Origin of the sequence: Gottschalkia acidurici 9a (assembly GCF_000299355.1) — a bacterium.
GTDB lineage: Bacteria > Bacillota > Clostridia > Tissierellales > Gottschalkiaceae > Gottschalkia > Gottschalkia acidurici.
The window spans coordinates 1,211,101-1,441,786 of sequence record NC_018664.1 but is presented as its reverse complement, the minus strand read 5'-3'; the positions used below and the strand labels follow the sequence as shown (position 1 = coordinate 1,441,786).

General features: G+C 30.0%; 224 protein-coding genes, 3 pseudogenes, 4 riboswitches and 5 other annotated features (2 of these 236 running past the window's edge). Of the genes and pseudogenes, 33 read left to right on the top strand and 194 right to left on the bottom strand.

What is annotated here, in order from left to right:
* From CURI_RS06750 to CURI_RS06690, 14 genes are all read right to left on the bottom strand, one after another.
* On the bottom strand, positions 1 to 237 hold the 5' portion of the coding sequence (locus tag CURI_RS06750; protein ID WP_014967488.1) for a DUF1292 domain-containing protein. Its footprint begins 21 nt before the window's first position; only the first 237 of its 258 coding nucleotides appear in the window; it begins with the start codon at positions 235 to 237; its stop codon lies off the left edge, out of view.
* Positions 238 to 251: 14 nt separating this feature from the next.
* Positions 252 to 665: a Holliday junction resolvase RuvX gene (ruvX, locus tag CURI_RS06745; protein WP_014967487.1), complete on the bottom strand. Its 414-nt coding sequence runs from the start codon at positions 663 to 665 to the stop codon at positions 252 to 254.
* A gap of 14 nt (positions 666 to 679) precedes the next feature.
* Positions 680 to 1,630, bottom strand: coding sequence for an aldo/keto reductase (locus CURI_RS06740; RefSeq protein ID WP_014967486.1), 951 nt, complete (start codon positions 1,628 to 1,630; stop codon positions 680 to 682).
* Positions 1,631 to 1,636: 6 nt separating this feature from the next.
* A complete protein-coding gene (locus CURI_RS06735) occupies positions 1,637 to 3,796 on the bottom strand; it encodes an alkaline phosphatase-like protein (protein ID WP_014967485.1) in 2,160 nt (719 codons plus the stop codon).
* Between the two features lie 18 nt (positions 3,797 to 3,814).
* Positions 3,815 to 4,066, bottom strand: coding sequence for an IreB family regulatory phosphoprotein (locus CURI_RS06730; RefSeq protein WP_014967484.1), 252 nt, complete (start codon positions 4,064 to 4,066; stop codon positions 3,815 to 3,817).
* A gap of 83 nt (positions 4,067 to 4,149) precedes the next feature.
* Positions 4,150 to 6,789, bottom strand: coding sequence for an alanine--tRNA ligase (gene alaS / locus CURI_RS06725; protein WP_014967483.1), 2,640 nt, complete (start codon positions 6,787 to 6,789; stop codon positions 4,150 to 4,152).
* Positions 6,790 to 6,855: 66 nt separating this feature from the next.
* Positions 6,856 to 7,060 (bottom strand) — a binding site (T-box leader).
* Positions 7,061 to 7,133: 73 nt separating this feature from the next.
* A complete protein-coding gene (locus CURI_RS06720) occupies positions 7,134 to 8,312 on the bottom strand; it encodes an AI-2E family transporter (protein WP_014967482.1) in 1,179 nt (392 codons plus the stop codon).
* A 47-nt stretch (positions 8,313 to 8,359) separates the two neighbouring features.
* Positions 8,360 to 8,506: a hypothetical protein gene (locus CURI_RS15785; protein WP_187287423.1), complete on the bottom strand. Its 147-nt coding sequence runs from the start codon at positions 8,504 to 8,506 to the stop codon at positions 8,360 to 8,362.
* A gap of 54 nt (positions 8,507 to 8,560) precedes the next feature.
* On the bottom strand, positions 8,561 to 9,085 hold the full coding sequence (locus CURI_RS06715) for a PRC-barrel domain-containing protein (RefSeq protein WP_014967481.1): 525 nt from the start codon (positions 9,083 to 9,085) through the stop codon (positions 8,561 to 8,563).
* Positions 9,086 to 9,193: 108 nt separating this feature from the next.
* On the bottom strand, positions 9,194 to 10,282 hold the full coding sequence (gene mnmA / locus CURI_RS06710; protein WP_014967480.1) for a tRNA 2-thiouridine(34) synthase MnmA: 1,089 nt from the start codon (positions 10,280 to 10,282) through the stop codon (positions 9,194 to 9,196).
* Between the two features lie 92 nt (positions 10,283 to 10,374).
* Positions 10,375 to 10,818, bottom strand: a complete 444-nt coding sequence (gene nifU, locus CURI_RS06705) for a Fe-S cluster assembly scaffold protein NifU (protein ID WP_014967479.1) — start codon at positions 10,816 to 10,818, stop codon at positions 10,375 to 10,377.
* Between the two features lie 2 nt (positions 10,819 to 10,820).
* Positions 10,821 to 11,996, bottom strand: a complete 1,176-nt coding sequence (gene nifS, locus CURI_RS06700; protein WP_014967478.1) for a cysteine desulfurase NifS — start codon at positions 11,994 to 11,996, stop codon at positions 10,821 to 10,823.
* 30 nt (positions 11,997 to 12,026) lie between these two features.
* Complete coding sequence (locus tag CURI_RS06695; protein ID WP_014967477.1) at positions 12,027 to 12,473, bottom strand: RrF2 family transcriptional regulator; 447 nt, start codon at positions 12,471 to 12,473, stop codon at positions 12,027 to 12,029.
* 135 nt (positions 12,474 to 12,608) lie between these two features.
* Entirely contained in the window at positions 12,609 to 13,250 is a 642-nt protein-coding gene (locus CURI_RS06690; RefSeq protein ID WP_014967476.1) for a hypothetical protein, read from the bottom strand.
* A gap of 320 nt (positions 13,251 to 13,570) precedes the next feature.
* Here CURI_RS06690 and CURI_RS06685 point away from each other — a divergent pair, with 320 nt between their 5' ends.
* Positions 13,571 to 14,818 (top strand): hypothetical protein, encoded by a 1,248-nt coding sequence (locus CURI_RS06685; protein ID WP_014967475.1) that lies wholly within the window; start codon positions 13,571 to 13,573, stop codon positions 14,816 to 14,818.
* On the opposite strand, the gene CURI_RS06680 is transcribed toward CURI_RS06685, so the two are convergent.
* On the bottom strand, positions 14,811 to 15,080 hold the full coding sequence (locus CURI_RS06680) for a putative Se/S carrier protein (protein WP_014967474.1): 270 nt from the start codon (positions 15,078 to 15,080) through the stop codon (positions 14,811 to 14,813). The genes CURI_RS06685 and CURI_RS06680 overlap by 8 nt on opposite strands.
* A gap of 126 nt (positions 15,081 to 15,206) precedes the next feature.
* Here CURI_RS06680 and CURI_RS06675 point away from each other — a divergent pair, with 126 nt between their 5' ends.
* Positions 15,207 to 16,145, top strand: coding sequence for a M14 family metallopeptidase (locus CURI_RS06675; RefSeq protein WP_014967473.1), 939 nt, complete (start codon positions 15,207 to 15,209; stop codon positions 16,143 to 16,145).
* 19 nt (positions 16,146 to 16,164) lie between these two features.
* On the opposite strand, the gene CURI_RS06670 is transcribed toward CURI_RS06675, so the two are convergent.
* From CURI_RS06670 to CURI_RS06480, 41 genes and pseudogenes are all read right to left on the bottom strand, one after another.
* Positions 16,165 to 16,791 (bottom strand): DUF4489 domain-containing protein, encoded by a 627-nt coding sequence (locus CURI_RS06670; protein ID WP_014967472.1) that lies wholly within the window; start codon positions 16,789 to 16,791, stop codon positions 16,165 to 16,167.
* Between the two features lie 138 nt (positions 16,792 to 16,929).
* Positions 16,930 to 17,997 (bottom strand): DUF4489 domain-containing protein, encoded by a 1,068-nt coding sequence (locus CURI_RS06665; RefSeq protein ID WP_014967471.1) that lies wholly within the window; start codon positions 17,995 to 17,997, stop codon positions 16,930 to 16,932.
* A gap of 138 nt (positions 17,998 to 18,135) precedes the next feature.
* Positions 18,136 to 19,767 carry an S-layer homology domain-containing protein gene (locus tag CURI_RS06660; protein ID WP_014967470.1) on the bottom strand — a complete coding sequence of 544 codons (1,632 nt, stop codon included), beginning with the start codon at positions 19,765 to 19,767 and terminating at the stop codon, positions 18,136 to 18,138.
* A gap of 126 nt (positions 19,768 to 19,893) precedes the next feature.
* Positions 19,894 to 20,058 (bottom strand): hypothetical protein, encoded by a 165-nt coding sequence (locus CURI_RS15780; protein ID WP_187287422.1) that lies wholly within the window; start codon positions 20,056 to 20,058, stop codon positions 19,894 to 19,896.
* Between the two features lie 120 nt (positions 20,059 to 20,178).
* A complete protein-coding gene (locus tag CURI_RS06655) occupies positions 20,179 to 20,970 on the bottom strand; it encodes a lipid II flippase Amj family protein (protein ID WP_014967468.1) in 792 nt (263 codons plus the stop codon).
* Positions 20,971 to 21,135: 165 nt separating this feature from the next.
* Positions 21,136 to 21,630, bottom strand: a complete 495-nt coding sequence (locus tag CURI_RS06650; RefSeq protein WP_014967467.1) for an SEC-C metal-binding domain-containing protein — start codon at positions 21,628 to 21,630, stop codon at positions 21,136 to 21,138.
* A gap of 38 nt (positions 21,631 to 21,668) precedes the next feature.
* A complete protein-coding gene (gene asnS, locus CURI_RS06645; protein WP_014967466.1) occupies positions 21,669 to 23,060 on the bottom strand; it encodes an asparagine--tRNA ligase in 1,392 nt (463 codons plus the stop codon).
* 61 nt (positions 23,061 to 23,121) lie between these two features.
* Positions 23,122 to 23,360, bottom strand: a binding site (T-box leader).
* Between the two features lie 66 nt (positions 23,361 to 23,426).
* Complete coding sequence (locus tag CURI_RS06640) at positions 23,427 to 24,743, bottom strand: AAA family ATPase (protein ID WP_014967465.1); 1,317 nt, start codon at positions 24,741 to 24,743, stop codon at positions 23,427 to 23,429.
* Between the two features lie 102 nt (positions 24,744 to 24,845).
* A complete protein-coding gene (locus tag CURI_RS06635) occupies positions 24,846 to 25,169 on the bottom strand; it encodes a DUF4870 domain-containing protein (RefSeq protein ID WP_014967464.1) in 324 nt (107 codons plus the stop codon).
* Between the two features lie 12 nt (positions 25,170 to 25,181).
* Positions 25,182 to 26,603 (bottom strand): two-component system histidine kinase PnpS, encoded by a 1,422-nt coding sequence (gene pnpS / locus CURI_RS06630; RefSeq protein WP_014967463.1) that lies wholly within the window; start codon positions 26,601 to 26,603, stop codon positions 25,182 to 25,184.
* A 10-nt stretch (positions 26,604 to 26,613) separates the two neighbouring features.
* The gene (locus CURI_RS06625; RefSeq protein WP_014967462.1) at positions 26,614 to 27,312 is read right to left on the bottom strand and encodes a response regulator; all 699 of its coding nucleotides are present in this window, start codon (positions 27,310 to 27,312) and stop codon (positions 26,614 to 26,616) included.
* A 17-nt stretch (positions 27,313 to 27,329) separates the two neighbouring features.
* A complete protein-coding gene (gene pgeF, locus CURI_RS06620; protein WP_014967461.1) occupies positions 27,330 to 28,154 on the bottom strand; it encodes a peptidoglycan editing factor PgeF in 825 nt (274 codons plus the stop codon).
* Between the two features lie 73 nt (positions 28,155 to 28,227).
* On the bottom strand, positions 28,228 to 28,683 hold the full coding sequence (gene nrdR, locus CURI_RS06615; RefSeq protein WP_014967460.1) for a transcriptional regulator NrdR: 456 nt from the start codon (positions 28,681 to 28,683) through the stop codon (positions 28,228 to 28,230).
* A 127-nt stretch (positions 28,684 to 28,810) separates the two neighbouring features.
* The gene (locus CURI_RS06610; protein WP_014967459.1) at positions 28,811 to 29,071 is read right to left on the bottom strand and encodes a YlmC/YmxH family sporulation protein; all 261 of its coding nucleotides are present in this window, start codon (positions 29,069 to 29,071) and stop codon (positions 28,811 to 28,813) included.
* Between the two features lie 126 nt (positions 29,072 to 29,197).
* Entirely contained in the window at positions 29,198 to 29,947 is a 750-nt protein-coding gene (sigG, locus tag CURI_RS06605) for an RNA polymerase sporulation sigma factor SigG (protein WP_014967458.1), read from the bottom strand.
* Between the two features lie 112 nt (positions 29,948 to 30,059).
* Positions 30,060 to 30,794 carry an RNA polymerase sporulation sigma factor SigE gene (gene sigE / locus CURI_RS06600; protein ID WP_014967457.1) on the bottom strand — a complete coding sequence of 245 codons (735 nt, stop codon included), beginning with the start codon at positions 30,792 to 30,794 and terminating at the stop codon, positions 30,060 to 30,062.
* A 13-nt stretch (positions 30,795 to 30,807) separates the two neighbouring features.
* Entirely contained in the window at positions 30,808 to 31,698 is an 891-nt protein-coding gene (gene spoIIGA, locus CURI_RS06595) for a sigma-E processing peptidase SpoIIGA (protein ID WP_014967456.1), read from the bottom strand.
* Between the two features lie 145 nt (positions 31,699 to 31,843).
* Positions 31,844 to 32,944: a cell division protein FtsZ gene (gene ftsZ, locus CURI_RS06590; protein ID WP_014967455.1), complete on the bottom strand. Its 1,101-nt coding sequence runs from the start codon at positions 32,942 to 32,944 to the stop codon at positions 31,844 to 31,846.
* Positions 32,945 to 33,110: 166 nt separating this feature from the next.
* Positions 33,111 to 33,464, bottom strand: coding sequence for a small basic family protein (locus tag CURI_RS06585; RefSeq protein ID WP_420805148.1), 354 nt, complete (start codon positions 33,462 to 33,464; stop codon positions 33,111 to 33,113).
* Positions 33,457 to 34,191 (bottom strand): DUF881 domain-containing protein, encoded by a 735-nt coding sequence (locus tag CURI_RS06580; RefSeq protein WP_014967453.1) that lies wholly within the window; start codon positions 34,189 to 34,191, stop codon positions 33,457 to 33,459. Before CURI_RS06580 ends, CURI_RS06585 begins: the two co-directional genes overlap by 8 nt.
* A gap of 12 nt (positions 34,192 to 34,203) precedes the next feature.
* Complete coding sequence (locus CURI_RS06575; protein ID WP_014967452.1) at positions 34,204 to 34,944, bottom strand: DUF881 domain-containing protein; 741 nt, start codon at positions 34,942 to 34,944, stop codon at positions 34,204 to 34,206.
* A gap of 10 nt (positions 34,945 to 34,954) precedes the next feature.
* The gene (locus CURI_RS06570; RefSeq protein WP_014967451.1) at positions 34,955 to 35,710 is read right to left on the bottom strand and encodes a cell division protein FtsQ/DivIB; all 756 of its coding nucleotides are present in this window, start codon (positions 35,708 to 35,710) and stop codon (positions 34,955 to 34,957) included.
* Between the two features lie 50 nt (positions 35,711 to 35,760).
* Positions 35,761 to 37,011, bottom strand: coding sequence for a UDP-N-acetylglucosamine 1-carboxyvinyltransferase (gene murA / locus CURI_RS06565; RefSeq protein ID WP_014967450.1), 1,251 nt, complete (start codon positions 37,009 to 37,011; stop codon positions 35,761 to 35,763).
* A gap of 83 nt (positions 37,012 to 37,094) precedes the next feature.
* Positions 37,095 to 38,204 carry an undecaprenyldiphospho-muramoylpentapeptide beta-N-acetylglucosaminyltransferase gene (gene murG / locus CURI_RS06560; protein ID WP_014967449.1) on the bottom strand — a complete coding sequence of 370 codons (1,110 nt, stop codon included), beginning with the start codon at positions 38,202 to 38,204 and terminating at the stop codon, positions 37,095 to 37,097.
* 5 nt (positions 38,205 to 38,209) lie between these two features.
* The gene (gene ftsW, locus CURI_RS06555; protein WP_014967448.1) at positions 38,210 to 39,334 is read right to left on the bottom strand and encodes a putative lipid II flippase FtsW; all 1,125 of its coding nucleotides are present in this window, start codon (positions 39,332 to 39,334) and stop codon (positions 38,210 to 38,212) included.
* A gap of 2 nt (positions 39,335 to 39,336) precedes the next feature.
* On the bottom strand, positions 39,337 to 40,695 hold the full coding sequence (gene murD, locus CURI_RS06550) for a UDP-N-acetylmuramoyl-L-alanine--D-glutamate ligase (RefSeq protein ID WP_014967447.1): 1,359 nt from the start codon (positions 40,693 to 40,695) through the stop codon (positions 39,337 to 39,339).
* 25 nt (positions 40,696 to 40,720) lie between these two features.
* Complete coding sequence (mraY, locus tag CURI_RS06545; RefSeq protein WP_014967446.1) at positions 40,721 to 41,683, bottom strand: phospho-N-acetylmuramoyl-pentapeptide-transferase; 963 nt, start codon at positions 41,681 to 41,683, stop codon at positions 40,721 to 40,723.
* Between the two features lie 32 nt (positions 41,684 to 41,715).
* A complete protein-coding gene (locus tag CURI_RS06540) occupies positions 41,716 to 43,185 on the bottom strand; it encodes a UDP-N-acetylmuramoyl-L-alanyl-D-glutamate--2,6-diaminopimelate ligase (RefSeq protein ID WP_014967445.1) in 1,470 nt (489 codons plus the stop codon).
* A gap of 121 nt (positions 43,186 to 43,306) precedes the next feature.
* Positions 43,307 to 45,298: a penicillin-binding transpeptidase domain-containing protein gene (locus CURI_RS06535; protein WP_014967444.1), complete on the bottom strand. Its 1,992-nt coding sequence runs from the start codon at positions 45,296 to 45,298 to the stop codon at positions 43,307 to 43,309.
* Positions 45,299 to 45,331: 33 nt separating this feature from the next.
* Positions 45,332 to 45,694: a septum formation initiator family protein gene (locus CURI_RS06530; protein ID WP_014967443.1), complete on the bottom strand. Its 363-nt coding sequence runs from the start codon at positions 45,692 to 45,694 to the stop codon at positions 45,332 to 45,334.
* A 45-nt stretch (positions 45,695 to 45,739) separates the two neighbouring features.
* On the bottom strand, positions 45,740 to 46,672 hold the full coding sequence (rsmH, locus tag CURI_RS06525) for a 16S rRNA (cytosine(1402)-N(4))-methyltransferase RsmH (RefSeq protein WP_014967442.1): 933 nt from the start codon (positions 46,670 to 46,672) through the stop codon (positions 45,740 to 45,742).
* A 158-nt stretch (positions 46,673 to 46,830) separates the two neighbouring features.
* A complete protein-coding gene (locus tag CURI_RS15305; protein WP_014967441.1) occupies positions 46,831 to 46,998 on the bottom strand; it encodes an aspartyl-phosphate phosphatase Spo0E family protein in 168 nt (55 codons plus the stop codon).
* A gap of 144 nt (positions 46,999 to 47,142) precedes the next feature.
* The gene (lgt, locus tag CURI_RS06520) at positions 47,143 to 47,883 is read right to left on the bottom strand and encodes a prolipoprotein diacylglyceryl transferase (RefSeq protein WP_014967440.1); all 741 of its coding nucleotides are present in this window, start codon (positions 47,881 to 47,883) and stop codon (positions 47,143 to 47,145) included.
* Between the two features lie 402 nt (positions 47,884 to 48,285).
* Positions 48,286 to 48,660 (bottom strand): annotated as a pseudogene (locus CURI_RS06515) (CbiX/SirB N-terminal domain-containing protein); the annotation flags it as partial.
* 76 nt (positions 48,661 to 48,736) lie between these two features.
* Complete coding sequence (locus CURI_RS06510; protein WP_144276005.1) at positions 48,737 to 49,045, bottom strand: hypothetical protein; 309 nt, start codon at positions 49,043 to 49,045, stop codon at positions 48,737 to 48,739.
* Between the two features lie 195 nt (positions 49,046 to 49,240).
* Positions 49,241 to 49,747 carry a YhcN/YlaJ family sporulation lipoprotein gene (locus CURI_RS06505; RefSeq protein ID WP_014967437.1) on the bottom strand — a complete coding sequence of 169 codons (507 nt, stop codon included), beginning with the start codon at positions 49,745 to 49,747 and terminating at the stop codon, positions 49,241 to 49,243.
* 107 nt (positions 49,748 to 49,854) lie between these two features.
* Complete coding sequence (phoU, locus tag CURI_RS06500; RefSeq protein WP_014967436.1) at positions 49,855 to 50,505, bottom strand: phosphate signaling complex protein PhoU; 651 nt, start codon at positions 50,503 to 50,505, stop codon at positions 49,855 to 49,857.
* 18 nt (positions 50,506 to 50,523) lie between these two features.
* Positions 50,524 to 51,288 (bottom strand): phosphate ABC transporter ATP-binding protein PstB, encoded by a 765-nt coding sequence (gene pstB / locus CURI_RS06495; protein WP_014967435.1) that lies wholly within the window; start codon positions 51,286 to 51,288, stop codon positions 50,524 to 50,526.
* Between the two features lie 30 nt (positions 51,289 to 51,318).
* Positions 51,319 to 52,140: a phosphate ABC transporter permease PstA gene (pstA, locus tag CURI_RS06490; protein ID WP_014967434.1), complete on the bottom strand. Its 822-nt coding sequence runs from the start codon at positions 52,138 to 52,140 to the stop codon at positions 51,319 to 51,321.
* Positions 52,140 to 53,051 (bottom strand): phosphate ABC transporter permease subunit PstC, encoded by a 912-nt coding sequence (gene pstC, locus CURI_RS06485; protein ID WP_014967433.1) that lies wholly within the window; start codon positions 53,049 to 53,051, stop codon positions 52,140 to 52,142. Before pstC ends, pstA begins: the two co-directional genes overlap by 1 nt.
* 71 nt (positions 53,052 to 53,122) lie before the next feature.
* On the bottom strand, positions 53,123 to 54,031 hold the full coding sequence (locus CURI_RS06480) for a phosphate ABC transporter substrate-binding protein (protein ID WP_014967432.1): 909 nt from the start codon (positions 54,029 to 54,031) through the stop codon (positions 53,123 to 53,125).
* A gap of 242 nt (positions 54,032 to 54,273) precedes the next feature.
* On the opposite strand from CURI_RS06480, the gene ychF reads away from it, so the two are divergent.
* Positions 54,274 to 55,365, top strand: a complete 1,092-nt coding sequence (gene ychF / locus CURI_RS06475) for a redox-regulated ATPase YchF (RefSeq protein WP_014967431.1) — start codon at positions 54,274 to 54,276, stop codon at positions 55,363 to 55,365.
* Positions 55,366 to 55,632: 267 nt separating this feature from the next.
* Here ychF and CURI_RS06470 read toward each other — a convergent pair whose 3' ends face one another.
* The 20 genes from CURI_RS06470 to CURI_RS06380 all read right to left on the bottom strand — a co-directional run bounded on the left by CURI_RS06470 (position 55,633) and on the right by CURI_RS06380 (position 75,251).
* The gene (locus CURI_RS06470; RefSeq protein WP_014967430.1) at positions 55,633 to 56,079 is read right to left on the bottom strand and encodes an NUDIX domain-containing protein; all 447 of its coding nucleotides are present in this window, start codon (positions 56,077 to 56,079) and stop codon (positions 55,633 to 55,635) included.
* Between the two features lie 418 nt (positions 56,080 to 56,497).
* Complete coding sequence (locus CURI_RS06465) at positions 56,498 to 57,244, bottom strand: hypothetical protein (protein WP_014967429.1); 747 nt, start codon at positions 57,242 to 57,244, stop codon at positions 56,498 to 56,500.
* A gap of 373 nt (positions 57,245 to 57,617) precedes the next feature.
* Positions 57,618 to 57,899, bottom strand: coding sequence for a hypothetical protein (locus CURI_RS06460; protein ID WP_014967428.1), 282 nt, complete (start codon positions 57,897 to 57,899; stop codon positions 57,618 to 57,620).
* A 301-nt stretch (positions 57,900 to 58,200) separates the two neighbouring features.
* Positions 58,201 to 58,638, bottom strand: coding sequence for a MarR family winged helix-turn-helix transcriptional regulator (locus CURI_RS06455; protein ID WP_014967427.1), 438 nt, complete (start codon positions 58,636 to 58,638; stop codon positions 58,201 to 58,203).
* Between the two features lie 16 nt (positions 58,639 to 58,654).
* Complete coding sequence (locus CURI_RS06450) at positions 58,655 to 59,797, bottom strand: MFS transporter (protein ID WP_014967426.1); 1,143 nt, start codon at positions 59,795 to 59,797, stop codon at positions 58,655 to 58,657.
* 677 nt (positions 59,798 to 60,474) lie between these two features.
* Positions 60,475 to 61,710: a type II secretion system F family protein gene (locus CURI_RS06445; protein WP_014967425.1), complete on the bottom strand. Its 1,236-nt coding sequence runs from the start codon at positions 61,708 to 61,710 to the stop codon at positions 60,475 to 60,477.
* Positions 61,711 to 61,719: 9 nt separating this feature from the next.
* Entirely contained in the window at positions 61,720 to 63,360 is a 1,641-nt protein-coding gene (locus CURI_RS06440; RefSeq protein ID WP_014967424.1) for a GspE/PulE family protein, read from the bottom strand.
* 14 nt (positions 63,361 to 63,374) lie between these two features.
* Positions 63,375 to 64,454 (bottom strand): type IV pilus twitching motility protein PilT, encoded by a 1,080-nt coding sequence (locus CURI_RS06435; protein WP_014967423.1) that lies wholly within the window; start codon positions 64,452 to 64,454, stop codon positions 63,375 to 63,377.
* A 25-nt stretch (positions 64,455 to 64,479) separates the two neighbouring features.
* Positions 64,480 to 65,088 (bottom strand): hypothetical protein, encoded by a 609-nt coding sequence (locus CURI_RS06430; RefSeq protein ID WP_014967422.1) that lies wholly within the window; start codon positions 65,086 to 65,088, stop codon positions 64,480 to 64,482.
* Positions 65,089 to 65,117: 29 nt separating this feature from the next.
* Positions 65,118 to 66,686, bottom strand: coding sequence for a type IV pilus biogenesis protein PilM (locus tag CURI_RS06425; RefSeq protein ID WP_014967421.1), 1,569 nt, complete (start codon positions 66,684 to 66,686; stop codon positions 65,118 to 65,120).
* Between the two features lie 17 nt (positions 66,687 to 66,703).
* Positions 66,704 to 68,725, bottom strand: a complete 2,022-nt coding sequence (locus CURI_RS06420) for a type II secretion system protein (protein ID WP_014967420.1) — start codon at positions 68,723 to 68,725, stop codon at positions 66,704 to 66,706.
* A gap of 179 nt (positions 68,726 to 68,904) precedes the next feature.
* Entirely contained in the window at positions 68,905 to 69,474 is a 570-nt protein-coding gene (locus tag CURI_RS06415) for a hypothetical protein (RefSeq protein ID WP_014967419.1), read from the bottom strand.
* Between the two features lie 29 nt (positions 69,475 to 69,503).
* A complete protein-coding gene (locus CURI_RS15010; protein ID WP_081580417.1) occupies positions 69,504 to 69,917 on the bottom strand; it encodes a type II secretion system protein in 414 nt (137 codons plus the stop codon).
* 231 nt (positions 69,918 to 70,148) lie between these two features.
* Entirely contained in the window at positions 70,149 to 70,382 is a 234-nt protein-coding gene (locus CURI_RS06405) for a hypothetical protein (protein ID WP_014967417.1), read from the bottom strand.
* A gap of 19 nt (positions 70,383 to 70,401) precedes the next feature.
* On the bottom strand, positions 70,402 to 71,157 hold the full coding sequence (locus CURI_RS06400; RefSeq protein ID WP_014967416.1) for a prepilin peptidase: 756 nt from the start codon (positions 71,155 to 71,157) through the stop codon (positions 70,402 to 70,404).
* A gap of 807 nt (positions 71,158 to 71,964) precedes the next feature.
* Positions 71,965 to 72,675 (bottom strand): copper amine oxidase N-terminal domain-containing protein, encoded by a 711-nt coding sequence (locus CURI_RS06395; RefSeq protein WP_014967415.1) that lies wholly within the window; start codon positions 72,673 to 72,675, stop codon positions 71,965 to 71,967.
* Between the two features lie 60 nt (positions 72,676 to 72,735).
* On the bottom strand, positions 72,736 to 72,975 hold the full coding sequence (locus CURI_RS06390) for a hypothetical protein (protein WP_014967414.1): 240 nt from the start codon (positions 72,973 to 72,975) through the stop codon (positions 72,736 to 72,738).
* A gap of 87 nt (positions 72,976 to 73,062) precedes the next feature.
* Positions 73,063 to 73,197 (bottom strand): hypothetical protein, encoded by a 135-nt coding sequence (locus tag CURI_RS16340; RefSeq protein ID WP_266353938.1) that lies wholly within the window; start codon positions 73,195 to 73,197, stop codon positions 73,063 to 73,065.
* A gap of 219 nt (positions 73,198 to 73,416) precedes the next feature.
* On the bottom strand, positions 73,417 to 74,580 hold the full coding sequence (locus CURI_RS06385; RefSeq protein ID WP_014967413.1) for an RCC1 domain-containing protein: 1,164 nt from the start codon (positions 74,578 to 74,580) through the stop codon (positions 73,417 to 73,419).
* A 296-nt stretch (positions 74,581 to 74,876) separates the two neighbouring features.
* Positions 74,877 to 75,251: a hypothetical protein gene (locus CURI_RS06380; RefSeq protein WP_014967412.1), complete on the bottom strand. Its 375-nt coding sequence runs from the start codon at positions 75,249 to 75,251 to the stop codon at positions 74,877 to 74,879.
* Between the two features lie 560 nt (positions 75,252 to 75,811).
* Here CURI_RS06380 and CURI_RS06375 point away from each other — a divergent pair.
* Both CURI_RS06375 and CURI_RS06370 read left to right on the top strand, forming a co-directional pair.
* Complete coding sequence (locus CURI_RS06375) at positions 75,812 to 76,039, top strand: helix-turn-helix domain-containing protein (RefSeq protein WP_014967411.1); 228 nt, start codon at positions 75,812 to 75,814, stop codon at positions 76,037 to 76,039.
* Positions 76,039 to 76,281 (top strand): helix-turn-helix domain-containing protein, encoded by a 243-nt coding sequence (locus CURI_RS06370; protein WP_014967410.1) that lies wholly within the window; start codon positions 76,039 to 76,041, stop codon positions 76,279 to 76,281. The genes CURI_RS06375 and CURI_RS06370 overlap by 1 nt, the downstream gene beginning before the upstream one ends.
* 149 nt (positions 76,282 to 76,430) lie before the next feature.
* On the opposite strand, the gene CURI_RS06365 is transcribed toward CURI_RS06370, so the two are convergent.
* A complete protein-coding gene (locus CURI_RS06365) occupies positions 76,431 to 76,868 on the bottom strand; it encodes a GNAT family N-acetyltransferase (protein WP_014967409.1) in 438 nt (145 codons plus the stop codon).
* A 164-nt stretch (positions 76,869 to 77,032) separates the two neighbouring features.
* Between CURI_RS06365 and CURI_RS16530 the strand changes: the two genes are divergently transcribed.
* On the top strand, positions 77,033 to 77,518 hold the full coding sequence (locus CURI_RS16530) for a signal peptidase II (RefSeq protein WP_014967408.1): 486 nt from the start codon (positions 77,033 to 77,035) through the stop codon (positions 77,516 to 77,518).
* 38 nt (positions 77,519 to 77,556) lie between these two features.
* Here CURI_RS16530 and CURI_RS06360 read toward each other — a convergent pair whose 3' ends face one another.
* Positions 77,557 to 79,149: an ABC-F family ATP-binding cassette domain-containing protein gene (locus tag CURI_RS06360; protein WP_014967407.1), complete on the bottom strand. Its 1,593-nt coding sequence runs from the start codon at positions 79,147 to 79,149 to the stop codon at positions 77,557 to 77,559.
* 179 nt (positions 79,150 to 79,328) lie between these two features.
* Between CURI_RS06360 and CURI_RS06355 the strand changes: the two genes are divergently transcribed.
* The gene (locus CURI_RS06355) at positions 79,329 to 80,402 is read left to right on the top strand and encodes a diguanylate cyclase (protein WP_014967406.1); all 1,074 of its coding nucleotides are present in this window, start codon (positions 79,329 to 79,331) and stop codon (positions 80,400 to 80,402) included.
* A gap of 15 nt (positions 80,403 to 80,417) precedes the next feature.
* Positions 80,418 to 80,663 (top strand): TIGR03905 family TSCPD domain-containing protein, encoded by a 246-nt coding sequence (locus CURI_RS06350; protein WP_014967405.1) that lies wholly within the window; start codon positions 80,418 to 80,420, stop codon positions 80,661 to 80,663.
* 78 nt (positions 80,664 to 80,741) lie between these two features.
* Here the strand turns inward: CURI_RS06350 and deoC are convergent, their stop codons facing one another.
* The 17 genes from deoC to rnhA form a co-directional block, all read right to left on the bottom strand.
* Positions 80,742 to 81,413 (bottom strand): deoxyribose-phosphate aldolase, encoded by a 672-nt coding sequence (deoC, locus tag CURI_RS06345; RefSeq protein WP_014967404.1) that lies wholly within the window; start codon positions 81,411 to 81,413, stop codon positions 80,742 to 80,744.
* Complete coding sequence (pduL, locus tag CURI_RS06340) at positions 81,413 to 81,985, bottom strand: phosphate propanoyltransferase (protein ID WP_014967403.1); 573 nt, start codon at positions 81,983 to 81,985, stop codon at positions 81,413 to 81,415. The genes deoC and pduL overlap by 1 nt, the downstream gene beginning before the upstream one ends.
* A 93-nt stretch (positions 81,986 to 82,078) precedes the next feature.
* Positions 82,079 to 82,663, bottom strand: coding sequence for a flavodoxin family protein (locus CURI_RS06335; RefSeq protein ID WP_014967402.1), 585 nt, complete (start codon positions 82,661 to 82,663; stop codon positions 82,079 to 82,081).
* 108 nt (positions 82,664 to 82,771) lie between these two features.
* Positions 82,772 to 83,722, bottom strand: coding sequence for a restriction endonuclease (locus CURI_RS06330; protein ID WP_014967401.1), 951 nt, complete (start codon positions 83,720 to 83,722; stop codon positions 82,772 to 82,774).
* A gap of 23 nt (positions 83,723 to 83,745) precedes the next feature.
* The gene (locus CURI_RS06325) at positions 83,746 to 84,429 is read right to left on the bottom strand and encodes a TIGR01906 family membrane protein (protein ID WP_014967400.1); all 684 of its coding nucleotides are present in this window, start codon (positions 84,427 to 84,429) and stop codon (positions 83,746 to 83,748) included.
* A 64-nt stretch (positions 84,430 to 84,493) separates the two neighbouring features.
* The gene (locus CURI_RS15530; protein WP_014967399.1) at positions 84,494 to 84,667 is read right to left on the bottom strand and encodes a hypothetical protein; all 174 of its coding nucleotides are present in this window, start codon (positions 84,665 to 84,667) and stop codon (positions 84,494 to 84,496) included.
* 93 nt (positions 84,668 to 84,760) lie between these two features.
* Positions 84,761 to 85,399, bottom strand: a complete 639-nt coding sequence (locus tag CURI_RS06320; protein ID WP_014967398.1) for a hypothetical protein — start codon at positions 85,397 to 85,399, stop codon at positions 84,761 to 84,763.
* An 83-nt stretch (positions 85,400 to 85,482) separates the two neighbouring features.
* Positions 85,483 to 86,490, bottom strand: a complete 1,008-nt coding sequence (asnA, locus tag CURI_RS06315) for an aspartate--ammonia ligase (protein WP_014967397.1) — start codon at positions 86,488 to 86,490, stop codon at positions 85,483 to 85,485.
* A gap of 39 nt (positions 86,491 to 86,529) precedes the next feature.
* On the bottom strand, positions 86,530 to 87,255 hold the full coding sequence (locus CURI_RS06310; protein WP_014967396.1) for an amino acid ABC transporter ATP-binding protein: 726 nt from the start codon (positions 87,253 to 87,255) through the stop codon (positions 86,530 to 86,532).
* Positions 87,239 to 87,889: an amino acid ABC transporter permease gene (locus CURI_RS06305; RefSeq protein ID WP_014967395.1), complete on the bottom strand. Its 651-nt coding sequence runs from the start codon at positions 87,887 to 87,889 to the stop codon at positions 87,239 to 87,241. Before CURI_RS06305 ends, CURI_RS06310 begins: the two co-directional genes overlap by 17 nt.
* Positions 87,890 to 87,956: 67 nt before the next feature.
* Positions 87,957 to 88,775, bottom strand: a complete 819-nt coding sequence (locus CURI_RS06300; RefSeq protein ID WP_014967394.1) for a transporter substrate-binding domain-containing protein — start codon at positions 88,773 to 88,775, stop codon at positions 87,957 to 87,959.
* A gap of 85 nt (positions 88,776 to 88,860) precedes the next feature.
* On the bottom strand, positions 88,861 to 89,070 hold the full coding sequence (locus CURI_RS06295; protein ID WP_014967393.1) for a DUF3006 domain-containing protein: 210 nt from the start codon (positions 89,068 to 89,070) through the stop codon (positions 88,861 to 88,863).
* A 12-nt stretch (positions 89,071 to 89,082) separates the two neighbouring features.
* Positions 89,083 to 90,162 (bottom strand): MBL fold metallo-hydrolase, encoded by a 1,080-nt coding sequence (locus tag CURI_RS06290; RefSeq protein WP_014967392.1) that lies wholly within the window; start codon positions 90,160 to 90,162, stop codon positions 89,083 to 89,085.
* 20 nt (positions 90,163 to 90,182) lie between these two features.
* A complete protein-coding gene (locus CURI_RS06285; RefSeq protein ID WP_014967391.1) occupies positions 90,183 to 90,698 on the bottom strand; it encodes a hypothetical protein in 516 nt (171 codons plus the stop codon).
* Between the two features lie 19 nt (positions 90,699 to 90,717).
* A complete protein-coding gene (locus CURI_RS06280; RefSeq protein ID WP_014967390.1) occupies positions 90,718 to 91,326 on the bottom strand; it encodes a J domain-containing protein in 609 nt (202 codons plus the stop codon).
* Positions 91,310 to 92,197, bottom strand: coding sequence for a DUF5685 family protein (locus CURI_RS06275; protein WP_014967389.1), 888 nt, complete (start codon positions 92,195 to 92,197; stop codon positions 91,310 to 91,312). The genes CURI_RS06280 and CURI_RS06275 overlap by 17 nt, the downstream gene beginning before the upstream one ends.
* Positions 92,198 to 92,227: 30 nt before the next feature.
* Entirely contained in the window at positions 92,228 to 92,680 is a 453-nt protein-coding gene (gene rnhA, locus CURI_RS06270) for a ribonuclease HI (RefSeq protein WP_014967388.1), read from the bottom strand.
* A 230-nt stretch (positions 92,681 to 92,910) separates the two neighbouring features.
* On the opposite strand from rnhA, the gene CURI_RS06265 reads away from it, so the two are divergent.
* A complete protein-coding gene (locus CURI_RS06265) occupies positions 92,911 to 93,390 on the top strand; it encodes a hypothetical protein (protein WP_014967387.1) in 480 nt (159 codons plus the stop codon).
* 162 nt (positions 93,391 to 93,552) lie between these two features.
* On the opposite strand, the gene CURI_RS06260 is transcribed toward CURI_RS06265, so the two are convergent.
* From CURI_RS06260 to ilvC, 5 genes are all read right to left on the bottom strand, one after another.
* On the bottom strand, positions 93,553 to 94,734 hold the full coding sequence (locus CURI_RS06260; RefSeq protein ID WP_420805147.1) for a class I SAM-dependent methyltransferase: 1,182 nt from the start codon (positions 94,732 to 94,734) through the stop codon (positions 93,553 to 93,555).
* Between the two features lie 21 nt (positions 94,735 to 94,755).
* Positions 94,756 to 95,070: a DUF1294 domain-containing protein gene (locus CURI_RS06255; RefSeq protein ID WP_420805146.1), complete on the bottom strand. Its 315-nt coding sequence runs from the start codon at positions 95,068 to 95,070 to the stop codon at positions 94,756 to 94,758.
* A gap of 189 nt (positions 95,071 to 95,259) precedes the next feature.
* Positions 95,260 to 96,936 (bottom strand): biosynthetic-type acetolactate synthase large subunit, encoded by a 1,677-nt coding sequence (gene ilvB / locus CURI_RS06250; RefSeq protein WP_014967384.1) that lies wholly within the window; start codon positions 96,934 to 96,936, stop codon positions 95,260 to 95,262.
* Between the two features lie 92 nt (positions 96,937 to 97,028).
* Positions 97,029 to 98,684, bottom strand: a complete 1,656-nt coding sequence (gene ilvD, locus CURI_RS06245; RefSeq protein WP_014967383.1) for a dihydroxy-acid dehydratase — start codon at positions 98,682 to 98,684, stop codon at positions 97,029 to 97,031.
* Positions 98,685 to 98,742: 58 nt separating this feature from the next.
* Positions 98,743 to 99,735, bottom strand: a complete 993-nt coding sequence (gene ilvC / locus CURI_RS06240; protein WP_014967382.1) for a ketol-acid reductoisomerase — start codon at positions 99,733 to 99,735, stop codon at positions 98,743 to 98,745.
* A gap of 214 nt (positions 99,736 to 99,949) precedes the next feature.
* Positions 99,950 to 100,191, bottom strand: a binding site (T-box leader).
* Between the two features lie 343 nt (positions 100,192 to 100,534).
* Positions 100,535 to 100,775, top strand: a binding site (T-box leader).
* 41 nt (positions 100,776 to 100,816) lie between these two features.
* On the opposite strand from ilvC, the gene cimA reads away from it, so the two are divergent.
* Positions 100,817 to 102,403 (top strand): citramalate synthase, encoded by a 1,587-nt coding sequence (gene cimA / locus CURI_RS06235; RefSeq protein WP_014967381.1) that lies wholly within the window; start codon positions 100,817 to 100,819, stop codon positions 102,401 to 102,403.
* Positions 102,404 to 102,421: 18 nt separating this feature from the next.
* Positions 102,422 to 102,721, top strand: a pseudogene (locus CURI_RS15295) (isocitrate/isopropylmalate family dehydrogenase).
* An 85-nt stretch (positions 102,722 to 102,806) separates the two neighbouring features.
* Here CURI_RS15295 and CURI_RS06230 read toward each other — a convergent pair.
* Positions 102,807 to 103,715, bottom strand: a complete 909-nt coding sequence (locus CURI_RS06230; RefSeq protein ID WP_014967380.1) for a LysR family transcriptional regulator — start codon at positions 103,713 to 103,715, stop codon at positions 102,807 to 102,809.
* A gap of 229 nt (positions 103,716 to 103,944) precedes the next feature.
* Between CURI_RS06230 and leuB the strand changes: the two genes are divergently transcribed.
* The 3 genes from leuB to CURI_RS06215 are packed head-to-tail and all read left to right on the top strand — an operon-like array spanning position 103,945 to position 106,862.
* A complete protein-coding gene (gene leuB, locus CURI_RS06225) occupies positions 103,945 to 105,015 on the top strand; it encodes a 3-isopropylmalate dehydrogenase (protein WP_014967379.1) in 1,071 nt (356 codons plus the stop codon).
* 19 nt (positions 105,016 to 105,034) lie between these two features.
* Complete coding sequence (locus CURI_RS06220; protein WP_014967378.1) at positions 105,035 to 106,321, top strand: 3-isopropylmalate dehydratase large subunit; 1,287 nt, start codon at positions 105,035 to 105,037, stop codon at positions 106,319 to 106,321.
* A 16-nt stretch (positions 106,322 to 106,337) separates the two neighbouring features.
* Positions 106,338 to 106,862, top strand: coding sequence for a 3-isopropylmalate dehydratase small subunit (locus CURI_RS06215; protein WP_014967377.1), 525 nt, complete (start codon positions 106,338 to 106,340; stop codon positions 106,860 to 106,862).
* Positions 106,863 to 106,959: 97 nt separating this feature from the next.
* Here the strand turns inward: CURI_RS06215 and CURI_RS06210 are convergent, their stop codons facing one another.
* The 13 genes from CURI_RS06210 to ilvB (CURI_RS06150) form a co-directional block, all read right to left on the bottom strand.
* The gene (locus tag CURI_RS06210; RefSeq protein ID WP_014967376.1) at positions 106,960 to 107,712 is read right to left on the bottom strand and encodes a TIGR00266 family protein; all 753 of its coding nucleotides are present in this window, start codon (positions 107,710 to 107,712) and stop codon (positions 106,960 to 106,962) included.
* 152 nt (positions 107,713 to 107,864) lie between these two features.
* Positions 107,865 to 108,479, bottom strand: coding sequence for a DNA-3-methyladenine glycosylase (locus CURI_RS06205; protein ID WP_014967375.1), 615 nt, complete (start codon positions 108,477 to 108,479; stop codon positions 107,865 to 107,867).
* Positions 108,480 to 108,574: 95 nt separating this feature from the next.
* The gene (gene metA, locus CURI_RS06200) at positions 108,575 to 109,486 is read right to left on the bottom strand and encodes a homoserine O-acetyltransferase MetA (RefSeq protein ID WP_041701590.1); all 912 of its coding nucleotides are present in this window, start codon (positions 109,484 to 109,486) and stop codon (positions 108,575 to 108,577) included.
* Positions 109,487 to 109,560: 74 nt separating this feature from the next.
* Positions 109,561 to 109,674: riboswitch (SAM riboswitch) on the bottom strand.
* 63 nt (positions 109,675 to 109,737) lie between these two features.
* Complete coding sequence (gene aroQ / locus CURI_RS06195; protein ID WP_014967373.1) at positions 109,738 to 110,172, bottom strand: type II 3-dehydroquinate dehydratase; 435 nt, start codon at positions 110,170 to 110,172, stop codon at positions 109,738 to 109,740.
* A 58-nt stretch (positions 110,173 to 110,230) separates the two neighbouring features.
* Positions 110,231 to 110,659, bottom strand: a complete 429-nt coding sequence (locus CURI_RS06190) for a shikimate kinase (RefSeq protein WP_014967372.1) — start codon at positions 110,657 to 110,659, stop codon at positions 110,231 to 110,233.
* 3 nt (positions 110,660 to 110,662) lie between these two features.
* The gene (gene pheA, locus CURI_RS06185; RefSeq protein WP_014967371.1) at positions 110,663 to 111,874 is read right to left on the bottom strand and encodes a prephenate dehydratase; all 1,212 of its coding nucleotides are present in this window, start codon (positions 111,872 to 111,874) and stop codon (positions 110,663 to 110,665) included.
* A complete protein-coding gene (aroC, locus tag CURI_RS06180; RefSeq protein WP_014967370.1) occupies positions 111,874 to 112,962 on the bottom strand; it encodes a chorismate synthase in 1,089 nt (362 codons plus the stop codon). Before aroC ends, pheA begins: the two co-directional genes overlap by 1 nt.
* Complete coding sequence (gene aroA / locus CURI_RS06175; protein WP_014967369.1) at positions 112,943 to 114,244, bottom strand: 3-phosphoshikimate 1-carboxyvinyltransferase; 1,302 nt, start codon at positions 114,242 to 114,244, stop codon at positions 112,943 to 112,945. The genes aroC and aroA overlap by 20 nt, the downstream gene beginning before the upstream one ends.
* Before the next feature lie 51 nt (positions 114,245 to 114,295).
* On the bottom strand, positions 114,296 to 115,357 hold the full coding sequence (gene aroB / locus CURI_RS06170) for a 3-dehydroquinate synthase (RefSeq protein WP_014967368.1): 1,062 nt from the start codon (positions 115,355 to 115,357) through the stop codon (positions 114,296 to 114,298).
* The gene (locus CURI_RS06165) at positions 115,350 to 116,204 is read right to left on the bottom strand and encodes a prephenate dehydrogenase (RefSeq protein ID WP_014967367.1); all 855 of its coding nucleotides are present in this window, start codon (positions 116,202 to 116,204) and stop codon (positions 115,350 to 115,352) included. The genes aroB and CURI_RS06165 overlap by 8 nt, the downstream gene beginning before the upstream one ends.
* A 17-nt stretch (positions 116,205 to 116,221) precedes the next feature.
* Positions 116,222 to 117,235 carry a 3-deoxy-7-phosphoheptulonate synthase gene (aroF, locus tag CURI_RS06160; protein WP_014967366.1) on the bottom strand — a complete coding sequence of 338 codons (1,014 nt, stop codon included), beginning with the start codon at positions 117,233 to 117,235 and terminating at the stop codon, positions 116,222 to 116,224.
* A 392-nt stretch (positions 117,236 to 117,627) separates the two neighbouring features.
* The gene (ilvN, locus tag CURI_RS06155) at positions 117,628 to 118,122 is read right to left on the bottom strand and encodes an acetolactate synthase small subunit (protein ID WP_014967365.1); all 495 of its coding nucleotides are present in this window, start codon (positions 118,120 to 118,122) and stop codon (positions 117,628 to 117,630) included.
* A 7-nt stretch (positions 118,123 to 118,129) separates the two neighbouring features.
* A complete protein-coding gene (gene ilvB / locus CURI_RS06150) occupies positions 118,130 to 119,740 on the bottom strand; it encodes a biosynthetic-type acetolactate synthase large subunit (RefSeq protein WP_014967364.1) in 1,611 nt (536 codons plus the stop codon).
* A 206-nt stretch (positions 119,741 to 119,946) separates the two neighbouring features.
* Positions 119,947 to 120,159, top strand: a binding site (T-box leader).
* A 73-nt stretch (positions 120,160 to 120,232) separates the two neighbouring features.
* On the opposite strand from ilvB (CURI_RS06150), the gene CURI_RS06145 reads away from it, so the two are divergent.
* Positions 120,233 to 121,744 (top strand): 2-isopropylmalate synthase, encoded by a 1,512-nt coding sequence (locus CURI_RS06145; RefSeq protein ID WP_014967363.1) that lies wholly within the window; start codon positions 120,233 to 120,235, stop codon positions 121,742 to 121,744.
* Positions 121,745 to 121,810: 66 nt separating this feature from the next.
* Here the strand turns inward: CURI_RS06145 and CURI_RS06140 are convergent, their stop codons facing one another.
* The 19 genes and pseudogenes from CURI_RS06140 to CURI_RS06060 form a co-directional block, all read right to left on the bottom strand.
* Positions 121,811 to 123,166: a DUF4179 domain-containing protein gene (locus CURI_RS06140; RefSeq protein ID WP_014967362.1), complete on the bottom strand. Its 1,356-nt coding sequence runs from the start codon at positions 123,164 to 123,166 to the stop codon at positions 121,811 to 121,813.
* 199 nt (positions 123,167 to 123,365) lie between these two features.
* A pseudogene (locus tag CURI_RS06135) lies at positions 123,366 to 124,346 on the bottom strand (RNA-guided endonuclease InsQ/TnpB family protein); the annotation flags it as partial.
* Between the two features lie 33 nt (positions 124,347 to 124,379).
* On the bottom strand, positions 124,380 to 124,493 hold the full coding sequence (locus CURI_RS16095; protein WP_228370462.1) for a helix-turn-helix domain-containing protein: 114 nt from the start codon (positions 124,491 to 124,493) through the stop codon (positions 124,380 to 124,382).
* A 589-nt stretch (positions 124,494 to 125,082) separates the two neighbouring features.
* Positions 125,083 to 125,649: an RNA polymerase sigma factor gene (locus CURI_RS06130; protein WP_014967361.1), complete on the bottom strand. Its 567-nt coding sequence runs from the start codon at positions 125,647 to 125,649 to the stop codon at positions 125,083 to 125,085.
* 254 nt (positions 125,650 to 125,903) lie between these two features.
* Positions 125,904 to 128,531, bottom strand: coding sequence for an ABC transporter permease (locus tag CURI_RS06125; protein WP_014967360.1), 2,628 nt, complete (start codon positions 128,529 to 128,531; stop codon positions 125,904 to 125,906).
* Positions 128,518 to 129,210: an ABC transporter ATP-binding protein gene (locus tag CURI_RS06120; RefSeq protein WP_014967359.1), complete on the bottom strand. Its 693-nt coding sequence runs from the start codon at positions 129,208 to 129,210 to the stop codon at positions 128,518 to 128,520. Before CURI_RS06120 ends, CURI_RS06125 begins: the two co-directional genes overlap by 14 nt.
* Positions 129,211 to 129,281: 71 nt before the next feature.
* Complete coding sequence (locus CURI_RS06115; protein ID WP_014967358.1) at positions 129,282 to 130,529, bottom strand: HAMP domain-containing sensor histidine kinase; 1,248 nt, start codon at positions 130,527 to 130,529, stop codon at positions 129,282 to 129,284.
* Between the two features lies 1 nt (position 130,530).
* Positions 130,531 to 131,223, bottom strand: a complete 693-nt coding sequence (locus CURI_RS06110) for a response regulator transcription factor (protein ID WP_014967357.1) — start codon at positions 131,221 to 131,223, stop codon at positions 130,531 to 130,533.
* Between the two features lie 186 nt (positions 131,224 to 131,409).
* On the bottom strand, positions 131,410 to 132,567 hold the full coding sequence (locus CURI_RS06105) for a hypothetical protein (protein ID WP_014967356.1): 1,158 nt from the start codon (positions 132,565 to 132,567) through the stop codon (positions 131,410 to 131,412).
* A gap of 662 nt (positions 132,568 to 133,229) precedes the next feature.
* Complete coding sequence (gene thpR, locus CURI_RS06100; protein WP_014967355.1) at positions 133,230 to 133,790, bottom strand: RNA 2',3'-cyclic phosphodiesterase; 561 nt, start codon at positions 133,788 to 133,790, stop codon at positions 133,230 to 133,232.
* 208 nt (positions 133,791 to 133,998) lie between these two features.
* Positions 133,999 to 134,634 (bottom strand): Vat family streptogramin A O-acetyltransferase, encoded by a 636-nt coding sequence (locus tag CURI_RS06095; RefSeq protein ID WP_014967354.1) that lies wholly within the window; start codon positions 134,632 to 134,634, stop codon positions 133,999 to 134,001.
* Positions 134,635 to 134,749: 115 nt separating this feature from the next.
* Entirely contained in the window at positions 134,750 to 135,391 is a 642-nt protein-coding gene (locus CURI_RS06090; protein WP_014967353.1) for a lactate utilization protein, read from the bottom strand.
* 94 nt (positions 135,392 to 135,485) lie between these two features.
* Positions 135,486 to 135,704, bottom strand: a complete 219-nt coding sequence (locus CURI_RS16525) for a GNAT family N-acetyltransferase (protein WP_051003976.1) — start codon at positions 135,702 to 135,704, stop codon at positions 135,486 to 135,488.
* The gene (locus CURI_RS16335; RefSeq protein ID WP_051003975.1) at positions 135,667 to 135,966 is read right to left on the bottom strand and encodes a GNAT family N-acetyltransferase; all 300 of its coding nucleotides are present in this window, start codon (positions 135,964 to 135,966) and stop codon (positions 135,667 to 135,669) included. The genes CURI_RS16525 and CURI_RS16335 overlap by 38 nt, the downstream gene beginning before the upstream one ends.
* 170 nt (positions 135,967 to 136,136) lie before the next feature.
* Positions 136,137 to 136,667 carry a GNAT family N-acetyltransferase gene (locus tag CURI_RS06080; protein ID WP_014967352.1) on the bottom strand — a complete coding sequence of 177 codons (531 nt, stop codon included), beginning with the start codon at positions 136,665 to 136,667 and terminating at the stop codon, positions 136,137 to 136,139.
* A gap of 165 nt (positions 136,668 to 136,832) precedes the next feature.
* Positions 136,833 to 137,384, bottom strand: coding sequence for a hypothetical protein (locus CURI_RS06075; RefSeq protein WP_014967351.1), 552 nt, complete (start codon positions 137,382 to 137,384; stop codon positions 136,833 to 136,835).
* Between the two features lie 74 nt (positions 137,385 to 137,458).
* Complete coding sequence (locus CURI_RS06070; RefSeq protein ID WP_014967350.1) at positions 137,459 to 137,941, bottom strand: GNAT family N-acetyltransferase; 483 nt, start codon at positions 137,939 to 137,941, stop codon at positions 137,459 to 137,461.
* A gap of 240 nt (positions 137,942 to 138,181) precedes the next feature.
* The gene (locus CURI_RS06065) at positions 138,182 to 138,463 is read right to left on the bottom strand and encodes a BMC domain-containing protein (RefSeq protein ID WP_014967349.1); all 282 of its coding nucleotides are present in this window, start codon (positions 138,461 to 138,463) and stop codon (positions 138,182 to 138,184) included.
* A gap of 196 nt (positions 138,464 to 138,659) precedes the next feature.
* Positions 138,660 to 139,568 carry a D-alanyl-D-alanine carboxypeptidase family protein gene (locus CURI_RS06060; protein WP_041701990.1) on the bottom strand — a complete coding sequence of 303 codons (909 nt, stop codon included), beginning with the start codon at positions 139,566 to 139,568 and terminating at the stop codon, positions 138,660 to 138,662.
* Positions 139,569 to 139,933: 365 nt separating this feature from the next.
* On the opposite strand from CURI_RS06060, the gene mnmA (CURI_RS06055) reads away from it, so the two are divergent.
* Positions 139,934 to 140,974, top strand: a complete 1,041-nt coding sequence (gene mnmA / locus CURI_RS06055) for a tRNA 2-thiouridine(34) synthase MnmA (protein ID WP_014967347.1) — start codon at positions 139,934 to 139,936, stop codon at positions 140,972 to 140,974.
* A gap of 64 nt (positions 140,975 to 141,038) precedes the next feature.
* Here mnmA (CURI_RS06055) and CURI_RS06050 read toward each other — a convergent pair whose 3' ends face one another.
* Entirely contained in the window at positions 141,039 to 141,722 is a 684-nt protein-coding gene (locus tag CURI_RS06050) for a hypothetical protein (RefSeq protein ID WP_014967346.1), read from the bottom strand.
* Between the two features lie 270 nt (positions 141,723 to 141,992).
* On the opposite strand from CURI_RS06050, the gene CURI_RS15000 reads away from it, so the two are divergent.
* Positions 141,993 to 144,107: a putative bifunctional diguanylate cyclase/phosphodiesterase gene (locus tag CURI_RS15000; protein ID WP_144276004.1), complete on the top strand. Its 2,115-nt coding sequence runs from the start codon at positions 141,993 to 141,995 to the stop codon at positions 144,105 to 144,107.
* Positions 144,108 to 144,187: 80 nt separating this feature from the next.
* On the opposite strand, the gene CURI_RS06040 is transcribed toward CURI_RS15000, so the two are convergent.
* Entirely contained in the window at positions 144,188 to 145,750 is a 1,563-nt protein-coding gene (locus CURI_RS06040; protein WP_014967344.1) for a PspC-like choline-binding domain-containing protein, read from the bottom strand.
* A 231-nt stretch (positions 145,751 to 145,981) separates the two neighbouring features.
* Between CURI_RS06040 and CURI_RS06035 the strand changes: the two genes are divergently transcribed.
* Positions 145,982 to 146,263 (top strand): hypothetical protein, encoded by a 282-nt coding sequence (locus CURI_RS06035; protein ID WP_014967343.1) that lies wholly within the window; start codon positions 145,982 to 145,984, stop codon positions 146,261 to 146,263.
* Positions 146,264 to 146,402: 139 nt separating this feature from the next.
* Here the strand turns inward: CURI_RS06035 and CURI_RS06030 are convergent, their stop codons facing one another.
* Entirely contained in the window at positions 146,403 to 147,230 is an 828-nt protein-coding gene (locus tag CURI_RS06030; protein WP_014967342.1) for a DegV family protein, read from the bottom strand.
* A 173-nt stretch (positions 147,231 to 147,403) separates the two neighbouring features.
* Between CURI_RS06030 and CURI_RS06025 the strand changes: the two genes are divergently transcribed.
* Complete coding sequence (locus CURI_RS06025) at positions 147,404 to 148,534, top strand: YibE/F family protein (protein ID WP_014967341.1); 1,131 nt, start codon at positions 147,404 to 147,406, stop codon at positions 148,532 to 148,534.
* A gap of 80 nt (positions 148,535 to 148,614) precedes the next feature.
* On the opposite strand, the gene yjbM is transcribed toward CURI_RS06025, so the two are convergent.
* From yjbM to CURI_RS05990, 7 genes are all read right to left on the bottom strand, one after another.
* On the bottom strand, positions 148,615 to 149,394 hold the full coding sequence (yjbM, locus tag CURI_RS06020; protein ID WP_014967340.1) for a GTP diphosphokinase: 780 nt from the start codon (positions 149,392 to 149,394) through the stop codon (positions 148,615 to 148,617).
* 57 nt (positions 149,395 to 149,451) lie between these two features.
* Positions 149,452 to 150,027 (bottom strand): xanthine phosphoribosyltransferase, encoded by a 576-nt coding sequence (locus CURI_RS06015; protein WP_014967339.1) that lies wholly within the window; start codon positions 150,025 to 150,027, stop codon positions 149,452 to 149,454.
* Positions 150,028 to 150,233: 206 nt separating this feature from the next.
* Entirely contained in the window at positions 150,234 to 153,662 is a 3,429-nt protein-coding gene (locus CURI_RS06010) for a pyruvate carboxylase (RefSeq protein WP_014967338.1), read from the bottom strand.
* 29 nt (positions 153,663 to 153,691) lie between these two features.
* Positions 153,692 to 154,939: a glutamate-5-semialdehyde dehydrogenase gene (locus tag CURI_RS06005; protein ID WP_014967337.1), complete on the bottom strand. Its 1,248-nt coding sequence runs from the start codon at positions 154,937 to 154,939 to the stop codon at positions 153,692 to 153,694.
* An 80-nt stretch (positions 154,940 to 155,019) separates the two neighbouring features.
* Positions 155,020 to 155,817, bottom strand: a complete 798-nt coding sequence (gene proB, locus CURI_RS06000) for a glutamate 5-kinase (RefSeq protein WP_014967336.1) — start codon at positions 155,815 to 155,817, stop codon at positions 155,020 to 155,022.
* A gap of 131 nt (positions 155,818 to 155,948) precedes the next feature.
* Positions 155,949 to 157,874, bottom strand: a complete 1,926-nt coding sequence (locus CURI_RS05995) for an aconitate hydratase (protein WP_014967335.1) — start codon at positions 157,872 to 157,874, stop codon at positions 155,949 to 155,951.
* Positions 157,875 to 157,913: 39 nt separating this feature from the next.
* Positions 157,914 to 159,221, bottom strand: coding sequence for a beta/alpha barrel domain-containing protein (locus CURI_RS05990; RefSeq protein ID WP_014967334.1), 1,308 nt, complete (start codon positions 159,219 to 159,221; stop codon positions 157,914 to 157,916).
* An 830-nt stretch (positions 159,222 to 160,051) separates the two neighbouring features.
* Between CURI_RS05990 and CURI_RS16330 the strand changes: the two genes are divergently transcribed.
* Positions 160,052 to 160,177 (top strand): hypothetical protein, encoded by a 126-nt coding sequence (locus CURI_RS16330; RefSeq protein WP_266353931.1) that lies wholly within the window; start codon positions 160,052 to 160,054, stop codon positions 160,175 to 160,177.
* Between the two features lie 415 nt (positions 160,178 to 160,592).
* On the opposite strand, the gene CURI_RS05985 is transcribed toward CURI_RS16330, so the two are convergent.
* Positions 160,593 to 161,837: an NAD(P)-dependent oxidoreductase gene (locus tag CURI_RS05985; RefSeq protein WP_014967333.1), complete on the bottom strand. Its 1,245-nt coding sequence runs from the start codon at positions 161,835 to 161,837 to the stop codon at positions 160,593 to 160,595.
* Between the two features lie 825 nt (positions 161,838 to 162,662).
* Positions 162,663 to 162,820: riboswitch (Lysine riboswitch) on the top strand.
* A 101-nt stretch (positions 162,821 to 162,921) separates the two neighbouring features.
* On the opposite strand from CURI_RS05985, the gene lysA reads away from it, so the two are divergent.
* The 5 genes from lysA to dapB all read left to right on the top strand — a co-directional run bounded on the left by lysA (position 162,922) and on the right by dapB (position 168,259).
* Entirely contained in the window at positions 162,922 to 164,223 is a 1,302-nt protein-coding gene (gene lysA / locus CURI_RS05980) for a diaminopimelate decarboxylase (RefSeq protein ID WP_014967332.1), read from the top strand.
* Positions 164,224 to 164,235: 12 nt separating this feature from the next.
* Entirely contained in the window at positions 164,236 to 165,441 is a 1,206-nt protein-coding gene (locus tag CURI_RS05975; RefSeq protein ID WP_014967331.1) for an aspartate kinase, read from the top strand.
* 101 nt (positions 165,442 to 165,542) lie between these two features.
* The gene (locus tag CURI_RS05970) at positions 165,543 to 166,535 is read left to right on the top strand and encodes an aspartate-semialdehyde dehydrogenase (protein WP_014967330.1); all 993 of its coding nucleotides are present in this window, start codon (positions 165,543 to 165,545) and stop codon (positions 166,533 to 166,535) included.
* A gap of 75 nt (positions 166,536 to 166,610) precedes the next feature.
* The gene (gene dapA / locus CURI_RS05965) at positions 166,611 to 167,492 is read left to right on the top strand and encodes a 4-hydroxy-tetrahydrodipicolinate synthase (protein WP_014967329.1); all 882 of its coding nucleotides are present in this window, start codon (positions 166,611 to 166,613) and stop codon (positions 167,490 to 167,492) included.
* A gap of 11 nt (positions 167,493 to 167,503) precedes the next feature.
* Positions 167,504 to 168,259, top strand: a complete 756-nt coding sequence (gene dapB, locus CURI_RS05960) for a 4-hydroxy-tetrahydrodipicolinate reductase (protein ID WP_014967328.1) — start codon at positions 167,504 to 167,506, stop codon at positions 168,257 to 168,259.
* A 187-nt stretch (positions 168,260 to 168,446) separates the two neighbouring features.
* On the opposite strand, the gene CURI_RS05955 is transcribed toward dapB, so the two are convergent.
* The 9 genes from CURI_RS05955 to CURI_RS05915 form a co-directional block, all read right to left on the bottom strand.
* Positions 168,447 to 169,688 carry a M16 family metallopeptidase gene (locus CURI_RS05955; RefSeq protein ID WP_014967327.1) on the bottom strand — a complete coding sequence of 414 codons (1,242 nt, stop codon included), beginning with the start codon at positions 169,686 to 169,688 and terminating at the stop codon, positions 168,447 to 168,449.
* Between the two features lie 215 nt (positions 169,689 to 169,903).
* Complete coding sequence (locus CURI_RS05950; RefSeq protein ID WP_014967326.1) at positions 169,904 to 170,608, bottom strand: ABC transporter ATP-binding protein; 705 nt, start codon at positions 170,606 to 170,608, stop codon at positions 169,904 to 169,906.
* A 14-nt stretch (positions 170,609 to 170,622) separates the two neighbouring features.
* Positions 170,623 to 171,381: an ABC transporter ATP-binding protein gene (locus CURI_RS05945; protein ID WP_014967325.1), complete on the bottom strand. Its 759-nt coding sequence runs from the start codon at positions 171,379 to 171,381 to the stop codon at positions 170,623 to 170,625.
* Between the two features lie 6 nt (positions 171,382 to 171,387).
* On the bottom strand, positions 171,388 to 172,374 hold the full coding sequence (locus CURI_RS05940; RefSeq protein WP_014967324.1) for a branched-chain amino acid ABC transporter permease: 987 nt from the start codon (positions 172,372 to 172,374) through the stop codon (positions 171,388 to 171,390).
* Between the two features lie 11 nt (positions 172,375 to 172,385).
* On the bottom strand, positions 172,386 to 173,261 hold the full coding sequence (locus CURI_RS05935) for a branched-chain amino acid ABC transporter permease (RefSeq protein ID WP_014967323.1): 876 nt from the start codon (positions 173,259 to 173,261) through the stop codon (positions 172,386 to 172,388).
* Positions 173,262 to 173,371: 110 nt separating this feature from the next.
* Positions 173,372 to 174,532: an ABC transporter substrate-binding protein gene (locus CURI_RS05930; RefSeq protein WP_014967322.1), complete on the bottom strand. Its 1,161-nt coding sequence runs from the start codon at positions 174,530 to 174,532 to the stop codon at positions 173,372 to 173,374.
* A 247-nt stretch (positions 174,533 to 174,779) separates the two neighbouring features.
* Positions 174,780 to 175,532, bottom strand: a complete 753-nt coding sequence (locus CURI_RS05925) for a gamma-glutamyl-gamma-aminobutyrate hydrolase family protein (protein ID WP_014967321.1) — start codon at positions 175,530 to 175,532, stop codon at positions 174,780 to 174,782.
* A 156-nt stretch (positions 175,533 to 175,688) separates the two neighbouring features.
* Positions 175,689 to 176,867, bottom strand: a complete 1,179-nt coding sequence (locus tag CURI_RS05920) for a MalY/PatB family protein (protein WP_014967320.1) — start codon at positions 176,865 to 176,867, stop codon at positions 175,689 to 175,691.
* A gap of 17 nt (positions 176,868 to 176,884) precedes the next feature.
* Entirely contained in the window at positions 176,885 to 178,162 is a 1,278-nt protein-coding gene (locus CURI_RS05915; protein WP_014967319.1) for an O-acetylhomoserine aminocarboxypropyltransferase/cysteine synthase family protein, read from the bottom strand.
* Positions 178,163 to 178,236: 74 nt separating this feature from the next.
* Positions 178,237 to 178,340: riboswitch (SAM riboswitch) on the bottom strand.
* Positions 178,341 to 178,516: 176 nt separating this feature from the next.
* Positions 178,517 to 178,617, top strand: a riboswitch (TPP riboswitch).
* A 123-nt stretch (positions 178,618 to 178,740) separates the two neighbouring features.
* Between CURI_RS05915 and thiS the strand changes: the two genes are divergently transcribed.
* The 5 genes from thiS to thiE are packed head-to-tail and all read left to right on the top strand — an operon-like array spanning position 178,741 to position 182,139.
* Positions 178,741 to 178,941 carry a sulfur carrier protein ThiS gene (thiS, locus tag CURI_RS05910; protein WP_014967318.1) on the top strand — a complete coding sequence of 67 codons (201 nt, stop codon included), beginning with the start codon at positions 178,741 to 178,743 and terminating at the stop codon, positions 178,939 to 178,941.
* A 4-nt stretch (positions 178,942 to 178,945) separates the two neighbouring features.
* Positions 178,946 to 179,716, top strand: a complete 771-nt coding sequence (locus tag CURI_RS05905) for a thiazole synthase (RefSeq protein WP_014967317.1) — start codon at positions 178,946 to 178,948, stop codon at positions 179,714 to 179,716.
* 21 nt (positions 179,717 to 179,737) lie between these two features.
* The gene (thiH, locus tag CURI_RS05900) at positions 179,738 to 180,853 is read left to right on the top strand and encodes a 2-iminoacetate synthase ThiH (protein ID WP_014967316.1); all 1,116 of its coding nucleotides are present in this window, start codon (positions 179,738 to 179,740) and stop codon (positions 180,851 to 180,853) included.
* Positions 180,854 to 180,868: 15 nt separating this feature from the next.
* Positions 180,869 to 181,486: a sulfur carrier protein ThiS adenylyltransferase ThiF gene (thiF, locus tag CURI_RS05895; RefSeq protein ID WP_014967315.1), complete on the top strand. Its 618-nt coding sequence runs from the start codon at positions 180,869 to 180,871 to the stop codon at positions 181,484 to 181,486.
* A 5-nt stretch (positions 181,487 to 181,491) separates the two neighbouring features.
* Positions 181,492 to 182,139, top strand: a complete 648-nt coding sequence (gene thiE, locus CURI_RS05890; RefSeq protein WP_014967314.1) for a thiamine phosphate synthase — start codon at positions 181,492 to 181,494, stop codon at positions 182,137 to 182,139.
* A gap of 114 nt (positions 182,140 to 182,253) precedes the next feature.
* Here the strand turns inward: thiE and CURI_RS05885 are convergent, their stop codons facing one another.
* From CURI_RS05885 to CURI_RS05775, 23 genes are all read right to left on the bottom strand, one after another.
* A complete protein-coding gene (locus CURI_RS05885) occupies positions 182,254 to 183,189 on the bottom strand; it encodes an AEC family transporter (protein ID WP_014967313.1) in 936 nt (311 codons plus the stop codon).
* 150 nt (positions 183,190 to 183,339) lie between these two features.
* The gene (locus CURI_RS05880) at positions 183,340 to 183,783 is read right to left on the bottom strand and encodes a hypothetical protein (protein WP_014967312.1); all 444 of its coding nucleotides are present in this window, start codon (positions 183,781 to 183,783) and stop codon (positions 183,340 to 183,342) included.
* Between the two features lie 176 nt (positions 183,784 to 183,959).
* A complete protein-coding gene (locus CURI_RS05875; protein ID WP_014967311.1) occupies positions 183,960 to 184,898 on the bottom strand; it encodes an AEC family transporter in 939 nt (312 codons plus the stop codon).
* 162 nt (positions 184,899 to 185,060) lie between these two features.
* Positions 185,061 to 185,930, bottom strand: coding sequence for a uroporphyrinogen decarboxylase family protein (locus CURI_RS05870; protein ID WP_014967310.1), 870 nt, complete (start codon positions 185,928 to 185,930; stop codon positions 185,061 to 185,063).
* A gap of 196 nt (positions 185,931 to 186,126) precedes the next feature.
* Complete coding sequence (locus CURI_RS16085) at positions 186,127 to 186,648, bottom strand: RNA-guided endonuclease InsQ/TnpB family protein (protein WP_228370480.1); 522 nt, start codon at positions 186,646 to 186,648, stop codon at positions 186,127 to 186,129.
* 130 nt (positions 186,649 to 186,778) lie between these two features.
* Complete coding sequence (locus CURI_RS16080) at positions 186,779 to 187,255, bottom strand: RNA-guided endonuclease InsQ/TnpB family protein (protein ID WP_041701580.1); 477 nt, start codon at positions 187,253 to 187,255, stop codon at positions 186,779 to 186,781.
* A 588-nt stretch (positions 187,256 to 187,843) separates the two neighbouring features.
* Entirely contained in the window at positions 187,844 to 188,752 is a 909-nt protein-coding gene (locus tag CURI_RS05855; RefSeq protein ID WP_014967309.1) for a CobW family GTP-binding protein, read from the bottom strand.
* Between the two features lie 29 nt (positions 188,753 to 188,781).
* The gene (locus CURI_RS05850) at positions 188,782 to 190,503 is read right to left on the bottom strand and encodes an ASKHA domain-containing protein (protein WP_014967308.1); all 1,722 of its coding nucleotides are present in this window, start codon (positions 190,501 to 190,503) and stop codon (positions 188,782 to 188,784) included.
* Positions 190,503 to 191,504 (bottom strand): uroporphyrinogen decarboxylase family protein, encoded by a 1,002-nt coding sequence (locus CURI_RS05845; RefSeq protein WP_014967307.1) that lies wholly within the window; start codon positions 191,502 to 191,504, stop codon positions 190,503 to 190,505. The genes CURI_RS05850 and CURI_RS05845 overlap by 1 nt, the downstream gene beginning before the upstream one ends.
* A 33-nt stretch (positions 191,505 to 191,537) precedes the next feature.
* Positions 191,538 to 192,188, bottom strand: coding sequence for a corrinoid protein (locus CURI_RS05840; RefSeq protein WP_014967306.1), 651 nt, complete (start codon positions 192,186 to 192,188; stop codon positions 191,538 to 191,540).
* A gap of 123 nt (positions 192,189 to 192,311) precedes the next feature.
* Positions 192,312 to 193,382, bottom strand: coding sequence for a uroporphyrinogen decarboxylase family protein (locus CURI_RS05835; protein ID WP_014967305.1), 1,071 nt, complete (start codon positions 193,380 to 193,382; stop codon positions 192,312 to 192,314).
* A 648-nt stretch (positions 193,383 to 194,030) separates the two neighbouring features.
* Positions 194,031 to 195,068: an ABC transporter substrate-binding protein gene (locus CURI_RS05830; protein WP_014967304.1), complete on the bottom strand. Its 1,038-nt coding sequence runs from the start codon at positions 195,066 to 195,068 to the stop codon at positions 194,031 to 194,033.
* Positions 195,069 to 195,187: 119 nt separating this feature from the next.
* A complete protein-coding gene (locus CURI_RS05825) occupies positions 195,188 to 196,243 on the bottom strand; it encodes a uroporphyrinogen decarboxylase family protein (protein WP_014967303.1) in 1,056 nt (351 codons plus the stop codon).
* 26 nt (positions 196,244 to 196,269) lie between these two features.
* Positions 196,270 to 197,037 (bottom strand): ABC transporter permease, encoded by a 768-nt coding sequence (locus CURI_RS05820; protein ID WP_014967302.1) that lies wholly within the window; start codon positions 197,035 to 197,037, stop codon positions 196,270 to 196,272.
* Positions 197,034 to 197,840, bottom strand: a complete 807-nt coding sequence (locus tag CURI_RS05815; RefSeq protein ID WP_014967301.1) for an ABC transporter ATP-binding protein — start codon at positions 197,838 to 197,840, stop codon at positions 197,034 to 197,036. The genes CURI_RS05820 and CURI_RS05815 overlap by 4 nt, the downstream gene beginning before the upstream one ends.
* Before the next feature lie 397 nt (positions 197,841 to 198,237).
* The gene (locus CURI_RS05810) at positions 198,238 to 199,053 is read right to left on the bottom strand and encodes a MetQ/NlpA family ABC transporter substrate-binding protein (protein WP_014967300.1); all 816 of its coding nucleotides are present in this window, start codon (positions 199,051 to 199,053) and stop codon (positions 198,238 to 198,240) included.
* A gap of 53 nt (positions 199,054 to 199,106) precedes the next feature.
* Complete coding sequence (locus tag CURI_RS05805; RefSeq protein ID WP_014967299.1) at positions 199,107 to 200,177, bottom strand: methylcobamide--CoM methyltransferase; 1,071 nt, start codon at positions 200,175 to 200,177, stop codon at positions 199,107 to 199,109.
* 120 nt (positions 200,178 to 200,297) lie between these two features.
* Positions 200,298 to 201,359 (bottom strand): uroporphyrinogen decarboxylase family protein, encoded by a 1,062-nt coding sequence (locus CURI_RS05800; protein WP_014967298.1) that lies wholly within the window; start codon positions 201,357 to 201,359, stop codon positions 200,298 to 200,300.
* Positions 201,360 to 201,390: 31 nt separating this feature from the next.
* Positions 201,391 to 202,224, bottom strand: coding sequence for a MetQ/NlpA family ABC transporter substrate-binding protein (locus tag CURI_RS05795; protein WP_014967297.1), 834 nt, complete (start codon positions 202,222 to 202,224; stop codon positions 201,391 to 201,393).
* Positions 202,225 to 202,317: 93 nt separating this feature from the next.
* On the bottom strand, positions 202,318 to 202,977 hold the full coding sequence (locus CURI_RS05790) for a methionine ABC transporter permease (protein WP_014967296.1): 660 nt from the start codon (positions 202,975 to 202,977) through the stop codon (positions 202,318 to 202,320).
* Positions 202,970 to 203,941: a methionine ABC transporter ATP-binding protein gene (locus CURI_RS05785; protein ID WP_014967295.1), complete on the bottom strand. Its 972-nt coding sequence runs from the start codon at positions 203,939 to 203,941 to the stop codon at positions 202,970 to 202,972. The genes CURI_RS05790 and CURI_RS05785 overlap by 8 nt, the downstream gene beginning before the upstream one ends.
* Before the next feature lie 373 nt (positions 203,942 to 204,314).
* Positions 204,315 to 205,142, bottom strand: coding sequence for a MetQ/NlpA family ABC transporter substrate-binding protein (locus CURI_RS05780; protein ID WP_014967294.1), 828 nt, complete (start codon positions 205,140 to 205,142; stop codon positions 204,315 to 204,317).
* Between the two features lie 110 nt (positions 205,143 to 205,252).
* A complete protein-coding gene (locus tag CURI_RS05775) occupies positions 205,253 to 206,056 on the bottom strand; it encodes a DUF169 domain-containing protein (RefSeq protein WP_014967293.1) in 804 nt (267 codons plus the stop codon).
* A gap of 449 nt (positions 206,057 to 206,505) precedes the next feature.
* Between CURI_RS05775 and CURI_RS05770 the strand changes: the two genes are divergently transcribed.
* Both CURI_RS05770 and CURI_RS05765 read left to right on the top strand, forming a co-directional pair.
* Entirely contained in the window at positions 206,506 to 207,348 is an 843-nt protein-coding gene (locus CURI_RS05770) for a MetQ/NlpA family ABC transporter substrate-binding protein (RefSeq protein ID WP_014967292.1), read from the top strand.
* 101 nt (positions 207,349 to 207,449) lie between these two features.
* Positions 207,450 to 208,244, top strand: a complete 795-nt coding sequence (locus CURI_RS05765) for a DUF169 domain-containing protein (protein ID WP_014967291.1) — start codon at positions 207,450 to 207,452, stop codon at positions 208,242 to 208,244.
* Positions 208,245 to 208,559: 315 nt separating this feature from the next.
* Here the strand turns inward: CURI_RS05765 and CURI_RS05760 are convergent, their stop codons facing one another.
* The 18 genes from CURI_RS05760 to lepB form a co-directional block, all read right to left on the bottom strand.
* On the bottom strand, positions 208,560 to 209,546 hold the full coding sequence (locus CURI_RS05760) for an ABC transporter ATP-binding protein (RefSeq protein WP_014967290.1): 987 nt from the start codon (positions 209,544 to 209,546) through the stop codon (positions 208,560 to 208,562).
* Positions 209,533 to 210,549, bottom strand: a complete 1,017-nt coding sequence (locus CURI_RS05755; protein ID WP_014967289.1) for an ABC transporter ATP-binding protein — start codon at positions 210,547 to 210,549, stop codon at positions 209,533 to 209,535. The genes CURI_RS05760 and CURI_RS05755 overlap by 14 nt, the downstream gene beginning before the upstream one ends.
* A gap of 2 nt (positions 210,550 to 210,551) precedes the next feature.
* Complete coding sequence (locus tag CURI_RS05750) at positions 210,552 to 211,388, bottom strand: ABC transporter permease (protein ID WP_014967288.1); 837 nt, start codon at positions 211,386 to 211,388, stop codon at positions 210,552 to 210,554.
* 97 nt (positions 211,389 to 211,485) lie between these two features.
* On the bottom strand, positions 211,486 to 212,442 hold the full coding sequence (locus CURI_RS05745) for an ABC transporter permease (protein ID WP_014967287.1): 957 nt from the start codon (positions 212,440 to 212,442) through the stop codon (positions 211,486 to 211,488).
* Positions 212,443 to 212,553: 111 nt separating this feature from the next.
* Positions 212,554 to 214,101: an ABC transporter substrate-binding protein gene (locus CURI_RS05740; RefSeq protein ID WP_014967286.1), complete on the bottom strand. Its 1,548-nt coding sequence runs from the start codon at positions 214,099 to 214,101 to the stop codon at positions 212,554 to 212,556.
* 438 nt (positions 214,102 to 214,539) lie between these two features.
* Positions 214,540 to 215,286, bottom strand: a complete 747-nt coding sequence (locus CURI_RS05735) for an AAA family ATPase (protein ID WP_014967285.1) — start codon at positions 215,284 to 215,286, stop codon at positions 214,540 to 214,542.
* Positions 215,283 to 215,720 carry a YaiI/YqxD family protein gene (locus CURI_RS05730; RefSeq protein WP_014967284.1) on the bottom strand — a complete coding sequence of 146 codons (438 nt, stop codon included), beginning with the start codon at positions 215,718 to 215,720 and terminating at the stop codon, positions 215,283 to 215,285. Before CURI_RS05730 ends, CURI_RS05735 begins: the two co-directional genes overlap by 4 nt.
* A 281-nt stretch (positions 215,721 to 216,001) precedes the next feature.
* Positions 216,002 to 216,253 (bottom strand): hypothetical protein, encoded by a 252-nt coding sequence (locus tag CURI_RS05725; protein WP_051003973.1) that lies wholly within the window; start codon positions 216,251 to 216,253, stop codon positions 216,002 to 216,004.
* Between the two features lie 253 nt (positions 216,254 to 216,506).
* Positions 216,507 to 216,650, bottom strand: a complete 144-nt coding sequence (locus CURI_RS15775; protein WP_187287421.1) for a hypothetical protein — start codon at positions 216,648 to 216,650, stop codon at positions 216,507 to 216,509.
* Between the two features lie 153 nt (positions 216,651 to 216,803).
* Positions 216,804 to 219,131 carry a DNA topoisomerase gene (locus CURI_RS05720; protein WP_014967283.1) on the bottom strand — a complete coding sequence of 776 codons (2,328 nt, stop codon included), beginning with the start codon at positions 219,129 to 219,131 and terminating at the stop codon, positions 216,804 to 216,806.
* 25 nt (positions 219,132 to 219,156) lie between these two features.
* On the bottom strand, positions 219,157 to 221,343 hold the full coding sequence (locus CURI_RS05715) for a DNA topoisomerase III (protein ID WP_014967282.1): 2,187 nt from the start codon (positions 221,341 to 221,343) through the stop codon (positions 219,157 to 219,159).
* A gap of 30 nt (positions 221,344 to 221,373) precedes the next feature.
* Positions 221,374 to 221,685, bottom strand: coding sequence for a Dabb family protein (locus CURI_RS05710; protein WP_420805145.1), 312 nt, complete (start codon positions 221,683 to 221,685; stop codon positions 221,374 to 221,376).
* Between the two features lie 280 nt (positions 221,686 to 221,965).
* Positions 221,966 to 222,886: an N-acetylglucosamine kinase gene (locus tag CURI_RS05705; protein WP_014967280.1), complete on the bottom strand. Its 921-nt coding sequence runs from the start codon at positions 222,884 to 222,886 to the stop codon at positions 221,966 to 221,968.
* An 852-nt stretch (positions 222,887 to 223,738) separates the two neighbouring features.
* Positions 223,739 to 224,620, bottom strand: coding sequence for a 23S ribosomal RNA methyltransferase Erm (gene erm, locus CURI_RS05700; protein WP_014967278.1), 882 nt, complete (start codon positions 224,618 to 224,620; stop codon positions 223,739 to 223,741).
* Between the two features lie 624 nt (positions 224,621 to 225,244).
* Positions 225,245 to 226,387 (bottom strand): nucleoid-associated protein, encoded by a 1,143-nt coding sequence (locus CURI_RS05695; protein WP_014967277.1) that lies wholly within the window; start codon positions 226,385 to 226,387, stop codon positions 225,245 to 225,247.
* Positions 226,388 to 226,463: 76 nt separating this feature from the next.
* Positions 226,464 to 227,333, bottom strand: a complete 870-nt coding sequence (locus CURI_RS05690) for an SDR family oxidoreductase (protein WP_014967276.1) — start codon at positions 227,331 to 227,333, stop codon at positions 226,464 to 226,466.
* A 112-nt stretch (positions 227,334 to 227,445) separates the two neighbouring features.
* Complete coding sequence (uppS, locus tag CURI_RS05685) at positions 227,446 to 228,087, bottom strand: polyprenyl diphosphate synthase (RefSeq protein WP_014967275.1); 642 nt, start codon at positions 228,085 to 228,087, stop codon at positions 227,446 to 227,448.
* Between the two features lie 192 nt (positions 228,088 to 228,279).
* On the bottom strand, positions 228,280 to 228,897 hold the full coding sequence (gene lepB, locus CURI_RS05680; RefSeq protein WP_051003972.1) for a signal peptidase I: 618 nt from the start codon (positions 228,895 to 228,897) through the stop codon (positions 228,280 to 228,282).
* 320 nt (positions 228,898 to 229,217) lie between these two features.
* Between lepB and CURI_RS05675 the strand changes: the two genes are divergently transcribed.
* Positions 229,218 to 230,686 carry the 5' portion of a cation-translocating P-type ATPase gene (locus CURI_RS05675; RefSeq protein ID WP_014967273.1) on the top strand. Its footprint extends 1,144 nt past the window's final position, so 1,469 of the gene's 2,613 nt are visible here — the first part of the coding sequence; its start codon is at positions 229,218 to 229,220; its stop codon lies beyond the right edge, outside the window.

Here is a 230,686-nt window from a genome sequence, read left to right as displayed (position 1 = left end):
AGCCTCATATGCTGCAGCTACATCACTAAATTCTTCTTCATCCTCTATATTTCTTAAAGTTGCGTCTCCATTTTCATCATATTCTATTTTTAATAAATACACTTCTTCCTCTTCTTCACCTAGTGGAAGTAACGCTGCATATTCATCATCTTCAACATCAAACGTTGCTATAACCTCAAAGTCTTGTTCTTTACCATCTTCGTCTATTAACTTAATTATGTTTTCTTCTTCTGACATTTTTTGTCGCTCCTTTATTTAGATCTGTCTAAATAAGATTGCAGTATATAAGTTGCTGCAACTTTATCTATCACATCTTTTCTTTTTTTTCTACTTACATCTGCATCTATAAGCACTCTTTCAGCAGATACAGTTGTTAATCTTTCATCTTGTAATATTATTTCCAATTCAAACTTTTCTTTAAACTTTTCTGAAAACTTTAAAACTTTTTCACCTTGAGGTCCTATAGTATTATTCATATTCTTAGGAAGCCCAATTACTACTTTTTCTATACAGTATTCCTCTACTATACTCTTTAATTCTTCTATATCTGACTTTATACCTTTTCTTCTAATAGTAGTAACTCCCTGAGATGTTATCCCAAGTGGATCTGAAACAGCAACTCCTATAGTTTTATCTCCCACATCTAATCCCATTATCCTCTTCATTATTTCCTCCAAAATTATATTACCTTTATACAAAACTCTGGACATTTAGGTGCACAGTATCCGCAGAATATACATTTTCCTTTTATAGGTTGAGCCTTACCATCAATTATCTCTATTCCATCATTTTTACATGTGCTTACACAAGCTCCACAGCCTATACACCAATCTGCAATTTGAAGTCTTCTTTGCTTTTTATCTATCTTCTTCTTTATTTCATTCGGTATATATCCATTGTTTATAAGGCTTACATTTCCATCTATTTCTTCTAACGACTGCATTCCTATTGCTATTGAATGTATAAAAGGTATATCTCTCACGTAGTTAAATGACGATTCAACATCTTTTATAAGATGACCTCCACCTAAAGGTTTCATAGCATATATTCCTTTGCCTTTATCATAAGCTGCTTTGATAGCTTTTAGCATATCCTCTACTGTACCATCTTGTATTCCTATTCCTATTTTGTTTATTATCGGATGGATTATGTCTAATTCATCATATTTACATATAGCATTAACTCCTGCCACATTATGTGTAGATATTCCTAAGGCTCTTATTATACCTTTTTCTTTGGCCTTTAAAAAGTATTCTATAGCTTCATAGTGACCCTTTATAGTATATTCACTTTCTTGCTCATGAAGGAGAAATATATCTATATAGTCTGTCCCTATTCCATCTAATGCTTTTTTTAAACTTACTTCTGCAGTCTCTTTAGAATATGAATAAGACTTAGTTGAAATTATATATTTATCTCTTTTGATATTTTCAAAAGCTTTTTTTATATATCCATAGTTATCATAAATTTCTGCTGTATCTAAGAAATTAACTCCTTGTTCAAATGCATATTCTATTAAGTTAGCTCCTTCACTAATTGTTAAATTTGCTTGTAAAGGCCCCATAGTAAGAGAGCCAAAACATAGCCTAGATACTAATATTCCTGTATTCCCTAGTTTTACATAATCCATAGTTTATCACTTCCCAGATGAATCTTTCTCTAAAGATATTATCATAGTATATATAATAGTCGATACGATAAACATACTTGATATAGCTGCTAACAATAATCCTGAATCGTTTACTAAAAGTCCAACTATACTTCCTGCTATTAAGCTTATTAATCCAATATCAAGATATTTATTCTCCTTGAATATTCTTCTTACTTTATCTTTAAATAAAGTAAGTGCTATGCTACTAAACATTAAACTTGTAAATAATACTTTCCCCCACATAGATACACCTATTAATTTAATATTCATCTGCATTTTTCTAACAACAATACCTGTTATAAACATTGGACCCTTTTGTAGTATCATTAAAAAAGTTTGACCTAGATGAGTTGGATTTGGACTTATATATATATCTATAACTCCTATAGCAAATATTATTGCCACTACACCAATTCCTATAAGCATCAATCTCCTAAAGTTTATATTTATATTGCTAAGTAAAAATATGAATATAATAACTGCAAAAAGTATACTTATAGTTCCTCCAACATTGGCACCTAAGCTTGGGTGTGCAACTATCACTATGGATATAGGTAACAATACCAAAGATAATTTATTATTAACCTTGTCTAAAAGAAAAGATACAGTAAGTGCCATACTACCTAATAATACACCTACTAACTCATTTCCAATTCCAAAATACCTTGCTCCTATTATAGGATCATATCCCATAATAGATGATCTTGCTAGTGTACTTCCAGTTCCTATATCTAAAGTTATTATTAAAAAATTCAAAAATATTAATGCCCAGATTCTATATTTCTTACTTATAAAATTTAAAATTAGAAGTGTAAAGAGTATCATAGATATACTTACTAGTATATATATATACTGATTTACTATATTAAATAAAGGTAAGATTAACAGTACAATTGGTAGTAATATTATTGTTAAAGTCATGCTTTCTATAGTTCTAACTAATTTCTTATTATCTTTTAAATTTAAAACTAGCACTATTAGTGATAATATAATTGTCACTATGGTAAATGTATTATATACTGTTAAAAATGGTGATCTTAAGTTAGATACTAAATTAGTACTCTTATCTAAATTTTCTATAAACTCTATATTATTATCTACTTTTATTGATTTTATATTATGACCTACAAAATTCTTAGTTGGAGCTTTTAAAATATTAGATATAGTTGGAGCTATGTCAAGATTAGTAACAATACCCTCTCTTCTAGTAGTTCCTGATGTAAGTATGCTACTTTCACTTTTATTTTCCCATATTACAATTGGTGATAATTTACTTGCAGCAATCCTCTCTTGTTCAACATTTGGACTTATTATCATTATAGTTGAATTGTCATCCATTTCAGTAGTTAGTTCTTTTATAAAGTTATCAATATTTTTTATTATATTTTCTCTATGGTAATTAAATGTTTCATCACTTAAGTATTGATTATAAGATGCTAACCTGTCTAAGTCACCTGTGTCTATTACTGTTAAAGACACTTCATCTTTAATCTTTTTGATTTCTTTTAAAATTTTTTCATAGTCTGTTCTTACACCATAAGGATAATTTTCATCTTTAACAAGAATACTATCTACATTTCCAAAGTCCACAAGACCATTACTATCCATAGGTATAATACTTCCCATTCTTGAAGTTATCTCATCAGTATCTGAATTTCCAAAAACTGCGGTCTTTAATCCAGCTGAATGCATATTATCTCCAAGTGCTCCTATTGTAGAATCATATGATTTCTCTAGATTTTCATTTTTTATTCTATTAATCTCTACATTTCCAACCTGATACTGATTATCTTCTATATACCCTACTCTTGTTTTATATAAAGATAATTTTTGATTAGTTAAATTGAACGCTTGAGAATAGTTAGATCTACCATAGGCTCTTGATGATGAGTTAATAGATAGAAATCCTTCCGAAGAGTTAGCATTATTAGATCCCTTAGTATTCATAAGTCCTAAACTTCCAGTACTTGCTAAGTTCTTTAAGTTTTCCATATTATTGATATCTTGTAATGTTAGCTTATTTGCAACAACAACATATACTTTCTTGTCACTTTTGTTAGTATTACTAGCATAAACGCTACTTGATATTAATATTAATATCATCAATAAAGTTAAAACAAATGCTTTTTTATTTCTATATCTCATTTTTTTATCTCCACTTAATTATTTTTCTAAATACTTTTTTATCAGCTCTTCTAGTATTTCATCTCTTTCTAATTCTCTTATTATTGTTCTTGCATTGTTATAACTTGTTATATAAGTAGGGTCACCTGATAAGATATATCCTATCATTTGGTTAATTGGATTATATCCTTTTTCCTCTAATGCTTTGTAAACTGTTAATATTATTTCCTCTGCTTTTTTCTCCTTTTCTTTATCCACGTTAAATCTCATGGTCTGATTTATATCATTCATAAAAACACCTCCAAGATATGTTTTGAACAATTCTATTATAATACTTACCCAGTAAACAAGAAAATATCTACTGGGTAATATAATTATTTTAGTTGTGCTTTTACAATATCACTAACTACGCTAAGTGCCTCATCTATTTTTTCAACGTGTTTACCTCCTGCTTGAGCCATATCAGGACGTCCACCACCGCCACCACCAGCGATCTTAGCTACTTCTCTAATTATGTTACCAGCATGAATTCCTTTGCCTATAAGATCTTTAGTAGCCATAGATATAAAGCTTACTTTATCATCCTTTGATGATCCTAGTACTATTAAAACAGATCCTAATTTATCTTTTATTTTATCTCCTAATTGTCTTAAACTATCCCCATTTAAGTCATCTATCCTTTTACATATAACAGATATTCCCTCTACTTTAATTGCACTATTTATTATATCATCTAATTTAGATAGAGTTAACTCTGACTTCAGCTTTCCTATTTCTTTTTCTAGCGACTTATGTTCTTCAACCATAGTTTGTATTTTATTTATTATATCCTTTTTGTTCCCCTTTAATAACTCAGAAACTTTATATATTTGTTGTTCTAGTTCTTTTACATATTCATAAGCTTTTAAGCCTGTCACTGCCTCTATTCTTCTTACCCCTGATGCAATCCCTGCTTCACTTAATATTTTAAATAATCCTATTTGACTAGAATTTTTAATATGAGTTCCACCACAAAGTTCCTTACTATATTCCCCTATTTTAACTAATCTAACTTTATCTCCATACTTCTCATTAAATAATGCCTGCGCTCCCATATTTCTAGCCTCATCTAATGTTGTTTCTACAATGTCTACAGATAATCCTTCTAATATTTTAGAATTAACTATGTCCTCTATTTTGTCTAGTGATTCTCTACTTACTCCTTCAAAATGAGTAAAATCAAATCTCATTCTATCTGCTAATACTAATGATCCTGCTTGATTTACGTGTTCTCCTATCACATCCTTAAGAGCTTGATGAAGAATATGAGTTACTGAGTGATTTCTCGCAGTATCTACTCTTTTTAGGACATCTACTTCGGCTATAACTTTTTGACCAACTTCTAAAGTTCCTTCTATGACTTTAACGATATGAATGATTTGCCCTTCTTGTCCTTTTTTAGTATCGACTACTTCCGCTTTTACTTTATTTGTAGTTATTGTACCTGTGTCCCCAGCTTGTCCTCCACCTTCAGCATAAAAAGGAGTTCTTTCTAATAACACTATTCCCTGTTCTCCAGCTTTTAATACATTTTCAGATTCTTTATCACTTACTATTACAGATATCTTAGTGTCTAAAGAAAGATTTTCATATCCTTCAAATATAGTCTTTATATCTTTATCTATATTTAGAGTAGTCTCCGTATTCCAAGAATGATTATCGCCTTCTTCTCTAGCTTTTCTTGCTCTTTGTCTTTGCTTTTCCATCTCTATATTAAATTCATTTTCATCTACTGTTAATTTATATTCTTCTAAGATTTCTTTAGTTAAATCTAATGGAAAACCATAAGTATCATAAAGTTTAAATGCATGATGTCCATCTAAAATATCTTTATTATTTGCTTTAACCTCTTTTATATATTCATTTAGTATATTTATACCTTGATCTATTGTTTCTTCAAACTTCTCTTCTTCAACTTTTATTATTTTTCTTATTTGTGCTTCTCTTTCTTTTAAGTCCGGATATGCTTCTCCCCAAGAATTTATAACTTTTATAGCTAATTCATTTAAGAAAAGACCTTTTATTCCTAATAACTTACCATGTCTCGCAGCTCTTCTTATAAGTCTTCTTAGTACATAACCTCTACCTTCATTACTTGGAATTACTCCATCTGATACTAAGAATGTCATCGCTCTTATGTGATCTGTTATTACTCTGAAAGACATACCATCTTTATCTGTAGAAACATATTTTTTACCTGTTATACTTTCTACCTCTTTTATTATATCTTGCATAGTATCTATTTCAAATATGTTATCTGTATCTTGCATTACAGCTGATATTCTCTCCAGCCCCATACCTGTATCTATATTTTTTGACTCTAGTGGATTATAGTTTCCTTTTTCATCTTTGTCATATTGTGAAAATACTAAATTCCATATTTCTAGATATCTATCACAGTCACATCCAGGTTTACAGTCAGGACTTCCACAACCATATTTTTCACCTCTGTCTATATATATCTCTGTACATGGTCCAGATGGTCCCACCTCTAATTCCCAGAAGTTATCTTCTTTTCCTAGTCTAACAATTCTATCTTTGCTTATACCTATTTCTTTATTCCATATGTCATAAGCTTCGTCATCTTCTAAGTAAACAGATACCCATAATTTTTCAGCTGGAAGTTCTAATCTCTCAGTCATAAGTTCCCATGCTAAGTTTATTGCTTCTCTTTTAAAGTAGTCTCCAAACGAAAAGTTTCCTAGCATTTCAAAAAACGTACCATGTCTTGCAGTTTTTCCTACATTATCAATGTCTCCAGTTCTAATACATTTTTGACATGTTGCCATCTTCTTGCTTGGTGGTTGTTCTGTTCCTAAAAAATAAGATTTTAAAGGAGCCATTCCAGCGTTTATTAGTAATAAACTTTTATCATTCTTAGGCACTAATGAAAAACTTTTTTCTACTAAGTGTCCTTTTTCTTTAAAAAAATCTAAAAATATTTTTCTTATTTCATGTGATCCAAGTTTTTTCATGTTTTATCTTCCTCTCTATGTCCTTAATTCATTTCTAATCACAAAAACAAAAAAACGTCCCTAAAACTTAGGGACGAGTTTAATCGCGGTACCACCCTATTTACTAAAATAGTCACTCTAACATATAACGGTCATAACCGAAAGCTTCTACTGTTATTTCGAAGTTTTAACTTAAGGGCTGCTTCAATACGATATTCTAAGTACCTTCCAGCCAAAGGGTACTCTCTCTATAAGACATTTCATATTTACTTCTCCCCATCATAGTCTTTTCTATATTTTTTCCATTAATTTTAATCATTCTATAATTGGATTATAAGTAAAATCTCTTATTTTGTCAATATAGACTATTGTTCAGAAACTTTATCTACTACAAAAGAAAATAGTATCTTAACTATAGCACTTACGGGGACTGCTAATATCATCCCTAGTACTCCAAAATAGCTTCCTCCTAATATTACAACTACCATTACTATTACTGGATGTAGACCTACACTTTCTCCTACTATTTTAGGAGCTATAACACTGTTTTCTAACTGCTGAACTATCATAAGTATTAAGAGTCCCCATATTGCTTTTGAAGGTGAATCTAGCAGTCCAAATATAACAGTCAACACAGCACCCACAACTGGACCAAAGTAAGGTATGATTTCAAACAACGCTACTACTAATCCGATTATTACAGCGTAGTCTATTCGAATAATTAATAACCCTACCATAGTTAAAAAACCTACTATAATCGATGTTATTATTTGTCCTTTTATAAACCTAGTTAAAACTGAATCTATTTCTCTACATAATCTCAAAGTGTCTTTTCTGTGCTTTTTAGGTATTAGCATATATAGTTTCTTTTTAAAATATTCTTTATCTTGTAAAAAGTAAAATGAAATTATAGGAACTATTATCAATTTGAATGATTTTGTAATTATGTTTATCATAGAGTTAGTAGTATTTCTTAAATACTTTAATAATTGTAACTCCAACTTGTTTAAATTCTCGGAAAAAATTTTATTTATTCCATCGAATCCTTTTGGAAGATTTTCCATTCTCTTCGCATATTTTAAGTAATTATTATTAAATATATCATACATTTTATTGCTATAATTCGGTATTAGATCTATTAACTTTTCAAATTCTCTAGATATCTCAGGTATTATAGTCATTATAATCAATATTACAACAACTGCAATAACTAGATATATCAGTAAAATCGAAATACTTCTTTTAATACCTTTTCTCTCTAAATAAGTTACTATAGGATTTAAAATATATGATATTATCGCAGAATATACGATTAATAAAACTACCTCTTTTAAAACACTTTTACCTTTAACAAAATTAAATAGTATTATAACGCCTAAAACTATAAAGCAAAACGTCATTATATGTTTTTTTGTTATAATACATCTTTTATTTATATGAACATATTTGTTTCCTATATTTATTAAATAATATATCAATAGAAGTAGAAGCAAAGCCATGAGTACACTCTGTAAGTTTTTAGATAAAGATACTAAGTAATCCATTCCCCAACCTATGTATGCAATAATAAGGCAGTTAAACTGCCTTATTATTATATCCCTATATTACCTATCATATTACTCATAGCTCTTCTACTAGCTTTCATCATTCTTCTTCTTTGTCTTGGGCTCATACTTGTCATTGCTACCATAGATGCAGTGGCTCCTATTACAATCCCAGATATGAATCTACCTCTCATACTATTCACCTCTTCTTAAGATTTTGGTGTACATTAATATTTTGTCTAATTTCTTTAAAGTAATTCTAGTAATTTTTTGTAATCTTTTTTATGTTTATTAAATCTTTCATTAAGTGAAGTGCTTATTATGATGGTATCTTCTCCAAAAACTATATCTTTATCGTATGGTAGTACCTTTCTCCCAGTGCTTATATCTTCTATAATACCGTCTGTTAGTATAAATCCAACTACGGCTCCTTCATTTTTATCAATCAGTATATCATTGATGAACCCTAAACTTTCTCCTTGATCTGTTATTACTTCTTTCCCTATAGCCTCTTTATAGTTAAAGTGATCCTCTATCTTGGAATGATGTCTTTTTAGTGTTCTTTCATTTTCTATAAATATTGCATCCTTTCCTAGTTCACTTATATCTATAAATTTAACTATTTGAGGACGTTTGAAAAGTCCATTTTCAGATATTAAGAATGCATTTACTTTCTTTCTAGACTTCGAATAAAGTATTTCTTTTATTGATGCAACTTTGTCACCATTTTTATTTATAATTGGAGTTCCAACAATCTCACTTTCTTTAATCAATTAAATCGCCCCTTAGAAAATGAAATTTAAAACATTTAGTATCAATATTCCTTCTTATTTTATGGAGCAAATTTTATATTATTCTTAGTATATTTAAAAATTTTTATTTTATTTTTTTAAAATAGTTCCTCCACCAACTACTACATCTTCTTCATAAAATACTACTGACTGACCAGGTGTTATAGCTCTTACTGGTTCTTCAAACACTACTTTTACTGTTCCATCATTTCCAGGAAATATTGTTGCTTTAGTTTCAATTCCTGTATATCTAGTTTTTGCTTTTATATTCATAGGTTCTGTAAGTTTTTCTATAGATATAAAGTTTAAGTCATGAGCTAGTAATTCTGTTCCAAAAACATCTTCATTATCTCCAATAATTACTATGTTCTTTCTAGGATCTATATCTACTACATACGCAGGTTTTCCAAGTGCTAGTCCAAGTCCTTTTCTTTGTCCTATTGTATAATTTGTTATTCCACTATGTTTTCCTAATATATTACCATTAGTATCAACAAAGTTTCCTGGACATATATTATAGTCCGCATTTTCTTCTATGAACTTCCCATAGTCATTATCTTGAACAAAGCATATCTCCTGACTGTCTGGCTTTTCTGCCACTACTAAATCTAGCTCTCTAGCTATTTTTCTTACTTCTTCTTTATTATTAAACTCACCTAGTGGCATTAAAGTATGTGCCAGTTGATCTTGAGTTAAATTGTAAAGTGCATAAGTTTGATCTTTTTCTTTTGCATCAGATTTTTTTAATAAGTATCTTTTTTTGTCTTCATCATATATTATTTTACAATAATGCCCAGTTGAAACATAATAAGCATCTAGTGCTAATGCTCTTCTCAAAAGTTCCTCAAACTTTACATACCTATTACATGCTATACATGGATTAGGTGTTCTTCCTTTTCCATATTCTTCAACAAAGTAATCTATAACTGTTTTTTTAAAAACATCTTTAAAGTTCATTACATAAAATGGAATATCAAGTTTGTTAGCTACCATTCTTGCATCATCTACAGCTGAAAGAGAACAGCATCCACCTTCTCTTTCTACTGCATCAGGATTCTTATCTTGCCATATTTGCATAGTTACTCCTATAACATTATATCCTTGCTTTTTTAAAAGGTATGCAGCTACAGAACTGTCCACACCTCCACTCATTCCTATAACTACGGTATTCTTATCCATATTTTCACCTCTGTAGAAAATTTTTAAACAAAAAATTAAGAGGTTGTCTATTACAACCCCTTTTTTTATATCTTTCCACTAAATTATAATCCCTATTCCTCATCATGTCCATGTGCATGTAAATCTTCATCATCTATTAATTCAAACTTCTCTAATTCAGGGATATCAATATTATTCTTTTTAGCATAATCTATTAATGCAGACTTAACAGCTTGTTCAGCTAAAACAGAACAGTGAATTTTTGCTGGTGGAAGTCCATCTAGGGCTTCAACAACTGCTTTATTAGTAAATTCTAATGCTTCTTTTATAGTCTTTCCTTTTATCATTTCAGTTGCCATACTTGATGATGCTATAGCTGAACCACATCCAAAAGTTTTAAACTTTACATCAGTAATAACATCATTATCTATTTTTAAATACATTTTCATTATATCTCCACATTTTGCATTTCCAACTTCACCAATTCCATCTGCATCTTGTATCTCTCCAACATTTCTGGGATTACTGAAGTGTTCCATAACTTTTTCTGAGTACATTATTAGTTCCCCCTTACCTTTTCATATAATGGTGACATCTGTCTAAGTCTATCTACTATAGTAACTAAATTTTCAACTACATAATCTATTTCTTCTTCTGTATTGAAGTCTCCTAATGAAAGTCTTAATGATCCATGAGCTATTTCATGAGGAAGTCCTAAAGCCATTAATACGTGTGAAGGATCTAATGATCCTGATGTACATGCTGAACCACTTGATCCAGCTATTCCTACCATATCAAGACTTAATAAAAGGGCCTCACCTTCTATAAATTCAAAAGAGAAGTTAACATTTCCAGCTAATCTTTTCTCTGGATGACCATTTAGCTTTATATAATCTATCTTATCACTTATATCTTTTATTAATTTTTCTCTAAGTTTTAGCAACTTATTTGTATGTTCTTCCAATTTCTCATTAGCAATTTCTATTGCTTTTGCAAGCCCAACTATTGAAGGAATATTTTCAGTACCTGCTCTTCTTCTTCTTTCTTGTGCACCACCATAAATGATTGGATGAATTTTAACTCCTGCTTTTATATAAAGAGCTCCTATACCTTTAGGTCCATATATCTTATGTCCTGATATAGAGAGTAAGTCTATATTCATGTCCTTAACATCTATCGCCACATTTCCAATCGCTTGTACGGCATCTGTATGAAAGTATATATTATTTTCTTTCGCTATTTGTCCTATTTCTTTAATAGGCTGTATAGTACCGATTTCATTATTTGCAAACATGATAGTTATTAATATAGTTTCTTTTCTTATTGCTCTTTTTAATTCATCTAAATCTATAAGCCCGTACTCGTCTACATCTAGATAAGTAACTTCAAAACCATCTTTTTCTAGATATTCACAAGTATGAAGAACAGCATGATGCTCTATTTTAGTAGTTATGATATGATTACCTTTTTCCTTATTTGCATAAGCTACACCTTTTATAGCCCAGTTATCAGCCTCTGAGCCTCCACTAGTAAAGTATATTTCTTTAGACGTTGCTCCTAAAGCACTTGCAACCTTTTCTCTAGATTCTTCTAGAGTTTTTCTAGCTTCTCTTCCTATCCTATATATGCTAGAAGCATTTCCGAACTTCTCTTTGAAATATGGTATCATGGCATCTAAAACCTCTTGTTTCATCGGAGTTGTAGCAGCATTGTCCATATATATTTGTCTAGTCATAATAATTTCCTCCTAACAGTTAGGTATTATCTATATAAAGTACATATATTCACTATCACTATTCATTTCTATATAATCCTCAACCATATCTTGTAATGTTATCGAATCTATAACATCATTTATACTATCTCTTATTCTTATCCATACGCTTTTTGTAACACACTTAGATTCTCTATCACAAACATTGCTATCCTCTATTACACAGTCTGATGGAGCTATGTCTCCTTCCAGTGCTCTGATTATACTTCCTACTGTTATTTTATTAGGTGAATCTACAAGCATATATCCACCCTGAGCACCTCTAACACTATTTACTAGTCCATTTTTCCTTAAAACTGCTATCAATTGTTCTAAATAATGCTCTGATATTCTTTGATTATCTGCTACATTTTTTAAAGGTATTGGTCCTTCTCCATAATGAAGCGCTAACTCAAACATTGCTTTTAATCCATATCTTCCTTTAGTCGATAATCTCATAAAGTCACCTCTTTCAATCCCAACTGTTTAGGTTGGTATTATGTCTCAATTATATTATACCCAACCATTTATGTCAACATTCATTTTTTATATATAAGCAATAAAAAACTCGCTATGCAAAAGCGAGTTTTTTTATTATCTAAGTTCGTCACAAGGAATATCTTCCCACTGTTGCGGGAAAAATTCTGGGAAACAGTCATCCTCAAAATCAATACATATATCTTCCTTAGTAAATTCTTCACACTCAGGTGGTTCTGGACAGAATCCAAATGCTGGAATAAGTAGCTGAACTTTACCCACTACTTTTATTATTGCAAATACACCAGCGGCAAACGTAAGAACACCGTCACAAGAAAGTTCTTGTCTTAGTGTTTTAGTTGATGTTTCTACCACTATTTTAAATTCAAATTCGTCTCTTGATTCTGGCATAAATAGAACTATATCTTTTTTAATATCCGGTAATACTCCTGATACTGTTTCATTGCATTTAGTTATAACTTCATAAGGAATTCTTAGTGTAAACCTTACTCTTTTAAAATGTCTTCTATTAGGCAAATCACTCACACATAAGCTACCTGGTACTATAAATCCTTCTTTGTATCTTATTTTTTCTACCTTTTTATCACCTACGTTCACCCTTACATCAGCAAAGCACTCTCTTATTTGACAATGTGCATATACTTTATCTACTATAATACACTCTGTTTTCATTGGATAGTTTATATTGTCAGTGTTAAACATTTTTCCTTGCGAAGGATCATTTACGAAATTATCCATAATTTCACTCCTTTTATTTTAATAATTCAGTATCTATTCTCATATTATGAAGTAGTAGAAGTTTTGTGATAGTTTTTTATTTTATTTTAAGGAGTTGATTAAAAATTGATGGATTTTCATTTAAAGGAGTGCTTTACAACTAAAAACTCTAAAGGTTACTCCTATAACTTTTTTTTAATGAATTCAACGGTATTGACTATGATCTTTTCGATGAAAATAATAATCTAGTTAATACAAATAAACTAGTAGATAAAAATGTCTTAGAATTTTCAGCTATCATAGATAGAGAAGATGTTATACATTTAGTTCTTTTAAATAGTTTGGGCGAGCTAATCTACTTTAAGAATATTAATAAAAAATGGTCTGAGAATGTAATTAGTAATTTAGATTTACAATCTAACAAATATAAGTATTTAAACCTAATACTATATGATGACAAGATATCGATATTATGTAGTTACTCGAACTTAGTTAATCCTATAGTATGGAATATTCAGTATATTAGTATTAGACCTAGTTTTGAAAAAAGAAATGTAACTAGTATAATTGCTGGTAAAAATTTTAGTCCATTTAACTTTTCAATAGATAAGTTCGGTAGTATACATCTTTTATATAGGAGTCTTAATAACAACTCTAGTGATATTTACTATATGAGTTTTAACCCATTTATTAATGTCTATAGAAAGCCTCCTATGAAGATATCTTCCAGTTCAGAAGACAATCTGCATCCATATATCTTTATAGATAGTAAGGATCAAGTACATACTCTATGGACAAAAGTGACTTCTAATAACTTTAATATAGAGTGTAAAAGTATACTATCTAACAAAAATAAATTTCAAATATTAAATATACCTAATTCAACTAATAATATCGTTTTTCCTGTAATGTTTGAAGAAAACGGTATATTGAAAATAGTTTATAGTTACAGCAATTCTATAGGATTGATTTCGTCAAATGATCATGGCACAAGTTGGTATATAGACAGAGTAATTGAGGATATATCTAGAAGTAATTTATATTTGTCTAAATACTCCTCAAATTATTATAAAGATAATATTAATAACATAAGATACTGCTATGCATATATAGATAATAAGTTTTCTTTAATATTCTCTGATAATTTTGCAGACTTCTTAACTGCCAAAAAGGAAGATACTGAAAATATATCAATCAAACAAGACTTACAGATTATAGAAAATAAGTTTATTGAAAAGCTACTATTTGATTTAAATAGTAGCCTAGAATCAAGTGCCATAAGCTCTAACTATATGAGTGATTTAAAAAATAAAGTTGAAAAAACACTATATAGTAATATAGTTCATTTAGATAAACAGCTATATAGTAGTGATAATCACTATGAAAGTATAAAAAATATAGAATTTAATTTAAATGAACATAAGCAAAAAAATAAAGATCTAGTAGATTTATTATCTTCCTTAAAAACATATTATGAGGAAAATTCTAAAACTATTGAAAAACTGGAGTATGATTTAGCTAATTTAAAAGAATTTATAGAAGATAAAAATAATGGCTTTTTAAAGAAATTTTTTCTTAGATTTAAATAGTTATATTTTCATAATATCTTTTTCCATTTATTCTTTCAACAGAATATACTCCTTGTAAAATACTATTTAAGTCGCCAGCTACAATTCTAAAATATTCAATATCACTTAATCTATTAAACTTTATAGAATATCCACACCCTCCACTTATTTGAGCTGGAGTAGATATAAGGTTAAAAAAGTAATAGCCATGGTTTTCTAAAGTATAAAATATTTGCATAGCATAGTTTTTAGATTTAAAAACTGCAATATAATATTCTTTCATAAATTCCACTCCTATTTTGGGTCTATATTACATTATATGTTTTTTTATATAATTGTGACTTACTATTTTTAGTCATATTTGAACTTATATAAAATAAACTATTATTAGATGAAAGGAGTGGTGTTTTTGATTGTAAATACAAATATAGACTATACATACAGTGTTTTAGAAGAGGATATAAAAAATTTAAAATCAAAATATTCTTTTATAGAAACAGGAATTATGGGCAATAGTGTTTTAGGCAAAAATCTCAGTTATATAAAGTTAGGCAATGGAGATAACGTTGTTTTTTACAATGGTACTCATCATGGATTAGAGTGGATTACTTCTGTATTGCTAATGAAGTTCATAGAAAATTTTTGTGAAGCCTTTGATAAAAATAAATCTATAAGAGGATATAATATCAAAAATATATGGGATAAATCTACCATATATATAGTACCTATGGTTAATCCTGATGGGGTTGATTTAGTTTTAAATGGAATAGAGAACGTTAGGTTTGACTATCAAAGAAGATTATTCAAGTGGAACAAGGGCAAAAAAAATTTCTCTGATGTATGGCAGGCAAATATTAGGGGTGTAGATCTTAATCATAACTATAATGCTTCTTGGAGAGAATCTAAAATGTCTGAAGTCAAAAATAATATACATGGACCTGGTCCTACTAGATATTCAGGTAGATTTCCAGAATCTGAACCTGAAGCAAAAGCAATAGCTGACTTTACAAGGTTTAACAACTTCAATCTAGTTATGGCTTTACATAGTCAAGGAAAAGAAATATTTTGGAACTATAGAGGCATGGAGCCAAAAACCTCAAGAGAAATTGCTGAAAAGTTTTCTAAAGTAAGTGGATACGAAGTTTCCACTCCTGAAGGTATGGCTTCTTTTAGTGGGTATAAAGATTGGTTTATAGAGAAATATAAAAGACCTGGATTTACTATTGAAGTTGGAAAGGGAAAAAATCCACTTCCTATTTCTCAATTTAATGAAATATATAATGATATTGAAGAAATGCTACTCTTGGCATCTATTATAACTTTACAAAATTCAAAAGGGACTTCATAATGAAGTCCCCATATTGAAATTAGCATTGATCTCCTGCTATTAATGAAATTGCTCCTTGCCCTATACTGAAGCTTGCTATTGCTGCTAAACCTCCAACTTCTGCTGTTACTCTATATCTACAGCAATTGTCTGATACACAATCATCGCAATCACAAAGTGTAAGAGTAAATGGTATTGATGTTCCTGGTGTTGCTATTATAGGAATTCCAATTGTGAACATTGCAATTTCTTGCTCATCTTCTCTACCACAACGTTTGAATACTCTAAAAACCATATTTGAAAGAGCTGCTATGGCAAGAGTTACTGTAATTATTCCTGAAACTTCTAGTTTCACACATGGTCTTCTAAAGCAACATAAGTCTGGTGATGATATAGTTGCTATAGTTGTAGCCGGAATACCAAAAAGGTCTCCCACGGCTATTGTAGTAAGATTTGTACTTTGAAGATTTCTACATCTAAATACAACTTTCTCAGGTTCACAATCTATTTTTCTATTACAACGACATTCATCTTTACAATGGTGTTGAGGGCAACACATCTCTTTATGATGATCTCTATGGTGGTTCCAATCATCTCTGCCCCAATTATTGTCATTACAATGGTCTCTTCTGCTTAATGATTTATTAACAGGGTATTGGTTTGACATATTATAAATCTCCTTCCTTCTTTTAAATTTATTTACTACTCACTATCAGTATATTAACTATCTCTAGTTTTGTTACAATATGTTTCTATAGTTTTTTAAAAAATTAAAGAGACTTTTTTAAAAGTCTCTTTAACTGTTTTAGCAATTATCTGATACTGTTAATGAAATTGCTCCTTGACTAACGATAAGAGCTCCTGCACCTATAGCTTCTGCTGTTACTCTATATCTACAACAATCGTCTCTATCACAGATATCTTCACAGTCACAGATTGTGAAAGAAGCTGGAATTGTTGTTCCTATTGCCGCTGCCGTAGGTATTCCTATAGTGAATGTTTCTATCTCTCTATCATCACTATCGCCACAGCTTTTGAACACTCTAAATATTATAGATGTTCCAGCAGCAAGAGCTGCAGTCACTGAAAGTATTGCTGATATGTCTAATTTTATACATGGTCTTTTAAAGCAGCATAATTCTGACACTGCTATTCTTCCTATAGTTATAGGATTTGGAACAGTTCCAGCTGCTGTAGCCGTAACAACCCCTCCTGAAATGTTTGTACATTTAACTATAGTTTTGTCTGGACTACAATTTGGTTTCCTGCTACATTTTTTATCATCTTCACGACAATCTTTCTTATGATCATCATCTTTACGATAATCCTTCTTATGATCATCATCTTTACGGCATTCCTTCTTACGATCATCATCTTTACAGCATTCATAATAGTGGTTATGATAATGTTTTTCGCTCTTATGCTCATCTTCTTTACGGCATTCCTTCTTATGATCATCTTCTTTACGACATTCCTTCTTGTGATCATATTCTTTACGACATTCCTTCTTATGATCATCTTCTTTACAACATTCATAATAGTGGTTATGATAATGTTTTTCGCTCTTATGGTGTTCATCTTTACAACGATCTTTTTTATGACATTCACATTTAAAGTGATCTCTCTTATGGTCTTCGTCTTTACAACGATCTTTTTTACGACATTCACATTTAAATTTAAAGTGATCTTTCTTATAGTAATCATCACTATAATAGTCATCATTATAATAATCATCACTATAATAATCATCACTATAATAATCATCTTCTTTACAATAATCTTTCTTATAATAGTCATCTTTATAATAGTCATCTCTGTAATAATCTTCTTTTCTATCTACATATGATTTTCTAACATAATATTCTCTTGACATTTAATAAATCCCCTTCCATTGTTTGTTATTATTTGTTGCTCATGATTAATATATTAAGGTCGTACAAATTATGTTACTTATTTCTTGAATAAAAAAATTACTGCTAAACATTTTATGTTTAGCAGTAATTTTTATTATCTACAATCCGCTTATAGTATTGTCTAATCTGTTCATTAAGGCTGACATCTCAGCTCTAGTCATTTTATTTGTTGGATTAAACTTATTATCACCAACACCTTTAAGTATTCCTAGGCTAGTCATCTTCATAATATCATCATATGACCATCTATCAGATTTTACATCTTTATAGTCCATATAAGTATTTGTAGTGTCAATATCTATCCTATTACTTTCAATCACTCTACTTATAAGAGTTGCCATTTCTTCTCTAGTTATAGCTTTGTCTGGTGCAAAAGTATTATCTTCAAACCCAGATACAAGCCCTTTATCCTTTGCTATTTGAATTTCTTTATATGCCCAGTGATTAGTATTAACATCTATAAATTCATCTTTAGACTCTATCTCATGATTCTGTAAGTTCATAGCGCGAACTAACACTGTAGCAACTTGAGCTCTTGTTAACTGACCATCAGGTGAAAATTGATTATCTGATATTCCTTTCATCCATCCTTGCTTTATAGAGTATATTATGTCTTCTTCTGCCCAATGATTTTCTATATCTTTAAAATACTTATTATTTAACCATAGACTATAGTAGTTCCATAAATCAGTATTTTCTTGTCCTAACTTCCAGCTTCCTGCGCCTTTGAGATTATACTTATTTACTAATTCTAGTTTAGCTTTTATAGAATCATTGTTCTCGAACCAAACTGTATAATTTCCTGGTGTAAGTTTACTTCCAGCTATAGTAGATTGTGGGCCGTCTTCAGTTATAGTAAACTTAATCATTGGAGATTTTTTTTCCTTATCAAAAATTACTTTAGCATTATATTTATTTGCTAAATTCTCAGCAGCAGTTTGTTGAAGAGCATTCCCTTGTATCTGTGGGTCTGAGTCATTCCAATATCTACCGTAGAAAGGCATTCCTAGAACTATTTTCTTAGGGCTAATTCCTTTATTTAGTAAGTACTTGATTGATTTCTCAACAAAAGAGTAGCTAGCTACCGGACCAGAAGGTGAACCATTATAACTTTCATCATATGCCATAATTATTAAGTAGTCTGAATATTGTGCTAGTTTTTCATAATCATATGAGCCGTGCCATCCTGCCGTATATCCATTTGGGTTAGCTGCTACAGCAACTGATACCTCTTTTCCTTTTGGAAGTTTTTCTTTTAATAGCTTCACTAAATCCGTAAATTCGTCTTTATCTTCTGCTGTTACATTTTCTATATCAACATTTATACCGTCTAAGTTATATTTTTCTATAGCTTGTACTATTTGTTCTGCTAAAACTTGTCTATTTCTTAATGCTGCTCTTCCGACTTCTCTGTCCCAGTGATTACTTAAGAATGGCATTACTTTTATACCTTTTTTATTCAATGTTTTTATAAAATTTGTGTCTACATTCACTAAGTTTAATGTTCCATCTGGGTTTATATCGAAGTAACTTGGAGAAACCATACTTAAAGAGTCATTAGTAGATTCTATGTTTTTTAAGTACGTTTCTGAGTTGTTACCGTATAGATATGTCATGTTGAACTTTCCACTATAGGCCATACTATCATCTTGCTTTACTAATAATATTGTAGATGTAATCAAAGACAATATTAGTGTAAATGTTAATATTTTTTGATATGTTTTTTTCATTTGCTTTCCCCCTTCGTTTTTTATCTTATCATATTTTTGGCTCAATAATTATTATAATCATGTTACATATAACAAGTATATTGGTATTTAATGACGAAAAAGCAGTCTTCAGGAAAGACTGCTTAATCACTTTTCTTCATATGTTATTCTTGCTAAATAAATCTCTCCATGTTGCTCATATTCTACAGCTACCATTTCTAATATTTGTGATTCATTTTCAGACATCCATTCATTTACTTTATCTTTTAGAGTTGAATATCCATGACCTTCTACTATTGTCACGTGTTTCATCATATACACTCCTTTAAAATATATTTATATATCAATATACTTTAAAAGACATAATTTGGTTCTTAATCTTTATGTAACAGTAAAGTTTATATTATAAAATATCTTAGTTTACTTTTATTACTAGCTATATATCCAAGCTAGAAATCTTACACTTGGCAAGAGTAAAAGTTGACCTATAATAGTTCCTAACAGTTTAGATCCCATTAGAAGTATAGTTAATGTCTTCACATCCTGATATCCTCTTTCTCCTTTTATAGATTGTTCTGTTATTATAGCTGCTTTAGGATCTACAAATATAGTTAAAAGTATAGTAGCTACTCCATTTACCATTCCTGATGAAGCTGATACTGCTAGTCTTTTCTCAGGAGAAACGAATAATGCAGCATAAAATGAGGCTAGTATTCCTATTGTATATATTCCTGTTATGAAAGTATTTATCAGTAACAGTCCTTTAGGTATATTTTTTATACTTAATCTCGTAATCATACTTTTTTTAGGTAGTGTAGCCTTTTGAGCTGCTTTTTTTATATTATTTACACTTAAAGATTTTATCATAAGTAAAGGAATAGAGCCTGATACCTCTAACTTTGATACTGCTATACTAAATATCTTCAAAAATGTTGGTATTAACATAGTTCCTATAATTGTTCCTATTGTTGCCGAAAATATTATAAGTCTTATTTCAGTTATAGGATTTATTTTTTCTGCCATAGCTAGACCAACTATAGCACCTATTAGTGGTGATAAAAATGTATTTGCAGTTCTAGAGAATAGTACAAATATATTAAATAGAGATGTAGAAAGTATGTATTGTTTGCTTTTCACAGAATTTAACCTAACAGAGTATGACAATGTGTCTATGATATGTATAATAGCTGTTAATATCATTGTTTGTATAAGAATTTTACTCAAGATTATCAACTCCAAAATTTTTTCAAATGAAATATTTAACCCTAATATTATACTAGATTATATCACTTTTTTATGCAAAATGTTTTCTTCATTATTATAATAGTATAAACCTTGAGCAGATAACTCAAGGTTTATTTTTCATAAATTATTTATATATTTAATTTTTTATTTTCCACAACATTTCTTATATTTTTTTCCGCTTCCACATGAACAAGGGTCGTTTCTTCCTATCTTTTCTACTCTTACAATTTTTGATTGTCTATATTCTTTAGTTAATTCTTTTCTTCTTTCTTCTGTTAATATATCTTCCCATTCTGGCAATCCGTATAACCAATCTGCTTTCGCATCTTGCATATTAAAGTATAATTTTTCGAAGTCTATATCTAACTTTATTTCTGTATCTTCTTCTAAATCTTCAAGATTAACTTCTTGATCTAAGCTAGTATTAATACCATCTAAAAATCCTGAGAATGTAACACTATCCATTCCATACTTATTAGATAAATCACTTACTTTTCCACTTATTACATTTTCTTTTTCACCTAATATTATTTTATATACATCTTTTTCTTTTAAAAAGTAGTTCTCCCAAAACTCATTATATCCTTCTTGACTTCTTTCTTCACTTGCTATTTCTTCCCATTGTTGATAAAGTTTCATTTGTTCTCCTCCTTATAATTATATATTATCTTCTATGATTAAAATTCAGCTGATTTTACTGTTCTTGAAAAAGGAATTACATCTCTTATATTCGTCATACCTGTCATGTACATTATTGCCCTTTCAAATCCTAGCCCAAATCCAGAATGTCTAGTCGTACCAAATTTTCTTAAATCTAAATACCACCAGTATTCCTCTGTTTTCATTCCTTGTTCTTTCATTTTACTTTCTAATTTTTCTAAGCTCTCTTCCCTTTGACTTCCACCTATTATTTCACCTATACCTGGCACTAAAAGATCCATAGCTGCAACTGTTTTGTTATCATCATTCAGCTTCATATAGAATGCTTTTATATCTTTAGGATAATCTGTAACAAATACTGGTTTTTTAAATACCTCTTCTGTTAGATATCTTTCATGCTCCGTTTGTAAGTCTACTCCCCATTCTACATCATATTCAAACTTACCTTTTACTTTTTCAAGTATTTCTACAGCTTTCGTATAAGTTATACGTTCAAAGTCTGAGTTAACTATATTAGTTAATCTCTCTATAAGTCCTTTGTCTATGAAAGAGTTAAAGAATTCCATCTCTTCTGGTGCATTTTCTAGTACGTAGCTAATTATATATTTTAACATATCTTCTGCTAGTTCCATATTATCTTCTAAGTCTGCAAATGCAATCTCTGGTTCTATCATCCAAAATTCAGCTGCATGTCTAGAAGTATTTGAGTTTTCTGATCTAAAAGTTGGTCCAAATGTATATATATTTCTGAACGCTTGAGCATAAGACTCTCCTTCTAGCTGACCACTTACTGTTAAGTGTGTTTCTTTTCCGAAGAAATCTTTTGAGAAGTCTACTTCTCCTTCTTTATTTTTAGGTACGTTAGATAAATCTAAAGTGGAAACTCTAAACATATCTCCAGCACCTTCTGCATCACTACCAGTTATTATTGGAGTGTGTACATACAAGAACCCTCTATCTTGAAAGAACTTATGTATTGCATATGCCGCTAGTGAACGTACTCTAAAAACTGCAGCGAAAGTATTACTTCTTGGTCTCAAGTGTGCTATAGTTCTTAAATATTCTAATGAGTGTCTTTTCTTTTGTAAAGGATAGTCGTGAGTAGATAAACCTTCTATTTCTACCTTAGTTGCTTTTATTTCAAATGGTTGTTTAGCTCCTGGTGTTTCAACTAAATTTCCCTCTACTATTATAGCCGTACTTATTGGTAATTTAGATATTTCATCAAAGTTATCTAAAGTATTGTCATATACTATCTGAATATTTTTAAAGAAACTACCATCATTTAATTCGATAAAACCAAAGTTTTTTGAATCCCTTATAGTTCTTATCCACCCTGATATAGTAACTGTTTGGTTTAAATATTTATCAGTTTCTCTATATATTTGTTTAACTAGAGTTGATTTCATATACTTTTCCTCCTATGTATTTTTTATATTTTCTTTGCAAAAAAATAAAAGCCTTCATCCACAAAGGGACGAAAGGCTATTTTCGCGGTACCACCCAATTTGTCATAAAGACCACTTAAAAAACAGTACTTTTTATACTGCTCACTGATTAACGGTGTGAATCCGTCTAAGTCTACTCTCTTAAAAGATTTCGGTTAGAAACTCTGAGATGTTCTTCAATATAGGTTCCATATCGGACTTACACCATCACCGACTCGCTTTAATTTCCTCTATACCTACTCTTCTCTTCATAGTCTTATTATTTAATATTTTTCATATTAATTAGTAATTATATTATGCATTATCTTTTTTGTCAATGAGTTTAGCTTATTCTCTTATATATTTTAGTCTTTCCATTATAACCTTTTCATATCCATTATTTGTTGGTTCATAATACTTTGCTCCTACCATGTTATCTGGTAAGTATTGTTGTTTTATAAATCCATCTTCATAATTATGAGGATATAAATATCCCTTTCCATTTCCAAAGTTAGATGATCCACTATAGTGAGCATCTCTTAAGTGAGCCGGTACTTTTCCTGTTTGAATATTTTTTATATCATTAAGTGCTTTATCTATTCCTACATAACTTGAGTTGCTTTTAGGTGCACATGCTATATATACTGCTGCTTGAGCTAGTATTATTCTACCCTCTGGCATACCTATAAAGTTTACCGCATCAAATGCAGATGTAGCTATACTAAGTGCTTGTGGATCTGCATTCCCGACGTCCTCTGAAGCACTTATTATTATCCTCCTAGCTATAAACTTAGGATCTTCTCCTGCATATAGCATTTTAGCTAGCCAATAGAGTGTAGCATCTGGATCTGACCCCCTCATACTTTTTATAAATGCTGATACCGTATCATAATGTTCGTCACCATTTTTTTCATACTTTATTGCCCTTTGTTGAACACACTCTTGTATGATATCTAGTGTTATATTTATAATTCCTTTTTCATTTGGATCTGTAGTTAAAACACCAAGTTCTAATCCATTTAAAGCAATTCTTGCATCACCATTAGAGATATCTGTTAAATGTTTCAGTGCATCAGGATCTATATTTATATTGAAGCTCCCAAGCCCTTTATCTTTGTCATCTAAGGCAGTTAATATTACCTTTTTTATATCTTCATTAGATAATGGCTCTAATTTAAATATCATCGATCTTGAAATAAGTGCTTTATTTACCTCAAAATATGGATTTTCAGTAGTAGCACCTATTAAAATTAAAGTACCATTCTCGACATACGGAAGAAGTGCATCCTGTTGACTCTTATTAAATCTATGTATCTCATCTATAAATAGTATAGTCCTTTCGTTATACATACCTAACTTTTCTTTAGATTTTTCGATCACTTCTCTTATGTCTTTTATTCCTGATGTAACTGCATTTAGTTGTTCAAATTTCATTTGAGTTGTATTTGCTATAATCTTAGCTAACGTTGTTTTTCCAGTACCCGGCGGGCCATATAGAATTATCGAACTTATTTTATCAGCTTTTATAGCTCTATATAACAATTTGCCTTTCCCCACTATATGATCTTGGCCAGTATATTCTTCTAGAGTAGTTGGTCTCATTCTATCTGCGAGAGGAGCCATTCTCTCCAAGTTTTTATTAGCCGTATATTCAAAAAGATCCATAAAAGTCATCCTCTCGTTAAGTTATTTTATATCGACTATTTAATAAGTCTCTTTTAAATAATAAAGGCACTATTAATATTAAAATATCAATAGTGCTCACGTTTAGCCCCTTACAAATTTTCCACTTATAGGATAAGAATAATCTATATTATCAGATATTTTTACTACTGCTACTATAGGTAACACTATCCCAGCTATTCCAACAGCTATTAATATAAAAATACCTACTATTAAAAGCGTTAATACACCTCCTACAATACCCATAATTATTAGTCCTATTTGAAAAGCTAATGCTTCTTTTGCTTGTTGTTTCACAAATTGGCTATTAGACACTACTAGTACAATTAGTGGGACTATTACTGGCAAGCTTATAAAGAGACTTAAGTGACATAGTGTACATATCAATTTTTGTTCTGTAGTTAGCATTAAATCACCCCTTTATTTATGTGTCACCTTATTTAAAGGAATTGTTATAGTAAATTTTGTTCCTTTGTTTAATTCACTTTTCACATCTACGTATCCATTAAATGATAACACTATATGCTTAACTATTGCAAGCCCCAAACCTGTTCCTCCAACCTGTCTTGTTCTTGCTTTATCTACTCTATAAAATCTCTCAAATAGTCTTGGAAGATGCTCTTTATCTATTCCTATACCTGTATCTGAAACTTCTATATAGAGATTAACCTTATCATTATATGCATTTATTTTTATAATTCCATTCTCAGGTGTATATTTTATTCCGTTATCCACTAGATTTATAATCATTTGTTTAAACCATCCTATATCACCGTATATATCTGGTAATTTGTCACTTATATTTTTTACTATTTCTATGCCTTTTTTCTTTGCTAATTCTTCAAGCATTTCTAGTACTTGATCTATATTGTCTTGAATATTTATTTTTTCATCTTCTTTAAGTGTATTTTTATTCTCGATTTCAGAAAGTGTGAGTAGGTCTTGTATTAAATAAGTTAATCTATTAGCTTCTATATCTAAAATATCTAAAAATTTATCTCTTATCTTTGGATTCTCTGCTGCTCCAGATTTTAAGGTTTCTACAAATCCTTTTATTGAAGTAAGTGGAGTCTTAAGTTCATGAGATACATTTGCAACAAAGTCTTTTCTCATATTTTCTAATTTTCTTATATCCGTTATATCCTGTAATATTATAACAACACCTATTATTTTATTAGGATCGTTTCCAAGTCTAATTAAGTTAGAATGGAAGCTTAATATTTTGTATTCAGGTGTGTATATCTCTATCTCACTATCTATAGATCTATTATTTGCTATTAGACCTTTTACAAACTCTCCTAATTCTTCATTTCTTATTACTTCGATTATATGCTTCCCTTTAATGATATCTTCTGTAACTCCAAACATTTCTTCCGCTGCTGGATTCATCAGTATAATTCTATTCATATTATCTAAAGCTATTACGCCATTTAACATACTTGTAAGTATAGCTTTCATTTTAGTGTTATTATCTTGAAGTTCTCCTATAGTTTCTTCTAACTTTTCACTCATAATATTAAAGTTTTCTGAAAGTTCATCTAGCTCATCATCTGTCTTAGAATATATTCTTCTTCCATAGTTTCCTGTAGAAATCTTTTTAGTAGTTATAGTAAGCTTTTTTACGGGTTCCATTACCTTTCTAATGAATCTCGTTCCTAAACCTAGTGAAACTAAAATCCCACTAATTATTGATATTAAGTTATATTTTAATAATTCTTTATCTACCTGACTTGTAAAATCAGTAGGTACTGCTATTTTAAATAAACTAAAGGACAATATCCCCGTTATAAGTATTCCTATTGTTGCTAATATAAAAAATGTAATAAGCATTCTTCTTTCCATATATCTCTCCTTATTTCATTTTATATCCTATTCCTCTAATGGTTTCTATATATTCTGGTCTGCTATCATCATTTTCTATCTTTTTTCTTATATGTCTAATATGAACATCCACCGTTCTAGTCTCACCAAAATAGTCGTATCCCCATACCTCATCTAACAAAAAATTCCTTGAAAGAACTTTTCCCTTGTTTTTAGCTAGTATTCTTAATAACTCAAATTCTTTTAATGTTAAGTCTACTTTTTTACCATCTTTAGTTACTTCATGTTTTTCATCATCAATAACTATATCTCCTATTTTTAAAATATTTTCTGTATAATCTCCAGACTTATTGTTTGGATTTCTTCTAAGTACAGCTTTTATTCGTGCTATAAGCTCTCTTACACTAAAAGGCTTAGTTATATAATCATCTGCACCTATTTCAAGTCCTACAATTTTGTCTGCTTCATCACTTTTAGCAGTCAACATTATAATAGCAATATGTGAAGTTTCAGGATCTCCTTTTATTTTTCTACATACCTCTATACCATCTACTTTAGGGAGCATTAAATCTAATATTATGAGATCTGGATTCTCTGTTTTAGACTTAAACACTGCTTCCTGTCCGTCATTAGCTGTTACTACATCATATCCATTGCTTTCTAAATTAAATTTTATAAGTTCTACTATGTGATCTTCATCATCAACTACAAGGATCTTTGCGTAATTCATTTTTTCCCTCCCGTAGATTATTTTAATTGTATAATAGCTGCCATCCTTCCAGTTTTGCCATTCTCTTTTCTATAAGAGTAAAAAATGTCATTATTGCAACTAGTACACAAGTTACTTATAGTTATATTTCTACAAGGTACCCCTTTATCCTCTAATATTAGTCTATTAGCTTCCCATAAATTAAGCTTCCATTTGCCATCGTCCATTGATTTTAGCACGTTTGAAGTGTTTGTAAAATTTCTGTTAAATTCGTCAAATACATCTTTATTAACTTCATAACAACATTCCCCTATAGAAGGTCCTATACCAACTATTATATCTTCTGGTTTAGACTCGTATTTTTCTTTCATTATATCTATCATATTCCCGGCGATTCCTGCTACTGTTCCTCTCCATCCTGCGTGAGCTAATCCCACTACTTTTTTTTCTTTATCTAAATAGAACAGCGGTACGCAATCCGCATAAAATGTGCAGAGTGTAACACCTGATTCATTAGTTACAAGTCCATCTATTTCACTATAATCAATCTCTTTTACTATTCCTTTGCCTAAATCAGCTTTAGTAACTGCTCTTATTTCTGTTTTATGAACTTGGTCAGATAGCACTAAATTATCTATTTTAGACTCTAATGATTCAGATATGATTTTGAAGTTTTCTATAATATCCTTTTTATTATCTCCAGTTTTAAATCCTAAATTCAGGCTATTGAAAGGATCTTTACTAACTCCACCTAATCTAGTCGTAAAGGCATGTGTAACTAGTAACGTATCATCAAATGATGGTACAGTATAATATTTTACTTCACCTTTTTCATTTAATTTAAACTTATTATAATTATTCATACTTAAGTCTCACTCCCTGTTTTAATAAATCTCTATGATACAATAAAAGGACCCTTATATGAGTCCTTTTTATCTACTTTTCTCTTAAAAGCTTCTCCAATTCATCCATAAATGTATTTAGATCTTTAAACTGTCTATATACAGAAGCAAACCTTACATAAGAAACTTCATCTACATTTTTTAATTTGTTCATAATTAATTCCCCAATATAGTTCGTTGTTATTTCCTTTTCCATAGAGTTAAATAATGTCTTTTCTATATCATCCACTATTTCTTCCATTTGTTGTATTGATACAGGTCTTTTTTCACAAGCTCTTATTATTCCGTTTAATATTTTATTCCTATTATACGCTTGCCTATTTCCATCTTTCTTAATTACTATCAGTGGTATTTCTTCTATATTCTCATAAGTAGTAAATCTCTTACCACATTTTGTACATTCTCTTCTTCTTCTAATTGCTTGTCCATCATCTATAGGTCTTGAATCAACAACCTTAGATTCAAAAAAGTCACAATAGGGACATTTCATATGTCTCACCTCATTTTACAATACAATTTTAAAATGCTACTATAAACAGATTATAATATATATTTATATTTATGTCTATTGTTTTACCCTACTCCTATTTATAGTTCCTAAAAGTAGGGTAATATTCTTATATCAGTTCATTTTCTATATCGCTTAGATTTAAATCTACTAATATAACATCACTTCCGATCCTAGTTATATTTCTCCATCCTATTATGTAATCTCTACTTTTACTAAATAAGCTAAATATACTACCAGAACCTGGAACTATTATAGCCTCTATAATTCCTTTTTCTAAGTTAACTTCTACATCTTCTATTAGTCCTAATCTTGTACCATCTCTAATATTTATAACTTCTTTTTCTCGCAAGTCTGATGCCTTTATCACTTTACCACCTTCTCACTTTAAGTTTTATCTTCTATATTATATATATTGTTAACTTGTCTTAATTTATTACTATTATTTAAACTTAAAGTGAAAAGTTTGATTATTATATTAGTTTTTTCATATGCTTTAAAGCTGTTTTTCTAATCTTGATACTTGTGCTTGAGATATACCAATTTCATTTGCTACTTCCATTTGAGTTTTTCCTTTGAAAAATCTTAGATTAAGTATTAACTTTTCTCTATCATTGAGTCTTCTTAAAGCTTCTCTTAAAGCTATTCCCTGTAACCAAACTTCATCCTCATTCTTTTCATCACTTACTTGATCCATAACATAAATAGCATCTCCACTTTCATTATATATAGGTTCAAATAGTGAAATTGGATCTTGTATAGCATCTAACGCTAATACTACATCTTCTTTAGGGAGATCTAATTCTTTTGCTATCTCCGTTATTGTAGGTTCCTTAGAATTCTTGCTTATAAGATGCTCTCTTGCTTGAAGTGCTCTATATGCTATATCTCTCAGTGATCTACTTACTCTTATAGAGTTATTGTCTCTTAAATATCTTCTTATCTCTCCTATTATCATAGGTACAGCATAAGTTGAAAATCTAACATTATGTGATAAGTCAAAGTTATCTATCGCCTTCATAAGCCCTATACACCCAACTTGAAATAAATCGTCTACATTTTCTCCTCTTCTATTAAATCTTTGTATAACACTCAGAACTAATCTTAAATTTCCCTGAATAAACTCTTCTCTAGCACTTAAGTCTCCTTCATGTATTCTATCGAAAAGTTTTCTCATCTCTTTATTTGTTAGAACTGGTAACTCTGAAGTATTTACTCCACATATCTCTACTTTATTTATATGCACTGGGCTTCATTTCCTTTCTCCAAATATTACCCCTTTTGTATATAAAAATTATTGCCTCAATCAACTTAAAATATACATATAAAAAAAGCTAGTTCTTAATTTGAACTAGCTTTTAAAACATTTTACTTATCTCTCTTTCTAATCTTTTTACTATTCTTTTTTCTAGCCTTGAAATGTATGATTGCGATATTCCAAGTATATCAGCTACTTCTTTTTGTGTTCGTTCTTCACCATTATTCAGTCCAAACCTTAACTCCATAATTCGTTTTTCTCTATCATTAAGCTTTCCAACTGCCTCGTTTAATAAGCTTCTGTCTATCTCTTCTTCAAGATATTTGAAAATAATATCTTCATCTGTTCCTAAGATATCAGACAATAACAATTCGTTTCCATCCCAGTCTGTATTTAGTGGTTCATCAAAAGATATTTCTGATTTTATTCTGCTATTTCTTCTTAAATACATTAATATTTCATTCTCTATACACTTAGATGCATAAGTAGCTAACTTTATATTCTTATCTGGATCAAATGTATTAACAGCCTTTATTAAGCCTATTGTACCTATAGAAACTAAGTCCTCAACACCTATACCTGTGTTATCAAATTTTCTTGCTATGTATACAACTAATCTTAGATTTCTTTCGATTAAAATTGTTTTTATACTATCATCTTGTTTAAGCCTAGATAATAAGTAACTCTCCTCATCTTTACTTAATGGAGGAGGCAGTACCTCACTTCCCCCTATATAATATACTTCTTCTTCTTTAAATAAATTAAGTTTTTTTAATGTCTTAATATAAAGAATTCTTAATTTCAACATAATCTTGTTTAAAAATTTGATTTCCACTTCAATTCTCCCCCTAAGTCAATATGTCTGGATGTATTAATGCCTTATATTCATTGTCATTAGATAATCTTCCATTATATATACCTATTACTACGTCTTTAATCTGCCTATCTTCTTTGTCATCAAGGATGACCTTATCTGGTTTAAATCCCAGTAACATTCCATCCTCTTTTCCTAAGGACTTATATGGTATTAATCTAAACTTAATTTTATTTGAAGCATTATATAGAACATTCGTAATTAAGTCTAGATCGTTTTCCGAATATTTACAGAAGATATTCTGAACATATTCAGGAAGTATCTCTTTTATAGCAGAGAACTGTACTACTATTACAGGAGTCTTTGTCATTGGCTCTTTTAAAGAATTTCCCGTATCTAAAAGTCCACGTATATTTACCTCCTTATCTTTAAAATTTACTATTATAGGTATAAAACTTTTAGATTTTATAGACCTACTTTGTAAGTATTCTAATACTAACTGGAATAAAATCCACCCAAAAAGTATTCCTAGTATTAGTGTTTTTATCTTAAAGTTAGATATGTAAAATATACCACCATCAATATATGTATTTACATCCATCATGTAAAATAAAGCTAAACATGCTCCTGCAAATGTGAATGCTACTAAGTGAAATGTAGCAATAAGTTTTATGAAATTCCTCAAATTTTTAGGCTTAAATGCTACTTTTATAATGATTACAGCTACTATTACTTTTGTTGTTATTTTCGCCATAAGTCTTACAGAAGGAAAAAATACAACAAGCGTATATACAGATCCTATTAAAGATGCTAAGAATATTCTTCTCCTACTTGTACATGTCTTGGTAAATATTTTCGTAGAATAGAGAATTATATAGTTTATTATTAAGTTCTCTAGCAAAAGATACTCAGCATAAACATACAATTATCTCATCCCTCCTTCAAGCTAGTCTTATTTTACTTGTATTCAATTTTTCTTTTCATTATGCATATTATATAGTATTTTTGTTCAAAATTATGTCACTTACTGAAGTCGAAAAAAATAAACCTTTCTAGAAATCTAGAAAGGCTTATTTATCTCTTCTTCTTAAAAATGTAGGAATGTCCAGGTCATCTGCTTCAAAACTTTTACTTTCTTTTGGTGTTTCTTCTGCCGATGGCTTTTCCTCATTTTCTTTATCAGTATTTACTTTTTCTTTTGGTACAACTTCTTTCTTTTTAACGTCAAATCCTGTTGCTATAACTGTTATTTTGATTTCATCATTAAGACTCTCATCTACTCCAGCACCAAATATTATATTAGCATCTGGATCTACAGATTGTCTTATAAGATCTGCCGCTTCATTTACTTCAAATATACCTAAGTTCGCTCCTCCAGTTATGTTTAATAGTACGCCTTTAGCACCTTCTATAGATGTTTCTAAAAGAGGACTTTGAATAGCTTGTTTAGCAGCTTCGGTAGCTCTGTTTTCTCCACTTCCTTTTCCAATTCCCATATGCGCTAGTCCTTGATCGTACATTATAGTCTTTACGTCTGCAAAGTCTAAGTTTATAAGAGCAGGTACTGCTATAAGATCCGATATACCTTGGATACCTTGTCTTAATACGTCGTCAGCCATTTTAAAAGCTTCAACTATTGTTGTTTTCTTTTCTGCCACTTGTAGTAGCCTATCATTAGGGATAGTCACTAGTGTGTCCACTCTCTGCTTCAGTTCTTCAATACCTCGTTCTGCGTGTAACATTCTCCTTCTTCCTTCAAACATGAAAGGCTTAGTAACAACTCCTACTGTCAGTATTCCTAGTTCTTTAGCAACCTCTGCAACCACAGGAGCAGCTCCAGTCCCAGTTCCCCCTCCCATACCAGCTGTTATAAATATCATATCCGCACCTTTCAGTACTTCCTCTATTTCATTTCTACTCTCTTCTGCTGCTTTCATTCCTATATCAGGATTAGCTCCTGCACCTAGACCTCTAGTAAGTTTTTCTCCTATTTGTAGCCTTGATTCAGCCTTTGAAGAGTGGAGTGCTTGTCTGTCTGTATTCACTGTCACAAACTCTATTCCTTTTACACCATTTTCTATCATTCTATTTACGGCATTATTTCCTCCGCCACCTACACCTACAACTTTTATATGTGCAAATTGATCCATATTTACGTCAAAATCAAACACTTTAAGACCCCCTCATTCTAAGATTATACATCTATGTGATTTTGTATTATATTCTTAAGTACTGTATTGACTTACACAAAAATATTCATATTATATATAATTCAATATGTACGAGAAATTCCCTCTTTTTTATATCGACTATTTTTATTTATTTTTTACAATAGTTTTAATTTTTATTACTTCTTTTTCTAAATACATATCTTCTTATTATTGCGAAGTTTTGGAACAGTCTTCCACCGAATGCAAATATAGCTGCATAGTATAGTGGAACTCCTAGTCTATCTCCTACATAAGCTAAGAATGCAGCCAAAATAGAGTTTCCAAAAAAGCCTGACACTAATATACTAGTGTTAAATTTATTTTCCATAAGTGCTCTTAATCCACCAAATACTGAGTCCATGCAAGCAAGAATCGCAACTGAAACATAAAGTGAATAACTTGGTGAATATGTTATAGGCAAATATATACCTATTACAACTCCTATAATAATACCTAATATAGCCAAAATCAATTTAATCACCCTCTTTTATAGGTTCTGAATATTTGAAACTAGAATCTTTCCAATTATATTTAGGTATAAATACCTTATCTTTAATTTCTGCTTCTACCTTTTTATTATAAACTTCTTTTAATGTCCAACCAAAGCTTTGAGGAGCATTTATAGCTGCATATAGTGCTTTAGGATCTCCTATTGCTGTAATTACAAAAGGATTAGCTGAACTTTTTCCATTTATTCTTATTATAGGTCCTCCACATTTTACTTCTGACTTAGATACTACTCTTTGCCCATTTATACTAATAGCTTCTGCACCTGCATTTTTCAAGTCATTTAGTATTATCTGAATTTCAGAATCATGAATTATATCATCTTGAATATTTTGACCTATTATTTCTTTTTCTTCATTATCTGCTATAACTATCCTTATACCTGGACCCTCTATATCTTCTAGTCCACCTATTACTTTAAAGTTCTCCATTTCTTCCTTTATATAATCTTCAATGTTTTTATCTTCATCTTCTATTACTTGCTTGAACTTCTCTAATTCTATCTTTTTTTCATCTATTAGTCTATTTAAGTTCTCTATTTCATCTCTAGAATTTTCAATGTCATTTTTCATTATTTCAATAGAATTTAAAGAAAACAAACTATAATTTTCAATTTTTTGTCTCATTTGAAAGGATAATAACACGCCTAATATTACTGATAAAAGAGTTAAGGCTAATAATTCTTTTAGCTTCTTTTTCATTTTAAATCATCCTTAAGGGTTATTTGCATTAACTATAGCAGGTTTAGCATTTTTGAATTCTTTAACTTTTTTATATTTAGGTATAAAAATATCCTTTTCTTGCTTTATATGAATTTGAAGATTATAGCCTTCCTCCATAAGCCATATAATACCACCTTTTATTCTTAATGCATTTTCAATATCCTCTGGATCTCCTATCACTTTTATGACTATTGGAGTTCCAAAAGACATACCATTTATCTCTAAAAGGTTACCTGCAGGAACTATCTCTGTAAATGCTGTATATCTTTGATCATTAATAGATATAGCTTCTGCTTCTACTGCATTTAAAAGACTTATTATTTCTAATAAAGCTCCATAATGCTCTACAATTGTATTTCTTTGATCTCCAACTTGAATTTCTGCTGGAGGCTCGTCTATTTGAAGAGTAACTCCTGGACCACTTACATCTTCATAGCCACTTAGCATTTTATACTTTTCTATATCTTTATAAAGATTCTCAAGAAAGTCATCTTTGCCAGCTTCGCCTTTTTCATATTGAGAAACCTTTTTTTCTAATAATTCCATTTCTTTCAATATTTTTTCTTTTTCATTCTTCAATTTTTTATACTCTACTGCAATTTGTTGAGATCTCTGTGTACTTAAAATATTAGTATTTAACCCGTCAACAGTTTTAAATTGAATGGTCAATATAATTCCAAGTATAATGCATACAGTAGTCATAGCTATTTTGTTTTTTATATTATTATTCACACTATTCCCCCTAACTATTAACTACTTCAACAATTATATCATTGCCTTTATTAAGATATATGTTCTTAGCTTTAATATCTTTTTTTTCTAGATCTTCTAATGTGTTCGATAAGAAGTTCAATTTATATTTTACCTTATTTAAGGTACCAAATGCAACTTCTACACCTGATTTCAATGTTATGGTAATATTTTCACCCTTATCAAATTTTATGAAAGCTATTTGCTGCTTTAGTCCAGAGCTTATACATTCTTCAAAAAAACTTGTGATATTATCGCCTTGTTTACTTGTCTTGTATTCAACTTTATTTCCTATAGATGGATCTTTTATCTCTAGTTCAGTTACTACTGGAGTATTGTTATCTTTTTTTTCTGGAACTATATCTAAAATAAGACCATCATGACTTAAATATGTATAAAAATTCATATGTTTTATTGCAACTATTTCCTCTTTTTCCTTTATATCAATTATTATTTTGTTAGGTAGTTTTCTTTTTATACTTATATCTTTTATGTAAGGGTGCAATAAAAGGTTTTCCTTAGAGTTTTTTAAGTCTATCTTAAATATATTTTCTCCTACGATAATTCCTGATGACATAATTATTTTATCTTTAGTAATTTCTTTATTTCCTTTGACTACGATTGTTTTTAAGTTAAAGATTGAAGTCTTTGTTGCTCCTATAAAAAATATAGCTGTAATGAATATTAATACTATTACTGTTAATTTCTTTTTTTTACGATTAATTTTTTTATCAATATTTTTATTCATCTTTTTGTTCCCCCAAGCTTGTCCTCTTAAAAAAGCAGCACTAAGCTGCTTTATACTTTCTCTATATTTGCACCAATAGCTTTAAGTTTACTTTCTATAGCATCATATCCTCTTTCTACATGATATATGTTATCAACCTCTGTAATTCCTTCTGCTACTAATCCTGCTAATATTAGTGATGCTCCTCCTCTTAAATCTTTAGCTGATACTTTTGCTCCAGTAAGACTTGTTACTCCTTTTACTACTGCTACCTTACCTACAGTTTTTATATTCGCTCCCATCCTAACTAACTCATCAGCATGTTTAAACCTATTTTCAAATATTGTCTCTGTGACTACACTAGTACCGTTTGCCACAGATAGTAGAGACATGATTTGTGCTTGCATATCTGTAGGAAATCCTGGATAAGGCAATGTGTGTACCGATTCTATAGCACTTATTCTTTTAGGTCCTATTACTTTTAGTGTTGTACTATTAGCATAAATTTGACATCCTACTTCTCTAAGCTTAGCTATAATGGATTGCACATGCTCTACTTCTATATTTCTAAGTATTACATCTCCTCCAGTAATAGCTGAGGCCACCATATAGGTTCCTGCTTCTATTCGATCTGGAATTATACTATGTTCTACAGGATTGAACTTCTCTACACCATCTACCCTTATAACACTAGTTCCAGCTCCACATACTCTACCTCCTATAGCATTTAGGAAGTTCTGTAAATCTACTATTTCTGGCTCTCTTGCCGCATTTCTAATAGTAGTAGTACCTTTAGCTTTTACAGCAGCTAACATTATGTTTTCAGTAGCTCCGACACTAGGATAATCTAGTTGTATATCACAGCCTTCAAGACTATCAGCCTTACAGTGTAAGAAACCATGTGACTCTTCTATTTCTACCCCCATTTGTCTTAGTGCTTTTAGATGTAAATCTATAGGTCTAGGACCAAGTTCACAGCCTCCTGGATATCCTATTGTTACCTCTCCCGTTCTACTTAACATAGCACCCATTAGAATTATCGAAGAACGCATTTCCCTCACTAATTCTTCTGGCATATGGATGCCTGTTAAATTCCTAGAGTCTACAGTTATTACATCGTCTACTCTATTTACATTACACCCTATTAGTCTAAGTATTTTTTCCATTATATCTACATCTCTGAGATTGGGAGTATTTAGTATCGTATTATTGTCACCATTTATTACTGTGGCTGCTAATATTGGTAGTACAGAGTTTTTAGCTCCAATTATAGGTATTTCTCCTACCAACCTTTTACCACCTTGTATTACATATTTACTCAATTTGCCACCTCCAAGACATGTCAACTTTTTTAAATTACTATATATTTATCGTATGCATATCTTAATAAGGTGTTACCAAAATATTAATTATCAATTATTTCATTTATTAAATCTAAAATTCTCTTATCTGCATCTAAAATTCCTATCCTCTTACTATTTTGAGCCATTTGACCTAATTTATTTTTATCTGACAATAGTTCTTCTATTTTCATACACAGCACATCATGAGTTAAATCTTTCTCTAATATAACTACACCCGCACCTTCTTTTTCCAATGCTCTTGCATTGTATTCTTGATGGTTTTCAGCAGTATATGCTTTAGGAATTAATATAGAAGGTACTCCTACTGCTGTTAATTCTGCTATAGTTATTGCACCTGCACTAGTTATAGCTATATCCGCTATATTTAAAGCTTTAGGCATATCATAAAAATATGGGACTACTCTTATATTTTCATTTAATTTAGCTACTCCCATATTCTCTAACCCATTTAAAAACTGCTCATAATATCTTTCCCCTGTAACATGTAATATCTGAATATCTTTATTATTAATATTTTTGTGTATAAATCTCAATATAGAGTCATTTAAACTTTCTTGCCCCCCACTTCCACCAAAGCATAGTATAAAAGTTTTTTCCTTATCTATATTTAAGTCACTATATGCGCTTTCTTTATCTATATTCAATATATCTTGTCTTATAGGATTTCCAGTTATTTTTACTTTTTCAGAATTATTAAATCTAGACTTACTCTCTTCAAAACTTCCTGCAACTATATCTACAAATTTAGAAAGTATTTTATTCGTAACTCCTGGAAAAGCATTTTGTTCGTGAATAAGTGTAGGTATCCTTTTTAAAGATGCTAACAAGACTAGTGGACCACATACATATCCTCCTGTGCCTATAACTACATCTGGTGAAAATTCTTTTAATACTTTTCTAGCATCGTTTAGTCCCAATAATAGTTCTTTAATAGATTTTATTGTGTCTTTAGATAGCTTTCTTGAAAAACCTTTTACTCTTATTGATTTAAAATTAAATCCTTCCTTAGGAACTAATTTAGATTCAAGTCCCTTTTCTGTTCCAACATATAGTATATCGGCATCTTTATATGTATCTTTTATTTTTCTAGCAATTGATAAGGCCGGATATATATGTCCTCCTGTTCCTCCTCCAGTTATTACTACTTTCATTTAACTCAACTCCTATCCAATTCTGTATGTCTAGATATATTAAGTAGTATTCCTGCAATAGCCATATAAGTCATTAATGATGTTCCTCCATAACTTATAAACGGTAGGGGAATCCCTGTCGTTGGCATCGAAGACGTAACTACTGCCATGTGTATTAGTGATTGTACTGTAATAAGTGTAGTTATACCTGTGGCTAATATACATCCAAAAAAGTCTTTTGCATTTAGCGCAATCTTTATACCTCTCCAAATTACAAGTGCATACAGTAATATTACTGTGGCACAACCTAGGAAACCTAATTCCTCTCCTATTATAGCGAATATAAAATCATTATATGGCTCTGGTATATAGAAGAATTTTTGTCTACTTTTCCCCAGTCCTAATCCAAAAAGTCCTCCAGAACCTAATGCATATAACGATTGTACGACTTGCCATCCATCCCCTTGAATATCTTTAAATGGATCTAGGAAAGTAGTTACCCTTTTTATTCTATACCTCTCTCCTGCATCTGCAAAAGGTTGAATTATTGCAAGTGCCAATGCTATTGTTCCCGATACTCCTACCATGGAAAGGTGTTGTATTTTTGCACCTGACACAAAAAACATTATTACTAGTGTAAAAGCTAATGTTGCTGTAGTTCCTAAGTCCTTTTGAATTATTATAAGACCACAGACAAACCCTACAATAATCATAGACGGTATGAAACCTTTTTTAAAGTCTTGTATATTTTCTTTTCTTTTAGATAAGAATGCTGCAAAAAATATAATTGATCCTAGCTTTATAACATCCGATGGCATAAAGGTTGTAAACCCTAGGTTAACCCATCTCTTAGCAGTCGTTCCTAATGTTGTTCCTAATGGTGTAATTATAAGTAATCCAGAAACAACCGCTATTGCAAAAATTATTCTTGAAAGTTTATATAGATTTTTATAGTCAAAATTCATAAAGAAAATCATAGCTCCGAAACCTAATATAGCCGCTACAAGCTGCTTTTTAAGATAGAAGTATCCATTTCCCATCTTATCTAATCCATCAGGCCAACTAGAACTAAATACCATTATTACTCCTATAAAGGTTAGCAATAATATGGATATCATTAAAGTAAAATCACAGGCTTTCTTTTTTTTCATCCTTAAGCCTCCCTTAAAGTTAATACTGAATTTTTAAATTCATCTCCTCTTTCCTCATAACTTTTAAACATATCCCAACTAGCACATGCTGGTGATAATAATATATTGTCACCAATATCACTTATTTCAAAAGATTTTTTTACAGCTTCTTTTATATCTTTTACTATATATATATTCTTAAAATCTTTATTAATTGCTGTTTCTTTTATCTTCTCAGCAGTTTCTCCTAAAAGTACTAATACTTTTACTTTTCCATCGAAACTACTTATAAACTCTTCAAATTCTCCACCTTTATCCATTCCTCCAGCAATTAAAATTATTGGAGAATTTATTGCTTCTATAGCCTTTATAGATGCATCTGGATTAGTTCCTTTAGAATCATTATAGAATTTAACTCCATTTATTTCTTTAACAAATTCTAATCTATGCTCAACACCCTCAAAACTTCTTAAAGTATTTCTTATTATTTCTATATCTATTCCCAAAGCCCAACAAATTGCTATAGATGATAGTGCATTTTCTAGATTATGTTTTCCAGGTATTTTTAATTCATCATATTTTATTACTTTTGTTATTTCTTTACCATCATTTATAACTATATAGTCGTCTTTTATATATAAGCCTTTTTTCAGCTTTTCCTTTGAGCTGAAAAATACTAGTTGAGAATTTAGCTCTTTTTCCATATCTCTAAGTACAGGGTCATCATAGTTTAATACTGTAAAGTCACCTTTATCTTGATTCTTAAATATCTTTTTCTTAGATTTTATATAGTTCTCTAATGTTCCATGCCAATTTAAGTGATCCGGAGTAATGTTTGTAACAAGTGATACTTTTGGCTTAAATTTAATAGTACTTTCTAATTGAAAACTACTAGCTTCGATAACAAAATAATCCTCTTCTGAAGAGTTCACCACTTCCCAAAGTATTCCTACCCCAATATTTCCTGTAACATGACATTTTTTATCTGCATTTTTTAATATTTCTCCAGTAAGTGTAGTTGTTGTTGTTTTTCCATTAGTACCAGTGATTGCTATAAATTTATTTTCGCATAATCTATATGCGAGTTCAATGTCTGTTATTACTTCTATACTTTTTTCATTTAATGATTTTATTATAGGAATCTCTAATGGTACACCTGGACTTTTAATTGCTATATCTATATGTTCTAAATCTACATCACTATTTCCTAAGAAATATTTTACATCTATTTGTTCAAGTTCTCTTATATATTCAACTAGTTCATCCTCACACTTAGAGTCTACAATCCATATATTTGCACCTAATTTATTTATTGCTTTTGCAGTTGATACTCCACTTACTCCTAATCCTATTATTAGTATATTTTTATTTTTTATATCCATATTTTATCGCCTACTTTTCAACAATTTAATTTAAACTATATACACCTATTAAACATAGTATAAGCGTAACACCCCAGAATACTAAAACAACCTTGGTCTCTTTCCATCCCTTTTGTTCAAAATGATGGTGAAGAGGACTCATTAAAAATACTCTTTTACCAAAAAATTTAAATGATATAACCTGAATTATAACTGAAAGTGCCTCTGCAAAATATATCCCGCATACTATAGGTATTATAAGTGAAAAGTTTAGCAGTACTGCTATCGCCGACACTGCTCCCCCCAGAGCCATTGAACCTGTATCTCCCATAAATACTTTCGCCGGATGTGAATTGTATCTTAAAAAACCTAAACATGCTCCAGCTAATGCTGCTGAAAACACAGCTACACTTCCCATCCCCATATTTAAAGCTGCTAAGCTAAAGAATGAAAGTATTATAAGCGTAACTCCAGAAGCTAATCCATCTAATCCATCTGTTAGATTGGCACTATTTACAGTAGCTACTGTAACAAATACTATAAACGGGATGTATAGTAATCCTAAGTCTATAGTTGTATTTAAAAATGGAACTATAAGCTTCGTTCCTAGTATTGAATTGTTTGACTGATATACAGCCAGTATTACTGCCAATATTATTTGTCCAATGAGTTTTTGGTATGCTTTTAAGCCTAAAGACCTCTTAAGTACAACCTTTATAAAATCATCAATAAACCCTATAAGTCCAAAACCTAATGTAGATAATATAAGTACTAACATATCTCTATTCATAAGCCCCGAAGTCAGCACAGTAATTAATAGTGCTGCTATCATTAAAATTCCACCCATAGTTGGTGTTCCACTTTTTTTATAGTGTGTTTTAGGTCCTTCTTCCCTTATACTTTGCCCTACTTTTAATCTTTTAAGAAGTGGTATCAGTATAGGTCCTAGTATTAAAGTAATAAGAAATGCTACTACTATAACTCTTATAATGTCCTTATACTCTAACATCATTCTCTCTCCTCTCTAGTGTGTATGCTTTATTATCTTTTTAATTCTGTTTCTGCTAATATCTCTTTTACAATTTCTCTTTCGTCAAAAGGTAAAGTTTTTTCACCTATAATAGTATAAGTTTCGTGTCCTTTTCCTGCAAGTAATATAATATCATTCGTCTTACTGTTTTCTATTGCATATTTTATTGCTTCTTTTCTATCTGTAATAGCGATATAATTTTCTGTTGACTTTTTAGTACCTATCAATATGTCTTCTATAATTTTTGTTGGATCCTCACTTCTTGGGTTATCTGAAGTAACTATTGAAAAGTCAGCATATTTTCCTGCAATTTCTCCCATAGTTGCTCTTTTGGAATTATCTCTATCTCCACCTGCACCAAATAGAACTACTAATCTTCTTTTTGCAAATTCTTTTATAGATTTTAGAGCCTTTTCTAATGCATCTGGAGTATGTGCAAAGTCAATTATTACTACAAAGTCTCTATCAGTATCAACTACCTCAAATCTACCTTTTACGCCTTTTACAGATTCTAATCCTACTTTAATATCTTCTAAACTTAAGTCATAAGCATATCCACAAGACGCAGCCGTAAGTGCATTATATACACTAAATTCTCCTGGTATATTCATTTTTATGTCTATGCTTCCCTTAGGAGTATTAAGCCTAAATTCAACACCATTTAAATGATACACTATATCTGTAGCATATATATCACATTTATTCTCTATTCCATAAGTTAATAGAGGAGTATCTATATTTTTTATTTTCTCTATAATTCTCTTACCATATTCATCATCAGCATTAATAATATTATATTTTTTAGTCATATAAAAAAGTTTTATTTTTGCATCAAGATAGTTTTCTAATGTTTTATGATAATCTAAGTGATCTACACTCAAATTAGTGAATATTCCCGTCTCAAAATCACAGTAAGATACTCTATTTAAATCTAAAGCATGAGACGATACTTCCATTATGCAGTTATCTACTTTAGATTCTACCATGTTAGAGAATGTCTTTTGGAGTTCTAAAGATTCAGGAGTTGTATTATTTGTTTTAAATAGTTTACCATTTATTATATTTCCTATAGTTCCTACTATTCCTGTTTTCTTATCTACATTTTCAAGTATAGATTGTATTAAATAAGTTGTTGTTGTCTTAGCATTAGTTCCTGTCACACCTATTAAACTTAATTTAGATGAAGGGTTTTGATAAAAGTTTGAAGATATCTCTGCTAAAGCTAGTCTTGTACTTTTAACTTTTATCACTGTTATGTTTTCTTCTAAGTCTATATCTCTCTGAACGATTATGGCTCTAGCACCTTTCTTTATTACCTCTTCAGTAAAGTTGTGACCATCTACTTTAAATCCTTCTATAGCTACAAAAACACACCCATCCTTTGCTTTTCTAGAGTCATATACTACATCTGTTATTTCTATGTCTAGAGAACCTTTAACATCCAAAAGATTTTCTATATCGATAAGCTTATTTAATTTCATCTACTACACCTCTTGTATTTAATTTTTTTCACTAATAAATAATATCATAATTTTAAATTTTGTTACAGTCTACTTAAAAGGCAACTTTCAAGTATTATTAACTTGAAGTTGCCTTAAATTTTTAATCTTCTTCTTTTTTACTTTCTCTATTATTTATATATATTTCTACAGTAGATCCTCTATTCACCTTAGTACCTGGACTTGGGAATTGTTCTCTTATCTTATCTTTAGTTTCAACATAATATGCATCCATTTCATAATCAAGTCCTTCTTCTAAAATTATCTTTCCAGCCTCTTCAACAGTCTTATTTCTAACATCTGGAACTATTACTTCTTTAGGTTTTTCTTGTCCAGAAGTCTGCGTAGGTTTTATATTAAGATACTCTAAAGTTTCTTTTATTAGTTCTCCTGCAGGTGGTTTAGCTACAAGATTTCCATAATATCCTCCTTTAGCTGAATCTGGCTCATCTACAACTACTAACACTGCTATCTGAGGATCTTCTATAGGCGCTACTCCAACAAACGATGAAATATATATTGATTGATAGCTTCCATTTACTATTTTTTTTGTTGTACCAGTTTTTCCACCAACTCTATATCCTGGAACCATATCTTCTTCTATTGCATCACCTTTAACAGCACCTTCTAATATTTCAAGCATTTTATCAGATGTTTCTTTAGATATAGGCTTTCTTACAATTTCTGGTTCATATTTGTTCACTACTTTTCCTTTATCATCTACTAACTCTTTAACTATTTGGGGTTTCATAAGATTTCCACCATTTGCTACAGAGGATACAGCAGTTATGAGTTGTATAGGTGTAGTGGCTACACCATATCCAAAAGATAAAGTAGTTAAGGTTTGGTCTGAAATTCCATTTGGATTTTGTGGTATTAGTCCCGAAGTTTCACCTGTTAAAGCTATTCCTGTGCTTTCTCCAAATCCAAATGCTTTTATATATTCATGAAATTTTTGTGCTCCTAAACCAAGACTTATATCAGCCATAGCAACGTTACATGAATTTTTTACTGCCTCTGCTAATGTCTGATTTCCATGAGGTCTAACACATGATCCACCATTTTTAACTCTTGTTATCTTCCCACCACAATAAAATTGACTGTGAGAATTAACTAAGTTTTCCTCTAATGCCGAAGCAGTAGTTATTATTTTGAATGTGGATCCAGGCTCATAGGTGTCGTTTATAGGGAAGTTTCTCCACATATCAAACCACTTTTCTTGTTTCTTTTCTGATGTTAGACTCTCCCATTCCTCAGCTAAATCTTTATCTACAGGCTCTCTTGGATCATTAGGGTCATAATCTGGCTTACTTGCCATGGCAAGAATATCTCCATCTTTTACACCCATAACTATTATAGAAACATTTTTAGCATTATGTTTAGTTTTCGTTTGTAATGCTAGTTTTTCAGCAAAATGCTGTATAGTTTCATCTATAGTTAAAACCACATTAAGTCCATCTTTAGCTTCATATAACTTTTCGTAATTGTATGGAAGCTGACCTCCTTTTGCATCAGTCGTCTTCACTATCTTTCCAGGTGTTCCTGTTAGATACTTGTTAAACATTCTTTCCACGCCATACTGTCCAACTTGATCTATATCTGTATGACCTATAATATGAGCAGCGAAGTTTTTATTTGGATAATATCTTTTATTATCTTGTGCTATTTCTATTCCACTTAGTTTTGCACTCATTATCTTTTCAGTTTCTTCTTTTTCTACCCATTGCTTTATTTTAACTAGATTCTGCTTACTAGTAACTTTTTTATATACTTCTTCCTCATCTAAATCTAGTATCTGAGCTAATTCCTTTGCTACTTTTCTTTCATTACCTTTTTTTACTTCTGCAGGTCTACACCATATGGTTTCTTTACTAACACTTACCGCTAACTTTTTACCATTTCTATCGTATATGATACCCCTTTTGGGTCTAACTGGCACACCTCTAGTCCATTGACCTAAAGCTTTCTTTTTATATTCTTCACCTTTTACTATCTGTATGTACCCTGTTCTGATTATTAGTAAAAAAACAAGTGTTAAGACAAAGAGTAGCGATGCCACTAATCTTTTTTTATTCGAAATAGTGGATCCTTTCACATAAAACCCTCCCAACTATAACTTATATTAGTCCTATTTAACATTTAAGTATACTATTTGATCACTATTAGCTTTTCTCATATTCATTCTTACTTTTGCTTGCTCCTCTATCCATCCTGAATCTTTTATCTCTTCAAGTTTTAACATTAGTACATGGTTTTCTTCTTCTAATTCAGATATTTCTCTATTAATTTTATCTACTTGCATTTGAACTTCAGTTATATGAGCGTATCTTGATAATAGAAATATGCAAGAGCAGGCAAATATTACTGCATATGATAGTATACTAAGTTTTATTTTGACTTTAGCATCTATCTTCTTTTTCTGTTTTTCTTTTTTTTTATTCTTCTTTGTTTTTTTAGGATAAGTTTTCTTTTCTCTTTTAGCTAATACCAAATTTATTCACCTCTCCTTATGTTTAGAACAAATTATCTCCTTTTCCTAGATTTTTTCAATAATCCTTAGCTTTGCGCTCCTAGACCTTGGATTTAGCTCTAATTCTCTTTCAGATGGCAGTATTGGCTTTCGTGTTATTATTTTTACTTCTCTTTTTTTATTACATTGGCAAATTGGAAATTCAGGTGGACATGTACATTCTAGATTCAGTTCTTTAAATGTCTCTTTAACTATTCTATCTTCAAGGGAATGGAAGGTAATTACACACAATCGTCCCCCTCTATTAAGAGAGTTGCATCCATCTATTATAGTTTCTTTCAATATACCTAGCTCATTATTAACTTCTATTCTTATTGCTTGAAATGTCCTTTTAGCAGGATGAGGTCCTTCTCTCCTTGCTCCACTTGGAATTGCTTTCTTTATAACTTCTACTAATTCACATGTTGTATTTATAGCACTTTTATTTCTTTCATCCTCTATAAATTGAGCTATTCTACTGGCCCATCTTTCTTCTCCATATTCTTTGATTATCCTTTCAATTTCCTTTTTAGAGTATTCATTTACTACGTCCCAAGCTTTCAGTTCTTGTTTTACATTCATTCTCATATCTAGATATGCATCTTGATTATATGAGAAACCTCTTTCGCCTTCATCCAATTGATGGGAGGATACTCCTAAGTCTAAAAGAATTCCATCTACACCTTCTATTTCTAAGTCATTAAGTATATTCTTTATATTTTTAAAGTTATCATGAACAATAGTAACCTTATCCATATGAGATTCTAATACATCTTTAGCTTTTTTTATTGCATTAGTATCTTGATCTATTCCTATTAGTCTTCCAGACTTAAGCTTTTTTACTATTTCTTTAGAATGTCCTGCACCACCTAGTGTTCCATCTACGTAAATTCCATTTTCTTTTATATTAAGTCCATCTATACATTCCTCTAAAAGTACCGATATATGATTAAAATTCAATAAATACACCTCTTTGTCTAATTTAATACTAACTTTATTATTTCTATATTAGTCTTCAAAATCCTCTTTATTGCTAAAGTTTTTTAAAACAAAAAAGCCCTTCTATCATCATAAAAGGACTAAATAAAATATGGAGATTTATTTTTTTATGTATAATTTTATGATGCTTTTATTTTCACCTTATAAGAGTGATTTTTACAATAGTACATAGCTATTAATTTATCTAATTCTGTACTTAAATTGTAAATAATATCATAATCGTCATTATTCCCTATTGACTCATGAAGCATATCCCTTAAGCTTATAATTTCGTCATTAAGTGTCATAAATACCCCACCTTTATCTATAAGTATATATATATTAATACATTTTCTAGTTTTATGTCAATGTTGTGTATTTTATGTCTACAACTATATTATACTTCAAACATAATATATCTTTTATTTCCTATACTTTTCTAACTTTTGTTTCTAAATTTTATTTTCGTTTTTACGTCTTCTTAGAACAAATATAATCGATGCTATGATAATTGCTATTAAGCTAATAACCTGAGCTATTCTCAGTATACCAAACATTAAGCTGTCTGTTCTTAAACCCTCTATAAAGAATCTACCTAAAGAATATAGTATTAAGTATAATAGAAAAGTTTCACCTTCTACTTTAGATTTGTTTTTTCTAAACCAGATCAAAAATAAAAAAACAGCTATATTCCATAATGATTCATATAAAAAAGTGGGATGCACTTTTTGACCATCTACAATTATACCCCAAGGTAGGTTTGTTGGCCCTCCATGAGCTTCCTGATTTATAAAATTTCCCCATCTTCCAATTCCTTGTCCCAATATAATGCTCGGTGCTAATATATCCGCTAGAGTCCAAAAGTTTATCTTCTTTACCTTACAAAAGATAATAGCAACTAATATAGCTGATATTAATGCTCCATGTATTGCCATTCCGCCTTCTCTAGTATTTATTATTGATAGTATATCTCCGCTATATTGATCCCATGAAAAAGCAACATAGTACAATCTAGCCCCTATGATAGAGATAGGTATAGCAAATAATAATAAATCTATTATTGTATCTTCACTATATCCTATTCGTTTAGCCTCTTTCATTGCTATTATTGTTCCTAATAAGACACCTAATGAAATTAGTATTCCGTACCATCGTATTGACATTCCAAATATCTCAAAAGCTACTGGATCCAAACTATCACTCCTCTTTGTATAATAAGTTTTTGTATGTATTAACTTTCTATAGTTTCCAATTATAATTCTCTGAACCTTTAAAGTCAATATTTAATACCACTTTTTAAGGTCTAGTAGTTCTATTCTACTTTTTACTTCTTCTACTAGCTCATCATCTGTTATAAATCCATCTATTATTTTTATATCTATTTCCTCTGGAAATTTTACTTTCTTTGTTATTTTTCTTAGTATCTCTGTATTCTCTATATTTGTAACACCAGGCTTAGTATAAATTATTATTATTTTTCCAACACCATATTCTAATACGCTTTTAACCGTGTCTACATAGTTATTAGACGAATTTTTAAACCATGATTTTTAACCTTCTGATCTTCTAGTTCTGAAAACTCTTGCAAAAATATTTTATTTTTTCCTAAACATTAGATCTTCTTCTATCTCTCCTTCTCCTGATCCTATTAATATTACTCCTGTATAAGATGTTTTTTCTTTTACTATATACTTGCTTATTTTATTCATATAAGATTTAACCAGCTTGTCACTATTGCCTAATGCCTCTGTATACTTTATGTTCATATTTAAATTAAATAACTTCATTTTATCTATTCTATTTTCCAATATATTATATGATTCATCTTTACTTGCAAACATAGGAACTACAATGACATTTTTATATCCATCATTCCTTATGTTAACTAAGCTCTCCTCTATATAATTACTACTATTTAAAAACCCTATGTAAACTTTATACTTATCAGAAGACAATCTTTCTTCTAGTTTTTGTTTGAATACTAATGTGTTTTTTTATAACTGCTTTTTCCTATATCTCTATATTGACTCTTATTTTTAGCTAATATTAAAGGGGTTTTATTTTCTCCAACATACTTTTATTTAGCTTTATATTAGCTAGCTCACTCTTCATATTATATTTCTCATTTTCACCTTGGTAAACTAGTAGTACTGCTTTTTCCTCTTTCACTGCTGAGTTATTAGTTGTGTTTAAGTTTATTTTATAGCTCTTAGAAAATAAAAATATTATGGCGATTATATATCCAAATATAAGTACTCCTAATTTTAGTATTAGATGTCTAGTTACCTCTGCTTTTTTTATTTTATACTCTTCTCTATTTACTATCTTGAAAATTGAATAAAAAGAAATTATCAAAAATATACTCTCTTTTGGTTCTTCATATGATAGGTATAAAATACCAAAAAAACAAATAAAAAAATAATATATTAACTCTTTTTTAAAAGAATTTATCCTACCCATAGTTCACCTTCTCTCTTTAAATAATTTTAAGTATTATTATTAATATTATTTAAATTATAAAATATGAACATTTTAGGGTAGGATAATTTTTTATATACTCTCTATTCCTATATTTTTTATCGTATTATCAAAATCTGTTTTTATTGAATCAGGCCTTTCTTCTTTCATCATAGTTTGAGCCATACTATCTACTTTAAAAAACATGTCTTTATCTTGTGTTATAGCTATTTTATTTATGTTTTTATCAGAAGATTTAACTATTTCTTTTATTTTATCTGTAATTTGCTTTGTCATAGTTTCACCTTCTGATAGAATTACTGCTACGAGTGCTTCGTTCTCTAATACTATTACTGAAGCATCCGCTATTCCTTTTTCCATAACTAGTTTGTCAGCTATAGATTCTCCTTTTAGTGCACCTTCATGAATTGTTCTCTTTTTTTCTTGAGTGCTTTCAGTATTCATATTTTTACTATTTTCTTGCTGAGTTTCGTTTTGTGATTTATTATTTTCTTGCTGAACCTTTTTTGGTGATTGATTGCACCCAATTGTTGCTAAACCTATTACCAAAGACATAACCAATATAAGTATTTTTTTCATTTAAAACACCTCCTTTGATTAGTCTTGCCATTTTCTTAAGTTTTATTTGCAAAACTTTAAAAAACTATCTTAAAGTAAAATTAATCTTTTACTTTAAGATAGTTTAATTAAAATTCCATTCTTTCAGAAGTAGTCATATATACTATTCTCTCACATAAATTTGTAGCATGATCTGCCATTCTTTCTAGATGTCTACTTATAAACAATAGATGAACTATTTGCTTTGTATTTTCTTCATCCTTACCTAACATTGATACAAGTTCATCATAAGTTTTATGGTATAGGTCATCTACAATATCATCCATTTCAGCTACTTCTTGAGCTAAGTTAGGATCTTCCTTTACGAAACTATCTAAACTTCTTCTAACCATAGTTTTTGTTATATCCGCCATCTTAGGTATGTCCTCTAGAGGCTTTATAAAACTTTTACTACCCATTCTTTTAGTATCAAAAGCTATGTTAACTCCATAGTCTGCTATACGCTCTAGGTCAGTTATCATCTTTAATATAGTACTAATTTTTCTTAAATCAATGGCAACAGGTGTCTGCAAAGCTAGTAGTTCAAGACACTGCTTTTCTATTTCTAATTCTATTTCGTCTACTTTATCATCTAGTTTTATTGCTTCTTCTGACTTCTCAACATCTTGTTTCTCTAAACCTTCTATAGATAGCTGTATAACCTTTTCAACAAACGATCCCATTTCTAAAAGTGAAACGTGTAATTGATCTAATTTTTGATGAAAGCTTTTTCTTAACATCAATGTTAATCCCCCTTTTTAACCAAATCTCCCTGTTATATAGTCTTCTGTTCTCTTATCTCCTGGATTTGAAAAAATATTCTTAGTCTTATCAAATTCAATTAATTCTCCCATAAGAAAAAATGCCGTATTGTCTGAAATTCTACCTGCTTGTTGCATAGAGTGTGTAACTATAACTATAGTATAATCCTTTTTTAAGTCCTCTATAAGCTCTTCTATTTTAGCTGTAGCTATAGGATCAAGAGCTGATGTTGGCTCATCCATTAAAAGAATTTCAGGCTCTACTGCTAAGGCTCTAGCAATACATAGTCTTTGCTGTTGTCCACCTGATAGTCCTAGTGCATTTTTTTTAAGTCTATCTTTAACTTCATCCCATATAGCTGCATTTCTAAGACTTTTTTCAACTATTTCATCTAAATCTTCCTTTTTCTTATTTCCATGAACTCTAGGTCCATAAGCTATGTTATCATAGATACTCATTGGAAATGGATTTGGACTTTGAAATACCATTCCTACTCTTTTTCTAAGTTTCATTATATCTATATTATTATATATATCATTTTTATCAAGTAGTACATCTCCTGTTATTTTTACACCCTCAACTAAGTCATTCATTCTATTTAATGTTTTTAAGAAAGTAGACTTTCCACATCCTGAGGGACCTATTAAAGCTGTTATTTTATTTTCCTCTATATCAATATTTATATCCTTTAATGCATGAAATTCACCATAAAAAAGATCTAAATTTTTAACTGATATCTTAGACTTTTTATTATTTGACATATCTTCACCCCTATAAAAACTTATATCCAGCTAGTCTTTCTTCAATTTTGATCCAAAGCTATTAGTTATAATATTAATTAATAGTACTAGTAAAATTAGTATTGTAGCAGTAGCAAACGCCTTACTAAAGGATAGTGCTTCTTTAGCTAGGATGTAAAGGTGTACAGCTAAAGTTCTCCCTGAATCCATTACAGAATTTGGTGTTCTTGCTACAGTTCCCGCAGTAAAGAACACAGCTGCTGTCTCTCCCACAATTCTTCCTATGCTTAAAATTACAGATGTCATTATTCCACGAATAGAACTAGGTAATACTACAAGTAGAATAGTTCTAAATTTTGAAGCCCCAAGTGCAAGACTCCCTTGTCTATATGCGTTAGGTACCGACTTCAATGCCTCTTCTGTTGTACGGACTATAGTAGGTAATATCATTAAACTTAACGTAAGAGCTCCTGCTAATATAGACCAACCAAGTTTAAATGTAGTAACAAACATAATAAATCCAAATAATCCAAATATAATAGATGGTATTCCTGCTAAACTTTCTGTTGCAAATCTTATCAGTCTAACAATTTTACCAGGCTTTGCATACTCAACTAAATATATAGCAGCACAAATTCCTATTGGAGTGGCTATTCCTATAGTTAATATAATCATATATAGTGTTATAAATATCATAGGATATATTCCACCTTCAGCTCCTACTGGTGCTGTTGTCAAAAATTCTTTATTTATCTCGCCTATACCATTCATGACAATATATATTACTATCCATAATAATACCCCTACTGTTATTAGGGCAGATGACCATATAATACCTTTAGATATTCCGTCTTTTAGTGCTCTTTTATTCATTATTTTTCACCAGCCTTATGAATAACTGTATTAAGTGCTATATTTAATCCCATAATAAATATAAATAAAACTACTCCTGTAGCAAATAATGCCTCTTGATGTAAGCCTGAAGCATATCCCATTTCTATAGCAATATTAGCAGTCATAGGACGAACTCTATCTAATAGTGAATTAGGGATTGTAGGTGTATTTCCTGCTACAAGTATTACAGCCATAGTTTCACCTATAGCTCTTCCTATCCCTAGTACTACTGATGTCATAATACCAGACTTTGCAGATGGTAAAATCACCTTAAATATAGTTTGAATATGCGACGCACCCATCGCAAGAGATGCTGCCTTATATGTTTTTGGAACTGATCTTATAGATGTTTCAGATATACTTATTATAGTAGGTAGTATCATTATACCTAGAATAATACATGTGGCTAATAAACTGTTTCCTCCACCGCCAAGATACTTATCTATTAGTGGTACTATAACTATTAGTCCAAAAAAACCATATACTACTGATGGAATTCCAGCTAGAAGCTCAACTGCTGGACGAACTATATTTGAAATCCACTTTGGAGCAACTTCAGCAATAAAAACAGCAGTAAATAATCCTATTGGTACACCTATAATAATTGCCCCAATCGTAGAATATAACGTTCCTATTATCATTGGAAAAATTCCATATATATCTCCAGTTGGATTCCACTCTTGTCCAAATATAAATTCTTTTATACCAATTTTAAAAATAGCAGGTCCACCTTTAGCAAATATAAAAATTGTTATTACAACAACACTTATTATAGCTACGCATGCACTGATAAAAAATATACTTTCTATAATTTTTTCTAATGTAGTTTCTAACTTGTTAACTTTCATTTCATCTTCTTGTTTTTTAGATAATCTATTATTTTCTATCATTATATTATCCTTTCTAAACTTATATTAAAGGTTTAAACTCCACAAGCCAATGTGGAGTTTAACTTAATTATTTAACAGGTACAGCTACCTTTTTCTTTCACTATCTTTTGTCCTTCTGGGCTTAGAATGAAGTCAATATAAGCTTTAGCAATATTGTTTTCTTCTCCCTTTGTTAATAGTAGAAAAGATCTAGATATTTTATACTCTTTTGAAAGTACTGTCTCTGTTTTAGGTTCTACACCCTCTATAGTAATTGGCTTTACAGATTTATCTACATATGCTAGTGATAAATATCCTATTGCATTTTCTTTACTAGCTATATTTTGTTTTACAGCTCCGTTTGCATCAGCTATTAATGCTTCTTTTGATAATACACTTACGTTCTTGCCATCAGCATTTTTTTCTTCAAGTCCAACTAGTTCTTCGAAAGCCCCTCTAGTACCTGATCCAGCTTCACGGCTAACTAGTAATATTTCAGCATCTTTTCCGCCAACTTCTTTCCAGTTTTTAATTTCACCTTTAAATATCTTTTTGATTTGATCCATATTTAAATCTTTAACTTGATTACTTGGATGAGTTACAACTGCAATACCTTCATGAGCTATTACGTGTTCAGTTAAACCTAAACCTTTTTCGTCTTCCTTAATCTCTCTTGACGACATACCAATATCTGCTGTTCCATCACTAGCAGCTTTAATACCTGCTGATGATCCTAAACCTTGTATATCTATCTCTACATTTGGATTCTTACTCTTAAAAGCTTCTGCTAATTGCTCCGCATAAGGAGTTACTGAAGTAGAACCCGCTAATGATATAGCTCCCTCTAATTTATCACTTTCTTTATTCTCACCTGTTGACTGCTCTTGTCCTTGATCTTTATTTACATCATTTTCACTCTTAGAACAACCTACAAATACTGAAACTGATAAAGCTAGTACTAATAATAAAGCCTTTAATTTTGAATTTTTTAGTATTGACATATTGTATTCCCCCTCTTTCAAGTTTTATGTATCTTGTCTCGTTTACAATTCAAATTCTACCAAGAATTTTTGTTAGTTTTGTATAGAAACAGTTAAGTAATTGTTAACTTTACGTTAACACATTTATTTTATTTAAATAAACATAGCGTTTTATTGAAGTAATGGTCATATTAATGTATAATTTAATCTGATATTTTAAAAGATTCTACTAATATTATTAATTACTTGAAAGGAAGATATACATGAAATTAGGTATTGTAGGTTTACCAAATGTAGGGAAAAGTACACTTTTTAATGCTATCACTTCAGCAGGTGCTGAGTCAGCTAACTATCCTTTCTGTACTATAGAGCCAAACGTAGGTGTTGTATCTGTTCCGGATGAAAGACTTGAAGGATTAAGATTATTATTTGACTCTGAAAAGTGCGTTCCAACTGCTATAGAGTTCTTTGATATAGCAGGTCTTGTTAAAGGTGCTAGTAAAGGTGAAGGTCTTGGAAATAAATTTCTTTCTCATATAAGAGAAGTTGAAGCAATTGTTCATGTTGTAAGATGTTTCGAAGATGAAAACATAACTCATGTTGAGGGAAGAATAAGCCCTATAGAAGACATCGAGATTATAAACTTAGAGCTTATTTTAGCAGATTTAGAAGTTGTAACAAAACGAATTGAAAGAGCTCAAAAATTACTGAAAAGTGATAAGTCTTTACAAAAAGAAGTTGATTTACTTATAAAAATTAAAGGAACTTTGGAAGATGGAAATTCAGTTAGATCTTTAGAATTCGATGATGATGAAGTTACTATAGTAAAAAGCTTTAATTTACTTTCTAATAAGCCTATACTATATGTAACTAATATTTCAGAAGAGGACGTTATATCTAATCCTGAAAATGAATACGTTAAAGAAGTTCAAGAATATGCTTCTAAAGAACATTCTCAGGCAGTAATTATATCTGCACAAATAGAGGCTGAAGTATCAGAGCTAGACGACGAAGAGAAGAAAGCTTTCTTAAATGACTTAGGTTTAAAAGAGTCAGGTTTAGACAAGCTTATAAAGGCTAGCTACAAACTTCTAGGTCTTATGAGTTACTTAACTGCTGGTCCTAAAGAAGTAAGAGCCTGGACTATTAAAATAGGTACTAAAGCTCCTCAAGCTGCTGGTAAGATACACACTGATATGGAAAGAGGATTTATAAGAGCTGAAGTTATAAACTACGGCGATTTAATAGAATGTGGTGGATATCCAAAAGCCAAAGAAAAAGGTCTTGTAAGACTAGAAGGTAAGGATTATGTTATGCAAGATGGAGATGTAGTTGTATTTAGATTTAATGTGTAGGTTTTCTCTAAATAAGCAATATAGCTGAATCCATCGTAATTACTTATTTAGATTACTTATCATTACTTAAACTTACTTGGAAATGTTAAGGATTTCTTATTCTATTGCAACAAAACAGGGTAGATTATAGAATTAACTATAATCTACCCTGTAAATATTTAAATTAAAATTAAATTATGAAATGGTGGAAGCGGACTGTATCAGGCGAAAGCCATAATAGATATATAAGAATATATACATAATTAAAACAATACTTATTTTTTATAACTACTCCATAACTTCGTTTCCAAGGTAAACATCTGTTTTTTCACTGTTAAAAAAACGAATTATTTGAGAACGAAGTTTTGAAGGGTATAGGGGTTCATTCATCAAGTTTTCAATAGAAATCCATTCAAATCCAACTTGGTTTTTATCCCCAAGTATTTTAGCGTTCTTTATTTCTCCAATATAATCACATAAGAATACTAAATCGACTCTGTGAAAAGGTTCTCCATACATCCCCTCCACTACAAACTCCAATGATTTTGGTTCTACCATTATGCCCATTTCCTCTGCACATTCACGTTTTACCGCATCCGACAGCAGCTCCTCTGAATCCTGACCACCGCCTGGCATTACATAAAAGACTTCACCATTATCATTAATTTTTGATGCTAACATTTTTCCGTCTTTGATAATCAAAGCCTTTGCAGAATTGCGAATTTTTCTTTCCATTCCTTCACTCCTTATACATCTTACAAAACAACAAATCTTAATCCTGTTTAAACTACTAAATTGAACAAATTATGCTTGTATATGAAAGTTTAAAAATAAGATTTCGAAGCTTTGCCCCAAAATTGCCATTGCACTTAATAAAGTATTGCCGACATTTATTTCAGGAACACTACTTTAAATCCATAAATATTTAGCATATTCTAATCAATGTATTATACAACATGATTTCCAATCGTTGGACATAATCTATACAAATATAGCACTTTAAGATTATAAAGTAAATGTTTATATAAAAAATAGGGTAGGCTATAGAGATCATTCTATAATCTACCCTTTATTAATAAAAATTCTATTATAGCTTATTAATTAAAAGTTTTGTACAACATAAAATAATAGTACGAATTAATAGTAGTTCGTATTACGACCAATATCCAAAGTACATCGTATCAAAATCTTCACCTTGATTTACTCTCTCCAATAGTTCGTTTACAGAATCAACATTTTTCTTCTCAATCCAGTTCTTTAATTCATGTCGACTTAACATATAACGAAATCTCCTATCTTCCTTAGTTCCTTTATAGAATTCTTCTGATGTATCCATTTCATCTAATGATATTATATTCGTCCCATTATCCGTTTTTTCTACCCATGTTTCTTCACTGTACTGCTCGCGGTAATCATTTTGTAAAGCTATGCCTTCATCAAACCAAACTGGTACTATTGCAGAATACCATATCTTTCCCTTATATAGCCTTGCATGTGTCTCTGCATGTGTCATTTCATGTGCTAATATATCAACATCAAAATATTCAGACGAAACAGAAATATAACTATACACATTCCCAAAAACTGCTGTCATTATGTCATGGTCTCCATTCAATTTATCTAGCACTTTTTTATCGTCACTAAGAATAATAACAGGACTACTTTGTAACCCACCATAAAAATTTCTTACACGTTTTTTTGCCTCTGAAATCACTTCCAGAATTGTTTTATCGTCTATGCCATAACTATTATAAACATATATATTGTCATCCAATTCTTGAAAATCCCTTAATGATACTGTCATTCTATACCCCAAAGCAGTAAATTGAACAAAATAGATTCCTAACCCAATGATTATTATAGAAATAATGATAGCCCATCTTAATATTTTTGAATTCATTCTTTCTACCTTCTTTTCTATTTTTAATAATGTTTAGTTTACAATTCCTAACTATTACGAATTAAATTATATAATAATCACAACTCTCTCAAGTTTAAATTCGCATAACTAAAATATTTAAGCTGTACTAGGTTTTAATTGATTCATTATACCATATTTTCCAATGACTGGACACGAATTGGATAAACACTGCTGATTTAAGCTATAACTTAAACATTTGGATATAAAAAACAGGGTAGACTATAGAAATTAATCTATAACCTACCCTTGTATTCAAACCTTCTATTTTCAATTTCAAAGAGTTTTGAAACTTAACTATATATTTATATCAAAAACTATTTTAAAACTCACTATAGCTTAAAATTGCCATTTCTTATCTATTTTTTAACTCTGCTGCTGCCTGAAAAGAAGCAATGTAAAACAATACTGGTAAAGCCAATGCTTGTATAGTATTTAAAACTATTAACTTCTTGTTTCTAGATACTAGACCTGTCATTACTCCAAACATGCCTATTGGCACAGTTATCAAAATTTCTCCATAAGGCGTTCTGCCTAATATTATAATAGTTACAACATACCATATCCATACAGCTATACCTGATAATAACAAAATTAATGAAATATACTTAAATACATTTTGAATTCTATCGGTCATGATAACCCTCCTTCTAGGCAGTAGCTTATAATCTACTGCCCATTTTACACATAGACTATATAATATAGCATATCATTTATTTTCACTATGGCTATAGTAGCTTTGCTTTAAAATATCTATAAGTAAAGTAGGCAAAGTAAGAAAAACTATGGAAAGTTATATAATATAAATTATTATATTTCATTAATTACAAATTATTGGATGATTCTTCTTGGTAACTTATATAGCTGTTTATGAACTATATTTAAGAAGCGACTGCCTAATTTTAACTAGAACAACAGGTTAAATTATTATACTTAATTTAATCTACATCAGTTTTTCTTTTCTCCTCATAAATACTATTTAATATTTTCTTTAAATTTTCAAGAGTCTGTTCTTTTTCTTTTTCTGTTAAATCCTTCGTAAAAACATCTAAAATTTCTAAAAAAGTAGCCTCTATCTTAGGAATTACCTCTTTTCCCTTTTCAGTTAAATATAATCTATAGATACGCCTATCATTTTCATCATGTTTTCTCTTAACATACTTATTTTCAACCAAATTTTTCACTGCTTTTGCAGTGGTTGACTTGTCCACATATAAGTATTCACTTAATTCTTTCTGACTTATGCCTTCATTTTTTGAAATTGCATAGAAAAAATCTTGTTGTCCACTACTAATTTTTAAATCTTTAAGCTTATGATTTATAACACTCTGTGCATTTCTATAAATTGCTGCATTAAATCTTCCAATGCTATCCATATAATTCTCCTTTATATTATTTTTGTCTACCTATTATAAAGTAAAGAATAAATGCTAAAACTGCAAATCCACCTGCTAAAAGATACATTTGAGAATAACCTATTATTGATGAAATCATTCCTAGAAAAATTGAACCCAAACCAATTCCACAATCAAAAGCCGTTAAAAAAGTGGCATTTGCTGCACCTAATCGTGCTGGAGAAACTCCTGCTATTGACATGGTTTGTAAACTAGATTGAGTAGCTCCAAATCCTATACCATAAATTAGTGCTGTTATTAAAAACATATTTAAATTTGTCGCTCTAGATAATAAAACCATAGCTATTGTTACAAATGCTAAACCAGGAATAACTGCATAGTCAAATCCTAACTTATCTATAATTTTACCAAATATAGGCCTAGATATAAAAAGAAACGTTGCATAAACTGTGAAAAATATCCCTATATTCTCTATTCCATTTTGAGAAGCATAGATAGGTAAAAAACTAGTCAATGCGCCATAGGTTATAGTAACAAAAAATATTATTATTGATGGCCTAACAGATGTTTTTTCATACAAAGAATTCTTTATATCTACTTTTTCTTTATTTTCAATATCTCTATACTCTAATTTTGAAGTTATAATAAGTGCCAATATGGCTAAAGCAGTAGATATATAGAATAGCACATTAAATTTATACTTAGATATAATAAACAAACCTACTGCTGGAGCTAGTGCCATTGCTAAACTACTAGTTAAGCTAAAGTATCCCATTCCTTCCCCAAATCTATCTTTAGGTATATTATCTGAAGCTATAGTACTCGAAGCAGTACTAGTTATTCCCCATCCAAATCCATGAATAAAACGTATCATAAGTATTATGATAAGTATTGGAAATAATGAATAAGAAAATACTGATAATATAAATAATAGTAATCCTATCAAAAATATTTTCTTCCGTCCCAACTTATCCAATAATAAGCCTGAAAATGGTCTTATTACTACTGCAGACGTTACAAATAATCCTGTTACTAAGCCTATAATGGAATTTGTACCACCTAGTTTCTCTGCATATAGTGGTAAGGTTGGTAATAACATTTGAAAGCTAAAAAATATTAATAAGTTTATTATATTAATAATTATAAAATTCTTAGTCCAAAGCCCTTTATTGTTCTCCATAATTATTCCCTCCTATTAAAATTAGTTTCCTTTGCAACTAATTTTAATTTACCATAAACTTGTCTCACTTGCAACTAGCTTTTAAATAATTTATAAATACCATTTTTGAACAAGAGTTATTTTAATCTTCCCTTTGCTTTTATATAATAAGTTTAATGAAAGGTAAATCTCTAGAGGTTATTATATCAATTATCAAGATTGATTAATATCTATTTCTGACATACTCGATACTAACTTAGGAGAAAGATTAAAACCAATAGAAAAAAGATATGACTCAAAAATAAATGGCTGAAATATTAAAAAGTTAATATTAGAACTAATATTGAATGTGATGAACTCTAACAAGTTTTTGAATATAGAGTTTCTATCTAAATGTATAATTAAAGAAGGTATTAGGAATTGACTTATTGATTCTAGTGCTTTATTCTCTTGTAAAAAAAGTAACTGTGAAATGAAACAAACAATATATATTGTTAAACTAGGTTGCTCTTTATATTAATTATTTGTACTAAATAACGGTTATTTTTATTTAGTACAATAGTTTCACCAAGCCAACACAACTTTCTTTTGATTATACCGTATGCTTAATAAGCTACAAAAAAATAAATGTCATCTTGAATTATATAGTAATATTTATTTAATTCAGGATGACTATTAGTTTTTTATTTATTTGTCTTTTAAGCATTATAACTAGACATTATTCCTGCTATTAGTCCAACAGCTACAAATCCAACTACTGTTGCTATAAAAAATAGTAATAAAGGCTCTATTAGTGAATTCATTGTCTTTATTCTATCATCTAACATTTCTTCAAACATATCTGTCAATGTTTTAAGAGAGTTATCCAACCTCCCTGTTTCTTCTCCTACTCTTATCATACTCTCTACCATGATTGGAAAAAATGCTTGTTCCCTCTTCATTGAATCTGATAAATTTTCGCCTTTTATTACACTGTCAGCCATATTGTTAATAGATTCCCTTATGGCTAAATTCGTGATTGTGTCACTTGTACTTTTTAGAGCTTGTACAATGGACACACCGCTATTTAACAGTATAGATAATGTTCTAGAAAAAGTAATAATCGCTGAATATTTAAATATTGTTCCTATTAAAGGAATATAGGTCTTATATTTATCTATATGATATTTTCCCAATTTGCTAACTACAAGTCCTATAACAATAAGTACAATAATTATAGATACTATTGCTATACCTTTTATATTATCCCTTACAAACTCTGCAATATCTATCAGCAACTGGGTATTCCAAGGAATACTACCACCAGACATAGTAATCAACGGAATAATCTTGGGTATTACAGCAAGGGCTAAGAAGAATATTACACCAATGGAAACAATAAGAACAATGCTAGGATATATAAGGCTTAGGATAATTCTTTTTTTTAGTTGTGATCCCTTTTCCATAAATATACTGACCTGCATCAGGGAATCATCTAATAATCCTGTTTCTTCTCCAGTTTTGATAATACTGGTTGTCATTTCATCAAAATACTTTGGGAACTTCGATAGTGAATCACTAAGTGTCCTTCCACTTTCCACGTCAGTCTTTATTTTTCTGAGTATGTTCTTTAACTTCTTCTTCTTTATCTGTGACTCAATGATTCCGATAGCTGGTACAACAGATATTCCTGATGATATCAAGGATGCTAATTGTTTAATTACCATCAATATATCTGTTTTTTTTATAAATCCAAAGCCACCTAACCCATCTTGCTTTTCTAAATCCTTATTTACGTTTGGCTTGACTTCTAACTCTTTATCTTCACTTAAATCCATTATAGTTAGTCCACGTTCCTTCAAACATGTAGCTGCTGCAGACATCTCATCTGCCATGACTACTCCTGAGACTGTTTTGTAATTTTTATCTAATGCTCTATATTTAAATTTCTGCAAACCCTACACCTACCATTCTGAAGTTGCCTTTAAAATTTCTGTAGTAGAAGTAATTCCTTCCTTTAATTTTCTGATGCCATCTTCACGAAGAGTTTTCATACCATTTTGTATTGCCATATTTCTTATCATAGACATGTCTAAAGTTTTATTAACATTACTTTGAATTTCAGGATTTAAAATAAATAACTCAAATATACCCGTTCTCCCTCTATATCCACTATTGTTACAGCTATTACAACCTCTTTCTCTATAAAAGACGGTATCCTTCTCTTTATCTATACCTAATAACATAAGTTCAGCATTATCTGGTGTGTATGCTTCTTTACACCCTGGACATAATACCCTTACTAAACGTTGTGCTAAAACTGCTCTTATAGATGATGTTACTAAAAAAGTTTCACACCCCATGTCTATAAGTCTTCCAAAAACACTTGTAGCATCATTTGTATGTAGTGTAGACAACACAAGGTGTCCTGTTAGAGCTGCTTCTAGTGCAAGTCCAGCTGTTTGTCCATCTCTAACTTCTCCTACCATTATAATATTAGGGTCTTGTCTTAACATAGCCTTTAATGCTTTGCTAAAGTCAAAGCTATTTCCCCTAGATACCTGTGTTTGATTTATTCCACTAATGTCTAGTTCTATAGGGTCTTCTACTGTAGTAATATTTACCTCATCACTTCGCAAAAAGTTTATAGAAGCATATAGTGTATTTGTCTTACCACTGCCCGTGGGGCCCGTAACAAAAATTATTCCGTATGGAAGTTCTAACATTGATTTAAAATCCTTAGTCATTTCTTTACTCATTCCTAATTCTTCTATTGTCAATATTTTTTCCTCTGTAGGTAAAAGTCTAATTACTACCTTTTCACCCAAAGAACAAGGTAATGCGGAAACCCTTAGATTTATGGATACACCAATTTCTTCTGTTTTGTCAAATTTGAAGCCTCCATCCTGTGGACTTCTCTTATCTGCAATATTCATGTCTGATAGAACCTTTATCCTTAAAATGACCGATTCTGCAACCTCTATAGGTAATAGCTCCACAGTTCTTAATACTCCATCTATTCTAAATCTTACTCTAAGATGTTCGATTTCAGGTTCTATGTGTATGTCAGATGCTTCTAATGATATAGCTTTTATGATTATATTATCAACAAGTTCTATTGTTTCATCTAGATTCCCTAGATCTGTGTCTATTTCAGTAACTTCTTCTTGTTTAAGTTCTTGCGGATATGCTTGTTTAAAAAGACTTACGCTATCTCGTTCACTCATTAATAGTGGATGAAAGCTAGTTTTTAAAACTCTCTTTAGATTTTCAAAGATAGAGTGATTTGCAGTTTTATAAAAAGCAATATATAAATCATCTTCATCCTTAAATTTAACTGGCGTTATCTGATGCTGTAAAGCAATTTTTTTTGGAATCTTAATTATAAAGTTATGTAATAGAGTTACATCTGATAATTTTGCAGTTTTAACTCCCAAAAATTTTCCTAAATGAAAAATCATATCGTCATTATTAATACAGCCCATTTGGACTAGTGTTTCTCCAAACATTAGTCCCATTCTTTTTTGTATTTTTAAAGCTTCATTAATATCTTCTAGGTTGATAACACCTTCATCTAGTAAATACATTCCAAATTTTTTCTTCATATTGATCTACCTTTCTAAGTATTAATTGTATTTAATCTTTGCTCTATCATGGATGCATTTTTTGAAGATATTTTAGCGGTAGAGATATCAATATCTCCTGATTTTACTAACTGTATAAGACTTTGTTCCATAGTCTGCATTCCCGCGTCAAAACCTGTTTCAATTGACATATACATATGCTCTTGTTTTTCAAGTCTTATTAAGTTAGATATAGCAGGTGTAACGTTCATAATTTCACAAGCAAGAACTATCCCATCTCCCGATTTTCTTGGTAGCAATTGTTGGGATATTACTGCTTTTAAGGAGACTGAAAGTTGTTGTCTAATCTGTTGTTGCTCTTGGGGTGTAAATACTCCAATCATTCTATTTATTGAAGATACCGCATCCCTAGAGTGTAGTGTAGCAAATACTAAATGTCCTGTTTCTGCTGCCATAATTGCTGTCCTAATTGTATCTAGATCTCTCATTTCCCCAACTAAAATAATATCTGGATCTGCCCTCAATGCACCTCTTAAAGCATCTGGGAATGAATCAACATCTGTATATAGTTCTCTTTGATTGATAATACTTTTTTTATTCATATGAACATACTCTATCGGGTCTTCAATAGTTATGATATTCTTACTGTAATTTTGATTTATCCTATCTATAATAGCTGCTAGAGTTGTAGATTTACCACTTCCTGTCGCTCCTGTTACTAATACTAAACCACTTTTAAGCTCACATACATTTTCAACAACCTTTGGAAGACCTAGTTTTTTTAAATCTGGATTATCATCCGAAAGTCTTCTAAGTACTGCTGTCATATTTCCTCTTTGATGGTAAACATGAACTCTAAACCTACCTATATTCAAAACACTAATTGCTAAGTCCACAGAAAGCTTGTCCTCTAATATTTGCTTTTGGGTGTCTGTCAAAACAGAGTATACCAGCTCCTTTATATCTTGGTTAGTTAGTACCTCATCATCTATTTGTATAATCTCACCAGAAGCTCTTGCTAATGGAGGCATATTTGCCGTAAGGTGAAGATCTGATGCCTTTTTATCTCTTATCTTCACTAGTAGTTCCTCTATACTAAGAATTTTTTTATTCAAATTTAAAACCTCCTACATTGACAATTTAGATTGAAACCTTCATGATTGCACGATATGTGTCTTTTTCTTCATCATATTCTATGTTAACCTCATCAACTTGTACTAAGGACTCGAATCCATAAATATCATTAAAAAATGCTATTATGGGTAACAACTTTCCTGTAAATTCAAGTTCACAGGCAGTCCATTCAATATCACTACCTTCCTGAACTGATTCCTTAGGTTTCTCCTGTGTCTGCCCTTGTGTTTGCTCATTTAGTTTTTCTTTATCTTCTTCTATCCACTTCATATTATTTAAAGTTACATTATTCTTCATCATTAGCTTATTTATTTCTACGATTACGTTGGTGATTTCATATTTTCCTTGAACTTTCTCTTGTTTTAGCAATTCTAAGCTTAACTTTATCGTTTCATATTCTTCACTTAATTCCCCTACTTCTTTTTGTATATCATTAATATTAGGTACGACTCCTATACCTTCTACTTCTTGTTTGATTGTTACTAAATTTTCTTTTGCGCTTTTATACGCTTCAGAAGCAGGGTCATATATTTTATTTACATAGAAATACATTGTGGCCGCTATGACAATTGTAAGTAGTCCTATTTTCTCAAATTTAGTTAATGTTTTTTTCAATGTTCATTCCCTTCCTCTGACTTTTATAGTTATTTATTTTCATATGAGTCCTTTACTATATCTATACTAAAGCTATAGTTTATCTTTTTTTGGTTTTCTTCGTCTTCATCACCTTTTGACTCTATCTCATCAATATTTTTTATATCTGCATATTCACACCATTCTTTACCTTGTATACCTACTATGAAGTTGTTCAAATCTCTAGCCTCTGAACTTTCTGCGGTAACCGAATAATTCTTGTTCTGATTATCTATTAAGACATTTACTGAATGTAGATTTATAGTTGAATTTTCCTGTACTGCTTTTAATATTTGCGCTACTGTATCTGTATTTTCACGAATACCCCAACGCAATAATTCTATCTGTTCATTATCCTTAGCTATACTTTTTTCAATTTGCTCCTTGTCATTTTTTAATGCCTCATATTTTTGACTTTTACCTTCAATTTCTGCCTTTTTACCTTCAAGTGTAGTAATCTGGCTATTTACTCTAACTGTTCTATATTTTATAAAACCATAATGACCTATGAATACAACTAGAATTGATACCAATGCAACAATAGGCATAATGTGTACTCTTTCCCTTATAATCCTCGATAATTCTATAGTGTCGTCTATTCCAATAGTCTTTAGACTACGATTAATGCTCAACTCTCTTATTCCTGCTCCAAGTATAGCTGCAAACTCTGTTTCTTTTAGTTCACTAAACTCGCTTAATTGATTTATTTCTATATAAACAACTTCAATATTACTAGAGATATTTTTAGTAAAAAAATCTAATATAATTTCATCTGATGCACCAATACCACTTAATATAATCTCTTCTTTTGAGTCATTCCATTTGTAAAATGATATGTCCATATAATTACTAACCTTTGATATAGTATCTTCTTTTGACCCTTCCCACTGTTGTAATGAATCGTTGAATATTTTTATAAGGTCATCATAGTTGAGATTATCCAAGTATACGTGTATATCATCTACTCCTAATGAGAGTTCCTTGTACTCTGTAATTCTTCCATTTAAGATTTGAACCAACTTAGTTACTTTCTCTCCTATGTCTATTATAATTTTATTTTTTACCTTTGATGTATACATTGCAGTTTCTGCGATACAAGAGTCTGTAGGATAAATCCTTTTTAATTTAAGTCCTTCTTCATCCATGATTCTCTTTATATCTTCGTATTCGTTTTTAGAAATTACAGATACCCAAATTTGATTTTCCTCTATATCTTTCATTTCTTCTCTACTTTTCTTAATAATCTCATATCCAACAATACTATCAGTCACTGAATCAGTTATAAACGGCTCTATTTCCCACTTTATAGCTTCCTTTAGATAACTATGTGTCATCTTTTTCACTTTATCTTTATCCATAGATGTTTCTATAATTGTTGCCAAAGATGTTACTATTACTACATTTTTAGGACAGTTAGTTATACGACTCATTACAGCTAAAAGTTCGTCTGAAGTTAATATTTCATATCCACTTTCTTTTGGAATTTTAATACAATCTACTAGACTGTAGCCTTTAATCCCTTTTTTCAAAACACAAGCTCTAATAACTTGTTCATTTGTTTCAATCACTAGTATAGACATATTTCATCACCTTATCTTTATTTTATAAAAAACTTTAAATTGTCCTTTGTAGGAGATTGAGTTCCTCCCTTACCTATAAATATCTCTACTTCTTCCTCTAGGTCACCGGTTAATTTAATCTTCCTCAAACCAAAGTATACCTCTGTAGTAATTCTAAACTTTTGCTGACCTCCCCCAACTATTAATGTGTTTCCATCTGAATCTGTATCTTTTTCTACTGGTTTTATGACTACTGAAATTATTTTTGAATTCGTGGGTGTATTGAAAAACTCCAACTCTACATTTTTAGTAGCTGATGTATTGTTATATATAATCCCTTCTATCGTAACTACGTCTTTTCTCCAATCTTCACTATTTATAACAGTTACTATATCGTCACTACTTCCTTTTTTATCATCACCAAAAACCCTATCTACTCCCGAACTGGTTATAGTCATTTTACCTTTTGTAGTATCTAGTTCAAACTTTATGGGTTTGCCCCAAGCATCTTTTATTACCTCGTCATAACGGTTTGTTAAGTAAGGTCCTTTCCACTCAAAACCTTCTGACACTGGAGATATATCATTATCTGTCCAGAGATTTATTGGTTGTCCCCATTCATTTTTTGAATAGTCAATTTCAGTTTTTTCACTAGTATTTTTATCTATAATCCATTTCTCAGTGGTATCATCAATTTTATAGAGCTTTGGCATTTCTCCCATGTCCCCTAAATATCCCCCTACTATCCTTCTGCCAGAGGCATCTTTAACATCTCTAGATCCCAGCATAGCTACTTCTATTTCTTTTAATATATTCTTTGTAGCTTTCACTTTTTTTTCATCATTTATGGAAATATCTTTTACCTTCCATTCATCTTTATTTATATTTATTAATAAATCGTCTTCAGTATCAAATTCACCATCATACCCTGCACTTGTTATAGTCATTATTTCACTTTCTAATGTAACTTTTAAAGTAAATTTTAAAGGATTACCCCATGAGTCTTCTAAGTACCCTTGCCAAGGATATTCCATATAAGGCCCTTTCCAATTAGGATTGTTCCCTATATTTTCCCACAAAGCTATAGGTTGTCCCCACTCATTCAAATAGTCAATTTCAAGTTTTTCTCCATTTATATCAGTATCCCACTTTCCACTCTCATCAATTCTGTAGAGTTTTGGCCATTCATCAGTATCACCGATATATCCTCTAATCAACTTTCTACCATCTTCATCTGAATTATCAAATGAACCAATTATACGTTCTCTTATCTCTTCTAATTTCTCTTTAGTTTTCTTTTCTTTTCCTATATGATATGACCTGTACCATTCATTAGGCATGATTTTTACAGCTATGTTGTCTATATTTTCCTCTGCATTTTCGTCATAAGATTCTCCTAATGTTGTTGGTATTATTACTTTTTGATCTTTCCCTCTACTGATAATCCATAGCGTTGCTGTAGTTTCATCTAGTGGATCTTCGTATTCTTTGTAAAATAAAAGAGTATTTCCCCAAGCATCTGAATACTTTCCTTCATTATTTTTTCTTTCAAAAAGTTCTTTATCATTTACAGAATCTAAGTTATCTCCATCATTCGGATATGCGTCTTTTGGATATGTTGTATATGGACCCTTCCATTTTTCTCCCAAATCGTCATTACCTATTTTAGATTCATATAGTCCTATAGGTTGACCGGTTCCGTCGTTTATTTCCTCATATGCTCCAATTCCCAAAGTATATTTCCATTCCCATCTGTTATCAGATTCATTCCATTCTGATCTATACAGTTTTGGTAAACTACCCATATCTCCTACATATCCACCTACAATTATAAATCCATTTTCATCATAAATTTTTTCTGCCCCTATGATTGATATCTTTATATTTCGTAGTTCTTCTTTTGTTAGATTTGCTCTTTTTACATCTGTCATATAACCAACTACAGGAGATACCATAGAAACTAAAAATCCCATAATGAGAATTACTAAAATCATTTCTAAGAGAGTAAAACCTTTTTGATTTGAAGTTATGTTTTTGATTTTTTTTATTATTTCACTCATAATGACAACTCCTATTTGTAAGTTCAAAATCATATTTTAATGTATGAAATTCTGAAATTTCATCTATAGGATTCCATATATTAAAATATGATGATTTTTACTTTTTTGATACTTTTGAATTTTAGTATATACTGGTTTAATTTTAAAGATAGGGGCTGGAAGCCCCTTTTAGTTTGTTGTTATAACTCCTCTTTCTTAACACTTGTAACTTTCCAATATCCTGATTGTCCATTTCCTGACCCTACTACACCTGTTGGAGACATAATTAAAGCATCTCCGATATTGCTATTGTCAGGTCCTATAATTTTTGTTGTTGTTATTTTACCTGTCTCAACTCCATTTTTACCAATCTCTTTTAGTTCCAACAAAGTTGCATCGTGATAATCAGTTATAGTTATATCTGGATATGTCCCTGTATAGTCACACATTCTTGCGAATGTCGCTTTTAATTTAGGCAGAACTATATTATAGCTTGTATTTTTTAGGTACTTTTCACTAGCACCTTGTGTTGCACTCTGTGAACCTTTTTTCATATATCCTCCAGTTATTAATTCACTTTCATCACTAATAGTAACTAGAATCCTATATGCTAAAGTCGGATCTCCAAATTCAGCGTCTACCCTCATATCTTGGTTAATTGAACTAGGGGGAACTCCAGTTGCACCTCCTCCACCAATCATTATTACTTTAGTTCCGTTTACTATGGTTTCAGATTCTCCAGCATGATTTACAAATTCCGTAATACCCATTCCTTTAAGTTCTTTAACCTCTGCTGGGCTTAATGCATGAACATATAATTTGTTTTATCTGCGAAACTTTTGTCGAATGTAGCTATCTTACCCATTGTCTTTGTTCCGTCCCAGATCATTTTATTATCTCCTTCACTGCCAGCCTTACCATTATCTAGCTTTGCTAGAGGTTGACCTGCAGTTGCACCAGCTGGTGCTAAATTTCCAAGTTTATTTGGTAACTTATTGTTTTCGTTTAGATATCTAGAAAGAGTAGTTTCAATTATTTTTGTAGATCCATCATCAACTGTTCCTGATGCTTTTGATCCTATTCCTTCAAGTCTTGGTGCAACCATAGCTACTAAGAATCCCATTATAGCAATTACTATAATTAGCTCTAATAGAGTAAAACCTTTGTTGTTTTTAACGTTTTTTTCACATCTTTTAACATTTTTCTTCCTAATTTAAGCATAAAAATAACACTCCTCATTTTTTTAATTTTAAGAAGTGTTCCCCCGCGGAACCACATTTTTTAGTTTTATGTCTGTCTATTTACCTCCTTATATAATACTCACCCCCTAAAAGTCTCAAGAATACACAGACTAGCTCTTAATTATTGTTTATTCATATTTAATCTCATATTCTAATATGGAATATAAGTTAAAGTCAGTTTGAACCAAATCTTAGGCTATCTACTATCTAGCTATTCGTTTTTTAACTACATCTTCATTTGATACTATTTTAAGGTTACAGCTTGAGGGATAGTCAACTACAAATCTATACTGTTTCCCGCAATGTATTAGAATCTCTTTTTGTCCCTTTTTTAAAATTTTCACCTCTATAGTCATCTGACCAAATCCATCGTGTTCAAAAATCTCGCTATAAAGACTACTTATTTTTGATACTACATCTTTGTTTGTGCTACCCATTTACATGTCTCCTTTCATTTTAAAAACAAATTCCATTAGTGATAATTTGTAGTAACTCTTCACCGAAGATCATACTTATAAAAGCTCCAATAGCTAAAGAAGGTCCGAATGGAATCATATCTTTCAAAGATTTTTGTTTAAATATATATAGTATTACAAAAGTTATAACTCCTAGTATTGAAGCTATCCAAATTGTCATAAGTACATTTTGCCATCCCAGATATAGTCCTATTACACCTACTAGCTTAATATCTCCTCCACCTAATCCGTCTTTATAAAACATTGCTAACAACAAAAGAAATGTACTTCCTACAGCAAGCCCAATAATTCCTGATAGTAAAAGCTCTTTTGATTTTACAGAAATAAGTATAGTTCCACATACTAATAAAAACATTAATACTTTATCAGGAATTATTCTTAAATCTATGTCAATAAAGGAACAAACAACTAGTCCTAAGAATAATAATAAGTTGATTAAAAGATTCCATTCAAATCCGAATCTATAGGCCAAAATCAAGACCCCGAATCCACATATTAGTTCTACAGTAGGGTATCTGTAAGAAATAGACACTTTGCAGTACCTACACTTTCCAACATATATTAAATAACTTAGTATAGGAATTAAATCACGTGGCGATAACTTACTATTACAATTGGGACATTGGGATGTAGGGTATGCAATAGACATATTTCTTGGAATTCTATATATACATACGTTTAAAAAACTTCCTACAACTGTTCCAAGCATAAATATTAATATGTAATTTATAGTCATACATCACCGCCTAGCTTATGTATATTATTATATTTACTTATTCGTTATTGATATTCATTATCATTAACTATTGTATATTGGGTGAAGTTATTTGTCAAGATTCTATAATTCCCAATTAAAAGTATCTTATTATATAATTATAAAGTTCATACTTTAAGCATATCCCCTACTTTCATAAATTCAATCTTTTTAATATTAATAATGGTTCTCATTTGCAATTATATGTTCTGTCTAATTTTTTAGTTATCAACATCTTGTGTTTTTTTATAATATATTTCTGTTTATGATACTTTGAAAGTGCTTCTTTACCATATTTTACTATATTCATACTCATTCTCCTAATACTTTACACCCATATTAGGTACGCTAAACAAGACAAGCATATGAAAAATTATGTACATATAAGTAAAAGCATGAATAAATTAAATTTCTATAATCTTACCTAATATATAGTTAAATTGAAATAAATTCGAATTTTTTTAATTTTAAGCTCATTTTTTTATCAAGCTTTAAAATCGATAAGAACCATTTGAGGATTATATTTATATTTATATTTTTATTAGATACTTCCCTGAATAGTTTTATTATTATCTTCTCTAAAAGTAATATACAAATGCCAATTCATTTTTTTCATTCGTCAATGTTGTCTTACTGTTTTTTTAATAACTCAATATCAGTATTTAAGCTACTTATGGTTACGTAAAATTACTCGAAAATGTTGAGTATTTATTATTCTATTGCAACAAAAAACAGGATAGATTATAAAATTAACTATAATCTACCCTGCAGTACTTTAAACTTACTAACTTAATTCACATTTATAACATTCCCCATAAAGTCAGTAATTGTATTATTATTGAGGTCTACATAAAGCCAATTATATGTATATGTATGTCCCCCTTCAGGAGAGTCAATAATATCAAAAGCATGAAGAGTAAGTACATTTTGATCTGGATCATAATTATCAATACCAAGATTAAAAGTTGTGTAGCTATCTTTATTGAACTTATATCTTCCTTTTAATTCTTTTTCCCTCCAATCAGGAAATTGCTCAAATATTAATTCTCTTATAAACTGTTCTTTCTCCCTTAGATCTTCATAATTAACATTGATTTCAAGCAATTCAGATGTGAATCTTAAAGGTAAGTACGTATAGTAATTAACGATACATGGTGGAGAATTAAGTGTAATTTTATTATTACCAATATATGCAGTAGTTTTATTAATCCATAAAGTTACTTGATTGTTACCATCAAAAAAACTAACCTTCTGCGTAGCTCCATCCCACTCTAAGTCTATTTCTAAAGTTTCTCCTAAGTTTCTTAATTTCATATAAGTAATATCGTCTTTCATAAAGTAATCTCCATAAAACTCTTGTCCATTTAAATGAAATCGCAGATTATCATTATTGAAATGATATATATTAAGAGATTCTCCTAGATCCTCTGCCCAACACATTTGAGAAGAAGTTAAAATAATCAAGGTAATTATTAAAATTAGTTTAATAGTTTTCCTCATAATAACATTCTCCTTATAAATTATATGAATTTCTTTAATCTGTATAATAATAAAGTTTTGTTACACTTTATTATGTTTTCTATATCCCAATACAAATAAAATTACACCAATAACAATAAAAGTTGGTACAAAACTATTAGTAAATATATTTGGTAAATTAGGATATGAAGGAAAACTACTTGAGTCTGCATTCATTTGTCCAATCCACGAAAAATATGAAATAGCTCTTTCTAGTGAATATAAAATTCCACTTGTTATAATAAACACTGTTCCTAATATATAGTATAATTTTTTATTCATGATTATCTCCCCCATATAATTAGTCTTAATTTGTTTCATAATCCTATATATAAGATTATGACTTAACATTAACTCTCTACATAATAATCATTTCTTTTGCTCCAGTATATCTGTTATTTGTTTAATGACTTTTGGATTACCTTTTTTCAATTGATGAGGAATATACTGTGTACCAATAATAAAACCAATTGCCATACCGAAAAAGATAAACATTAATTCCATTCATTTAGCTCTCCCCTCTATTGCTTACTCTTTAATATAAAAGTGTTAGTATATTCCAACAAGCTTATTTATTATAGCATATATTTACGAGGCATAATATACAACTCATGTCAATATATAGACTAAGAAACAAGAGTAGACTATAGATTGAAATCTATAGTCTACTCTTCTATCTAGATATTCTTTTGATTTATAAGATTCTTATAATTTAAGATTTTACTATATTCCTGGATAATACTGACCTTCAAATTTAAATTCTTTAGGTTCATAAGGCTCACTCCCTGCCCATGCAGAAATATATCCACCCCAGAACCAAAATGTTCCATCGCTTTTCAAAGCAATAACACCATTCTCACTATGATTAATAGCTACTACATTATCAATATTAACTTTTACTGGTATTGATTTGCTTTCTTTAGTTCCATCACCTAGCTGCTTATATTTATTATTTCCCACTGTCCAAACGGTTCCATCGTTTTTCAAAAATACTGTGTGATCAAGACCAGTAAAGACCTTTTTTACATTATCAATATTAACCTTTACTGGTCTTGATTTATTTTCTGTAGTTCCATCACCTAGTTGTCCAGAGTCATTTTTACCTGCTCCCCAAACAGTTCCATCATTTTTTAAGTACATTGCATGTCCATGACTTAAACTGACTTCTTTTACATCATCTATATCAGGTTTTACTATGTCGGAAAGTCGACTATTATTTCCAATTCCAGCTTGTCCATATTCATTAAGTCCTTCATATAAAACAGACCCATCTTTCTTAACGTAACCCCTAGCAGAATTATTCCACGTCATGTCAATGTAAGAAATATTATCAACATAGTCAATTTTCTCATAACCTACTGCTTTAGAAGTAGAATACCAAACAGTTCCATCATTTTTCAGAACATATGGTCTACTATATCCAGTACTAATTTGTTTGACATTATTAATTTTAGTCTTTACGGGGGTAAGTCTATTTGTAGAAGTTCCATTACCTAATTGGCCATGTCTATTATTTCCTGTACCCCAAACAGTTCCATCATTTTTTAAGAACATTGTATAGTCAAAACCTGCTGATACTCTTACAACGTTAGACATGTTTAACACAGAGTACATAGGAGAAGTACCTATTAGCATTGGCGAACTAGTTCCATTACCTAGCTCACCAAAACTATTAAATCCTCCCGCCTTTGCAGTTCCTTCTGACGTTATAAATACAACGTATGAACCAGTAGTTGATAAATCAAAAGTATTCATGATATTATTATCACTAAAAACATCATTTGCATTCCATCCATTAGCAGACCCAAGATTACTATATCCTAGAAGAATAAAGCCTACCATAAGTAATGTCATAGCTATACTTAACTTTCTTCTTTCTCTAAACATAAAATCCCTCCATTTAAATTTATTTATCTGTAATTTGAATTATAATGGACATGCATATAATTTTCTATAGTATTCGTATATCATATACTTACATAATTAATGTAAAAATACAGTATCTTCTTAGAATTAAACGACATTCTACCTTTATTTCTAATCTTCTAGCTTTTTCTTCAGCTCATTTGTAGATAACTCTATTAATTCATCTAGTTTTTTCAAATAAAAATATTTTCAATATATGATCTTTTTTATAAAACTCTTTAACAACATATGCTCTTATCTCACTTAATGGTTTTTCATTAAAAACTTCTATACCCATTACTTGTATACATCCCATAATCGCTTAGATAACCTTTTTCTGTTGCATCTTCATAACCTGAAAGCTCATCGTATACGTTATTACATACCAATACTTTCAGGATTGCTCCTGTTGCTAGTTTGTAGGTCAGAGTTACAAGAAGTCGGGTAATTATAGCATAAGCTTCTATACTTGTAATATATTCTAGTTTATATGCTACTCTAGTAAAGTTAAAGTTTCTTATAGCAGTTGCATGCTCTGCACCTGTCACTTCTGTTCGTATATTATAGAGTGTTGTATCTAGTTGTAAAAAATCATTTCTAGCTATAGAGTAAATATATATTTTATTACCTATTATTGAATACTCTTCTTTCAATTCATCATATAGAAATATTTTTGCATAAAGTACTGATTTTTCTACATTTGTTGCACTAAATGTTATTGAGAACTCTGGTGTTTTTTATCCCAAATCCTGATCTATACCTGAAATACTTGATGCATTATTGCTTCTTTTGAATTTATGTTTTCTATAAGATACACTCCCTTTGCTATCAATAGCATGAATTTCTATAGTATTAGTTTTTCCTAATGGAGAGACATAAAACTCTTCTCTTGTAATTGTCTCTATTAAGAATTTTATTAATAAAAACTTAATTTAAAATAAAAAAGCCGAACTTATTTAGTAGGCTTTTTTGTTTTTTGATGATTTATTTGATTGTACTTTATTTGATTGTTTTTCATTTATGTACATGTTTTCTGCTTGCACTTGTATATCCTGTAATAAATCTATTGCATACGTCAAATCATTAAATAATTTGAAATACAGTTTTTTATAATTTAGCATAAAATCACCTCAATTCCATTTTATGCGTTTTTCGCATAAAAGTCAATATGCATTAATCGCATAAAGTATTATTTATGTACGAGGTGATTTATATGTATCCACGTATTAGAAATTTAAGAGAGGATAACGACTTAAACCAAGAAGCAATTGCAAAAATACTTAATATAAGCCAAACAACCTATTCACGATATGAAAGTGGTATTCTAGATATCCCAAGTGAGTCGCTAATTAAATTGGCTAAATTTTATAAAACAAGCATAGATTATCTTGTAGGTCTAACAGATGAAAAAGACCCTTATGGCCGACATGAGAGATATTAATGATTGCTTTGATATTTGAGAGAATAAGAAATCTCAGAGAAGATAAAGACATGACTCAAAAGGAAATGGCTGAAATATTGAATTGTAGTCAAAGAATATACAGTAACTATGAACGTGGTGAAGTAGATATTCCAACACATATTCTCATAAAATTATCTACTTTTTACAAAGTAAGTGTTGATTATTTATTAAATCTTACTGATGAAGTTAAACCTTATAAGCGTAGAGATAAAAGGGAATAAATCTTTTAATATGGCTGGAAAGCTAAAAGAAATTAATATTGAATGAAACATCGTTCTATTTTCTATATTATTTTATTTATTTACATAAAAATAGAGCAGTTTAGTGTCGTACTAAGGACATATGTTATACTTATTTATAACACTACTATTTAACACTCATATACCATCTCTATGTGAGGTATTTCTACCTCTAAGTATACATCTGATACTTCTTTAAATCCTAAACCCTTGTAAAATTCTTTTACATACTCTTGAGCAGATATTTTTATTCTGTTTTCTCCAAGATTATTCTTTATAAATTCTATAGCCTTTAAAGTCATTTCTCTAGCCAGTCCTTTTCCTCTGTGACTTTCTAATACCATAACTCTCCCTATAGATACTTCATCATAAGAAATTCCTTTATCGACTATTCTCAAATATGCAACTACTTTATCATCTTCTTCTACATATAAGTGGTAAGAGTTTTTATCTTTATCGTCACAATCCTGATATAAGCATTTTTGTCCTACAGTAAATACCTCATATCTAGCCTTAAGTATCTCATATAATTCTTCTAAACTTAGTTCCTCAAATTTTTTATATTCCAATTCAATCTTTCACAACCCTTCTTATTAAGTTATAATATATTTAATAACTAATTTTTCTATCCTAGATTTACCATAGGTACTTTTCATTTATTGCTTGGATATGCCTCAATATTAAAATATAATATTATAGAACTATAAATACATTCAGAGAGTCGGTGTAAATAATGATCTTTTCTTTAATTCTACTACTAATTATTATAGACTCAACATCTAAAATAATTATAAATCTCTTATTCATGGATACTACGTTTAGTGTATTCAATGGCTATTTAGCTTTTAGGCCATTTTTAAATACTTCAAGTATGTCTATGTTTAATGGTCTATTTATAGATTTGAATGTGAGCTTAAATAAGTTAATATTAATCAACTTAATTCTTTTAATCTTAATGATACCTATATATAAATATCTAAAGTCTATAAATTTCAAAAGCTTATACCTTTCTTCCATATTGGTGCTTATCGCATCTGCATGTATTTCATCTACTATTGATAGAGTATTTTGGAAAGGCAGTTTAGATTTCTTATTGATTTCACATTACATAATAGATTTTAAAGATATATACATCTTTCTAAGTATTGCTATAAGTATCATTTATATTTTAAAAAACATTGCTCATTTAGCAATCAATTACATAGCCAAAAAGCTATAGATTTAAAGTATTATACTCTTATCTATAGCTTTTTAGTTTTATTTATTATTTTTACTTTCTAAATACTCATCGTAAGTCATTAGTTTATCTATTACTCCATTTGGAGTAATTTCAATGATTCTATTTGCTATAGTTTGAATAAATTGATGGTCATGTGAAGCAAATAATACATTACTCTTATAGTCTCTAAGTCCATTGTTTACCGCAGTAATAGACTCTAAGTCTAAATGGTTAGTTGGCTGATCTAGTATTAACACATTCGCATTTTTTAACATCATTCTAGAAAGCATACATCTAACTTTTTCTCCCCCTGAAAGTACACTTGCCTTTTTCAAAGCTTCTTCTCCTGAAAATAGCATTCTTCCAAGGAAACCTCTTAGATAACTTTCAGATTTCTCCTCAGAGTATTGGCGTAACCAATCTACTAAACTTAAATCTACACCATTAAAAAACTCTGAGTTATCTTTAGGAAAATATGAGTTAGTTATTGTAACTCCCCATTTAAATGTTCCACTATCTGGCTCCATTTCTCCCATTATTATTTTGAAAAGTGTAGTAATTGCAAGTTCATTTTCCCCTATAAATGCAATTTTATCATTTTTAGAAACTGTAAAACTTACATTGTCTAAAATCTTTTCTCCGTCTATAGTCTTACTTAATTTCTCCACTGTAAGTATATCATTTCCTACTTCTCTCTCTATAGTAAATCCTACATAAGGATACTTTCTACTTGATGGTTGTATGTCATCTAATGATATCTTATCCAGTAATTTTTTACGTGATGTAGCTTGTTTTGATTTTGAAGCATTAGCACTAAATCTTGCAATAAACTCTTGTAATTGCTTAATTTTTTCTTCTTTCTTTTTGTTTTGATCTTTTGCCATTTGAAGAGCTAATTGGCTTGACTCATACCAGAAGTCATAGTTACCAACATATAGTTTGATTTTTCCAAAGTCCACATCTGCTATATTAGTACATACTTGATTTAAGAAGTGTCTATCGTGAGATACAACAATAACTGTACCTTCAAACTCTATTAAGAATTCTACTAGCCAATTAATAGACTGTATATCTAAGTGGTTAGTCGGCTCATCTAGAATTAGTACTCCTGGCTTTCCAAATAACGCTTGAGCAAGTAATACCTTAACTTTATCTGATCCAGATAAGTCAGTCATAGATTTATCGTGAAGATCTGTCCCTATACCAAGTCCTTGTAATAGTGATGAAGCCTCTGACTCTGCTTCCCATCCATCTAACTCTGCAAACTCACATTCTAGCTCTGAAGCCTTAATTCCATCTTCATCAGTGAAGTCAGGCTTTGCATATAATGCATCTTTTTCTTTCATAATCTCATACAGTCTAGCATTTCCCATTATAACAGTATCTAGAACTGTATATTCATCATATTGATAATGATCTTGCTTTAATACAGAAACCCTAATGTCTTTTGGTATACTTACCTCTCCTGTATTAGCCTCTATTTCTCCAGATAATATTTTTAAAAAAGTACTTTTACCAGCACCGTTAGCTCCTATAACTCCATAACAGTTGCCCGGACTAAATTTAAGAGTTACATCTTCAAAAAGCTTTCTTTCTCCATATCTTAAACCTACATTAGTTACAGTAATCATCTGTTTTCCTTCCTCTTTCTCTCTTTAAATTTAATAATTCTCTGGGTATTATATCATATAATTGTATTATTTTCACCTGTTAAAAAATCCATCACTCTAGACATTGTGCTTATTTTAGTTTAGAATTGTAATTGTGTATAAATTAAATATTCATTCTTGCATCATTAGGGGTTGAGCTTATGATAAGCGACTTATTTATTAATGGATGTATTTTGATATCCATACTTTTTATATTGAATGAATTTTTGAATTTCAAAGATTTGAATCCTAGTTCTTCAATAAAAAAGAAATTTATTTCTGGAGTCGTGTATGGCTTTTTAAGTATTATTCTAATGATATACAACATAAAGGTTAATCGTGAGGTTTTTTTTGACTTCAGACATATACCTCAAGTAATTTCTGCTATATATGGTGGTCCTGTTTCTGTAATTGTAACAGGAGCAATTTCTTCTATATTTTATTTAATTTACCTTGGTATAAGCTATAATTCTATAATAACATCTATAAGTATAATCATTAATTCTATAGGATGTGCTTTTATTTTATATTTTCATACCAATCAACAGAAAAAATGGATTTACATGATAATATATAGCTTAGTAATCAGAACTATAGTTCTGATTAAGGTCTTAGATAGTGAGACTATTATTCTAAAAGATATAGTATCACTTTGGTTTGGAACTATTTTTATCACTATAATTGTTTATTTACTTTTGGACTATATTTATATAGGTTATAAAAATTTAAAAGACCTAAAAAAAGAAGCAAATACTGACTTCTTAACTAATCTTAATAATTCAAGAGGATTTAATGCCTTACTTAAGGATACCTTAGAATTAGCAAAAAAAGAAAATATTAATTTTTCCATTTTAATGATTGATGTAGATTTTTTTAAGCAAATTAATGACACTTATGGTCATCCATCTGGAGACGAGATTTTGAAACAATTAGGGTTAATTTTTAACAATATATCCAGATATAAATATGATGTAGGAAGAGTTGGTGGAGAAGAGTTCTGTATATTATTAAGACATTGTTCGAAAAGCCAAACACTTAGATTTGCTGAAAAAATAAGATCTATAGTTGAAAATCATGTTTTTATTCTAAGTTCTGGAGTTGAAGTTAAAATAACAGTTTCAGTTGGAGTTGCAAGCTATAATGAAACAGTTTCTGATATATATAAAGTTAAAGCTTATGCCGATGAAAAACTTTATGAGGCTAAAAATACAGGACGTAACAAAATATGTTCTTAAAGGAGGTTTTTAATAATGAAATTTATTCCTAGTGGTATTTGTCCTAGAGAAATTTCTTTTGATATTGAAGATAACAAAGTAAAAAATATTTCTTTTTTAGGTGGGTGTAACGGAAACCTTCAAGCACTTTCAATATTGGCTGAAGATATGGAAGTTGAAGAGTTAATATCCAAGTTAAAACACATCACTTGTGGTGCTAAAAACACATCTTGTGCCGACCAGCTTTCTAAAGCTCTAGAGAACTATAAGTCAATGGAGTAATGTAACCATATATCATTAAAAGTAAAAAGACATTATATAAATTTATATAATGTCTTTTTATTTAAATTTGTAAGTAATTTATCTATTATTTCTTATACTTTGAGCTGATTCTACTATACTTACAGAGGAGCTAGCTCCTATTCTAGTAGCTCCCGCTCTTATCATTTTCTCCGCATCTTCTATGGTTCTTATACCTCCGGATGCTTTAACTCCTATGTTTGAACCTACTATTTCTTTCATAAGTTTAACATCTTCTTCAGTTGCTCCACCTATACTAAATCCTGTTGAAGTTTTAACAAAATCTACACCACAGTCTTTAGATATCTCGCAAGCTATCTTCTTTTCGTCTTCAGTCAAAAGACAAGTTTCTATTATAACTTTTAATATAGCTTTATCCTTTACAATATCTACAATAGCTTGTATATCTTCTCTAACTATATCTAAACATCTATCTTTAATTGCCCCTATATTTATAACCATGTCTATTTCATTAGCGCCATCCTCTAATACTTTTTTAGCTTCAAAAGCTTTCGCATCTTTGGATGTTGAGCCTAGTGGAAATCCTATAACCGAAGTAACCTTCACATTACTTTCTTTTAGCTCGTCGCTTACATATTTAATATAGTATGGATTCACACAAACAGAAGCAAAATTATATTTTTTTGCTTCATCACATACTTTTTTAACCATAGCTTTAGTTGCATCAGGCTTTAATATAGTGTGATCTATAAATTGGGCGATATTATTCATTATTCAACTATTTCTACAGTTTGATTATTTTTAACTCCTGCTGCATTTCCCTCTTCAACATCAACGTGCATCTCTAATGCATAGTTAGGAGAAACTCTTACTAAGACATTATCAAATACTAGACCTCTTTCTCCACCTACTTTAACTTTAACTATATCTTTGTCTTTAACTCCAAATTTCTCTGCATCTTCTGTACTAAAGTGTATATGTCTTGAAGCTGCTATAACACCTTTTTCTAAATCTACTTCACCTTTAGGCCCTACTAGTTTAGCTCCTGGTGTTCCTTCTATATCACCTGAGTCTCTTAGGATTGCTTCTACTCCTAATGCTCTTGCATCTGCAAATGAAACTTCTACTTGTGTATCAGCTCTACATGGTCCTAAAACTCTCATACCCTTTAAAGTTCCTCTTGGTCCTACCACGTCAACTTTTTCTTCGCAAGCATATTGTCCTGGTTGAGCTAAATCTTTTGCTTTAGTTAATTCATATCCTTGTCCGAAAAGTACTTCTAAGTCTTTTTGACTTAAATGTAAGTGTCTATTTGATAGTGCTATAGGTAATTCTTTTTTCATGTTCTATCTCTCCTTTTATTAATAAGCTTGTTAATAAAATTATAATCTTTTTTTAACAAAAATCAAATATTTGTATACAATATTCATAATTTTTTAGAAATTATCGAATAAATGCTTTCCTGTTTCATATGCTTCTTTCATTATATCTTCTCTTTCCCATACAGCTTTTTCATCCGTATGAGGAACTAGTATGTCTTTTTCATATTTATTATTTACAGCTCTAAAGAAGTAGTCAATAACTAATTTAGCTCCTAAAAACTGATCTTCTGTCTCAGGTGCTCCTCCTACGCCTAAAAATACTCCTAGTCTTTTTTTATTTCTATCTATTGAAGGCTTATTCAGTACATATTTACTAGACCAATAAGCTTGGCATCTATCTATCATAGCCTTCGTAAAGCTATTTACTGAGTTGAAGTACACTGGTGATGCTATTATTACAGAGTCTGCAGAATCAAACTCGTCATAAAGTACATTCATATCATCATCCATGAAACATTTCCCTGTTTTTTCACAATACCCACAACCTATACAGTGTGATATCTTCAGATCCTTTAAATATACTTTTTTTATTTCTACCTCTTCTCCAGAATCTTTAATTCCTTCTAAAACCTTATCTAATAGTTGATCTGCATTTTTTCCCTTTCTAGGGCTTCCCATTATGGCTAAAACTTTTTTCATCTTTTCCTCCTATGATTTCATAAGTAATATTAATAGTAGTTATTAAAAATGTGTTATCTTCTGATAGGGACATTGTACATTACTTCTAATTGTTTGTAAACATCTTGACTATACAGTATCACCTTTTTCATCATTTTCTTCAACATCTACGAATACTATGACTTCTATAGCTGACTTTATAATTGGAACTAGACCTAAAGATATTAGTATATATCCTACTATATTATAATATCCTTCATATGGAGTTATCTTTCCAAATAAGATGAGCATGAGACCACTTATAATACACTTTTTAGTACTATCTCTTGATACTATCTTTTTGCTCTCATTTCTAACTTTAACTCTATTATCCCTTATTTTTTGCAATATTATTTTTTCTATTTCACTTTTACTAGGATAGATTTCCGTTTTCTTCATTTTATTTAACAATTCATCCATGTCTACAAGCTTTACATCTACATGTTCTTCAAGTCTTTTAAAGAAAAGTTTCACATCTTCAGTAAAAGAAGATGTTGTTATGAGCATCCCTTTTTTTATGTTTTTATTTCTAAGTTCTATGAAGAATTCCTTTACATCGTTTACATCCACTTTATGATCTTCTTTATATTGAAAGCACTTTACTCCAATCTGTTTTTCTCTTATTTTTCCAACTATATCTATTCCTTTTTCATTATATATTTTAGTATTATTTATACTAAAACCTTTCAATGTTTTCTCTATATACTCTACATAAGCATATGGAGTCTGATCTATCAAGTTTTTATATATTTTTTCTTTCACTAATTTTTTATCTATGCACGCTATACTTTCATCTATTTTTTTCTGACTTATCTTTTGAAAAACAATAGCATATATAATTAAAAACTGAATTGATATTATAGATGATATTACTATATTGTTAGTTTTAATATAAATATATATTAGTAAGGATACAAAGATAATAAGACTCATTATAATCTTATCTAATAAACTTCCTATATAACTCTTTCCTTTATTGATTTCCTCTGAATAATACCTTCTTATCTTTAATTTGTCATTAAGCTTTTTTAAATACTCCATTTTTACGCCACCTTTCACTTTAATTATTGACGTTGTGAAAGATTTTTATAACTTTTATTTAGATATATTCCTAATACAAGTATAATAATAAGTTCTATAATAAAGAATGTTACTATTTTATAAGCTATACTATAAAAGAATTCTAAAGGTAGCATTTGTATTAATACATCCGTTTTAGGATCTAGTAACCATAAGTCATTACTAAAAAATATCTGATGAAAATAAGTAAAATATTTATTAAAGTCTAGATACATTAAAAGACCAAGTATTGTTATTAATGATAAATATATAGTTGAGGATAAAATGAATGATTTCCCTAATTCTTTCTTTTCTCTAATTCTTAAACATATAATAGATATTATCGATAATAATAAAGTTAAGTTTCTTATTTTGAAACCTTCTATAAATAATTTCTTAACGTCCATCATATGTAGTATCTCTCGTTCTCCAAAAACTTGTCCTTCTTCACCATGTATCTTTGCTGTCATTATGATGTTATCTTCTTTATCTTTCAAATAATCAAGCAACTGGTGTGTAATCCTTGTTAGATCTTCCTTATCTATTCCTGTTTCTGTTGAAATATTATATTCACTATATTTTTTATTAAAATATTCTATATCAAATGTAACTTTTTCTACTGTAGTGAGCAGAAGTGTAACTGGTAGCATTAAAATTATGATAAATTTAAAAAGATTATTTATTTTCAATATTTACCCCCCCTTATGTAATTTATTCTTTATTATACACTAAAATAAACCCAGTTTCCTGGGTTTATTGCATAGCTTTTTCTAGTTTATCTAAGTGTTGAAGAGGATATAGCTTTAAAAGTTCTTTAAATTGCTCAACGGTTAATCCCTGTGTTGTAGTATAGATTCTTATTTTCTCACTTAAATCTGCATTTATAAATTTTTGCTTTATATCTTCAAAATTAATGTTATTACTCAATTTATATATCTCCTCTTTCTATAAATTTTATTGTATGTAATCATTATTATGATTTATATTTCCTTAAAATATGCAAAAAATGAGCACTTATTTTCATTCAGTACTCATATTCTTAATATCTTTTTCTTTTATTAAACTTTTTAAAATTTCATCATATGTTCCATTTACTTTAACTTGATGACTTCCTGTTATAAACTTTCCCTGAAGCTCATTTTCTTTTAAGACTCTCATAAAGTCTTCTTCATCTTGTATAATGTTAGCTTCTTTAAGTCTTGAAACTATACTAGTTGCTGTATCTCCATTTCCTATATTAATAGTTGCATATTTAGGCTGCGAATCAACATTTTCCTTCTGCTGAACTTTCTGTTCTTTAGGCTTTGTATTTGATTGTGTCTTTGCTTGTCCTTTTGCCTGAGTTTGTGAAGTTTTTGTTTTTATTGGTTGATTGTTTACCTGATTATTTGACTCCTGATCTATCTCTACTTTATTTGAAACTTCTTCTATATCATCTTCTTTATTAGCTTCTTTATTATTTTTATCCTGATCTTTTTTGCTATTGGCTTCTATATTTTCTTTTACACTAATCATTCCTAAGCCTCTTGCTTTTTCTATAATTTCTTGTTCAGAATATTCTATTTGTTTTGGCTTATTGAAAGCGATATTTATGGAACTTGTTAGTACTATACCGAGTCCTAGACCTAGTATTAAGTAGTATATCTTATTTTTAGACATAAAAACTCTTCTCCTTAAAAAAAGAAATATATAAAGTAATTTCTATACATCATATATTTCTTCAATATTTATTTTAATTCTATTTATAGTAAAAACATATTAGACTTTTCGCATTCCATTATCATTTCATCTGGCCATATAGAAGCTTGAACCTCTCCAATATGAGCTTTTTGTAAAAAGTACATACATATTCTAGATTGTCCAATTCCACCACCTATAGTATATGGTAATTTTCCTTCAACTAATAGTTTGTGATACTTAAATTCTAATCTTTCTTCCGAGTTTGTAATTTTTAATTGCTCTTTTAGTGCTTCCTCGTCTACTCTTATTCCCATTGAAGACAATTCAAGACATTTATTAAGTATCGGATTCCAGAATATTATATCCCCATTTAGATTCCAATCATCATAATCCGGCGCTCTACCATCATGTTTTTCCCCAGAGTTTAATACATGACCAATCTTCATTATAAATACTGCTTTTTTTTCTTTAGCTATAATATTTTCTCTTTCTTGTGATGGTATTGTTGGATACATATCTTCTAACTCTTGAGAAGTAATAAAAGTGATCTCATCTGGTAAATATTTTTCAATTTGAGGAAATAGTTCGCATATATAATCTTCTGCTGATTTAAATACTTTAAATATCGATTTTACTGTATTTATTAAAGTATCTTCTGTTCGCTCCTCTTTTCTTATAACCTTTTCCCAGTCCCATTGATCTACATAAATAGAATGAGTATTATCTAGTTCCTCTTCCGGTCTTATAGCATTCATATCTGTATAAAGTCCTTGTCCTGGTTCAAATCCATATCTTGAAAGAGCCATCCTCTTCCATTTAGCTAACGAGTGAACTATCTCAACTTTACAATTGTCATCATCTTTTACTTTAAATGATACTGGCTCTTCTACACCATTTAAGTCATCATTTAGTCCTGATTCTGACTTTACAAATAGTGGTGCAGAAACTCTTGTAAGATTTAGTTCTTTAGCTAATGCACTTTCAAAAAAATCTTTCAGTTGCTTTATCGCTATTACAGTTTCCATAACGTCCAATCTAGGCCTATAACCTTCTGGTTTTAATAAATACATACCTATCTTCCCCTTTAATTTCATCTGTTCAATTTATTGTTATACTAGAACCTTCGCTAAGAAGTTTTTAGTTCTTTCATTTTTAGGATTATTAAATATTTCTTCTGGAGTACCTTCTTCTACTATAAACCCACCGTCCATAAATAATACTCTATCTCCAACTTCTTTAGCAAATCCCATTTCATGAGTAACTACTACCATAGTCATTCCATCTCTAGCTAAGTCCTTCATAACTTCTAGAACCTCACCTACCATTTCAGGATCCAATGCTGAAGTAGGTTCATCAAATAGCATCACATCTGGAGACATAGCTAAAGCTCTTGCTATTGCTATTCTTTGCTTTTGTCCTCCTGATAAGTTATTTGGATAAGTTTGTGCTTTATCTTCTAAACCTATTCTCTTTAAAAGATTAAATGCTACTTTATCAGCTTCTTCTTTACTCATGTTTTTCAGTTTCATAGGTGCTAACGTTATATTTTGTAAAACAGTCATATGTGGAAACAAGTTAAACTGTTGAAAAACCATTCCCATCTTCTGTCTCAATTTATCTATATCTGTACCTTTACTTGTAATAGATGTTCCTTCAAATATAATTTCTCCATCTGTCGGTGTCTCAAGTAAATTTAAACATCTTAAAAAAGTACTTTTTCCAGATCCACTAGGACCTATAACTACTACTACCTCACCTTTTTTTATATTACTATTTACTCCTTTTAATACATGTAAGTTACCAAATTTTTTATTTAAATTATTTACTTCTATCACTTACTTTTAGCCTCCTCTCTAATTTAAGAACTATCTTAGAAATAGTAAAGGTCATAATAAAGTATAGTATAGCTGCTATAGCTAATGGTTCTATGGTTTTATAAGTTATTGCTCTTACATCATTAACATTCTTCATAAGTTCAGCTACACCTATTACAGACACTAGCGAAGATTCTTTTATAAGAGATATAAATTCATTTCCTAAGACAGGCAACACATTTTTAAATGCCTGAGGTATGACTATATATCTCATTCCCATAGCGTGATTCATACCTAAAGATCTTGCTGCTTCCATCTGTCCGCCATCAATACCTTCTATACCCGATCTTATTATTTCAGCTACATATGCAGCACTATTTAATGATAGTGCTATTGCCCCAGCTGTTATCTTTGCAAGATTAAAAGGAAGTCCTACATAGATAATAAATAGTTGAACTAAAAGTGGTGTTCCTCTTACAAAAGATATATAAGCTGTAGAAAAAGCACTCAAAGGCTTATTTTTTGATATCTTCATAAGAGCTAATATAGCTCCTAAAATTACTCCAAATACTCCAGCTATAATTGATAATAATAATGTATTTTTAACTCCTGTTATAAAAAATGGATAATATTCTGGTAAAAATGAAAAATCCAATTTCTTACCTCCTTTATTTAAAAGTGTATAAATAATAAATAAAGATAGTTGATACTATCTTTATTTATTATTTATTATTAAGTTCCATTGCCTCTTCTAAGAACTTTTCTAGTTTTCCTTCATCTTTAAGTCTTTTTAAAGTTTTATTTATTTCTCTCATTAGATCTTTTTGTCCTTTTTGAGTAGCTACAGCAAATCCAGCTTCTTCTCCTTTAAGTACTATTCCATTGATTATAGTTAAATCACTATTATTTTTAACATAAGACTCCGCAACTATATCATCCATTATTACAGCATTCATTTTGTTTCCTTTAAGTTGTAGTACCAAATCTGATACTGTTCCTATAGATATTACCTCTGATTCTTTTAGCTCTTTTCTAGCTATGCTTTCTGGTATAGATCCAAGTTGCGCTCCTACGGTTTTCCCTTTTAGATTATCTAGTGACTTAAATTTGTCTACATCTTTTTTATTTATAACTAAAACGGCTTCACCAGTATAGTAAATATCTGAAAAGTCAACTTCTTTTTTTCTATCTGGTGTTTCATTCATACCTGCCATTATGATATCTGTTTTTCCTGACTGAAGTACTGGTATAAGTGAGTCAAACTGAGCTTCGTTAATCTCAAGCTCTACTCCTAAATCTTCTGCTATTTCTTTTGCTATCTCTACATCCGATCCCACCACATCTTGATTTTTATCTTTAAATTCAAAAGGTGGATAGTCTGGACTAGTTCCCATTATTAGCTTACCTCTTTCTTTTATAGCCTCTAAAGAGTTTACCTCCGCTTTATCTTTTCCACCTTCACTTGAACATCCTGAAAAGCTTAAAACCATAGCCCCTGTTAATGCAAGTGCTAAAACCTTTTTAATTCTCTTACTAATCATTATTGTCATTTCCTCTCTTTCTTTTATACGTTAATTACAATACTTATAATTTTACACTTTATCTTATAAACTTTCAAGATTAATTTTATTCAAACAAACCGTTGAACTTTTCCTCTATTTTCTCTCTTCTTCTTGCTGTTTCTTTCTCATCCATAGTTATACTTTCTCTTTCTATTATTAGTATATCTCCTTCTTTAGCTAATGGTGCTCTTGATTTTTCTATATTTATCATTTCTTCATTTTCAAGCTCTACCACTATAAATTCACCTTCAAATCTATCTACTATTCCCCTCAAACTACGCCCTCCTTACTTCACACAACTATTATCTTTTCTATACCCTGCACCTTCTGCTTCTTTTATAGATTTAAAATTCACTCTGTTCTCTAAGCTTGGAAGCCTATTACAATCATTTGCATGATATACTTTTGTATTTTTATTTCCTATGTAAGTTTTATTTTTCTGCATATTTTTACTTACATCACTTTTGTTTTCTGAATTATTCTTTTCTAAAGTACTGCCTTTTTCATTTGAAAAAACTATTTTTTGTCCATCTGATTCTAGCTTTATAGTTCCCATCTCATCGGTTCTAAGAATATTTATATTTTTTTGATTAAGTCTGTTTATTACTTCTTTGTGTGGATGACCATAATCATTTCCTGCTTCTGAAGAAATTACTGCATACTTAGGATTAACCTGTTCTAAGAATTCGATTGTAGAAGAAGTACTGCTTCCATGATGACCTACTTTTAAAACATCTGATGATAAATCATACCCCTTTTTGATCATTTCATCTTCTGATATTTTTTCAGCATCTCCTGTAAATATAATAGATATATCCTTGTACTTTAACTTGTTTACTATCGAATATTCGTTAATATTTTGATAGTCTTCCGAGTTAGGAGCAAGTATAGAGAGCTCTAAATCTGAGCCTTTTAATATGTCTAGTCCAGCTTTAGCTTCTGTTATTTTTAAGCCTTTCTTTTCAATCTCATTTAATAATGATTCAAAAATTCTAGTATTCGCAGATTTCTTTGGCATATATATTTTACCTATATCAAAGTTCTTTATAACCTCTGGTAATCCTCCTATGTGATCTTCATGAGGATGAGTAGCTATCAGATAATCTATTTTATTTATATTCAATCCTTTTATATAATCTACTACTAAATCTTTATCGTCTCTATTTCCTCCGTCAATTAATGCAACTTCACCGTTAGGTAGCTGTATAAGTGCACTATCCGCTTGTCCTACATCTAAGAAATGTATGTATAATTTTTCTTTAGAATTTGTCACTGTAGTATCTTGAGTATTGCAAGCTGTAAAAATCATGCTTGATATAATTATTATAACTATTAGTATATTTTGTCTTTTGATTATTCTATTCATTTAGTTCTCTTCTTTCTAAATTATGATTTTGTGTGTAAGTGTTTTCTTATTCTATTTCTATAATAACTTATAAATCTACTAAACATATAATCGTATAATATAAATATTACTTGTAATGCTAGTATTATGGCGCATATGGATAGAGGTATATTTATATCTTTACTTATAAACATTGTAAAAATTATATAGTTTATATATACAGCAACATTGAAGCATAGTAATTTTATAATCCATTCTAAAACAAAATTATTTAATCTTTCTACGTAATATTTAGTTATAGGATATTGTCCAAACAATATTACATAAGGTATAACCATAAGTTTATTGGGTATTAATATAAAACTAAGTATAGCTGTAGAAGCATATGATAGTAGAGCAGTTGAAGTTCCGGCTTCAATTACTACTACAGATATTAAAAATGACGATAAAGTTATTAAAAATATCTTAGTAGTAGTAAGTATAGATGTCAGGTACAATAATACTATTGAAATGATAGTTATCATTGCTCCAATAGATATTTTCTTACTCTTGCTCATATAAACTCTCCTTTCTTGACTAGCAACAGCTTATTAAATCTCCACCCAAACATTCACAGCAACAATCAGCGACTAAAAGTGATCCACAAATACCACAAAATGAGTCATCATTTCTATATCCTCTCTGATTTCCATACTCTCTATAAGAAGTATTTCTAAAGTTTAAATTATTTAAAGCATTTCTATACTCCATATTATTAGGATCTAAGTTTACTGCTACATGTATATATCTATATGCCTGGTCATACCATCCCTTTCTTAGAGATATAATTCCTTTTAAATAGTTCCATTCCGCATCTCTATTCATAATTCTATCAAGCATTTGTTCTGCAACAGATATATTTCCCGTTTCTATTAACCTTCTTATTTCTGCATATTCATTACTACTATAGCTATTTTCAGTTCTATCATTGCTATAGCTTCTATTGTTATTTCTGCTTCCTTTATTCTTTATTAAATAATCATATGCCTCATTTATCTCTTTTATTTTTTCTTGAGCTAAGTCTGATAATGGATTATTTGCATATTGATCTGGATGATACTTCTTCACAAGTTTTTTATAGGCTACTTTTATTTCTTCTTCACTAGCACCTTCTCTTACTTCTAATATTTCATATGGATTTCTCAAATTCTTTTCCTCCTTTTTTATTGAATATATTATCCATCTTACTTCTCATTCCCATATATATAATATTTTCTAGTATAACTCTATTATGTTTTATATTTAAAAGTTCGAAACTTTTTGATATATTCTCTAATGTAAATATCAAAGAAAATTCCATCGAATCTTTTATTCTTTCTAAAAACAGATCGATGTTTTCTCCTTCTTTATATTGATACTGTAATAATATAGGATTATAGCTTCCACTTTTAACGTCACTTTCTATATCATCAAAAGCATCTAATATATATATCCATCTTCCTAAATTATATCCTAAAGATTTAAGTATTCTTCTTGTGCTCTCATCTTCTATGAAGTCTGGTATTGCTATGCTTTCCATAAGCCTTCCAAATTTATCAGCCACTTCATCGACTATTTCACAATTATCATTTTCTAACCTTGATAGTTCGTTTATTTTGTTGCTTATATCAATATATTTTGAGTTACAATATTTTTTAGCTTTTCTTATTGATATACTAAATGGAACGTTGGCTAATAATGATTTGATAGACTTTTCATCTTTCCAATCATCTAACAACTTGAAGTAGATTAATATAATACTAATATTTGAAGTGTATTCTAAAGATCTATTAGTATCTACTATCATTTTTTTCTTTAATGGTGTAGAGATACAACTTTCAAATTTAACTGTATCTCTATCTTCTTCTAATGATGACAATATTATAGCTAAAAATGATAAATCATAGTTTAATCCCATTCTTACAAGCTGATTGTAGTTCTTTCCTAAAGTTTTACATAGCCCACAATAGTATCCTCTGAACATATTATAATCTTTTATTTTCATTTCTGATTTATACGGCATTACGTATCCAAACAAATTTTCACTCTTCTCTATTTAAGTTTTAAATTATCTAAACTGATCCATTCCTTTATTAGCAAGAGAATCTGCCAGTTCATTTAATTCTACTCCTGAATGTCCCTTGACCTTTATAAATTTCAAGTTTTCTAAACTTTCTATTAAATCTAATAATTCCATCCATAATTCTTTATTTTCTACAGGTTCTTTCTTAGAGTTTATCCATCCATTACTTCTCCACTTAATATACCACTTCTGATTTATACAGTTACATACATATGCTGAATCTGTATAAACTTCAACTGGTATATCTTTTCTTTTGAGAGTTTTTAAAGCCTCTATACATGCCTTTATTTCCATTCTATTATTAGTTGTATTTATTTCTCCACCATATACCTCTTTTTTATGATCTTTATACAAAAGTACTGCACCAAATCCACCTATATTTTCATTATTCTGATTTCCAGAACATGCTCCATCTGTATATATTATTATCTTATCCATCTTGTACCTCTCTTTATGAATGATATTTTATGTAATTATATTATTATAGTATATTATTTAAATTACTTTACTTCAATCGTTAATATTGATTATATATACATTGATGTTTAAAAATTTATTATGATACCACTATTACCTAGACCTTTCACTATAATTTTTTATTAGTTGAATATTATTATCTATTAGGTTACTATATTATAATAAAGAAATTTACTTAGGAGCGTGATAAAATGAGTTTAAAAAATAAACTTAATATGAAAAAAGCCTTAATAGTATTTCCTATTATATTCGTTTTAGTTGCTTCATCTTTAATAGGTGTTTTTTCTCTAGGATTTATTGGTGATACTAAATCTGAGGATATGATTGGTGAAAATCTAGAAGATGCAGTAAGTGATGAAAGAGCCTTAAAGATATATGATATATATGACGATACAGACAAATATATAGATAAAGAAATTACGTTGGAAGGATATCTTTTAAAGTATGATGACAAGACTCAGGTTTTTGGAGTGGAATTTCCATTGAGTAGTGGAGAGTTATCTATTGCTGCTTTATCTTATGAAGCTAAGGATCCCAAAATTATTGATGGTATATCCGATACTGACTTAATAAAAGCTAAGGGTACTATAAAAACCTTTGAAGAAAAACATGATGATCACACAGATACAATTCCTAAATTTGTTATTGATTCTATTGAAGTAATTAGATAATACAAAAAGAGCTATCTTATATTTATGTACGATGGCTCTTTAAGGTATAGTGAGTTTGTATGTAATTATTCTTACAGACATTAATATAATACCACTTTTAATCCAATTTGTCATATCATTTTTTTTATAGATTACTAATATTTTATAGAAAAATTTTAATACTTATATAATCGTTTTATTTAAAATTTCTTTTATCCTCTTCTCCATATAGTTATTCTCTATGTTCCAGAATTTTTTAAATTCTTTATATTCTGATGTATCTGATTTTTTGATATCTTTTGATTTTATTGCTCTTATCATTATATTTTTAGGAGTATGTTCCATATCTATAAATTCTAAAAGCTGAGTATTATATCCTAATATCTCTAAAGTATTTGCCCTTAAACTATCTGTTATTAAGCTAGATAGTCTCTCTTTTATTATTCCATGTTTCAGCATAGGCTTCATAGTCGAATTCTCTATCTTGTTAAATAATTCATGTTGACAACAAGGTACTGAAAGTATAATATCCGCATCCCAACTTACTGCCTTAACAAGCGCTTCATCTGTGGCTGTATTACAGGCATGTAGTGTAACTACCATATCCACTTTATCTAACCCCTCAAAGTCTCTAATATCTTTATTTATAAAATGTAATCCTTCATAATTAAGTTCTTTTGCTAAATTACTGCATAGTTTTATCACATCTTGTTTTAAATCCAATCCTATTATATTTACATTTAATTTTAATAGTTTTCTAAGATAATAATAAAGTGCAAATGTTAAGTAAGACTTACCACATCCAAAGTCAACTATATTTATAGCTTCTTTTTTTTCAATCTTATAAACTGTATCCGACACCAATTCTAAAAATTTATTTATCTGCTTAAATTTATCGTATTTTTTACTATAAACTTTACCGTCTTGGTTCATTACTCCAAGCTTTATTAAAAAATCACATGGTACTCCTTCTTCTATTATATATTCTTTCTTTCTATCATGATTTAAATCTATAGAACTTTTAGTTGGTTTCTTTTTTAGTATACTTACTTTACCTTTTTTACTTAGTAAAATTTGATAATCAGCTTCTATCGTAAATATCATTGCCTGCTTAAAATAATTTGAAAACAGATTCTTTAACTCTTCTATACATTCATCATTTGTAAGATTTTTATGCAGCACTTTATCTTTATACTCATAAGCTAATTGAATATACTTTTCATTTTTTATTAACACGGGTTTTATATTAACTTTATTAAATTCTATAGCATTTTTATTTTTAAGGTTACTTAATACAGCATATATAAGCTCTTCTTCTTTTATAATTTTTTCCATGAGTTGCTCTAGTTTTTCCAAAATAATCACTCCATCTTTTAGTAATCCTCATTACCTTAAATAGTTAAACATAATAACAGTTATAGTCTTAGTTATAATATAAATTATTGGAACTCCTATATAAAATTTCTTTTTACTAGTTTTATGTCTAAATAAAATCATTCCTAGTAATTCCCCTATAGCTCCTCCCACTATAGATAGCATTATTAAAAAATTTTCACTTATTCTATACATATCCTTTTTAGCTTTCATCTTATCTATTCCCATAGCTACGAAAGATATGATATTTATAATTATTAAATAATATAACAAAATCATTTCTTTACTTGTGAAGTTTTCTAAATATCCTATTTCCAAACATATCACCTCTAGTTCTTAGTTTTACCAAATCATAATATAGCTACTACTTTCACATGTTTCTTTTTTATTTTATAATATGTCTTATTTTTGTCAACAAAAATCATACTTTAATTTAATTTAAAATAACTTTTATTCTATATAGTTTTCATCCTAACTTTTTAGCAAAAAAATAAAGGTTGATTTACATATCAACCTTTATTCTGTAACTAATTTATCTATAGGTTTTCCTGGTGGAACTATTGGAAATACACATGCATTTTTATTTAAAGAACATTCTATTAAAACAGGTTCGTTAGTTTTACATACTTTTTCTAATACATTTTCAAAGCTTTCTATATCACACACTCTATAACCGTCTATATGATACGCTTCTGCTAATTTTATATAGTCAACTTCATCTCCCATATCAGTCTCAGAGTATTTTTCATCTTGGAAAAGTCTCTGCCACTGTCTTACCATACCTAGTGCACTATTATTAAATAGTAGAATTATTATAGGAAGATTCCATTTTCTCACTGTAGCCAATTCGTTGCAGTTCATTCTAAAACTACCATCTCCAGTTACAAGGATCGTCCTTTTATCAGGTTTCCCTATCTGTGATCCTATAGCTGCTCCTAATCCAAATCCCATAGTTCCTAATCCACCAGAAGTTACAAAAGTCTTAGGTTCTATAAAATCCCAATGCTGAGCCGTCCACATTTGATGTTGACCTACATCTGTAGCTACTATTGCATTCTCACCTAATTTCTCACTGGCCATTTTAATAATATTTTGTGGTATAAATTCTTCTTCACTATTTTTTGAATTAGATCTCCAATTTAGTATCTCCTCAAGCCATTCTTTTCTATCTTTTTTGTCTACACATTCTATAAGTTTTTGTAATATTATTCCTATATCTCCAACTGCGTAATTATCTACACCTATATTTTTGCACACTTCACTTTCATCTATATCTATGTGTATGATCTTAGCATTCTTAGCAAAACTATCTGCTTTTCCTATAACTCTATCGCTAAATCTAGCTCCAATTGCTAATACTAGATCACTATTGTGAACAGCCAAGTTGGCTTCTCTTGATCCATGCATACCTAAGAGCCCTAGTGATAATCTATCTTTTCTAGATATAGAACCAAGTCCCATCAAGCTATTTGTTACTGGTATATCATTTTTGCTTGCTAGTTCTTGAAGCTTATCACAATTGCCTGATATTATTACTCCACCACCTGCGAATATTACAGGCTTTTTAGAATTATTTATTTTTTCTGCTATAATCTCGATAAGTTCTTCATCATAACAGTCTTCATTTTTAATTTTACCTTCTACAAAGTCTACAAATTCATCAGTATCTACTTCTTTATAGTCTACCTTAGTTAGGAAAATATCTTTTGGTATATCTACTAGAACTGGTCCTGGTCTACCGCTTTGGGCAACATGATAAGCTTTTTTTAGAGTGTCTTCTAGTTCTTGAATATCTTTTACAAGATAATTATGTTTAGTTATAGGGATAGTAACACCTGTAATATCTATTTCTTGGAAGGAATCTTTTCCTATAAGATTTGTAGCAACCTGGCCTGTGATTACAAGCATAGGTATTGAGTCCATATAAGCATTTGCTATACCTGTAACTGTATTCGTAGCTCCTGGTCCTGAAGTTGCTATACAAACTCCAACTTTCCCTGTAACTCTTGCATATCCATCTGCTGCATGAGCTGCACCTTGTTCATGTGATGTTCTTACATGCGTAAAGTCTTCTCTTACTTCATACAATGCATCATAAAGTGGTATAACTGCTCCGCCTGGATAGCCGAAGAGTACATCCACACCTAGATCTTTTAAAGTTTTTAATACTATTTGTGCACCACTTAACTTCATTTTTTCACCTTCCTTATAGTTAAAAACTCCATACTTCATCTCAGTTAAGATGAAGTATGAAGTTTATTTTTAACTAGTTTATAATCTTTATATTATTTTAATATTGCACCTTCTGATGCAGATGAAACTAGCTTAGCATATCTCTTTAGATATCCATCTACATCTTTTTCTTTGATTACAAGATTCTTTCTTCTTTCTTCAAGTTCTTTTTCATCAACTAAAAGATCTAGTTTACCAGCTAAGATATCTATATCTATTTTGTCTCCATCTTTAACTAAAGCTATTGGTCCACCTTCTGCAGCTTCTGGTGATATATGTCCTATTGAAGCCCCTCTAGTAGCACCCGAAAATCTTCCATCAGTTACAAGTGCAACTGATTCACCTAATCCCATACCCGCTATTGCGGCTGTAGGAGAAAGCATTTCTCTCATTCCTGGTCCACCTTTTGGTCCTTCGTTTCTTATAACTATAACATCACCTGGTTCTATTTTCTTATTGAATATAGCCTCAACTGCTTCTTCTTCAGATTCATAAACCTTAGCAGTACATACGTTTTTAAGCATACTGTCAGCAACAGCAGATCTTTTAACAACTGCACCGTCTGGAGCTAAAGTTCCTTTTAATATAGCTATTCCACCAGTTTCACTATATGGAGCATCTATATCGGCGATTACTTTATTTCCTTTTTTCTCTTTATCTTTTATATTTTCACCTAATGTTTTTCCTGTAGCAGTTATACAGTCTTCGTTTAGAAGACCTTTTTTGCTAAGCTCATTTAATACTGCAGGTATTCCACCAACATCATGTAGGTTTTCTATATGGTAAGGTCCAGCTGGACGTAATCTACATAGATTAGGAACTTTATTGCTGATTTCATTTATTTTTTCTAAATCTATAGCAGCCTTTGCTTCGTAAGCTATTGCTGTAAGATGCAGTACAGTATTTGAAGAACATCCTAGTGCCATATCAGCAGCTAAAGCATTTTCTATAGACTTTGCATTAATTATATCTCTTGGTAGAATTTGTTTTTCAACTAACTCCATTATCTTAACACCAGCTTGAGTAGCTATTTGTTTTCTAGCTGAATATACAGCTGGTATTGTACCATTGTATGGAAGTGCTATTCCTAATACTTCTGTCATACAGTTCATAGAGTTAGCAGTAAACATTCCTGAGCAAGAACCACATGTTGGACATGTAGTATTTTCATACTCAAGTAAATCCTCTTCAGACATTTCTCCGTTTTCAACAGATCCAACAGCTTCAAACATAGTTGTTAAATCAGTTGCTTCATCAAAGCTTTTTCCCGCAAGCATTGGTCCACCACTTACAACTATTGCTGGAATATTAAGTCTAGCAGCAGCCATCATCATTCCAGGTACTGATTTATCACAGTTAGGGATAAGAACTAACCCATCTAATGAATGTGCTCTAGCCATAGTTTCAACACTATCAGCTATTAGCTCTCTACTGCAAAGTGAATATCTCATACCATCGTGGTTCATAGCTATACCATCACAAACAGCTATTGCTGGGAACTCTAGTGGAGTTCCTCCAGCCATTAATACCCCTCTTTTAGCTGCTTGAGTTACTTCGTTAAGCCCTATATGACCTGGTACAAGTTCATTAAAAGAGTTAACAACTCCTATTAGGGGTTTATCCATATCACGTTCGCTAAACCCAAGTGCTTTGAAAAGAGATCTATGAGGTGCTTTTCTTACACCTTTTGTAACTACATCACTTCTCATTAAAATCACCTCTTATAGTTAATTCGGGGACAAATGCCCCCGTAATCCTATTTTAAAATTATTTCTTTATCCAAGACATCATGCTTCTTAAGTTTTTACCAACTTCTACTATTGGATGCTCTAATTCTGCTTTTTTAATAGCATTGAATTGAGGTCTGTTTAATTGGTTTTCTTGTAACCAGTTTCTAGCAAAGATTCCTTCTTGGATTTCTTTTAATACTTTTTTCATTTCTTTTCTAGTTTCATCAGTTACTATTCTTCTTCCTATCATGTAATCTCCATACTCTGCAGTATCAGATACACTATATCTCATGTTCTCAAATCCACCTTCATATAAAAGGTCAACTATTAATTTTAATTCATGTAAACATTCGAAGTAAGCTATTTCTGGTTGGTATCCAGCTTCTACTAATGTATCGAACCCAGCTTTAACTAATTCTGTAGCTCCTCCACAAAGTACCGCTTGCTCTCCGAAAAGGTCAGTTTCTGTTTCTTCTTTGAATGTAGTTTCTAGAACTCCTGCTCTAGTTCCACCTACACCTTTAGCATAAGCTAATGCTACATCTTTAGCTTTTCCTGATACATCTTGATATACTGCATATATTGCTGGCACTCCAAATCCTTCTTGGTAAACTCTTCTTACTAAGTGTCCAGGTCCTTTTGGTGCTACAAGGAATACGTCCACATCAGCTGGAGGAACTATTTGTCCAAAGTGAATGTTAAATCCGTGAGCAAATGCTAGCGTTGCTCCTGATTTTAAGTTTGGTGCTATTGACTCTTTGTAAACTTGACCTTGTTTTTCATCTGGTAAAAGAATCATTACAATATCAGCTTCTTTAACAGCATCTGCAACTAAAGCTACTTTTAATCCAGCTTCTTCAGCTTTTGCCCATGATTTACTTCCTTCGTATAATCCAACTACTACATCTACTCCACTTTCTTTTAAATTTAAAGAATGAGCATGTCCTTGGCTACCATATCCTATAATTGCTACTTTTTTTCCTTTTAATAAATCTAAGTTTGCATCTCCATCATAATACATCTTTGCCATCTTAATATTCCTCCTTAATTTTAAGTTTCTTTATGTTTATCATAAATGTGGCTAATTTTTGTTACTTTAAGTTGCTAAAATTAGCTCTTAATATATAGTAATAAATAAATTATAAGCATTATTTATATTACTCTCTAATTGTATCATTCTTTGAATTTATTGTGTACTCTAGTAGTTATAAAAAAAATCCTTCATCTCTCATAGTTTCTTAACTATAAGGGACGAAAGATTTACTTTCGTGGTACCACCCTAATTCACAATAATAAATTATTGCCTCATTTTGAACCATAGCTATTTAACGGTAGCACCGACCTCATTTACTAAGAATATAGTATCCTTTTCAATTCAGCAATTCAAGAGTGATCATTATATACTACTATCAACGCTAACTTTCACCAGTTGTTAGCTCTCTGTAGTTGATAGTGTTAGTATTTTTGTCTCTATCAAAATTTTTCAATTTTTTATTTTATCTCTAATATTTAAAGTTTGGAATAAAGTAAAATACATGGTTCTGTTTGTTTAATTATTTTTGTGTTTAATTATTAATGAATATTATACTCTGTGATATTTTTATTGTCAACAACATTTTATTAATTTAATTTTATCTCTTAATTTTAATCTTTTGCTTCATATATATGTCTTTTTTATTAAAAATATTTATTATAAAAGTTTATTTATTATTTATAAATATAAATTTTTCTTTTAAAAAATCTATTGACATAACACTTTATTCTTATTACAATATTAAATAATTTAATTCTTTCTATTTGCATGTAGGAAATTATAAGCTTCCTTATTGCAAAATGCCAAGAAGGAGAAAGGTATTTTTTAGTAGGTGGTTACAGAGAGTCAGGATTTGGTGAGAACTGATGCTATCGATAAAATACGAATCACTCCTGAGCAGTATCTTTGAAAAGTTTTATACTTAGTAGTTGATACCGATTAGTCCCGTTAAAGACTTAGGTTTAGTAGAACTGACAGTGAGTGATGTCTTTATGACATAACTAAGGTGGTACCGCGGGTTATAACTCGTCCTTATTTTGAGGACGAGTTTTTGTTATTTTTGAAGGGGGGTTAAACAATGAATAGAAATAAAATCAAAATCTTCGACTCTACCCTAAGAGATGGATCTCAGGGAGAGGGTATTTCTTTCTCTGTTGAAGATAAGTTAAAGATTGTGAAAGCATTAGATGACCTAGGTATAAATTATATAGAAGCTGGTAATCCTGGATCAAACTCTAAGGATTTAGAATTCTTTGAAAGGTTGAGCAGTCTTAATCTTAAAAATTCTAAGGTAGTAGCTTTTGGGAGCACAAGAAGAAAAGGAATAACTGTAGAAGAAGATACTAATGTAAATGCACTACTACTTGCAAATACTTCTTCCGTAGCTATATTCGGAAAAAGTTGGGATTTTCATGTTACAGATATAATAAGAGCTACTCTAGATGAGAATTTAGTGATGATTGAAGATACTATAAAGTTTTTTAAGGATAAAGGTAAAGAAGTTACTTTTGATGCTGAACATTTTTTTGATGGATACAAGTCTAATCCAGAGTACGCATTATCTGCACTTAATTCAGCAGTTAAAGCTGGTGTTGATTATTTAGCATTATGTGATACTAATGGTGGTACTTTCCCTGACGAAGTTTATGAAATAACTAAGAAAGTGTGTGAAGCTTTTCCAAATGTAGAGATTGGTATTCATGCTCATAACGACTCTAGTATGGGTGTTGCTAACTCCATAATGGCTGTAAAGGCCGGGGCAACTCAAGTCCAAGGTACTTTTACAGGCTTTGGTGAAAGATGTGGTAATGCTAACCTCTCAGCTATAATTCCAAATTTACAGCTAAAGAAAGGTTATCAGTGTATTCCTGAGAGTCAGATGATAAACCTAACTTCTACTGCAAGGTATATTTCAGAAATTAGCAATTTATCTCTTTCAAATAACTTACCTTATGTAGGCTCTAGTGCTTTTGCACATAAAGGTGGTATGCATATAGATGGAGTAAACAAAGCTTCTCATTCATTTGAGCACATTAATCCTGAACTAGTTGGAAATAGAAGAAGATTCCTAATGTCTGAAGTCTCAGGACGAAGTAGTATACTGAACTCTATACAGAAAGTAAATAAAAATATAACTAAGGATTCTCCTGAAGCTCAAAAAGTTATAGATGAACTTAAAAGATTAGAGCATCTTGGTTATCAATATGAGGGTGCCGAGAGTTCATTTGAATTAGTCGTAAGAAAAGTCTTAGGTATGTATACTCCTACATTCAAAATTGATGAGTTCAAAACTATAGGAGAGCATTCTATTATAGGTAACAAGAAAAATACTTCAAGTATTATAAAAGTTAGTGTGGATGGTAAAACAGAAATGACTGCTGAACAAGGAAATGGACCAGTAAATGCTCTAGATAAGGCTCTTAGAAAAGCGCTTGAGGTATTTTACCCAGAGCTAAAAAATGTATATCTAACTGATTATAAGGTTAGAGTTCTCGATACAGAAAACACTACTTCAGCTAAAGTAAGAGTATTTATGGAATCTACAGATGGTAAAAGAACTTGGAGTACAGTAGGTGTTTCTTCTGACATAATAGAAGCGAGTCTTATAGCTTTAAAAGATTCTATTGAATATAAATTAATATTTGATAAAGAAAATGTAAAGTAACTAGCGTAAAGAAGGTGTATTCGCTTTGGAGACAGAGGACGTTCTGAATACGGAGAATTTGGATTACATGAGCCAAGTCATGGTTCAGATCCTGATATAGCTGGTCAAGATAAAGCTAATCCATTAGCAATTATCCTTTCTATAGCTATGATGTTAAGATACTAATTTGATTTAGAAACAGAAGCTAAATCTATTGAAAATGCTGTAGAAGCAGTTTTAAATGCAGGATATCGTACTGGTGATTTATATAGTAAAGGATGCAAATTAGTTGGATGTCAAGAAATGGATAACTTAGTTTCTGAATATCTTTCCAAATAAATAGTATTATGGACTTATTTCTATTAGTAGAGAGTAAGAAGTTTTAGTATTAATGCTTCTTACTCTTTTTTACTTAGCCTCTCCCCTACTCGTCTTTATTAAAATCACTATGTGTATTAGTTATATAATCCCAAAATGCTTGAGAAGCCATAGATAACGGAAGGTTTTTATTTGATAACATAACTATCGGTCGGCTAGGGATAGCAGGAGCTATTGGTAATTCTACAAGACTACCCTCAGATAGATCGTTTTGAATAAACTCTTTAATAGCAACAGTAACTCCTAAGTCTATTTTAGCAAGTTCAATTAGCAGATCCATATTACTTATCTCTATATCTGGTTTAATAGAAATATTGTTTTTTTCAAAATATAAGTCTATATATTTCCTATTCAAATTATCTTTTTCAAAAAACATAAAGTTATTATATAAAGAAATATCCGTAGGATCAGTTATTTTAGAAGATTCTATAAATGTCTTACTAGCAACAAATATATCTTGTATATGTCCTACTTTTTCAAAATTATATTTTGGAAAATCATCTGTAATGCTGACTATTCCAATATCAGCATCTCCATTTTCTATAAGCTTTAGTGTTTCTACTGTAGTTTTATTAATTACTATAATTTTGATATTAGGATATTTATTAATAAACTTTTTTAATTTTGGAACTAGAAAATGTTTAAATAGAGTTGTACTTACACCTATTTTGATAGATCCAAATTCTTTTTCTTTTAATCTAGAGAGTAACTTTTCACCAGTTTGAATTTGATTAATAGCATTATCAATATATTCAAATAGTACTTGACCTTCACTTGTAAGAGATACCCCACTCCAATTCCTAAAAAATAAGTTTACTCCAACAATACTCTCTAGAGATTTTATTGATTTACTGACAGCTGGTTGACTAATATATAGTTCATTAGCTGCTTTTGAAATACTTTTGCAACAAGCTACAGTGTGAAATACCTTGTATAAGTTTAAATCAACTACCATGCTATAACCTCCAGTTATATATACTATGATAAATATGTATTTTAATTATAGTATAGCTTTATATATAATAACAAGTGTACAGAAGTTATATTTTTATAAACTGTTTATGATTAAAACTCAATTTTAATATAAGTTATCCAAATTTCTAAACTTTATAATTTCTATAAAATCGACATACGAAGTAATTTGAAATAAAATAAATTAATTTAATCTTAGGAGGTAATTTTGTATGAAATATAATATAGCTGTAATGGCTGGAGATGGAATCGGTCCTGAAATAGTTGATGAAGCGATAAAGGTTCTTGGTAAAGTAAGCGAAGTATATGGTCATGAATTTGAGTACACTAATGTGCTTGGTGGTGGAATTGCTATAGATGAAACTGGTGTACCACTTCCAGATGAATCCATAGAGATATGTAAAAAAAGTGATGCTGTTCTTTTAGGAGCAGTTGGTGGTCCTAAATGGGATACACTTCCTGGACATTTAAGACCAGAAGCAGGTCTTCTTAAAATAAGAAAAGAGCTAGGATTATTTGCAAACCTACGCCCTGCCCTACTTTACAAGGCACTTAAAGATGCTTCTCCATTAAAACGTGAAGTAATTGGAGATAATTTAGATATATTAGTTGTTCGTGAATTAACTGGTGGTATCTACTTTGGAGATAGAGGACGTTCTGAAGATGGAAAGTCTGCATATGATACTGAAAGATATTCTATAGAAGAAGTTGAAAGAATTGCTAGAGTTGCATTTGAAACGGCTAGAAAAAGAAACAACCTTGTTACTAATATAGATAAAATGAACGTACTAGAAAGTTCAAGACTTTGGAGAGAAACAGTGTTAAGAATCCACCAAGAAGAATTTAGTGATGTTCAATTAAACCACTTACTAGTAGACAATGCTGCTATGCAATTAGTTCGTGACCCTAAACAATTTGATGTTTTAGTTACTTCTAATATGTTTGGAGATATATTATCTGACCAAGCTAGTATGTTAACAGGTTCTATCGGAATGCTTCCATCTGCTAGTTTAGCTAACGGAAAATTTGGACTATATGAGCCAAGCCACGGTTCTGCTCCAGATATTGCTGGACAAGACAAAGCTAACCCATTAGCTACTATTCTTTCTATAGCTATGATGTTAAGGTACTCTTTTGACTTAGAAAAAGAAGCTGATGCTATAGAAAATGCTGTTGAATCTGTATTAAATGCTGGTTACCGTACAGGAGATATCTACAGCGAAGGTTGTAAGCCTGTTGGTTGCAAAGAGATGGGTAACTTAGTTTGTGAATATTTAAAATAGAAGAAAGAGGGATAAAGATATGGGTAAGACATTAGCTGAAAAAATATTTGACGCACATAGAGTTGACATGCCATTCCCTGATACGCATGTTTTAAAATTAGACAGAGTTTTTTGCCATGAAATTACTACACCTATTGCTATAACAGACCTTATGTCAAGAGGAATGGATAGAGTTTTTGATCCAACTAAGATAAAAGCTGTTATAGACCATGTAACACCTGCAAAAGATTCTAAAACTGCTGAACAAGGAAAGATACTTCGTGATTGGGCTAGAAGACATGATATAAAAGACTTCTTTGACATTGGAAGAAACGGAGTATGTCACGCTATATTCCCTGAAAAGGGATTTGTAAGACCAGGTTACACAATCATCATGGGTGACTCTCATACTTGTACTCATGGAGCATTTGGTGCTTTTGCAGCAGGTGTTGGTACTACTGACCTTGAAGTAGGTATATTAAAAGGTGTTTGTGCATTCCACGCTCCTAAAACAATAAAAATTGTTTTAAACGGAAAGTTAAAGCCGGGAGTTTATGCAAAAGACGTTATACTTTTCATAATTAGAGAATTAACTGTAAACGGTGCTACAAACAAAGTTATAGAATTCACTGGATCAGTTGTTGATGAAATGTCTATGGAATCACGTATGACTCTATGTAACATGGCAATAGAAGCAGGTGGTACTTCTGGAGTATGCTACCCTGATATGACAACAGTAGAGTACTTATGGGATTTCATTAAAGATGAATTTAGCTCAAAAGAAGAAGCTGTAAAAGAGTATTCTAAATGGATATCGGATGAAGATGCAACATATGACAAAGTGTATGAGTATGATGTTACAACTTTAGAGCCAATGGTTACTTTTGGATTTAAGCCAGACCAGGTAAAATCAGTAAATGAAATGACTGGTACAAAAATAGATCAAATATATATAGGAAGCTGTACTAATGGTCGTATAGAAGACTTAAGAATTGCTGCTAGTATTCTTAAAGGTAAAAAGATAAGTGACGATGTACGCGCAATTGTAAGTCCTGCAACTCCAGCTATTTATTCTATGGCTTTAAAAGAAGGTTTAATTGAAATCTTCCAAGAAGCTGGTTTCTGTATTACAAACCCAACTTGTGGTGCTTGTCTTGGTATGAGTAACGGAGTTCTTGCTGAAGGTGAAGCTTGTGCTTCTACAACAAACCGTAACTTTAACGGGAGAATGGGAAAAGGTGGTACAGTTCACCTTATGAGCCCTGCATCTGCTGCTGCTACGGCAATTGAGGGTAAAATAGTAAATTCCGAACTATATAAAGGTTAAGGATTGGAGGAAAACAATGAAAACATTTAGTGGAAAAGTATTATTCTTAGATAGAAGCGATATTAATACTGATGAAATCATTCCAGCAAGATATCTTACTGAAATTACTAAAGAAGCTTTAAAGTCTTATTTATTAGAAGATTTAAGTCTTGATGGATTTAATGTTGAAAAAGATATTAAAGATAAAGCTGTAATTGTAACTAGAGAAAACTTTGGTTGTGGTTCTTCTAGAGAACATGCTCCATGGGCTTTAGAAGTTAATGGAATCAATGTAGTTATAGCAGAAAACTTTGCAAGAATATTCAGACAAAATATGTATAACTGTGGTATGTTTGCAATAGAGCTTCCAAAAGAAACAATTGACAGTCTTTTTGCTAACTATGCTGGTAAAGATACTTCTATAGAGATTGATGTTGAAAATGATAAGATTATTGTAACTTCACCTGAAAAATCAGAAACAATTGACTTCAAAGTTGGTGGCTTTGACAAAACACTTGTTAAAGAAGGCGGATGGGTTGGTTACGCTGACAAAAATTATTAATTATTGAACCCTTATAATTTAAAATATCTGATCTAATATCTGCAAAACCAATGGTTTTGCAGATATTTTTTATCTTGAACAATCTTTATTTTTTCACCTATCCCCTAATTTCATCCTTATTTCCTCTTGCTGCTATATAGATTCGATCAGCCATTCTACTAAATGGTAAAGACTGTAACCATACACTTCCAGGTCCCTTTAGGGTTGCTAGAAACAAACCCTCTCCTCCAAATAATCCACTCTTAATATCTCCAGTGAAACTAATGTCATATTGTACTGTGCTTGTCATAGCTACTAAACATCCTGTATCTAATCTCAATACCTCACCTACATTAAGATCTTTTCTTATAATTGTACCTCCAGCATGTAAAAAAGCGAATCCATCACCTTCTAATTTTTGCATTATGAAACCTTCTCCACCAAAAAATCCTGTTCCTATCTTCTTATTAAAGTGAATGCCTATTGAAACTCCCTTAGCTGAACAAAGGAATGCATCTTTTTGACAAATAAGTTCTCCTCCAAGTTGAGCTAGATCTATAGGTATAATCTTACCAGGATATGGTGCTGCAAAAGCTACATGTGCCTTTCCTTGTGCCACATTAGAAAATACAGTCATAAATAAGCTCTCTCCTGTTATTAACCTTTTACCAGCGCCCATTAGCTTTCCCATTAATCCTCTAGATTCATTCCTACTACCATCTCCAAATATAGTTTCCATTTGGATCTTATCATCCATATACATCATTGCACCAGCTTCTGCTATCACACTTTCTTGTGGGTCGAGTTCAATTTCTACAAACTGCATATCGTCTCCGTATATTTTATAGTCTATCTCATGCGCTATGCTCATAGTTTTATCTCCTTTATTCTCTTTATATAATTATTTATATCAATACATAAATTACATACTTTTATACTTTATAAATTTATAATATACAAAACTTCTATTCAAATCAAATCACTTTTTAAATTTACATACTATTATAGTATTTCTTCAGATAATTATTTTACTGATACATATTCATTTCCTTCTATATAAAATCTCCATAAATAATCTTTCGCTTCTTCTGCATAATCAATTCCAATCCTTTTAGACTCTACTATATTAATCTTTTCATCTACGTCAGGATTTTCTATATATAAGTTATCTCCACATAAATCTGCTTTATTTAAGCTTCTATCTATATCAAGTGCTATACATAGCTTTCCTGGGCCACTAGTGAGATTTCTTATTTCTCTTTTTTTAAGCTCTATATAGCTTTTATTAAATCTATTTAAAGACATTTCCTCTAGACCTTCTATAGGCTCTACTGCTCTAATTAAAACAGCTTCTGGTATTCCTTCTTCCTTAGTAACTACATTAAAACAGTTATACATTCCATATATCAAGTATACATAGGAAGTGCCGGGAATTCCGAACATAGCTTCAGTTCTAGGTGTGACTTTACCGCTATATGTATGAGCTCCTTTATCCTTAGTCCCCATATATGCTTCCGTTTCAACTATTTTTCCAACTATCTTTTTTCCTTTAGATTCTCTTACTAAGTATTTTCCTAAGAGATCTTTAGCTACTTCTAATGTATCCCTACTATAAAATTCTCTATTTAGCTTTTTCACAATATCACTTCCTTCAAATATAAAGTAAACCCCTAGTTATTTATTTTTTAATCTAGGGGTTTACTTTATATTATATCCTATTTTTATTTTTAGTATTAATCAAGTACATACGGTGTCTCTTGATATACATAGTAGTTTAACCAGTTTGAAAATAATAAACTCGCATGACTTCTCCATCTTACTATTGGCTCTTTAGTTGGGTCGTCTTGTGGAAAATAGTTTTTAGGTATATCCACATTGTCCAAACCTCTTGCAACATCCCTATCAAACTCGCTTTTTAAAGTCAAAGGATCGTACTCTGAATGACCGGTTACAAATACTTGTCTCCCATCCTTGCTAGCAGCTATATATACTCCACTTTCTTCAGACTCTGAAAGTAGTTCTATTTCTGGAATTCTTAATATATCTTCTCTTGATATATCTGTGTGTCTCGACTGCGGTGCAAAATATTCATCATCGAAACCTCTCAAAAGATTACTTTTTTTATTAATTACATTATGTTTGAATACTCCAAATATCTTTTTATCAAGCATATGTTTATTTATACTATAATGATAGTAAAGTCCAGCCTGTGCCCCCCAACATATATGAAATGTAGATGTTACATTACTTTTAGTATATTCCATGATATCCGCTAGCTCTTGCCAGTATTCAACATCTTCAAATTCTATATGTTCAACAGGAGCTCCTGTTATTATCATTCCATCAAATTTTTTATTTTTTATTTCTTTAAACGTCTTATAAAAACTTTCTAAATGTTCCTTACTTATATTTCTTGATTCATAAGTTTCTGTGCGAAGAAGTGTAATCTCTACTTGCAATGGAGTATTTCCAAGTAGCCTTAGTATCTGTGTTTCTGTTTCTATTTTAGTAGGCATAAGATTTAATACAGCTATTCTTAATGGTCTTATGTTTTGCGTTTTAGCTCTACTTTCTCCCATTACAAATATATTTTCTTCAGTTAATATTTTATAAGCGGGAAGTTCTGTAGGTATTACTATAGGCATAAAAACACCCCCAAAGTATATTTTTTCATAAAAAAAGCCTCTTTCAAAATGAAAGAAGCTTTTTTTGTATCGCTCCCTCATCTTCCGGATACCAATTTTTTTGGCTATACCGCTGGATTTAGCACCTTAGCACAAGCTCGGTTGCCGGATTTCATTGGGCCAGTTCCCTCAATCTCTCTCGATGAGTTTTTTATTTTATAAGTTTTATTATATATATATACATGTCAAATGTCAACATGTTCGCAATTTCCTTAATATTTTAGTCTGTTTACAAGTCCTATCATTCCTAATATATAACTATCTACACCAAATCCACTTATCTGTCCTATACATGCTGGTGCTGTTACTGACTTTGTTCTAAATTCTTCTCTTGCGTGAACATTACTTATATGAACTTCTACCGTAGGAATATTTACAGCTTTTAGTGCATCATAGATTGCTATGCTATAGTGAGTGTAAGCTCCAGGATTTATTATCATACCATCGTATTTTTCATAGGCCTCATGAATAAAGTTTATTATTTCTCCTTCTATATTACTTTGAACTATTTCTAATTCTATAGAAAGTTCTTTAGACTTCTCTCTTAAAATTTCACATAGGCTTTTATAATCTACATTTCCATATATATTCTTTTCTCTTATCCCTAGCATATTTATATTAGGACCATTTATTAGTAATATTTTCATATTATCATCTCCGTAATTTTGTCAACGACATCATCTAAATCTTTGTCATTAATTACTTCTATATCACAGTATTTTTTGTAAAGATCATATCTTTCCTCAAATAGCTTATATATTTTTCTTTACCATCTTTAAGCAGCGGTCTCTTTTCAACATCCACATCTGACACTATGTTTTCTATAGGTCTATTTATGAATATTATAATTCCATTTTCTTTTAAAGCTCTTATATTTCTTTCCCTCTTTACTACTCCACCACCTGTAGATATAACTACTTTTTCTTTTTTAGATACATCTTCTACTCCATTGCTTTCTACATCTCTAAAATACTCTTCACCATGCTCAAACATCTCATCTATACTCTTCTTCTCTTTTTCTACTATATATTTATCTATATCGCAAAATTCATATCCTAATTTTATTGCTAGTTTTTCACCTATAGTAGTTTTACCACAGCCCGGCATACCTATCAATACTATGCTTTTTTTCATATATTACGACGCCCTCCTATGTGGTTTTTTATAGTTTCCTAGTAGTTTAAAGTAAGTACTATTTGCCTTTATCTTTTCCACAACAAATTTTACTCTATCATCTTTTAAATTTCCTTCAAGATCTATATAGAAGAAGTATTCCCATGACTTCCCTAAAATAGGTCTCGACTCTATTCTTTGCATATTTAGATTATTCTCAGTGAAGTAGCTTAATGCACTATAGAGAGCTCCCGGCTTATGTGGTGCTGAAAAAACTATACTTATCTTATTATTATCATCATTAATTTCTAAGTTCTTACCTATAACTATGAATCTAGTGTAATTATTATTATTATGATTTATACTTGGTGCTAAAATTTCTAAATCATAAAGATCAGCAGCTCTCTTACTTGCTATAGCAGCTTTGCTTTTATCTCCACTTTCTTTAATCAATTTTGCACTTTCAGCAGTATTTCTGAAAGGAACTAGTGTCCAATCTTTTTTTGTTTTTAAGTATTCGCTACTTTGTTGTAGTCCTTGTGAGTGTGAATAAACTTCTTTTATGTCTTCTAATTTTGTTCCCTTTATAGCTAAAAGGTTTTGATCTGCTATTACGCTCTTTTCTCCTACTATATATAACTCGTATTTTCTTAATAAATCGCATACTTCGGATATTCCTCCTGTAGACGAATTTTCTATAGGAAGAATTCCATAATCTATATCATCATTTTTAAGTGATTTAAATACATCTTCAAATTCACTCACATTAACTCTTTCTATATCTTTCCCAAAGTATTCTATAAGTGCTTGTTCACTGAAGGCACCCGGAACACCTTGATAACATACTTTTATATTTTCTTTTCTTAAGCTAGTAGCATTCTTGATGTCTTCCTGGAGTTGATCATAATTATTTAAGTCTTTAACTTTTTCTTTTTCTTTAGGAGTTTCTTCCTTATTTCCTGAAAATATTAATCTTGCTTGTAGTTTTCTACTTACAGCCATTAAATTAACGAAAAATTCTTCAACTGGTTTTTCATAGCTTTTATCATTTAAAAATGATTTTGCTTTATCTATAACTATTTGCTCTCTTGACTTATCTAGTACAGGCTGATTATTCTTTTCCTTATACTTCGCTACCTTTATTACCGTATCCATTCTTGTTTCGAATAGTCTAACTAACTCTTTATCTATACTATCTATTTCATCCCTTATTTTATCTAGATCTAGTTCCTCCATTAAAGCTCACCCTTTCCTAAAACAAAGTCTAATATAGTTAGAGCGCAAGCAGATTCAACCACTGGTACTGCTCTTTGAACTATACATGGATCATGCCTACCATGTACTTCTACCTCTGTATTTTCCATTTTATTAATGTCTATTGTCCTTTGTTTTTTAGATATCGATGGAGTTGGCTTCATAGCGACTCTAAATATAACTGGCATACCATTAGTTATACCTCCAGTTATGCCTCCATTATTATTTGTGTAAGTTTTTATTTCATCATTTTCTATAAAGTACTCATCGTTAGCCTTTGAGCCTCTCATTTTACTTATATCGAAACCTACACCAAACTCAATTCCTTTAACTCCTGGTATTGAAAACATGGTCTGAGATAATTTGCTTTCAACAGATTCAAAGAAAGGTGATCCAAGTCCTGCCTCTAAGTTTAGTACTATACCTTCTATAACTCCTCCAACAGAGTCTAGATCCTCTCTAGCTTTTAATATAGCTTCTTTCATTTGCTTTCCACTTTCATCATCTATTACTGGAAATGGCTTGTTTCTTATTCCTTTTAATACACTTTCATCTATGTTGGTATAATCTATATTTTCATCTTCTACATTTTCAATTCTTTTTATATGACTACCTATTACTATGCCCTTTTTCTCAAGTATTTGTTTAGCTATTGCCCCTGCGAACACTAGTGGTGCTGTAATTCTACCCGAAAAGTGACCACCACCTCTATAGTCATTATGTCCTTTATATTTCACAAATCCAGGATAATCTCCATGACTAGGTCTCATAACATATCTTACTGAATCATAGTCTTTAGATTTCTGATTTGAATTCCAAATTACTCCACAAAGTGGGGTACCTGTAGTTTTACCATCAAAGTATCCACTCAAAATTTCAAATTCATCAGCTTCTTTTCTAGGCGTTGATATACTGTCTTTACCAGGTGCTCTTCTTTGCATTTCACTATTTATATATTCAGTATCCAATTCTATTCCAGGTGGTAGTCCATCAATAGTTATACCTATTGCTTTGCCATGTGACTCTCCAAATATAGATACTTTTATATTTTTACCCCATATTCCACTCATTGATTTTTCCACCTACCTCAGTAAAGTCTTCCCAAAAATTAGGATATGATTTAGCTACAACGTGACTATTAGTGATTATAATTGGCTCCTCACATATAGTTGAAGCTATTCCAAGTGCCATAGCTATACGATGATCTCCCCAGCTATCTAAAGTAACTCCGCCCTTAAGCTTTTCAACACCTCTAATTATAAGTCCATCTTCTAGTTCTTCTACATCTGCTCCTAGCTCATTTAAAATTGTAGCTGTAGAGTTAAGCCTATCTGACTCTTTTATTCTAAGTCTTTTACCATTTATAACTCTGGTTTCTCCCTCACTTACAGAAGCTAATACAGATAATATTGGTATTATATCTGGGCACTCCGAAGCATCTATTACCGTGCCTTTAGTTTTAGACTTTTTAACTATAACTGAATCTCCTTCAGTTATTATATTTGCACCCATCTTTTTCACTATCTCCAGAACTACTTTGTCTCCTTGTAATGACTCTAAATCTAAGCCATTGCATTTTATATCTCCATTTAGAATTCCGCCAACTATCCAAAAAGCTACCTGTGAGTAATCGCCTTCTACTTTATAGTCTCTTGCCTTATACTTTTGATTACCTCTTATATAGAACTCTTTATAGTCTTTATTCTCTATTTCTATTCCAAACTTTTTTAATACATCTATAGTTAAGTCCACGTATCCTTTTGACTCTAATTCTGTAGTTATAACAATCTTTGAATCTTCATTTAATAGTGGTAGCGTAAATAAAAGACCTGTTATAAATTGTGAACTAATATTTCCTTCCATTTCAAATGTATCTGGTTTTATCTTACCTTCTATAGTCACGGGGATTTTTCCATCTGTAGTTTCATATTTTATGTTTTGTTTTTCAAATATTTTATAGTAAGTATCCATTGGACGCTCTACAAGCCTTCCTCTTCCTGTTACTTTTATTTTCTCATTGGCAAGTGTTGCTATAGGAATTAAGAATCTTATAGTAGATCCTGATTCAAAACAGTCTATAGTATCATTTAATACTTTCAACTCATCTTTTCCCTTTATTATAACTTTGCTAGTACTTTTCTCTTTGTCTTTCTCAATTCCTAGCACTTCTACCCCTAGAGATTTCATACCTTCTAAAGTAGCTATTATATCATCTGAAAAATCTACATTATCTATATTACTTATACCTTCTGAAAGACTCGCACATATTATAGCCCTATGGCTCATGCTCTTCGATGGAGGTATATTCACTTCTCCTTTAAGCTCAGATGGAGTTATTTTTATATTTTTCATTGTAATCCCCCTTTCTTATATTTACCTAAGACCTGACGTTAGACAAACTACTTAAATATAATCGAATATTTCGCTTCTATTTATCTTCTTTAAAAAACAATTTCCTATTTCCTCTAAGAGTACTAAACTTATACTGTCTACATGACTTTTTTTATCTAAGTTTATAGTTTCTAGTATGTTTTCACTAGGCATCTTAGGTAGCTCATACGGCAATTTATATTTTAATAGTGCTTGTTTTATGAGTTCAGCAGAACCTTTCTTTGTTATACCAAGTTCCTCACTTTTCATAGTAATATGGTACATTCCCATAGCTACACCTTCACCATGAGTATATTTCTCATAATTAAAGTAATTTTCTATCACATGACCTAAAGTATGACCAAAGTTTAATATCATTCTGATTCCTAGGTCTTTTTCATCACTCTCTACCACTTCTCTTTTTATATCACAGCAATTATATATTACTTCTTCTATGTTCTCAAATAGTTCTTCCTCTGAACTATAGCCTAGAAGTTTATCAAATAGTTTTTTATCTCTTATACATCCATACTTTATAACTTCTGCCATTCCATCTGCTATAAATCTCTTATCTAGCGTTTTTAAAAGATCTGGGTCTATAAATACTATTTCTGGATGATAAAAACTTCCTACTAAATTCTTACCTTTTGGCAAGTTCACAGCTACTTTTCCACCTATACTACTATCTATTTGAGCAAGTAATGATGTAGGTATCTGTATAAACTTTATACCTCTAAGCAGAGTTGATGCAGCAAAACCACCTAAATCTCCTACTACTCCTCCACCAAATGTTATTATCATATCTCCTCTTGTCATTCCAAATGAAAGGAGTTTATCATACACGCTCTCTAGTACACTTATGGATTTACTCTTTTCCCCTGCTTCTACTACTACAAAGTCAACTTCAAATCCACTTTTCTCAAGGTCATCTTTAAGCTTATCACCATATATTTTATTAACATTCGTATCTGTGATTACAGCTATCTTTTTTGCTTTATATATTTCTTTTATCTTTTCTCCAATTTCACTCATAATTCCTTTTTTTATTACTATCTGATACTTCTTATCTGGAAGATTAACATTAAGATTATACATTTTTAGACTGCTCCTCCTTCCTTTTACTAGACTCTGTAAGTATATCATCTAGTAAATTATACTCACTATTTTTTATAGCATCTTTTACCTTTGTCATATAATTTTGAAATAGATCTATTTGAGCTACTATATGTTCTTTATTTTCTATCATAAGTTCCGACCATAATGATGGATTAATCTTTGCAATCCTAGTTACATCATTAAAGCTTCCACCTGTAAATGAGTTTACATTTTCTATATAGTTACAATTCATCATTGCTATAGCTATAACATGAGGGAGTTGGCTAGTAAACGCTATTATTTCATCATGCTTTCCAGGATCAATTTTTACTACTTTAGTGAATCCTATTTCTCTAACTAAATTTTCTATAATCTCTATATTTTCTTTTTTATTTTTATCTGTAGGAGTTATTATGTAGTTTGCATCTTTAAATATATCTTTAGACGCTGACTTAACTCCACTAGTCTCTCTTCCAGCCATAGGATGACCTCCTATAAAGTCTAGGTCATCCCTGATAAAAGAGTTTATTCCTTGCATTACTTTTTCTTTTATTCCTACTGCATCGGTGATTATAGCACCACTTTTAAAGTTTTTCATATTTTCTTTGACAAATTTCAGTGTAAGCTCTGGATATAAGCATATTATTATTATATCAGAGTCTTTAAGTGGAACTTCCCCATTTGTATATCCTTTATCTATTATGCCTATACTTTCTGCATACTTTAAAGATTCCTCATCTATATCTATAGCCCATATGTTTTTAGGCTTTAGCTCTCTTATTGCTTCAGCAAAAGACCCACCTATAAGTCCTAAACCTACTATAGTTACGTTAAAATCAAATTCCACTTAAAATACACCCCTTACTATAATTCTTTTCCCTCTATCTTAGCTATTTCTCTTAGTGATTTAACTAGTTTATCAAATTCTTCTGGCTTTATCGATTGTTGACCATCACATTTTGCATTTGATGGGTCATTGTGAACCTCTATCATAAGTCCATCTGCTCCAACTGCTAATGCTGCTTTTGATAATGGTTCAACTAACCATCTTAAACCTGCCGCGTGACTTGGATCTACTATAACTGGTAAATGACTTAATTTTTTAAGTACTGGTATAGCACTTAAATCTAAAGTGTTTCTTGTGTAAGTTTCAAATGTTCTAATTCCTCTTTCACATAAAATTACATTTTCATTTCCACCAGCCATTATATATTCTGCTGACATTAATAGCTCTTCTATAGTTGCTGACATTCCTCTTTTTAATAGAATAGGCTTTCTAATTTTACCTAACTCTTTTAGTAATTCAAAGTTTTGCATATTTCTAGCTCCAACTTGAATTACATCTACATCTTCATTAAACTTTTCAACATAGTCTGCTGACATTATTTCAGTAACTATTGGTAACCCAGTGATTTCTCTGGCCTTTTTAAGTAATTCTAATCCTTCTTCTCTCATTCCTTGGAAGCTGTATGGAGATGTTCTTGGCTTAAATGCCCCTCCTCTCAAGAAAGTTGCTCCTGATTTTTTAATTTCTTCTGCCACTTCCACTATTTGCTCTTCACTTTCTACTGAGCACGGACCAGCCATTATTGCTATATTCTTTCCTCCTATTATACTCCCTTTTACATCTATTATAGTATCTTCTGGATGAAATAGTCTATTAGCTAATTTATATGGCTCCTGTACTGATATTAACTTTTCAACATTTTTATTTGCTTGTATTTGTCCCTTATTCACTTTACTCGTATCCCCCACTAGTCCTAAAAGATGACTACTTTCTCCTATAGATTCGTTTAATCTTAAACCTTTTTCTAACATTCTTTGCTTAATTACTTCTATTTCCTCTGTTGGTGTTCCTTTTCTAAATACTATAATCATTATTATTTCCTCCTATTTTCAATTTTTTCTATATATACAAAAAAGGAGCCTCTAATGAGACTCCTCCTGTTTTCACATATTTTTATAAGTTTACAGTTTATAGATAGTTTTATCTATTCTATTCACTTATGCTAATATCCCTATGTTAGACTCATCAGTAAACATTCCAACTATTTTTTGTAGAACAAATAACCAGCGCTAAAGTAATAATAGCCCCAGATAAAAAAGTAGTAATAATAGTTGTTTTGTTTTCTGTTTTCTTTTCTAATAAGTCTATCCATGTCATTTCCTCCAAGTAAATCTAATAAATATGCAAAATTCTTAATATATTTGATTTATATACAATAACTATATATCAATATTATGAAAAGTGTCAACCATATTATGATAATTTATTTATATTTTCCTCTTTTTAATGCTGTTAAGCCTGTACGATTATATTCTAATATCCCGTAAGGCTTTAAGATTTCAGTAAATGCCTCTATCTTTTCACTATCTCCTGTTAATTCAAGTATTAAGCTCTCTTTAGCTACATCTATTATCTTTGCTTTGAATATTCCTGCAATACCTATGATGTCAGATCTAGTTTTTAAATCAGCTTTTACTTTTATAAGTAAAAGCTCTCTACATACTGAATCCTCGTTAGTTAACTCCGTAACTTTTATTACATCTATAAGTTTGTTTAGCTGTTTTACTATTTGCTCAACAGTTTGTCTATCTCCTTCTAGAGTTATAGTCATTCTTGAAATCTCAGGATCTTCTGTCTCTCCAACAGATAAACTGTCTATATTATATCCACGTCTTGTAAATAAGCCAGATATTTTACTGAGAACTCCTGCTTGATTTTCTACTAATACAGATAACATATGCTTATTTATTTTAATCATCTCCTATCTAAATAGTACTAAAGTCTGAGTCAACTATACATTCTATCAAGAATGGTTCCTTTAAATCTAAGCACTCTTTAAAAGCTTTTTCAAAATCTTCATTTGAATTTACTTTTATTCCTTTTATCCCAAATCCATCTGCTATCTTAACAAAATCTGGTGAGTGTTTAAATACAACGGCATTATTATTTCCTTTTCCGTAAGTATTATCTTGAAGTTCCCTTACCATTCCTAATCTACTGTTGTTAAATACAATAATTTTTATATCTAAATCATATTCTCTTATAACTCCAAGTTCTGATAATAGCATTTGAATACTACCATCACCCATAACACCTATTACAGTTCTATCCTCAGCGCCAAACTTAGCTCCTATAGATGCTGGTAAACTATATCCCATAGTTCCTAAGCCACCAGATGTAATGAACCTTCTATTTCCTTTAACCTCAAAATTTCTAGCACACCACATTTGATTTTGACCTACATCTCCAGTTAATATAGTGTCGTCATCTACTGTATCTGAAATAAATTTAATTGCTTTGCGCGGATTTATATTTTCTGTTATTTCTTCTTTCTTTTGATAACTTCCTTTTATTTCTTCTGCCTCATTTATCCAGTCTTCTAATCCTATATTGTCTAATCTATCTATTAAATCACTTAATATATTTTTTGCATCTCCAACTACAGGTATATCTGCTGATAAGTTTTTTCCTATTTCTGCTGTGTCTATATCTATATGAATAATATCAGTTTCTTTTGCAGACTGAGTTATAGCAGATCTATTAGCAATCCTAGCTCCTATAACTATTATTAAGTCTGATTTATTCACTAGCTTATTTGCATAGCTGTGACCATGAGAACCTACCATACCAAAGTTAAATTTAGAGTCAGAATCTATAGCTCCTATTCCCATTAGAGTATAAACTACAGGTATACCAACTTTTTCTGCAAATATTCTTAGTTCTCTATTAGCATTTGCACTTGAAACTCCTCCACCTGCACATATTATAGGTCTTTTACTGTTTTTTATCTTACGTATAGCTCTCTTTATCTGACCTATATGCCCTTCACTTATAGGCTTATATCCTCTTATATCTACTTCACTAGGATATTCAAAATTAATATTTTTCTGTTGTATATCTGATGGTATGTCTATAAGCACTGGTCCTGGTCTACCTGTTTTAGCTATATAAAAAGCTTCTTTTAAAATTCTTGGAATATCTTCTGCATTTTTTACTAAACAATTATACTTTGTAAATGGTAGTGTTGATCCTACTATATCTGCCTCCTGAAAAATGTCCTTTCCTATGAGACTTGAATCTACCTGACCAGTTATTATAACCATTGGAACTGAATCCATATAAGCTGTTGCTATACCAGTAATTAAGTTTGTAGCACCTGGCCCTGATGTTGCCATACAAACTCCAACTTTTCCAGAAGCTCTCGCATATCCACTAGCATTATGCGCGGCTGATTGTTCTTGTCGAACTAGTATGTGCTTAATATTAGACTTTCTCATAGATTCATATATAGGAAGTAATGCTCCGCCTGGATATCCAAATATGATTTCAACATTTTCTTCTTCCAGACATTTTATTATAGCATCTGATGCTATCATTTTTATCTCCCTCCCTCTAATATATAATTATACCACGTTAATGTATGATTATTTAGAATTTTACTATTGATATTTCAACATGTCAACAAATGATTTAAACAATTTTAAAGTTTGTTACTTTATCTCTAAAACTTTTCCTTGACATTGCCATTTTTAACTGTTAGAATACATAATAATTCAAGTAAACGCATAATTTTAAATTAATCTATAAAGCAATGATGGAGATAAGTATTTTATGATAAGTTGCAGCGAGTCGGTGGTTGGTGTGAACCGATACTTTAGTAATATACACTCACTCCTAAGCAGTATCTGCGAAAGGTTTTTCCTATTAGTTGATACCGACTAGCCTCGATAACGGCTTAAAGAGATATCTTTTTGGTGTAACTAAGGTGGTACCGCGGGTTCAACTCGTCCTTTAATATTATTAGAGGACGAGTTTTTTTATTTTAAATAGATGACGGTAGTTAAATAATTAAATTAGGGGGAATATAAATGTCTAAACAAATCAAAATTTTCGACACTACTTTAAGAGATGGAGAGCAATCTCCTGGTTGTACTATGAATTTAAAGGAAAAAATAGTTTTAGCTAAACAATTAGAAGAGTTAAATGTAGACATTATAGAGGCTGGCTTTGCTATTGCATCTGTTGGTGACTTTGAGTCTGTAAAAACTATATCTGAAAATGTTAAAAACTGTACTGTAGCAAGCTTAGCAAGAGCCCTTACTAAAGATATTGATCGTGCTTGGGAAGCCGTTAAATATGCTAACTATCCTAGAATACACGTTTTTTTAGCTACTTCTGATATTCATATGAAACACAAGTTAAAAATGACTCCAGACGAGGTTGTTGAAAGAGCTGTTGCTATGGTGAAGCACGCAAAAGGGTACTGTAGTGATATTGAATTTTCAGCAGAGGATGCTTCTAGAACGAATTTAGATTTCTTATCTAGAGTTGTAGAATCCGTTATAAATGCTGGTGCTACAGTGGTCAATATCCCTGATACTGTCGGATATACTACTCCTGATGAGTTTTCTAAAATTATAAATCATCTTAAAACTACTGTACCTAATATAGATAAAGCAGATATATCTGTACATTGTCATAATGACTTAGGTATGGCTGTAGCAAACAGTTTAGCTGCTGTAAAAGCTGGTGCTACACAAGTTGAATGTACTGTAAATGGTATAGGTGAAAGAGCCGGTAATACTGCATTAGAAGAAATTGTTATGGCTCTTAATACTAGAAAAGACTTCTTTGGTGCTACTACTAATGTAAACACTAAACAAATTACTAAAACTAGTAGATTACTTACTTCTATAACTGGTGTTCCTGTTCAACCAAATAAAGCTATAGTAGGAGCAAATGCTTTTGCTCACGAATCAGGCATTCATCAACACGGTGTATTAGCAGAAAGAAGTACTTATGAAATAATGTCTCCAGAATCAGTAGGTCTTACAACTAATGTAATGGTTTTAGGGAAACATTCTGGTCGTCATGCTTTTGAAGATAGACTTCAAACTTTAGGATTCAATTTATCTAAAGAAGACTTAGATTCTGCTTTCGAACAGTTTAAAAGTCTTGCGGATAAAAAGAAGACTGTATGTGATAGAGACTTAGAGGCTATAGTAACTAAAAAATCTATATCTATTCCACAAATATATTCTTTAAATAACTTTGTAATTAATAGTGGATTTAATATAACTTCAACTGCGACAGTAACTCTTGATTATAAAGGAAACATCAAAGAGGAGTCAGCTACTGGCGATGGTTCTATAGATGCAGTTTTCAATGCTATAAATAAAATTGTTGATATAGACTTTGTATTAGAAGACTATTCACTTAATTCTGTAACTGAAGGTGAAGATTCTCAAGGTGAAGCTATAGTTAAGATTAGTAAAGATGGTGAATCTTATACTGGTAAAGGTCTTAATACAGATATTATAGCTTCTAGTATAGAGGCTTATGTAAATGCTATAAATAAAGTATTAAGTGAAAGCAATTAAGCTGATTTGAATACAAACTTAAGAACTGGTTTTAAAACCAGTTCTTAATATATTAATATTTTTAGGTTATTTTAAAGAGTTCATCTTTATGATAGTTCCATTAATATTAATTGATTTAATTAATGAAAGATCTAAAGGCAAAGAAGGCATGTATTTAAGCTTAGTCTTTCCATCTTCAACAGATGATACTCGTGTGCTAAAGGTTTTAGTGCTACCATCTTTCATATTAATGCTAACAGAAATAGAGTCATAAGAAGGAATATCTTTTACACTACCAGTTAAAGTTACTCCTAATGGTGACACTGAAATGCTATCTATAGACCCTGTACCTAGTTCTATATTGCAGTCGATTTTCTTCTGTTCTTCAATGGCCTCTATTTTAAATGAAGTTTTCCAGTTCCCTTCTGTATAGTTACGATTTGAAGTAAAAGTCGCCATAAGTTTTACCTCGTTAAGCTCTGTTTTATCTATATCAAAGATATATTCAATATATCCATTTCCATATGTTGCCTCATTCGACTCATTTACTCCAAAATAAACGTTTGACATTCTAACATCTAGAGTATTTCCTGAACTATCAGCAAGATATAAGTCTCCATAATCATTAACCCTATCTCTCGACCATTTAGTCTGGATATGAAGTCTACCATCAATATACCCTATATTAGAAATATGCATAAGATCTATTTTAGGCAAAGTAAGATTCATTTGATCTACTTTCAACAATTCTATTGTGTCCTGTGATCTGAGTTCCTCAATTAAATCACCACCTATACCCGATAGATTTTTCATATCAAATGGAATTGTTTGTGAATCTTTAACTGCTAATATATCTACTATGGTAATACCCGTATCAATTCCATGAAGTATTGATCTGTCACCAACAAATGATCTTATATTAAATTCTACTTTTTCATTATTTATCTTTTCTCCACCATTAGATTCCATACGTAAAGTTGCAGTTTTGGTTGACTTATTATAATCAACCAGTTCACAAGTGAACATACTTCCTTTGCTCATTCCATAATCAGATATGTTGAGGGTTTCATCAATCCTATCACCTGTTAAATCCTGCATTGTAAAATAGATAACTGTTGTTTCATCGTCACTCATAGCGGCTATTACTTCCATCTTTATTCCGTTATCTTCACTACTGACCTCTACACGCTGAAGTATTGAAGCTATTTCTAGACTAACAACAGATAAAAGTTTATTAAAACTTGGAATAGTAGCTGCCATAACTCCAACAGAAAGTGTTAAACATAAGCATATCGCTACCCCGACTGAAATTGCTTTTTTAAAGCTAATATTAGATTCTTTATTCTTAATTTCTTTTTCAACTTTTGAAAAAATATCATATTCAGGTGTTCTTATATTATCTAGTGCGCTTTTTATAATTTTTTCATCAAAGTCTTTTTTCACTTTACTACCGTTGCATAAAACCTATAAAATTCTATAAATATATAATAATTTGTAATTTTAAGTTCTACTTTTATTCCCTGTTCGTCGTACCCTATTTCGATTATCCTAAGTTAATCTACTCTTGTTTGATATAGTACTCCAAGGGCTTAAATTCGGATACAACGCATTCTACATAGTACCATACTTCTTGTAGGTGAACTTACGATACTTTATAGTTACCTAAGTTTATACTAGCATTTTTATCTCTATCTATTTCTAATCCACATTCACAAGCATATAACCTATTAGATAATTTCAAATCTTTCTTGATATTTCCGCACTTACTGCACATTTTAGAACTAGGGAAAAATCTATCTACTTGGATAAATTTTATTCCATTGAATTCAGATTTATATTTCATTTGCCTAGTAAATTCATATAATTTTTGCTCTTGGATTGATTTTGATAAGTGTTTGTTTTTCATTATTCCACTAATATTTAAGTCTTCCATAACTACTCTATATGGTTTCATTTTAATTATTTTATTAGTAGCTTGATGTATGTGATTATTTCTTATGTTTGTTAATTTTCTATGGACTAATGTAATCTGTTTCTCTAACTTTTTTATATTGCTAGTTTTTATAAACTTATTAAATTCTCTATTCATTTCATACTTTCTACTTACCTGTCTTTGTAGTCTTTTTAATTTCTTTTTTAATCTTCTAACTTCTTTAGATTTATTAATGTTTTTAATCGGACTATCCAAACAATTTATTACTGCAAGTATTGATATTCCTAGGTCTATTCCTATACTTAAATCTTGATTTAACTCGACTTGGTTTTCGCCGTGTTCGTAACCAAATGTTAAGTACCAATACTTCCCGTCAAAGCTACATCTAGGATTATTGTATTTTTCTAGTATAGGTATTTTATAGTTGGTAGTAAATTTTACTCTTCCTATCTTTTCTATGTTTACTGTATCCTCTTTTATATTCATTCTGTCATATCTAACATAAAATGATTGTTTAGATTTTTTCTTAGATTTAAACTTGGGATAGTTAGCTGTCTTCTTAAAAAAGTTATTAAAAGCTTGTTGTAAATCCGTAAATACCTGTGATGTTATTTGTGATGAAACTTCATATAGCCATTTAAAGCTTTCCTGTTTTTTAATGTCATTGTTAAATTTCTTTTTTATAGATTTACCATTAGGTTTTAAACCTCTCTTATATTCTTCTTACCATTTAGCTAATCCCCAGTTATATGCAAATCTTGATACTCCGACTGATTTAAACATTAATATTTCCTGTTGTGCTGTAGGTAGTAGTCTTATTTTTACTGACTTTATCATTGTCTCACCCCTTTTATCCAGTATAATACAGGTTGGTGACTTAGTGAAGTATGAAATAAACAGTTGTTCTTTTGCGTTGTATTTAATTATATATTTATAGCTTTCTATAGGTTTTATGCTCATTCATATATGTTCGCTAGACATATACAGTTCTCAGGCTATAGACCATGAACTTCTTATGTTTTCACATAAGCGTAGACTATATCATCACCCATTAAATGATTTTCTTTCACTATTTAGGTGTCCTCCGCTTCCACTACCAATGGCTTGTAGTGTACTCCCTTTTGGGATAGTCGTTGAAGTTTACTCATATTACTAAATGTAACTTAGAGTCTTACCTGCTGATTGTCGATTATTAAAGAACTTAGGATTTAACCATATCCTATCTACTTAATTTTTTCTGCTTTCGCAACGTTCACACTTATCTTTTCAGATTATGTTGTAGTTTAAGTAGCTTTACGAGTTTCCAGCAATTCAAAGGATTTTGGATAGTTTAGATCTATCTCTCCATGCTCTTTATGAACATGGGAGGCTGTCAACAATTTTCTAACTTATTAAATAGCTATAGTGTTTTATAACTTTTTATAAGTTATTTGTAACTGTTAGTTACCTCCAATTCTTTGTAATAAAAATCAGCTTCTTGTAGCGCTTTTGATAACTTTATTTTTGCTCTTTCATAACGTTTACGTAAAGTTGTAGCAGAAACTCCATGAATAGCTTCTAGCTCTTTGTAACTTTTTTCGTCAATAACTCTACCAAATACTAGGGCACGTTCTGCTGGGGATAAAGTTAGAAGTGCTAATCTTAACTCTTCACTTATAAAGTTTGAGTCATTATTTATGTTCAATACAAAAGATTTTGAGTCTATCTTTGTTTGTGGCATAAAGAATAATAATTTTTTCTTTCTTAGAGAATCTATACAAGTTGTATATGCAATCCGATATAACCAAGCAGATAATGATGTTCCTTTTTTAAAGCTTTTCCTTTTCTTATAGGCTTTAATAAACGTTACTTGTACTGCATCTTGAGCTTCAAAGTAGTCACAAAGTATATTGTGGCAATATCTCAAAAGAGGTTGACCATATAGTTTTATAGCATGCTGTAAATTATCTTCTCCCCCTGTAGCAAAAGTATCGTCAAGATTGTTTATTCTCATTTCACACCTCCTTTAAATAATTATAAAATCTACTTTCATACCTATAACGTGATTAGATATTCTTTTGTGACATAATTTTAAAAAACTATTCCTCAACAGGTGGAATTAATGAAAACATAGAAAGCATCACAAGGTTATAAGAAGTAATATCCCAAGGCTATATCTTTTCATTTTTTCTGCCTTATTCCTGGCTATAATAAACATTTATTTCAAAGTATTAATTATATTTATAACGTAATATAAAAAGCAGAGAATTAATTCTCTGCTTTTATACTCTCTACTATAATCTTATCATTTATTTTTTTAATCGGATATATTCCAGACAGTAATGCTATTATTGTAGAGCCTAAACAGGCTATAATTATACTTTGCCAAGGCATAGTCCATTCAAACTCACTAATTCTAAATGTTATCCTATATAGCATATATGCTAGTAATGTACCAACAGTTCCTCCTATTATAGATGCATATATACCATAGTATAAACTTTCTAAAGCTATCATAGCTTTAACTCCGAATTGAGTCATACCTACTGCTTTTATAGTTGCTATTTCTTTAGTTCTTAGCATTATATTTGTACTTATAGTATTTATTATATTTATAGAGCTAATTAGCGTAATTATAGCTACAAATCCATATAAGAATATATTCATTATAGCTTCAGCTTTTCTACTCTCTCTAGCCATTTCTGAAAAATCTATATAGCTAAATTCCTTTATATTTTCTTCTAGATCATTTAAATAAGGTGTAATGCTTTCGTTATTACCTCCTTCTGCCATTTGTATAATCATCATTGAGATTTCTTCACTTACTGACTTTGCACTATTAGGTTCTTGATTTTCTTTATCTCTGTTAAATAGCTCTTTCCATACTTGTTCTGTTGTAATTATGCTCATACCACCACTCATATGTGTGTTCCCTAGTGTATTTTCAAATATTACTTTTTCTAAGATACCCATAACTTTTAATTCATCATATCTCTTTTCCACTCCAGTATTATCCACTTTACGAGATGAATAAAGTAATTTATCACCTACATCTAGGTTATATCCCTTAATTAAAGAACGTTTATTGGTATCTTGATTATATACTCGAGTATTATTTATAACTAATACTCCATTCTGTTCATTTAATTCTTTTACATCTAAACTTCCTTTTTCTAGTACACTCTTTAACATTTCAAAGTTGTCATCTCCAATAGTAAATATCTCTATACCATCAACTTTAACCAGATTATCTCTTTCTACTTTAAATGATTCTGAACTCATTTCTTTTAATTTCTTAGTAATTTTATTTTCTTCAATTAATATCTCACCTTGATCTTTATTAATTTTGTATACTCTCTCTACATCCGTAACTTTTTTTAATTTAGAATATATTTCATCTGTCTCATCCCCCATACTTCCATATAGCATGAAGTCACCAAGTTCATCTTTATCTATAGCACCAGCTTTAGACATATAGTTAGAAAAAGATGAGAAGATAATAAATAATGAAATACTTATAACCATAGAAAATACAGTTATTATAAATCGCTTCCTATTTCGCGTTAAATTCTTATAGGCAATTTCTCCTTCTACACCTAATATCTTTCTAATAAATATTCTTTTTCTACCCTTTCCCATTGACTCTTTTTTAATACTTCCTGTATTCTTAACTGCTTCTAATGGTGAAACCTTTCCAGCTCTTCTTGCTGGTGCTATGGCAGATAAGAATACTGTTATTAATCCTATTATTGAGCTTATTAAAAATACAGATCGTGAAATAGTTATTTTCATATAATCCAAAGCATTAATACTCAATTTTAACAGACTAATGATGTACAAAACAGCTTTCATAGCAAATAGTCCTAAGAATAGTCCTAGTGGTATGCCTATTACACTGAGTATAAAAGCTTCTTTTAATACTATTTCTCTAATCTGTTCTGGAGTAGCACCTACCGATCTTAATAATCCAAACTGATTAGTCCTTTCCAATACAGAAATATTAAATGAATTATATATAACTGCTATGGTACATATCATAATTATTGAGATAACAAATATTAATAGTGCTATTACTGATTCATTAAATGTCTCATTCATACTTTCAGCTGATAACCTTAAAAGCCTATTATTATATTCTATATTTTCCTCGCTTTCACCAATATTTTTAGCTATTGATTTTATTTTTTCATTTGCATTTTTTATGTCTGGTACTTTTACGTATACATTATAACTACTTTTAGCATCAGTTTTCTCATCCATAATAGTAATGCCAGTAGTAACTAAATTTCCCCTCCAGAAGTATTCAGGTTCAATAATCCCTACTAGGGTATAGTCTTTTTTCTTTTTCTTTTCAAATGTTTCTTTCTTTTCTTCATTTTCTAATCCTACTCTATTTCCGATGGTTAATTTTAATTTATCTCCTAATTTTATATCTTTATCAAAATAACTAAGCATCCAATGCTCTATAGCTATTTCATCTGATGATTCTGGTAGTCTTCCTTCTTTTAAATTATAAGTTACCATATCTAAAGCTTCTTGTTCATAAGCACTAATATCTATGTATCTATAAGGAATGTCTATACCATACTTTTTTCTTTCTTGTTCGGTAGATTCTCTTACTATAGCTGAACCTTCAAATGTCATTCTTCCTGATTCAGATATACCTGTATGATTAACCAGTTTATCTGCATTCATCTTATCTATATTTTTAAAATTTGCATGATACGATCCAACTCTTCTTATTGCATCTTCAACTGAAGCATTTTTTGCGCTAAGCATAATAGTACCTATGGATGAAATGAGTGCGACTGATAAAACTATACCAAGAATAGTAAGTAAAGTCCTATTCCTTTGACCTTTTAGATATCTATAGGTAATATCTTTATAACTCTTCACTTCTTGCCACCTCATCCCTTGCAATCTTACCATCTTCTATAGTTATAATTCTATCTGCTTGAGACGCTATGTTTAGATCATGAGTTATTAAGATTAAAGTTTGATTATACTTTTTCACGGATATCTTAAGTAAATCTATTATTTCTTTGCTATTTTTGCTATCTAAATTTCCGGTAGGCTCATCTGCTAATACTATTGAGGAGTTATATGACAGTGCCCTACCTATAGACACCCTTTGCTGTTGCCCACCAGAGAGTTCATTAGGCAAATGATGCCTTCTATCTTCTAATCCTAGTATACTTACTAATTCATTGAACTTCTCCTTATTAATCTTCTTACGATCTAATAATAAAGGTAGCAGCATATTTTCCTCTGCCGTTAATACTGGCACTAGATTATAGAACTGAAATATGAAGCCTACTTTTCTTCTTCTAAATATCGCTAACTCTTTTTCTGAAAGATTATATACATCTATTCCATCTACATATACTTTTCCACTAGTAGGTCTATCCACACCACCTAATAAATGTAATAATGTGCTTTTTCCAGAACCACTTGCTCCTACTATAGCTACAAATTCTCCTTGATTTATAGTTAGATTAACATTTTTTAAAGCTTCTACCTTTGTATTGCCTTTTCCATAAGACTTACATACATCTACAACTTTTACTATCTCCATAATCCTTCCTCCTATTTTTATTCTAGCTATAATTATATAAAGTCAATCTTACGAGGAGATGAATATCTAGATTACTTTTTAGTAAGATTTGTATTATTCTTTAAAAATGTCATAGTAATCTCAGTTCCATGATTCTTTTTACTTTTGGCTGAAATAATACCGTTTTGAGATTCTACTATTAATTTTGTTAAATTAAGTCCTATGCCTATACTTTCTGTTTTTACTTCATTATTCACTTTGAAAAACCTTTCGAATATATAAGGTAAATGTTTTTCCTCTATTCCTATACCATTATCTTTTACTCTTATACTGCTGAACAGTGGAGTTTCTTCTAGAGTTATGATAATCTTTCCTCTACTATGCTCTATAGCATTCTTAACTATATTTATCAATGCTTCTCCTGTCCAATCTTTATCACCATAAAAAAAAGCTATATCTAAATTTCCTTCTATATATACAACTTGAGATTTCAGTTGATGGCTTAGTGTATTAGTTGCTATATCTAATACTTCTTTTAAAAATACTTTTTCCTTCCTAAATTCTATTGAACCCGATTCTATTCTAGCAACTTTAAGTAGGTTTATTATTAACCATTCCATTCTTTCCAGCTGACTTCTTTCCTTGCTTAAGAAATTTAATCTAGATTCTTTGTTCATATCTTCATCTTCAGTTAAAATATCGTTTATAATTATTAAAGAAGATAAGGGTGTTTTAAGCTGATGTGATATATCAGATATCATATTTTTTAAAAACAACTTGTCCTTTTTAAGCATTTTCAAGCTATTCTCTAGTCTGTTTGCCATTTGATTAAATTGATGATTGAGTATATTAAATTCTCCTTCACCTTCTTCTTTTAAATGAATAGAGAAATCTCCTTCAACGAATTTTTCAGACGCACTATATACCTCTCGTACTTTTCTATATATCTTTTTATATTCAAATATTAATATAGTGATTAAAGGAAATAAAAATAAAAGTATTGTTAGAAATACAGTTATTTGTACATTTAAATTATTTATTTTAAAAATGGGATGATATTTTTTATTAAGTTCAATATCGTACCCATAACTTTTTAGTATTGACTGTCCTTTTAGTTTATCTGCTGTAGATACATCTTTAGTTATATAAGGTATAATTTCATTTTTAAGTTGAGGATATTTGTTCACTATACTTCCAACTAAAGCTAGATCTCGTTCTATTACCCTAGTATTTATATCATTCATAAATGTATTTATCATAATAAGTCCTGTTATTGCAAATATTAATTGTAGCAATATAACCTTAATTGTCACTGATTTAAATTCTTCATTTCTAAACAATTTAAATCCCCCTCACATCTACATTCCAACTATATCCTACACCTCTTATAGTCTTTATATAAGTAGGTTTAGATGAGTCTACCTCTATTTTTTCTCTAAGACGTCTTACATATACTGATAATGCATTATCATCTACGAACTCTCCATTTATATCCCATATTCTTTCTAAAATCTTAATTCGAGATAATGCTTGGTATGGATTACTCATTAAAGTAACTAATAGTCTATACTCTAAGGGGGTAAGTTGAACTAAATCCTGTTCTATATGTACTTTATGTTCCATTAAGTTTACTTTTATATTGTCTGACATAATAATTTTTCTTTCAAATGGCATCTTAGATCTTCTAAGAACCACCTTTATTCTAGATATAAGCTCCCTTATCCTAAATGGTTTAGTTATATAATCATCTCCACCAATATCTAGTCCCATCACAATATTAACTTCATCATCTTGGGCTGTTAAAAATATTACAGGTATTGATTTGTTTTTTCTTGTATACTTAAACACTTCATATCCGCTTCCATCTGGAAGCATTATATCTAATAAAATTAAATCATAGTCTCTTTTATCTACCAACTCTTTTCCCTTTGAAACACAATTTGCTATGTCAACTATATATCCTTCACTTTTCAAAGAATATTCGATTCCCATTGCTAACGTAGAGTCATCTTCTACTAAAAGTATTTTATCCATTTTAAAATTCCCCCCTGTTTTTACTATAAAGTTATATATCTTATTCTTTCACTAATTATAATTATATTAGGTAAAATATATCAACTATTATTGATAAGTATTTTTATATAAAATATAAAAATACACCTCCGATATTAACTTTATCTAATATCAGAGATGTACTTAAGTTTTATTAATTATTTTAATTTATTTAAGAAAATCACGAAAAGTATCACAGTCACTATTAATAAACTCATAAAGTATAGACTGGTTCATCTCTACTTTTTCTTTTAATGCTAATATATCCTTAAATCTATCTTCTAAAAAGTAGTCTTCAATTTCTTCCAGTATTCTATAGTCATAAGTAGCAACGATAAGCTCGTTTCCCTCAGTTATATAATATACCCCATATACATCATCATTTAAATAATAAACCCTATTGCTCACATGTTTATTATCTAAGTTAAATTCTGTATAAAGATATCCGTCTTCAAAATACCCCTTCATTGCATGGGGCTTTAATAAATCAAAAGCTCCTATTATCCTCTCTCTATCTTTTATATCATAAACGAGAATATACTCTTTTTTATTAAGTTTAAATCCAGCTTCTATTCTACTAATCTTCATTACTTCTTTAATTTCTGCATCTACTATTTTTAAGCCTAGTTCTGTATCTTGTACCCTTATTTTCGATATAACTATTTTATGCTTATCTTCAAAGTCTATAAGAGATTCTGTAGTATATGATTCTATATCATCTCCATTAGTTTCACTAATTACATTTTTAAGTAATATAGATGCATTCTTCACTGGATTATAGTCAATATCTTTTAATGATAAGTATCTAGATGCTTCATAGTCTTTACCAACTGATCTCATTATGAAGTAGTTTATTATCTGGTTAACTGAAGTTATCTTTTCACATATCTTATTCCATAAAGTACTTATTTCACTTTGTTCAAGTTCTACTTTCACATTTAGAATAAATTCGTATTCTTCAGGACTTGGAATATATGTTGAAAACTTATTGTTTCTATTAGCAAATTCACAAACTAAGTACCTCGCTTCTTTTTCACTGATAGATATGAACTCTCCACCAAGTCCACCCATCATCATTAGTTTTCTTTTGTTAATATCTTCATCTTCCTCATTTATCATACTCTCATAGTCATCTATTCCATACTCTTCTGCATCTAAGTGAAACAGTTGACAGTATTTACCACCATCTTCTAGCTCCCAGTATATAACTAAACCTATTACTCCCATAAGTCTTGTATTTGTAACTTCTGCTTTTATAAATTTATATTTTTTATAATTATTATTATCTTCATTTCCCATTATGACTTTAAATTTTTGCTTATTCATTTGAGTCTCCTTTTAACATAATACAGTTTATTATATACTATATTATCACAAGGAGTTATAAATTGTTTAATATATTTAAAAGTTTAGATATTGTTTATATAAAAAGTACATATCCAAAATAGTATATATGCTCTTTTTATATAGTATCTAATATAAGACTAATATTATACTATACATTATTATTTCACAGATATTTTTAATTCTAAATATTTTTCTAGCTTAGGAATTTTTGTATCAGATATATATAACTTTTTATCTTTATATCTATCGTCTGCTTTAAATGCTTTTATAAAATTATAAGCTTTTTACACTTTAAGTTTTAATCATAGCTTCTTATAGAGTATATCTGCAGTTACTATCACATTTTACTATAGATATAACAATTTTTTATAAGTACTGCTTATGACGTTTATTCGGTTAGTAAAAACTTCTTGGCTTTCTTTTTTAAACTAGTATATGAACATATACCCTTTATATTCTCATACATTAGATAGTCTATAGACTCTTTGGGTTCATAAAAACTTTTTATTTAAATAAAAAATGCATTAAGTGATAATTTATCTTATCATTTAATGCATTAAGTATATTATGCTTACATAATATTAGATTTTATTTTCCTATAATTAATTTCATAATAGTATAAGTCTGTAAAAGTAAGTTTCTTATTTAAATTTCTTTACATGAATAGGAATGTATTTTAGTTCACCATTTACTCTAGTACTTTCCATTAAAGAAATTTTATCTACAGGTATAGATAATTTATCGATATTAATCTGTTCTACTATTTGATTGAATTTTTTATTAAAGATTACTTGTCTTCCTATAGTAATGTGTGGTTTAAAGTTTCTTTCTTCTCTTGTAATACCTATTTCCTCAAGAGTTATTTCTAATTTAGAATATAGTTCATTTAATATTTCATTTGATTCTAGTCCAACCCATACTATAGATTTATTTCCCCTAGGAAACTGACCTAATTCATTAAAATATAATTGAAAATTATTTTGTTCTAGCGCAACTTTATCAATACATATTTTTATTTTTTCTAAATCACTTTCATTTACTTCTCCAATAAATTTAAGAGTTAAGTGAAGGTTTTCTTTAGTAGTAAAGTTACCTTTTTCACTCTCTTCAATAATTGATTTCTGAATTTTACTCAAATAGTTCTTTATGTCTTCTGGAAATTCTATTGCTACAAAGACCCTCTTATTATTAGCATCAAGCATTTTTTTCAATTTTAGTTCCTTCCTTTTATATTAGTATTAAATAATAGGATTCCTCTAAATTCAATATATTAGTCTTTGAATACTAACTTTATAAACTAAAATATAAATCAGATAATTTCTTTTTCCACTATTCAGTTTATGAATCTCTAATCTTTATTTTATAATATCTATGGTTTAAAGTTAAGAAATATCTATATACTTTTAAATATTACTTAATAGACTTAATTCTATTTAAATCAGAGCTACAAAGTATTTCTAAGTTAGAGAATACTTTTTCTGCTGGCCAGTCCCACCATTTAATCTCTAGTAGGTAGTCTATCAGTTCATCATTAAATCTTTTCTTTATAACTTTAATTGGATTTCCACCTACAATATGATATGGAGAAACATCCTTTGTAACTACTGAATTTGCTGCAATAATTGCCCCATCTCCTATATGAACTCCAGGCATAATAGTAACATTCTGTCCAATCCAAACATCATTGCCAACAATTGTATCTCCTTTAAATGGCATGTCATCAAGAGATGGTATTACTTTTTCCCATCCGTTGCCCATGATATTGAATGGATAAGTTGTTACAGAGTTCATTCTATGATTGGCGCCATTCATGATAAACTCTACACCCTTTGCAATGGCACAAAACTTACCAATAATTAATTTATCACCAATAAATTCATAGTGATGTGTAACATGTTCTTCAAACTTATCCGCTCCATTGATATCATCATAGTAAGTATAATCTCCAACAGTTATATTGGGACGAGTAATTACATTCTTAATAAAGCAAATGCTTTTTATTGAATCGTTTGGATATATTGCATTTGTATTTGGTCCGTATTGCATCTTTCGTACCTCCTTTATAAGGATTAGTTTTATTATTTTTAGTAAAAATTTCGGAAAACCTGACAACAAAAATACTTTTTCATTTCATAATATAGCTACACTACTATATAAGACATTAGTATCCTAGCTCTTTTCCTACAATAATTACCTTTATTCTGTCTTTAATAAATTGCCCTCTGATAATTATGAAGTCATTACATATCCTATCAGGACTATTACAATCCATGCAATAACCTAAAGTAGTGCATGGAGTTTTTTTATTTAATCTTTTAGCATCAATTGGTGCTGAATAATTTCTGACTCTTTTTTCTGCTTGCTCTATATCCTTAACAATTTTATTTACTCCAGTTACTAAAATAACTTGCTTAGGCCCATAAATCATTGGTGCAACCCTACTTCCATTACCATCAATGTTATAAAGTTCCCCGTTCTCAGTTAAAGCATTTGTACTACATATAAAAGTATCTGACGAGAAGTTTTGTATGTATATTTGCCTTTTTTCTTCACTTGTAATTCCATCTCTATATTTATCTAAAAAAACATAGTTTCCATTGCGAAAAAATTCTATAACTCCTGTTTCAAAGAGAGTCATAGAATCACCAACTCCTATTGTAGAATTCTCAGAGATAAGTTCTTTTAAGAGAGCCTTTAACTCTATATCATCCTTAACAAAAAATCCAGCCATATTATTCTTTTTTAAATTATCTATAGTTCTATCTATTTGCTTTTCCATATACCATAAAACATCTTTGTCCACTTAATAAAACTTCCTTTCTTCTTTAAAGAATATACACTTCTTACTTTTTTCTATGATTTGAATATAGATCAGTTATATGATTCATATATTAAATTTATTTAATTTTCAACTCCATAAAAACGTCAGCAATATTATTATTGTTATATCTTTGTATTTCATAAAAGTTTGCTGATCTATATAAGTTTATAGCTTTTACTGAATCTTTGGTTGTATCTAATCTTATATAGCTATATCCTTTTTCTTTAGCCTTTTTAAGTGCATAGTTGAATAAAGTTCTACCATACTTTTTTTCCTTGATATTTTGGTAATACATACATGTTTTTCAATTCACAAATTAATTGATCTTTATATAATGGTCTTATTGCCACTGTTCCAACTATTATTTTGTCTATTTTATAAATCCAAAATCCGCCTTTACTTTTTGAATATACATTTTCAATATTCCTTAGTTCTGAGTGACGACCTTCTGGTTCGAATCTCTGTCCCTTAGATTCTAAAACTATTTTAAAAAATGCCTCAAGTTCTTCTTGAATATCTGAATTGTAATCAACTATCTTATTTTCATTTTCTATCATTTCTGTTCTACTCCCCTGTTATGGATATATCTTTAAATAATTATAAATAAGTTCATATTATTTATCTGTGTGAAATATCTCTAATATAATTTTGGCCTCTACATTACCATAATCTCTAGTTTCATAGAGACGAGTTTTATACAATAAACTTTCATTTTATATAACACATTCTATTCAAAAAATTCATTAGGATAAATTACGGTTCCATCAACATCAGAAAGGCTATCTCTTTCAAGTTCTAGTGCCATAAATGATTCATTTGGTACTTCAAATGGACATTTTATACCCCATGTTCTTGCAGGCATAAATCCAAATCTAGGATAGTATTTCTCATGACCTAGGACAATTACTGATTTAAAACCAATTTGTTTTGCAACCTTCAAACTTTCGTTAATTAGCTTGCTTCCAATCCCTATATTCTGATACTGTGATAGAACTGAAACAGGTGCTAGAGCAAGTGACTCATACTCATTTTTGCCATTTCTTATAATTAGCTTTGTAAGCATAGCGTGTCCTATAATTTCTTTATTTAGTTCTGCAATAAGGGATAATTCTGGTATAAATGCATCACTTTTTCTCAACCTCTCAACTAAAAGTTGCTCTTTGTGGTCACTATACTCTGCATTTTCAAATGCTTTTTCTACTACATACTTTACTGATGAATAATCTCTTTCTTCTTCCTGTCTTATTATTATATTCAATTCCCATTACCTCCTCTTTCTTAGTTTGACTTATAAATTATACTACATACTTCTCCTTGCACATTCTTTTATCTTCAACTGGTTCTATTAATCTTTCTACCGGAAAATATCTAACAGTAATATCAAAAATAGATGATTATATACTTAAAAATTTTTAAGTAATTTTTATTCTATATCATACATCCTTTTCTCAATTATTTGTTCTGTTATGTCTTCATCCTTACTATTATAGAATGTAATTTTGTCATATTCGACATTCTTATTCTTAAATACAAATGGTATCATATAGTAACTTTCATCTAGAATTTTTTCTTCATACTTATTTTCATCTAGGTCAATCCTTACTTTAGAAATACTATTATCTATATTTGCTCCAAATACACAATAAATCAAAGAGCCACCTCTAGCATAGTATTTTCCAGTTACCTTATTTCCTAAAGATCCTCCGATTCTTTCATATCTACTAAATGGTTTCTTTTCATAAAAAGACATTCCAATCTGTTTTTCTTTTTCACTATCTTCATAAGTATAAAGAAAAAAGTAGTATTGTGATTTTTCAAGATTCTTTTCTATTGTTACTTCATGTCCAATTTCTTTTTCTATATGATTTTGTATATTTTCATATTTTACATAATGTAAATCATTATATATATACATGCTTGTGATTACTATAATAATTGCAATTATACAGCCATATACTTTATGCTTTGTCTTCATAGATATTTAACCTCCCAAAATAAAGTGAAATATTTTTTGTATTGGTATAATAGTTTCTTAATATCTCAAGCGCTTTATATCTTTTCTAAGGTAGTTTTCCTGGGAAAAAATCCATATCTAGCATAAAACTTAAATACTTCTTCATTTCCAAATGCTACGTTAATAGTTATCTTCTCTCCACCTGTCTCTTGAATCCATTCAAGAGAATTTTTCATAAAAACGTCTCCTATCTTTAGACCTCTATACTCATCTTCAATATAAATTGAATCAACTTCTCCTATATTGTCTTTTGATATATGAGCTATAACGTATCCTATGTATTTATCTATCACTATATCTCTGGCTAAAGTTATAAAGAAAACTTTTTCTTCTCCTTTTTCCATAGCTCTTTTTCTTTCTTTAAAACTAAGTTCTCTAAACTGCTCTTTAAAATAAATAGATTTTTTTATGTGATGATTATTAAGTTTCTCCCATAAAGGCTCAATAGATTTCAACAACTCTTTTCCACCTTTTATATATTCAATACTAGTTTTATTTATTTCTTCTCTATTTTCCACACTAACACCTCATTTATATTGTTATAAATATATGTAGAATAATTTCTTTAATGGTTTAATATGATTATTGATTGAATTTTCTTTATATAATAAAATCCCTGTAATATTTTCTTTATATTTATAGAGCATAAAGTATAATCTTATTTACTCTACTGCTTTCTTTTTATTTGAAAATAAAAAACTGCCATAAAAACAAAATTAAATTTAAGTTTTTATGACAGTCTTTTTTAAGTAAATATTTTATAACTTTCTTGCTAGGATTTCGTCTACTTCTCTATGAGGTGCTGGGATTACTTGAGATCCAAGAAGCTCTCCAACTTTTTGAACTCTTTCTATTCCAACGTCTATTGCAGCTCTAACAGCTCCAACATCTCCTCTAACGAATACTGTTACATGTCCTGCACCTATTGACTTGTATCCTACAAATTCTACATCAGCTGCTTTTACCATCGCATCAGCTGACTCAACTGCAGCAGTTAATCCCCAAGTTTCTATTATTCCTAAAGATTGTCCTGTAGCCATAAATATTCCTCCTTAGCTGTATAAATAGTAAATCATTATCTAATCCATTATACCATGTTTTTATGATTTAACTAATAGAATAAATAAAATATTTTTAATATTCTATTATATTTGACTATATTTCTCTTTATATGGTTTTTAAATAGCTAAAGCTATCATATAAAAAGCCATCCTCATAAAATCATTTTATATAAAGTTAATCAATCCTACTATAAAGTTTAATGCTATCATACATCTGTGCCATATCTGGATTATTAATATCCTCTAAAGGTGCTCCCATAACTATACAAATATATTCACGACCATTCTTTATACTAAATGTTGCCCAACACTCTCCCGCTTCATACGTTGTCCCTGACTTACCCCCAATTATTTCAAAACCTTCTTGGCTTACACCTTCGAGCTTTGAAAGAACTGTTGATCTCAAATTGATTCCATCAGGATGATCTAGTGTAGAAGTTGTCTTAAAAGTCTTTTTAGTGAAAATTGCTCTAAAATCGCCATTGTTCAAAGCATAGTCCAAAAGTTTAGCCATATCATAAGCTGTAGTATATTGATTTTTATCATGAAGACCTTCTGGATTTGTAAATCGAGTATTTTTAAGACCTATCTCAGAAGCCTTATTATTCATAAGATTAACAAATTCATCTACACTTCCTGATATATTAATAGCAAGAGAATTTGCAGCTTCCCCACCAGAACTTAACATAGTTCCATATAAAAGGTCACGATATGTTACTGCTTCATTTCCATAAAATCCTGCCATAGAAGCATTGTTTTCAACCATTTTCTTATATGTCTCTACGTCAACAGGAGCTGTTGCAGACAAGTCATTAATATGTTCAAGTGCAACAATACTTGTCATAATCTTTGTAAGAGATGCAGGATATGCTTTAGAATTATGATTCTTTTTATATTCTGCATTTTTATCTTCCCTATTTAATACGTAAATATATTTACTAGTATAATCATCATCTTTAAACACATTTGATACTTCTATAGGATTAAAATTAGTGATATTAGACTTGTCCCCTACTATTACAAATAGACATAAAATAAATACTATAATAATTGACAACTTTAAAATTTTCTTAAACTTTCTCATATACATCCTACCTTCCTTAGTTTTATATTAAATTTAGATAATATCGCTTATTAACGCTTTTACCTACTTTTTCATTATTACACATGATATTTAAAATCTATATTATCAATATAGTTGAATAATTTCACATAATAAACTATTTGTTACTATAAGTATAACATATTTATAGTCATTCTTTTAAATATATAAAAGTCTAAGAACGCAAATAACTGTAATTCATTCTCGTTTTTCTTATTCAATTCTAAGAGTTCATCTATTGTATTTTAAAATACCTTATACAACTGTTTTTCATTTTATCTCTTGATAATTTCTAGTTTGTAAAATATACTTTATATTAACTTTTTAATTTAGAGTGAGGAGATATTATGAGTAAAACAAAAAAAGTCGCAGTTGGTCTCAGTGGTGGTGTTGACAGTGGAACTACAGCTATGATTTTGCAAGAAGAAGGATATGAAGTAATTGGTGTAACTATGAGAATTTCAGACCACCAAGATAAAGAAATCGAATCAGCTAAATATGTAGCCAATACTCTTGGCATTGAACATCATATAGTAGATTTTAGAAATGAGTTTAACAATATAGTGGTAAAATATTTCAAAGAAACATACGAACTAGGAAAAACACCAAATCCTTGTATCAAGTGTAATAAGAGTTTTAAATATGGTAGACTAATGGATTTTTGTAAAACTATCGGTGCAGATTATTTTGCAACTGGACATTATGCTAGGAAAGTATATGACAGTGAAACTAATACTTATAGAATATTAAAGGCTATAAATAGTAGAAAAGATCAATCATACAATTTGTTTCAACTAACTCAGAAAGAATTAGAGTATCTAATATTTCCTATAGGAGAATTTGCATCTAAAGAACATGTGAGAAAAAAATCATCAGAAAAGTTAAATATAGTTTCTAGTAAGAGCGATAGTACAGGAATATGTTTTATAGAACATAAAAAGGTTGGCAGATACCTTAAAGAGGTATGTAGCTCATCAGTAATAGAGGGAAATTTTGTAGATAATCAAGGTAATATTTTAGGTAAACATAAAGGTATAGCATACTATACAATTGGTCAAAAAAGAAAACTTGGAGAAGATCTTTCTTTTAACTATGTAGTTACTAAAATAGATTCTGAGAAAAATACAGTTGTTTTAGGCTCTGAAGAAAATCTAATAGTTAATAAATTAATTCTAGAAAACACAAACTTTTTAAGCCCTAATGTTACCCTCCCACTTGATGTAGATATTAAAGTTAGTCAATGGTCTGAGGTATATAAAGGTAAAATTTATACTGAAGGAGATGCTATAGCTATAGAATTTTATGACCCTGTAAGAGCTCCTGCTCCTGGTCAGGCAGCTGTATTTTATATAGGTGATGAACTCGTAGGTGGAGGTTTTATTTCGTAGCGAAAAAGATATCAACACCAAATTCCTAAAAGTCATAGGTTTTTGGTATTGATTCTATTCATTTTTATAGACTTCTATTAACAAAGTCTATTATATCCTTAAAAGAATCTATCATTTTCTTAAAGTTATACATGTTAAAATTAGGATCTCTAAAATCCCCGCTTATTTCAATTTGCATAGTTGGTATCCTGCAGTTCATTGAAGTATATTTGCTTATAGTATAGTTTTTACTTGCCTTAAACTTTTTATCTACTACAACCTTATCTACTCCATTTTTATTAAATATGTTTACAGCTTCATTTGAAATATAGTTATTCCCTAATAAATTTCTTCCGTCATCTGTACCTAGCTCTATATAATATCCTCTAAATCTACTACTCCAACTCCCTACCATACCATGAATATCTATTAACATTTTTATGTTTTTCTTTTTTATTATATTTTCTATCGCATATTTATATCTCGTTTCTAAAACATAATTATCATCTATTCCATCATTGTGATACTTATATATTACATTTACATCTTTTACCTCATGAAGTAGCTTAGCTACACTACCTATATATTTTTCCCTTTGCTTTAATCCTCCTCTCCTTATCTGATTTACAGAGTGAGCACAAGATATTAGTATTGGAACGCTTCCATCTACCACTTTAAATGACTCATTCTCAGTTTTAATTCCATTATAGTTGTTTAGTGAGAACTCTTCTTCTAATCTGTTTATATAGTCTAAATTAAATATACTCAATTTCTTCCCACCCTATATTATAGTTTGAATTTTTAGTCTATTTTATTTATATCTTTAGTCTGTATTAGCATATAACTATTATAACAAAATACTATATTTATTTTAATATTAATCAATTAGTATCCATATTCTATTTTAAAATTAATTGATTAATTTATATATAAAGTAATGATATAATACTTTTACATATGTTTTTAAAAGGAGGTGTTAATTCTGAAAGCCAAGGATAAGCTCTATATTTCTATACAAATTTTTATAGCAATAATTCTATTGATACTATACCAATTTATATTTTATAACTATAAAACAACCGAATATGATAATGATCTATACAGTGTAATTAATGACTTATCTAGTGATCTAAAGCAAGACATATATGATAACTTTGGTATTATAAAAGCTTTCGCTCGTGACTTAGATTCAGAAAGTTCAATGACTGAAGAAAATTTTAATACTTTGGCAAAAAAATATATTGTTCAGTATCCAAATATAAAGTACTTATTACATAAAAATAAATATACTGTTACTAATATCGTATATCCTTTAAAAGAAAATAAATATCAATTAAGCAAATCTCTTGATGGAAGAACTGAAGAATTAAAAGCAATTGAAAGTTCTTTAAAGTTTAGAGATATAACTATAGGCTATCCATATGACTATAAAAATGTGGATGATAAGTCGAGAACAATAAGTATAAGATATCCTTATTTTAAAGATGATGAATTTGGTGGATTACTTATTTTGGCTATAGACTCTTCTAAAGTTGTTGAAAGAAGATTATCTTCAAATTTATTAGAAAGATATGATTTTAAGTTTTACGATTCCAATATGAATGAGTTCTTTAGCAGTACATCTCAAAAAGTTTTAAATGGTAATATAGAGCAATTTAAAGTAGAAGATATTGTGTGGAATATTGAAATAAAAGATAACATAAATTCAAAAAAAACAATACTTTTTCATATGATATTAAATTGTATAATATTTATTGTTTTGTTCTCTATATTCATATTCCTAGAAGTAAAAATATTTAACAAAAATGAACACATCGAAGAATTAAAATCATTAAAAGAAAAAATAAAACATTTAGCATACTACGATAGTCTAACTAATCTACCTAATAGACCTAAAATAATTACTGTTTTAAACAAATACATAAGTAATTCTAGTAATAACCTAAAAAAATGTGCTGTTATTTTTATCGATTTAGATAGTTTTAAAAGCATTAACGATAATTTAGGTCATAGCTATGGTGATAAACTACTTGTACTGGTGTCTGAAGCTTTCAATAAGTTTACTAATAATAAATTTATAGCATCAAGAGTGGGTGGAGATGAGTTTGTATTTTTAATGCTAGATATAGAAAATAGTATTGACGCTGAAAATCTTTGTAGTAAGTTATTAGATGAGATAAGCTCAACTTTCTATATTCAAGATAAAGAGGTAAGTACAACTGCAAGTATTGGTGTTGCAATGTATCCTGAGCATGGTGATGATGTAGATGAACTATTTAAAAATGCAGATACTGCTATGTATAAGGCAAAGCTCAATGGTAAAAATAAATATGCTTTATTTGATAAAAGTATGAGCGCTGAAATAGAGAGAAAAATTTATATTAATCGATTCTTAAAAGAAGCTATAGCAAATCAGGAGCTATCAGTCCACTATCAACCTCAATTAGAATTAAAAAGTAATCAATTCTATGATATGGAAGCATTGTTAAGATGGAATAATAGTTCTTTAGGCTACATGTCCCCCAGTGAATTCATACCTGTAGCTGAAGAAACTGGGCTAATAAGAGATATTGGAGAGTGGACGATAAAAGAAGTCTGTAAGCAATTGAATATATGGGATAAGTTAGGATATGAATTCAGAAGTGTTTCTATAAATATATCTCCTATCCAACTTTATGATAAATCCTTTGTAAGTAAAGTTAAAAATATTTTAGAAACTGAATCTATAAATATAAGTAGAGTAACATTCGAAATAACTGAACAAGCGTTGATTAAAGATTTAGATCAATGTATTAATACTATTAAAGAACTTAGTATTTTAGGTTTCACTATATCACTAGATGACTTTGGTACTGGATATTCTTCATTGAGCTATCTAGCCAAATTGCCTATAGACATATTAAAAATAGATAAGTCATTTATAGATAATATAACAAGTGATGAATATGACCTAGCATTATTAAAAGGCATTATTGATCTTGCTCATTCAATAAAATTAAAAGTAATAACAGAAGGTATCGAATGTAGAGATCAGTTTGACATATTAACTAATATGGGTAGTGATTTTATACAAGGATACTATTTTTCAAAGCCAATAGCTGGTGAAAATATCTGTAAATTTAAAGACAGTTTATTGAAGAAGTCCGATTTATAGACTATATGAATATAACAATTATTGAAAAGGTTTGTAATCTAGTTAACCTTGTCATAATTGTTATATTTCATTATTTAATACTAGTCTAAGTATATTTTTTCACCATGATAAACTCTTATTAAACTTATTTTATTTTCGTTATGTTCTTCTATTTTATATTCTAAACGCACTTGTTTGTATTCATTTAACATTATATCTATATAAAAATTTTCTTTTTTCTCTTTTTTTCTAAAGTTTCTTGACACAGTTTCTGGATTTTTAGCTTCCTGAAGTTCTTTAATTACTCTTTCTATTTTTAATCTGTCATTAAGTCTATATTCAACTACCTCTTTTATAAATTGAGGTTGAATATCTATATCCTTAAAATATAGACTCCACAAGTTCTTCAGTTTCTTATATCTTACCTCTTTCTCTTCTTGATACTCTTTTTCAGCCTGCCTTCTTACTTTCTTTAATCTTTTAATTTCTTCTTGTAAATATTCTACTTTTATGGTTATATTGTTTATATTTTTATCATCACTTTTAATTCCTTCTGTTAAGTTTATTATCTTAACCTCTTTCTCTTTTATCTCATTTTTTATGTCTCTTACTTCTTGTTTTTTAAAGTCAAACTCTTTTTTCATTTCATTATATCTATTTAGTACTTTACTATCTTTTATTTCAATTCTGTCTGATAAATATCCAACTTCCTTTTCCAATACTTCTAGATTATTTACTATGTATAATAACTCACTTTCTATATCTATTATCTTTTTATTAAGTTGCTTATTTGTATTTTCTGTTTCCGATCGAGCATACTTTTTGTTTTCTAGTGATTTTTTTACTTCATCTAACTCATTCTCTAGATCCATATGTCTTATTTCATTTTCATCAAGTTCATTAATAGCCTTTTGATAATTTGATTTTAGTTTAAAAAACTGATCATCTTCCTTTATCATTTCATCCTTAACTATACTTAAACTACTACTTGGTAACTCCTCAATATATGGACTAAACTTCTTACCATAATTTAAAGCTGAAATCCATATACTTTGACTTAATATTTCTCTATCTATTTTCTTAGACCCATAAATTATATCTTTAGACTTTATATTTTCGATAATAACTTCCATTAGAAAGTTTATATTTATATGTACTTCTTCCAATTTAATCTTTTTATCTTCTTCATCTTCACTATCTTCATTGGCTTTAAGCTGTAAATATTTTTTCACTTTTCCATTATATATATCAAATATTTCATCTATCTTTCGAGCTGGTGTTAAATAGTCACCTATATTCAATATTTTAATTGCTTCATTTACTATATCTAAAGAAATTTCCTCTTCTGAAAGCTCTATATCTGATTCTACCTTATCACATAAAAGAAGTTTTAATTTTATATCAAGTTCTTGTCTAGATAATTCCATTAACTTTTGTTTATTTTCTTCCAGTATTTCATATATCTCTTTAGTTTTTATTTCTTCTGTCTCCGTGTCTTTATCAATATTATTCCATATCTTTTTAATAACTTTCACTGTGCTTTCCTTAACTTTATTTGTATAAAGCCTCATAGAGTTTGTAAAATTAATAGTTTCAAGTATCGTTATTTGATCTATAATTTGTTCGTCAGTTAAATTTTTATAACCATCGAAAATCGTTGTCATATGCTCTCTCCTATTATCGTTTATTGTCACTTTCTTTCAGTATAATATATTTACTACAAAATAAAAAGGGTATTAAGGTAGATTTCTTAATCTAATGCTATTTTAATCATAAATATGCATAATTTTATGTGTATTTTATGACAATTTTCTATTTTGTTATTAACACTATAGACCTTTTTTAATATTAACCTATAATATGAATTATATAATATAGGTTAGGAGTGATCATTCATGGATATATCTCTAGAAGAAAGAGAATTGTTTGTAAATAAAGTAAGAGAAGGTGTTAAGGATCTAATAGATTTGAATAAGCTAGATGACTTAGATGACTTTGATGGTGGATTATACATAACTAATGTATTTTCTAAAGTATTTAAAGATACCTTTGGTGAAAGCCAGCCTGATGATTCAGCACAAAAGTCAATAAAAACTTTCTTATGGAGTTCAGTTTATAGTAACTTAGAAATAGAAAAATATGAAAGATATATACTAGAAAGTATAAAGGAAAAGTAGGACTTATTGATTAATCTACTCATTTATAGTGAATATGTATATAATAAATATAAAAATAAGCAGATATCCTAAGGACAAATTCTTTAGATATATGCTTATTTTTATTTATAATAAGTTTTATTCAGGCTAATTTAATAAATTACCAGCTAGAACATATTCCTATAGCTTTCGGTCCTAAATGTGATCCTATAACTGGTCCAAGCTCGTTTAAATTAACTTCTGCATCTTTAAACTTCTCTTGTAGTGTTTCTTTTATTTTCTCTGCTTCTTCTAGATTTTGGATATATTCTACACTTATTACTTTAACATTCTCAGGAATCTTGCTAATCATAAAGTCTATAGCTTTCTTCTTACCTCTTAGCTTATCTGTAGCAATAAGTTCTCCATCTATTAATCCAATAATAGGCTTTATATTTAATAATGCCCCTATAATTGCCTGTGCATTTGAAAGTCTTCCGCCTCTCTTTAGATATTCTAAAGATTCCACAGTTAAATTTATATTCGTATTTTTTCTAGCATTATTTATTTCTTCTAGTATCTCTTCTCTACTTGCTCCTTTTTTAGCTAGATTTACAGCAATATCTATGAGAACTCTATAATTACCTACTGCTGTTTCTGAGTCTATAACAGTTATTTTTTCAGAGTCTATCATTTCAGCAGCCATACATGCGCTGTTATAAGTTCCACTTAGTTTTGAAGAGAATGTTATAGCTAAAATTTCATCTCCTCTTTCAAAAGCTCGCTTATATGCTTCTACAAATTCTCCCATTGGTGGTTGTGATGTTTTTGGAAAATCTTTTGTACTCTGTAATCTATTGAAATACTCATTAAACGTTCCCGGGAGACCTTCTTTATCAGTCTTTCCATCAAGCTCTACAGAAAGATGAACTACTTCTATATTATTTTCTTTTATGTAATCACTAGATATATATGAAGTACTATCGACTACAATCTGAATATTGCTCATATTTAAATCCTCCTATGAAATATCTTATTAATTCCAATATTATAATGCCACAAATTTATTATATCATTTATATGTATGGAGTTTATATATTACTTTAAAATATTATATAATTTTTAATATTATATTCAGTAATGATATAATAGTTATTATTAATATTCTTGGAGGTATGTTTTGTGAAAAAATTATTTATTTTTGTACTTACGCTTATTCTCAGCTTATCTAGTTTAGTGTTTGCTGATAACCCTAGCGAAAGTACTGATAGCCAGAATCATGAGTTATTATCTGCAAAAGGAAAGGTATTAAAAATAATATCTGATAGTGGTGATAGTGAAAATAACAATTCAGAATTATCTTTCAGAAAACAGATAGTCAAAATTAAAGTATTAGATGGAACTTTTAAAGATCACGAGTTCATAGTTGAGAACAGTATGAGTGGTAATTTAGCTTATGATATTGTATTAGAAGAGGGCGATAAAGTTGTATTAAGTATAGAAGATAAAGGAGAAAATAATATTAATGTTTATGTAAGTGATTTTGTAAGAGATACATACTTGTTTGTCTTAGTCATTATTTTCATAGTTTCTTTAATAGCTATAGGTGGATTTAAAGGTGTTAAGTCAGTAGTTACGTTATTAATTACCGGATTTATAGTACTTTATGTAATGTTACCTTTAATATTAAAGGGATACGATCCTTTATTAGTAACCATTGTATGTACTATATTTATAACTCTTATTACTTTCTTTATAATTGCAGGAGTAAATATGAAATCAGTATCTGCAATTGTTGGTACTACTGGTGGTGTATTATTTGCAGGTTTTCTAGCTTATATTGTAGGTTCTCTTGTTAGACTTACTGGATTAAGTAGTGAAGAAGCTAGTATGCTCATGTTTATTCCTCAAGAAGTAAACTTTGACTTTAGAAGTCTTCTTTTTGCAGGTATAATCATAGGTACTCTTGGAGCTGTTATGGATGTTAGTATGTCTATATCTTCAGCTATGTATGAACTTAAGGAACTTAGTCCTGACACTTCTTATAAATCCTTGGTCAAATCTGGATTAAATATAGGTAAAGATATTATGGGAACTATGTCAAATACCCTTATATTAGCTTATACAGGTAGTTCTATTCCTCTGTTGCTATTATTTATGGCATACAACACTTCCCTATCAAAGATTCTTAATTTGGATCTTATAGCTACAGAAGTAGTTAGAGCCTTGGTAGGTAGTATTGGTCTTGTATTAGCTATTCCTATAACTGCTTTATGTACTGGGTTTATAATCAAAGTTAGAAGTGATAAATAGCATAATTACTATATAAAAATATAACTAGGCTCGATATTGATAATATCGAGCCTAGTTATATTTTTACTTACTCATATCTATTATAAAAGTTCATCTAATCTATTATTAAATTCCACTAGCTCTTTGTAACTTCCTTTATCTTTGAGCTCCCAAAATTCCTTTTCTATGTTCTCAATATTTTCTGATTTTCCTCTGAAATATACTTTTTGTATCTTCCCTAAAACTTCAGCTATAATAGATGACCTAGATCTAAACATTCCTTGAGCATCTATTATTTCATCTTTTATTTCAGACATCTCTTCATCTAGTAAAAATGCTGCTTCTGCTGCATTTTTAAGCCTTACTCTTATATCTTTAGGTATGTTATACTTAAACTTATAATTTAAAGAATGTTCTATAGTAGCCCAAAAATTCATAGCTAAGGTTCTTATTTGAATTTCTGCTAGTATTTCTTTTTCACCCATTGCAGTATGTACTCTATATTTTATAATTATATGATAACTCCTATATCCACTCTCTTTAATATTTGTTATATAATCCTTCTCATATACTATCTTTAAATCTTTCCCATCTCTACTTCTTATTAAGCTTACTACTTTCTCTATATCATCAACTAACTGGCACATTATACGTATACCTGCGATATCCTCTATTTCTTCTTCTATCTTATCTATAGGTACATCTAGTTTTCTAGCCTTCTCTAATATACTAGAGATCTCTTTAACTCTTCCTGTTACAAACTCTATAGGAGAGTATTCATCTGCCCTTTTATAGCCACTTCTAATACTTTTGAATTTTATCTTTAACTCTTCTACAGCTTGTTCATATGGAATTAGTATCTTTTTCCAATCTAGAATCATTTGTATCCCCCGCTTATCTTAATTCAAAGCACTATCAGAACTTATTATTTTTATAAACTAAATTTCTCTAAATTTAATCTCATTGTTTTCTAAAGAATCTACTATTGCAAGTGACTTTAAATTTATTCCTTCTTCTCTTAGTTTTTGACCACCTTTTTGGAATCCTTTTTCTATAACTATTCCTAGTCCTTCAAAAGTTGCTCCTGACTGTTTCACTATATCTATAAGTCCTAGCGCAGCTTCTCCGTTAGCTAAAAAGTCGTCTATTACTAATACATGATCATCTTTAGTTAAAAACTTTTTAGACACTTTTATCTTATATGTTTTTCTCTTTGTATATGAATATACATCTCTTTCATAAGTTTCTTTATCTAAATTTTTTGTTTCTGTTTTTCTAGCAAATAATACTGGCACTCCATATTGCTGAGCAACTATACTAGCTATTGCTATTCCAGACGTTTCTATTGTAAGTATTTTTGTTAATTTATCTGTATTAAATAATTTTTTAAACTCTTTTGCAATTTCGATTAAAAAAGGAACATCAAGTTGATGATTTAAAAAGCTATCAACTTTTAGTATTCCACCTTCTTCTATCGTACCTTCTTCTCTTATTTTATCCTCTAAAGCCTTCATAAGCGAGTCCTCCCCAAATTATAAAATAGTTATATTATTAATATTTCGGCTGTATATATTTCGTAACTCCGTATAATCATTATTTTTTACGTGTTAATTGCTATTATACAGCCTCTATGGCTAAAAATCAAATATTTTTGACTGCGTTAGTATCTCTGATCTTTTCTTTTATAAAATTGAAAATAGGAGTCATTTAGACTCCTATTTTAGCTTAAGTTTATTAACAATTGTCCAACATCTACCATTTGTCCTTCTTTTACTAAAATTGACTCTATAGTACCGTCTGTAGATGCTGCCACATTAGTTTCCATTTTCATAGCTTCTATTATTGCAACTGTTTGATTTGCTTTTACTTTTTCACCTGATGTTACTAATATCTTAGTAACAGTACCCGGAATACTAGCTCCAATTTCAAGTTCGTTTTCAGGATCTGCCATTTGAGTATTTATAACTTCTTTTAATACATTGCTTCCCTTATCATGTATTTTTATAGCACGTCTTGAATCGTTAACTTCAAAGTAAAGAGTTCTATTTCCATCATCTTCTAATCTTCCTATCTCAAGAAGTTTTATAACTAGTATCTTACCTTCTTCTATTTCTACCTGGCAAGTTTCTCCTTCTCCTAGTCCGTAGAAATAAATATCAGTACCCATTCTACTGAAGTCACCATTTTCTTTTACATAAGTTACATACTCTTCATACACTTTTGGATATAGCGCATATGCTAGCTTATCTTTCATAGTTGGCTCTATATCAAACTTTTCTTTTAGGTATTCTCCTATTTTATCAAAATCTTCTGGTTCTAATAACTCCCCAGGTCTACAAGTTATAGGCTCTTCGCCTTTTAGAACTAATTTTTGTAGTTCTTCAGGAAATCCTCCTATTGGTTGACCCATCATTCCACTAAAGTAGTTTACTACAGAATCTGGGAACGACATATCTTTACCCTTTGTATATATGTTTTCTGCTGTTAAGTCATTTTGAACCATAAATATGGCCATGTCTCCAACTGTTTTAGATGATGGAGTTACCTTAACTATATCTCCAAACATTTCGTTAACTTCTTTATACATTTCTTTAACTTCATCAAATCTATGACCTAGACCAAAGCTTTCAACTTGTGGTTTTAAGTTTGAGTATTGCCCACCAGGTATCTCGTATTTATATATCTCAGTAGTTCCTGATTTAAGCCCTGATTCAAATTGACTATATGCAGGTCTTACTGCACTCCAGTAGTCTGATATTTGTTGTAAGCCATCTAGTTCCATACCTGTGCTTCTACTTGTATTCTCAAGAGCTGCAACCACAGAGTTTAGTGCTGGTTGACTAGTAAGTCCTGACATACTATTAAATGCAGTATCTACTATGTCTACTCCTGCTTCTGTAGCCATTAATATAGCTGCTACCCCATTTCCACTAGTATCATGAGTGTGTAAGTGTATTGGTAAACTTATTTCCTCTTTTAATGCTTTAACTAGCTTATATGCAGCATGAGGTTTTAATAATGCAGACATATCTTTTATTGCTAAAATATGTGCTCCCATTTTTTCTATTTCCTTAGCTGTTTTTACATAATAGTCTAAAGTATATTTATCTCTACTGTCGTCTAGTATATCTCCTGTATAACAAATACATGCTTCTGCTACTTTTCCTGTTTTCAGTACTTCATCTATAGCTACTTCCATTCCTTTTAACCAGTTAAGTGAATCAAATATTCTAAATACGTCTATTCCCGTTTGAGCTGATTCTTTTATGAACTCTCTAATCACATTATCTGGATAGTTTTTATATCCAACACCATTTGCCCCTCTTATAAGCATTTGGAATAGTACATTTGGTATTTTACTTCTTAAAAGTTCTAATCTTTCCCATGGAGACTCTTTTAAGAATCTATATGCTACGTCAAATGTAGCTCCTCCCCATAATTCTAATGAGAATAAGTCTTTAGCAAGTACAGACGTTGCCTTAGCTACTTTTACCATGTCTAGTGTTCTCATTCTAGTTGCCATAAGTGATTGGTGAGCATCTCTCATAGTAGTATCTGTAAGTAAAAGCTTTTTACTATCTTTTATCCACTCTACTAATCCATCTGCACCTTTTTCATCTAATATTTGTTTTGTTCCATACAGACTTTCCGGCATCTCATATTTAGGAACTATAGGAACATCTACTTCCGGTCTTACTCGCTTTCCTTCGTTTATTACTTTTTCACCTATATAATTTAATACTTTAAGCTCTTTGTCCGCTTTAGTTCCTATTATAAACAACTCTGGGTTATTTTCAATAAATCCTGTATCACAGCTGCCCTTTTTAAATTCTTCGTGATTCAACACATTTATTAAGAAAGGTATATTAGTTTTTACACCTCTAATTTTTAATTCTCTTAGAGTTCTATTTGCTTTTCTTATAGTATCTTCAAAAGTTCTGCTCCATGATATTGCCTTAACTAAAAGACTGTCATAGTAAGGACTTATTACTGAACCTGTAAATCCATTACCTCCATCTAATCTTATTCCGAACCCTGACCCTGTTCTATAAAGGTCTATCATACCTGTATCTGGTGCAAAATTGTTTAATGGATCTTCCGTTGTAACTCTACATTGTATAGAATATCCTTGTGTTTTTATACTATCTTGAGATTCTATCCCTATTTCTTTTGAGTCTAGAGAGTATCCTTCTGCTATTAGGATTTGACTTTGAACTAAGTCTACTCCTGTAACCATTTCTGTTATAGTGTGCTCAACTTGAATTCTTGGATTCATTTCTATAAAGTAATGGTTTCCATGCATATCTAATAAAAATTCTACTGTACCTGCACTTCTATAGTTAACAGCTTTAGCTATTTTAACTGCATCTTCACACATTTTTTGTCTTTGTTCTTCAGTTATAGAAAGAGCTGGAGTAAATTCGATGACTTTTTGATGTCTTCTTTGTATAGAGCAATCTCTTTCATACAAATGAACTATATTACCATATTTGTCTCCTAAAACCTGTACTTCTATATGTTTTGGCTTTTCTATATACTTTTCTACGAATACATCATCTATACCAAACGCCTTTTTAGCTTCATTTTTAGCACTATGGTATTCAGCTATAAGATCCTTTTCTTCTCTAACTATTCTCATACCTCTACCACCACCACCGGCAGAAGCTTTCAGTATTACTGGGTATCCGCACTTTCTTGCATATTCTAACGCTTCTTCTTCTGAATAAGCAGCTCTTTCAACACCTGGAATAGTAGGCACATTCACACTGTTTGCAACTATTTTAGACTTTATTTTGTCTCCTACCTTATCCATCATTTCATGAGTAGGTCCTATAAATTCTATACCTGCCTCCTCACATTTACGAGCAAACTCTGTGTTTTCTGAAAGAAAACCATAACCTGGATGTATTGCATCTACACCTTTTTTCACTGCTAATTTTATGATCTCATCAATATTCAGATATGCCTCTACAGGTCCTTTGTTTTTACCTATTAAATATGACTCATCTGCTTTAGTTCTAAATAAAGAGTTTTTATCCTCATCAGAGTATATAGCCACAGATCTTATTCCTAGTTCACTACATGCTCTAAATATTCTTATAGCTATTTCTCCTCTATTAGCTACTAATATTCTTTTAAATCTTTTCATATCATCGCCTCTTTCGCCTAAAAAATCATTTACCCTCTTATTTGACCATTACCGTATATTATATATTTAGTAGAAGTTAATTCTCTTAATCCCATTGGTCCTCTTGCATGAAGCTTTTGAGTACTTATACCTATTTCTGCTCCGTATCCAAATTCAGACCCGTCAGTAAATCTTGTTGAAGCATTTACATATACAGCTGCTGAATCCACTTCATCTAAGAATTTTTGTGCATTAAAGTAATTTTTAGTAATAATAGATTCTGAGTGCTTTGTGCTGTATTTATTTATGTGATCTATAGCTTCCTCTATAGATTCAACCGTTTTTATAGCTATCGTAAAGTCTAAATACTCTGTACCCCAATCATCCTCAGATGCCTCTATTATTTCTGGTATAAGACTTTTAACTACCTCATCTCCACGAACTTCTACATTGTATTCTTTTAAACTCTCATATATTGGTCTTATAGCTTCTTTAACTATGTCTTTATGAATTATTACCTTTTCTATAGAATTACATACACCTGGTCTTTGTGTCTTAGCATTTACTATTATAGGAACAGCCATATCTATGCTAGCTTCACTGTCTACGTATACATGACAGTTTCCAGCTCCAGTTTCTATAACTGGTACAGTACTATTTTCAAGTATTGCTTTTATAAGTCCCGCTCCTCCTCTTGGTATAAGCACATCTAGATATTCATTTAATTTCATCATTTCGTTTGCTACTTCTCTAGATGTATCTTTTACAAGCTGTACAGATTCTTTTGGAAGTCCACATTTTTCTAGTGCATCTTGTATTATATTTATGGTAGCTATATTAGTATTTATAGCTTCTTTTCCACCTCTTAAAATAACAGCATTTCCCGTTTTTAAACATAACCCAAATCCATCTACTGTTACATTTGGTCTTGCCTCATATATAATTCCTATAACTCCTAAAGGCACTCTCTTTTGCCCTATTATAAGTCCGTTAGGTCTTTTTATAGTAGATAATCCCTCACCTATCGGATCATTTAACCCTACTATATCTAGTAATCCATCCGCCATAGATTTTATACGTTCATCATCTAATGTTAGTCTATCTAAAAGTGCTCCACTAATTCCATTTGCTTTAGCTTCAGTCAAATCCTTTTTATTAGCTTCTAAAATTTCTTGTTTTCTATTTATTAAAAATTCAGCCGCTGTTCTCAAGCCTTCATTTTTTTCACCCGAAGATAATCTAGCTAATATAGTACTTGCTTTTTTAGCATCTTTACCCATATCTATTAAATTACTCATATCTTCACCACCTGATTATAGTTTTATAGATTATACAACACTTTAGTATGTTAATGCAATACTTTGCTTAAATATACAATCTATTTACCTGACAAAAATAAAGTTCCTATTTCTTTTGCATCCAATATATCGTATATAATTTTAGGATCTTCGCCATTTGCTATTACAGTATCTATTCCATAGCTACAGCATATCTTTGCTGCTGATATCTTAGTAACCATTCCACCCGTTCCTAGTTTACTTCCAGCTCCATCAGCTGCACTATCTATTTCCTCATTTATTTCTTCCACTACAGATATAATTTCTGCATTTTTATCTTTTCTAGGATCTGCTGTAAATAGTCCATCTATATCTGTAAGTAGTATAAGTAAATCAGCACCTACTAAAGAAGCTACTGTTGCTGAAAGTGTATCGTTATCTCCAAACTCTATCTCAAAAGTTGATATAGTATCATTTTCATTTACTATTGGAATTACTCCCATATCCAGAAGCGTATTAAATGTATTTTGTGCGTTCTCTTTTCTTATGCCACCATCCATAACATCTTTAGTTAAGAGTATCTGTGATACTGGAGTGTTGTATTCTTCAAAGAACTTTTGGTATATTTTCATAAGGATCGCTTGACCTACAGAAGCTGAGGCTTGCTTTTCTGGTAATGTAACCTCTGTTCTATTAAGACCTAGTCTTTCTACTCCAACTCCTATAGCCCCTGATGAAACTAGTACTATTTTTTTATCTTGATTATTTAAATCAGACAATACTCTAGCTAACCTTTCTATACGCTCTAAGTTCAGCTTTCCATTTGAGTAAGTTAAGCTAGAAGTTCCTACTTTAATTACGATTTTTTCAGCTTGTTTTAGTTTGCTTCTGACGTCCATTTCTTTTCTCCTTTTATATTATATATAAATATAGATAACCAAAATCAATTAAGATCCTGATTATCTATACTTCGATGTTTAGTCTAGACATTATAACACATCTAGCCTAAATTTGCATTAATTACATATCTTTATTTGTTGCTTTGTTTAATCACGTTTAGAAGTCCACCTGCTTCTAACATGTTCTTTTGTTTTTCAGTTGCATCTAGGTTTAGCTTATACTCTTTATTTTTAGTAACATTTTTGATGATTAATGTACTACCTTTTACTTGATCTGTTGCATTTTCTATTACTAGTTCATCTAGAAGATCTATATCATCATAATCATTTTCGTTCTCAAATGTTAATGGAAGTATTCCATTATTTATTAGATTTTGTTTATGGATTCTAGCAAATGATTTAGCTATTACCCCTTTTATTCCTAAATATAGTGGAGCTAACGCTGCGTGCTCACGACTTGATCCCTGTCCATAGTTTGAACCACCTATTATAAACCCTCCACCATTTTCTTTAGCTCTTTGTGGGAACTCAGGGTCACATGGAGTTAAACAATAATCTGATAAATAAGGTATGTTTGATCTATATGGTAATAATTTAGCATTTGAAGGCATTATGTGGTCAGTAGTTATATTATCCTCTACTTTTATTAATGCTTTTCCTGTTATATTTTCTGCTAATGGTTCTGCTTTAGGGAATGGTTTTATATTAGGTCCTCTTACCACTTCTATATCATTATTTGATTCAGCAGGTGCTATTACTAAATTATCATTTATTAAGAAGTTTTTAGGTTGTTCTATGTCAAATCCCTCTATATAGTTTCTTGGATTAGTAATTTGTCCTGTAATTGCCGAAACTGCTGCTACTTCAGGGCTTACTAGATAAACATCAGCTGAAACAGTTCCTGATCTACCTTTAAAGTTTCTGTTAAATGTTCTAAGAGAAACTGCATCTGTACTTGGTGCTTGACCCATACCTATACATGGTCCACAACCACACTCTAGTATTCTAGCTCCTGCCGCTACTAATTTAGCAAGTGCTCCGTTTTCTGCAAGCATATTTAAAACTTGCTTTGATCCTGGCGATATTACTAGTGAAACATGTTCTGATACAGTTTTACCCTCTAATATGTCTGCAACTTTCATCATATCTGTGAATGATGAGTTCGTACAACTTCCTATCCCTATTTGATTAACTTTTGTACCTTCTACTTCAGTTATAGGTACTACAGCATCTGGGCTATGTGGACATGCTATTAATGGCTCTAACTCATCTAAGTTTATTACTATTTCTTCATCATAAACTGCATCCTCATCTGCTTTTATCTCTAAATAATCTTCTTCTCTTCCTTGAGCTTTTAAGAATTCTAAAGTTACCTCATCTGATGGGAATATTGATGTAGTAGCTCCAAGTTCCGCTCCCATATTAGTAATTGTAGCTCTATCTGGAACTGTTAAACCTTTTATTCCTTCTCCACAATATTCAAATACTTTGTTTACTCCACCTTTTACCGTACATCTTCTTAATACTTCTAATATTATATCTTTAGATGCTACTCCAGGTTTAAGCTTTCCTTTTAACTCTACTTTAACTATAGAAGGCATAGTTATATAGTACTCTCCACCAGCCATAGCTACAGCAACATCAAGTCCTCCTGCACCTATAGCTAACATTCCTATTCCTCCGTTAGTAGGAGTATGGCTATCTGATCCTAATAAAGTTTGACCTGGAATACCGAATCTTTCTAAGTGTACTTGGTGACATATTCCGTTACCTGGTTTTGAGAAGTATATACCATGTTTCTTTGCTACAGTTTGTATATATAAATGATCATCTGCATTTTCTGGTCCTGCTTGTAACATATTATGATCTATATAAGCTACTGATCTTTTAGTTTTTACTCTATCTACACCCATAGCTTCAAATTGTAAATAAGCCATAGTACCAGTTGAATCTTGTGTTAATGTCTGATCTATTCTTAGACCAATTTCAGTTCCTTTTATTAGTTCACCACTAACTAAGTGATCTTTTATAATTTTCTGTGCTACTGTAAGTTTCATTTAAATACCTCCAATTCTAAAATAACATCTTAATAATCTTTACTTACTTTCTTCTATATTAAATAAATATTGATCTGCAAGTTCTTTTAGTTCCTCATTTCTTATAACAGTAGTCCTTCCACTTTCATACTGTTCATCAACCCACTTTTTAATAGGCACTATTCTTGGGTCTCTCTTATCTATTTTAGCATCATCTTTCAACTTGAAATATCCATTTACCCATGCTGCTATTCCAGCCATTCCTGAGTACTCATTAACAGCAACTATTGATGGTCTATTTAATATTTTCTCAGTATCAAAAGCATTGTATATCTCTTCATTCTTTAATATTCCATCAGCATGAATTCCTGCTCTAGTTACATTAAATTCACTTCCCACAAAAGGTGTTCTCTGTGGAATTTCATAATTCATTTCTTTTTGGAAATATTCTGCAATGTCAGTTATAACTTTTAAATTCATATTTTTTGTAGTTCCTGTTATTTGACCATATTCGAATACCATTGCCTCTAATGGACAGTTTCCCGTTCTTTCTCCTATACCAAGTAAAGCACAGTTAGCTCCAGATCCTCCATATAACCAAGATGTAGTTGTGTTTGTAACTACTGAATAAAAGTCATTATGTCCATGCCACTCTATAGCTTCTGACGGAACCCCACCATGAGTTCTTAATCCATTTATAATAGCTGGAACACTTCTAGGTAATTCTACTCCATTATATGGAACACCTAAACCTAATGTATCGCATGCTCTTACTTTAACTTGTATGCCATATTTCTGTGAAAGCTTCATCAATTCTGTAACTAACGGTATTACGAACCCAAAGAAGTCTGCTCTAGTTATATCCTCTAGATGGCATCTTGGTTTTATTCCATTAGATAGTGCATCTTCAGCTATATCCAAATATGATCTCATTACATCTTCTCTATTGCTGCCTAGTTTGTCAAATATGTGATAATCTGAACACGACATTAAAAGTCCAGTTTCTTTTATTCCCATATTCTTTACTAATTGTAAATCATTTTTAGTAGCTCTAATCCATGAAGTTATTTCAGGAAATTCAAATCCTTTTTTCATGCATTCTTCAACTGCTTTTCTATCTTTATCTGAATATAGGAAAAATTCTGATTGTCTTATTACTCCCGATCCATTATCTAACTCGTGTAGATATTCATATAGTCTAACTATTTGCTCTACAGTAAATGATGACATTGATTGTTGTCCATCTCTAAATGTAGTATCAGTAATCCAAATTTCCTTTGGTAAATCCATTGGTATTTGTACATTATTAAACGCTATTTTAGGTATTTCTGAGTAAGGAAATATTTCTTTATATAGCTTTTTAGTCATAACTCATAATCTCCTTCCAATAACAATATTTTACTTTATTATACAAATTATTTTTATGCAAGTTTTCTCTTTCTTCCATTCAATTAGTATATAATGTTTACAATTTACTTTATATGATAAATAAAGTCTGTGATTTATATTTATAAATCAAATTTATACCGTTCTTATTCGCCTATTTCTCCAACATCTTTAGGATTATTTGAGTTGTGTTTGAAATATTGAACAATTTAAGCTTTTCTTGCCATTTTACTACTTTTTATAAAAACTTTCGTATATAAATATATTTGAAATTTTACCATATTCATTTACAAATAACAAGTAAAAAATAATTTAAAAATGCAAGTTTATTAAATAAACTTGCATTTCATTTTTTATTTTTTCTTTTAGATACATTAAATTCAACATTTTTGCTACTTTTATACAATTTCTAGCACTCTTGCTTAAAACCTTTTTGCTAAACTTGAATTTACAATAATAAAGAGAGTATTTATATCTAAAAAATTTGTTTTTAGATTTTAGCATTAAAAATTCTGTTATTTCTTGTTTATAGCATTAAAAATTCCCCTTATATCATCATAGTCAATATAATATCAATCTTATCTTTATCTAAAATTTGTCTTATAATTTAAAATAAATTATAGATATTATTAACTGCAAGATACATATCTTGAAAATTCATTTCTAATTTTACACTCAACATTTTCTCATATGTTTAGTACAATAAATGATTTTCGACATCATTATTAATGTTTAAATATATATAAGCTCTGTGAAAGATTTAATTTGAAAAGAAAAAACTGAAGTTCACACTTAAGAAGCAATGAAAGATTTTGAACTTAAAAGGAAATAAATTAGGTATTAAATCAAAGTATTTTACTGACTATAAGTTGATAATAGCTACTGAAATACAATATTTATCTATGGAAGAATTAGAAGCTAAAATATTTTTCAACTAACTAAACAAAAAACAGGAAAGGCACAGTAATTCTAAGTAAGATTAATTTACCAGATTTGAGATGATACTTAATAGATAATATTCTAGATAGTATTATTTTTAATATACTAGTGCATAGTTCTAGGTGAATAAATATGCTAGTTTACTCTTACGAATTGTCTATTTTTCTCTCTAAAATATCTAGTAAGTAAAACTAGTAAAATTATACTTAGAAATATAGACATAATCATTTAAAGTAGAGGTTCTTTCCAATATTAGTTGAGAGCTATAACTCTTCATCACACAAGTAGTGTTAACTTAAATTCATTATATAAAGATACTTACTTCAACTAATATTGGTAGAGCCAGAATAGTTTTGATCTCAATAGTTTTTTGAATATGCAAAAAAACTATTAGACATTATTCTATCGTACTTTTTATATTTCATATTTTTCTGTTACATATTTATCAATTGAATCTGCAACTTTTTTAGATAATCGAACAGCTTCTACAACAGTTTTTGCTCCTGTTACAACATCGCCAGAAGCAAATACTCCTTCACGAGTGGTTTGCCCTATTTCATCTATAGTTAAAAGTCCTTTATTATTTATCTCTATTCCTTTTGTATTAGATACTATAACACTTCTTGGTCCTTGACTAATTGAAATAATTACAGAGTCCACTTTAAATATATCTTCTGATCCTTTAATTTCAACAAGTGTTTTTTCGCCGTTTTCATCGATTATTTTCTCCGTACAAATGTACTTAACACCTTCATCTAAAATTTCTAGTGGGGACTTATTAAGTTCAAACTTAACTCCATCTATTTTAGCATATTCTACTTCATGTTTACTTGCAGGGATTTCATCAAATCCTCTTCTATACATTATATATGCTTCTCTAGTACCATTTCTGATAGCTGTTCTCGCAACATCCATAGCAACATTTCCAGCTCCTATTATACATACTTTATCTCCTAAGTTATAAACTTCTGGATTCTTTAGATAGTCTATTGAATAGTGAACGTGTCCAAGAGTCTCTCCTTTAATTCTAAGTGGAAATGGTCTCCAAACCCCAGTTCCTATAAATACAGCTTTAAATCCATCGCGGAACAAGTCATCTATTGATATAGTTGATCCTATTAAAGTATTTGGTCTTATTTTTACACCAAGTTCAATAAGTTTTTCTTTTATTCGTTCTAGGTTCTTTTTAGGTAATCTAAACTCTGGTATACCATATCTTAAAACTCCTCCAATTTTATCGTTGGCTTCAAATATAGTTATATCATATCCTTTTTTAGCTAACACAAAAGCTATAGTAATTCCGGCAGGTCCAGACCCAATTATAGCAACTTTTTTATCTGGGTTTTTTTCAGGTTTATTTCTCTTAATATTTAAGTAGTAACTAGATATATAATTTTCAATAGAACTTATGTGTATAGAATTCCCTATACTAGCAAGTACACAACTTCCTTCACATTGAGTGTCATGTGGACACACCAGTGAACATACAACCGATAGAGGGTTGTTTTCAAAAAGTGTTTCACCAGCTTTAGCTATATCTCCATCAAGCAACATCTTTATAACTTCATTTACTGGTGTATTTACAGGACACCCAGCCTTACATCTTGGCTTCTTACACTGTATACATCTTTTCGCCTCTTCAATAATATGCTTTCCCATAATTTGCAATCCCCTTTCTATTTATATACTTACATATTTACTATTAAGTGTTTCTTCAACTTTAATTATATTTTTATAAATTAACGTATTTATAACTTCATTTGTTGGTGCTTTTGCAGGATATGATCTTATATTTTTCCTGTATATTGTATACATGTTTAGACGTTATTCAAGAGTGTGCTTTTCTATCACTTGCAATCCTCTTTCTATTTATATACTTACATATTTATTATTAAGTATTTCTTTAACTTTAGTTATATCTTTATAAAACGATACCTTTATAACTTTATTTGCTGGTGTTTTTGCAGGATATGACTTTATATCCTCCTTTGTATATTGTATACACATTTAGACATTTTTTAAGGACTTGCTTTTCTATCACTTGCAATCCCCTTTTTTATTTATATATCTATATATTTACTATTATAAGTCAAATAAACTATTTTGCAAGTAAAAAAATTAATTTCTTCATAATTTGTATAGGACTTTTATACTAACCTTCTATGCTATTTAAGTCCTAGAAAGTTTAAAGTGCTAAATAAGTATTCTTTTATACTAAGTATCTATCTATAGTTAGCATAAAAATATTCAGTGATTTTATAATTAAATTCTATTTTAAACCCTACTTTTTTAAAATAACATCTTAAATCTAGCTATTTTACACTGTCCCAAGTATGTTTCTCAATATTATATTTATCCCTAATAAAATTTAGAAATAATGTTTAATAGATACTTAATTTAATTTTTTAAGATTTTTCTAAATTCTTCTTGACTTTCATACTTTAATTTGTTAACATATTCGAAACAATAGAATATATTAAAACAATATGTTATAGGGGCCGCGGTTGTAAATAGTACTTTTGTAGGAAAGGTGCAATCGCCGAAATACACTATTTAATTTGTGTATTGGGACTATGCTGAATAAGTATAGTACTGTCAACAGAATTTTTGCCCAATTTTCTGCTGGAGCACTTATCATATTGTGGGCGAAAGGTTTATATACGTTTGTTTTTGTTTATAAAACAACTTCGAGCACCTTTTGCTCTTAGTTGTTTTTTTGTATAAAAATTTAATGAAAGTGGTGATGCTATTGAAACTTTTTGGAACTATGAAAGTAAACAATAACGTACTAGAAATAGGTGGTTGTAATGCTTTAGACCTAGCAAAAGATTTTGGAACTCCATTATATGTTGTAGACGAACAATTGGTAAGAGATACTTGTAGAATCTATAAAGATAATTTTGTTTTAGAAGGAATAGAAACTGAGGTTGTATATGCATCTAAAGCTTTTCAGAATATCGGAATGTGCAAACTTATTGCTGAAGAAGGCTTGGGCTTAGATGTAGTATCTGGTGGAGAATTGTACACGGCTTTAAAAGCAGGATTTAACCCTTCAAAGATATATATGCATGGTAATAATAAAACTAGAGAAGAATTAACTATGGCATTAGAGCATGGTGTTGGAACTATAGTTATAGATAATGAGCAAGAAACAGATCTTATTGAAGAGTTATGTGAAAGCTTAGGAAAGAAAGTTAACGCTATACTAAGAGTTAATCCCGGAATAGAAGCACATACTCATGAGTATATTCAAACTACAAAAAATGACTCTAAATTCGGCGAATCTATTCATGATGAAAAAATATTTAGCTTTATATCTAGACTTAAAGATAGCTCTCATATAAACTTTAAAGGTTTCCATTGCCATATAGGATCTCAAATTCATCAAGAGGAGTCTTTCTATTTAGGGGCTACTATAATGCTTGAGTTCTTAAATAAAATTGAAGAAACATGTGGATTCGTTACTAAAGAATTAAACCTTGGCGGTGGATTTGGTATTTACTATAGCGAGGAAGATACTCCTATGGACATGACTGCTTTTCTAAAAGAGCTTCTAGTTAATATAAAAAATAAATGCGATGAACTAAATATCGAGGTTCCAAAGATTATAATAGAGCCTGGTAGATCTATTATTTCAAATGCTGGTACAACTCTATATAATGTTGGTGGAACTAAGTCAACTTATGGTGGAAGAGATTATATATTTGTTGATGGAGGTATGGGTGATAATCCTAGACCAGCACTATACTCTGCAGTATACGAAGCATCTATTGCTAATAAAATGAATGATGACTCAACAGAACTTTATACTATAGCTGGTAAGTGCTGTGAATCTGGAGATATAGTAATAAAGGATATAAAGCTCCCTAAAGCTGAAGCTGGTGATATAGTTGCTGTAGCTAGTACTGGAGCCTATAACTATAGCATGGCTAGTAACTACAACAGAATCGGTAGACCTGCTGTAGTATTTGTAAAAGATGGATCTTCTAGAATTGTAGTTAAAAGAGAAACTTATGAAGATTTAATAAAAAACGACATAATGTAGGGAGGTCAAAAATTGGCTACTGTAGTTCAAAAGTACGGTGGATCTTCTGTTGCCACTGTAGATAAGATAAAAGAGATAGCAAAAAGATTAATACAGGAAAAAGAAAATGGAAATAACGTAGTTGTTGTAGTCTCTGCAATGGGTAAAACTACTAATGGACTTATAGATATGGCTAATCAAGTATCTAAAAATCCTTCTAAAAGAGAAATGGATATGCTCCTTTCTACTGGAGAACAAGTAACTATATCGTTACTAACTATGACCCTTAAGTCATTTGGTCATGACGCTATATCTTTAACAGGATTTCAGGCTGGTATATTAACTGAAGGCTCTCATACTAAAAACCGTATAAAAGATATTAATATAGAAAATGTTAAAAATTATTTGAAAGAAAATAAAATCGTTGTAGTAGCTGGATTTCAGGGAATGAATGAAAATGGTGATATAACTACTCTAGGTAGAGGCGGATCTGATACTACAGCGGTTGCATTAGCAGCAAAATTAAAGTGTCCTTGTGAAATATATACAGATGTTGATGGCATTTATGGAATAGATCCAAGACTATATCCTGAAGCTAAAAAACTTGACTATATAACTTATGAAGAAATGATGGAGATGGCAAGTTTAGGTTCTGGAATAATGGAAACAAGATCCGTTGAAATAGGTCTTAGGTATAATGTACCTATATATGTAGGATTAAATTCTGGTGAGAAAAATGGAACTTATATAAAGGAGTTTGATGAAACTATGGAGCAAAATTTAGTTACAGGTGTATCGGCTACGGATAATATTTTAATGGTAACTTTAAATAATATCCCTTATAACCCTAAAAATATATCAAGTATTTTTGAAAGCTTAGCTGTTAAAAATGTAAACATAGATATGATAAGTCAGACATCACCATCTAATAATCATGTAGATGTTTCCTTCACTACTTCTAAGGATGATGAGTCTATTATAGATGAAGCTATCTCTGCTTTAAAATCAGATATACCTGAAATTGACTATATAAAAGAATCTAATCTTGCAAAAGTATCTGTAGTAGGTACTGGTATGAGGAATCAATCTGGAGTAGCTTCAAAGATATTTAATATATTTGCTGAGAATAATATAGAATTCAAGCAAATAACTACTTCTGAGATAAGCATCTCTTATACTATAAAGTCTAATGATAAGGAAAAGACTGTTACTATCTTATGTAAAGAGTTGGGTTTATAACATTTTATAGCATAACGAATGTACCTATGTCATTTAATGTTGTATAATATATTATATAAGTTATATTAATTTTAAAACAAATAAATTTGAGGTGATTTTAAATGAAAAAAGTTAATTTAGCAATAGTTGGTGCCACAGGAATGGTTGGTAATACATTTTTACAAGTACTAGAAGATAGAGATTTTCCTTTTGAAAATTTATATTTATTTTCCTCAGCAAAATCTGCTGGTAGTAAGTTAACTGTTAAAGGAAAAGAGTATACTGTAGAAGAACTAACAGAAAATTCTTTTGATAAAGATATAGATATAGCTCTTTTCTCTGCTGGTGGTACTATAAGTGAAAAATTTGCACCAATAGCAAGAGATAAAGGAATTATAGTTGTAGATAATAGTAGTGCTTGGAGAATGGAAAAAGATATTCCTCTTGTAATACCTGAAGTTAATCCTGAAGCTATAGAAACAGTTATAAAAGAAAGAAAAGGAATAATAGCTAATCCTAACTGTTCTACTATTCAATCAATAGTACCGCTTAAACCATTACACGATGCTTTTAAATTAAAAAGAATTATATATTCTACTTATCAAGCAGTTTCTGGTTCAGGTGTTAAGGGTGTAGCTGATTTAGAGAACGGAACTACTGACAACTATCCTTACCCAATATCATACAACTGCCTTCCTCATATAGATTCATTTTTAGAGAATGGATATACTAAGGAAGAAATTAAAATGATCGATGAAACTAAAAAAATATTAAATGACTATGACCTAAAAATAACAGCTACTACAGTAAGAGTTCCTGTAAAGAACGGTCATGCTGTTTCAATAAATCTAGAATTCGAAAAACCATTTGAATTATCTGAAGTGTTTGAATTATTAAAAAATGCTCCTGGTATAGTTGTACAAGATGATCCCGCTAATCTTGTATACCCAATGCAAATAGAAGTAAGCGGAAAAGATGAAGTTTACGTTGGAAGAATAAGAAGGGATTTTAGTGTTGAAAACGGACTAAATCTTTGGGTAGTTGCTGATAACATCAGAAAAGGTGCTGCTACTAACACTATTCAAATAGCTGAATTACTTGCAAAATCACTGTAACTTTTATCTATCATATAGTATATCATGTAATAAGTAATACTATTTAATTTTAATTATTTTTAGGAGGTTTTGTTAATGAAACTTTTCGAAGGTTCAGGCGTGGCCATTGTAACTCCATTTACTAAAGACAACAAAGTAGACTATGTTACATTATCTGAATTAATAGAATTTCATATAGAAAATCAAACAGATGCTATAGTAATATGTGGAACTACTGGTGAGTCTGCTACTCTATCTGATAAAGAACATAAAGAAACTATAGAATTCACTGTTAAACAAGTTAATGGACGTATTCCCGTTATAGCTGGTGTAGGAAGTAATGATACTAGCTATGCAATAAATCTAAGTAAATTTGCTGAAAGTGTAGGAGCTGATGCTTTACTTACAGTAACTCCTTACTATAATAAAGCTTCTCAAAAAGGTCTTATTAAACACTTTACAGCAATTGCAGACAGTGTAAATACACCTATAATTCTTTATAATGTACCTGGAAGAACTGGAGTAAGCATTCAAGCTAAAACTGTTGCCGAACTTTCTAAGCATAAAAACATAGCTGGTATAAAAGAAGCAAGTGGTGACTTAGGATTAGTTATTGAAATAGCTAGACTATGCCCTGAAGATTTTTATATATATTCAGGAAACGATGATATAGTGGTTCCTACACTATCCATTGGTGGTAAAGGAGTCATTTCAGTAGTAGCTAATATACTACCTAAAGAAACTCATGATATGGTTGCCAGTTACTTAAATGGTGATATAGATAAAGCTAGAAAACTTCAACTTAGTTTAAAAGAACTTATTGATGCTTTATTTATAGAACCTAACCCAATTCCTATAAAAACTGCTATGAACTTATTAGGTAAAGAAGTTGGAGATTTAAGATTACCACTATGTGAAATGTCAGATGAAAACTTAAAAGCATTAACTAGCAGTATGACAAACTATGGCTTATTATAAGGAGGAGTTTAATGATTAAATTAATCCTTTGTGGATGCAGCGGACAAATGGGAAAGGTTATTATTGACCAAGTAAACGAAATGGATAACTTTAAGATAGTTGCAGGAATGGATAGAAGCGAAGAACAAAATTATGATTTTCCTGTATTTAACGATATAAATGACTTTGATGGAGAAGCCGATGCTATTATAGACTTCTCTAATCCTTCTACACTTCCTAAACTTTTAAAGTATTCTACAGAGAAAAATGTACCATTAGTTGTAGCTTCTACTGGATACTCTTATGAAGAAATTAAGAATATAGAAGAAGCTTCTAAAAAGGTAGCGATACTTTATTCTGGAAATATGTCTTTAGGAATAAATGTTCTACTAAGCTTAGTTAAAAAAGCAGCTTCTGCTTTAGAAGGCTTTGATATTGAAGTTATAGAAAAGCATCACAATAAAAAAGTTGACTCTCCGAGTGGTACAGCTTATATGATAGCTAGTGCTATAAACGAAGAGTTTAATAATGAGAAAGAATTTGTGTACGGAAGATACGGAAACGATACTAAGAGACAACCTAAAGAAATAGGTATTCACGCTGTACGTGGTGGTAGTATAGTTGGAGAACACTCTGTTATATTTGCGGGTATAGATGAAATCGTTGAAATCAAACATACTGCCATGTCTAAAAAAATATTTGCAGTTGGCTCTATAAATGCTGCTAAGTTTATAGCAGACAAAGAACCTAGACTATATAGTATGGATGATTTATTTAAGGAAGTTTAAAGGAGAATAGCAAAGCTATTCTCCTTTTTATTTTCTAGGAAATATTTTATATGCTTCATGTTAAACTTTCACTTTAAGGCCTAAATGGCTTATTTACTATATTTCTTACCTTAAAGTAGTTCTTTAACCTTCTTTTATTAATTAAGTTAAAGTCGACTTAACGCAATTACATTAATTAATATTAAACTTATTTACTTAATAATATATGGATAGTTGGATTTGAAAGTACACTTTTTGCTACATCGTATATCATATCTCCATCTATATAGTTTAGCCTTTCTAAATCATCTAAGAAAGCATCTATTTGTTTTCCTGATAATTTTTGATGTAAAGCATAGTTACACAATGATTCTATATCTTCAATCATAGATATTATTCCCGTTCTCATAACTTTTTTCATTAGAATTATATTCTTCTCATCTATATTTATATTTTTAGATAATATATTGTTTATGATACTATCTATAGTTTCTCTTGCTTCTTTTACATCATCTTCACCTATTGATGTATATATATATAATGTTTTTATATACTCAGTTCCATCTATATCAGAATAAACATCGTATGCCATTCCTCTTTTCTCTCTTAGTTCTCTAAATAGTATAGAATTTGCACTTTCTCCCAACTTATAATTTAATATTTCTAAAGCTAGTTCCTGGTTTCTATTTAGTCCATAAAATGTATATAGATATGTGATGGTGTTTTGTTCTATATCTTTTTTATAAGTCGTCTTCTCAATTTCTATATTTTTTTCTTCTATTATATTTGTTTTTAAAATCTCTCTTCTTTCCCAATCATTAAAGTATTTTTCTGCCATATTTCTAATTTCTTCATGATCATAAGATGATACTATGCTAATAACACAGTTGTTAGGTAAATAATATCCTTTATAAAAGTTCATTAAACTTTCTCTAGTAAAAGAATTTATATTTTCTTCACTTCCAGCAATATCATACCTAAGGTGACTTTTCTCAAATGCATACTCATTAGCTTTAGTATAACTTAAGTGTTCTACATCATCTAAACCATTTCTTATTTCCGCTAATATTACAGTTTTTTCTTTTTCTATTTCTTCCTCTGGTAATATAGATTTGATTATAATATCTGAAATAATGTCTATTGAACTTTCTAACTCTTCCTTTAAAGCTGTTATACCAAATACTGTAGATGTGTAAGTTGTATATGCATTATATGATCCAGCTCTATCTTCTAAATCTTGATTTATCTCTTCATTAGTCCTCTTTTTAGTTCCTTTAAATATCATGTGTTCTATAAAGTGGCTCATACCTTTTTCATTTATCTTTTCGTTTATAGGGCCTACATTTATACCTAATTGTACGGTTGCTATTTTAGTATTTTTCTTTATAGATATAATTTTTATACCATTTTCTAATTCATATTCTTTTGAATCTAGCATCTCTATATTCATTTTATTTTACCTCTACTTTTTTACTTTATAAATACTATTCTATATTAACATATCTAATGATAAAAATTAAGACTGACCCTACACAATAATATAAAGAGTCAGTCTTAATAAAGTAAATAATCGAAAATCACTACTCATAAGGATACTTAGATCCCTATCAGTCGCTGAATAAGTAGCTCACACAATGCCAAAAAACATTGAAATTAGTCTGCTGCTTAAGCTCCTAAATAAGCCTTTTTAACTTCTTCATTTCCTAGTAATTCTTTTGCATCTCCCGAAAGTACTATTTTACCTGTTTCTAGTACGTATGCTCTATTGGCTATAGATAAAGCCATATTTGCATTTTGTTCAACTAGTAATACTGTCATTCCAGTACTATTTATCTCTTGTATTATATCAAATATCTGTCTTACTAATATAGGTGCTAGTCCCATAGATGGCTCGTCCATTAGGATTATTTGTGGATTTGACATAAGTGCTCTTGCTATAGCCAACATTTGTTGCTCTCCACCACTCAACGTACCAGCAAGTTGTTTTTTTCTTTCAAATAATCTTGGAAATCGTGAGTATGCATTTTCAAATCCTTCTTTAATTTTATCTTTATTATTCTTTGTAAACGCCCCAAGTTCTAAATTTTCTTCAACTGTCATTTCCGAAAATACTCTTCTTCCTTCTGGAACATGCGCAAGTCCCTTACCTACGATTTTATGTGGATCTAAAGAAAGTATATTTTCTCCGTTATATTCTACTACTCCTTCTTTAGGCTTTATCATTCCAGATAGTGATTGAAGTATGGTAGTTTTTCCTGCACCATTAGCACCTATAAGTGTAACTATCTCACCTTTTTTAACTTCAAAACTAATACCTTTTATAGCATTTATCATGCCATAGTATACTTGTAAATCTTTTACCTTTAGCATATATAGTTAGCCTCCTATTCTCCTAGATAAGCCTTAATAACTTCTTTATTATTTTTAATTTCATCAGGAGTTCCTTCTGCAAGAATTACACCATAGTTTAATACTATTAAACGTTCACAAATTCCCATAACTAAGTTCATATCATGTTCTATTAAAAGTATTGCTGTATCAAACTTATCTCTAATAAAATGTATAGTATTCATTAATTCCATAGTTTCTTGTGGATTCATTCCGGCTGCTGGCTCATCTAACATAAGAACTTTAGGATCTGTAGCAAGTGCTCTTGCTATTTCTAATTTTCTTTGTTTTCCATATGGTAAGTTTTTAGCAGTTTCATAAGCTAAGTCTTCCATCTCAAATATTTTTAAAAGCTCTTTTCCCTTTAAGTCTATTTCTTTTTCTTCTTTCCAGTACCTAGGTAGTCTAAGTATACCTTCAGCAATAGAATACTTCATCTGTTTTTGAAAAGCTATTTTAACATTTTCTAAAACTGTTAAGTCATCAAATAGTCTTATATTTTGAAAAGTTCTAGCTATTCCTCTATTTACTATTTGGTGTGGCTTTAACCCAACCACACTTTCTCCATTTATAACTATATCTCCATTAGTAGGAATATAAACCCCTGTTAGCATATTAAAAGTTGTAGTCTTACCAGCCCCATTTGGACCTATAAGACCAACTATTTCTTTTTCGTTTATATTTAAACTAAAATTTTCTACTGCCTTTAATCCACCAAACATTATACCTATGTTTTTGGCTTCTAAAAATGCCATAGCTATTCACTCCTTTAACCTTCTAGTTTGACTTTGCATTTTCTTTTTTCTTATAATTAAATTGTGTATAGAAAATTCACTTGTTCCAAAGAGACCTGAAGGCTTAAATAACATCATTACAATTAATAAAATAGAGTAAATTAATAATCTATAAGTCGAAAATTCTCTTAAAGCTTCTGGCAATAATGTGAGAAGTATAGCTGCTATTATAGATCCTGTTATGCTTCCCATTCCTCCTAGAACTACTATAACCAGTATCTCTATAGAATACATAAATCCAAACTTAGATGGGCTTAAAACTGACATATAGTGTGCATATAGCCCTCCTGCAATTCCCGCAAAGAATGCAGATAAAACGAATCCAAATATTTTATAGAACGCTGTTGGTACACCTACTGCATTTGCTGCTATCTCATTCTCTCTTACCGATATTATACTTCTACCATGTCTTGATCTCATCAGAGAGAACATTAATACTACAGTTATTATTGTTACCCAGTAAACATGACTAAAGTTTGTTAGAGGAAGTATTCCCTTTAAACCTTTAGCTCCTCCAGTTATTTCTAAGTTATTTATGATAACACGAATCATTTCTCCAAATCCAAGTGTTATTATAGCTAAATAATCACCTTCTAATCTTAAAGCTGGTACACCTATTATAATTCCAAATACAGCGGCTATAATTCCGCCTATTATCATAGACACTACAAGTTGTAAAGTATCTGACTGTATATTCATATTCATTGTAGCTATAGCAGCCGTATATGCTCCTATACCCATGAATCCAGCATGTCCCAGCGCAAGCTGTCCTAAAAATCCAGTAGTTAAGTTAAGACTTACTGCTAATATTATATTTATTCCTATCATTATTATAATACCTTGCTGATACCTATCTATTTGTCCACCATTGATCAGATTTACTAGTAAGATATACAAGAGTACTATACCTATACCATTTATAATGTATCCTTTAACCCTTTTATTTATATTCATAGTTTTGTCACCTACACTTTCTCACGTGTATTTTTACCAAACAATCCAGTTGGTTTTACTATAAGTACTACTATTAATATTCCAAATACTACTGCATCTGATAACTGACTAGATATATATGCTCTTGTAAAACTTTCAGCTACCCCCATTATTACTCCTCCAACCATAGCTCCTGGTATAATACCTATACCTCCAAGTACTGCTGCGATAAACGCTTTCAGACCTGGCATCATCCCCATATATGGCTCTATTAGTGGATAAGCTATACTGAAAAGTATTCCTCCAACAGCGGCAAGTGCTGAACCTATAGCAAATGTAGCTGATATAGTTTTGTTTATATCGATTCCCATAAGCATAGCTGCATTTTGATCTTGAGATACTGCTCTCATTGCTTTTCCTGTTTTGGTATTCTTTATGAAGAAATGTAGTCCTACCATCAATATAAATGATACTACTATACTTAATATAGTTAATCCTTCTATTTTAACACTTCCTATATGGATTGGGCTTAATTTGATTATTTCAGGAAAAGGTCTTCCATCTGGTTTAAATAATATCATAAATAAATTTTGTAGAAGTATACTTACAGCAATTGCTGTTATAAGTGCTGATATACGTGGTGCATTTCTTAATGGTTTATATGCAAGCTTCTCTATTATTACACCTATAATTGCACATATTAGCATAGAAAGTAATATAGTTAACCATATTGGCATACCTGAATTTATAAGAAAATATGCAGAGTATGCGCCGATCATCAAAATTTCTCCATGAGCAAAGTTTATAAGTTTAACTATACCATAAACCATAGTGTATCCTAAAGCTATTAATGCATATATACTCCCTACATGAAGCCCATTAAAAAGCTGTTGAATAAATTCTTCCATTCATATCCCTTCTTTCTATTTATAAAAAGTAATATCAATAAACACATAATAGGAAACCATAACCCTAGGTTATAATTTCCTATTATGATCTATTTCTAAATTACTACATATTACTTTTTAATTTCTAATTTATTTTCTCCGTTCCCTATTCTTATAATAGAAACTGGCTTTATAGGATTTCTATTTTTATCAAACTTAGTGTGTCCAGAAACTAATTCTAAGTCTGTATTTTTCATAGCTTCTACAACTTTTTCTCTATCAGTGCTTCCTGCTTTGTTCATAGCTTCTAATAAAGTAGTAGCAGCATCATATCCTAATGCAGCAAATGCGCTAGGTTTTTCTTTATATTTTTCTTCATATGCTTTTATAAAGTTTTGTACAACTTCACTTGTATCATCCGTTGCGTAGTGATTAGAGAAATAAGATTTTTCTATAATGCTATTATCAATCTTACCTATAACTCCATCCCAACCATCTCCGCCTAAGAATGTTGACTCTATTCCTACTTCTCTTGCTTGTTTAGTTATTAGTGCTATTTTTTCATAATAATCTGGTATTACTAATACATCTGCATTTTTTCCTTTTATGCTTGTAAGTATTGATTTAAAATCTTTATCTTGTTTAGTGTATCCTTCACTAGCTACTACCTTTCCACCAGCTTTTTCAAATGTTTCTTTAAAAGCTTTTGCTAGTCCATCACTATAATCTGAACTTGTGTTGTATATTATTGCAGCTGTCTTAGCTTTTAAGTCTTCTCCAGCAAATTCTGCCATTTTACTTCCTTGAAAAGTATCTGTATAACATGAACGGAATATATTTTCTCCTTCTTCTGTTATATTCTTATCCGCTGTAGATGTTGCAGTTATCATTGGTATACCTTCCCTTGCTGCTAAAGGTGCTATCGCTGATGTGTTTGTACTAATAACAGCTCCTAATATACCATCTACTTTGTCACTACTAACAAGTCTATTATAAGCATTTACAGCTTCATTATCGTCACCTTTATCATCATAAGGAATTAACTTTACTTGTTTTCCTAGTACCCCACCTTTTTCATTATACTGTTCTATAGCTAATTTATAACCGTTTAAAGCAGCTTTACCATACACTGCAACTTCTCCTGTTTCAGGCGCTATTGCTCCTATTTTAATTACATCTGACTCTACCTTTGCACCATCTTTTCCATTTTCTTTTTGTCCACATCCAGCTAGTATAGTTGCACTCATTACAAGTGTCATTCCTACAGCCAGTAGTTTTTTAATCCTAGACATTTATTAATCCTCCTTGAAAAAATTATTCTTGTTTTTTATATTCTTTATACTTTTATACATTAAAGTACTAATTCATTATACAAAATTCGCGCTAAAAAATCAATTTGAACTTTATAATCTCAGGATGTTTTTAAGTATTTATAAAATTAACTTTTTTTCAGAAACATTTATATTTAATCATTATACTATTATTTGCCTCAATAGTAAATGAAAACCTCTTACAAGTTAAAGTAAGAGGTTTAATTTATTATATATTATATTCTAATTCTACTTTTACACTTTTATCGATAAACTCTTTGAATATATTTAACATATTCTCATCATTATTCATAGCCATTTCCTCTGGATGCCATTGTACTCCTACTACAAAATCTCTTCCACCCATCTCTACAGCTTCTATTACTCCATCCTTAGATGTTGCAATAACTCTTAAACCTTTTCCGAGCTCTTTTATACACTGATGATGTATACTATTAACCAGTATAGTGTTTCCTAAAATTTTTTCCAAAATGCTATTTTTAACTATCTTTATGCTATGATATGGTTCATATCTCTTTGATATCTGATTATGCTTTATAGTTTTAGATGGTACTTGTTCCATGTCTTGATAAAGAGTCCCTCCACAAACTACATTTAATAGTTGGTGTCCCCTACACACTCCTAATATTGGTTTGTGTAAGTTCAGTGCCATTCTAGTTACTTTTATTTGATATTCATCTTCTTTTGAGTTTACGAACCCTAATTTCTCATACGGTTCTTCTCCATAATAAATAGGATGTATGTCTGCTCCACCACATAAAAGTAAACCATCACATAGTTCTATCTGTCTTTTTATGTCTAGTATTTCATTTATGTGTGGAAGAACTATAGGTATACCTCCTACTTTTTCTACACAATTTACATACTTTTCACTAGTAAATACTCGTTCAGTAGATTCCATGATATTTTTTCCACTTTCATTTGATAAACTTCCTACTACTCCTATTATTGGCTTTTTCAAGACTTGTCTCCTTTATATCTCTTTTTTATTATAAATTTATATTATTCAAATTAATTGTCGTTGAAGTGTATAATAGTAATTATATCATAATATATTTTATAATAAAATCAATTTTTAGGATTTTAATCCTATACTATAAGAGTATGCTTGTTTACCTTATATGTTTAAAGCTTTTTCTATTCTTTTTAAACCTTCTTCTATTATACTTCTTGGAGATGCTATGTTAAGTCTTGCAAATCCTACATATTGGCTACCGAATGTAGTACCATCATTTAATCCTACTTTTGCTTTGTTTATTAAAAAGTCTTTTAGCTCATCTTGATCCTCAAATAGCTCTCTAAAATCTAACCACATTAAGTATGTTCCTTCAAGATTAAAAGTCTTTATTTTTGGTAATCTTTCTTTTATAAATTGTTCTACAAACTTAGCATTTTCTTCTAGATAGTCTACAAGCTCATCTACCCAATCTTCACCATATTCATAAACTGCTGCTCCTGCGTTTATGCTAAACACGTTTTCAGCACTTATATTGAGTTTAGTTAGCACAAGTCTAACTTTCTGTCTAATATCTTCATTTGGTATTAGAATATTAGAATAATAAAGTCCTGCTATATTAAAAGTTTTACTTGGAGCAGTTGCTACTATTATATTGTCATAGTATTCTTTAGGAAAAGTCATTAATGAATTAAATTGGTTACCTTTATATATTATATCTCCATGTATCTCATCTGAGAAAACAAGTATATTATGTTCTTTACATATGTTCATTATTTTTTCTAGATCTTCCCTATTCCATACTCTACCTACAGGATTATGAGGATTACATAGTAAAAGCATTTTTATATTTCCGTTTTTAATTTTATATTCTAAGTCATCAAAGTCAATTTCATACTTTCCATCTTTTAAAATTAGAGGATTTTCTACTAATTTTCTATCATTATTCTTAACAGAGTTAAAAAAAGGTGGATATACTGGTGGCTGTATCATTATTTCGTCACCTTCATTTGTTAATGATTGAATAGCTGCACATATAGCAGGCACAACCCCCGGAGTATTTACTATCCATTCTTCTTTAACATCATATCTATATCTACTTTTACACCACTCTATGAATGGTTTTCTATGCTTAGATTCTGTTAATGTATATCCATATATTCCATGTTTTGCTCTTTTTTCTATAACTTCTACAGCTTCCCTAGGAGGTGCAAAGTCCATATCTGCTATCCAAAGTGGTATTAAGTCATTCGTTCCAAAGTATTTATATGCACCATCCCATTTGTTTGAATAAGTTCCCATTCTATCTATTACTTCATCAAAGTTATATTTCTTACTCATTAAAATCTCCCTTTCCTTTATATATTCTTTAATGCATTTTCTAAGTCTTCTATCAAGTCGTCTACATTTTCTATACCAACTGACATTCTTATAAGATCTGGTGAAACACCTGCTACTATTTGTTCTTCTTCCGTTAATTGTTGATGTGTAGTTGATGCTGCATGTATTATAAGTGACTTAGCATCTCCTACATTTGCTAAATGTGAAAATATCTCTACAGATTCTATTAATTTTTTACTTGCCTCATATCCACCTTTAAGTCCAAAAGCAAATATACTTCCTGATCCTTTAGGCAAATATTTTTTAGCTATTTCATGATATTTATTTGTTTTAAGTGCAGGATATTTCACCCATGCTACTTTTTCATGATTTTCTAAATATTCAGCTATTTTTTTTGCATTCTCTACGTGTCTTTCCATTCTAAGCGAAAGAGTCTCTATTCCCTGTAAAATTAGAAATCCATTAAACGGAGATAGACAGGCTCCTATGTCACTCATAAGTGTATTTCTTGTTCTTGTAATATAAGCAGTTTCTCCGAACTGCTCGTAGAACTTTACTCCTTTAAATCTATCTTGTGCTTCTGTAAGCTGAGGGAATTTTCCGTTATCCCAATTGAATTTTCCACTATCAATTAGTATCCCGCCTATGCTAGTTCCATGACCTCCTAAAAATTTAGTAAGTGAATGAACTACTATGTCTGCTCCAAATTCTATCGGTCTACAAAGATAAGGTGTAGCAAATGTATTATCTACTATTAGTGGTACTTTATTTTCATGTGATATATTAGCTATTTCTTCTATATCAGATACATTTATTTCTGGATTTCCTATAGTTTCTATGAATACTGCTTTAGTTTTATCTGTTATTACTCCCCTAAGCTCATCTAAATTGTCAGGATTAAAATACTTAACATTTATACCAAGGTCTTTAAAAGTATAATTAAAAAGAGTTACTGTCCCTCCGTATAAAGTTGATGATGCTACTATCTCATCCCCCGCCTTTGCTAGACCTAATATTGCATAAGTTATAGCTGCCATTCCAGATGACGTTACTAATGTAGATAATCCACCTTCTAACTGTGCTAATCTATTTCCTAATATCTCAAACACAGGATTTCTAGTTCTAGAGTAAGCATATCCGAATTTTTTTAATGCAAAAATATCTGCAGCGTCTTCTGTATCATCAAATAAATAAGATGCTGTTTGATAAATTGGTACTGCTCTAGATTTAGCTTCTCTATCTATAGTTTGCCCTCCATGAAGTTGTATAGTTTCAAATCGTAATTTTTTGTCCATTTACCTAGCCTCCTAATTTTCTATAATAAAAAATCTTCCTACTATTGTTCAGTAGGAAGATAATCTTCTGTTTCGTCTTATCTATCAGGATCCTACCTGCTGGATGTAGCACCTTCAAGAAATTCTCTTGGGTTGCTGGGCTTCACAGGGCCAGTCCCTCCACCTCTCTGGATAAGAATATTTTATTATCAAATATGTACCATATATTATAGATTATTATATAGTCTTAATAATATTCTGTCAACTTTATTTTTTATAATTCTTATAGGTATTATAGAGATTACTTTTTATATCTTTACAAAAATAAAATAATAAACTATAATTGTGTTAAATCATATAAAGAAAAATATAATAACATCGAGCTAGGGGAGCCTTTTGGCTGAGAAGGTTTAAAAACCTGACCCTTTGAACCTGATATGGTTAGAACCATCGTAGGAAAGCTTATATTTAGTTTACTTTATAATAGTAGATTATTTTTGCTATATATTATTTTGCATACTATAAGGCTTACCTAGAGGTAAGCCTTTTTTGTATTCTCAACAGTATTAAAGAGTTTTATTTAGAAGGTGGTGATATAAATGAACATTTTTATAAATGGTCAGAAAGAAGTTATAGAAGAAAGTATAACTCTTTTAGATTATTTAATATCCAAAGGACTTTATCCAAATAATGTAGTGGTTGAATATAATCTTAATGTACTTAGAAGTGAAGATTGGGCTAATACAGTATTAAAAGAAAATGATAGCTTAGAAGTTTTAAGCTTTGTAGGAGGAGGTTGATAATATGTCCGATAAACTAATAATTGGTGGAAAAGAGTTTAGTAGTAGATTGCTTGTTGGAACTGGTAAATATTCTTCCGATAAGCTTATTCCACAAGTCTTGGAAAAATCTAAATCTGAAATCATTACGGTTGCTTTAAGAAGAGTAAATTTTAGTTCTGATTCAGAAAATATACTAAGTTACATACCTAAAGGTATCCAACTTCTCCCTAATACATCTGGAGCAAGAAATGCTGAAGAAGCAATACGAATAGCTAGACTTGCAAGGGCAACAGGATGTGGAGATTGGATTAAAATAGAAGTTATTTCAGACAATAAATATCTTCTTCCTGATGGATATGAAACTATAAAGGCTACTGAAGTTCTAGCATCTGAAGGATTCGTAGTCCTTCCATATATAAGTCCAGATCTTATGGTGGCAAAAGAGCTTGTTAATGTAGGGGCTGCTACTGTTATGCCTTTAGGTTCTCCTATCGGATCAAATAGAGGTATACAGACTAGAGAGCTAATTAGAATACTCATAGATGAAATACCTATTCCAGTAATTGTAGATGCAGGTATAGGTAAGCCCTCTGATGCTTGTGAAGCTATGGAAATGGGTGCTGATGCTTGCCTTTTAAATACAGCTATAGCTTCATCTAATGACCCTATACTTATGGCTCAAGCTTTTGGTAGTGCGGTTGAAGCTGGAAGAAAGGCTTACCTTGCAGGACTTGGAGAAGTAAATATAACAGCAAGTGCATCTTCTCCACTTACAGGTTTTTTAAACGAATAATTTGATAAAGAAGGTTATATTATGAGTTTTTATAGTATTTGTTCTAAATACAAGGACTTCAATTTAGAAAGTTTTAATAAGCAAATTACTAAAAATGATATAAGGAAAATCTTAAAGAAAAGTAAGTTAAATTCTATGGACTTCTTAGCATTACTCTCTCCAACAGCAGAATATTTTCTTGAGGATATGGCTCAGCTATCACATAAACTTACAGTTCAGCAGTTCGGAAAGACTATACTTATGTATACTCCTATGTATTTAGCCAATTATTGTACAAATCAATGTGTCTATTGTGGGTTTAATGCAGTAAATAGTATAGGTAGAAATCAATTAACATTTGAAGAGGTTGAAAAAGAGTCGAAATTAATTTCTTCTAAAGGATTTAGGCACATATTAATACTTACCGGAGATGCAAAAAGTATATCTTCCGTAGAGTATATTAGTAAATGTGTAGATATTTTAAGGAAGTATTTTAACTCTATCGGAATAGAAATATATGCATTAGAAGAGAATGAATATTCAACATTAGTACAAGCAGGAGTTGACTCTTTAACCATATATCAAGAAACTTATAATGAAGAGCTTTATGATAAACTTCATCTCAAGGGTCCTAAGAAAGATTATAGATTTAGACTTGATGCTCCTGAAAGAGCTTGTAAGGCTAATATACGTTCAGTAAATGTTGGAGCTCTCCTAGGTCTTGATAATTGGCAAAAAGATGCCTTTTTAACAGGATTACATGCAGAGTACATTCAGAATAAATATTCTCATATAGATGTTAATGTGTCTATGCCTAGAATACGACCTCATGTTGGTGAAGACTTCCCTTGCATGCCAGTTAATGATAAAAACCTAGTTCAGTTTATATTAGCTCTTAGACTTTTTATACCCAGAGTTGGAATAACAATGTCAACAAGAGAAGATGTCAATTTTAGAAACAATGTACTACCACTAGGTGTTACTAAAATGTCAGCGGATTCTAATACTTCTGTAGGCGGACATTCTAAAAATAGTGATGATAATGGACAATTTGATATATCTGATAACAGAGACTTACAGGATATGTTATTAGACATAAAAAACTTGGATATCAGCCAGTTCTTAAAGATTGGGATATCATATAGTTTTAGTTTATAAAAGGCTGGTGAATTTATGAATCTTTTTGAAGAAACTTTGTTAAATCAACTTGGTGAAAACAACTTTAAAGCTATACAGTCAGTCAAAATAGGTATTGCAGGTGCAGGCGGACTTGGCTCTAACTGTGCCTTTAATTTAACTAGGTGTGGATTTAAAAACTTTATAATAGCTGATTTTGACAAAATTGAATACTCTAATTTAAACAGACAGTTTTTCTTTTATCATCAAGTTGGTATGCCTAAAGTCGAGGCTCTTAAAGAAAATCTTATTTTAATAAATCCTGATGTTAATATAGATTCATTAAATATATATTTAAACTATGATAATTTAGAAGATATATATAATGATTGCGATATAATAGTTGAAGCTTTTGACAAGTCAAGTTGTAAAAAAATGATAGTTGAGAAGTTTTTAGGATCAAATAAACTTTTAGTTTCAGCATCTGGCCTTGCTGGCTGGGATGATAGTAACCTTATAACTACTAGGAAAATTAAAAGTAATTTTTATCTTATAGGAGATTTGGTTTCCGAAGTAAGTGAAAACTGCCCACCAATTTCTCCAAGAGTTAATACTGCTGCTGCTAAACAGGCGAATGTTATATTAAACTATGTAATTAATAATTTTAGGAGATGATTTCATTGAGAAATAAACTTAAAGCTTTATTCGAAAAAGAACTATATTGTATAACTGCTGAAGAATTTTCAAATGGAAAAGACAATATACAAGTTGTAAAGGAGTTAATAGACTCAGGAGTTAAGATAATTCAGTATAGAGAAAAAGATAAAAAATCTCTTTATAAGTATGAAGAATGCAAGAAAATAAGAGAGCTCACTAGAGAAGCTGGTGTTACTTTTATTCTAAATGATGATATAGATATAGCAATACTTGTAAATGCTGATGGAGTTCATATTGGACAAGAAGATATTCCTATAAAAAAAGTTAGGGAGCTTGTAGGAAATGATATGTTCATAGGGCTGTCTACTCATTCATCTGAAGAAGCTCAAAGTGCAGTAGCTAATGGTGCTGATTATATAGGAGTAGGGCCTATATTTAAAACATCTACTAAAAAAGATGTCTGTGATCCTTTAGGATTTGAATATCTTGAATATGTTTCTAAAAATATAGATATTCCTTTTGTTGCGATAGGCGGAATTAAAGAACATAATGTTTCCGAAGTTTTAAATCATGGTGCTAGGTGTGTATGTATGATTTCTGAAATAGTTGGTGCAGAAGATATAGGCTTAAAAGTTAAAAGAATAAAAAATATAATAAAAAATACTAAGTAATAGTAAGAATCTATAGATATAAAATTTCTTCCTGTCATCTTTCACATCTATAAAAGATGACAGGTTTTTAAAATTGTTGATATACTATAATATCTTTTTAATACTAACTTAAATTTATAATCCAAATAGCTTAGAAGAAATATACATTATAAAAGGTATAGTTAATATACTCATAAGTGTAGTTAAAAATACTCCTTGAGATGCCAAGCTATAATCCGAATCATACCTTCTAGCAAATATAGCTGTATTAGGTGCTGAGGGCATTGCATCTATTATTATAGTTATACCAATTATAATCTTAGGTAGTTTAAATAGTAATAGTGCAAGTATTATTGTAAATGGAACTACTATTAGTCTAATTAGACATGTTAGAATTAAAGTCCTATTTTTAAACATAGAACCTAATTCTGTTGATCCTAGATTCCCGCCAACAATTATCATAGCTAAAGGAATAGTCATAGTTCCCAACATATTCATAGGTTCATATACAAGTCTTGGTAAACTCAGTGGTGTTAAAAATATAATAAGACCTATGACTACACTAATTATACCTGGATTAAATATAAATTTCTTTATAGAACTTTCATCTGTACTCTCATTATGGTCAACTAATTTCACCCCAAATGTCCATACAAAAGCATTAAAAGTTATATTAAGTATAGCGGCATAAAATACACCCTCATCTCCATATAATGCACTAGCTATTGCAATTCCCATAAAGCCATGATTTGAGAAAAATATTAAAAATCTATATATACCTTTCTGTGGATCTTCTACTTTCGAAATATCAGTAAATGTCTTTGATATAATAGCCTTTATTATGTACGTAAGTATACTTACAGAAAGTATTATTGCACTATATATAACTTTATCCTTAGAAAACTCTTTATCCATTGAAACTATAATAAAGATTGGTAATGTTACTTTTAAAACAAATTCTGAAAATCCCTTTATAACTTCATCCGTTATTATATTTCTTTTTCTTATAATAAAACCAACTATTACTAAGGAAAATAATATTATAGTTTGTTCTAATACTTTATTAAACATATTTCAAACCCTCCTTTTTTAATATATTATGCAGTACTTAATCTATAACTTCTATATTTTTTATGTTATTAGAGTTTAATTAAAACAAAGTATTAAATTAATCTAAGAGTACTTTACCCTTCACAATTTAACTTTTTGCTTCTATATCCACTACCAATCATTATAAGTATAATGTTCATTATAAGATATAGGTTCATAATTTGAACAAAAGTCAAGAAGCTCTCTACTCCTTGCTTTGTAACATTCATTATTGCTTGAAAAAAATTTGCATACATCATCCTTATTGTTAACTTCAATTCCTTTAAAGCAAAATATTTCATTGTCATTATCTCCGTATGGACAGAAGTTACCATATCTACAAGATTGACAACATGCAACCCTTACATTTGCTGGCATCACCTTCTGTAAATTCTTTATTGCAAATTCAGTATTGTCTGATACCTCGGATATAAAGTAGTGGTTTTCTAAATAGATTTCATAGTGAATATTTTTAAATTCATTCTCAAGTGATTGCTCGTAAATCATTTTTGTCGGTATTTTAAGGAGTATACTATCAATCAAGTAGTTTACATATAAAATCTTTTCTTTTAACAATATTCAACCTACCTTTCTTTCTGATATTTAACGTCTAAACAAAGCTTGTTTAATACTAAGTGACTTATATTTATTGCTATTTTAAATAATAACTTATGACTAAGGACAAAGATATAAAACAAGGTTATTGAATAAAATGTGATATTCAATAACCTTATTTAAAATTGTATCTAATATTATAAATTAAATGTCTTTGAAAAAATATAAAGTATTAATGGTGTAGTTAGTATATTAATAAGTGTGGTTAAAAACACACCCTGAGATGCAAGGTTATAGTCTGAATTATACATTCTAGTAAACATAGCCGTATTAGCTGCTGCTGGCATTGCATCTATTATTATAGTCATTCCTACTATTATTTCAGGTAGCTTAAATGGTAACAACATAAATATAAATATCAATGGAATTACTATTAACCTAATTAGTGATGCTAGCATTAGTTTTTTATTTCTAAACATAGAACCTAATTCTGTTGCACCTAAAATACCACCTACAACTATCATAGCTAAAGGTGACGTTATACTTCCTACCATGTTCATAGGATCATATAAAAGCTTTGGTAACTTTAGAGGTGTTAAAAATATAATAAGACCTATTATTACACTAAATACGCCTGGATTAGTCAAAAGCTTTTTCATAACATTTTCTTCTTTTGTGTTATCTTGACTAACTAGTTTTACTCCAAAAGTCCATAGCAATATGTTAAATGTTATATTAAGTATTGCAGCATAAAATACACCGTCATCTCCATATAGGGCGTTTGCCACTGGTATTCCCATAAATCCAGAGTTTGAGAAGAATATTAAAAATCTATATACTCCTTTTTGTGGTTCCTTTATATTTAAAGAGTTTGTAAAAATCTTTGATATAACTGCTTTTATAAAATAAGTAAAGATACTTATAAATATTATTATTCCGCTGTATATTAGCCTATCTTTTGAGAATTCTTTATCCATTGAAACTATGATAAATAATGGTAAAGTTACTTTTAAAACAAAATCTGAAAATCCTCTTATAATTTCATCCGTTATTATATTTCTCTTTCTTATAACGAACCCTAGTATAACTAATAAAAATAGTGTTATAGTTTGCTCTAACACACTGGTAAAAGCCATGTAAACCCTTCTTTCTTGATTATTAATTAACAAAATATTTCATAATAAAGTATATATTAAAACTAAATTTTTTTAAAGTAGAGCACTAACTAATATAGTAACTAAAAATAGCTTAGAACAGTTTTAAATCTATTCTAAGCCATTTCTTAGCAATTTAACTTTTTAACTTAAATCTATTTTCCAAACAGTATTATCTTTAAGCTTATCTGGGGTTCTTTTCATACATGAATGTCCTATAAATTTTATATCTTTTTGATTGTTTATTATATCAATTATAGCTTCTCCGTAAGTAACATCTTCTTTCAGTTTTACTGGAGTTGATTTTGCAAATTCATATTTTTCTAGTGCTACTGAAGTCTTTCCGCATATATGAACTACTATATTATCAAACTCTCCTATTTTTTTAAGTACTTCACTTGTAACCTTTCCTGTTAAGTATCTATATACTTTAGGTCCAACAATATCTACAGAACCTACTGAATCTTCATAAGATATTATTTTCGCACCTCTCTTTATACCTTCCTTAACATAATTAATTATATTGTCCTCTATTATTGTTATTACTTTATCAACTAATTCCTTATTTTTTCTTACAGCTTTATAAAATATCATAGGATCTATAAGAGATGTTATTATTATGAATGGACCCGAGACGTTTAGAGTAACGATTTCTCCTTCATTATTTAGTTTTTCTATAGAATCAAGAACTTCTTTAATTCTACCTTCGTTTAAATTTATTTTTTCTATTTCACTAAGCTGCTCTATACTTTCATAAGCAAATGAATTAACTCTAGGTCCTATTTTTTCATCACCTAAATTCACCTTTGCACCTAATGCTTCAACTTCCACAGTTGAACAAAAAGGCACTACACATATTGTATTCTTATCATGTTCCTTAACTTGCTTTGAAAGCTCAGCAATATCATTACTATTTGTATGAGCTTTAGGAAATGAAAACCTTGTGCTTTTAATTGTTTCTTTGATTGCTTTATCATCACCTTGGATTTTACATACAAAATTTATTCCGGTCATATTATCCCGTTGCATAAAGCTTATAAAAGTTTATAAATATATAAGTTTTACTTTAATTCCTTCTTCATAGTACCCTATTTTGATTATACTAAGATAATCTACTCTAGTTTGTGTGGCACTGAGCAAATGCTGTTTCTAAAGGCTTAAATTCCCATACAACGCATGGTACATATTGGTATCATCTTTTTTGTTGATTTTATACCAATTTATATTCTCCTAAGTTTATACTAGCATTTTTATCTCTATCTATTTCTAATCCACAGATGCATTTATACACTCTATCTGAAAGCTTTAGATCTTTTTTTATTTCTCCACATTTGCTACACTTTTTAGATGATGGAAAAAATCTATCTGCTTGAACAAACCCTATACCATTGAATTCACATTTATATTTCATTTGTCTTATGAACTCATAAAACTTCTGTTCTGCTATTGCTTTTGATAGATGTTTGTTTTTCATCATTCCACTGATGTTAAGATCCTCCATAACTATTCTTATTGGTCTTAACTTTATTATTTTATTTGTGGCCTGGTGTATATGGTTTTGTCTTATATTTGATAGTTTTCTATGGATTAGTTTTATTTTCTTTTCTAGTTTTATTATATTGCTAGTTTTTATAAACTTAGTTTCCAGTTTGTTCATCTCATACTTTCTACTTACCTGTCTTTGTAGTCTTTTTAATTTCTTTTTTAACTTTCTTACTTTTTTTAGTTTTATTAATGTTTTTTATTGGTTTGTCTAGTTTGTTTATTACTGCTAGTACTGATATTCCTAGGTCTATTCCTATACTTAAATCTTGATTTAACTTAGCTTGATTTTCGCCTTGTTCATAACCAAATGATATGTATCAGTATTTCCCGTCATAGCTACATCTGGGATTATTGTAGCTGTCTAGTATGGGGATATTGTCGTTGGTTTTAATTTTTACCCTACCTATTTTTTCTATATTTACAGTTCTATCTTTTATTTTTAGTGAATCATTTCTAACGTAAAAAGATTGTCTTGATTTCTTTTTAGATTTAAACCTAGGATATTTGGCACTTTTGCGAAAGAAGTTATTGAAAGAACTTTGTAAATCTAAGAAAGCTTGTGAAGTTATCTTTGCTGACACTTCGTATAGCCATTTGAATTGTTCTTTCTTTTTGATTTCATTATTAAACTTCTTTTTTATACTGTAAACATTTGGGTTTAGCCCACTTTTATATTCTTCTTCCCATTTAGCTAGACCCCAATTGTATGCAAACCTTGCAACACCAACTGATTTAAACATTAATATTTCTTGTTCTTTTGTAGGTAGTAGTCTTATTTTTACTGACTTTATCATTTCCTCACCTCCTTATATCCATTATAATACAAGTTAGTGATTTAATGAAATACGAATTGAACAAGTGTTCCATATCGTTGTATTTAATTATATATTTATAACTTTCTATAAGCTTTATGCTCATTCATATATGTTCGCTAGACATATACAGTTCTCAGGTCTTTGACCATGAACTTCTTATGCTTTCACATAAGCGTAGACTATATCATCACCTGTCTGGTGTCCTCCGCTTCCACTATCAATCGCTTATAGTGTACTCCCTTTTGGGATAGTCGTTGAAGTTTACTCTTATCTTTCGACTTAGAGCCTTACCTGCTGATTGTCGATTGTTTCTGCACTTAGGATTTAACCTTATGCTATACACATTAGTTTTTTCTGCTTTCGCAACATTCGCACTTATCTTTTCAGATTATGCTGTAGTCAACGTGTCTTTACGAGTTCCCAGCAATTCAAAGGATTTTGGATAGGTATTTCCTATCAACTCCATGCTCTTTACGAACATGGGAGGCTGTCAACAATTTTCTAAATTATAAAAACTTTATAATGTTATTTATCCTTTTATAATCTATTTGTAACTGTTAGTTACCCCTAAAAGTTTAATTTTTTTGAAAGAGCTTCTTTATTAAGATTCCTACCAATTAAACACATTCTATTAGAATTATGGTTTTTATTTTCATTAATGCTATATCTGCCGTTTACATAACTAAATTCTAGTGAGCCATCTTCACCATATACAAATCCTTTTGCCCTTATAATATCTCCATAATCTTCATCTGTAAGTCTATCTAGCATATTTCCTAAACTTTCTTTATTAAATTCTTTAGGATTTTTAATACTATAACTTTGAAGGTTTTCCGCTATATTTTTTATCTCATCTACAAACTCTATACTATTTTTGCTACAATCAAATCTAATGTTAGTAAGATCGTCATATTCTAGCTCAGTGAATATATTCCAATCCTTGTATAGTATCTCAGCACTTTTGTTAATATTTCTTATTGACTTAATTATTTCATCTATGTTCTTTTCTTCTATTAACTGAGTTTTACTGAGTACTATTATTCCTGCATTTCTTACCTGATCTTTATAAAATTCGCCGAACTCCTCTATTAGTAACAGATAGTCTAATGAATCTACCACAGTTATAGGTAAAGTTAATACACACTTTTCTTCAATATCATTTTTATCAAAGATTTTTAAAATTTCACTTAGCATGCCTATTCCTGTTGGCTCTATAATTATATGCTCTGGGTTATAGTCTTCGATTACAGATACAATCATAGTCTCAAAGTCTGATTTCATGCTGCAGCAAATACATCCCTGTGCCATTTCTACAACATCATAATTTTCTCTTTCTATAATTTCACCATCTATCCCAACTTCACCAAATTCATTCTCTATAATTACTTTTTTTCCTTTAATAAACTTAACTAATTTCTTTATTAAAGTAGTTTTACCAGCACCTAAAAAGCCTGAAACTATATGAACTTTTATCATGACTTTTCTCCTCTTTAAAATTTAATACTTTAAAAACTTAATTCTTTTACAAAGCATTCTTGAAATTCTTCTTTCATAGAAAGCTCTAATACTTCTATCTCATCTTTTAGTCTTATCATATCTTTAATTATATCTTTATTTATCAATGATAGCTTTGCACCTTCTACTGATGAGTTTCCTGTAAAGCTAATTTTACCTTTAAAACCTTTAGGTATTATTCCTATTCTTCTTATACTTTCTGGATTTAGATGATATCCAAAAGAACCAGCTACAACTACTTCTTCTATTTGATCAATAGACAAGTTGATACTTTGTAGTATCATAGTTATTCCTGCAGCTATTGCTCCTTTTGCAAGCTGAATTTGCCTTATATCAGCTTGAGAAATATAGATTTCATCTGTTATATAAAACTTTTTATCCCTTATCTTTTCTCCTAGTTCTCCCTCTAATTTGTTATTTAATTTTCCACTTTTTAATATAACTTTATTATTTACTAGCTCTGAAGCTATATCTATAAGTCCACTTCCACAAATTCCTTTTGGACTTTCATTATTAATTGTAGTAAATTTAACATTTTCATTCTCTATAATGAATGTATCTATAGCGCCAGATTCAGCTCTACATCCACATGATATATTCATACCCTCAAATGCGGGACCTGCGGCTGTAGATGTACCTACTACTTTACCATTTGATATAACAAGAATTTCTCCATTAGTACCTATATCTATAAATATAGCATTATGTTTTTTTCTATTAAATGCTGTTGCTATAGCCCCTGAAACAATATCAGCTCCCACATATCCTGATGCTGAAGGTAATATAGTTACTATACCTTCTTCATTTATTTTAATCCCCATATCTTTTCCCTTTATATCTAACTTTCTTATGAATACTGGTCTATATGGTGATTTTGCTATCGTTTCTGTATCTATTCCAAGTAGCATATGCAACATAACTGTATTTGCAGCAACTATAACTCTATATACATACTTAATATTTTCTTCTCCCTTGACAAGTTCAAGTATCATTTTATTTATTTTGTTAACTATTGATCTTTTTAAATTTTCTTTTCCTTCCGAGGTACTTATGCTATAAGTTATTCTAGATAGTACATCTCCACCATATTCAGTTTGTGGATTTAGTGATGACTTTTTATTAAGAGTCTCACCAGTTCTAATATCTACTAGATATGCAGATATTCCTGTCGTTCCTATATCTATGGCAACTCCAAATAGTTTTTCTAGTGATTGCTCTATATCTATAATCTTATCTTTATATAAAACAGCCTTTATATCTTCATAATTATTCTTATCTATATCTGATATTTTTTCTAGTATATTTGAGGATATTTCATACTTTAAATTTTCAACATAAGGAATTGAACTTGTCCTATCTAACAATGGAATATCTATTATTTTCATATCACTATTTAATTTAACATCTATCGAATAACCTTCGTTTATTGTTTTTAGTGCCGTATATTTATCTGTAAGTTTTATTTCAACGTCACCTAAGACTGTTGTAAGACAAGCTAATCTTTCACTACTTCCTTCCTTTATATGTTCCTTCTCTTTATCCATAACAGCCGATAACTTTCCTGTAGCTTCTATCTTACACTTACCGCAGGTACCCATACCATTACATGGAGTCTCTATGGAAAAGTCTGCTTGTCTTATGCATTCTACTAAGCTTATACCTTCCTCCACTTCTATAGTTGTTGATTTGTCTTTAAATGTTATCTTTGCCATTAGATATTTCTTCCTTTTATATAATCTGTCATAGATCTTAGGCTCTCAGTTGACGTTGACATGCTAAGACCACACGCAGGTGAAACAATATCGACTCCTGATAAAATAGCATTTTCAGTTATTGAAACTATTTTTTCCTTTGTTCCAATATCTAAAAGTTGTGTACTTACATTCCCCATGAGCTTAGTAGATATCTTAGACTTTGCAAATCTCATATTAACACAAGAGTCAAAGCTAAGAGCATCTGCTCCTACTGTACTTAGTCCATCAATTATATTGTTTACATCTCCACATATATGAAGTATCACTGGAGTATTTTTATCATGAATAAAGTTTATTAGCTCTTTATAGAATGGTACAGAAAATTTTTCAAAATTCTTAGTACCTAGTATTTCTCCTGTAGATGTAGGATCTGATATTGCTATTGCATCTGCTCCGGCTTTTATCATTTCATCTGCAAACTTAATTAGAATATTATTTACAAACTTAAAAAAATCATAAACTTTTTCTGGATCTTTTTTTATCTTTTTAAATATCACAAGTGGATCAACTATTGAAGTTGCTGTACTAACATGTCCTACCAGATTTCCTATAACAGGTACTTTATCATTTTTTAATATCTTTATAGATTCTATTGTAGTTTTCATTCTCGGTGAATCGTTAGGATTTATGTCATAGTTATTAATTATGTCATCTAAATCATCATTATTATATTCTATTATTCTCTCTTCTGTAGTCTTCGTTCCAGAGTCAACAGTAACACCTAACAGTTCAGCCTCTGCAACCATTGCAAATGGTACACCATAGTTTTCAAATCCAGTTTTTTTGTATATATTTCTAGCAGCTTTGACCATTCCATCTATGGTTAAGTTATGATCATCTTCTACGTCATCTAATACCTCTGTAACACAGGCACTCATCATGCCCCCTGGGCAAATTACAGGATGACGATCAACCTTTTCTCCCTTTAGCGTCTTTAATAATCTTTCTTTTTCATTCATTTATATTACCCTTTCTATTCAACCCTTTATTTTCTATTGTGCGACAAGTACTAATTCCTTTGCTTTTCTTGCTGCTTCACTTGCATCACTAGTATAAAGATCAGCACCTATCATGTTAGCAAAGTGTTGAGATATAGGTCCCCCTCCAATCATTACTTTATACTTGTCTCTTATACCTTTTTCGCTTAGCTTGTCTATTACAGTTTTCATACCATCCATTGTTGTAGTCATTAATGTTGACATACCAATTATATCCGCTTCTATTTCTTCTGCAGTTTCTATGAATTTATCAAGCGGAACGTCCCTTCCAAGATCATGCACTTCAAAACCTGCCGATTCCATCATTATTTTCACAAGATTTTTTCCAATATCATGAGTGTCACCTTCCACAACTCCCATTACTATCTTTATAGGCTTTTCTCCGCTGTTTTTATCAAGATATGGCTTTACTATATCTAATCCACCGTTAAATGCATCTGAGCATATTAAAACCTCTGGAAGGAAATATTCTTCTTCCTCGAAAAGTCTACTTACCTCGTCCATTCCTTTTATTAGTCCATCTGTTATTATTTCATATGCTGGTATGCCTTTATCAAGAGCTTCTTTACAAAGATCTAATACTTCCTCCTCTTCCATTTCTATTACTGATTCTTTTATATCATTAAACAATTTTTCTTTTGACATTTTTATTTTTCCCCCTTATATTTTTAAACTCTATTTTTTACTTTTAGTATTAAAACTTTCCGTATACTCAATAACTTTATTTATATTTTCATACATATGTAATTCTTTATTTATTAATATAATCTATAAAAAGTTTCTCGGATCTAATGGCCACTTTCCATATTTTCTAGCAGAAGTCATAAATTGATCAATATTCTCTAAAGGAACATTTCCTGAAAGGTCACATCCTGATGCCAGGATATATCCACAAGGACTATCATATCCCTTTTGAATACATTTTTTTACCGCTAAGTCCACATCTTTAGTGCTTCCAAGGGTTAATACTTCTACTGGATCTATGTTCCCAAGAATAGGAACTTTATCTCCTATCACTTGCTTTGTATATTCTAAGTCTACTCTATTATCAATACTAACCATATCACATCCTGATTTCACCATATCTCCTACGATTGATGTTGTATCCCCGCAGATATGGTAGCAAATCATTCCTTCTGCACTATGAATATCTTTAACTAAATCTATAGTATATGGTAAAACAAATTCTAAGTATTGTTTTCGATGAAGAATTGTTCCGGATGCAATTGGATCACATAGCAATATAATACAGCCTGCCTTTATAAATTCCCTGCAAATCATTTTCAATCCATCATTACAGAATTTAATCAGCTGATGCAATTTTTCAGGATTTTTCCTAGTTGCCTTTAATAATTTTTCTGTTCCATACACGCTTGCAGCAGCAGTGAAAGGCCCTGATATTAAAACTCCAGTTGGAACTTCTTTTCCTAATCTATCTATCAATATATTGGCAGCTTCCAAATGTAATTGAAATGATTTATCATTTTTCAGTTCTAACTTAGACATATCTAACTTATCCACATCATTTAAGTCATCTAAAGCATTTTTTATAACTGATGGCACTGCATCTTCGGGATCACTCATTTGACTACCCAAAGCTATACCTACACCATGTAATCCATATTCAATAAGAGTTAAGTCACTTCCAAACCTTTCGTAACAGGCAATCTGAGCTTTTGCTTCGTTTAGAGCCGTACTTCTCTTTTCTTTATGAGTCATTCCTAGTGCTAGCCCTGACATAGAGCAAGTGACTGGCATAGATAGTATTCTATCCATAGGTTTTCCTGTCATAAATGCAGTTAATCGTTCATTCGGTGTCATTTGATCATCTTTATGCATATATTTACCTCCTAATAAAACATCTCTTTATTTTCAAATTGTATAAATCTGATTATATAATTTCTAGATAATACAAGTACAATAAGTAGTTTCTATATAGGATATTTATTGATAGATTATTTTTATAATAGAAACTTTACTGATGAGTGGATTAAAACGGGGTTTCTGCCTATATAAGACTATTCTGGAGAAAGCGTAGTTTACTTCCTATAGCTTCTACTATTTCATGTATCCCTGTTTTTACTGAAGCTCTATCCTCTCAAAAATGATTGTAACAAAACACTTCCACATCTATCATTGCATCCACATTATTGCTATAGTCATATATTGATACGTCTATCTATTTCTTTTCCTCCAAAGTATCTAGACATTCTTTCTTTTGATGTCATTTTGGTCTTTCCATTTACTTACATTAATCTCCCCGTATAATGTTTTTAAAAAACATTATTCTTATCCATCATACACTTATGATATATTCTATTATATATGTCTTTATTGAGCTTACTCCAATTGATATTATTTATATGTATTTGTTTACCTATCATCTTTTTCTATAATTGTTAAGGTTATATATTTAATAAAAATTGATTTTCATATCTTATTTATATTTTATAAAGGATATGAAAATCAATTTCTCAATAAATCTAATTAGTCTAATTTAATACTTTCTTGTGCTTTCTTTATAAATGATTCATCTACTGCTTGTTCTTTTTTTACATCATTTTTTATAATTCCAGCTTCTTTTGCCATCTTGTTTATAGCTTTAAATCCTGAATCTGTAAATCCACCTGTTTCTGAAAATATGCCATTATCTTTTATTTCTTTAATAGTTTGTTCTAAATTTTTATTATCTGAGAAAGAAGGTCTTATAGCCTCTGTAACTTCTTCTACTGTATGTGCGTTTAACCATAGTGTTGCTTTATATACGGCGTTTACGTACTTTTGTACTATTTCTGGATTTTCTTTAATATAGTCATCTTTAGCGAAAGTTATATACATCTCATAATCTTTAGATCCTAAAATTTGATTATGAACTTCCGGTTTATACATATCAACAAGCATTTTTGCACCAGAGTCTAATAGTAATTGTCTAGATTCTGGCGATGCATAAGTTGCAGCAATGTCATTGTTTTCAAAAGCTGCTATGATACCAGAGTTTGGAATTCTAACATAGTTTGCATCTGCATCAGGATTAAGTCCACCTGATTTTAGTACAGATCTAACGAATTGTCTTGGTGAACTTCCACTATCTGCACCATTAATTGCAGTTCCTTTTAACGATTCAATTGAGTCATATTTAGAGTTTGAAAGGAATGTATATGGAAACTTTTTAGTTGCTGTAATAAGCAGTTTTGTTCCTTGACCTTTTTCATTAAATCCAAGAATCATCTCAGGACCAAATAGTCCAAATTGTGCATCACCAGAGAGTACAGGAGCTGTTGGTGCATCTCCTTGAACTGTAACAATGTCAACATCTAATCCTTGCTCTTCAAAGTATCCTAGTTCTTTTGCTAAATGAACAGGAGCCCAAAGTATTCCTCTTACTGGTTCTGATATTGTAATTTTTTTAAGTTCTGTTAATTTAGCATCTTTTTGTTCATCTTTATTACCTGGTTTTTCACTATTGCAAGCTGTCATGCTAAATAATAGTGTAGTACAAAGAATTAATGCTAGTAGTTTTTTCATAATTTAGTTCCTCCTAATTTGTTTATTCTAATATTAAGTTTTTTAATATCCTCTTAAAATCTTAAAAATTTTCTTATACGCTACTTTCCTTTATCATTATCAATACTATTTGTTAGCTATTATTCATATCTACCAAAATCTTTTACTGCTCTCAACATTGCATCTACATTACATGATGGTGTTAAAGGTGATAAACCACAGTCAGGCATTAAGATAAACCCTCCTGGAAAATCTTTTAATTTTTCTATAATGCTCTTACTCTCCTTATATACATCATCAGGTGTACCATTATTTAGTATTGAGTTTCTAACATTACCAGCAATAATATAGTCATCACCTAAACGTTCTGCTGTCTTTACGATGTTCATCTCAGTACCTACAGCAAATACTGTTCTCTTAGGGACATTTATGTCATTTATCCAATAGTCTAGATTATCAGTATGATTTCCACACAGATGAACTATTATTTTATTAACTCCCCAGTTAGATAAAGTTTCTACAATTTCTTTTGTATATGGTAAGGAAAACTTCTCAAAGTATTTAGATGGTATTAACTCATGAGCCTCTAGTGGATATGCTGTAAATGCCGAGGCTTTTTCTGCTCCAAATTTATCTATCATGTATTTTGCTATAGAAAGTATATAATCTGTACTTATCCTCATAAGGTAGTGTATATGATTAGGGTCTTTTACCATTAGTTTAAGAAGTTGTTGTGCCCCTATTAATCCCTCAACTCCTGTAAGTGCTGATCCTGCTGGAACACCATATCCAAATCCTTTTTCTAGTGACAATTCTGAAAATTTAATCATTCTTGAGCTAATTGGAGCTGTTCTTATATCTGGTAATTCTATTTTTAAGGTATCTTTTATATTTTCAATTGGATACCTTATTACCTTTGGTAAAGCAGCTCTATTGGTTAAAGAAAACTCCAATTCCCCACCAAAATCCCATGTTTGCCAGTTAGGAACACCATATCCTGGACCTGCATCATATTTATGAAGCATCATAGAGTTCATATGGCACTTCAATGCTATCTCTGGATTTAGGTAATATTCTCTAGCAGTGTGGTTTGAGATGAGAGCTGTATATGTACTTGCAAAAGGATTCATAGGTACTCGGTCTATCTTCTTCTTCATAGTTAAGCCCTTCATTCTTTCAGCTGTCGTCATTTCCATTATTTATCCCCCTTTATCTTTCAGTATCAATTCTCTTGTCTCCAAGAAAGAATTCTTTTTTCCATAAGCTTTAACATTCCATCTATTAATGACATTAAAAATAATAAGATAAATATACAGGATAATACTCTTGTGATATTATAGACTCCACCAGCTGATTGAACCATCCAACCAAGTCCTTTATTTGAACCTAGGTATTCTCCTACAATAGTACCCATCACAGCTGAGCCTGCACCTGCACGTAAACTTGCTGCAATCCAAGGAACACATGATGGCAATGTTACCTTTAGTATAATTTGAAGTTTTGATGCTCCCATTATCTTAAGAGTATTTATTAAGTCTACATCTACATCCCTAAAGCCAGCATATGCATTAAAAAATACTAGAAAGAATACCATAATTGTAGACATAAATATCTTTGCTTGAATTCCTATTCCAAACCATATTATAAAAAGAGGACCTAATGCTAATTTTGGTAATCCATAGAGTCCAACTAAAATAGGATCAAATATTTTGGGTAGGACTTTGAAGTTGCCAAATAAAAACGCTATAACAACTCCAGAAACAGTCCCATATACTAGCCCTATAAGTGATACTCCAAACGTTGCATTTATATGAGGCCATATTTCACCTGTTTGAAACAATAGTTTTAAGTCTTGAATTATCTCTAGGGGAGAGCTAAAGTGAAAAGTGTTTATAAGCTCCTTACTCGCTGCAATCTGCCAGATTATAATGAAGACCATAATGAATATAACACTATAGAACTTATCTATTATCTTGTTACTTGTTTTCATACACTCATCATTTCCTCCTCTCTAGCCTTAAGAACTTCATTTTTTATATCACTCCATATATGTTTTTCTAGTTCTATAAACTGACTATTATGTTTAAGATCTTGAATATCCCTTGGTCTAGGTAAGTCTATTTTATATTGAGATTTTATACTTGAAGGTCTATAGCTCATCAATATTATTCTATCTGCTAGGGTAATAGCCTCAGCTATGTCATGAGTTATATATATAATTGTGTTTTTTCTTTCGCTCCATATTTTCAGTATTTCACTTTGTAACAACTCCTTAGTAAACACATCTAATGGTCCAAAAGGCTCGTCCATGAAAATAATTTCTGGGTCTGTAGCAAGTGCCCTAATAATAATAGCTCTTTTTCTCATACCTCCAGATAGTTCATATGGATATTTATCTTCAAATCCAGAAAGCCCACTAGTCTCCATAAGTTTTTTTGCCATATCATATCTATCTTTTTTAGAAACTCCTTCAACTTCTAGTCCAATAGCTACATTGTCCAAAATCTTTCTCCAAGGAAGAAGTGTATCTGATTGAGATATATATCCGATTTTATGTTTATTGAAATTAAGCGTCTCCCCGTCTATCATTACATTACCTTCAGTTGGTTTTATCATTCCTGACATTATATTTAATAAAGTACTTTTACCACAACCACTTGAGCCAACAATAGCTAGAAATTCACCTTCTTTTACAGATAAATTTATATTGTCTAAAGCATGAACTAACTTGCCATCTTTAGACTCATAGTAGTGGCTTATGTTATCTACTTCCAGTTTTATTTTATTTTCCATTATACTGATTTCCTCTCATTTTGCTTTTTATCATAGTCGTCTTTGTGTTATATAACTAATATCTTTATCGCTCTTCCTTCTCATTTTTCGTGTTTTTATTTCAATATCTATTATATATCGACATTCCGATATATTTCTAATTGATAATATCTATATACTTTTTTCTGACTATAGACAGCCTCTATTACTAAATTATTGATTCTATCAAAGTTTTTCACTCTTATATTTATAATTGCTTGCTATAGTTTAGTTTCTTACTGGATAGTCTATTAATTTTTTAGAAAATAAAAAACATCTGTGCAAAATATATTTTTAAATATGCACAGATGTTTTTTATTTTAGGTATATAGATGTGTCTTAATTATACAATCTAAACGGTTCATATATTAATTCCATTCTAAAATAAAGGTGTTTTTGTTCCCTTTGTTTCTTTTAGAATAAAGTTTTTAACTTCATCACTTGTTAAAGCTTTCTCTACTTCTCCTGCCCAATCTTTTTCTTCTTTTAATACTAATACAATACCTTCTTCTTGATCAAAAGCTAGTGCTTTTTCTGAGTCTTTGCCAGCTTCACGAATAACATCAGCCATAGCTATAGCCATATCAGTGTCACTTAATGCATTTGCTAAAGTTAATCTTTCAACTTCTATAAATTTTAGATTATATTTATTTTCAGCAATATCTAATACGTTCGGTACTTCAACTCCGTCTTTAATTTTTATTATTCCTGCTTTATTTAACAGTTTTAATGCTAGCGCTCTATTAGTTGCATCGTTTGCTATAGCAACAGTCATACCTTCTTTAATTTCAGATATATCCTTAATTTTTTCAGAATATAGTCCTATTTGAAAAGCAAATATTTCTTTACCATATGGTTTAAGCTTTGTTCCTCTATCTTTATTAAAATTATCTAAATAATCTTTGTATTGATAGAAGTTTGCATCTATACTCCCTTCATCTACTGCAATATTTGGAGTTATTGCATCATCAAAGACTTTTACATTCATTTTATACTTATCACTGTTTTCATTAAAAACTTTTTGAGCTACCTCTAAAACATCTTTAGATATAACCGATGTTCCTATTGTTATCTCTTGCTTAGTATCTGACCCCTTGCTGTTTAATTGATCATTTTTGTCCTCCGTCTTCCCTTGACAACCAAACAACCCTAACGCTAAAGTTGCTGATACTAATATTCCTAATATTTTTTTCATTTTTATCCTCCCTTTATTATAAAAAGTTTTAAAATTTAAAACATAGATTATAGTCAAATACCTTGCCGAATTCTAATTTTGCTACTATATTTTTTAACTGCCTCTGTAACAGCCTTTATATTTTCAATCGGAGCATGACTAGGTATATCACATCCTGATCCAACTATATATCCTTTTGGACTGTCAGCTGCTTTCTCTATACATAATTTAACTGCCTTATCCACATCATCTATAGTTCCACTCCTTATAATAGAAACTGGATCTATATTTCCTAATATACTAACCTTATCACCTATCGATTTTTTTAGTTCTTCAATATCTTCACAATTATCAACACTGAAAGTTGATATATTGAAATTTCTTAATCTACGCCAAATATTTTTCGTCTTACCGCATATATGGAGTGATGGCTTCTTTCCAGTTATATCATATATACCGTCTATAGTTTTTCTAAGATATGGTTCGACAAATTCTTCAAATTGTTTTGGACTTATCAAATTACCAGAAGCTAAAGGATCCCCTATTCCACATACTAGTCCATACTCCGAATAAACGGCTCTTACAAAACTTAAATTACACTCTGTCATGAATGCTAATAATTTGTGTAAGTTTTCTTTATCTTTTATCATATCCTTCATAAGATTATCAACTCCACGAATGGCAAAAGCAGCACTCATAGGTCCAGATACTCCACTACCTATATTTATTTCTTTTCCTAATTCTTTTTTTATTTTTCCTAGTGCTCTTAATATTATAGGTAATCTACCTTGTTTATATGGATTCACTATATCCATGTTTTCTAGCATCTTATAATCTTTTAATATAGGCTCTATTAAAAATGATGCTCCATTATCGTTATAGCCCATCTTACTTCCAAGTGCTTCTCCCATCCCTCGTAAAGTTACATTTATTCCTGCACTTTCTGCTCCTAATTCTCTTACTATAAATTTCTCAGCCTCCAACATCTTATCCGCATCAAAGTAATATTCTTTTGTGCTTATACCTGCATATACTGCTGCTGTTTCTTCAAACATAAGATTACAAGGTAATCTATCTACTTCTTCTCCTTTAAAATAAGCTTCCATTCTTTCTTTTGGAGTCATTTCTTCCTTAAAGATCTTCATTAAAACACCTTCCTTTTGAAGATTAAACTCTAAATTTACTCCTTAGTCTTCATATAATTAGTGACTAATTCTATTGACATATTATAATAAGTCTGTTTATTTCTCTTTTACTCTATATATCTATTTTTTGTTTTTTGAATTAAACTTATTAAACTTATGAACTGCTTCAACAAACATATCTATTTTTTCTATATCTATGGTCATAGGAAGTTGACACCCTGGTGCTATTATATAGCCTTTAGGACTATCATGAAGTTTAGCTAATAAATATCCAACTTCGTTAAAAATATCTTCTTTTGTTCCATCTGCTATAGTTTCAACAGGCTTCACATTTCCAACTAAGCATACTTCTTTTCCTATTTCTTCTTTTGCTTTCTCCATATCTACAACGTTATCCAGACTTAAAGAACTTACTTTAATTTCAGCTAAATCTTTTAGTATTTTTTCTGTCTGACCACATATGTGTAATGATGGTCTTTTTCCTGTTTTATTGAATATTCTATCTGAGCACTTAGATAAATATGGTTGTACAAACTTTTTGAACATTTTAGGACTTATTAATGAGCATGATCCCATAGGTTCTGCGAATAAAAACCCTACATTGAGTTTTGAGGCTTCATCTATATATAAATTAAATGTTTCCATTATAATGTCCAACCATTTGTTAACCATATCAGGCCTACTATATAGATCTTTCATTAGATTTTCTGACCCTCTTAAAGAACTAAGTGTAGTAAATGGTCCTGGTATTGATGCACTTACACCAACCATTTCACCACATCTCTCTTGGAGTTTTTCTAAAGCTTCTAAAAATATAGGTAATCTGCCATCTTTATGAGGATCTGCTGGACTAAGTTTGTCGTGATTTTCATTTGATGCAAGAAATGGCTCTTCTACTAAAGTAAGACCATATTGAGGAAAGTATAGTTTACTTCCCATAGCTTCTGCAAAACCATGTAATCCTGCTCTTATTGAAATTCCATCTTGTCCAAATCGATTATAGCAATATTCCTCTATATCTACCATTCTATCCGCATTATGATAGTGGTCATAAGACGATATATTTATGAATTTAGCTGCTGGCTCTCCTAATGATAGTGAAAATGGTGGTCTATCTACATCTTCATTATTAAAGTAAGCCGTCATTCTTTCCTTTGATGTCATTTCATCCTTAAATCTCACTGTATGTCCCCCCCTTTATATTTTGTTGCTTCTAGAATAAGGGCTTTACAGCACCTTTATACGTTTCCTGTATAAATTTTCTTGAATTTTCATTAGTCAAAGCTTCTTCAAGATGTTTAGCCCACTCGACATTCTTGTTATCTTCTGTTAGAGTAATTATAATTGCAAGTTCATCTGAATCGTATCCAGAAACTATTGCTGATTTAGGGTCTTTACCAGATTGGAACATATATATGGATGGCATTGCACATATATCTACTTCTTCCAATGATTTTACTAAGCTTAATCTATCCATTTCTACAAACTTTATATCTCTTTTATTTTCTATAATATCTACTAATGTTGGAAATTTAACATTTTCTTTGATTTTTATAAATCCTTGATCTTGTAAAAATTTAAGAGCTATTCCTCTATTGCTAGCATCGTTGGGTATACTCATTGTAAATCCATCTTTAAGTTCATCTAAGCTTTTTATTTTACTTGAATATAATCCATAATCACTTGCAAGGACTTTCTTACCATATCTAACTAAGTTAGTTCCCCTACTTTCATTAAATGCATTAAGATAAGGCTCATGTTGATAAAAATTTACATCTATATCTCCTTCAGCCAATGCTATGTCTGTTGCTACTGCATCATCAAATACTTTTATTTCTAGTTCATATCCGCTTATCTTTTCAAAATCCTCTTTTGCAGCTTTTAATGGAGCCTCAAATAATACTGATGTTCCAGCTTTTATTACCTTTTTCCCGTCTCCACTTTTAGAATCAGCTCCCTTGTTATCACCTTGTCCACCACATGCTGACATTAATGTCATCGTTAGTATTGTTAGTGTTAGTAAACTAATTTTTCTTAAACTTGCCATTAGTTAAACTCCCCCTTCTATTTCTTATATTTTCTATACTTAAATTTAGATATTTTAAAGCTTGAATAGATATTTTAAAATCTTGTAGTAACTTTATCTTAGTCTTCTATACAGTAAACTTCCTAATGTTTGTATAATTTGAACGATTATAATTAATACAATAACTGTTCCATACATTATAGTATCATTAAAACTTTGATATCCATATGTGAGAGCTATAGCTCCTAATCCACCTGCACCAACTGCTCCTGCCATTGCAGTACATCCTAATATCGAAACTATTGCAAGTGTTACACCTGAAATTATAGAAGGTACTGCTTCTTTAATCATTATTTTGAAAACAATTTGCATATTAGAAGCTCCAAATGATCTAGCTGCTTCAATAAGTCCTTTATCAACCTCTTTTAAGCTTCCCTCTATTAATCTAGCTATAAATGGAGATCCTGCTATTACTAGTGGTACTATTGCTGCATTCTCCCCTATCGATGTTCCTACAATCTTTCTTGTAAGTGGTATGATAGCTACTACTAATATGATGAACGGAAAAGATCTAACAACATTTATTATCGTATCTAATACTTGATAGATTCCTTTATTAGGCTTAAGACCCTCTTTATCTGTTACCGTTAATATTATTGCCATTATAAATCCAAAAAATATAGATAAGATAGTTGATAATATAACCATATATAGTGTCTTTCCTAACTCTGGAATAACTATTTTACTTAAAAGTTCTATAGAATCGCTATTCATTTTTTATCACCTCATATTTAACCCCTATATCATCTAAATAGTTAGTTATTAGTTCCTCATTTTCTTTTTCAGTGTTTATAACTACTGAGCCTAAAACACTATCTCTATACTTTTCAAGCTTTCCCCAAACTATAGAGAAGTCTATATCTAGCTTTCTTGCCATACTAGATACAATGCTATCAGATATATCACTCTTAGAGTATACTAGTCTTATATTGACTCCTTTCTTTGGTAACACTTCATCATCTTCTTCTCCCAGAAGATCTCTTAATGATTCTGGTTGATCTAAGAATATATCTTCAACATTTCCTTTGGCAGCTATTTTCCCTTTATCCAGCACTGACACTTTGTTGCAAACTTGCCTTACGACTGACATTTCATGTGTTACTATAACAATAGTTATTCCAAGCTTTTTGTTTATTTCTCTTAGTAAAGATAATATAGATTTCGTCGTTTTAGGATCTAATGCAGATGTAGCTTCATCACACAGCAATATCTTAGGGTCAAGTGAAAGTGCTCTTGCTATTGCTACTCTTTGCTTTTGCCCTCCACTTAAAGATCTTGGCTTATCATTTATTTTATCTGATATATCAACTAGTTCTAGTAATTCTTTAACTTTTTTATCTATCTCGTCTTTCTTATATCCCCAACATTCCATTGGCAATGCAATATTTTCATATACTGTCTTTCTCTGCATTAGTGAAAAGTGTTGGAATATCATTCCTATATTTTTTCTAAACTCTCTGATTTCTCGCTCTCCATGACTCTTAACTTCAAATTTATCTATTTTTAAGCTTCCAGAATCATAAGTTTCAAGTCCATTTATACATCTAAGAAGTGTAGATTTGCCTGCACCACTTCTACCTATAAGACCATATATGTCTCCATCATTAATAGTAAGATTGATATCTTTTAAAACACTTACTTTTCCAAAAGACTTTTGTAAATTAGATATTTCAATCAAGTTGTTTTCCCTCCTATATTTATTGAACTGATATATTACACACTTGTCTAGTATCATATTTGTACATATTCATAGTTCATAATTATTACTTAAGTAGTACTTCAAATTTAAATACTATGCCCTAGCTTCTATATTATAATTATTTAAGACAAACATACTCATCATAGGAATAACTTCTACGACAACAGTTTTCTACTTTTTTCATTATATATTGACTTATAAATTTACTCCAATAGATGTTATATATACATTTTAGTTTTGCTATAACTATTTTCTATATATGCTCTAAGAATTCTCTACACTTTAATTTGTAGATCTTGTTATAAAAAAATCTGATAGTTATTAGTACATAACTATCAGATTTATATTTTCATTAATAGAGTGGGGTTGATGCTCCCTTATATCCTTTGTTTAACTTTTCTCTTGCATCATCACTCGTATATGCTTTTATCATATCTTTGACCCAGTTATCATCAAGATTTCCTGTTCTAACTGTAAGTCCACATGAAAAATTATTGTTTACTTCCTCAAAAACTAATGCTGACTTTGGATCCATATCAGCCTGTAGTATATGTGATGCTCCTGCTATAGATGCATCAGTATCATCTAATGATCTAACAGCTGTACCAAATGCCATCTCCGCAAATTTAAAATTCTTAGGATTTTCAATTATATCAAGCTTGCTATATAGATCTTTCTTTTCATCAGTTAGTTTAATTAAGCCACAAGCATCTAGTAATCTTAGACCTCTATCCATATTTGACGCATCATTATAGATTCCAATAGTACCCCCCTGTGGTATATCATTTATATCCTTATGTTTTAAAGAGTATAGTCCGTAATTAGGATAATAAAGTAACGGATCTACCATTGATAATGATACTTTATTATTATCTTTTAAATATGCATCCAAGTATGGAGTATGCTGAAATAAATTAGCATCTATAGATCCTTCGGCTAATGCAGTATTTGGTAATACAGCATCATCAAAAACTACAATTTCTACTTCGTACCCCTTTTTTTCTAATTCCTCTTTACCAGAGTCTGCTGCTATTTTGGAAGATGAAAAAGTACCTATTTTAATATTCTTCTTAACTATATCTGCTGAAACTTTATCTTGTTTTTCTTTTTTTGCACATCCAGACATTACAATTATCATAAAAGATATTATTATTGTAAATATTAGTAATCCTTTTTTCATGTTCTCCCTCCTAATCTTATTATGAAAGCCACCTTATACCTTACTCATTTTCTACCATAAATATATAAATTGTAGGATGGCTCTAGTGTATGTTATAAAATTCCTATTTCTTATACTAGTTTATTTTTCTTAGGAGGCTTTTTCATATAATAAGCATTATCATATTCAACTTTGAAATCAATTTTTTCTTCCTTTAATCTATATTCTATTTCTTTCTTCTTCTCATTTGGCTCTGTTGCATTTAACGTCATATAGGTTCCTTCTACAAGTAGTTCAAACTTGTTAAATGGTAGACCTATCATGATCTCACTGTCCTTCCACTTATTGTTATATCTTGTCCCGCTACATAAAAATGAAATATTAATATGATTATGTTCATACGGATATGCTGTACATTCTGAGCAAACAGCTTGATTTCCTGTAGCTCTTAATGAAAAATCTGCTCCAAACATACAAGTATATCCCTGCATTATTCTCATAGACTGATAAGAGTCTGAAACTATAATTACTATGTCAGGATCATAATTAAACTGTTCAAGTGGTTTAATTTCAATCCCATAAATCCTAAAGTTAAATCGAGATGTGTTTTTTATTGCACTTCTGCAAGTTGTAATATCTCGATATAATCCTATATTTTTATAGTCTTGTCCTGATATCAATGAATTCTCAAGTTCTTTCATCCCAAGTGCATTTGATCCACCAATGCACCCTGAGTTCTCTGAAATAACTTTCATATCATATCCTAATGTAGCTTTCCTTATCATAACACAGTATGGCATCTTCCCTTTAACAGACCTTGCATCGGCATTTTCAAATTCATCTTTATTAAAAAGAAATTTCACTCCTACAACTTTTCTTTCAAGTTCTAGTGCAGCATTAAGTTTTTTTACACTATCCTGTAAATAGTTTTTCATAGTCATTCTCCTTAAGTACTATATTTTTTAACATATTAAAATTTATACATCTTAGTTATTATTAGTTATTGATTATGCGCATCAACTTTCATATAATCATTTTTACTCCTATTAGGATATCTTTGAATATAAAAATAGAAGTAATTGATATACTCTTCATTTGTGTGTAAATTTCTCTTATTTACTACATTTTATATTATATAAATACTCCAATACATGTCCAATAGATATTATTTATATATACTTGCTCGTCTATTATTTTTTATATAGTTATACTTTCATAATCATTATACACTGATAAAGCTAGTGTCTAAGCCATATATAGCTATTGTTCTTGAGCTTGACTCACTATATTTTATACTCTATAATAGTTAAAAATATTATTTAGATTCTAGTAAAAAGCTATAGTAAATAATAATACAACTATCTATCAACCAAAGGAGGACTATATGAAAAAGAAGTTTATTAAACCAATATATTTTATTTTAATTACGATTGTATCTCTTTTCTTAATGTCTTGTTCTAAAGAGAGTGATATTAGCAAAGAAAACGGTAAAGCAAGTGAGTCTCAAAGTAAGCATATAAAAATTGGTTGTGTTCCAACAACAGAAGCCGCTACCAAGTTAGTAAAAGAAGCAATTGAAAAAGGTGGAAATACAGCCGAATTAGTTATGTTCGATGGTAACAATATTCCGGCCACTGCTCTAAAAGAAGGTCAAATTGATGCTTTATTTGCTAATCACCTTCCATGGATTGAAACTTTTAATAAAGAAAATGATGCAGATTTAAGAATGGTAGAACCTTATTATTATTTCTCTCCATATAGAATTTTTTCTACAAAATACAAATCTATTGCTGAAATACCTAATGATGCAATGATTATTATACCTAATGATCCCGCTAATCAAGATAGAAGTCTACGAATGCTAGTAGAGACTAATTTAATAAAATTAGGAGAAAAGAAAGGTAATTTTTTCACTAGATTAGATATAACCGAAAATCCAAAAAATTTAAAATTTACTGAAGTTGAAATTACTAATACAGCAAGTAGTATAAGAGATGTTGATGCTGTTTTCTCAATGGCATTTATTGCACAGCAAACAGGTAATATCGATCCTAATATATTTCTTTATGAAGATCCTTTATCATCAAATTACCCTATGGGGCTAGTAGTCAAAGAAAAAGATGTTGATGCAAAATGGGCTGTAGATGCGATGAAACTTCTGAAAACAGATGAGTACAAGAAAAAATTTAATAATCAATTTAAAGGAGCCTTTACTTTAATTGAGTAGTGATTCTAAAACTTGATATGATTTATCTTCTTTAAAATCATATCAAGTTTTTTATTGTATTAAAGAATGTAGTATTCTTTATTTATTAAGGAGAGGATAAGATGAATTATAAGATTTTAGAGGAAACTATTGATAAAATTTACTGTGCTCTTGACTTAAAACGTAAAGTTATTGGAGTAAAACTTATTTATTCAGAAAAAGAATTTAGTGAGTGTACCGCAAAAAAACTAAAAAATAAAATGACGTATTGTACGCTAGTTAAACTTGCTTCGAGTGGTTATACTTTTAAAGCAGATTTAGACAACTTTGCTTGTCTTTCTGCCGCAAGAGCCCTAGGAATTATCGATCCTACTGATGATTGGTTATCAGGATGTCAATATAGAGACAGAAAGATGTATCAAGATCTTGAAACATCACAGAAGGTAGTAGATAACACTACAAATATTCAACAGAAGGTTTATGGTATTCTTGTTGGTCCAATTGAAAAGTGTTCATTTATTCCTGATGTTGCTATTATTATCACAACCCCTTATAATAGCATGAGACTAATTCAAGGATATACTTATAAATATGGTACAAATGTTAATTATAAGATTATAGGTAACCAAGCAATATGTTCTGAATGTACAGCATATCCTTTCGAAAATAATGATATAAATATATCAATGTTATGTTCTGGAACAAGACATATGGCAGGCTGGGATAAAGATGAAATGGCAATAGGTATACCAATAGATAAGTTTATTGACATGGTTGATGGAGTTTATGAGACTATCAATATTATGGAACCAAATAAAGATAAGACTATAATTGATGAGAAACTAAAAAAACTAGGACGTAAAGATTTAAATATTGAATATGATAAGAATTACTATACCGGTCTATATCTTAAATAAAAGTATAATTAGTTCAGATAATCAAAGTCGTTAACTTTTACTAAATTAGTATTCAGGTTAACGACTTCTATTTTTTACAATATTATATTTAACTAGTATAGGGTAAGATTAGGTACATCATTATTCATTTTAATAAAGATTTATATAGATATATCTTTAAATCTATCATTAAAATCATTTTCTTTAAACTTAATTTAATACGTTGTAATAGTTAGATCTTAAATATACTTAAAATACTATACTGATATTTTTGTATTAAATGTTGGCATTTTAAAATTACTAATATCAATATAAAATATCAACTAACATAACCAATTAATCTAATAAAAAACATGCAACTTTGTGACCATTATCTTTTTCTATAAACTCTGGAGACTTTTCTTTACAAATATCTATAGCATTAGGACATCTTGTATGAAAAACACATCCTTTAGGAAGATTAAGAGGTGATGGAATTTCCCCGGTAATTTTCATTTCAGATTTAATATGTTGTTTTCCTATTCTAGGTACTGACGAGAATAGTGCCATCGTATATGGATGCTTTGGATTATTGAATAGTTCATCTACAGAGGCTTCTTCAACAAGTTTTCCAAGATACATAACACCGACTCTATCTGATATATATCTAATGACCGATATATCATGGGATATAAATAAATAAGTCAGCCCAAATTCTTTTTGCAAGCTTTTTAGAAGATTAATTATTTGAGCTTGAATTGATACATCTAGAGCAGATACAGGCTCATCACATACCATTATCTTAGGATTTAATATAAGTGATCTAGCAAGGCTGACTCTTTGTCTTTGTCCTCCAGAAAACTCATGTGGATAATTATAATAGTGCGAAGCTTTTAATCCAACTTTTTCTAGTATCTCAAATACCTTCTCTTGCCTTCCTTCTTTATTATCAACATTATGAATAATTAATGGTTCTTCAAGCATCTTACCTATACGCTTCTTTGGATTAAGTGATGAAAAAGGATCCTGAAAAACCATCTGTAAATCTCTTCTTATACTTTTTAGCTCTCTATCATTTAAATTTAAAAGATTCTTTCCATTATATAAAATCTCTCCAGAGAATGGTCTAATTAAGTTAACTATAATTCTTGCAAGAGTGCTTTTTCCACACCCAGATTCTCCAACCAATCCATAAGTTTCATTTTCGTAAAGATCTAGTGATACGCCATTTACCGCTGAAACCTTATTCTTTTTTGAAAGTAAACCTAAAATATTACTTTCATTTGATAAGAAATGTTTTTCTAAATTCTTTACGCTTAATAATATCTTTTTATTTTTTTCCACTATTTTCACCTGCTTTTGTTTCAATTTCATTATAGTAAAAACATCTTACAAAATGACTTTCATTATCTTCTACAATTTCTGGTGCTTCATCGTGACATTTTTTATCTGCAAATTCACATCTGTTTACAAATATACATCCTTTTGGCCTGTCAAATAGTGAAGGAACACTACCTTTGATAGTACTTAATACTTCTCCTCTTTTACCATCAATTGAAGGTATAGCATTCAAAAGTCCCTTTGTATATGGATGAAGAGGTCTTTTAAATAGATCTTTATTATCAGATTCTTCTACAATTTTACCTAAATACATAACCATTATTCTATCGCAAATTTGACTAACCACTCCAAGGTCATGAGTTATAAAAATCACTGCCATACCAAGCCTTTTATTAATATCTAGTATAAGGTTTAAAATCTGAGATTGTATTGTTACATCTAAAGCTGTGGTTGGCTCGTCTGCAATAAGTAGGCTGGGATTACAACTTAAAGCCATTGCTATCATTATTCTTTGTTGCATTCCACCAGATAGTTGATGTGGATATTCTTTCATCCTTACTTCTGGTGATGGTATACCAGTTAGTTTAAGCATTTCAATACCTTTGTTCCAAGCTTCTTTCTTTGATATATTTTGATGCAAAATAATTGCTTCTGTTAGCTGATTTCCAATAGAAAACACCGGATTGAGCGAGCTAATAGGATCTTGAAAAATCATTGATATCTCATTTCCTCTAACTTTCTGCATATCTTTGTATTTCATTTTTAAAATGTCCTTGCTTTTATATAAGATTTCACCATCATAAGTTACAATATTCTTTTCGTCAAAAAGCCTCATTATAGATTGAACGGTCACACTTTTTCCGCATCCCGATTCACCAACTATACCTATTATCTCTCCCGGTCTAATATTAAAAGAAACTCCATCTACAGCCGTAACTTGTCCTCTTTCTGTTTCAAAGATTGTTTTTAGGAACTTTACTTCTAATAGAAAATTTTTATTTTCCATATTTAATTACTCTCCTTTTTATCTTTAAGCTTCCGACTCAATTTCTTTCTTGTGAATACTACGCTTGGATCTATAAAGTCACGAAAACCATCACCTACAAGATTTAATGATAATACTGATAGCACAATAAATACACTAGGCATTACTACTAGCCACCAAGCTTTTGTTATTGCAATTTTACCTGATTGAACTATATTCCCCCAACTTGGTTCTGGAGCTGGTACTCCTGCTCCTAGAAAGCTCAGTGCGGCTTCAGACATTATACTTTCTGCAAAAATATAAGTTGCTTGTACAATAAGTGGAGATAGTACATTTGGAGCAATATGCCCCCAAATTATTCTAAACGTTCCTGCTCCTTGAGATCTTATTGCTTCAATATAAGTTTGCTCCTTTATAACTAAAGCTTGAGACCTAACAATCCTTGCAGTACTTGGCGTATAAACTATAGATAAGGCTATAATTACATTTACTACTGATGATCCAAATGCTGACATTAAAGCAATGGCTAACAATATCCCTGGAATAGCCATCATTCCATCACAAATTCTCATAAAAATATTATCTAGTCTTCTATAGTAACTTGCATAAAGACCAATTATAAGCCCTATACATGATGATATTAAAGTAACTGAGAGTCCAACACTCATAGATATTCTTCCACCATATATAATTCTTGTAAACAAATCTCTTCCAAATTCATCTGTTCCAAAAAAATGTATTGAGCTTGGTGGTTTAAGTCTTTCTGTAACAGACATATTGTAAGGGTCAAACTTAAGTATATAAGATCCTACAACTATTAATAAGCTTAATGCTATAAGAAAAGTTAGTCCCAATATCATAGTTTTGTTATAAAAAAGCGTTTCATAGTGGTTTTCCTTTGTTTAGCAATTAAATCTTCTCTTTCTTTTTTCACTTCATTTAGATTTTTTTCCATAGCTACTCCTTAACCTTTTCTAATCTAACTCTAGGGTCCGCAGTTCCATAAAGAAGATCCACAACTAGATTTACTAATATATATATAAGTGTTACAAACAAAACAACTCCTTGTATAGTAACAAAGTCTCTTCTTTTTATTGAATTTATAATTAATTGGCCTATTCCAGGTATATTAAAAACAGTTTCTACTACAACAGCTCCAGTAACTAAAGACCCAAATGATTGACCAATTACTGTCAGTATAGGCATCATTGCATTTCTCATAGAGTGTTTCATTACAATACAAAATTCTTTAACACCTTTTGCTCTTGCCGTTTTAATATAGTTTGTATTCATAACGTCTACCATAGAAGATCTTATCATCCTTGAAATTAAAGCTGCTTGAATAGTACCTAAAGATATTGCTGGTAAAATTAGATATCTTAAGTGTTCAATTATTCCTTGATTTATTGGCTTATATCCAGCAATAGGCAAAATCTTTAGACTCACACCAAAAACTATCATTAATAACAATCCTAGTAGAAAGCTTGGCAGCGCTAGTCCTAAAAGAGAAGCAGACATTAGTGTTCTATCAATTATTGTACCTTTGTTATATGCTGAAAATATTCCGACAGGAATTGCAATAAGCAAAGCTATTATTTCCGCAAATATAGATAATGAAATAGTAGGTGACATGTGTTCTAAAATTGAGTTAAGAACAGGCTCTTTCATGAATATTGAATATCCAAAATCTCCAGTTAAGACACCTTTAGTCCAGTTCAAATACTGCTCATAAATTGGTAAGTTCAATCCTAGTTCTTCATTTAATTTTGCTATTTCATCAGGTGTTGCCTCCATTCCTAGAATGACCACAGCTGGATCTCCTGGAGTAAGGTGCATTATTGAAAATACTATTAAAGATACAATAATTAATACTGGAATTAATGATAGTATTCTTTTGACAATATACTTCCCCATAAATATTCCTCCTATTTCTTTATTTCAAAAAGTAAATCCTTCATTCCCATTTAGGTAACGAAGGATTTCTTTATCTATTTTTTAACCTTAGTGTTCCAAGGAATAGAAGATTCAAAAAACCTCAAAGCCTTCCAGCTTATCAGATGATGCAGTTATACTTTTGTACTGTCCTATTGCTGACGAAGATAGATAAGTATAAAGAAACTCTTGTAATTTATCCCACTCTTTTTTAGCTTCGTCTTCTGTTTTAGCTGAACGTATTTTTGACAACTGCTCTTGAATCATTGGATCGTTAGCTCCAGCCCATTCCTTATTGACTACAAGTAATTGTTGTGGAAGTAGTTGATATGAATTACTTGTTATGAATATATCCCAATTTTTAAAATCTTGTTTCTTTTCCATAAACGTCGGAAAATCATATTCCTCAACCTCTACGTTCATTCCAAGTTTTGTTAATTGATCTTGTACAACTAAAGTTGCTGAATACATTGAAGCATAATCTTTGGTCGTAAGAAGTCTTACTTTCTCTCCATTGTACCCTGATTCTTTAAGAAGTTTTTTAGCTTTCTCTACATCTTTTTTATTATATACATTCTTACCAGCTTCACTATACCATTGCTTTTGTGATGGATTCATATAACCTGGTGCAAGTTCAAAAAGATCTGACTCTATATAACTTGCAAGCATTATGTCTTCCATATTTAATCCTATTTCAATTGCTTGTCTCATTTTTTGATTTGCAAGAATTCCTTCAGTAACATTATAGAATAATGTTAAAGTTCCACCCGCATCTGTATGAAGATTAATTCCTTGTTGTGATTTAACTTCTTGATAACTTTCAGCAGGTATATCATCAACAATATCATACTCTCCAGATACTAATCCAGCTATTCTAGTAGCTGAGTCTGGAACAAAGTGATAGTATAAATCGTTTATAAAAACCTCTTTTTTCCCAGCATTCCCACTTGCCGCAGTATCTAGTGCTTGATAGTCTTCATTTTTTACTAAGTGAATATATTGATCCTGTTTCCATTCTTTAAATTTAAAAGGACCTGTTCCAATATATTCGTTAATACCTTCAGTTGGTGCATTTTCAATAACTTCTTTAGGAAGTATAGCAGGAAAATTTGCCTGTGAAGACATTATTGTCAGTACTTCTGTTGCTGGGGTTTCAAGGTTAAGAGTTACTACATACTTATCACTCTTAACAAATTTTGCATTTGGAATAAGTGATTTTGCTCTCGATGATTTCTCAAGCCATCTATTCATAGATGCTTCTACGTCTTCAGATGTCATCTCTTTTCCATTGTGGAACTTTACCCCTTCTCTTAATGTAAATGTATAGGTTTTATTATCCTCAGATATATCGACTGACTTTGCAAGCATTGGGGTTGGCTTATAATCTTTATCTAAAGTATAAAGTGTCTCAAACATATTTTGAGCAATGTCTAAAGCAACTTGAGATACAGTCATAGGAGCATCGATTGTAGGTGGCTGTGCTGTAACAGCAATATTTAACTTTGTATCATATTCAACATTCGATTCTTTAGCTTTTTTACCTGATTCTCCCGACTTCTCTGTTTTTGATGTACAACCCATAAGTGCTAAGCTAACTAAAGTCATGATTGTCAATATTTTTAAGCTAGTTCTTTTTTTCATTATATCCTCCGTTTGTAATAAAGTATTTTAGTAACTCATTTTCGTCACTTTTAGAGTATTTTATCTAACGTATATATAAAAGTCAATTTGATAATATCAATATAAACATATAGATATATAAAATTTATCAATACTTAAAAATAATCATCACAATAAAACAGATGGCAATCTATAGTGTATTTTTATTTTATGTACTATTTTTAATCCTTACTTAAAGGTTTATCAATTAAATATAATGAACATTTTCTATTACTAACTTGGCATTCTTCAATTTTTCTATTATGATAAGTATTAATAATGATTGTCCTAAAAAACTTCTTAGCAGTAAATTTTTTATATTTCTATATACATATAACTTATCTGATACGCTTTAATACTTTTTAAACTTAGCCCTAAATATTTGCATGTATTTTTATATCACCATTACAAAATCAAGTATTAATAGTTATCTTCATCATTCAAAAGAATGTTTAGCATATTTTCTGTATTATTTAAAAATGCTTTAGTTATCTGGTAGTGTTCAGTATCCTCGTACTTTATTTTATTAAATCCATATTCATTTAACTCATATATTATAGAATCTGGATATGCCATTAGTATTGGTGAGTGTGTTGCTATTATAAATTGAGAGTTTTCCTTAACTAAATGATTAATTCTAGAAAGCATAGCCATTTGTCTTGATGGTGATAAAGCAGCCTCAGGCTCATCTAAAATGTATAGTCCATTTCCTATAAATCTATTAATAAAAACTGAAAAGAAAGATTCTCCATGTGATTGATTATGTAATGATTTTCCTCCATATGAACTAATAGCACCTATGTTGTCTACATTTGTAGCAAGATTGTAAAAACTTTCAGCTCTAAGGAAAAATCCACCTTTTGGCTTTCTTATTCCTTTAATTAGCCTTATGTATTCATGTAGATCTGAGTGTGTTTCCTTAGTTGAAAAGTTAAAATTTTTAGTTCCTCCTTCTGGATTAAATCCATAAGATACAGCTATTGCCTCTAATATAGTTGATTTACCAGTGCCATTTTCTCCTATTATAAACGTTACCTTAGGATGCAATTCGATATTAAATAAATTTTTAACTGAATCTAGAGAAAAAGGATAGTCTGAAAATGAAGATATCTTGTCTCTGCAGAGTTCTATTTGTCTTAAATATCTATCATTATTTAATAATCTCAATGTAATTCCTCCACTAAGGCTCTAAATTTATTCCTAAATTTCACATTGTCATCATTACTTCGTTTTTTAAATTTAGTATATTTTCCTTCTTTTCTTCTTATCTCTCTATTAATATGTCTACGACTTAACAATTCTTCTATATTTTTATCAGATATTATAAGACCATTTTGATTTATACAAATAGCTCCTTTAGCAAGAGCCATTCCACAAAGTCCATAATCTTGAGTTACTACTATATCACCTTTACCAGCTTTATTTACAATATAGTAATCAGCACTATCACTTGAATTATCTACTGTGATTATAGTAGCGTATGTATCTTCTATTTCATGTGAATAATTCTTAACTACTAGTACTTCTACTCGATATTCTTTAGCTACTTCTATAGCTATCTTAACAACAGGACATCCATCAGCATCTATAAGTATTTTCATTTCTTATCTTTAGTGAGGGAGTATATTATAAGTACAAATTCTCACTAAAGTACACCTCCTTTCTTTTTATACTATTTTATATGTATACTACATTAACCTGTTGTGCTAGTTAAATCCTAAGAGTATTGGAAATATCATATTAATATTTAAACATATAAATAACTTAGTAATTTAAAACAAATAATCTCAATATAAAAAATCAACTAGCATAACGAGTTACGTTAATAATTTTGTTAATAATTCATAAAAAAATGATACGAATTAAATAACTCTGTTCTCAATTAATCGTTTTTGTTATCATCGTTTATTACCTTTTTCCACTTCATATAATTATATATCAATTGTGTTAAATTAAGTAGAATAAGAATTATTGTAGTTATAGTCTTAACTGAAGTGCTATTATCTGAATTCCATACTAATAGTAATACAACAATATTAATTGGAGTCAACCACAATGTTCTAATAAACTTACGTCTATAGGTTAATCTCCAATATATAGGTTCAAAACCTCTATCTACTTTATTATTCCCCACCGTAATCACCTCCTACATTGCTTCACGTTATTTTACAATTGTAACTCTACTTTATACTTCTATTTTCATCTTTCAATTCTTCAGCTTCAACTAATTGAATAATTAATTTTTCTTTTCAGCAAACTCTCAAGCCTTCTGTATTAACATTTCTTTTCTTCTTCATTCATTTGCCCTTCCAAACAAATTAAACTTTTACTATATTACAAATTGTTAAATTCTTTTATATTATTTAAGTATAATCTTATATTTTTTATTATATTTTTTTAGCAAAGTAAATCATAGTAAAAAAAATCACCATAAGTATTAATCCAGATACTACAATAACTATAATTCTATCTTTAGGCTTAGCCTGGTAAGAAAAAAGTTCCCATATTACTTCTAGAATAAGCTCTATCATATAAGTTCTTCCTTTATAATAATACGTGATTTTATATAGTATATACAAAACTGTATTTATTTGTTTATTCTCTATGGATATTAATTATCCTTTATAAAAAGCATCCATTCTATATTCTATAAATTAGATGGATGCTTTTACTATTATAAATATTTAGTTTTTTACTTCGATAAATCCATTGATGTTCATTTTTAAATACATAGTTTTTCTTGCCTTTTCTTCACTATTTTTTAAATTAATATCTATACTCTTTATTTCATTATTTTTAAGTAATTCCTTAATCATTTCACTTGTAACTTCTATTCCATACTTTTCCAAACTATTTTTCCAAATTGTAAATTTACATCCTTCTCTCCAATTAGTACAATAAAAAGCTTTAGTGTTCTCTAGAACTTCTCCTGTTTTACAATTAGTACAAACTCCTAAGGAATTTTTTATTTGTGACTTTTTCTTTTTCTTAGAATTGTTTGTTTTTGATTCATTGTTAGGTATTTTAGAAAATAGATTTAGTAAGTTAATATTATTGTTTAATCCCAATACTTTTTGTGTATTTTTTCTTATATATGCTTCAAGCTTTTTCATGTATTCATTATCATCTATTTTCCCATTAGAAACCATAGTTAAGCCTTTCTCCCAGCTTGCAGTTAACTCTGGTTTAAGTAGTGATGGAATTGAGTGATTTATTACATCATAAATCATTTCTCCCATAGATGTTGGAGATACTATTTGTGTTTTTTTATTTAGATTAGTATATTTAATTTTTTGTAGCTTATTTAATATCTCTGCCCTTGTAGCACTAGTTCCTATTCCATTAGCTTTAATTTGTTCACGTAACTCTTCATCTTCTATTAATCTACCTGCATTTTCCATAGCTAAAATCATGGATCCTGAATTGTATCTTTTAGGAGGAGTGGTTTCAGATTCTTTTATTTGGATATCATTTATTTTTACTTTTTGCCCCTTTTTAAGCTTTTTAAGAGTTTCTATATTTTCGATCTTTGAGCTTTGTTCTTCTTTATCATGATTCAGTATTTCTAAGTATCCCTTTTCAATACATACCTTAGAAGATGTAAAGAAGCTTTCTGCCTTTATTTCAGTAGTAATAGATAATTTATTAAAGATTGCTGGAGGATAAAATATAGAAAGAAACCTTCTTACTATTAGTAGAAATATTTCTTTCTCATTAGCCTTTAATTTATTAAAATTTTCTAGACCTTGACCTGTAGGTATTATTGCATAGTGATCTGTTATTGCTTTGTCATTTACATACTTTGTCTTCTCTAGTCCTTTAAATAATTCCTTCAATAGTATATTTTCAACGAATCTTTTAATATCTTGATTTTTTCTGTCTAAGTTACAAGCATTATCAATATTTAAAAGACCTTTTATATTTTTATTAATTTCTTTTGCAACTGCTTTTGATAGTACCCTTGCATCAGTTCTTGGATATGTTAGCATTTTCTTTTCATATAATGTTTGTGCAACTTTTAAAGTTTCATCTGGACTTATTTTAAACTTCTTTGAACATTCATTTTGAAGTTCCGCTAAATTATATAGAAGTGGAGGATTTTTCTTTTCTTTTTTCTTCTCTATGTCTTTTATTATTGCTATACCTTCATCATTACCTTTTTTAAGTTCTTCTATAAACTTCTCGGCATCTTCTTTTCTTTTAAATCCTATATCTTTAAAAAGTAATTTAGACAAATAATAGTTTGAACCTTCTACAGCCTTCCACTCCCCATCATAGTCTAGTGAATCTTCAAATTTAAATGAAGATAATATTCTATAATAAGGAGTTTTTATAAACTCTCTGATTTCCCTTTCTCTTTGAACTATCATTCCAAGTACACAACTCATGACTCTACCAACTGCAATCACAGTATAGTCATTACCCAAATAGTTACTGATTGTTCTACCATAAATTAAAGTTAACAATCTTGAAAAGTTTATACCTATTAAATAGTCTTCTTTAGCTCTTAAATACGCTGAGTCAGATAGCCTATCGTACTCAGACAGAGGCTTAGCTTCTTTCACTCCTCTTCTAATCTCATCTTCCGTTTGTGAATCAATCCATACCCTTTTCTTTGTTTTATTCTTTACTCCAATCATATCATCTACTAATCTATATATATATTCTCCTTCTCTCCCAGAGTCCGTGCATACATATATAGTAGATATATCATCTTTCGTTACTTGTTCTTTTATAACATTGAACTGGTTTCTTACATTTTCTATTATTTCATATTTATATTCTTCTGGTAAAAAAGGTAAGTCTTTTAAGTTCCATTTTTTATAACTCTCATGATATTTTTCAGGATAACTCATATTTACTAAGTGTCCTACACACCACGTTATAATAGCTTTATCAGACTCAATATATCCACCTTTTCTTATTCCTTTAATATTTAATGCTTTTGCAAATTCCATTGCAACACTAGGTTTCTCTGTTATAAATAGTGCTTTGCTCATATTATTACTCACTTTTGTATTCTCTCCTACTTATTAATTAAAACTTTAGTTTTGCTAAGGCATCTGCTAAAGCAGAGTTTATTGGTTCATTTTGTTCTTTCTTTTGATCTCTAAGATATTTAGATACTTCTTTCTTTGAAACTTTATTATTTGACTTTTTCTTTCTTTCATTAAATGTACTAAGTTTTTCTCTATGCCCACATTTACATACAAATATTTGTCCTTCACCTTCACCACGTAGTTCTAATTTTTTATGGCAATTAGGACATCTCGCATTAGTTATCTTACTAACTCCTTTTCTATGTCCACATTCTTTATCCTGACAAATAAGCATTTTACCTCTTTTCCCATTAACCTCTAACATATATTTTCCACACTCAGGGCACTTACTTCTAGTAAGATTATCGTGTCGATACGTATCGTTACTGTTTTTTATTTCGCTAACAATTTCTTTTGCATAATTTTTCATTTCATCAATAAATACATCTTTATTAAGATTCCCCTTAGCTATAGAACTTAATTTTTGTTCCCATTCAGCAGTTAATGCTGGTGATCTTAATTCTTCAGGAACTAATTCAAGAAGTTGCTTTCCTTTAGATGTAATAATAATTTCTTTTCCTCTTTTTTCAATTAAAAAGTTATTAAATAGCTTCTCTATAATATCTGCTCTTGTAGCTACTGTTCCGATTCCACCTGTTTCTCCAATAGTTTTTATTAGGTCTTTACTTTCATTGCTCATATACTTTGCCGGATTTTCCATTGCAGACAGTAGTGTTCCCTCATTAAATCTTGATGGTGGCTTTGTTTCTCCACTTACTCTAGATATATTATCAATTGCTAGTGCATCTCCCTTGCTTATGTTAGGAAGTACCTGTTCCTTTATTTCATCATTTGTATCATCTTCATCAAAATTATTTTGATATATTTCTTTCCACCCTTGAGAAATGACTACTTTGCCCTTAGCTATAAAAATTTCATTATCAATTTTAACTTTTATAGTTGTTTGCTCATATTCAAATGGTGGATATAAAACAGCTAAAAATCTTTTAACTACTAAATCATATATTTTTCTTTCTTTATCATTTAAAGAGTCTAAAAATACAGTTTGTTCTGTAGGTATAATGGCATGGTGGTCTGAAACTTTACTATTGTCTACAAAAGACTTGCTGGCTTTTATTGCGCCACGTAAAACTTTAGAAGCTAATTTAGAGTAATGTCCTACACTACAAGCTTTTACCCTATCCTTTAAAGTATCTACTATATCTGTACTTATATATCTTGAATCTGTTCTAGGATATGTTAGAATTTTATGACTTTCATATAGCCTTTGCATGATAGATAATGTTTCTTTTGCAGAGTATCCAAAAATTTTATTTGCATCTCTCTGAAGTTCTGTCAAGTCATAAAGACCTGGTGAAAAGCTCTTTTTGAAAGATTTCTCTATATCTATTACTTTTCCACTTTTGCTTTTTATGGAATTAATTATGTTATCAATTTTTTCTTTGTTAAAGTTTCTAGTATTTTTAGTTTGTGAATCTTGCCATGTAAGTTTTACTTTACTCGATGTTGCAGTGATTCCATAATAAGCTTTAGGCTTAAAGTTTTGAATTTCTTCTTCTCTTCTAGCTATTATAGCAACTGTTGGTGTTTGAACTCTACCGCATGATAATTGTGCATTATACTTGCATGTCAATGCTCTAGTAGCATTAATCCCAACTACCCAATCGGCCTCTGCTCTTGCAACTGCTGAAGCATATAGATTTTCATATTCTTTACCATTTCTTAGTTTGTTAAATCCTTCTTTAATAGCTTTGTCTGTAACTGAAGATATCCACAGTCTCTTTATTGACTTCTTTATATTTGCCTTTTCAATAATCCATCTAGCAACTAGTTCACCTTCTCTACCTGCATCTGTAGCTATAACTATATCTTTTACGTCATTTCGCTTCATCTGATCTTTAACAGTATTAAACTGCTTTCCAGTCTTTTTAATAACAACAAGCTTTAAGTTCTTCGGTAGCATAGGTAAGTCTTCCATTCTCCATGATGTATATTTAGAGTCATAAACTTCTGGATCTGCTAGTGTTACTAAATGTCCCAATGCCCAAGTAACTATATATTTCTCACCTTCTATATATCCATTTCTACTTTTAGTACAATTTAAAACTTTTGCTATATCTCTTCCTACTGAAGGTTTTTCCGCCAACACTAATGTTTTACTCATTTTAACATTCCTTTCAATTTAACTCTAATCCTATATATTATAGTCTACACACGCTCTGTCAGTTACAACTTGTCTTATAAATTGTGCTACTTCAACGTGCTTAGGATGCTTTTGATATATATCTAATCCTTTTTCATCCTCAAATACAGTATATAATACTATATCATGTGAACCTGTTAGGCTAGGAATATCTATTCCTACTTCTATTTCTTTTAATTCTGGAATTTCATTTTTTAGATTTTCTAACATAACTTTTATTTCTTCTATATTTTCTTCTTTAGATCTACCAAGTGCTTTCTCTTTTACTTTCCACATTACTATATGTCTTATCAAATTTATCACTCCTATGTATATTATATATCTATGCTTAACTTATATTAATTTCTTTTATCTTTTTTCCATAATCCTATTAATAATCTCAGTAAATATCATACTTAAACAAACCAAGTTTTCAACCATACTATCTTTTTATTGTACACTAATTTCATGATTATAAAAAGCTTCACATGTTATGTATCTATTCTAATACTTATAAACATTATGATTTTAATCTTAATATTAAAAAGATATAGGACATTCCTATATCTTTTTAAATTATGTTTAAATAGTAATTTAATAAGTTTTAATTTTGAATCTTTACTCTTCTCGTTGCTATATCTACAGCACCTATATATGCTTCTTTGTATGGTAAGTGAATATTTACTTTAGGATGCTTGGAGTTAACTCTTTCAATTAGCTTATCTCTAATTATATTACTCTTGGTAAGTATACTTCCATATAATCCTATACTAATATCTGCTCCCTGAGCTTTCTCAATTAGAGTTTCTACCATAATTGTTAAACTATCTACCGCACTATTTACTATGTCTTTTGCTACTTTATCTTTATTATAGAGTTCAATAACTATAGGTGCAAGTCCCGCAATATCTTTTTTAGGAAGCTTATCTTTATATACAAAATTTATTATTTCTTCTTGATTATTTATCTTTAGCTTTTCTCTAATTTTATCCCACAATAAAGTTTTACACTCTCTACCATCATAGTTTTTCATTATTTTTGAGAGAGCCTCTCTTCCGATAAAGTATCCACTACCACCATCGTCTAGTATATGTCCCCATCCTCCAACCTTGTTTAATCTGTTTTTCTTATCTATTACTAAACCAACTGATCCTGTCCCGCTAATTATAATTCCACCATTATAACCATCATTAGCACCTACTAAAGCTATTACACTGTCGTTATATACCTGCAATTCATTTCTGTATCCTATATCTCTAAATATATTTATTATAGTTTCTTTGCATTTTTCACTATCAACACCAGATCCCCCGAAACATATACTTTTAATTTCATTTAAGCTTATACTCTTTTTCTCAGTAAAAAAATCTATAGCATTCTTTATAGTTTCCTTAGTCTCTTCTATACCCATTACATGATAGTTTGTAGACTTTAGTTTTATAATATCTATCACATTTCCATTACAGTCCGCTAAACAAAATATAGTACTAGTGCCACCACCATCTATACCTATATAGTAACTCATATGCAAATACTCCTTTTTGTGGATTTATTATTTATCTTGACTTGTTAAATAAGATATTGGTATCTTCAACTCTATTCCATTACCTTATAAATTTTATTTATAATATCAATCTTCTCTTTGTCTGATAATAAATCTTTTGATTTAAGAAAATGCTTAGATAAATAATATTTTTTATACCCTTTTCATATTATTCTCCCTATAATTTTATAATAATTACTTATAATATGATATCATTTATAACATAACACTATTACACTATATAAGAAATTTAATACCATATCTAGGTTAAGATAACTCTTTTCATTAAAATATGATGATAAGTAATAGAGCTTTGAAAATATCTCTTATCTTCAGAGTTTTTATAATATAACAACAGTTCTTATCTCATTTATATCCTATATGTTAAAAAGCTTTCATTTTTTAATAAATATATCCACCCTATATCTATTTGAGTAGCATTTTCTAGTACTGAAGTCACTAGAGATATCTTACTTTTATAAAGAATACCTTCTGTTATATAATATCCACTATATACGCCATTATCCATATAACAAGAAAAGCAAATAGAGTCTATGCCACCACCATGTTCAAAGATGAATTTATTAAATTTTACAAAAACATTGATAGAGACAGCTTAGAGATAATCTTATAAAATTCTCTATCATCGAATGTCATTTTTACTAGACTTGTGAGCACAACAAGAAACTCTTTTTAGATAATTAATTTTTTATTACATCACCCACATATATTTTATCTTATCCAATATTTATTACCTACTATATACATAGATTATTATAATCTATCAGCAAATATCTGTAGTCTAAGCTGGTGGATATTTATTAGATTAATACTTTATCTATTACTGCGATGAATCTTATCTATTTTCTTTTGTTTTTCCAAAAGTTTCGAATATGCATTATTAACTACATTTTTCTTTTCATCCGATACACCTATTGCAAAATATTGAAATACCTTTAACCATTGTTCATAACTTAGGCAAGTTGGGCTATCTGTCATTCCAAAGCCAATATCTCTGGATAAACGTTTAATCTGTTTATAAGAAAAAATGTTTTTACATCTAGTTTTCATATCTTTCCCTGTGTTATCAAAGATATATGCAATAAAATCAGAATATAAATTCTCTTTATCTTGTCTTACTAATATATTTTTTCTTTTTTTAACGTGTAAAAGTACACTGTCAACACCAGGAACTGGATTAAAATCATTTCTTTTAAGATTTCTAACAATATCAAAATCAAAATATGGTTTAAGAAGTAAAGAGCGCATACTTTCCCTATTAAAAGGCTTACCAGCGTATTTCAAGGCTGCTTCTTTTTGAAGAATAATATACATATCTTCAGGAGGATTACAAGAAGATGTTAATTTTGATAAAATAGCCGCAGTAATATTATATGGAATACTGGAAAAAACCTTATATTTACTTTCCATTTGCAACTTAAATTCTAGAAAGTCTCCATAGATTAGTTCAATATTTTTTACGTTGGATAATTTATCCTTAAGTGCCTTGTATAGCTGGAAATCATATTCTATAACATATAATTTCTTGCACCTTTTTACTAATTGTTTAGTAATAATACCTTTACCCCCTCCAATCTCTATGACAATATCATCTTCACATATATTACTTTCTGCTATTAACTCAGATACCAACTTTTCGCTGTGCAGAAAATTTTGTGAGTTCTTCAATTTAGTCTGATTATCTTTATTAAACATTAAATCCACTCCTTCATAGTATTTGATGTGGATTCATGTATATATTGAATAGTCCATAGCAACAAAAATAAAAAAAGCTATAAATGAATAACTTATCCATCTATAGCTTTTCTAAATTAAATAATATTCTTTTGTATTCAAATTCTATATCAAATAATAAATTCACCCCTTGGTAATTTATTATTCCATAGGGGCTATAAAAGATCATAGAGATATCCTATTTTGCGGATATAACAAGTTTAAATATAAAAATATGATTAGCTGCATGGGTTTTCATTACAAGAATCCACTAATATAAAGCATCACAACAAGGCCTATGTTTTAGGCAAATTACCTTATATTAAGTTTATTTAGTTGTATTTATTTAACAACTAAATTACGCATTCTTGAAGCTATACCCATTTTGCAACTCTCCTCTCCGTTATTTAACGGTATTGTAGCATAGTCACGTATATTTGTCAATCATAACTACTTTATTTCCTAAAGACACTATTAATAAAATTCATTATATATTTGATCAAATATCATTCTTTTTAAAATTATTTATAGACATCACACTTCCAATAATTCACCATGAGATTAAAGTTAATAGAGCTAATGTAATTCTAATGCCTTCAGTTCCCATTACTTAGTTAATCCCTGAAAGCCTATGAATTTTGATGTATATATTATACAAATGAAAACACCTTCGGTAAACTTGAGAAATACCTTTATGAAACCTGGTAGAAACATAAGATTCCTTTTTGTGGATTTATTACTTATCTTGTATATCTCTAATATTTTAAGTAAAATTGAAATCGTTCCATCAGTATTGTTTATAAACTCAACCTTATCTTGACTTGTTAGATAAGATATTGGTATTTTTAACTCTATTCCATCGTCTGTTACTAGCTTTTGTGTTCTTGGTATTTTTTTAATTACATTTTCGTTTAATTCAATGGCTTTTTCAGTTAGTCCCCTACTATGTAGTTCATCACTATACATTTCTTGAAGTTCTAAATTATTATTAAATGCTTTACTCTTAATATGCTCTATATCTATACTGTCTGTCTCCTCTATACTTTCAACTATAGCCGTTTTTATTTCTGCCATTTTTTTAACGTCACCATCATAATAATCTTCCACCATCATTTTAGAAGTTTTATTTATAATATCAACTTTTTCTTTATCTGATAGTAAATCTTTTGATTTAAGAAAATACTTAGATAAATAATATTCTTTTTCACCATTTATTTCATTATTTTTTTCTTTTAAAAGTATAGAATTATCTTCTAAATCTATAATTATAAACTCTTCTATTCTTTGATTTATATTTGGTAATGTTGTTCTTTGTTTTATCACAGTATTAACCTTTTTGTTATCTAGCTCTTCTACGTAGTGAATATATGATGTTTTATAATTCAATATAAACATCCCTAAGTATCTCTTATCGTCTCCATTAAATAATGAACAAATAAGATCACAAGATGGAATACTTACATTTTCTATCATTATTCCATACATAATCTCTGCTAATCTTTTAGTGCATTCTAAGAAATTGCTATTATCTTGTGAAATACTACCACACAAGTCCCTTACTATATTCTCACCGTCTTCAAAGAATGCTTTTTTGATGTTGATATCTTTAAAAACTTTTTCTATATGATTCTTTATAAATTCGTATATATCATCGTTAAAAGGATGTTCTTCTTCTGATATTATAGGCATGCCTATAGAATTATCTAAGATATGTAATATATGTCTTTCAATGGATACATCAGTTATCATTATATTTCCTTCTTTCTATATTAATATAGTATAAGAAGAGTATATACAAAAGTACACCTAAAGTAAATTAGATGTACTATCCGTTAACTATTTCTCCGCCATTCACATGTATTGTCTGACCAGTTATATATGATGCATCATTAGATGCTAAAAATACATAGGATCCTGCTAATTCAACTGGTTGGCCAGCTCTTCCCATAGGAGTATTAATACCATGCTGACTTACTTTTACTTCATCAAACGATGCTGGAATTAAAGGTGTCCATATTGGTCCTGGGGCTACTGCGTTTACTCTTATTCCTTGTGCAGCTAAATTTATTGCTAGTGAACGTGTGAATGATGTAATTGCTCCTTTTGTTGCTGAATAATCTATTAAAGTTTCATGACCTTGATATGCTGTTATAGATGTAGTGTTTATGATAGAGGCACCTTCTTTCATGTAAGGCAAGCTCGCTTTTGACATATTAAAAGTACCATACATATTTATCTCAAAAGTTTTCTTAAACTGATTTAAACTAATATCAGTTAAATTTTGTTGAGAGTATTGTACAGCAGCATTATTTACTAATATGTCTATATTATTATACTTTTCTATAATACTATTTATAACTGATGAACAAAATTCCTCCTTTGATACGTCGCCTTCAAACAAATTACATTGTCCTCCACCTGACTCTATAATTCTTTTAGTTTCTTCAGCATCTTCTTTTTCATCATAGTATATTATATTTACAATAGCTCCCTGTTCGCTAAAGGCACATGAAACTGCTCTACCTATACCACTATCTCCACCTGTTATTATAGCTACTTTACCTTTTAACTTTTCTTTTAATTGATTATATGAGTCATCCTTAAATATTGGTTTTGGATTCATCATACTTTCTATTCCTGGCTGTTTAGTTTGATATTGTGGTGGAAAATTCTTTGGAAAGCTTACACTACTCATAATATCCCCTCCGATAATTAATAATATAATTTTATTATTTACATGTCCTAAACTTATTATTCAAAGTAAAAAACTCTAAAGATCACCACTTTTAGATCCTTAGAGCTTTTTCTTAGCCTCCAAGTGTTATATCTTGTTCTTGATACCAACATAGAGCATTATGAAAATGCTCGTCTTTAAAATCTGGCCAGTATTCATCTACTACATAGAAGTCTGCATATACTGATTGAACTGGTAGAAAACCACTTAATCGTCTTCTTCCTCCCCATCTTATTATTAAATCTATTCTTGATACATCGTATGAATTTATATGGTTATCTATATTTTTTCTAGATTGATCTGCAAGCTTTAAGCTATTTAAATCCCAAGACCAACCATAGTTTACTAAAAAATTTACTCTCATACCTCCCTTTCCAAACTTTCGTCTAGTAGTATATGGACGTAGTTCCTCTGGGAACATAGGCGTATCAGTATTTCCAACTACTAAAAGCTCTGCATCTTCTTTTGAAAGCATTTTTACAGCGTTTATACATGCCTGTGTAAATGCAAGCCTTTGTACTGAAGGTCTCTTGGTATTATCAGTGGTGAATCCATAATACGTTATTTCTTTTACTCCAGCATCTCTGCAAAGCTTGAATAAGTTTAGCCCTGGATCTAATCCCAAGTCATATCCTCTATCTTTAGTAAGGCCTTTTGACTCTGCCCATCTTCTATTTCCATCTGGGATTATTCCAATGTGCTCTGGTATTCTCACATCAATCACTCCAATATTAAATTTATTTAACTATCATTATTGACAATTAAATTTAATTCTAATCCTTTATATGATAATAAGATTTAAATATTGGGTTTTATGATATCTATTAGTGAATAAAAAAAGCTTTTAGCCTGTTAAAATTTTTAATAGACCAAAAGCTTTTTTATTTAACTTTATGTAAATCTGATACTAATTATCTGTATTAGCACTTCCTATTTTATTTAAAGGCCATATTTTATATATTACTTTTCCTTCTATTTGATTATAGTTTATAAAGCCAATTTTCCTACTGTCTAAGCTTACTTCTCTATTATCTCCTAGTACAAAAACTGTATTTTCTGGTACAACAGTCGGCAGTGAAACATCGTTATCATATGTTTTTCCTTTTACATACTTCTCCTCCTGTTTTTCACCATTTATATACACATATCCATCTTTTATATCTACTTCATCCCCTGGTATCCCTATTACACGCTTTATGTAGTATCTCTCATCTTTTACTCCAGAAAGAACATCAACTATTTCTTTTGAATTCTTAACCATTTTATCTAATATACCTTCTTTACTGTCATTATAGACATCTATAATGACAACATCACCTCTTTGAGGCTTTTTTGAGTAATAGCTTAGCTTATAATCAACTACTTTCTCTCTATCATAGAATGTATTTTCCATTGATGATCCATCTACCGATGTTATAGCAAATGCATTTGATCTAATAAATACAGCTATGACAAATGCCAACGACAAGCATAATGTCCATTCTCCAATATCCCTAATAAGCTTTTTTTCTTTCTTGTTATTCAAAATCATTCCTCCCCCTTTTATTTTTTAGCCCTCTTTCTATATGTTAAGTCCATATTATTTAATTATTCACTTCAATTTTTAATAATTTGTATTGACAATTATCCATATATGTACTATCATACATTTAAGCAATAATTTAATATTTTATTTGATATTAAAAGGGAGTAGTTTAAAATATAACATCAACAATCTCGATTAGGGGCCTAATCTGGTGTTATATGCCATTTGATTTTGGTTACAAGACTTTTAATATAATCTTCTTATGTTGGAGATTATATTAAAAGTCTTTTTTTATTTTATTAAACGAAAGGAGATAAAAAATGAAAAATTATTTCTCAATGTCAGTAGAGAAAGTATTAGAAAAATTTAATGTGGGGAGAGATGGACTAAACGATTCTGAAGTTAAATCTCAAAGAGAAAAATATGGTTATAATGAATTAGCTGAAGGAACCAAAAAAAGTGTTTTTCAAGTTTTCATTGAACAATTTAAGGATTTATTAGTAATCATATTATTAGCTGCTGCGGTTATTTCAGCCCTTTCAGGTAATCTTGAAAGTACTATAGTTATCTTTGCGGTTATAATATTAAATGCCATACTTGGAACTGTTCAACATGTAAAAGCTGAGCAATCATTAAACAGTTTAAAGGCTCTTTCTTCACCAAATGCTAAAGTAATTAGAAATAGTACTAAAATAGAAATTCCTTCTAAAGATGTTGTTCCTGGAGATATCTTAGTTTTAGAAGCAGGTGATTTTGTTCCTGCTGATGGTAGAATTCTAGAAAATTATTCTTTACAAGTTAATGAAAGTTCTTTAACTGGAGAATCTGAAAGTGTTATTAAATTTTCTGAAATTATAGATCAGGATGAACTTGCTCTTGGTGATCAAAAGAACATGGTTTTCTCAGGAAGTTTAGTTACTTATGGTAGAGCTTATGTTGTTGCAACTGGTACAGGTATGAGTACTGAAATTGGAAAAATTGCAACATTACTTGAAAGTACACAAGAAAAGAAAACTCCTCTTCAAGTAAGTTTAGATGATTTTAGTAAAAAATTAGCTATAGGTATTTTAGGAGTATGTGCTATAGTTTTTGCATTAAGTATGTATAGACAAATTCCTATTCTTGATTCTTTAATGTTTGCAGTTGCATTAGCTGTTGCAGCTATACCTGAAGCTTTAGGTTCAATTGTAACTATAGTACTAGCTATAGGTACGCAAAAAATGGCTACTGAAAATGCCATTATTAAGCAATTAAAAGCTGTTGAAGGATTAGGATGTGTGTCAGTAATATGTTCAGATAAGACAGGTACTCTTACTCAAAATAAAATGAAAGTAAAGAAATCTTTTGTAGATAATAAAGTTATAGATTTTGAAGATTACGATTTAAACAATGATCTTCAGAAAAAATTAATGAGATGTTCTATATTATGTAATGATTCTATTATAGATAATGGTACTGAAATAGGTGATCCTACTGAAACTGCACTAGTAGATTTAGGTAAGAATTATCAAATAGATGAATTAGAGCTAAGAGATATTTATCCAAGACTTTCTGAAATACCTTTTGACTCTGATAGAAAGTTAATGAGTACATCTCATGAAATGTATGGGAAATGTATTATGTTTACAAAAGGTGCTCTTGATGTACTACTTCCAAGAATTAAATATATAGAAACTTCTGATGGAATTAAAGAATTTACCGATGAAGATAGAACTAACATAGAAGAAATGAATCAAAACTTTTCTGAAAACGGACTTAGAGTTTTAGCTTTTGCTTATAAAGAAATTCC

Excerpts from the sequence above, each read along its gene's own strand:
- ruvX (WP_014967487.1), bottom strand. The coding sequence starts at position 665 with ATGAAGAGGATAATGGGATTAGATGTGGGAGATAAAACTATAGGAGTT.
- CURI_RS06740 (WP_014967486.1), bottom strand. The coding sequence starts at position 1,630 with ATGGATTATGTAAAACTAGGGAATACAGGAATATTAGTATCTAGGCTA.
- CURI_RS06735 (WP_014967485.1), bottom strand. The coding sequence starts at position 3,796 with ATGAGATATAGAAATAAAAAAGCATTTGTTTTAACTTTATTGATGATA.
- CURI_RS06730 (WP_014967484.1), bottom strand. The coding sequence starts at position 4,066 with ATGAATGATATAAATCAGACCATGAGATTTAACGTGGATAAAGAAAAG.
- alaS (WP_014967483.1), bottom strand. The coding sequence starts at position 6,789 with ATGAAAAAACTTGGATCACATGAAATAAGAAAAATATTTTTAGATTTT.
- CURI_RS06720 (WP_014967482.1), bottom strand. The coding sequence starts at position 8,312 with ATGGATTACTTAGTATCTTTATCTAAAAACTTACAGAGTGTACTCATG.
- CURI_RS15785 (WP_187287423.1), bottom strand. The coding sequence starts at position 8,506 with ATGAGAGGTAGATTCATATCTGGGATTGTAATAGGAGCCACTGCATCT.
- mnmA (WP_014967480.1), bottom strand. The coding sequence starts at position 10,282 with ATGGATAAGAATACCGTAGTTATAGGAATGAGTGGAGGTGTGGACAGT.
- nifU (WP_014967479.1), bottom strand. The coding sequence starts at position 10,818 with ATGTACTCAGAAAAAGTTATGGAACACTTCAGTAATCCCAGAAATGTT.
- nifS (WP_014967478.1), bottom strand. The coding sequence starts at position 11,996 with ATGACTAGACAAATATATATGGACAATGCTGCTACAACTCCGATGAAA.
- CURI_RS06695 (WP_014967477.1), bottom strand. The coding sequence starts at position 12,473 with ATGAGATTATCGACTAAAGGAAGATATGGATTAAAAGCAATGTTTGAG.
- CURI_RS06690 (WP_014967476.1), bottom strand. The coding sequence starts at position 13,250 with ATGGATAATTTCGTAAATGATCCTTCGCAAGGAAAAATGTTTAACACT.
- CURI_RS06680 (WP_014967474.1), bottom strand. The coding sequence starts at position 15,080 with ATGAAAGAATATTATATTGCAGTTTTTAAATCTAAAAACTATGCTATG.
- CURI_RS06670 (WP_014967472.1), bottom strand. The coding sequence starts at position 16,791 with ATGTCAAACCAATACCCTGTTAATAAATCATTAAGCAGAAGAGACCAT.
- CURI_RS06665 (WP_014967471.1), bottom strand. The coding sequence starts at position 17,997 with ATGTCAAGAGAATATTATGTTAGAAAATCATATGTAGATAGAAAAGAA.
- CURI_RS06660 (WP_014967470.1), bottom strand. The coding sequence starts at position 19,767 with ATGAAAAAAACATATCAAAAAATATTAACATTTACACTAATATTGTCT.
- CURI_RS15780 (WP_187287422.1), bottom strand. The coding sequence starts at position 20,058 with ATGAAACACGTGACAATAGTAGAAGGTCATGGATATTCAACTCTAAAA.
- CURI_RS06650 (WP_014967467.1), bottom strand. The coding sequence starts at position 21,630 with ATGAAACTTTATCAACAATGGGAAGAAATAGCAAGTGAAGAAAGAAGT.
- asnS (WP_014967466.1), bottom strand. The coding sequence starts at position 23,060 with ATGAAATCAACTCTAGTTAAACAAATATATAGAGAAACTGATAAATAT.
- CURI_RS06640 (WP_014967465.1), bottom strand. The coding sequence starts at position 24,743 with ATGGATCTTTTTGAATATACGGCTAATAAAAACTTGGAGAGAATGGCT.
- CURI_RS06635 (WP_014967464.1), bottom strand. The coding sequence starts at position 25,169 with ATGCTAACTACAGAACAAAAATTGATATGTACACTATGTCACTTAAGT.
- pnpS (WP_014967463.1), bottom strand. The coding sequence starts at position 26,603 with ATGGAAAGAAGAATGCTTATTACATTTTTTATATTAGCAACAATAGGA.
- CURI_RS06625 (WP_014967462.1), bottom strand. The coding sequence starts at position 27,312 with ATGAATTACGCAAAGATCCTTGTAGTTGATGATGAAGATCACATAGTA.
- pgeF (WP_014967461.1), bottom strand. The coding sequence starts at position 28,154 with ATGAATAATTATAATAAGTTTAAATTAAATGAAAAAGGTGAAGTAAAA.
- nrdR (WP_014967460.1), bottom strand. The coding sequence starts at position 28,683 with ATGAAATGTCCCTATTGTGACTTTTTTGAATCTAAGGTTGTTGATTCA.
- CURI_RS06580 (WP_014967453.1), bottom strand. The coding sequence starts at position 34,191 with ATGAAAAAGAAGCTAAAAGAATTATTAGCCTTAACTCTTTTATCAGTA.
- CURI_RS06570 (WP_014967451.1), bottom strand. The coding sequence starts at position 35,710 with ATGAATAAAAATATTGATAAAAAAATTAATCGTAAAAAAAAGAAATTA.
- murG (WP_014967449.1), bottom strand. The coding sequence starts at position 38,204 with ATGAAAGTAGTAATAACTGGAGGAGGAACAGGAGGACATATATATCCG.
- ftsW (WP_014967448.1), bottom strand. The coding sequence starts at position 39,334 with ATGAAAAAAAAGAAAGCCTGTGATTTTACTTTAATGATATCCATATTA.
- murD (WP_014967447.1), bottom strand. The coding sequence starts at position 40,695 with ATGGATATAAAAAATAAAAATATACTAATAATAGGATTAGGAGTAAGT.
- mraY (WP_014967446.1), bottom strand. The coding sequence starts at position 41,683 with ATGTTAGAGTATAAGGACATTATAAGAGTTATAGTAGTAGCATTTCTT.
- CURI_RS06540 (WP_014967445.1), bottom strand. The coding sequence starts at position 43,185 with ATGAAATTAAATAAGCTTATCGATATAGAAAATCTTTTGGATGTTAAA.
- CURI_RS15305 (WP_014967441.1), bottom strand. The coding sequence starts at position 46,998 with ATGACACTTAATGACGAAATTATAAGCTTAAGGGATATGCTTCATGAG.
- CURI_RS06505 (WP_014967437.1), bottom strand. The coding sequence starts at position 49,747 with ATGAAAAAAATACTTATATTGGTTATGTCTTTGGTAATAGGTTTAGCA.
- phoU (WP_014967436.1), bottom strand. The coding sequence starts at position 50,505 with ATGTTAAGAAAAAGCTTTCATCAAAAATTAGATCAATTACACGTTTCA.
- pstB (WP_014967435.1), bottom strand. The coding sequence starts at position 51,288 with ATGTCAAATAATAAAAAGTCTAAGATATCAGTTAAAAATTTAGATCTT.
- pstA (WP_014967434.1), bottom strand. The coding sequence starts at position 52,140 with ATGAATAAAAGAGCACTAAAAGACGGAATATCTAAAGGTATTATATGG.
- pstC (WP_014967433.1), bottom strand. The coding sequence starts at position 53,051 with ATGATAGAAAATAATAGATTATCTAAAAAACAAGAAGATGAAATGAAA.
- CURI_RS06480 (WP_014967432.1), bottom strand. The coding sequence starts at position 54,031 with ATGTCAATACTAAAAAATTCAAAATTAAAGGCTTTATTATTAGTACTA.
- ychF (WP_014967431.1), top strand. The coding sequence starts at position 54,274 with ATGAAATTAGGTATTGTAGGTTTACCAAATGTAGGGAAAAGTACACTT.
- CURI_RS06470 (WP_014967430.1), bottom strand. The coding sequence starts at position 56,079 with ATGGAAAGAAAAATTCGCAATTCTGCAAAGGCTTTGATTATCAAAGAC.
- CURI_RS06465 (WP_014967429.1), bottom strand. The coding sequence starts at position 57,244 with ATGAATTCAAAAATATTAAGATGGGCTATCATTATTTCTATAATAATC.
- CURI_RS06460 (WP_014967428.1), bottom strand. The coding sequence starts at position 57,899 with ATGACCGATAGAATTCAAAATGTATTTAAGTATATTTCATTAATTTTG.
- CURI_RS06455 (WP_014967427.1), bottom strand. The coding sequence starts at position 58,638 with ATGGATAGCATTGGAAGATTTAATGCAGCAATTTATAGAAATGCACAG.
- CURI_RS06450 (WP_014967426.1), bottom strand. The coding sequence starts at position 59,797 with ATGGAGAACAATAAAGGGCTTTGGACTAAGAATTTTATAATTATTAAT.
- CURI_RS06440 (WP_014967424.1), bottom strand. The coding sequence starts at position 63,360 with ATGAAGAAAAAATTTGGAATGTATTTACTAGATGAAGGTGTTATCAAC.
- CURI_RS06425 (WP_014967421.1), bottom strand. The coding sequence starts at position 66,686 with ATGTCTATACTAGTGATTGAAACAAATGAACAAGTTATTAGAGCTTGT.
- CURI_RS06420 (WP_014967420.1), bottom strand. The coding sequence starts at position 68,725 with ATGAGTGAAATAATAAAAAAAATCAAAAACATAACTTCAAATCAAAAA.
- CURI_RS06415 (WP_014967419.1), bottom strand. The coding sequence starts at position 69,474 with ATGGGTATTACGGAATTTGTAAATCATGCTGGAGAATCTGAAACCATA.
- CURI_RS06405 (WP_014967417.1), bottom strand. The coding sequence starts at position 70,382 with ATGGGTAGCACAAACAAAGATGTAGTATCAAAAATAAGTAGTCTTTAT.
- CURI_RS06400 (WP_014967416.1), bottom strand. The coding sequence starts at position 71,157 with ATGACTATAAATTACATATTAATATTTATGCTTGGAACAGTTGTAGGA.
- CURI_RS06395 (WP_014967415.1), bottom strand. The coding sequence starts at position 72,675 with ATGAGGAAAACTATTAAACTAATTTTAATAATTACCTTGATTATTTTA.
- CURI_RS06390 (WP_014967414.1), bottom strand. The coding sequence starts at position 72,975 with ATGAATAAAAAATTATACTATATATTAGGAACAGTGTTTATTATAACA.
- CURI_RS16340 (WP_266353938.1), bottom strand. The coding sequence starts at position 73,197 with ATGGAATTAATGTTTATCTTTTTCGGTATGGCAATTGGTTTTATTATT.
- CURI_RS06385 (WP_014967413.1), bottom strand. The coding sequence starts at position 74,580 with ATGTTTAGAGAAAGAAGAAAGTTAAGTATAGCTATGACATTACTTATG.
- CURI_RS06375 (WP_014967411.1), top strand. The coding sequence starts at position 75,812 with ATGTATCCACGTATTAGAAATTTAAGAGAGGATAACGACTTAAACCAA.
- CURI_RS06370 (WP_014967410.1), top strand. The coding sequence starts at position 76,039 with ATGATTGCTTTGATATTTGAGAGAATAAGAAATCTCAGAGAAGATAAA.
- CURI_RS16530 (WP_014967408.1), top strand. The coding sequence starts at position 77,033 with ATGATCTTTTCTTTAATTCTACTACTAATTATTATAGACTCAACATCT.
- CURI_RS06360 (WP_014967407.1), bottom strand. The coding sequence starts at position 79,149 with ATGATTACTGTAACTAATGTAGGTTTAAGATATGGAGAAAGAAAGCTT.
- CURI_RS06355 (WP_014967406.1), top strand. The coding sequence starts at position 79,329 with ATGATAAGCGACTTATTTATTAATGGATGTATTTTGATATCCATACTT.
- CURI_RS06350 (WP_014967405.1), top strand. The coding sequence starts at position 80,418 with ATGAAATTTATTCCTAGTGGTATTTGTCCTAGAGAAATTTCTTTTGAT.
- deoC (WP_014967404.1), bottom strand. The coding sequence starts at position 81,413 with ATGAATAATATCGCCCAATTTATAGATCACACTATATTAAAGCCTGAT.
- pduL (WP_014967403.1), bottom strand. The coding sequence starts at position 81,985 with ATGAAAAAAGAATTACCTATAGCACTATCAAATAGACACTTACATTTA.
- CURI_RS06335 (WP_014967402.1), bottom strand. The coding sequence starts at position 82,663 with ATGAAAAAAGTTTTAGCCATAATGGGAAGCCCTAGAAAGGGAAAAAAT.
- CURI_RS06330 (WP_014967401.1), bottom strand. The coding sequence starts at position 83,722 with ATGGAGTATTTAAAAAAGCTTAATGACAAATTAAAGATAAGAAGGTAT.
- CURI_RS06320 (WP_014967398.1), bottom strand. The coding sequence starts at position 85,399 with ATGTCTAAAAATAAGATATACTACTTAATACTAGGTCTAGGACTCGGT.
- asnA (WP_014967397.1), bottom strand. The coding sequence starts at position 86,490 with ATGTATTTATTAAAACCAGAAGGTTATAGGCCTAGATTGGACGTTATG.
- CURI_RS06300 (WP_014967394.1), bottom strand. The coding sequence starts at position 88,775 with ATGATTAGTAAGAGAATTAAAAAGGTTTTAGCACTTGCATTAACAGGG.
- CURI_RS06290 (WP_014967392.1), bottom strand. The coding sequence starts at position 90,162 with ATGAATAGAATAATCAAAAGACAAAATATACTAATAGTTATAATAATT.
- CURI_RS06285 (WP_014967391.1), bottom strand. The coding sequence starts at position 90,698 with ATGAGCAAGAGTAAGAAAATATCTATTGGAGCAATGATAACTATCATT.
- rnhA (WP_014967388.1), bottom strand. The coding sequence starts at position 92,680 with ATGGATAAGATAATAATATATACAGATGGAGCATGTTCTGGAAATCAG.
- CURI_RS06265 (WP_014967387.1), top strand. The coding sequence starts at position 92,911 with ATGAGTTTAAAAAATAAACTTAATATGAAAAAAGCCTTAATAGTATTT.
- ilvB (WP_014967384.1), bottom strand. The coding sequence starts at position 96,936 with ATGAAGTTAAGTGGTGCACAAATAGTATTAAAAACTTTAAAAGATCTA.
- ilvD (WP_014967383.1), bottom strand. The coding sequence starts at position 98,684 with ATGAGAAGTGATGTAGTTACAAAAGGTGTAAGAAAAGCACCTCATAGA.
- ilvC (WP_014967382.1), bottom strand. The coding sequence starts at position 99,735 with ATGGCAAAGATGTATTATGATGGAGATGCAAACTTAGATTTATTAAAA.
- cimA (WP_014967381.1), top strand. The coding sequence starts at position 100,817 with ATGAATAGAAATAAAATCAAAATCTTCGACTCTACCCTAAGAGATGGA.
- CURI_RS06230 (WP_014967380.1), bottom strand. The coding sequence starts at position 103,715 with ATGGTAGTTGATTTAAACTTATACAAGGTATTTCACACTGTAGCTTGT.
- leuB (WP_014967379.1), top strand. The coding sequence starts at position 103,945 with ATGAAATATAATATAGCTGTAATGGCTGGAGATGGAATCGGTCCTGAA.
- CURI_RS06220 (WP_014967378.1), top strand. The coding sequence starts at position 105,035 with ATGGGTAAGACATTAGCTGAAAAAATATTTGACGCACATAGAGTTGAC.
- CURI_RS06215 (WP_014967377.1), top strand. The coding sequence starts at position 106,338 with ATGAAAACATTTAGTGGAAAAGTATTATTCTTAGATAGAAGCGATATT.
- CURI_RS06210 (WP_014967376.1), bottom strand. The coding sequence starts at position 107,712 with ATGAGCATAGCGCATGAGATAGACTATAAAATATACGGAGACGATATG.
- metA (WP_041701590.1), bottom strand. The coding sequence starts at position 109,486 with ATGCCTATAGTAATACCTACAGAACTTCCCGCTTATAAAATATTAACT.
- aroQ (WP_014967373.1), bottom strand. The coding sequence starts at position 110,172 with ATGAAAATATTACTAATAAATGGTCCTAATATAAATATGCTAGGGATA.
- CURI_RS06190 (WP_014967372.1), bottom strand. The coding sequence starts at position 110,659 with ATGAAAAAAAGCATAGTATTGATAGGTATGCCGGGCTGTGGTAAAACT.
- pheA (WP_014967371.1), bottom strand. The coding sequence starts at position 111,874 with ATGGAGGAACTAGATCTAGATAAAATAAGGGATGAAATAGATAGTATA.
- aroC (WP_014967370.1), bottom strand. The coding sequence starts at position 112,962 with ATGAGTGGAATATGGGGTAAAAATATAAAAGTATCTATATTTGGAGAG.
- aroA (WP_014967369.1), bottom strand. The coding sequence starts at position 114,244 with ATGAAAAATATAAAAATAACTCCATCTGAGCTTAAAGGAGAAGTGAAT.
- aroB (WP_014967368.1), bottom strand. The coding sequence starts at position 115,357 with ATGTATAATCTTAATGTTAATCTTCCAGATAAGAAGTATCAGATAGTA.
- aroF (WP_014967366.1), bottom strand. The coding sequence starts at position 117,235 with ATGATTATAGTATTTAGAAAAGGAACACCAACAGAGGAAATAGAAGTA.
- ilvN (WP_014967365.1), bottom strand. The coding sequence starts at position 118,122 with ATGATTAAAATAAATAAGCATATGTTATCTGTATTAGTAGAAAATCAA.
- ilvB (WP_014967364.1), bottom strand. The coding sequence starts at position 119,740 with ATGATAGCATCAGATGCTATAATAAAATGTCTGGAAGAAGAAAATGTT.
- CURI_RS06145 (WP_014967363.1), top strand. The coding sequence starts at position 120,233 with ATGTCTAAACAAATCAAAATTTTCGACACTACTTTAAGAGATGGAGAG.
- CURI_RS16095 (WP_228370462.1), bottom strand. The coding sequence starts at position 124,493 with ATGATAAAGTCAGTAAAAATAAGACTACTACCTACAGCACAACAGGAA.
- CURI_RS06130 (WP_014967361.1), bottom strand. The coding sequence starts at position 125,649 with ATGAGAATAAACAATCTTGACGATACTTTTGCTACAGGGGGAGAAGAT.
- CURI_RS06120 (WP_014967359.1), bottom strand. The coding sequence starts at position 129,210 with ATGGAGATAGTAAAAGTTGTAGATGTATGTAAGTCTTATGGAAAAGGC.
- CURI_RS06110 (WP_014967357.1), bottom strand. The coding sequence starts at position 131,223 with ATGGATAAAATACTTTTAGTAGAAGATGACTCTACGTTAGCAATGGGA.
- CURI_RS06105 (WP_014967356.1), bottom strand. The coding sequence starts at position 132,567 with ATGAATAAGCAAAAATTTAAAGTCATAATGGGAAATGAAGATAATAAT.
- thpR (WP_014967355.1), bottom strand. The coding sequence starts at position 133,790 with ATGCTTGATGCTAATAATAAGAGGGTCTTTGTAGCAATAGAATTTCCA.
- CURI_RS06095 (WP_014967354.1), bottom strand. The coding sequence starts at position 134,634 with ATGCAATACGGACCAAATACAAATGCAATATATCCAAACGATTCAATA.
- CURI_RS16525 (WP_051003976.1), bottom strand. The coding sequence starts at position 135,704 with ATGTATTACCAAAATATCAAGGAAAAAAAGTATGGTAGAACTTTATTC.
- CURI_RS16335 (WP_051003975.1), bottom strand. The coding sequence starts at position 135,966 with ATGATAGAAAATGAAAATAAGATAGTTGATTACAATTCAGATATTCAA.
- CURI_RS06075 (WP_014967351.1), bottom strand. The coding sequence starts at position 137,384 with ATGAAGACAAAGCATAAAGTATATGGCTGTATAATTGCAATTATTATA.
- CURI_RS06065 (WP_014967349.1), bottom strand. The coding sequence starts at position 138,463 with ATGGCTACAGGACAATCTTTAGGAATAATAGAAACTTGGGGATTAACT.
- CURI_RS06060 (WP_041701990.1), bottom strand. The coding sequence starts at position 139,568 with ATGAGAAAGTTTAAGAAAATTTTAAAGTTGTCAATTATTATAGTATTT.
- mnmA (WP_014967347.1), top strand. The coding sequence starts at position 139,934 with ATGAGTAAAACAAAAAAAGTCGCAGTTGGTCTCAGTGGTGGTGTTGAC.
- CURI_RS06040 (WP_014967344.1), bottom strand. The coding sequence starts at position 145,750 with ATGACAACGATTTTCGATGGTTATAAAAATTTAACTGACGAACAAATT.
- CURI_RS06035 (WP_014967343.1), top strand. The coding sequence starts at position 145,982 with ATGGATATATCTCTAGAAGAAAGAGAATTGTTTGTAAATAAAGTAAGA.
- CURI_RS06030 (WP_014967342.1), bottom strand. The coding sequence starts at position 147,230 with ATGAGCAATATTCAGATTGTAGTCGATAGTACTTCATATATATCTAGT.
- yjbM (WP_014967340.1), bottom strand. The coding sequence starts at position 149,394 with ATGATTCTAGATTGGAAAAAGATACTAATTCCATATGAACAAGCTGTA.
- CURI_RS06015 (WP_014967339.1), bottom strand. The coding sequence starts at position 150,027 with ATGAAGGCTTTAGAGGATAAAATAAGAGAAGAAGGTACGATAGAAGAA.
- CURI_RS06010 (WP_014967338.1), bottom strand. The coding sequence starts at position 153,662 with ATGAAAAGATTTAAAAGAATATTAGTAGCTAATAGAGGAGAAATAGCT.
- CURI_RS06005 (WP_014967337.1), bottom strand. The coding sequence starts at position 154,939 with ATGAGTAATTTAATAGATATGGGTAAAGATGCTAAAAAAGCAAGTACT.
- proB (WP_014967336.1), bottom strand. The coding sequence starts at position 155,817 with ATGGACGTCAGAAGCAAACTAAAACAAGCTGAAAAAATCGTAATTAAA.
- CURI_RS05995 (WP_014967335.1), bottom strand. The coding sequence starts at position 157,874 with ATGAAACTTACAGTAGCACAGAAAATTATAAAAGATCACTTAGTTAGT.
- CURI_RS05990 (WP_014967334.1), bottom strand. The coding sequence starts at position 159,221 with ATGACTAAAAAGCTATATAAAGAAATATTTCCTTACTCAGAAATACCT.
- CURI_RS05985 (WP_014967333.1), bottom strand. The coding sequence starts at position 161,837 with ATGGGAAAGCATATTATTGAAGAGGCGAAAAGATGTATACAGTGTAAG.
- lysA (WP_014967332.1), top strand. The coding sequence starts at position 162,922 with ATGCTATTGAAACTTTTTGGAACTATGAAAGTAAACAATAACGTACTA.
- CURI_RS05970 (WP_014967330.1), top strand. The coding sequence starts at position 165,543 with ATGAAAAAAGTTAATTTAGCAATAGTTGGTGCCACAGGAATGGTTGGT.
- dapA (WP_014967329.1), top strand. The coding sequence starts at position 166,611 with ATGAAACTTTTCGAAGGTTCAGGCGTGGCCATTGTAACTCCATTTACT.
- dapB (WP_014967328.1), top strand. The coding sequence starts at position 167,504 with ATGATTAAATTAATCCTTTGTGGATGCAGCGGACAAATGGGAAAGGTT.
- CURI_RS05955 (WP_014967327.1), bottom strand. The coding sequence starts at position 169,688 with ATGAATATAGAGATGCTAGATTCAAAAGAATATGAATTAGAAAATGGT.
- CURI_RS05950 (WP_014967326.1), bottom strand. The coding sequence starts at position 170,608 with ATGCTAAAGGTAAAAGATTTACAAGTATACTATGGCATGATAAATGCT.
- CURI_RS05945 (WP_014967325.1), bottom strand. The coding sequence starts at position 171,381 with ATGGCATTTTTAGAAGCCAAAAACATAGGTATAATGTTTGGTGGATTA.
- CURI_RS05940 (WP_014967324.1), bottom strand. The coding sequence starts at position 172,374 with ATGAATATAAATAAAAGGGTTAAAGGATACATTATAAATGGTATAGGT.
- CURI_RS05935 (WP_014967323.1), bottom strand. The coding sequence starts at position 173,261 with ATGGAAGAATTTATTCAACAGCTTTTTAATGGGCTTCATGTAGGGAGT.
- CURI_RS05930 (WP_014967322.1), bottom strand. The coding sequence starts at position 174,532 with ATGTCTAGGATTAAAAAACTACTGGCTGTAGGAATGACACTTGTAATG.
- CURI_RS05920 (WP_014967320.1), bottom strand. The coding sequence starts at position 176,867 with ATGAGTAAGAAATATAACTTTGATGAAGTAATAGATAGAATGGGAACT.
- CURI_RS05915 (WP_014967319.1), bottom strand. The coding sequence starts at position 178,162 with ATGGACAAAAAATTACGATTTGAAACTATACAACTTCATGGAGGGCAA.
- thiS (WP_014967318.1), top strand. The coding sequence starts at position 178,741 with ATGAACATTTTTATAAATGGTCAGAAAGAAGTTATAGAAGAAAGTATA.
- CURI_RS05905 (WP_014967317.1), top strand. The coding sequence starts at position 178,946 with ATGTCCGATAAACTAATAATTGGTGGAAAAGAGTTTAGTAGTAGATTG.
- thiH (WP_014967316.1), top strand. The coding sequence starts at position 179,738 with ATGAGTTTTTATAGTATTTGTTCTAAATACAAGGACTTCAATTTAGAA.
- thiF (WP_014967315.1), top strand. The coding sequence starts at position 180,869 with ATGAATCTTTTTGAAGAAACTTTGTTAAATCAACTTGGTGAAAACAAC.
- CURI_RS05885 (WP_014967313.1), bottom strand. The coding sequence starts at position 183,189 with ATGTTTAATAAAGTATTAGAACAAACTATAATATTATTTTCCTTAGTA.
- CURI_RS05875 (WP_014967311.1), bottom strand. The coding sequence starts at position 184,898 with ATGGCTTTTACCAGTGTGTTAGAGCAAACTATAACACTATTTTTATTA.
- CURI_RS05870 (WP_014967310.1), bottom strand. The coding sequence starts at position 185,930 with ATGACCGGAATAAATTTTGTATGTAAAATCCAAGGTGATGATAAAGCA.
- CURI_RS16080 (WP_041701580.1), bottom strand. The coding sequence starts at position 187,255 with ATGATAAAGTCAGTAAAAATAAGACTACTACCTACAAAAGAACAAGAA.
- CURI_RS05855 (WP_014967309.1), bottom strand. The coding sequence starts at position 188,752 with ATGATAAAAGTTCATATAGTTTCAGGCTTTTTAGGTGCTGGTAAAACT.
- CURI_RS05850 (WP_014967308.1), bottom strand. The coding sequence starts at position 190,503 with ATGGCAAAGATAACATTTAAAGACAAATCAACAACTATAGAAGTGGAG.
- CURI_RS05845 (WP_014967307.1), bottom strand. The coding sequence starts at position 191,504 with ATGAATGAAAAAGAAAGATTATTAAAGACGCTAAAGGGAGAAAAGGTT.
- CURI_RS05840 (WP_014967306.1), bottom strand. The coding sequence starts at position 192,188 with ATGTCAAAAGAAAAATTGTTTAATGATATAAAAGAATCAGTAATAGAA.
- CURI_RS05835 (WP_014967305.1), bottom strand. The coding sequence starts at position 193,382 with ATGCATAAAGATGATCAAATGACACCGAATGAACGATTAACTGCATTT.
- CURI_RS05830 (WP_014967304.1), bottom strand. The coding sequence starts at position 195,068 with ATGAAAAAACTACTAGCATTAATTCTTTGTACTACACTATTATTTAGC.
- CURI_RS05825 (WP_014967303.1), bottom strand. The coding sequence starts at position 196,243 with ATGGAAATGACGACAGCTGAAAGAATGAAGGGCTTAACTATGAAGAAG.
- CURI_RS05820 (WP_014967302.1), bottom strand. The coding sequence starts at position 197,037 with ATGAAAACAAGTAACAAGATAATAGATAAGTTCTATAGTGTTATATTC.
- CURI_RS05815 (WP_014967301.1), bottom strand. The coding sequence starts at position 197,840 with ATGGAAAATAAAATAAAACTGGAAGTAGATAACATAAGCCACTACTAT.
- CURI_RS05810 (WP_014967300.1), bottom strand. The coding sequence starts at position 199,053 with ATGAAAAAAATATTAGGAATATTAGTATCAGCAACTTTAGCGTTAGGG.
- CURI_RS05805 (WP_014967299.1), bottom strand. The coding sequence starts at position 200,177 with ATGAAGATCTTTAAGGAAGAAATGACTCCAAAAGAAAGAATGGAAGCT.
- CURI_RS05795 (WP_014967297.1), bottom strand. The coding sequence starts at position 202,224 with ATGGCAAGTTTAAGAAAAATTAGTTTACTAACACTAACAATACTAACG.
- CURI_RS05790 (WP_014967296.1), bottom strand. The coding sequence starts at position 202,977 with ATGAATAGCGATTCTATAGAACTTTTAAGTAAAATAGTTATTCCAGAG.
- CURI_RS05780 (WP_014967294.1), bottom strand. The coding sequence starts at position 205,142 with ATGAAAAAAGGATTACTAATATTTACAATAATAATATCTTTTATGATA.
- CURI_RS05775 (WP_014967293.1), bottom strand. The coding sequence starts at position 206,056 with ATGAAAAACTATTTACAGGATAGTGTAAAAAAACTTAATGCTGCACTA.
- CURI_RS05770 (WP_014967292.1), top strand. The coding sequence starts at position 206,506 with ATGAAAAAGAAGTTTATTAAACCAATATATTTTATTTTAATTACGATT.
- CURI_RS05765 (WP_014967291.1), top strand. The coding sequence starts at position 207,450 with ATGAATTATAAGATTTTAGAGGAAACTATTGATAAAATTTACTGTGCT.
- CURI_RS05755 (WP_014967289.1), bottom strand. The coding sequence starts at position 210,549 with ATGGAAAATAAAAATTTTCTATTAGAAGTAAAGTTCCTAAAAACAATC.
- CURI_RS05750 (WP_014967288.1), bottom strand. The coding sequence starts at position 211,388 with ATGATATTGGGACTAACTTTTCTTATAGCATTAAGCTTATTAATAGTT.
- CURI_RS05745 (WP_014967287.1), bottom strand. The coding sequence starts at position 212,442 with ATGGGGAAGTATATTGTCAAAAGAATACTATCATTAATTCCAGTATTA.
- CURI_RS05740 (WP_014967286.1), bottom strand. The coding sequence starts at position 214,101 with ATGAAAAAAAGAACTAGCTTAAAAATATTGACAATCATGACTTTAGTT.
- CURI_RS05730 (WP_014967284.1), bottom strand. The coding sequence starts at position 215,720 with ATGAAAATACTTATAGATGCTGATGGATGTCCTGTTGTTAAGATAGCT.
- CURI_RS15775 (WP_187287421.1), bottom strand. The coding sequence starts at position 216,650 with ATGATAGAGCTTATTCTAGAAGTAATATGGGAACTTTTTTCTTACCAG.
- CURI_RS05715 (WP_014967282.1), bottom strand. The coding sequence starts at position 221,343 with ATGAGTAAAACATTAGTGTTGGCGGAAAAACCTTCAGTAGGAAGAGAT.
- CURI_RS05705 (WP_014967280.1), bottom strand. The coding sequence starts at position 222,886 with ATGAGTTACTATATAGGTATAGATGGTGGTGGCACTAGTACTATATTT.
- erm (WP_014967278.1), bottom strand. The coding sequence starts at position 224,620 with ATGTTTAATAAAGATAATCAGACTAAATTGAAGAACTCACAAAATTTT.
- CURI_RS05695 (WP_014967277.1), bottom strand. The coding sequence starts at position 226,387 with ATGATAACTGATGTATCCATTGAAAGACATATATTACATATCTTAGAT.
- CURI_RS05690 (WP_014967276.1), bottom strand. The coding sequence starts at position 227,333 with ATGAGTAGTGTAAGCTTTCCAAAGAATTTTCCACCACAATATCAAACT.